We start from the raw sequence: 224,377 nt of genomic DNA, 5'->3' as shown, positions 1-224,377 counted from the left end.
CGCCGATCAAAGGGTTGTTAAAAATAATGCCCATCTCATTCCTCGACTCGCCGTTCAAAAAATTCACCGATCGGGCCCGCAGCGGGTAAAAACGTGCAATATTTTTTCAATCTAGCAATGCGCTGTTTGTTTCTCAAACAGATTTGTTACATTTGCACACTTTTTGTGTTGGCGCTATGTTAGAGGAGTGGCTGTTATTTTGAGCATTGCGCAAACCAATCAACGGTAGAAGGCGGGTGGGATATGACGAACCTCGTGGAAGTAGAAGACTTCACGCGTCACAGTGAAGAGAGACGAACCAGCGCGTTCCAGCTTGAAGTGAAAAACTGGCTGGAACGCCATCCTGAAACGCAGTATGTCGATATTTTATTGAATGATTTAAACGGCGTCTTTCGCGGCAAACGCATCCCGATAGCTGCGCTGGCGAAGCTGGAAAAAGGGTGTTATTTCCCCGCCTCGGTTTTCGCTATGGATATCCTCGGCAATACCGTCGAAGAAGCCGGCCTCGGGCAATCTCTCGGCGAACCTGACAATCTCTGCATGCCGGTTCCCGGCACCTTAGTTCCCTCCGCTTCCGATCCTGCGCACATCGCTCAGCTGCTGTTGACCATGTGCAACCAAGATGGCACTCCCTTTGACGTTGAACCCCGCAATGTCCTGAACCGGCTGTGGCAGCAGCTGCGCAACCGAGGACTTTTTCCGGTGGTAGCGGTAGAGCTGGAGTTCTATCTGGTCGACAAGGCCCGCGACGCCGAGGGCTATATTCAGCCGCCGTGCGCGCCTGGCAGCAGCGAACGCAATATGCAGAGCCAGGTCTACTCCGTAGATAATCTCGATCACTTCGGCGCGGTGCTGCGCGATATCGACGCGCTGGCGCGCCAGCAGAACATTCCCGCCGACGGCGCGCTGGCGGAAGCCTCGCCCGGCCAGTTTGAGATCAACCTGCACCATACCCGCGACGTGCTGAGCGCCTGCGACCACGCGGTACAGCTTAAAAGGCTGATCCGTCAGGTGGCGGAGAACCACGGCATGACCGCCACCTTTATGGCCAAACCCTATGAAGAGTATGCAGGCAGCGGCATGCACGTGCATATCAGCATGCTGGACGCCGCCGATCATAACGCCTTCGCCGCCGATGACGGCAGCGACTCACCGCTGCTGAAGCGCGCGCTGGCGGGTATGCTCGACCTGATGCCCGCTTCGATGGCGCTGCTGGCGCCCAACGTCAACGCCTATCGCCGCTTCGTGCCGGACGCCTACGTGCCGCTACAGGCGTCGTGGGGGCACAACAACCGCACCGTGGCGCTGCGCATTCCCTGCGGCGACGTGGAAAACCACCGCGTCGAGTACCGCGTCGCGGGCGCGGACGCCAACCCCTATCTGGTGATGTCGGCGATTCTGGCAGGCATTCTGCACGGTCTGGATACCGCGCTGCCGCTGCCGCAACCGGTGCAGGGCAACGGTCACGAGGCGGAGGGCATCCCGCTGCCGGTGCGCCAGAGCGAAGCGCTGTTTGAATTTGAAAGCAGCTTTCCGCTGCAAAAACTGCTGGGCGAGCGCTTCGGCGCGGTGTGGCACAGCTGTAAGCGCCACGAGATGATGCAGTTCGAACGGCTGGTCACCGCCACGGAGATCGACTGGATGCTGAAAAACGCCTGAGAAAAAAGTCGCTATACTTATCAGCGGGTCTTGTGTTTTTGCTGCATTTTGGGGCAGAATACGCGGCCTGCAAAATTCCGAATATAACCGATGCTTTTAAGAGCCTCGGTTATTTTTTTTTGCATGTACTTAACCGATTCGCATGAGGCCGGGCGCGCCCGGATAGATACACGTTAAAAAACGCGCAAGCGTACGAACTGAGGATACAAAGATGGGGATGTTATTCATTCAGCCAGCCCGCGCTGGCTCTCGTTTCCGTGATGACTACGGCGCCGTGCAGGCTCATAACGCCGCCTTCCTCGCTCCCGTGATGCAATCCAGTCAGGTTGCAGCTCAGGGAGGTCTGAAACATGTCGCTTGATACCTCAGCACCACAGCGTGCCCACCTGAAAAAATCTCTGACCCTGCTTCCGGTCGTCATGATTGGCCTTGCCTACATGCAGCCGATGACCCTGTTTGATACCTTCGGTATCGTGTCGGGTCTGACCAGCGGTCACGTCGCCACCGCCTACGCCTTTGCGCTGATTGCGATTCTGTTTACCGCCGTAAGCTACGGTAAGCTGGTACGCCGCTTCCCATCTGCGGGCTCCGCTTATACCTACGCTCAGAAGGCGATCAGTCCGCACGTCGGCTTTATGGTCGGCTGGTCATCCCTGCTGGACTACCTGTTCATGCCGATGATCAACATCCTGCTGGCGAAAAACTATTTCGAAGCGCTGGTGCCGGGCATTCCGTCATGGATCTTCGTAGTGCTGCTGGTGGCGTTTATGACGATGTCCAACCTGCGCGGCATTAAAACCGTGGCCAACTTTAACAGCGTGATCGTGGTGCTGCAGGTTGTGGTGATGATCGGTATTACCGGCATGGTGATTTACGGCGTCGCGCACGGCGAAGGCGCGGGCACGCTCACCAGCTCGCAGCCGTTCTGGTCCCCAGACGCCCATGTGGTGCCGATGATTACCGGCGCGACTATCCTCTGTTTCTCGTTCCTGGGCTTTGACGGCATCAGTTCGCTGTCGGAAGAGACCAAAGACGCGGAGCGCACCATTCCGCGCGCGATTTTCCTGACGGCGCTGATCGGCGGCCTGATCTTTATCGTGGCCTCCTACTTCCTGCAGCTCTATTTCCCGGATATCTCGCGCTTCAAGGATCCCGATTCGTCGCAGCCGGAAATCATGCTGTACGTGGCGGGCCATGTGCTGCAGTTCGGCATCCTGATCTTCTCGGTGGTGACCGTGCTGGCGTCAGGTATGGCGGCGCACGCGGGCGTGTCGCGTCTGATGTACGTGATGGGCCGCGACGGCGTCTTCCCGGAGCGCTTCTTCGGCTATATCCATCCGAAATGGCGCACGCCGTCGCTGAACGTGCTGCTGGTCGGCGCCGTGGCGCTGATGGCGATCCGTTTCGACCTGGTGACCGCGACGGCGCTGGTTAACTTCGGCGCGCTGGTGGCCTTTACCTTTGTTAACCTCTCGGTGATCGCCCAGTTCTGGATCCGCGAGAAGCGTAACCGCACGCTGCGCGACCATATCAACTATCTGGTGCTGCCGGTGCTCGGCGCGCTGACGGTTGGCGCGCTGTGGATTAACCTGGAAGAGAGTTCGATGGTGCTGGGCCTGATTTGGGCCGCCGTAGGGATTGTCTACCTCGCGTTCGTCACCCGCAGCTTCCGCAATCCGGTGCCGCAGTACAGCGAAGAAGTGTAATTCGCCTGCGGTGAAAAAGGGGTGAGGCGCAAGCCTCACCTCTTTTTTTATGCGCGTCTTCGCACTTACTCCGCCAGCACCAGCTCCCAGCTGCCTTCGCTCAGCGCGCTGCGCGCGGCGGTGCTGAGCTGCGTATCGGTCACAATGCTGTCGAAACGCGCCAGCGGCAGCGCCAGGAAAGTGGCGATTTTGTTGTACTTCGAGCTGTCGCTCAGCAGCACGCGCTTGCTGCTTACCTCGCTCACCGTCTGCTTCACCATTACCTTGTCTTCGTCGGGGGTAAACAGGCCGCGCGGGCCCCAGCAGGAGGCGGAGATAAAGGCGATATCGATCGCCAGATGGCGCAGGCTACGGGCCGCGCTTTCGCCTACGCAGGAGCGATTATCGCGGCACACCGTGCCGCCGGTGTGAATCACCCGACAGTCGCTCGCCTCCATCAGCAGGTTGGTCACCATAAAGTCATTGGTTACCACCAGCAGATCGTCGCGGTCCAGCAGCTCGCGCGCCAGCGCCAGCGTGGTGGTGCCCGCATCCAGATAGATACAGCTGTTGCGCGGAATATGCTGGGCGGCGTAGCGGCCGATGGCGTTCTTCTCGGCGTTATAGAGCGTCGTTTTCGTCTGATGCGACGGCTCCGCCGCCAGCCGGTCGGCCGACCGCACACCGCCGGAGACTGACAGCACCGCGCCTTGTTCCTCCAGCTTCTGCACGTCCCGCCGGATTGTCATATGCGATACGCCGAGCCGCTCCGTCAGTTCGGCAATGCTGACCACGCCGCGCTCGGCGACCAGCGCCAGAATCTGCTGATGGCGTTCAATCGGTATCATTCCCTGCACTCCTTGCTTATCAATTTTTCACAGTGTAAAGCATTTGCGTCATCAGCTGAATGAAAAAAATGGCCGCTTTTTTGGGTGGCTATTTCACTAATAATCATAAATTTCAGTGTCATGCGCTATTTGTGAATAAATGTTCAGGGCTAGTCTGTTTAGTGAAGATATGTGACATAAAGCACGTTTATCCCTCTGCGATCCTGCCAGAATTAACAACATCAAACAAATAATCACTTAAATTAACAGCGGAGGCCGACAGTGCCACTCTCAAACGTCTGTGTTATCGGGTTAGGTTCCATGGGAATGGGCGCAGCGACGTCCTGTATTCGCGCCGGGCTGAATACCTGGGGCGTCGATCTCAATCCCGCCGCGCTGGAGACGCTGCGTCAGGCGGGCGGGCGCGATGCGCAATCCTCTGCCGACGGCTTTGCTGACCAGCTGGAAGCGGTGCTGCTGCTGGTGGTGAACGCCGCGCAGGTGAAGGGCATCCTGTTCGGCGACAGCGGGCTGGCGGCAAAGCTGAAGCCCGGCACCGTCGTAATGGTCTCGTCGACCATCTCCGCGCAGGACGCGCAGCAGATTGAACAGCAGCTGGCGCAGCATCAGCTGCTGATGCTCGACGCGCCGGTCTCCGGCGGGGCGGCGAAAGCGGCAACCGGCGAGATGACGGTGATGGCGTCCGGCAGCGACGCGGCGTTCGAGCGTTTGCAGCCGGTGCTGGATGCGGTGGCAGCTAAGGTGTACCGCGTCGGCAGCGAAATCGGCCTCGGTTCGACGGTTAAAATCATTCACCAGCTGCTGGCGGGCGTGCATATCGCCGTCGGCGCGGAAGCGATGGCGCTGGCGGCGCGCGCCGGTATCCCGCTCGATACCATGTATGACGTGGTGACCAACGCGGCGGGCAACTCCTGGATGTTCGAGAACCGCATGCGCCACGTCGTGGACGGCGACTACAGCCCGAAATCGGCCGTCGATATTTTCGTTAAGGATCTGACGCTGGTGGCGGATACCGCCAAATCGCTGCGCTTCCCGCTGCCGCTCGCCTCCACGGCGCTCAATATGTTTACCGAAGCCAGCAACGCCGGCCACGGCCGCGAAGACGACAGCGCGGTGATCAAGATTTTCAGCGGTATTGAGCTGCCGCAGGCAAAGGGGTGAGCATGACGCGTGTAGGCATCATCGCCGACGACTTTACCGGCGCTACCGACATCGCCAGCTTTCTGGTGCAGAACGGGCTCTCCACGATCCAGTTCAACGGCGTGCCGCAGCAGCATGACGCGCTGACCGCGCAGGCGATCGTGATCAGTCTGAAGTCGCGCTCCTGTCCGCCAGAGCAGGCGGTAGAGCAGTCGCTCACTGCGCTGTGCTGGCTGCAGGCGCAGGGCTGCGATCGCTTCTACTTCAAATACTGCTCTACGTTTGACAGCACCGAACAGGGCAATATTGGCCCGGTCACCGATGCGCTGCTGGCGGCGCTGGGCGAAACCCAGACGGCGATCTCCCCGGCGCTGCCGGTCAACGGCCGCACCGTTTACCAGGGACATCTGTTCGTCGGCGAGCAGCTGCTGAGCGATTCCGGCATGCGACATCATCCGGTGACGCCGATGACCGACAGCAACCTGCTGCGCCTGATGGCGCGCCAGTCAGCTGGTAAAGCGGGGCTGATCGCCGCGCCGCTGCTGGATCGGGGCGCGCAGGCGGTACGTGAGCAGCTGAACGAACTCAAGGCGCAGGGCGTTAACTACGTGGTGCTTGACGCGCTCAACGAGCAGCATCTGCTGACCCAGGGCGAAGCGCTACGCGATATGCGCCTGGTGACCGGCGGCTCTGGCCTGGCAATCGGGCTGGCGCGCCAGTGGGCCGAGGCCGGCAGTGCGGCCGCTGATGCGGAAAACGCAGGCCGCCCGCAGGGCGAGCGCGCCGTGGTGATCTCCGGCTCCTGCTCGCAGATGACCAACCGGCAGGTCAGCGCCTATCGTCAGCAGGCTCCTTCCCATGAGGTCGAGGTGGCGCGCTGCCTGGAGAACGCCGACGCCTACGCGCAGGCGCTGTGCGACTGGGTGGTAGCGCATAGCGACCAGCCGCTGGCGCCGCTGCTTTACGCCACCGCCGATGCGCAGCAGCTGCAAAAAATCCAGCAGCAGTATGGCGCACAGCGCAGCAGCGAGGCGGTCGAGCAGCTGTTCGCCGCCGTCACGCGCGAGCTTAAGGCGCGCGGCTGGCAGCGCTTTATCGTGGCGGGCGGCGAAACCTCTGGCGTGGTGGCACAGAGCCTTGGCGTCACCGCGTTCCATATCGGCCCGACGATTTCACCTGGCGTGCCCTGGGTGCGGGATATTCATCAACCGCTGTCGCTGGCGCTGAAGTCCGGCAATTTTGGCGACGAAGCGTTTTTCCGCCGCGCACAAACGGAGTTTGCCCATGACTGAACAACAGGCCCGCGAAGAGATGGTGAAGCTGGGCGCCTCATTTTTCGCCCGCGGCTACGCCACCGGCTCGGCCGGCAATCTCTCTCTGCTGCTGGAAGACGGTAATCTGCTGGCCACGCCGACCGGCTCCTGCCTCGGCGAGCTGGATGCCGATCGCCTGTCGAAGGTGACGCTGGCCGGTGAGTGGCTCTCGGGCGACAAGCCGTCGAAAGAGATCGCTTTTCACCGCGCGCTCTACGGGGGCGACCCCGACTGCAAAGCGGTGGTACACCTGCATAGCCACTACCTGACGGCGCTCTCCTGCCTTGAGGGACTGGACGCGCAGAACTGTATCCGTCCGTTCACCCCTTATGTGGTGATGCGCGTCGGCGACGTGCCGGTGGTGCCGTACTACAAGCCCGGCGACGAGCGCCTGGCGGAAGATTTATCGCGGCTGGCGGGCCAGTATCGCGCCTTCCTGCTGGCGAACCACGGCCCGGTGGTGGTCGGCAAATCGCTGCGCGAAGCCGCCGACAATACCGAGGAGCTGGAAGAGACCGCCCGCCTGATGTTTACCCTGGGCGACCGCGCCATTCGCTATCTCAGCGACAGCGAAGTGGCGGAATTAAGGAGCCGATAATGCCGAAGTTTGCCGCAAACCTCTCAACGCAGTTTAACGAAGTGCCCTTTACCGAACGCTTCGCCGCCGCGGCGCAGGCCGGTTTTGACGCGGTCGAGTTTCTGTTCCCTTATGACTACCCGGCGGCGCAGCTTAAGCAGTTGCTCGACGAGCACAACCTGAAACTGGTGCTGTTCAACACCGCGCCGGGCAACGTCGCAGCAGGCGAGTGGGGCGTATCGGCCATTCCTGGCCGTGAGGCGGAAGCGCGCGCCGATATCGACCGCGCGCTGGAGTATGCGCTGGCGCTTGCGGTGCCGCAGGTGCATATCATGGCCGCCACGGTGCCGCCGGGCAGCGATCGCGCGGCCTACGCCGACACCTTTGTGCGCAATATGCACTATGCCTCGGAGCGCTTTGCGCCGCACGGCATCAACCTGCTGCTGGAAGCACTTAATCCGGTAACCAAGCCGTACTATCTCTATGCCAGCCAGTATCAGACGCTGGAGATGGCGGCGCGCATCGATCGCCCCAACGTCTTTACCCAGCTCGACCTGTTCCACGCGCAGCTGGTGGACGGTAATCTCAGCCGCCTGATCCGCGACAATATCGGGCGCTACCGCCATATCCAGATCGCCTCTGCGCCGAACCGCCATGAGCCTGATGAAGGCGAAATCAACTATCCCTGGCTGTTTAACCTGCTGGATGAGGTGGGCTATGAGGGCTGGATCGGCTGCGAGTATATTCCGCGCGGCAATACGCTGGACGGCCTCGGCTGGTTCGCGCCCTGGGCGAAAAAAAGCTGAAGAGAGACTGAATACCCCGGCGTGACGACGCCGGTTTTCATCCTGCACCAGAGCCAGGCATCACTGTACTCATTATTCATATAAAGATAACCCTATCTGAGGTTTACCATGTCCACCGCACTGCTGTTAGCCATTGCGACCGCCAGCATCGTTATCCTGCTGCTGCTGGTTATTAAAGCCAAAGTCCATCCCTTCGTTGCCCTGTTGATCGTCAGCCTGCTGGTCGCCATCGCAACGGGCATTCCGGCTGAAAAGATTATGGAAACCATTATGAGCGGCATGGGCAGCCTGCTCGGCCATATCGCCATTATCATCGTGCTGGGGGCGATGCTCGGCGCGGTGATTGAGGCCTCGGGCGGCGCGGAGTCGCTGGCTCAGCGCTTCAGCAAAAGCCTCGGCATCCGGCGCACCGTCGCAGCGCTAACCATGGCGGCTTTTATTCTCGGCATACCGGTGTTTTTCGAGGTCGGCTTCATTATCGTCATTCCGTTGATTTACGGCTTTACCAAGGTGGCGCGCGTCTCGCCGCTGAAGTTCGGCCTGCCGATGGCGGGCGTGATGCTCACCGTTCACGTGGCGCTGCCGACCCATCCAGGCGCAGCGGCGGCGGCAGGCATTCTGCATACTGACATGGGCTGGCTGATGATGATCGGCCTGGCGATTTCGGTGCCGGTGGGCATTATCGGCTACTACGTCGCGAAAGCGATGAATCGCCGCCACTATCATCTGTCGGTAGAGGTGCTGGAACAGCTGCAAATGGCGAAGCCGGAAGGCGCGGAGAAGAAGAACGAGCCGGCGCCGCCAGGCGCGCTCACCATCGCCGGACTGATTGTGGTGCCGATCCTCTTGATTGTGCTCGGCACGATTTCCCACTCGCTGCTGGCGGCCGACAGCCTGCCGGGTAAAGTGATGACGGTGATCGGCACGCCGCCCATCGCGCTGCTGATTGCGCTGGCGCTGGCCGCCTGGCTGCTGGGCGTGCGTCGCGGCTGGAGCAAGGACAAGCTGGAAGATTTGACCGGCCGCGCCATTCCAGGATCGGCGAGCGTGATTCTGGTGGCGGGCGCAGGCGGCGCCTTCGGCAAAGTACTGGTGGAGTCGGGCGTCGGCAAGGCGCTGGCGCTGACGCTGGAGACGCTGCATCTGCCGCTGGTGCCCGCCGCCTTTATTCTGTCGCTGGCGCTGCGCGCCTCGCAGGGATCGGCCACGGTGGCGATCCTGACCACCAGCGGACTGCTCACCTCCGCGGTGAGCGGCACCAGCGATATGGAGCGCGTGCTGGTGACGCTGGCGGCGTGCTTCGGCGGTCTGGGACTGTCGCACGTTAACGATGCGGGCTTCTGGGTGGTCACGCGCTATCTGGGTCTGTCGGTCGGCGACGGCCTGAAAACCTGGACGGTGCTGACCACGCTGATGGGACTGAGCGGCTTTGCGCTGACCTGGCTGGTGTGGGCGCTGGTGTAACCGGCTTATGACGTTTCTCCCCCGGAGGGTGGGGGAGAAAAGGAGAAAAGTGCGCACTAGCGCATCGTTATTTCTTTATGAAACCAGTTCCTGCGCGTAGAGGTAAAGCGCTTTGAGCTGCGCCATCTTTTCTGAATCCCCTTCGTGCAGGCTCGCCAGCGACTCCAGCTCCAGCAAAAATGCCTGCACGCGCTCCGCGTTTAAGACTTCGCGACGGTGCTGCAGCCAGCGCTGCTGCTCGGCGTCATCCAGCGTGCCGGGAAAGTTGCGCGCGCGGTAGCGGAACAGCAGCTTTGCCACGCGCGCATCCTGGAAGGTGAGATCCATCGCCGGCAGATTGGCAGGCGCGGTCTGACGCAAAATGTTCATTCCCGCGCGATCGGCGTCGCTAAAGAAGCCGTCATAGAGCTGCGCGTCGACATCGTCCGGCGCGCTAAAGGGCTCAGCCTCGGCGAACAGAGTGACCACTTTTTCACGCACTTCGGCATGCTGACGCAGCAGCGCCAGATTCGCCAGGCAGGCTTCACGATCGATACCCAGACGCGCCGCATCTTCCGGGCGTAGCGTGTTGGCCGGCGCCAGCACCGGGCACTTGTTGATATGCACCAGCTTGATCGGCACCGACGCTTCATCGTCGGCCAGATCGCTTTTGCGCGTGTAGAGCCGCTCGCGCAGCGCATCCGCGTCCATCTCCAGCAGCGGCGTCATATCGCCCGCAAGATCGGCGACGATCAGCGCGTTGCGGTTGTCCGGATGCCACGCCAGCGGCACGACCCAGCTGGTATTGCCGCGCGCCGCGCCGAACATGCCGGAGACGTGCACCAGCGGCTTCATCTGCGGAATGTCGATCAGCGTCATCAGCTTGTTTTTATTGCGATGCGTAAACAGGAACTCAAACAGCTTCGGCTGTTTCTCTTTCACCAGCTTCGCCATCGCCAGCGTGGCGTGGACGTCCGACATGGCGTCGTGTGCGTTCTCATGCGCCACGCCGTTGGCTTTGGTGAGGTGCTCCAGCCTGAAGCTGGGAAAGCCGTCCTCATTTTCCGGCCAGACGATGCCGTCGGGACGCAGCGCGTAGCAGGCGCGCATCACATCCAGCAGATCCCAGCGCGAGTTGCCGTTTTGCCAGCTCCAGCCATAGGGATCGAAAAAGTTGCGGTAGAAGATGTTGCGCGTGACCTCGTCATCGAAGCGCACATTGTTGTAGCCCACCACGCAGGTTTGCTCTTCGGTAAAGAGCGCATAGATTCGGGCGGCGAATTCCGCTTCCGATACGCCGCGCGCGCGCGCGACCTGCGGCGTAATGCCGGTGATCATTACCGCTTCTGGCTGCGGCAGATAGTCGTCTGCGGGACGGCAGTAGAAGATCTGCGGCTCGCCGACCGGGTTGAAATCGCTGTCGGTGCGCAGCGCGGCAAACTGCGCCGGACGATCCAGCGAGGGGCTTTTACCGAAAGTCTCGTAATCGTGAAACAGAAAAGTGCGTTCAGAGGCGGGCACGAGCATATCCTGTACTGAGAAAACAACGCACAGCATAGTCGCTTGCGTCGCGGGTCACAACCACGCCAGCGCGGGAGGCGGGCTGGTAACGAAAGGCGCGAGCGCCGGGGCGGTAAAACAGATGGCAGATCAGGCTTTCGCCAGCTCGCGCCGCGCCAGTTCAGCTAAAAAACCGCTTCTGGAACCGAACTCTTTATGTGATTCCACAAAGCGGTCGATACGCGTCAGCAGGTGCTGCGGCAGGGTAATATTAAGCTTGACGGCTTTACCATCATATTTGCTCACGTCTATATCCACAAAGGCCCAGATGCCGCCCTGACAGGCATCGTCCTGAAGATAAAACTCAATGCCTTTGGTCTCCGGTACAGGCATATCGCTATCTGCCATGGCTTCAAAATGAATATGCAACGCTTCAGCCGCATCCTGCAGGGTATCATCTACCGTTTCGCCGGCAAAAAAGCAGCCCTCTATATCAGGGGCAAATCCCGAATAGCTTTCGGAATCGGTTTTATGCAAATAGACGGGAAATCTCATTGCCATCTCCTTATTACTGTTCAGGCAGGTGGCCTGCGTTATTTCATCAGCTTGATGATTTTTTTTAACGTACCGACCGCTAAGTCCTTTTCCGGATGGGGCAGCGTGATGTGATAAGGCTTACCTGGTTTCACAAATACATGATGGCTTCCTCTTACGCGTACCAGCATCCAGCCATGCTCCCGCAGGAGCTTCATCATCTCTTTACTGCTCAAAAGCACCTCCTTGTGCTATTGCGGGTTAATTTTATACCCACTATAACCATATTTTCAACCGATGTAAGAACGCAATCAAGTCATTGAAGTAAGACCATGATATTGAGATGAGAATGTGTCATTCCAGGTAAGCAGGAAAAGCTAAACGAGAACGTTATGCGATGTGCTTCGCAGCTAGTCACACTTTTTTTCAATTTAATCAAACCTGTTTATGCCTTTTGCCGTAAAACGAGCCGCTGTTTTCCCCGTAACCTTGAGGATGAAGTGTTGAAAAGGCGTCTGTTGATCACTGTAACTGGAACTCTTTTTTTGGCTTCGCTGGCCCAGGCCGACGATATGCCATTTCCCCTGACGCCACCGTCGATTGACGCCGCTTCCTGGGTATTGATGGACGCCACCACCGGACAGGTGCTGACCGCCGGCAATCCGGACGAGCGCCGCAACCCCGCCAGCCTGACCAAGCTGATGACCGGCTACGTGGTCGACCGCGCCATCGACGCGAAAAAAATCACCCGCGACGACGTGGTGACGGTCGGTAAAGACGCCTGGGCGGCGGGCAATCCGGTATTTAAAGGCTCTTCGCTGATGTTTATTAAGCCCGGCGACAAGATCACGGTGCGCGACCTCAGCCGCGGCGTCATCATCGACTCCGGCAATGACGCCTGCGTGGCGCTGGCCGACTACGTGGCGGGCAGCCAGCAGAATTTCGTCAATATGATGAATCAGTACGTACAGAAGCTGGGCCTGACCAATACGCACTTCGAAACCGTGCACGGCCTCGACGCGCCGGGCCAGTTCTCCTCCGCGCTGGACATGGCGAAGCTGTCGCGCGCCATTATCAGCGGTGAACCCGATTTCTACGCCATGTACAGCGAGAAAACCCTCACCTGGAACGGCATCACGCAGAACAACCGCAACGGGCTGCTGTGGGACAACAATCTGCACGTCGACGGCCTGAAAACCGGCCATACCGAAACCGCGGGCTTCAATATCATCGCTTCTAACGTGGTCGGCCAGCATCGTCTGATCGCGGTAGTGATGGGCGGCAAAAGCCCGAAAGGGCGTGAAGAGCAGGCACGCAAGCTGCTGGTCTGGGGCCAGAACACCTTCGACACCGTGCAGCTGTTCCACGCGGGCAAGAAAATCGGCACTGAAAACGTCTGGTACGGCGCGCCGCACAGCGTCGCCGTCGGCACGGCTAACGATGTCTACCTGTCGCTGCCGCGCAGCGAGATCCAGAACGTGAAGGCCAAATATGTAATTAACCGTAAGGACCTTGAGGCACCGCTGAAAGCCAACGAAACCATCGGCGAGATTCAGGTGATCGATAAGGACAAACAGCTGGCGAGCTATCCGCTGGTCACGCTCTCAGCGGTAGAGAAAGCAGGCGTCTTCACGCGTCTTCAGGACTACCTGAAGCAGAAATTCTGACAGCATTGGGCGGCCTCCGTGCCGCCTCTGGTTATTACTTCAGATCGTCCTTCACATCCTTAACGTCGCTGGCCGACACCGGCGCGGCGGCGTTGCCCCAGCTGTTGCGCACATAGGTCAGCACGGCAGCGATCTGCTCGTCATCCAGCACTCCGGCAAAGGCGGGCATGGCGGGCGCCGTTGGTCGGGCGTCGGTATCGACGCCGCGGCTGCCTGCGCTGACCACCCGGATCAGCGAGGTGGCGTTCGGCTGGTTGATCAGCGGATTGGACGCCAGCTGCGGGAAAATATTCCGCTCGCCGCGTCCGCCGGGGCTGTGACAGGCGGAACACTTCGCCTCATAAATCTGCGCGCCGAGCTTCATGCGATCGTCGCTGGCGGCCAGCGGCTGCGGCACCTCTTCATCGTGGGTTTTCCCCTCTTTCAGGAAGGTCGCTACCGCGCGCAGATCCTCTTCGCGCCAGTACTGGGTCGAGTGACGCACCGCGTCAGCCATCGGACCGGAAGCGATGGCGTAACGGTTCACGCCGGTGCGCAGATAGCTGACGATATCCTCCGGCGTCCATTTGCCCAGCCCGGTATGGGCGTCCGCGCCGAGATTAGGCGCATACCAGCCCTCTACTTCGCTACCGCTGAGGAAACGATCGCCCTTATCGCCGCCGAGAAAGTTCTTCGAGGTGTGACAGGTGCCGCAGTGGCCGAGCCCCTGTACCAGGTAAGCGCCGCGATTCCACTCCGCCGACTTTTTCGCATCGGGTATAAACGTGCCCTTATCGAAGTTAAGCCAGTTCCAGGCAATCAGGCTGGTGCGAATATTAAAGGGGAAGGGGAGCTGGTTGGTTTCGACTTCATGATGGATCGGCTGCAGCGTCTGTATCCACGCCCAGAGATCCTGCAGGTCCCGCTCGGACATCTTGGTGTAGGCGGTAAACGGCATCGCACCGTAGAGCCGTTTGCCGTTGTGGCCGATGCCTTCCGTCATGGCGCGGCGGAAATCGTCATAGCTCCAGTCGCCGATGCCGGTCTCGCGATCCGGCGTGATATTGGCGCCGGCCAGCACGCCGAACGGGGTATTAATCTTGACGCCGCCCGCATAGGGCTGCTTCGCATCGGTGGTATGACAGGCGGTGCAGTCGCCAAGGGTGGCGAGATAGCTGCCGCGCGCGTACTGGTCATACTCCGGCTGCGCCTGGCTGCCGACGCTCGCAACCAGCAGCAGCGCGGCGGAGAGTGCATTCAGCGTTTTCATGCGGTAATCATCTCCCCCGGACGTTTCAGATACCAGGTGCGGATCGCGTGCGCCGCCTTAAACGCCAGCGCGCCCACGGTGCCGGTCGGATTGTAGCCGGGGTTCTGCGGAAAAGCGGAGGCGCCCACCACGAACAGGTTCGGCACGTCCCAGACCTGCAGATGCTTGTTGACCGAGCTGGTGCTGGGATCGGCGCCCATCACAAAGCCGCCGACGACGTGAGAGGACTGATAAGGCACGCTGCTCCAGTGGCCGGTCATCGGTTTAACGATCATCTCGCGCGGGTTCATCGATTTGGCGATCTCCGCCACTTTGCCGGTGCAGTACTGCGCCATCTTCAGATCGTTGTGCGAAAAGTCGAAGGTAATGCGCAGCAGCGGACGGCCGTGCGGATCTTTATAGTTGGGATCGAGCGAAAGGTAGTTGGTGCGCGTGGTGTAGCTGCTGGCCTCGCAGCCGATCGACATGGTGCTGAGGTAGTTATCTTTCAGCGCGCGCTTCCATTTCGATCCCCACTTCGGCGTGCCGGGCGGTAGCGGACGATAGCCAATAGGCGCGGAGCCGATCGGCGTCACGCGGATGCTGCCGCCGCCGAAGAAGCCGAGGCCGCTGTGGTCGAAGTTATCGTTGTTGAACTCGTCGATGCCCATGCCGACCGCGCCCGCGCCGATAAAGGGATTGAAGTTCTTGTCATCGAAAAACAGCGTCACGTTGTTGGCGGTCTGGTAGGCGTAGTTGCGGCCGGTGGTGCCCTTGTTGGTGACCGGATCGTAGGCCTCGCCGATCTGCGACAGCAGCATCAGGCGCACGTTCTCGAAGGTAAAGGCGGCGACAATCACCAGATCGGCTGGCTGTTCCCAGGTATCGCCGGAGGAGTCGACGTAGGAGACGCCGGTCGCTTTTTTACCACTGGAGTCGGTCAGCACCTCCAGCACTTCGCAGTTGGTATAGGCGGTAAAGTTCTCTTTGCGCATCAGCGCGGGCAGCACGGTGGTAATGGCACTGGCTTTGGAGTAGTTGGCGCAGCCGTAGTTGGTGCAGAAGCCGCAAAAGGTGCAGGGGCCCATGGTGACGCCGTAGGGATTGGTATAGGCCTCGGAGACCAGCGAAGAGGGCACAGGGAAGGGCTGATAGCCCATCTCTTTCGCCGCCTGCGCGAACAGCGTCGGGCCGTAAGGCTGACGCAGCGGCGGCGTCGGATAGTCGCCGCTGCGCGGGCCTTCGAACGGGTTGCCGCCGGCGCGCTTCTCGCCGTTGAGGTTGCCCGCGTAACCGGAGGTGCCCGCTACGCGCTCAAACTGCATATAGTGCGGCTCCATCTCTTCCCAGGTGGTGCCCCAGTCCTGCAGGGTCAGCTCGCCGGGCATCGCGTCGGCGCCGTAGCGCTCGGTGAGATAACTCTTTAGCTGGAATTCGTGCGGCTGAAAGCGAAAGGTGATGCCCGCCCAGTGGTTGCCCGCGCCGCCGGTGCCGTTGCCGGGATGAAAAGATCCCCAGGTGCGCATCGGCAGCGCGGTCTGCGACGGGTTATTGCGCATGGTGCAGGTATTCTGTCGCGTGCGTAGCATGAGCTCTTCGCGCATCACATAGCGCAGTTCGTCGGTCACGGTGCCGATATTGAAATCGCGCGCGGTATCGCGCCACGGACCGCGCTCGATGCCGATCACCTCCAGCCCTTCGTCGGCCAGTTCATTGGCGATAATCGAGCCCGCCCAGCCGAGGCCGATCACCACGACATCCGTTTTAGGTAATTTTTTCATGGCTTATCCCTGCCTTTCCACTGTGCGATGCTGATGGGTTCGAGATGCAGATCTTCGTTGTGCCGCTCGATGTAGGGGCGATAGTCGTAGCGCGCGCCGGGAAAGCCCAGCATCTTCCACGACGCCATATCGCGATTGCCGCCGTAGATGGGATCGGCGAAAAAGCCCTCCATGGTGTTGTTCAGCACCTCGATAAACAGCGACTGCGCATCGAAGCCCTCGAAGTGCACCTTGCCCGCTTCCATCGCGGCCAGCAGCGCGTCCTGCTGCTGCGGCGTCAGTTCTTTAAAACGTTTCTGAGAGGTTTGCTGCACATAGCGGTCGAGCGCGGCCAGGCCCTGACGGTAGCGCTGCTGCGGCACCAGCGGCGACTGATCGCCCTGTTCGACGGTGCCTTTCTGGAATGGGCCTTCCATATAAATGCGCTCGAAAGTGCCGTAAAAACCGTGCAGCTGACGATCGATAAACTGCGCGCAGCCCGCTTCTTTGCCGCCCACGCTCAGCTCGTCGGCGGGGATCAGGCGATCGACGATGGCTTCAATGGTTTCAGCTTCTTCCTGAGTGAAAAAGAGCCAGCCGGGCTGGTCGAAGGTTTCAGGAGGATTATCGGAGAAGGGCGTCCAGCCCGGCGAACCTTTCAAGGAGACGGCGTCGGCCGCGCGGGTAACGCTGGCGGCTACGCCTAGGGTAGACCAGGTCAACACCTGCCGTCGCGTGACGCCCGGCAACGTTTTGGCTCTTTTCTTCATGTCGCTTCCTTAAGTCGTGTTATCAAATAAACGAAAATAAGAGATGTGGTTATGTGGTTGTTTTTATGATTTTGGGTGCTTGTAAAGGCAATGTTGATAATTGTAAGAAGGTGTCAAAACTGTATTGAAATGTAGAAGCGGCATTAAGCCTTAGCAACGTCATGGGATAAAATAACGCACTTTATGATCCTCAGCCGGAAAGCCAACTTGCGCCCAGATAAGCCCATATCGAATATCGAGTTCTGGTTCTATCGCCACTATCGCAGCGTGCATGGCGTACGCATCGCCATCGCCTTTTTACTCACCTTTTTGCTGGTGCGGCTCACCGGTATTCCCGAAGGCACCTGGCCGCTGATCACGCTGGTGGTGGTGATGGGGCCAATCTCTACCTGGGGCAACGTTTTTCCACGCGCCATCCAGCGTATCTGCGGCACCTTTGCTGGATCGATCTCGGGCCTGATCGCCCTCAAGCTGGAGATGATGTCGCTGCCGGTGATGCTGGCATGGTGCGGCATCGTGATGATGGTGTGCGGCTACCTGACGTTAGGCAAGCATCCCTATATGGCGCTGCTGATCGGCATTACGCTCAGCGTGGTGGTCGGCGCGCCGGCGGGCGATTTCACCGTGGCGCTGTGGCGCGGCGGGGACGTAATTCTCGGCTCGCTGCTGGCGCTGCTGTTTAGCGCCATCTGGGCGCAGCGCGCCTATACCCACTGGCGCATACAGCTGTCGGACTCGCTGGCGGAGATCGCCAAAATTTATCATGCCGGTTTTTCCCCCAACCTGATAGAGAAGCCGCGCCTGAAAAAGCCGCTGGGCAAGCTGCTGACCAACGTCGTGAAAATGCGCGCGCTGCTGGTGCCGGCGAGTAAAGAGACGCGAATTCCCAAATCGGTGTTTGAGGCGATTCAGACCATCAACCGCAATATGGTGAACACGGTGGAGATGCAGATCGAAGCCTGGTGGGCCTCGCGCGAAACGCATCTTATCCTGCTCAACGCGCCAACGCTGCGGCGCACCCAGCAGATGACCGAAAAGACGCTGCATGCGCTTTCGGCGCTGGCGCTGCGCGGCGAGACCGACGAGGTGGTAGCCAACAGCCACGAGCTGACGGAAATCACCCGCGAGCTCAAGCAGCTGATCGCCGATGCGGGCAGCGAACGGCTGGAAGAGACGCCTATCTACGGCTATGTCTGGCTGAGTCTGGAGCTGGCGAAGCAGCTGGAGCGCATGACCGATCTGATCCGCCTGGCGCTGCGCAAATAATCACCAGGGACAATGACTTAATGCGAAAGGCGCATTCTTTGCGCTAAGATAAGCGCCAGTCCGATTTTAGCGGCGACAATTGTCGCCCCGGCTGGCGAACCGCTAAGCTGAAGGTTATGACTCTACCCCCTGCGTAAGCAGGCCCAAAAAAAGGTGCCACCATGGAAAATGCCAAGCAATCATTTCAGGACGTACTGGAGTTTGTGCGTATGTTCCGTCGTAAAAACAAACTGCAGCGTGAAATCATTGATAACGAAAAGAAAATCCGTGATAACCAGAAGCGCGTTCTGCTGCTGGACAACCTGAGCGAATATATTAAACCGGGCATGAGCATTGAGGCGATTCAGGAAATCATCGCCTCGATGCGTTCCGACTACGAAGATCGCGTCGATGAATACATCATCAAAAACGCCGATCTGTCGAAAGAGCGTCGCGACCTGTCGAAAAAACTGAAATCGATGGGCGAGCCGAAAGCGCAGTAAGCGCGGGCTGAATGGCAAAACCCACGCGGAAGCGTGGGTTTTTTTTCGTCTGAAACCGGCGTGACTCGCTGAAATTAGCGCTGCAGCAGCTGGCGCGCGATGCGCTGCAGCTGCTGCGCCAGCGCCTCGCCATCCGGTACTTCGCCGCCCGGCGCGGCGGTGGTGGCGCGCAGCACCAGCGTCGGCTCCAGCGGTCGGGAGGGCGGCGGCGCATCCTGCAGACGCGCCAGCAGCGTTTCGACGCACTGTTCTCCCAGCGCCTGCAGATCCTGACGCACCGTAGTCAGCGGCGGCTGATACCAGGCGCTTTCGGCGGTATCGTCATAGCCGACCACCGAGATTTCGCCCGGAATCGCCACCCCGTGCTGATGCAGCGCGCGCATCGCGCCAAGCGCCATCTGATCGTTCGCCACCAGCAGCGCCTGCGGCAGGCGATCGGGCAGCTGTTGCAGCATCGCCTGATAGCCAGACTGCGCGCTCCAGTCGCCCCGCAGCGCGCAGAAGGGCGTCAGGCGGTGCGCCGCCAGCGCCTCGCGCCACGCCGCTTCGCGCAGCTGCGCCGAAATCGCCTGCGCCGGGCCGTTCAGCAGGCCGATCTGGCGATGCCCCAGCGCGACCAGGTGCTCGACGGCGGCCCGCGCGCCGCGCGCGTTGGAGTACTGACACTGCGCTACCTGCGCCTGGGGTTCGACATCCATAAAAATCACCGGCTTGTCGCCGCACAGCGTCTGGATCTGCTCCGCTTCCGCAGCGGCCAGCGGCAGATTAATCATCAGCGCATCGACGCGCTGTGCCAGCAGTTCGTTGACGGTCTCGGCGGCGCTGTTGTGGCTGCGCATGGCGATCACCAGATGGTAACCGTCGCGGCTGGCGCGCTGCTGGATCGCCGAGGCGATCTGCGCCGGCGCCATCAGCGCCAGATCGCTGGTGGCAAGCCCGAGCGTGCGCGTCGCTTTGCCCGCCAGTTGCTGCGCCACGCGGTTTGGCACATAGTTGAGCTGCTGCATGGCCGCTTCCACTTTCGCCCGCGTGCGCGGGGAGACCTGCGGCGAATGGTTAAGCACGCGGGAAACGGTCTGGTAGGAGACGCCGGCAAGGCGGGCGACGTCATCAAGAGTGATAGCGCGGGAAGTCATTGATTTCTCCACTGGACAGAGGCGGCCAGTGTAACAAAATTTTCGTCGCGCAGGCGCGTCTGCGCACAACCCGAACGGAGGAAAGATGCAGCTTAACCCTCAGGCCATACAGGATCTCAATCTTATTGCCGCCTGGCTGGCGCTGGACGATATGCCCGTCGAAGGCGACATTGAAGCGGATATGGCGATACTTGCCGGCCACGCCGTGCTGCCGAATATCGAGGGCGCGGTGGCGCTGGCGAAAAGGTTCGGGCTGCCCTTGCTGCTCAGCGGCGGCATCGGCCACGCCACCGGCGCGCTGGCGCAGGCGATGGCGCTGCATCCGCTCTATCGCGATATCGAGACGCGCGGCAAAAGCGAGGCGCAGATGCTGGCGGCGATTGCCCGCGTTTTCGGCGGCCTCGACGAAGAAGATTTGCTGCTGGAGGAGGCGTCGCGCAACTCCGGCGAAAACGCCGCCTTCAGCCAGCGCCTGCTCGACGCCCGCCAGCTGCGGCCGCAGCGCGTGGTGCTGATTCAGGATCCGCTGCTGCAGCGCCGCGCCGACGCCACCTTTCGCTGGCAGTGGCGCGAGCGCGACGACGCGCCGCGCTTTATCAACTGGCCGGTATTTACCCCGGTCGTGACGCTCGATTCCGGCATGGCGCGCATCACCGGCGCGCCGCCGCAGGGGCTGTGGTCGCTGGAGCGCTTCGTGCAGCTGCTGATGGGCGAAGTGCAGCGCCTGCGCAACGATGAACAGGGCTACGGCCCGCGCGGGGCCGGCTTTTTCGGCGAAGTCGAGATGCCCGACGCGGTAGACGCCGCCTGGCATCGCCTGATGCAGCTGCCCGCCGTGCAGGCGCGGCTGGCTGCCGGGCGCTAGTTAACGGCTCTTTAAATAGACCTGTAAATTGACGTTCACCGCGTTGAGCAGCGGCACGCTGACGCCGTTGCGCGCCGCGCGCTTCACCAGATCGCCGATCACCTGTTCCGCTTCGATATCAAAGCCCTGACATAAATCGCGATACATCGAGGAGGTCATCGGCGTGGCGGGATTGCTCAGCAGCTCGAGGATTTTCGCCGTCACCGCCGGCCGCGGCTGGTAGCCGTCGGCGGTAATGGTCGCCAGCACCTCGCTGAAGATGCCGCGCAGCAGCGCTTCGCCGCCCTCGGCGGTGAGCGCCTGCTGCGTATCGCCGCGCGCCAGACAGCAGACCGCGCCGAGCGTGCTCAGCAGCAGCCACTTCTCCCAGAGCTCGCCGATAATATTATCGGAAAAAATGGTGTCGACGCTGGCCGCGCGCAGCGCCTCGTCCACGCGCTGCAGCCGCGCGTCGTTACGGCCATCCAGCGCGCCGTAATAGATCTGGTGCAGCGCCGTCATCCGTACCACTTCGCCCTGTTCGCCCAGCGTCGCGTTGATTTTTACCAGCCCGCCGATCACCTTATCGCCGAAGCGTTCGCGCAGCGTGTCGAAATGACGCATGCCGTTGAGGATCGGCATAATCAGCGTCTGTTCGCCCACGGCGGGCGCAATGTCTTCTATCGCCTGCGCCAGCGCAAAACTTTTCACCGTCAGGATAATCAGGTCGTAGGGACCGCGCAGCGATCCCGCCTGCGCCAGCTGCGGCTGCAGCTTCTCTACGCCCTGCGGCGTGCGCAGCACCAGGCCGTTTTCGCTGAGCTGCCTGAAGCGACGCTCGCGCACCAGAAAGGTAACGTCGCGTCCCGCCTGCGCCAGACGCGCGCCAAAATATCCGCCGGTCGCCCCGGCGCCTACGATAAGAATGCGCATGATCGATTTTCCCTTAGCCGTTAAGGCTCCTACCTTAAAACCTGACGGCGGCGGTTGCCAGCGTCGCGTTGCTCAGCGCCGCGCTATCGCCGCCAGCAGGGCGGGGAGCAGGCCGGGAAAGCGCTGATCCAGGCAGTCGCGGCGCAGCGAAATCAGATTTTCCCGCCCGACGGGCCGCTGCCAGATCACGCCGCTGTCGCGCAGCACGCGCCAGTGATGCGTCATGGTCGATTTGGCGATCTCGCCGCGCAGCGCGTTGCAGCTCTGCTCGCCGTGCTGCGCCAGTGTCTGGAGAATGGCGAGGCGAATCGGATTGCCGAGCGCAAACAGCACGTTCTCCAGTTTGATCTCGTGCGGCTGCGGATGATTTTCCAGCATGGTATTCCTGTTCTACGATCTATCAATTGCGCAATTATAGCTCAAACTGTTCGCATTTAGTCGTACAGTGAGCGTAAGCTGCTTTTCGACGGCGCGCAATCCTGCGCGCCGCGCCACAAGTCAACCGACTAAGGACGCATCATGCCCCGAACACTTTCCGTTGAGCGTTACCGCAACATCGGCATCTCCGCGCATATCGATGCCGGTAAAACCACCACGACCGAGCGCATCCTGTTTTACACCGGAATGAGCCACAAGCTGGGTGAAGTGCACGATGGCGCCGCAACGACCGACTGGATGGCGCAGGAGCAGGAGCGCGGCATCACCATCACCTCGGCGGCGGTGAGCTGCTTCTGGCCCGGCATGGACGGCAGCTTCGCGCCGCACCGCATCAATATTATCGACACGCCCGGCCACGTCGATTTCACCATCGAAGTCGAGCGGTCGATGCGCGTGCTGGACGGCGCGGTAATGGTGTATGACGCCGTCGGCGGCGTGCAGCCGCAGTCGGAAACGGTGTGGCGACAGGCGAATAAATATCACGTGCCGCGACTGGCGTTCGTCAACAAAATGGATCGCCAGGGCGCGGATTTCTTCCGCGTGGTGCAGATGATGAAAGATCGCCTCAGCGCCAATCCGGTGCCGATCGTCATCCCCATCGGCGCGGAGGAGCACTTCAGCGGCGTGGTCGATCTGCTGAAAATGCAGGCGATTTACTGGGACGAGGCGTCGCAGGGCATGACCTTTAGCTACGCGCCAATCCCCGACGCGCTGCTGGACGAGGCGAATGCCTGGCGTGAAAAAATGGTCTCGGCGGCGGCCGAAGCGAGCGATGAGCTGATGGAAGCCTGGCTGGAGAGCGACGATCTGGCGCATGACCAGATTATCGCCGGCCTGCGGCAGCGCACGCTGCGCAACGAGATCCAGCCAATGCTGTGCGGCAGCGCCTTCAAAAACAAAGGGGTGCAGCGCATGCTGGATGCTGTGGTCGAGCTGATGCCGTCACCGGCCGATATTCCGGCGATCAAAGGCGTGGATGAGAACGGCAACGAGGCGGAGCGGCATCCGGGCGATGACGAGCCTTTCTCGGCGCTGGCGTTCAAGCTGATGAGCGATCCCTTCGTCGGCCAGCTCACCTTTGTGCGCGTCTATTCCGGCGTGCTGCGCAAAGGCGACAGCGTCTGGAACGCGGTCAAGGGCAAAAAAGAGCGTATCGGCCGCATCGTGCAGATGCACGCCAACGCGCGCCATGAAATAGAGGAGATCCGCGCCGGGGATATCGCCGCCTGCGTCGGGCTGAAAGAGGTCACCACCGGCGAAACGCTGTGCGATCCCAACGCCATTATTACGCTGGAGCGCATGGAGTTCCCGGAACCGGTTATCTCGCTGTCGATCGAGCCGAAAACCAAAGGCGATCAGGAGAAGATGAGCCTGGCCTTACAGCGGCTGGCGGCGGAAGATCCCTCGTTCCGGCTGCACACCGACGAGGAGTCCGGCCAGGCGATTATCTCCGGCATGGGCGAGCTGCATCTGGAGATTATCGTCGACCGCCTGAAGCGCGAGTTCGGCGTCGAGGCGAATATCGGCCGTCCGCAGGTGACCTACCGCGAAACGCTGCGCAAGGCGGCGCGCGACGTCGAGGGCAAGTTTGTGCGCCAGTCCGGCGGTAAAGGGCAATATGGCCACGTGGTGCTGACGCTGGAACCGCTGGAGCCGGGCGGCGGCTTTGTGTTCGAAGACGCCACCAAGGGCGGCGTGGTGCCGCGCGAATATATTCCGTCGGTGGAAAAGGGCATCCGCGAGGCGCTGAACAGCGGCGTGATTGCGGGCTACCCGATCGTCGACCTGAAGGCGACGCTGACCTTCGGCTCCTATCACGACGTCGACTCCTCGGAGATGGCGTTCCGCATGGCGGCCATTCTCGGCTTCCGCGCCGCCGCGAAGCTGGCCGATCCGGTGCTGCTGGAGCCGGTGATGAAGGTAGAGGTCGAAACGCCGGAGGAGTATGCGGGCGGCATTATGGGCGATCTCTCGTCACGCCGCGGACAGGTGCAGGGCATGGATGAGCACTTTGGCGGTCGCATTATCCGCGCCGAAGTGCCGCTGGCGGAGATGTTCGGCTACTCCACGGCGCTGCGCTCGCTGACGCAGGGGCGCGCCACCTACAGCATGGAGTTCGCCCACTACGCGCAGGCGCCGCGTCAGGTGGCGGACGCGGTGGTCGCCGCGCGCCACTAAGCGCGGGGCGCGTTACAGGGCCGTCACGCCGAGCGCGGCGGCCTGCGTCTCCCAGCGCATTATCTCCTGATACGCGGCGCGCTCCGGCACGGTAAAACCGGTAATAAAGCTGGCGCGCGCCGCCTTCTCCTCGACAAACTGCGTCAGTACGCGGCGCAGCGTCGTCAGCGTCTCCTCATCCGTCTGCGCGGACGTAATCAGCGGCGGAGCGGGACAGAGCGGCGTTTCGCCGACGATCGCCAGCCCCGCCAGCTCGTGTGCAGCGTGTCGCCGCAGCAGCGCCCATGTCAAACAGTCAATCGCCGCAATATCCGCTTTCCCGGCGCGCAAATGAGCCAGCGACTGGCGGTGGCTGCCGCTGAAACGGGTCGCGCTAAAGAAGCGGCCCTGCTGCGCCAGCGGCGCAATCAGGTAGCGCAGCGCGTTATAGCCGGAGTGGGAATCGACGCTGTTGGCCACCGCGCGGCGGCCGCGAAAATCTACCAGCGCGCTGTTTTCATCTTCTTCGCGCGCCACCAGCCAGCTGCGGTAGCGCGCGCCGCGACAGCCCGGTGCGCTGAGTTCAAATGCGCCGACCAGCTGCACGTCTGGCAGCTGCGTCATCAGCGGATAGCCGCAGGTCTGGCTCAGCAGCAGATCGTCGGCGCACCAGTGCGCCAGCAGATCCTCCGGCCATTCAACATCCGCCCGTAACGGCTGTGCCAGCCTGGCGGTCAGCGCCTGGGTGTGCGGACGATGGATGTCGTACATCGGTAGCGAAAGCCGTTTCATGCGAGAGATCCTGTTGCCAGCCCGGATGGGCGTTAACGTTAACGGGCGTGGTGGTGTAATCCCTGATCCATTCGCCGTAGCCTGCCGCGCGAAAGCCGCGGTTGCGCTGGTGATAATCGTCGCGCCACAGCAGATAGACCCTGCGCAGACCATACCACGGCAGGCCTGGCAGGTCGTGATGCACCGCGTGATAGTTGAGATTAAGAAACAACAGCCGCCACGCCCAGCCCGCTTCGTTGTTGACCGAGCGCGCCAGCGGATCGGCAGCAGCGCGGTGTTCATAGAAAGAGCGCACTTTGGTCAGCATCAGCGCGGGGTAGCTTACCGCCAGCGTAAACCAGAGCGGCGAGAAGCCCTGGCGCGCCATCCAGGCGAACAGCACGGCCAGCAGCGCCAGATGCACGATCCACATGGCGATTGCGCGCCCGTCAACACGGCAGATCGCCAGCAGCAGCGACTGAAGCGCCGCGTAAATATCCAGCAGCGGCCCCAGCAGCAACCGGCCAGGAAAGGTATTGCGCAGGTGGATCGCCCGGCGCTGCCAAGGCCGCAGCCGCGCCCAGCGCGCCGGTGACAGATACCAGGTTTCGGGATCGTCGTCGGGATCGGTCAGGCTGTGGTTGCGGTGGTGCGCCAGATGCGAATCGCGGTAAAGCCCGAAGGGATACCAGACCGCCAGCGGCAGCGTGCCAAACAGCTGGTTCAGGCGTGGAAAGCGCGTCGGGTGGCCGTGGATTAGCTCATGCTGCAGCGACAGATACCAGCTGGTAAACAGGATCAGCACACCCGTGGCGGGCCACAGGCCCAGTGTTTGCCAGTACGCCAGCGTGGCGAACCAGCCGCTGTAGATCGTCGCCATCAGCAGCCAGGTGGGCAGCTCGCTGCGCCACAGCCAGCTTTGTTTCCACTGCCGGATTTGCGCGCGCTGCTGCGCGTGAAGATAGTCGGATGAGCCTCTTGTCATAGCAACCTGCCGCAGGTGACCAAATTCAGCACAACATGCGCGAAGGCGGACAAAAAGAGAAAGATCCTGAGTGACTTACTTATGTCGAAAAACTTGATGATGCGGTTGAAAACTATTGGCTATCAGTGCGGACGCGGCTGACGTAACCTTTGCCCATCGAATCTTATCTCTCACGCAGGGGCGAAACCTGCCCGCGAAAGGAACTGAATTATGAAAAATATTGGCTTCTTATCCTTCGGCCACTGGACGCCCTCTTTACAGTCCGCCACCCGCTCTGCGCAGGACGTGCTGCTGCAGTCCATCGATCTGGCGGTCGCCGCTGAAGAGCTGGGCGCGGACGGCGCTTACTTCCGCGTGCACCACTTCGCGCGTCAGCTCAGCTCGCCGTTCCCGCTGCTGGCGGCGGTCGGCGCGCGCACCAGCAAAATCGAAATCGGCACCGGCGTGATTGATATGCGCTACGAAAACCCGCTCTATATGGCGGAAGACGCCGGCGCGGCGGACCTGATCGCCAACGGCCGTCTGCAGCTCGGCATTAGCCGCGGCTCGCCGGAGCAGGTGGTGGAAGGCTATCGCTACTTCGGCTATGCGCCGCAGGAGGGCGAAACCGACGCCGATATGGGCCGTCGCCATACGGAAGCCTTTTTAGAGGTGCTGCGCGGCGAAGGTTTCGCCAAACCGAATCCGCAGCCGATGTTCCCGAACCCGCCGGGCCTGCTGCGCCTTGAGCCGTTCTCGGAAGGACTGCGCGAGCGCATCTGGTGGGGTTCCGGCTCCAACGCCACCGCCGAGTGGGCGGCGAAAATGGGCATGAACCTGCAAAGCTCTACCCTGAAGGATGACGAAACCGGCGAGCCGTTCCACGTGCAGCAGGCGAAACAGATCCGCGCCTATCGCGAGGCCTGGAAGGCGGCGGGGCACAAGCGCGAGCCGCGCGTATCGGTCAGCCGCAGCATCTTTGCGCTGGTGAACGATATGGACCGCGCCTACTTCGGCCGCAGTGGCCAGGAGCAGGATTCCGTCGGCTTCCTCGACGAGAAAACGCGCGCTATTTTCGGCCGCAGCTACGCGGCAGAGCCGGAAGCGCTGATCAAGCAGCTGGCGCAGGATGAAGCGATTGCCGAAGCGGACACGCTGCTGCTGACGGTGCCGAACCAGCTCGGCGTCGACTACAACGTGCACGTGATTGAAGCGATTCTGAAATATGTCGCGCCGGAGTTAGGCTGGCGCTAAGCGTGAAAACGGCGGCCTCGGCCGCCGTTTTTTTTGCATGGATTAACTCGTCTGGTGCGCTTTTTCCAGCTTGCGGCTGCCCGCCGCCCCGGCGCAGAACAGGGCAATCACCACCAGCGCCAGCACCGGCAGCATCGCCATGCGCAGCCCGGCATGCTCGCCAATAAAGCCGAGTCCCGGCGGTCCCACCAGAAAGGCCAGATAGCCGAGGGTCGCCGCGATGGTGACGCGAATCGCGCTGTTGTTGCCGTCGCCTGCCGCGGAGACCGTGAGCGGAAAACCGAGCGCCGCGCCGATGCCCCAGAACAGCACCGCGGCCGCAGCCAGCCATGAATTATCGGAGAAGATCACCAACATCAGGCCGAACGCGGCGGAGAAGGCGCTGACGCGCAGCATCCAGACGCGGCCGATGCGATCGACCACATAGCCGCCGAGGAAACGGCCCAGCGTCATGCCCGCGGTGAAACCGGCATAGACCAGCGTGCCCTGCGTGTGGCTCAGGTTATGGCCATCGATCATCAGCAGCGGCAGCCAGTCATTGGCGGAGCCTTCCGCCAGCGCCATCGCCAGGATCACCACGCCGAGGATCAGCAGCTGGCGATCGCGCAGCTCATGGCGTACCTGCGCGATAAAGCCGCCGCTGTGCGTCTGTTCGCTGCGTTCGCCGTCGCTGGTCGCTGGCAGGTGGCGCAGCGCCACGGCGGCGATCAGCACATCCGCCAGCAGCACGGCGGCAAAATGAAGGCTGGTGCTGATATCCGCGGCGGTCATCGCCAGCCCGGCCAGCGCGCCCGCCAGCGTGCCCAGGCTGAAAAAGCCGTGAATGATGGTCATGACAGAGCGGCCCAGCGCCCGTTCGAACGCGGCGCCCTCGACGTTGATCACCACATCCATCAGCGCCGTGCCGCCGCCCAGCAGCGTCAGGCTGGCAAAGACGCCCAGCGCGCTCGCCATCGTCAGGCTGAGCGCCATCAGCACCAGCCCGATCAGCAGCACTACCATGCCGTAGCGCATCACCCGCTGCGTGCCGAGCTGGGCGATCAGCTTGCCGGCCAGCAGCACGCCGAGCATCGACCCGCAGGAGAAGCCGAACAGAATCATGCCCATCAGTTCGGTTGAGGCGTCAAGCGTATCGCGCATAAAGGGCGTGCGGCTGACCCAGGAAGCCCAGGTAAAGCCGGGAATAAACATCAGACCGAAAATGGCCCACTTGCCGCGAGCCTGTTGTTGAGGCGTCATCACGACTCCTGTTTGTCGTACGGATGTACGAGAGAATAATACAAAAATGGCGCGGCGCGAGCGAACAGGTGAAATATTATTCTCGAATCGGGTCCGCTATTTTTCGCACCGCGCGCAGAATGGCGTCGCGGCTCATCGGCGCGTCGTTGAGCAGGTTATGGATGGTTAAGCCCTCAATCAGCGCATCCAGCGCGCAGGCGGTCTCCATAGGAAAGCAGAGGTGCAGCGACGCCCGGCTGCGCGACATCCACAGCTGCAGCAGCTGGCGAAACGCCTCTTTGCGCGCCGCCAGCGAGTAAAGCTCGAAACTCAGGATCAGATGACGCTGGCTGGCCCAGACGTCGCCGCAGATCAAATCCACTACCGCTTCGCAGGCGTCCGCGCATTCGGTCGCGCTCTGCATGCGCTGGCGGAACGCCTGGGAGATGGTATCGACCATATAGCTGAAGGCACCCATCAGCAGCAGATCGGTTTGCGGAAAGTGATAGGTGAGGGTGCCGGGCGACAGGCCCGCCTGATCGGCTACCCGGCGATAGGTGGTGCCGCGCACGCCTTCGTTGATTATCACCGTCAGCGTCGCGTCCAGAATGTCGGTTTTAATATCCCGTGTAACGGCCATCAACTGCTCTCATTTCTCTGACGTAAACAGGGTAAGGATAACCGCTCGGCGGCGACAAAGCATGCGGCGCGGGCGGGAGTCGGCTGGGCAGCGCGCGCCACTCCGGTTATGATTTTGCCCTACACGATATCGACGGCAGCCAGCGGCAGGGAGGCACTATCAGCAGCACAAGGATCAAGGTCGGCAGCAGGGAGCGCAGCCGTGAAGAGTAACACCCCGCGTCACGCCTTTCACTACGCGCCGTTCCGCCATCTCTTTTTCGCCCGCACGCTGACGGTGCTGGGCAACAGCGTCGCGCCGGTGGCGCTCGCCTTTGCGGTGCTCGACATGGGCGGTTCCGCCGCCGACCTCGGCGTTGTGGTCGCCGCGCGCTCGCTGTTCAACGTCCTCTTTCTGCTGTTTGGCGGCGTGCTGGCGGATCGCTACTCGCGTAATCGGGTGCTGCTGCTCTCGTCGCTTGTTGCCGCGCTCTCTCAGAGCTGCGTCGCGTGGCTGGTGCTCGAGCAGGCCGCCACCCTGATCACCCTGGCGATGCTGAGCGCCGTTAACGGCGCGGCCGCAGGCATCGCATTGCCCGCCTCATCGGCGCTGGTGCCGCAAACCGTGCCGGCGCCAAAGCTGCGCCAGGCGAACGCCTTTATTCAGTCGGGGGTTTATGGCGGCACCATTATCGGCGCCTCGCTGGGCGGCATACTTACCAGCTCGCTGGGCGCTGGCTGGGGGCTGGCGGTGGATGCGCTGGGCTTCGCGCTGGCCGCGCCGCTCTATTACGCGGTGCGCACCGGCTCGCAGGCGGCGGCATCTGCCGCGTCGCTCTGGCAGGATCTGCGCGACGGCTGGCGAGAATTCACCGCCCGCAGCTGGGTCTGGGCGGTGGTGGCGCAGTTCGCCGTGGTTAACGCCGCTTTTACCGGCATGGTGATGGTGCTGGGACCGGTTATCGCTGACGGCGCCTTTGGCCGCGCCCGCTGGGGCGTGATGATCGCGGCGCAAAGCGTCGGGCTGATTATCGGCTCCGGCATCGCGCTGCGCTGGCGTCCGCGCCGCGCCATGTTTACCGGCGTGATGCTGGTGGCGCTCTGCGCTTTTCCCATGCTGCTACTGGCGGGCGGCGCGTCGGCTGGCTGGCTGATGGGGGCATTCTGCATTGCCGGAATGGGGTTCGGCCAGTTCGGTGTCATCTGGGCGCAGGCGCTGCAAACCCATATTCCGCGCGACCGGCTGGCGCGGGTTTACGCTTACGACGCGATGGGGTCCTTTATCACTATTCCGCTGGGCGAACTGGCCGCCGGGCCGCTGGCGATGCGCTTCGGCAACCAGACGGTGCTGCTGAGCTGCGCCGCGGCGGTGCTGGCGGCGACGCTGGCGGCCTGTCTGGTGCCGGGGATCAGAAAGCTGCGGCAGGCTGAGTAGCGAGGCGGGCTGTCGGGACGACAAATGCAAAAAGCCCGCTCAGGTTTCCCTGAGCGGGCTTCTCTAAATATGGCTCCTCTGACTGGACTCGAACCAGTGACATACGGATTAACAGTCCGCCGTTCTACCGACTGAACTACAGAGGAATCGCTTGAACGGGGCGCATATTATCGACCCGCATCGGCCATGTCAAAGCCCTTTTTCACAAAAACGTTCAACTGCTGAAATAAACGCCACAGGCCGATGCGCCGGTAAAAAAGCTCACGCCTGACAAATGAAAATTATTTTTCCCCAAAATGACTAATGAAAAAAATAGCCTGTTGCGGCATGTACGTCACTCTACCTGAATCTCCCGGGTGCTCCCTTAATATAAAGATTTCAAAGCGGCTCACACTTCTCATCTCTGCTGTTTGTCTGGGGTTATTTCGAAACGTATATTCCGTAAAAAAGCAATTATGAAACAGGAGGGCAGTCGATGAACAGAGTCAGGATCGGCATGATCGGCAGCGGCTATATCGGACGCTGCCACGCTATCGCCTACGCACAGGCGCCGACGGTTTTTCCGCTAAAGGGCGAAATCGTGCGCGAGATGCTGGCGGAGGTCAATCCTGCGCTGGCGGAGAAGCAGGCGGCCGCCTTTGGCTTTGCGCGTTCAACCGGCGACTGGCGCGAGCTGGTGCGCGACCCGGCGATTGACGTGGTGGATATCTGCGCGCCCAACTTCCTGCATAAAGAGATGGCGCTGGAGGCGATTCGCCACGGCAAGCATGTCTATTCGGAAAAGCCGCTGTCGCTCTCGGTGGCCGACGCAGAAGAGATGGTGCAGGCGGCCCAGGCCGCCGGGGTGAAAACCCTGGTGGGCTTTAACTATATGAAGAACCCCACCAGCCAGCTGGCGAAAGAGATTATCGCGCGCGGCGAGATCGGCGAGGTGGTGCATTTCTACGGCACCCACAATGAGGATTATCTGGCGAAGCCGGAGACGCCGCTCGACTGGCACTGCCAGAAAGCGCTGGCGGGCCTCGGCGCGCTGGGCGATCTGGCGGCGCATATCGTCAACATGGCGCACTATCTGGTGGGCGACATCGAAGAGGTGAGCGGCGACATGATGACGGTGATCAAAACGCGTCCCGACGCGAAAGATCCCAGCCGCCAGTTGCCGGTAGAGAATGAAGATCAGGCGAGTGCGCTGCTGCGCTTTCGCAACGGCGCGCACGGCGTGATTGAAACCTCGCGCATCGCCTGCGGCAGCAAAATGGGACTGACCTATGTCGTCACCGGCACCAAAGGCACGCTGCGCTACAGCCAGGAGCGCATGGCGGAGCTGGAGCTCTATCTGCACGACGAACCAGCAGGGCGTCAGGGATTTAAAACCATTCTGACCGGTCCGGCGCATCCCGACTACGCCAACTTCTGCGTCTCGGCCGGGCACGGCATCGGTTTTAACGATCAGAAAACGGTGGAAATTCGCGACCTGATTAACGGCATCGCGGCGGGCGATCCTCTGTGGCCCGATTTTGCCGAAGGGTTGCAGGTGCAGAAGGTGCTGGAGGCGATTGCGGTCTCCGCCGCCGAGCGGCGCTGGCAGGCGGTTTAGCAGAGCAGCGCGCGGTCTGTAGCCGCGCGCCCAATCATTAACCTGCGGCTTTCTCCCACCACAGTTTATCCAGCGCATAGTAGCGGTCGCGTTCGCTCTCTGGCTGTTGCAAATCGCGCTTCCACGGCTTCGCCAGAATAAAGTGCAGGTTCTTCACCTCGCTCTCTTTCCACATCCGGCTGTGCTGAAACGGCAGGGTTTTCAGCGCGTTGTAGATATAGGAGAGCGGCAGCCAGCGTCCGTGAAACGCCTCGTTCAGCAAATCCTGTTCCGAGAAGGGATAAGCTTTCAGGTCCACAATCGCGGCAACGCGGTCCGCCAGCTGTTCGAAGACCTCACTGTCCGGCGTGAGTACCAGAAAACCGCCGTTAAGGTAGTTATCCAGCAGAACAGGCGCAGGCTCGCCGCGATCCTGCCAAGTATAGTGACAGTTTTCCGGCTGCCAGCTGGCGGGATAAGAGGCGATCTGGTTAGGGTTGCAGCGGCAGGCGTGACAGGCCGCCAGCAAGTTGTCGCCGAGATCGAGCGTAAACAGCTCATCCATATTTTGCAGCACCAGCATATCGGCATCGAGGAACACCACCCGTGCGTAGTCGGTCAGCTGCCAGGCACGCAGCTTGGTCCAGACTTCGCCAAACTGCGCCGAGGCGTAGTGCTGTTCCAGCGCGCTGTTGGGATAAATCGGATCGACCGGCTGCACCACGCAGCCCTCTGCCTGTAACGCTGCGCAATCCGCCTGCGGGATCGCATCGGTGGTCATCACCACCAGCGGCCAGCGCGTGCCGCTCTGCTTTAGCGAACGGTGCAGCGCCTTAACGCCCACCAGATAATCGGGCTGCGTCAGCAGCGTAACCCATGCAAACATGGTTCTCTCCCTGTAAAAGTCAGTCAAAAAGCGCGGTCAGATAATCGTTGCTGAAGCGGCGCTGCGGATCCAGTTCGCGGCACAGCGTGCGGAAGTCGTCCCAGTGCGGGTAAACGTCGCGCCAGGCGTAGCGTCCGGCATCGTAATATTTGCCCCAGTGCGGGCGTCCGTTTTCTTCCGCCAGCAGCTTCTCTACCTCGGTAAGAAAGTGCAGGCCATCCTGCGACAGCGAACCGTCGTCGGCGTAATAGACCACAAAGCCGAAGAAGCAGGTCGGCTCGCCGTAGGCCGGGCTGAGCCAGGCTTCCGATGCGCCGGTACAGCGCAGGATGATCGGGTAGTGCATATGCGGCCGGTCTGCGGCATACCAGCGTTTGATTTTGCTGATAACGGCAGGGGTACGCGAAAGGGGAACGCCGATTTCGACGTTAATCTGCGGTACCGCAATGCCGCGGCAGAACAGCTGATAGATGTCGCCGGTAACGTCGGTAAAGTCGCGAAAGCGCGTCACGGTGCGGAACTGTTTCCCGCCTTTGCCGTGGATCTGCGTGTCGCGATGCATCTGCTCCAGCGTTTGGTCGATAGTGCTGTTCAGGCTGTCGTCGCCCTGGTCGGCGTGCTTCACTACCTCGCGGCCGTTAGCCTGCCACTCGGCGGTTTCCTGCGCGCTCGCTTCGTTCGCGTTCCAGACGTGCATCAGATTATCGTCGACAAACCACCAGGCCTTGCTCAGCGCGTACTCGCTGTTCCAGCGCAGCAGATCCTGCTCAAGATTATCCGCCGACACCGCGTTTTTATGGCAGGTGTAAATGCGAAAGGGCTGAGTGCGCAGCGTGACGGCTGTGACAATGCCGAGCGCGCCGAGCGTCACCTGCGCGGCGGGAAAGTCCGGCTCGCCGCGCGTAAACTCGCGGATCGATCCGTCGGCCAGCACCATACGAATGCGCAGCGCTTCGTCCGCCAGCGAGCTTTGTTGCAGGCCCTGGCCGTGGGTGCCGGTCGCCATCGCGCCCGCCAGCTTCTGTACCGCAATCACGCCGGGCGAGGCGGCCAGCATGCGGTCCAGCGCGGTAAGCTGAATATAGAGATCGTTGAGCGTGGTGCCCGCGCCAACGGTGACGCTCTGCTCATCCTGCGCCAGCAGGCCGGAAAGGGCGCTGATATCCACCAGCAGGTCATCCTCTTCGACATTCAGCATGCGGCCCGGCGACAGGCGGCTGCCGACCACGCGCACGCGGCCCTGGGTATTGCGCAGCAGCTGCTGTAACTCCGCCTCGCTGCGCGGTTGGTGTAACTGCTGGCGGCTGCCAACCCGGGCGTTTTGCGCCCAGTTCCATAGCGCGTCGTCTTCAGCGCTGAGGGTGGTGTTGCGTAGAGGATAACGTTCGGCGTCTCTGCTCACGACTGCGTTCCTGTGTTGAGATCGGTAAATTGGCGTCAGTTAAGCGTAGCCCATCACAGCGTTGTCGCTTCCCTTAACCCGTTTTACGGATGTAGCGCAGCGTTGCCGTTACCGCCAGCTGGCGATTGCGGCGGACGCTCTCCTCTTCGCTGTTATCGGGGCTAAAAAGGGCGTTGAAGGTGTAGCGGTTAGAGACGTGATGCACGCAGATGCTGCTGATCAGGCGGTGCACGTCGATGGTTTCGACCTCGCGAATAAACACGCCCTGCTGCTGGCCGCGCGCCAGAATATCGTCCAGCACGTCGAGCGCGCTGCGGTTCAGCGCCTTGATGCGCGGCGACTGCGAGATATAGCGGCCGCGCAGCAGGTTTTCAGTGCAGACCAGCCGCATAAAGTCGGGGTGAGAGACGTGGTAGTCGAAGCTGGCCTCCACCAGCTTGCTCATCGCCAGTTCCGGCTCCATCGCCGCCAGGTTCAGGCCGGTCTCATGCTGGCGGATCGCCTGGTAGACCTGCTCCAGCACCTCGATATAGAGCTTCTCTTTGTTGCCAAAGTGATAAACCACCATGCGTTTGGTGGTTTGCGCGTTTTCGGCGATCTGCTCCAGACGCGCGCCCTGCATGCCGAACTCGGCGAAGGTAGTCAGGGCGCCGGCGAGAATGCGTTTTTTCAGCCCTTCAGGGTCGTTTTTTCGTTTTGGTGTGGTGTCCGACATAGCGCTCAGTAACAAAGAAAATCCAGCCAGCATGGTATCACAGCCCGTCGGATCGGTCTGGCGACGCAAGCGGCTGCCTGTTTATATTCATTTCAGGAATAGCATTCCCGTAAAAATCATAATGTGGATATAAGCAACTGCGTATACTGCGGCTAACTGTCGTTGCGACGGTTAACTTTGACTCCCGCGATTATAACTTTCAGGAAACACCTTATGCACACTTACGCGGTACAGGCTAAAAATAAATTTTTGACTCTCATCACAGCGGCGCTGCTGCTGCTGGCGGGCGCGGCGCTGGCGCCGATTTCAGCGGCCTGGGCCGCCGATAAAACCGCAATCAAGGTCGGCATTATGAGCGGCGAAGATGAAGATGTCTGGCGCGAAGTGGCGAAGCAGGCCGCGGCGAAAGGGCTAACGGTAAAAACCGTGGTATTTAACGACTATAACCAGCCGAACGAGGCGCTGCAGAACGGTGAAGTCGATGCGAACGCCTTCCAGCATCAGCCCTTCCTCAATAATCAGATTAAGGTTAACCACTACGACATCGTGCGCGTCGGCGACACCGCCGTCTGGCCGATCGGCCTTTACTCGAAAAAGGTCAAATCCGCAGCCGATCTGAAAGAGGGCGCCGTCATCGGCGTGCCGAACGATCCCTCCAACGAGGCGCGCGGCCTGGTGCTGCTTGAGCAGCAGGGCGTGATCAAACTGCGCGCAGGCGCAGGTATCGCCGCCACTACGGCCGATATCACCGACAACCCGCGGCACGTTGAGATCAAAGAGCTGGACTCCGGCATTATCGGCCGCTCGGTGCCCGATCTCGACGCGGCGGTGGTGAATACCGACTGGGCGCTGAAAAGCGGCCTGACCACAGCAGACCGCATTGCGCAGGAGCCAGTGAAAGATAACCCCTACAACAACTTTATCGCGGTGAAAAAAGAGAGCGTCGACGCGCCCTGGGTAAAAACCCTGGTCGCCTCCTACCAGAACGACGCAGTGAAGAAGGTGTTTGATCAGGTCTACAAAGGCACCGGCCTGACCGCCTGGTAAGGATAGCGAGCATGACGGTATTTTCAGAGACAGTCGCGCCGCTCAGCGCGTTAGTGCGCGGCGTGGCCGAGGGGGCGGAGGAGATTGCCGCGAGCGGCGATAGCGTGGTGCGCCTGCAAAAGGTGTCGCGCCGCTTCGGCGCGACCCAGGCGCTAAAGGGCGTATCGCTCAGGGTACGCAGGGGCGAGATCCTCGGCATTATCGGCCGCAGCGGCGCGGGTAAATCGACGCTGATCCGCTGCCTTAACGGGCTGGAGCAGCCTGACGAAGGCGAAATTGAGATTGAGGGGCAGCGGATTACCGGCCTGTCGGAGAAGCAGCTGCAAAAAGTCCGCAGCCGCGTCGGCATGGTGTTCCAGCACTTTAATCTGCTGTCGGCGAAAACCGTGGCGCAGAACGTGGCGCTGCCGCTGAAGATTGCCGGCATGGCGAAGGCCCAGCGCGCCCGGCGCGTCGCGGAGCTGCTGGAGCTGGTGGGGCTGTCCGATAAGGCGCAGCACTACCCGGCGGCGCTCTCGGGCGGCCAGAAGCAGCGCGTCGGCATCGCCCGCGCGCTGGCGGCCAGCCCGGCGCTGCTGCTGTGCGACGAGGCGACCTCGGCGCTCGATCCGGAAACCACGCGTTCGATCCTCGCGCTGCTGAAATCGCTGAATCAGCGGCTCGGCATCACTATTTTGCTGATCACCCATGAGATGGAGGTGATTAAGTCAGTGGCGCATCGCGTGGCGGTCATCGACGCCGGTGAGATTATCGAGCAGGGGCCGGTGTGGCAGCTGTTCGCGCATCCGCAGGCGCAGCTAACGCGCACGCTGCTGCGCGGGCTGCTGCCGCAGCTGCCCGACAACATCGCCGCGCGCCTGAGCCAGCAAAAACAGGGCGAGGTGATCTACAACGTGCACTTCGCCGGGCAGGAGGCGCAGGGCGAGCTGCTGACGCGTTTCGCCTGCGCCTTGCCCGGCGCGTTTCGCCTGATTCAGGGCGGCGTCGACCATATTCAGCACTACGCGGTGGTGCGCTTCTTTATTGCCATTCCGGCCAGCAACAGCGCCGATGAGCAACGGGTTCTCGCCTGGCTGCAGCAGCAGCAGGCTCAGGTAGAAAAGGTGGGTTATGTCGCCAGTGATGATTGATTTGCTGCTCAATGCGCTATGGGAAACGCTGATCATGACGGCGATCTCCGGGCTCTTTTCGCTGCTCGCCGGACTGCCGCTCGGCCTGATTCTGGTGATGACCAGCCCGGGCGGCATCGCCGAACATCGCGGCGTCAACCGCGTGCTCGGCCTGATTATCAACGGTTTCCGCTCGCTGCCTTTTATTATTCTGCTGGTGGCGCTGATCCCCTTTACCCGCTTTCTAGTTGGCACCTCGCTCGGCACCTGGGCGGCGATCGTGCCGTTATCCATTACCGCCACGCCCTATTTTGCGCGCGTGGCGGAGGTGTCGCTGCGCGACGTCGATCGCGGTCTGATCGACGCGGTGCGCGCCATGGGCGCCAGCAAGCTGCGCATCGTCTGGGACGTGCTCATTCCCGAAGCGCTGCCGGGCATTCTGGCCGGCTTCGTGGTGACGCTGGTGGCGCTGATTGGCGCGTCGGCGATGGCGGGCGCGATTGGCGCGGGAGGACTGGGCGACCTGGCGATTCGCTATGGCTATCAGCGCTTCGATACTGCGGTAATGGTGGCGGTGATCGCGGTGCTGATCGTGCTGGTGTGCGGCATTCAGTGGCTGGGCGACCGGCTGGTGGCGTGCATCGATAAACGTCATTAGGATGCTTCTGCTTGCTCCAAGTCACCTGCCACACCCGCCGTGCGCCTCAACTGCAGGCTGCGACGGGGTTGCGGCGCTGTTCACCGATGCGCCTCCATCAGGGGTGCTGAAATCCTGGCTTGATGAGCATCAGACAGCGCTGATTGCGGCGCAGGAGGAGGTGTAGCGCTAAAGCGTCTTCACCACCATGCCAAACGCCGCCAGCAGCATAATTACGCCGGCCGAGCGAAACAGGCGTCGCTGCGCCTTAGCGCTGGTGAGCAGGTGGCGAATTTTAAGCGCTGCGAGAATAAAAACCGCGCCAACGCTCAGCAGCACGAAAATGGTAAGGGGCACCAGCATTCCGCCCCAAATCTGTAATGAGACATTATCCAGCGAGATCACAAGAGGCAGTATCGCCAGATAAAAGGCGATGGTTTTGGGATTGCCGAGCGTGATCGTTAGCCCTGAAAGCCAGGCTGATGCCAGCTCCTGCGCTGTCGCTTTCTGGTCAATGCTGATTGCCTTAGGTTGATAGCGCCAGAACTGCCATGCCAGCACGCACAGATAGAGCGAGGCCGCCCAGTTGATCAGCGTGAACACGGATGAGTAGCTATGGGCGACCACCGCCAGACCAAATACCGCGGTAGATAAGTAGATCAAATCACCGAGGATCAGGCCGGCAAGCATCGTAAAGCCGGTTCGGGCACCCCCGCTAACGCTGCGAGCGACCAGGGCGGTCATTCCCGGCCCCGGGATTGCCGCCGCTAAACCGAGTGCAGCGATATAAGAAATTATTTGAGCCATTCCTAACATAAGTATTCCTGTCAAAATGAGATGCGGCAGAGAGGTTATTAAAGAGTGAGGTGGCCGGATAGCGGGGTTTGCGCCACCACCGCCCGGGCAAAGACCAGATCCTGCACTGCAAGGCCCACGGACTTAAACAGGGTTCGCTGCGGCCTGAGCGAGGTCGGCTGTACATCTGAGGTAAGCCGTTCTCCTATTTCTGTCCCCCAGTATTCCTGAGGGATCAATCCTTGCTGTTTTGCCTCCAGCAGGCAGGTAGAGGCGTGCCAGACCGCCTCGCGGGCGTCAACGTAGAGTGCTACCGCCGCATAGATGTCGCTGTCGATTTCCTGAAAACCGGGGGCGGATGCCCCTACGGCATTGATATGGCACTGAGCTGGCAGATCTCTGCAATGGAGAAACGGCACCTTTGCAGCCGTCACCGTACAAATGATATCCGCCTCTGCCACCGCCTGAGCTGGCGTCATCGCCACGGTGGCGGGCAGTCCCAGCTGTTGTTGACACCATTCGGCAAAAACAGACGCGCGTGCTTCACTTCTTCCCCAGACAGAAATATGCTGCAGCGGACGGATTTCCATCATCATTTGTGCATGTTTTCTGGCCTGAACGCCGGTGCCCAGTATAGCCAGACGGGTGGCACCAGGCGGTGCCAATATATCCGTAGCCAGCGCAGAAGCTGCAGCGGTGCGTAATTCCGTCACTGAGGCGGCGTCAACAACAACAAAGTCGCCCTTTTCCGACGCATCATAGAGCAGAATACACCCCTCGTGGGACGTAGGCTGCGCGTCGCGGCTGAAATCGACCTTAACGGTTTTGAGCCCAAACCCCGCATAGGGCCCTTCTTCAATACAGGCGGGCATCGTACCCATCAGGCTGCCTTGTTCAGAGGCAATAACGCTGCGCAACGTCTGTTTCACTTTACCCTGGCTGAGCAGTGCAAAAGCGTCCCGGCTCAGTTGCAGGCACGCTGAGGGCGATAAAACCTGCTCCACCTGCTTTCGACTAATGAATTGCATGGAAAGTGTCCGTTATCAGGGTGTCGCCTCAGCGTGAAACTGAGGCTCGATCTGGGTATGGGCAATGCTGTTGAGCAGCGTTGACATGGTTTTTTGGGAAACCCCCAGGATAACGTCCAGCATATTTTGCCGGCTATATCCTATCGCCAGCATCGCCTCTACCGCGCTTTCGGGGATCTGGCCCTGGGCCAAAACGACCTGACGCGTAAAGCAATAAAGCGCGGCCAGCCTGGCTGGCAGGGCCTCAGGCTGGTGAGCAAGCGTATCCAGAATCGCTGGCGAAACCCCTTTATGCTGTGCGATCCAGCTATGCGCCTGAACCGTATAGGCGCACTGGTTAAGGATGCCCGTGGTAATCCACACAATGGTGCGCTCTTCTTCGTTCAGCGAACAGTGCGAGAAGGCGTCATGGGCAAACTGGTAAGACGCCAGCAGAGCGGGTGACTCTGCCATGTAGGCGCTTTGCCATGGAATCCAGCCAAAACCGTCAATCGAACTTTGCAGCAGAGGGCGACTGGCCGCAGGCGCGCTGTCGAGCGTGTGCATTTTTAATCTTATCATTGTCTTATCCTTTTCAAATATGGGAGGCAAACACAGACCAGAGCATATGTATCGGACGCGTTCGTGAAATAAAGTTGAGCTTATGGATGCCGGCGGCAATTTCAGTGGTTAACGCGACATCGACTTCACCGGATACCACCGCCTGTGCGGCCGCACTGGTGGAGGGCATCTCAATTACCTGAGCAATACGCAGTCCATCAGGAAGCAACTCCTCAATTAATGGAACCGGTGCTGGATGAGAAGCGATATATAATGGTCGATCGGGCAGTTTTTTGTTCGTCACCAGACTATAAAGCGGCGTGTTATAAAGAAAGGTAGCCAGCAGTTTCAGACGCGTATCCATATAAAAATCGTTAATCTTCGGATAAGCATTGGCGACAACAAGCAGTCCTTTTTCATGCCTGATGTTATTTCTTGCTAACTCATAAGAGTCATTAAGATGAATGTCATGATGGCTGTTGGCATAATTATCACTCATCCAGCGATAAAAAAACTGAGAGGCATATTCACTGCTGGTACCCGAAGGACCTAAAGTATAAACCGGACAGTTAACAGCATGACTTAAGCCCATATCCATAAAATGATAGTTCATTGTTTCACCTAACAGGGTTGTTCAACAGACAGGCGTTAGCCAGTGATTAAATGCGTCTAATTCTCCACGCACCGACTGTTCGTAAAGGCCTTTAATAGTCATCGCGATACTCTGTGTATCCATACTATTAAGCTTTCGGTGGTCAATCTGACTCACTGGTGATATTTCGACGCCTGTGCCCGTTAAAAAACATTCATCTGCGGTCAATAGTTCAGACGGTAAGATGTCTCTTTCTTCGACTTGCAGTTTCAGGCAGGTGGCGGCCAGTGTAATCACCGTGTCACGCGTAATCCCTTCCAGAATCTGTGCCGTCACCGGGGGGGTAATTAGCCTGCCGTTTTTAACAATAAAAACGTTAGAGGTGGTTGCTTCGGTAATATAACCCTGCTGATTGAGCATAATGGCATCGTTATAGCCGCCACGCTGAGCTGTTTCCATTGCAAGTGCAGAGTTTACATAACTTCCGGTAATTTTAGCGCGTGCGGGAATGGCGTTATCGGAAACGCGACGCCAGCTGGAAATGGTGCACGCAAGACCATCCTGTTTCACATAGGAACGCATATTAAGCGTGTTGATCGATAATCCGCTACTGATGCCAGAGAGTTTTACGCCGAAGCCACTGCCAGGCAAAAGATGACGTTTATAAGCAATAGGGCGGATATAACAGTCGCTACTGGCATCATTTCGCTTCAGCAGTGACAGGATGACTTCCTTTAGCGCCTGATGATCGGGCAGATCATCGATTAACAGTAGTGATGCCGACTGACGCAGTCGGTTAATATGTTCGTCTAAGCGGAAAACCGCTAGCTTTCCGTCAGAAAAATGCGTGTAACCACGAATGCCTTCGAATACTGCGGTGCCGTAATTAAATGCCTGCGTCGTTACAGGTAACAGCGCCGTATTTGCCTCAACGAACTTGCCATTGAGGTAGCTCCAGGGGTGGTGAACGGGGTTCGCTTCACTGATTTTATCGGGGGTCGTATCGTTCATTATTTAAAACCCCGGTTAACCAAGGCAAGCGCCGCTTTACGATCGCTGTTATCTGCCGCAGGTCGCAGATCGTGGATGCGCGCTGCCTTCCAGCTCACCATCGCTGAGGTTGCGGTTACGCTACTCGTTTCGCCCTTAACGAGGTTGACCTTAATGCCCCCAATGCGCTGTTCAACATGCGCTTTCACCTCCCTTAGCGCCTGGGAGACATCAGATGTCTTATCAAACATCTCAACGGTGATATTAAGCACGTCAACATCATCGCTTCTGTCGATTTGAATCGCGTAGTCCAGGCAACCGTTGAGCCGTTCAAGAAGCGCGGCTTCTAAATCCCAGGCACAGTAAGCGGCGCCATTAAGCGTCAGAACATCCCGCACGCGACCGACAGGCACAATTTTTTGGCTGCCATCAGGCATATAAGTCGACCGCACCATGTCACCGGTACGATAACGGATAAGCGGCTTCTGTCCTTTATAGAGATGGGTAATGACCAGTTCACCAGTCACCTGTCCCAGGGTAACGTCATAGCCTTTACCACTGACGGGATCGATGATCTCGTAGTAGTTGTTCAGCGGGATGGTGTAAAGGTGACTGTCCGCCGCGCAGACGGCAAGGATAGAGGACTCTTGAGAGGCATACATACAGCTATAGACCTGTGCCCCCCAGACCTCACCAATGTTTCTTAACAGCGACGGCGTGGTTAATTCACCTACCGTCAGGATCAGCTTCACGCTGGTAGCGGAGGGTTTTTCTCCAGAATCTTGAATAAAACGTGCCACGGCAATAGCCACTGCTGGCGTGCAGACCAGTGCGGTTATCTGCAATTCATTGATCAATGCCATAACGCGCTTCATGCCCACCACGGGCGAACGCGGCCACATTTTTACCACGCTGTAGCCGAGGCTGCGAAAAACATCTTCAAAGGTATCGCCGGTGGAATGAAGCTCTGTTGGACCCATTACCCCCACAATATGATTTGAACCAAACTGCTCAAACAGAGTGCGGTAATGAATAATAAGAGGGGTGTTATTATGAATGGAATCCGTTTCATTACGAGGGCAGGGCGTGGGTTTGCCGGTTGTACCCGTAGTTTCGTAATAAATCCAGCTCTGGTGAAGAGGGGCAGAGGCGAGCGATTTGCCATTATTTCTCAGGTCATCTTTGGTGGTAAAAGGAAGCGCATCAATCCCGTCGGTGGTCAGTGCCTCTAAATCAGTGCAGGTCAGGCCTTTTAAATGCTCACGGTAGAATGGGGAATTTTCGGTGGCATATTTAACGACCTCGCGCAGTTGGTTGTTCTGGTGAATATAGAGCTGTTCAGTACTGAATTTTCCTGCATTAAAGTCACAGTGTTGATGATAGACCTTTTTGGCCTGTTCAATTATTTTTTCTTTGAAAATAGCATACATGTTTTCATCCTTAGCCAGGTAAAGTCGTTATGCGTGCAGCACAATAATCAGCAGTCTATCGCTGCTGATATGTTCTTATATGTAGTGATTTATTTATAGAGTGGGAGGTTCCCGGTCAGCTTGGTGATTTTCTTTTTTGGACCAATGATACCAATAGCCACCAGCTCAATGTTTTCACTTTTTACCGAGGAAATTTTTTCTCCGTATTCATCATAGGTTTTGCACGACTGTGCCAGGGCGCTGAACGGCATCACGTAAATCTCCTCGTCGCTTTCCGCACTCACCTGTATTTCACGCAAAGAGTGACCTGACGCCAGCAAAACCGGAAGCGGTGCATAAATCACGCCTGGAAAATTAATATCGTCCAGGCTTTGCATATCAGGTCCAACAAGATTTTCAACAGTACGGCCGAAACTAATACCTATAACGCTTGCGGCATTCATAGCAAGGCCCGCGGGGAGATCTTTATCAATAATAATCGTACAGCGATGTTGGCTTGCATCAAATTTCATCATTTATCCTCAATAGACAGGGATTATTTCAACCGGAAACGGGAAGTTCATTTAACACCGAGAGCAAACCACTGTTTAGCGTGAAATCGCTGGGAAGCTCTATATCAACAACTTTCCAGTCCGCAATATATTTCCATTTGGTTACCCCGTTCTGATGATCGGGATGGATAATATAGGCATTCAGATCCGATCGGTTTTCAAACAGGCCAATCACCACGAAATCTGCTGCAATATCGCGCTTAGTGGTATTTCTGCCGCAGCTCCATCCTTTAATTTCATCAATGTGATGAGGGTGAGCACGCGTGGCTCTTTCAGCATCTATGGCTTCCAGAGATGACCAGCTCCATGGGTTCCTTAACGTAAACATGACGATGTGCATTAACATAGGGTCAGTTCTGTCCTTGTGATGGCGCCTTAAATCATTAGAAAGGTGAATGTATTATGCATTAGCAAAAGAGGAAATTGTTGCCTATATCATTTACTCAACGCGGATTGTTAGGTAAAAATTCCCCTTTATTGCTTTTAATGAGAAAGGAATTTCCCTCTATGGCACTCAGCCTGACAGATATGAAGATCCTGAAAATTTTACAGGACGATGCGCGCGTCACGAATCAGGAACTGGCGGAGAAGATAAGCCTTTCAGCGTCTCCCTGCTGGCGTAAAGTGCGCAAGCTTGAGGAAGATGAAGTGATTCAGGGCTACCGCGCCGTTCTTGACCGTAAAAAAATCGGGCTGGGTGTGATGGTTTTCGTTCGGGTTGCCATCGACAGCCATAGTGAAGCGGAGGCGAGAAAGTTTGAAGAAGAGGTCACCGCGTTGGAGGATGTTGTGGCCTGCTATAGCATCGGGGGAGACGCCGATTTTCTGCTGCAGGTTGTGGCATCGGATCTCGACTCCTATGCCGATTTCGCCATGTCAGTGGTGCGCAGACTGCCGGGAATCAAAGAGATGCAGAGTATGTTTGTGCTTAAAGAGATCAAGCCTCTCGTGACTTATCCCATAAAGAAGACAGCGGAGTAAGCTGTAAGCCGCCGGCGTAAGGCAGAGACGTAACGCTTATCAGGCATCCAGACGAACAAAAGCCCGCTCAGGTTTCCCTGAGCGGGCTTTTTGAATTTGGCTCCTCTGACTGGACTCGAACCAGTGACATACGGATTAACAGTCCGCCGTTCTACCGACTGAACTACAGAGGAATTGTTGGAACGGGGCGAATATTAACGATGCCGTTCCTGCTTGTCAAAGCACGATTTCACTTTTCCCAACCGAACGCTCGCAAAAGCAGCGGTTTGCCGCTTTTTCAACAGATTCGGCGAGATTTCAAACTGCCGACAGGATCTCACTTTAAACGCATTTCCCGGCAGATGTTAGATGCGTGTCAAAGTTTTGTTATTTGCCGATGTTAAAACAACTGTTTCAGTGCTTTTATGATAAAAATTTCAAAACCAGTGTTAATGGAACAAACAAACTGCTTATTATCACCAGCGGAATCACTCCGTAAAAGTGGAACAGGATTTTAAAATTATTCCCTGTATAAACAAGTGATTGTAAAAAGGAGGGGTTGGTCACAAAAAAGCGCGATGCCCAGCACTCACCTCTGTAAACAGACCTGAAACCGCCAGCAATGTTGAGTGAATGTAAAAGATATTTTTCATTCGCGGTATCAGCGGCGTCGGCAAGTTAACGACAATAAGGGTTACTCATGAACATCAAAAAAACGCTCGCTGTCACACTGTTAGCCTGCATGTTGCCTGCCGCCGCGATGGCGAAAGATCTCTCCGTCGGCGTATCGATGGCGTTGTTCGACGACAACTTCCTCACCATTCTGCGTACCGCAATGCAAAAAGAGATGCAGAAAGAGGGCGTTAAGGGACAGCTGGAAGACGCCAAAGGGGATGTTTCGCAGCAGCTGCAGCAGGTACAGAACTTTATCGGCCAGGGCGTCGACGCCATCATCGTCAATCCGGTGGATACCAACGCCGTCAAACCCATCATGGATCAGGCTACCAAAGCCGGCATTCCGCTGATCTTCGTTAACCGTCGTCCTCAGGCGGAGCTGACCGACAAAATGGCCTATGTGGGATCGGACTCCGAACTGGCGGGTCGCCTGCAGATGGAGGCGCTGGCCAAGGCGATGAACGGCAAAGGCAACGTCGCTATTCTGATGGGCGATCTCGCTAACGAATCGACGCGCGACCGCACCAAAGGCGTCGAAGCGGTGGTCGCTAAATATCCCGGCATCAAAGTGGTGCAGAAGCAGACCGCCAAATTTATGCGTAACGACGCGGTAGACGTGGTGAGCAACTGGCTGACCGCAGGCGACGATATCCAGGCCATCGCCTCCAACAACGATGAAATGGCGATCGGCGCGCTGCAGGCGCTGGGCAAAAACCCCAACCATATCCTGATCGCCGGCGTGGACGGCACCCCTGACGCGCTGCAAATGCTGAAGAACGGCAAGATGGTCGCGACGGTATTCCAGGACGCACGCGGACAGGGCGAAGGCGCGGTGCAGGCGGCCGTTAAGCTGGCGAAGGGCGAAAAAGTGCAGAAGATTATCGATATCCCTTATCAGCTGATCACCAAAGATAATATGCAGCAGTTCGTGAACCGTAATCAGAAATAACCGATCCCGACTCAGCCGTACGGAGGTGATGTATGACCGCTTTTGCGCTTGAAGCCGAAGGCATCAGCAAGTTCTTTCCCGGTGTGAAGGCACTCGATAACGTTTCGCTGCGCGTGCGTCCGGGATCGGTTCATGCCTTGATGGGCGAAAATGGCGCGGGCAAATCCACTTTAATGAAGTGCCTGATCGGGATGTACCGTCCCGATCGGGGCACCATCCGCATTAAAGGGGAGCCGGTGCAGTTTCAGGACACCATGGACGCCTTGCGTTCCGGCATTTCCATGATCCACCAGGAGCTTAATCTGGTGCCCTACATGACCGTCGCCGAGAACATCTGGCTGGGACGGGAGCCGATGAAGTACGGCTTTGTCGATCACGGCAAGCTCAACCAGCAGACGCAGACGCTGCTCAACCAGCTCAATATTCGCCTCAAGGCTGACCGGCTGGTGGGCGAGTTAAGTATCGCCGCGCAGCAGATGGTGGAGATCGCCAAAGCGGTCTCGTGGAACGCCGACATCGTGATTATGGATGAGCCCACCTCCGCCCTGACCGAAAGCGAAGTGGCGCATCTTTTCACTATCATTCGCGACCTGCGCGCACAGGGCAAAGCCATCATCTATATCAGCCACAAAATGGATGAAATCTTCGCCATTACCGATGAGATCAGCATTTTCCGCGACGGCAGCTGGGTCGGCAGCAACCACACCGCGCAGTTTACTCGTCAGTCGCTGATCACCCAGATGGTAGGGCGCGAACTGACCCAGCTCTTTCCCAAATTCAACAACGCCATCGGCGAAGAGGTGCTGACGGTACGCGGCCTTACCAGTAAAGATCGCTTCCATGACGTCAGCTTCAGCCTGCGGCGCGGCGAAATTCTCGGCGTCGCCGGCCTGGTCGGCGCCGGGCGCAGCGAAGTGATGGAAAGTTTATTCGGCATGGAGAGCATCGACAGCGGCGAGGTGCTGATTGACGGCGTGCCGGTCACTATCGATTCGCCTTCAACGGCGATTGAAAAGGGCATGGCGTTTTTAACCGAGGATCGCAAAAAGTCGGGGCTGTTTCTCGTGCTGTCGGTGATGGAGAACATGAGCATCGTCAACATGCCCGAGTACAGCGGCAAGAGCGGCTTCGTCAGCCACGTCAAGATGGCGCAGGACTGCATGGAGCAGATCCGGCGGCTGAATATCAAAACGCCGACCATGGATCAGATCATCAACAATCTGAGCGGCGGCAACCAGCAGAAGGTGCTGATTGCCCGCTGGCTGCTGGCGCAACCCAAAATTCTTATCCTCGACGAGCCGACGCGCGGTATCGACGTCGGCGCGAAAGCGGAAATCTACCGTTTGATCTCTGAGCTGGCCAACCGCGGCGTGGCCATCATCATGGTGTCGTCGGAACTGCCGGAAATTCTCGGCATGAGCGACCGCGTGATGGTGATGCATCAGGGACGGATTACCGGCATCCTCGATAAAGAAGAGGCCGATCAGGAAACCATTTTGTCGCTGGCATCCGAGTGAGGCGCGAGACACCTATGAGCAATATCAAAGCAACGGCTACTCCAACGGCTGAACATTCGTCGTTCTTCGGCAATCTGCGGCATAAGCTGCCTAAAGATACCGGCATCTTTATCGTGATGGTCGGCATCGCGCTGATCTTCGAAATCGCCGGCTGGTATGTGCGCGACCAGTCGTTTCTGATGAACACCAACCGACTGATTCTGATCCTGTTGCAGGTGGCGATTATCGGCGTGATCGCGGTCGGGGTAACGCAGGTGATCATCACCACCGGCATCGACCTCTCGTCGGGTTCAGTGATCGCGCTGACCGCCGTGGTCGCGGCCAGCCTGGCGCAAACCTCCGACAGCCTTTCGCCGATGTTTCCTGCGCTGGTCGATATGCCTGCCGTGGTGCCTATCGGTGCCGGGATCGGCGTGGGTCTGCTCTGCGGCCTGGTCAACGGCGTACTCATTACCCGCACCGGCATTCCGCCTTTCATCGCCACGCTGGGCATGATGGTGTCGGCGCGCGGTCTGGCGCAGTACTACACGCAGGGCAACCCGATCAGCTTTCTCTCCGACGGTTTTACCTCTATCGGGCAGGGCGCGATGCCGGTAATTATCTTCCTGGTGGTGGCGCTGGTGTTTCATATCGCCCTGAAGCATACCCGCTACGGCAAATACGTTTACGCCATCGGCGGCAACATGACGTCGGCCAAAGTCTCCGGCATCAACGTGAATAAATACCTGGTGATCGTTTATACCATCGCTGGGGCGCTCTCCGGGCTGGCGGGCGTGGTGCTGGCGGCGCGCGTCAGCAGCGGCCAGTCAAGCATGGGGATGTCCTATGAGCTGGACGCCATCGCCGCGGCGGTGATTGGCGGCAGCAGCCTGATGGGCGGCGTCGGGCGCATTACCGGCACCCTGATTGGCGCGGTGATCCTGGGGCTGATCAAAAGCGGCTTTACCTTCGTCGGCGTCGACGCCTACGTTCAGGACATTATCAAAGGCATGATTATCGTGGCCGCGGTGGCGATCGATATGCACCGCAACCGCAAAAAACGCTGATTTTTCCAGCTGCTGGCCTGCTCGCGCCTGAAAAGCCGGGCAGGCCTTTTGTCCTGCTTTGAATAAGTTTTCCTGCTGGATACCGCGCGTTTTTCCGCTTCCCGTCGCGTTATCGCGTCTGTTCCGCTTCGGGTCATCACTTTTATGCACGTCTGGCTCGCACAGGCTGCACCAGCGGAGTGCAGTCGCGCTTGCCTTTTTCGCTACCTCGCCATTCTCGCTGCTTATTAACTCTTATTGGGTAATCAGAAAGGCTTATTTTTCGGGTTGTTAGGATTTTTCTGCAGTAGCCTGGCAGCGCTTTGAGAAAAAGTGGCCTGCTAATTGCAATTTGTTCCTTACCAGGCCAGCAGGCCACAAGAACAGATGTTATTGGCATTCGGGGAATGTGACGGAGGCAAGATGAACTTAAGACGACTGAAATACTTTGTGAAAATCGTCGATATTGGCAGTTTGACGCAGGCGGCTGAAGTGCTGCACATCGCGCAACCTGCGCTCAGTCAACAGGTCGCCACGCTGGAGAACGAGCTGGATCAACAGCTGCTGATTCGCACCAAGCGCGGCGTGACGCCGACCGAAGCCGGTAAAATTCTCTATGCACATGCGCGTACGATTTTGCGGCAGTGCGAACAGGCGCAGACGGCGGTAATCAACGCCGGGCAGGTGCTGAGCGGTCAGGTCTCCATCGGCATGGCGCCGGGCACGGCGGCCTCTTCGCTGACCATGCCGCTGCTGCAAACGGTGCGCGAGCAGCATCCGGAAATTCTGGTTTATCTGCATGAAAACAGCGGCAGTACGCTTAATGAAAAGGTGATGAACGGCCAGCTTGATATGGCGGTGCTTTACGACCGCGCGCCGACGGCGGGCATCACCAGTCTGCCGCTGATGAAAGAGGAGCTTTATCTGGTCGGCGCCACTGACTGCCCCGGCGGATCGGTAGATTTAGCCGAGGTGGCGCAGATGAGCCTGTTTTTGCCGCGCGACTACAGCGCGGTGCGCAAGCGGGTTGATGAAGCCTTTTCGCTGCGTCGTCTTAGCGCACGCATTATCGGCGAGATCGAATCGCTGTCAATGCTGACCGCCGCCGTCGCCAGCGGTATGGGCGTCACGGTGCTGCCGGAGTCCGCCGCGCGTGCGCTGGTCGGCTCAACCCAGGCCTGGATGGCGCGCATCAACAGTCCGGCGCTTAATCTGCCGCTGTCGCTGAACGTGTCCGCGCGTCTGCCGCTCTCGCCGTCCGCGCAGGCGGTAAAGGATATTTTGCTGTCGCTGCTGAATAAGCCGATGGCGGAAGAGCGGGCGCTGCTGCTGGTAAGTTAAGACTGTCAGGCGGTCCTGCGGGACCGCTTTTGCGCCTTCAGGCAGGTTATCGAAGAGTGACTGGCCTGTTTATATGGCAGCCCACCGCCTTAATAGGTTGCTCGCTCATTCCACGAGTCGGTGAACAGAATATTCCCGTCGCAATGCTTCCAGGTAATTTTCTCATAGCGTAACAAAATCGTTTCAAGGTGCGTGCCCGTCTGCGCGCCGGGATAGAGGTCTGGCGTAATAGAGGTCAGCTTTACCCCTTCGAGGATAATATTGAAATATTCTTGCTCTATACCCGCTTCATTAATCTGGTACATTTTAATCGTCGCGGACCTGAGCGTTTTACCGGTGCTTAACGCCCGAAAGAGCAGCGGCGTCACGCGATCAAATTCTTTCTGAAACATAATAGGCATATGGACGCGCGTTCCCGTTTATCTGCCGGTGTTGCCATCCACAGGAATATTGACGTTGTGGGTAAATGATTTTAGCTCGATCGCCCCTTCACGGCCTGACACAAGCGACGGCTCCATTATCGGCGAGCCATTTTCATCTGTTAACCACAGGTAAGCTGGATTAGACATAAAATTCCCTTTTAAAGTGATTACTTATCGTATTTATCAAACCTGGCTGTAAACTTCGGCAACAGAATGATAAGCACAATGACTGAGATTATCGTTAATAGCAGCCAGTATGTCGGAAAAAACTTCAGGTAAAATAAACCAAATCCGATTAGGCTGACCAGAATGAGTCCTTCATTAAAAATGAGCGACAGGAAAGTTTTAAACATGATATTTGCTCTTGATAGCTTTGTAAACTTCATCGAAGTTACGATAGCGTTCCATCTGCACGTTTTTATAACTTCAGATAAGACAGGTTCAATAAAGTAATAGAGCATTTCTAATTCCGCGCTATAAAGTATTAAATAGTATTTTTCATCCATATATTTCAGCCTGCGGGCTGCAAGAGCACATTTCTGATCTGTTCCAAATACCTGGAATAACCAAACAACGTTAGGCACACGTGCAGCTAGCCTTTCAACAACTGAACGCGATACAACTTCAGACATGGAAAGCGCCTCAGATAGCGCGACAGCCAGGCTTAAACGGGTTGCTTTTCCTGCCGGCATTCTGGCAATGCTTCCTGCAAGATTTGAATTAACAGAACGCGCCATATCATCCTCGTTGCCATTATCTATATCCTCAATAACCTTTTTGAAATACAGATAAAGCATATGGCCAATTACGTCCCGATATCGGTAAAGAGAGCGAATAGAGCAGAGCATTCTCTTGTCTTCGGAATACAATTGCTTGCATACATCGTGATATGCCGGAATCAGGCACGACGCATACCAGCTTGCCCGCTCCACGCCAGAGTAAATATCAGAGCCTATTCCCTTCATTGCCTTCCAGGTTGAGGTCACGCCCTGCTGCGCATAAAGCGCCAGCAGCCTGTCGCTTTGCAACTTCATCTTTAAGACATCTGCAGCCTGCATAAAGTATCCCTACTATTTGTGGTGTTATCAGGGTATGCGCTGAAGCGTTTCGTCTTCAAGCCGCTTTAGCAGTCGCGCTCTCGTTTTGTGACCCCGTTAGCGCTAAAGCGTAAGAAAGGCTCTCCCACAGTGCGCATACCGGCTGCCTTATATTCCCCCTGCGCATAAGCACAAAGTTTTTATTATTTGTTGATATCAATAAACCTTCTTACCATCGGAGGTAACAATTTCGTAAAGGGAGGTAAATACCGTGAATTTCCAGCAACTTAAAATCATCCGTGAGGCGGCGCGCTGCGAGTTCAATCTGACGGAAGTGGCAAACACGCTATTTACCTCGCAGTCAGGCGTCAGCCGTCATATCCGCGATCTGGAAGATGAACTGGGCGTGGAGATTTTTATTCGCCGCGGCAAGCGCCTGCTGGGCATGACGGAACCGGGCAAAGCGCTGTTGACCATCGCCGAACGCATCCTCGACGAGGCAGGAAAAGTACGCCGGCTGGCGGACGTTTTTACCAACGAAACCAGCGGCATCCTGACGATCGCCACCACGCACACTCAGGCGCGCTACAGCCTGCCGCGCGTTATCAAGGCGTTTCGCCAGCTCTATCCCAACGTGCGGCTCGAGCTTAACCAGGGCTCGCCGCAGGAGATCGTCGCCATGCTGCTGGCAGGCGAAGCGGACGTCGGCATCGCCAGCGAACTGCTGGTGAACAACCCCAGCCTCGCGGCCTTTCCCTGGTTCAGCTGGCATCATGCGCTGCTGGTGCCGAGCGATCACGAGCTGGTGCAGCAGCAGCCGGTCTCGCTCAGCACCCTGAGCCGCTACCCGCTGATTACCTATCGCCAGGGCATCACCGGACGCTCGCGCGTCGACCGCGCCTTCCAGAGCGCGGGCCTGAAGCCGGATATCGTGCTGAGCGCGCAGGATTCAGACGTGGTGAAAACCTATGTCGAACTGGGATTAGGCGTCGGCATCCTTGCCGATCAGGCGTGCGAAATTCAGCCGGAAGAGGCGCTGGTGCGTATCGACGCGCATCACCTGTTTGACGCCAATACCGTCTGGCTCGGTCTGAAGCGCGGGCAACTGCAGCGCAACTACGTCTGGCAGTTTATGGAGCTGTGCAACGCCAACCTGTCGCTGGAGGAGATCAAACGGCAGGCGCTCTCCTATCAAAGCGAAGAAGAGCCGGCGATCGACTTTCAGATTTAATCCGGCAGCGACTCGACGATGGCCAGCTGCAGGCCATCCCAGCCTTTGCTGCCGACGGTTTGCAGCGCGGTGGCCGTCAGGTGCCGATTCTCGCCGATATCGCGCAGATACTGCCGTAGCCCCTGCACGTTTTCATCCGTGGACTGCGAGTCGACGATCCGCCCGCTGCGCACCACGTTATCGCCGATAATCACGCTGCCGACGCGCGCCAGCTTCAGTGCCCAGCGCAAGTAGTGCGGATTATTGCGCTTATCGGCATCGATAAAGATCATATCGAACGGTCCCTGCAGCGTCGGCAAACTCTCCAGCGCCGGCCCGACCAGCAGCTCGACTTTATCTGTCACGCCCGCTTCGGCGAAATTCTCGCGCGCCACCTGCGCATGCTGCGGCGAAAACTCCAGCGTGACGATTTTGCCGTTCTCCGGCAGCGCACGCGCCAGCCACAGCGTGCTGTAGCCGCCCAGCGTGCCGATCTCCAGAATGCGCGAGGCGTTCATCATGCGCGCCAGCAGATAGAGCAGCTTGCCCTGGTTGGCCGCGACGTCAATCGGCGGCAGGCCGGCGGCCGCGTTGCGCGCCAGCGCCGACGAGAGCGCCGCATCCGGTTTCACCAGCGTCTGAATAAAGTAGTCATCGACCGCTCGCCACATATGATCGCTCATGGTTATCTCCTTGTTTAAAAACTGAGCATAGCAGCCGCGCGGCATAAAATTTTCTTTCCGCGCGCAAAACTCGCCGTTTAAGGTTTCTGCCCGGCGAGAAAAACATCCTGCGCTGAGGCGACGCGATAGAGTGGAAGAAAACCGATTAAACAGGGGAGTAAGATGTCGCGTCTTCAACTAAAGGATTCCGATCTGCTGCGCCAGCAGGCACTATTCGGCGGCCGCTGGCAGGATGCACACAACGGCGAAACCCTGCCGGTGGTCGATCCCGCCACCCGTGAAACCCTGGCGACCATTCCGGCGCTGGGCCGTGCGGAGACCGAAGCCGCCATCGCCTGCGCCGACGCGGCGCGCCTCGCCTGGGGCAAAACCCCCAACGCCAGCCGCGCCACGCTGCTGGAGAAGTGGCATCAGCTGATCCTCGACAACGCCGACGACCTGGCGACCATCATGACCGCCGAGCAGGGCAAGCCGCTGGCGGAAGCGAAGGGCGAAGTGCTGTACGGCGCCAGTTTCGTCAAATGGTTCGCCGAAGAGGCGCGCCGCATCTACGGCGACACCATTCCTGCGCCGAGCGAGGATCGCCGCATCCTGGTGCTGAAGCAGCCGGTCGGCGTGGCGGCGGCCATCACGCCGTGGAACTTTCCCATCGCCATGATCACCCGCAAAGTCGCTCCTGCGCTGGCGGCAGGCTGTCCGATTATCGTGAAGCCGTCGGAGCTGACGCCGCTGTCGGCGCTGGCGCTGGCGGTGCTGGCGGAGCGCGCGGGCTTTCCGGCCGGCGTGCTGCAGGTGGTGACCGGCCTGCCGACGGAGATTGGCGCGGCGCTGACCAGCAGCCGTCTGGTGCGCAAGATCTCCTTTACCGGCTCGACGCGCATCGGCCAGCTGCTGATGCAGCAGAGCGCCGACAGCGTTAAACGTCTGAGCCTCGAGCTGGGCGGCAACGCGCCGTTTATCGTCTTTGACGACGCCGATATCGATATCGCGGTGGCGGGAGTGATGGTCAGTAAATTCCGCAACGCCGGACAGACCTGCGTCTGCGCCAACCGCATTCTGGTGCAGCGCGGCATCTATCCCCGCTTCGCGGCGAAGCTGCTCGAGGCGGTCGCTACGCTCAAGGTGGGCGACGGCTTTGCGCCCGGCAGCACCATCGGCCCGCTGATCAACGACCGCGCGGTAGAGAAAGTTAACGGCCACATCGAGGATGCGCTGGGCCAGGGCGCGGAGCTGCTGACCGGCGGCGCCAGCCACGGCAACGGCACATACGTACAGCCGACGGTGCTCGGCAGGGTCACGACCCAGATGCGTATCGCCCATGAAGAGACGTTCGGGCCGGTGGCACCGCTGTTTATCTTCGACGAGGAAGAGGAGGCGATCGCGATGGCCAACGATACGCCCTATGGCCTGGGCGCCTATTTCTTTACGGAAAATATTCGCCGCGCATGGCGCGTCGCCGAATCGCTGGAATTTGGCATGGTCGGCTTTAATACCGGCGCCATCTCATTAGAGGTCGCACCGTTCGGCGGCGTAAAATTATCGGGAATAGGTCGGGAAGGATCGCGCTATGGCATTGAAGAATATCTGGAGCAGAAAGCGTTCCATATTGGCAGCCTGAATTAATTTGTCCTTCTTATATAATTTGCCTAATGCAAGCGTTTGTCGCACCCGCGGCAAACGCTTTTTTATTTTGTGCGCTATGTCGTGTTTTTATCTTCACTGGCCATTTTAGTGCAAGTTTCATGCGCGATGCACCACGGCAATGCATGAAATTTGTGAGCTAAATCATCTGTTTATTGGTTCGGCAATTACGCAAAATTTCCGCTTTCAATACGGCAGAAAATTTTTTTGCGCAGTTTTAAACGCATTTTTATTTTTTAGCTGGCTGGCATACTTTCTGCATTACCTTTTGTCATGAGCTTATTCGCGCTGAATATAAGCCCTGCCAGCGCGCTAATTCCATAATGGTTGACGGGTGCAACAAATAAGGATTTATCCATGTTAAGTTTCGACCCTGAAAAAGTTTTGCTTCCTGTCGGCCACTATATTGACGGCCATCACATTCAGACCCAGGGTGCGGCGTTCGCGGTAAAACGCCCGTCGGACGGCAAAGTCTACGCCACGCTGCATGAGGCTGACGCTGCCGATGTCGATCGCGCGGTGCAGGCGGCGCATCAGGCGCTGAAAACCAGCGGCTGGTCGGGCTGCGCGCCGCGCGAACGCGGCCGGGTGCTGCGCCGCTGGGCCGATCTTATCGAGCAGGACAGCCTGCTGGCGCAGCTGGAGGCGCTCGGCTCCACGCGTCCCATTGGCGACGTGGCGCAGCATGAAATTCCGTTTACCGCCGAAGCGATCCGCTTCTACGCCGAGTGCGCCGACAAGTACAGCGGCGATCTCTTCCCGACCCGCGACAGCAGCCTCGGCATGCTGATAGCGGAGCCGTACGGCGTGGTCGGCGCCATTACGCCGTGGAATTTCCCGCTGTCGATGGCGTCGTGGAAGTGCGGCCCGGCGCTGGCGGCGGGCAATGCGGTGGTGCTCAAACCCTCTGAACTGACGCCGTTTTCAACGGTGCGCATGGCGGAGCTGGCGGTGCAGGCCGGTTTGCCTGCTGGCGTGCTCAACATCGTGCAGGGCAGCGGCGCGGTAACCGGCCACGCGCTGGTGACCCATCCGCTGGTACGCAAAGTCTCCTTTACCGGCTCGACCCTGACCGGCGCGCGCATCATGAGCGACGTGGCGCAGCACGGCATGAAGCCGGTAACGCTGGAGCTGGGCGGCAAAAGCCCGCAGCTGGTGTTTGACGACGCGGGCGACATCGAGGTGCTGGCGCAGCGCATCCTGCGCGGCTTTACCGCTAACGGCGGCCAGGCGTGCGTCGCCGGCACCCGCCTTATCGTGCAGCGCGCCATCGCCGCGCCGCTGCTCGATCGCCTCGCCGCGCTGTGCCGCAGCGTGCGGCCCGGCGCGACCTGGCACGGCGACAGCCGCTACGCGCCGCTGATCGACGAACGGCAGGGGCAAAAAGTCGCGTCGGTGATCGCCGCCGCGAAAGCGCAGGGCGCGGAAGTGCTGGTCGGCGGCGAGCGTTTCGCCGACACCGAGGAGGGCTGGTTCTGGCAGCCGACGCTGCTGTGCGGCGTGGCGCAGGATAACCCGGCGGTGCAGCAGGAGATCTTCGGCCCGGTGCTGACGGTGCAGACCTTCGACGAGGAAGAAGAGGGGCTGCGGCTGGCGGCGCATGAGATTTACGGGCTGTGCGCGGGCGTGCATACCCTGAGCCTGCCGCGCGCTATGCGGGCGATACGCGCCATCGAGGCGGGCACCGTATGGGTCAACCGCTACGGCCGCTCCGGCGATTTCATCATTCCCACCGGCGGCTTTCTCGGCTCCGGCATCGGCAAAGATTTGGGGCGGCAGGCGTTTCAGGCTTGCCAGCGCCAGAAAAGCGTACTCATCGATTTTTAACCTTTCCTGATCAAGACGAGGTCGCGTCATGGCACTGTTTAAACCGAAATTCATCACCTTTGACTGTTACGGCACGCTGATTAACTTCGACATGGCGGGCGCGGCAGCGCGCTGTTTTAGCGAGCGCGTGGCGGCAGAGGAGATGCAGGCCTTCACTACCGATTTCTCCCGCTACCGCATGGATGAAGTGCTGGGCGCCTGGAAGCCTTACTACGACGTGGTGAGCAACGCGATACAGCGCACCTGTAAAAAGTGGGGCGTCGCGTGGGACAAGGCGGACAGCGACTTTATCTACACCGACTGCGCCACCTGGGGCCCGCATCCCGACGTGCCGGCCGGACTGGCGAAGCTGGCGACCGAATTCCCGCTGGTGCTGCTCAGCAACTCGATGAAGGATCTGCTGCCGCACCATATTCCGCGACTGGGCGCGCCGATCCACCTGGCGATTACCGCCGAAGAGGTGGGCGCCTACAAACCGCAAATGAAAGGCTTCGAATATATGCTGCAGAAGCTCGACTGTCGGCCGGAGGAGATCCTGCACGTCTCCTCCAGCTTCCGCTACGACCTGATGACGGCGCACGATCTCGGCATCACCCATAAAGCCTGGGTTAATCGCGGTCACGAACCGGCCAACCCTTACTACGGCTACACCGAAATCCCTGACATCGGCGGATTGCCTGCCCTGGTCGGACTCTGAGGATCGCGCTATGAAACTCGAATCGTTCTGGCAGGCCACCGCACCGACGTTTCACGGCGCGGCGGAAGGTTCGCTGCCGTCGCGCGCCGACGTGGTGGTGATCGGCGGCGGCTTTACCGGCGTCTCGGCGGCGCTGAGCCTGGCGCGCAGCGGCCTCGACGTGGTGCTGCTGGAGGGCGGCGAGGTGATGAGTCAGGCCTCGGCGCGCAACGGCGGCCACTGCAATACCGGCGTGGCGCAGAACTTCGCCTCGCTGGTGGCGAGCCAGGGCATCGAGAAAGCCACGCGCTTCTACCGCGCCTACGACGACGCGGTGAGCTACGTCGAACAGCTGGTGCGCGACGAACAGATCGACTGCGATTTCCGCCTGTGCGGCAAGCTCAAGCTCGCCAGCAAGGCGTCCCATTTCGCCGGGCTGCGTGAGGCCTGGGAATTAATGCGCCGCACCGTGGACCCCGATATCGAGCTGATCGGCAAAGAGGAGATCCACCGCGAAGTCGGCAGCGACGCCTTTCACGGCGGCCTGCTGCAAAAGCGCGGCGGCCAGATGCATATGGGCAAGTTCGGCGTCGGGCTGGCGGAAGCGGCGGCGCGCAGCGGAGCGAAAATCTTCCCGCACCACGCGGTGACCGGCTTGACCCGCCTTGACGGCTATCGCCATCGGGTGCAGACCGCCAGAGGCGAGATCCTTGCCGATAAAGTGCTGATGGCCACCGGCTGCTCCAACGTCGGACCGTTTCGCTGGTTCCAGCGCCGCATCGTGCCGGTGGGCAGCTTTATCGTGGTGACGGCGCCGCTGGGCGACGCGCTGATCCGCCAGGTGCTACCGCAGGATCGCACCTATGTTACCTCGCTCAATCTCGGCAACTACTTCCGCACCACCGCCGACCGTCGGCTGGTGTTCGGCGGTCGCGCGCGCTTCGCGGTCAGCAACCCCACTTCCGATTCGCGCAGCGGCGAAATTCTGCAGGCGACGCTGGCCAGCCTCTTTCCGCCGCTGGCGCAGGCGGGCATCGACTACTGCTGGGGCGGCATGGTGGATATGTCCGCCGATCGGCTGCCGCACGCGGGCGAACATGACGGCGTCTTCTACTCCATGGGCTACAGCGGACACGGCACCCAGATGTCGGTGTGGATGGGCGCGGTGATGGCGGATCTGATCGCCGAAAAAAGCAACCGCAACCCCTGGCAGCGCGACGCCTGGCCTGCGCTGCCCGGTTATCACGGCAAACCGTGGTTTTTGCCGCTGGCCGGACTCTATTACAAAGCCAAAGATCGTTTCTCTTGATGCTTGCATTCCAGGTGAACTTAAACGCTTATTGAGGGTACGCAGATGAGTCAAAATGATAATAACGCGCTGACGCGCATGCTGACCGAAGGCACGCTGTCGCGCCGCGGGCTGATGAAAATGCTCTCCGCCGGCGCGGTGATGAGCAGCGGCATTATCGCCTTTCCGCAGCTGGGCTTCGCCGCCGAAACGCCGGTGAAAGGCGGCAAAATTCGCGCCGCCATGTCCAACGCCTCCGCCACCGATACCCTTGATCCCGCCAAAGCCAACAACAGCGGCGACTATACCCGCCAGTGTATGTTCTACAACGGCCTGACCGAACTGGATAAAGATCTCAAGGCGCTGCCGGCGCTGGCGGCGTCGCTCGACTCCGCCGACGGCGTCACTTGGCAGATCAAGCTGCGCAGCGGCGTGACCTTCCACGACGGCAAGCCGCTGACCGCGAAAGATGTGGTCTACTCGCTTAGCCGACACAAAGACGCGGCGGTCGCCTCGAACGCCTTTAAAATTGCCGAGCAGTTTAAGGCTATCAGCGTCGTTAACGACAACGAAGTGCAGCTGGTGCTGAGCCAGGCGAACTTCGATCTGCCCTATATCCTCGCCGCGCCGCCCTTTTTGATCGTGCAGGACGGCACCAGAGACTTTACTAAGGGCATCGGCACCGGGCCTTACGTCTGCAAGGAGTTTACCCCGGGCGTGCGCTCGGTCGGCACGAAAAACCCTAACTACTTTAAGCCAGGCCTGCCGCATCTCGACGAGGTAGAGCTGCTGGGCGTCACCGACCAGGCGGCGCGCGTCAACGCGCTGATGTCGGGCGACCTGCATATCGTCTCGACCCTGAGCGCCAACGACTGCAAGCGCATTAAGGCGACCAGCGACTTCGGCGTGCTGGAGAGCAAATCGGGCATGTACACCAACCTGATCGTGCGCACCGATATCAAGCCCGGCAGCAACGAAGATTTCGTGCTGGCGCTGAAATATCTGCAGCCGCGCGAGATGCTGGTGAAAACCGTGCTGCAGGGCTACGGCGACGTCAGTAACGATACGCCGGTGCCGCCGTGGCATCCGCTTTACAACGCCGAGCTGAAGCCGCGTCCGCTTGATGTGGAGAAGGCGAAATTCCACATCGAAAAGGCGGGCATGAAGGGCGCGACGGTGGAGATCGTCACCACGCCGAACATCGAAGGCGCGGTCGAGGGCGGCCAGCTGATCCAGCAGGTGGCGCGCAACGCCGGCATCAACATCAAGGTGCGCCGTGTGCCCTATGACGGCTACTGGTCGACGCACTGGACCAAAGATCCGGTGGGCTACGGCTCTATCAACCCGCGTCCGACGCTCGATATGCTCTTCTCGCAGTTCTATCTCTCCGGCGCGCCCAACAACGAGTCGGGCTGGAAGAACGCGCAGTTCGACCAGCTGGTGGTGGCGGCGCGCGGCGAACGGGATCAGGCGAAGCGCAAACAGATGTACGGCGATATGCAGAAGCTGATCTACGACCACTGCGGCACCATTATCCCGACGTTTATCAGCTCCACCGACGGCTACAGCAAAAAGGTGAAGGGCGTCGAAGCCTGGCCATCCGGCATGATGATGGGCTATCGCTTTCACGAATTCGCCTGGCTGTCCGCTTAACCCTCTCGACACTGGAGAACGCCGATGAACCGATACATGCTGTTCCTGATCGCCCGGCGCACCGGCGCCGGCATCCTGACGTTGCTGATCGTCTCGGCGGTGGTGTTCTTTATCACCAGCCTGCTGCCGGGCGACGCGGCGCAGATGATCCTTGGGCAAAACGCCACGCCGGAGACGGTGGCGGCGCTGCGCGCCCAGCTTGGGCTGGATCAGCCGCTGCTGCTGCGCTATTTCAGCTGGCTGGGCGGCATGCTGCAGGGCGACTTCGGCACCTCGTTCGCCAGCCACCTGCCGGTGATGCAGCTAGTGGCGCAGCGTATTCCCGCCACCTTTGAGCTGGCGGCGATCACCACGCTGATCTGCGTGCCGCTGGCGCTGCTGATCGGCATAACGGCAGCGATGACGCGCGGCTCGCTGCTGGATCGCGTGCTGGTGATCGGCACCATGGCGACGGTGGCGGTGCCGGAGTTTCTGGTGGCGACGGTGGCGGTGCTGATCTTCGCCGTGAAGCTGCACTGGGTGTCGGCCATGTCCTTCGGCTCGCCCAATATGGATCTGGTCAGCTATCTGAAAGCCTACGCGCTGCCGGTGCTGACGCTCTGCTGCGTGCTGGTGGCGCAGATGGCGCGCATGACGCGCGCCGCCATTATCAACCAGCTCGACAGTCCCTATCTGGAGATGGCGCTGCTGAAAGGCGTTTCACCGCTGCGCGCCGTGCTGCGCCACGCCTTGCCTAACGCGGTCGGCCCTATCGCCAACGCCATTTCGCTCAGCCTCTCCTATCTGTTCGGCGGCGTCATCATTATCGAAACCATCTTCAGCTATCCCGGCCTCGCCAGTCAGCTGGTGGATGCGGTCAGCAACCGCGACCTGCCGGTGGTGCAGTTCTGCGTAATGCTGTTCGCCGGCTGCTATCTGCTGCTGTTGCTGCTGGCGGACGTGCTGACCATCGCCTTCAACCCGAAATGGAGAAGCGCATGAATACCTTACTTCCCGTTCGTTTCTTTCAGTCGCTGTCGATCTCCGGGCGGCTCGGCCTGACGGTATCCATTTTCTGGCTGCTGATGGCGCTGTTCGGCAACCAGCTGGCGCCGCACAACGTTGAAGATATCGGCGGCGGCCCGCTGTTCGGCGGCTTTACCGCCGACAACTGGCTCGGCACCGACGCGCTGGGGCGCGATATTCTCAGCCGCATTCTCTACGGCGCGAAGTTCTCTATCGGCCTGGCGCTGGGCGCGGCCATCGGCGCCAGCCTGATCGGCACGCTGCTGGCGCTGCTGGCGGCGGTGACCGGCCGCTGGCTGGAGGAGATCCTCGGCCGCGTCAACGACGCCATGCTGGTGCTGCCGGGCAAGGTGCTGTCGCTGATGATCGTGGCGGTGTTCGGCTCTTCGCTGCCGATGCTGCTGCTCACCGCCATCTTCACCTACTGGCCGGGCGCGTTCCGCATCGCCTTCGCCATGGCGGGCAGCCTGCGCAATATGGACTACGTGCGCGCCTCGCGGCTGCGCGGCGAAAGCCGCTGGTACGTCGCCATTCACGATATTCTGCCCAATATGGTGCATCCGATGCTGGCGGACTTCGGGCTGCGCTTCGTCTATATCGTGCTGCTGCTCAGCGGCCTGAGTTTTCTCGGCCTCGGCGTCCAGCCGCCCTATGCCGACTGGGGCACCCTGGTGCGCGAAAACATTCAGGGGCTGTTTGACGGCTCGCCGGCGGTGCTGATGCCTGCGCTGGCGATTGCCAGCCTGACCATCGGCGCCAACCTGTTTATCGACAGCCTGCAGCAGATGCGTCCGCTGACGCTGGCGAAGGAGGGCGTATGAACGTGATGCCGCATACCGCAATGCCGGTGATCTCGGTGGAAAAGCTGCGCGTCACGGCGCAGAGCGACAGGGGCGACCCGATCGACCTGGTGTCGGATATCCGTTTTACCGTGCAGAAAGGGGAAGTGCTCGCCCTGATCGGCGAATCGGGATCGGGAAAAACCACCATCGCCATGGCGCTGATGGGCTATGCCCGTCCCGGCTGCCGCATCGCCGAGGGCAATATTCATGTGGCGGGCGTCGACGTCAACAGCCTGAGCCCGCAGCAGCTGCGCGCGTTTCGCGGCAACAAAGTCGCCTATATCGCCCAGAGCGCGGCGGCCTCGTTTAATCCCGGCATGAAGATCATCGATCAGGTGATTGAACCGGTGGTGATCCACGGCACCATGACGCGCAAAGCGGCGAAAGCCAAAGCGGTGGCGCTGTTCCGCGAGCTGGCGCTGCCCAATCCCGACACCATCGGCGACCGCTGGCCGCATCAGGTCTCCGGCGGGCAGCTGCAGCGTCTGATGACCGCGATGGCGCTGATCGGCGATCCCGACGTGGTGATCCTCGACGAGCCGACCACCGCGCTTGACGTCACTACGCAGGTGGAAGTGCTGAAGGCCTTTCGTCGCGTGGTGGCGCAGCGCGGCGTCACCGCCATCTACGTCAGTCACGATCTGGCGGTGGTGGCGCAGATGGCGGACCGCATTCTGGTGTTGCTGCGCGGCCAGATCGCCGAATACGGCACCACCGAACGGCTGATCGGCGCGCCGCAGGCGGACTACACGCGGCTGCTGATGGACGCGGCGCGTCAGCAAGAGCGCCCCAGCCCGTGGCGCGCGGAGAGCGGCGAGCGGCAGCCGCTGCTGGAGGTGCGCGACCTCAGCGCCGGCTACGGCCCGCGCGGCAGCGACGGCCAGCCGAAGATCCGCATCCTCGAAGATATCAATCTCCAGCTGTGGAAAGGGCAGGCGATCGGCATTATCGGCGAGTCAGGCTCGGGTAAAACCACCCTGGCGCACGCCATCGCCGGGCTCAACGCCCCCTGTCACGGTCATATGCTGTTTAACGGCCACTATATCGCCGGCGATATGCACAAGCGGCCTGACAACGAGCTGCGCCGCATTCAGTATGTGTTTCAGATGGCGGACACCGCGCTCAATCCGGCGCACAGCGTCGAGCGCATCCTGTCGCGGCCGCTGGCGCTGTTTCACGGCCTGCGCGGCCAGGCGCTGACTCAGCGCCTGCATCAGCTGCTCGATCTGGTGAAGCTGCCGCGCAGCGTGCTCTGGCGGCGGCCCTGGGCGCTCTCCGGCGGTCAGAAGCAGCGCGTTAATCTGGCGCGCGCGCTGGCGGCGGAGCCGGATCTGATCCTGTGCGACGAAGTGACCTCGGCGCTCGACACCGTGGTCGCGGCGGCGGTGCTGGATCTTATCAGCGAGCTGCGGCGCGAGCTGGGCCTGTCGGTGCTGTTTATCAGCCACGATATGCACGCGGTGCGGGCGGTGTGCGACAACATCGTGGTGATGAAGTCGGGACGCATCGTCACCCAACTGGCGCGGGAAGATTACGACAAGCCCACCAGCGAGCTCTATTTCGAGCGCCTGAAGCGCGCGGTGCCGGAGCTGCGGCAGGGGTGGCTGGATGAGCACGAAGAGATTTTAAAAGCGGAATAGGGCTATCTTGCTTGCCATATTGTTCCCGGGCAGTGCGCGCCATTCTCACGTACTTCAGTACGCTCCGGTGGCTGTGCGCTGGCCGTGAACAATCTGGCTGCGCAGATAACGCTCTGACATGGTAGCTTTTCACTGCAAAAAAAGAGGTATCAACGCTATGCCCGCTCCACTCCGCTATGTACAGGACAGCGTCGACTTCCCCGACGCCGTCGACGTGGTGATTATCGGTGCCGGTATCGCCGGTGCCGCCGCGGCCTGGGAACTGACCAAAAAAGGGCTGACGGTGGCGCTGCTGGAAAAAGGCCTGGTCGGGGCCGAACAGTCGAGCCGCAACTGGGGCTGGTGCCGCCAGCAGAACCGAGACGAGCGCGAGCTGCCGCTGATCATCTACGCGCTCCAGCGCTGGGGCGAACTGGGCGAAGAGACCGGCGAAGAGCTGGGCTTCCGCCGCAGCGGCCTGATCTACGCGACGCGCAGCGAGGCGGATATCGCCGCATGGGAGCGCTGGAACCGCATGGCGAAAAATTATGATGTGCAGAGCGAGATCCTGACGGCGGATCGGGCGAAAGCGATGACGCCCGGCAGCACCACGCGCTGGCTCGGCGGCGTCTCATCGCCGACCGACGGCCATGCCGAACCCCGCCTGGCCGCACCGGGCCTGGTGATTGCCGCCCAGCGGCTCGGCGCGCGGGTGTTCCAGCAGTGCGCGGTACGCGGGCTGGACATTGCCGCCGGTCGCGTCAGCGGCGTCTGGACCGAGCGCGGCCTGATCAAAACCAGCCGCGTGATCTGCGCCGCAGGCGCATGGACCTCAATGTTCTGCCGCCGCCACGGCATCGACCTGCCGCTCGGCAACGTTATCGGCACCGCGTTTCGCACCCAGCCCATCGCGCAGGCGATTGCGGTGCCGCTCTATACGCCTGGCTTCGCCTGCCGGCCGCAGCTCGACGGCAGCTATACCGTTTCCGTATCCGGGCGCGGGCGCCTCGAGCCGGGCGCGCAGGGCATCCGCTATGCGCGCCACTTCTATCCTGTTTTTAAGAGCCGCCGTAAAAATCTGCGTCTGAACATGGGACTTAAACCCTTTTTCCACGGCCCGGAAGCGCTCGGCGGCTGGGCCTTCGATCGCGAATCGCCGTTTGAGCGCGCGCGCATTCTCGATCCCGCTGCCGACGCGGCGACCGTGCAGGCGGGGCTGGACGCGATGCGCAACGAATACCCGGCGCTGGCGGGCCTTAAGCTGGCGCAGGCCTGGGGCGGCATGATCGACAGCACGCCCGACGCCATTCCGGTCATCTCCACCGTGGCGCAGCTGCCGGGCCTGGTGCTGTCGGCCGGCTACAGCGCGCACGGCTTCGGCATCGGGCCGGGCGCGGGACGGCTCGCCGCCGATCTCGCCGCCAGCGACGCGCCGATTGTCGACCCTACACCTTATCGCTACAGCCGTCTGGTTGACGGCAGCGCACTTGAAACGCCTGGCATGATGTAAGGAGCAACGCATGACCACTACTTTTCGCGCCATGAAGGCGCACGATATCGAATCCTGCTACGCCATGACGCAGCAGCTGAAGTGGCCGCATCGCCGCGAAGACTGGCAGCAGGCGCTGGCGCTAGGCGAAGGCGTGGTAATTGAAGAGCAGGGCAAGCTGCTCGGCAGCGCCATCCTCTGGCGCTGGGGCGAACGCGCCGCCACCATCGGGCTGGTGATCGTGGATGGCCAGCAGCAGGGGCGCGGGTTGGGCAAGCAGCTGATGCTGACCCTGCTGGAAAAAGTGCCCGACTATAACGTGCGGCTGCACGCCACCGAGATGGGCAAAGGGCTGTATGAAAAGCTCGGCTTTGTGACGACCGGGCAGATTCTCCAGCACCAGACGCGTGCGCTGGAGGCGGTGCCGCCCGTGGCTATCCCGACGGGATTAACGCTGCGCCGCGCGCAGGCGCAGGATGCGTCTTCCCTCACCGCCCTCGACCAGCAGGCGCACGGCATGCTGCGTCCGCAGCTGATCGATCACCTGATTAACCAGCATCAGACGGTGCTGCTGGAAGACGTGCAGGGCGACATCCGCGGTTTCGCCAGCCTGCGCCGCTTCGGTCACGGCTGGGCGATTGGGCCGGTTATCGCGTCGGATTTCCCGACAGCGCAGGCGCTGGTCGCCTCGCTGATGCAGGGCCTGCGCGGCGAATTTGTCCGTATCGACACCGACGCCGCGCTGCCGCTGGCCCCCTGGCTCGCCACGCTCGGCCTGGCGCAGGTAGATAACCCCACCACCATGGTGCGCGGCACGCCCTGGGCGCCGCCAGCGAGCGGCATGCAGGCGTTCGGCCTGATGACCCAGGCGATGGCCTAATGCATATCCTCTATAAATCGGATCCCCAGCGCGGCGCGCTGTGGCAGCAGTGGCTGGCGCAGCACGCGCCCGATATTCAGCTGCATCTCTGGCCCGACATCGGCGACCCGCTGGAGGTGGAGATGCTGATCGCCTGGCAGCCGCCGGAGAGGCTGCTGGAAACCTTTCCTGGCCTGAAAGCGCTGCTGTCGGTAGGCGCGGGCGCGGATCAGTTCGATCTCGCCGCCTTGCCGCCCGACCTGCCGGTGGTGCGCATGATCGAGCCGGGACTGACGCAGGGCATGGTGGAGTACGTGACCTTTGCGGTGCTCGGCATCCATCGCGACATGCCGCGCTACCTGCAACAGCAGCGCGAAGCGCGCTGGCAGGCGCACAGCGTTACGCCCGCCGCCGCGCGACGGGTCGGCGTCATGGGGCTGGGCGAGCTGGGCCAGGCGGCGCTACGCCAGCTGGTCTCGCTCGGTTTCGACTGCGCAGGCTGGAGCCGGACGTCGCGCCAGCTCGACGGCGTGCAGTGCTTTCACGGCGCGGCGCAGCTGGGCGACTTTCTGGCGCGCTGCGACATACTGGTCTGCTTGCTGCCGTTAACGGCGGAGACGCGCGGCCTGCTTAACCGCAATCTGTTTGCGCAGCTGCCGCCCGGCGCGGCGCTGGTGCAGGCGGGACGCGGCGCACAGCTTAATCATGCCGATCTGCTGTCGGCGCTCGACAGCGGCCGACTCGGCGCGGCGGTGATCGACGTCACCGATCCCGAACCGCTGCCGCCGTCGCATCCTTTCTGGCGTCATCCCGCCATCTGGCTGACGCCGCACATCGCCAGCCAGACGCAAAACGAGAGCGCCGTCGCCGCGCTGCTGGAGAACCTGCGTCGCTATCAGCGCGGCGAGCCGATGATCGGCCTTATCGACCGCGCGCGAGGTTACTGATGGACATTGACTCTCTTATCGCGCTGCGACGCGATCTGCACGCCCACCCGGAACTCGGCTATCAGGAGAGGCGCACCAGCGATATCGTGGCGCGCTTTCTGCAGCAGCTCGGACTGGAGGTCTATCGCGATATCGGCCAAACCGGCGTGGTCGGCGTGCTGAAGCGCGGCGACAGTCCGCGCGTTATCGGCCTGCGCGCCGATATGGACGCGCTGCCGATGCAGGATCAGGGCGACGCGCCCTGGAAAAGCAGGACGGAAAACGTCTGTCACGCCTGCGGCCACGACGGCCATACCGTGATGCTGCTCGGCGCGGCGCAGCAGCTGGCCGCAGCCGAGGATCTCGACGGCACCCTCTGCTTTATCTTTCAGCCGGCGGAAGAGGGGCTGGCGGGCGCGAAGGCGATGATCGACGACGGCTTGTTCAGCCGCTTTCCCTGCGAGACGGTCTATGCGCTGCACAACTGGCCGGAGTTGCCGCTCGGCGAGGTGCAGACCCGGCCCGGCGCCATTATGGCGGCGGCGGATCGCTTCGATATTACGGTCAAAGGCGGTGGCGGCCATGCCGCGCAGCCGCATCTGACGCGCGACACGCTGCTGGCGGCCAGCGAGCTGGTGGTGCAGCTCAATACGCTGGTGGCGCGCGCCATCGATCCCTGCGAGGCGGCGCTGCTGAGCGTGACGCGCATACAGGGCGGCTTTTCGCACAATATGATCCCGGCGGAGGCGTCGATCACCGGCACGGTGCGCACCTTTAGCCCGACGGCGCAGGATACGCTTGAAGCGCGGCTGCGCGAGATGACGCGGCACGTCACCGCCGCGCACGGGCTGCAGGCGGAGGTCAGCTATCTGCGTTACTACCCGGCCACGGTAAATAGCGAGGCGGAGGTGAATCTCGCCTTAGCGGCGCTCAGCGAGGCGGGTTTCAGCGCCGGCGTCGCGCGGCAGCCCGCGCTTACCTCGGAGGATTTCGCCTTTATGCTGCAGGCGAAACCCGGCGCCTATCTCTGGATCGGCTCCGCGCCTTCGCGGCCGCTGCACCACTCCGCCTACGACTTCAACGACGCGCTGATCCCTTACGGCGTGCGCGCCTGGACGGCACTCGCCCGACGCGCGCTGCGTTAAGAAATTTCCCTGCTGAAAGGGCACGCATTTTAACAGGATATGCCGCAGCACTACCCATAACGGCAGCATGCGAAACCAGTGGGTTGCGATACTTGAGCCAACCGAACGTTACGTGGATGAGGTATAAAAATGCAGAATGTCATGGCCGAACAACAGACCTATTCAGACAACAGTTTGCTGCTGGACGCGCGCGAGCAGAATGTGCCGCGCGGCGTGGTGACCGCCCATCCGCTGGTGATTGAGCGCGCCAGGGGCAGCGAAGTCTGGGACGTCGAGGGCAACCGCTATCTCGACTTCGTCGGCGGTATCGGCGTGCTCAACGTCGGGCACAACCATCCGGCGGTGGTCAATGCGGTTACGCGTCAGCTGGGCCTTGTCTCGCACGCCTGTTTTCAGGTGGTGGCCTATCCGGGCTATATCGAACTGGCGCAGCGGCTTAATCAGCTGGTCGGCGGCGAAGAAGCCTACAAGAGCGTCTTCTTTACCAGCGGCGCAGAGGCGGTAGAGAACGCGGTTAAAATCGCCCGCGCGCACACCAACCGCTCCGGCGTGATCGCTTTCGACGGCGCCTTTCACGGGCGTACGCTGCTGGGCGTGACCCTGACCGGTATGAGCCAGCCCTATAAGCAGAATTTTGGCCCGTTCCCGGCGGATGTCTATCGACTGCCGTTTCCTAATCCGCTGCACGGCGTGACGGAAGTGGACTGCCTGAAGGCGCTGGATCAGCTTTTCGCCGTGCAGATCGCGCCAGAGCGCGTGGCGGCGATCATTATCGAACCGGTGCAGGGCGACGGCGGCTTCCTGCCCGCCGGTCCGGCGTTTATGCAGGCGCTGCGCCGCATTACCGAGCAGCACGGCATCGTGCTGATCTGCGATGAAGTGCAGACCGGCTTTGGCCGCACCGGAAAAATGTTCGCCTTCCAGCATCTCAATATCAAACCCGATCTGGTAACGGTGGCCAAAAGCCTCGGCGGCGGCCTGCCGATCTCCGGCGTGGTGGGCAAGGCGGCGATCATGGACGCGCCAACGCCGGGCGGCCTGGGCGGCACCTACGGCGGCAACGCGCTGGGCTGCGCGGCGGCGCTGGCGGTGCTTGATTTGCTCGAGCATGACAACCTGCTGGCGCGGGCGAATGTGCTTGGCGAACAGCTGCTGGCGCGGCTACAGCTGCTGGCGGAGAAGTACGCCTGCATCGGCGACGTGCGCGGCCTCGGCTTTATGCTGGCGGTAGAGATCCTCGACTTCGAGACCGGCAAGCCTGACGCCGCGCTGACGCAGAAGATTCTCGACAGCGCCTGTCAGGAAGGGCTGCTGCTGATCAAATGCGGCGTTCAGCGCAATGTGGTGCGTTTCCTGGCGCCGCTTGTCACCACGGATTCACAGCTGGAGGAGGCGCTGCATATCTTCGATATTGCGCTGGCGCGCGCCACCGGCCGTCTGGGCTGATGCTATCTTCCTCATTGATATTGCTGGAATAATTATAATTTTTCCTGATGGATAACGCGCGCGTTACCGCTGGCGCTGGCGGCGCAAAGCGTGTTATACCATCAGCACGTCCTGCACAATTGGTTAACAATGAGGGGTGGTATGAACGGCTTAATGAAACTTGACCGCATCGATATCAACATTCTGGTGCAACTGCAAAAAGATGGCCGTATCAGCAACGTTAATCTCGCCGATGCCGTGGGACTTTCGCCCAGCCCCTGCCTGCAGCGCGTCAAGCGCCTTGAACAGGCGGGCTTTATCACCGGCTATGAAGCCCATATCAATCTCACTAAAATTACCGATTCGGTCACGGTCTTTACCGAAGTGACGCTCTCCGGCCATCGCCGCGAAGATTTTATGAAGTTCGAGAGCGCGCTGCGCGACGTGGACGAGCTGATGGAGTGTCATCTGATTACCGGCGGCTACGACTATCTGTTGCGTTTTATCACCCGCAGCATCGAGCACTATCAGGAAGTGATAGAAAAGATGCTGGATGCGCAAATCGGCATCGACAAATACTTCAGCTATATCGTGATCAAATCGCCGGTAATGAAGAGCAGCGTGCCGCTGCGCTCGCTGATTACCCGGCAGAATGACGTGCTGGGCGCGCTGTAGCTTTCAACGCGTACTGCGTATCACTTATATACCACTTTGATGCTGTAGCTCAGCTGAGCTACACTCTCTCTCTACTTTAAGAGAGATGAACGATTATGCCCGCAAATGCATTCGTACGCGCCCGTATAGACGAGACATTAAAAAATGAAGCCGCCGCCGTGCTGGCTGAAATGGGATTAACCGTCTCTGACCTGGTACGCATCACCCTGACTAAGGTCGCCAGGGAAAAGGCGCTGCCTTTTGATATGCGCATTCCCAACGACATTACAGCCAGCAGTATTGAAGCAAGTGAGCAAGGGAAAGGCGTGAAAAAAGCGAAAGATGAAAAGGATCTGTTTGATCAGTTAGGTATTTAACAGGGCAGCGCGACGGGAAGGAAACCTCATGGCTAAGCAAAAGGAAATTGCCTACTCAAGCCAGTTCTACAAAGACGTGAAAAAGATGCAGAAGCGACGCAAAGAGATGAGCAAACTTAAAACGCTTATGTCGCTGCTCATCAACAATCGATTGCCTCTGCCTGCGGCTTATAGAGATCATCCGCTCCAAGGCAACTATAACGGTTACAGAGATGCGCATATTGAACCCGACTGGCTACTGATCTACAAAATCACAAATGAGCTAGTAAGGTTCGAAAGAACCGGCACGCACGCCGACCTGTTTTAACAAAGCTCATTTCTATATTCAGCCCCGCTATGGGGCTTTTTTAAGCCTGCAGCCAGCCTCTTTCAAGCAGCATAAAATTTCTTTTCCGTGCTTTTTTCACCGCATTTGACCGGTTCGCCGCGCCTCTTCAGCCGCGTCGGCTGAGCCTGCGCGCTTACTATAAACCCAAGCCGCGACAAGGAGTTATTTATGACCGCACCCATCATCGCCGACCATATCTGGCAGCGCGACGCCTTTACCCTTTCTACCAAACGAGCGCGGCTGGATATGGACTGGATTCATTTCCAGCTGGCCGAGCGCGCCTACTGGGCGAAAGGGCAGTCGCGCGCCGCCACCGAGCGGGCCATCGCCGCATCGCTGCCGTTCGGGCTCTATCACGTTGACGCGCAGATCGGTTTTGGTCGGCTGATTACCGACTACACCCGTTTCGGCTGGCTGTGCGACGTCATTATCGATGAAGCGTGGCGTGGACATGGCCTGGGCAGCTGGCTGGCAAGCTGCGTGCGCGAGCATCCGGAACTGGCCACGGTGCGGCGCTGGATGCTTTCGACAAACGATGCCCATCAGCTCTACCAGCGGCTTGGCTGGCGCGTGGTGCAGGAGCCGCACAAGCTGATGGAGTTCCCTCTCTCCTGACTCTGGAGTGATACAGATGCGTTACCGCGTTGGCGTGGACATTGGCGGATCCTTTACCGATTTCGCCGTGCTGGATCGGCAAACCAACCAGATCCATACCCTTAAAGTGCTGTCGCGGCCCGATGCGCCGGGCAGCGAAATTCTCACCGGACTGGCGCAGTTTGCCGAGCGCGACGGCCTCGATCCCGCAGAGATTGGCTACTTTACTCACGGCACCACGGTCGGCATTAACGCGGTGATCCAGCGGCGCGGCGTCCGGCTGGCGCTGTTCGCCACCGCCGGCTTTTGCGACGTGCTGGAGCTGGCGCGGCTGAAAATTCCCCATATCCACGATCTCTTTTCCCGTCGGCCAACGCCGCTGATTAGCCGCGATCGCGTCTTCGCCATCCACGAGCGCACCGACCGCGACGGCAACGTGCTGCAGTCCGTCGACCGTCAGAGCGTGCTGGCCGCGATCGACGGCGCGCGCGCGGCGGGCTGTCAGGGCATTGTGGTGGCGCTGCTGCACAGCTACCGCAACGGGCACAACGAGGCGGCGGTTAAAGCGATCGTCGAAGAAGTTGCGCCCGACCTGCTGACCTCCTGTTCCGCCGACATCTGGCCAATTATCCGCGAATATGAGCGCACCATCACCGCCGCCATCAACGCCTACGTGCAGCCGATGGTGATCAACTATCTGGAGAAGTTTGAAGGCGCGCTGCGCGCCAGAGGCGTGACCACGCCGCCGCGCATCACCAAATCCAACGGCGGCGTGATGGGCGTCGAGCAGGCGAAGCGCGAATGCGTGCAGATGGTGCTCTCCGGCACCGCCTCGGGCGTGATCGGCGCCAGCTATCTCGCCAGCGCCTGCGGCTTCGACCGCATCCTTAGCCTGGATATCGGCGGCACCAGCGCCGACGTGGCGGTGATCGTTAACGGCGAGGTGGCGCAGGGCAACGGCGAAATCATCGGCGACTTCCCGATCTATATACCCTCGGTGGCGGTGACCTCTGTCGGACAGGGCGGCGGCTCGCTGGCGTGGATCGACGGGCAGGGCGTGATGCAAATGGGGCCGGACAGCGCCGGTTCGCTGCCGGGCCCGGTCTGTTTTCAGCGCGGCGGCACCCAGCCGACTGCTACCGACGCCTTCGCCGCCTGCGGCATGATCGGCCATGGCGATCTCGGCTACCACGCCGTGCAGGTGGATGTCGCCGCCGCGCGCGCCGCCTGGCTGCCGCTGGCCGAGCGCCTTGGCGTCTCGGTAGAGCAGACCGCCGAAACCGCTATCGAGCTGGCGATCTCCAGCATGTACGGCGACACCAGCGGCCTGCTGTCGCGCTTCGGCCTTGATCCGCGCGAGTTCTGGTTTCTCGCCTTCGGCGGCGCAGGGCCGATGATGGGCTGCTTTCTGGCGCGCGAACTCAACATGAAAGGCGTTATTGTGCCGCCGACGCCGGGCGTGCTCTCGGCGCTGGGCGGGCTGGTGGCGGATATCCGCAACGACTTTATCCGCACGCTGTACGGGGATCTCAACGCGCAGCTGGCGGATCGGCTCGCCTCCGAAGCGGAGGGCCTGAGCCAGCGGGCGCAGGCCTGGCTGGCGGCCGAGCACGGCAAGGAGATGCCATTCACGCTGCAGTTCAGCGCCGATATGCGCTATCGCGGCCAGTCGTTCGAGATTGACGTGCCGCTGGAGGCGGCGTGGCTGGCGAGCGCCGACGTGGCGGCGCTGCACGCGGCGTTCGACCAGCAGCATCACCAGCTGTTTGGCCACAGCGACGCCGCCGCGCCGGTGCAGCTGATCAACCTGCGGCTGGTTATCGCCTCGCCTACGCCGAAACCGGCGCTGAACCGCCTTCCCGCAGCCCGCGAGCCGGTGCAGGTGGCGAAGCAGGTCAAAGCGTGGATAGACGGCGCTTTTCATCAGGTCGATCTGGTGCTGCGCGCGACGCTGCGTCCCGGCCATCGGCTGCGCGGGCCGGTTATCGTGGCGCAGGACGACTGCACCACCTGCGTGCCGCCGCGCATGCAGGTCGATGTAGACAGCTTCGGCAATCTGTTAATTACCCCGCTGAGCGAGGAGAAGTGATCGTGGCTATCGACGGACGTAATCTGCAAATACTCGCTAACTATTGCGCGGCGGCGGCTGACGCCATGGCCTTTACCCTGATGCGCACCGCGCACTCCACCTTTGTTAAAGAGACGGAAGACTTCTCCTGCCAGATCGTCAGCCGAGAAGGGCTGGCGTTCGCCTCGCCGCGCAGCTTCGGCGCGCCCTGGTACAGCGGCATCGACTATGCGCCGGTGCTGGCGCTGATCGACCATTACGACGAAGGCGATATCTGCATTACCAACGACGCCTATGCGGGCAACGTCGCCACCCATTCCCCCGATATCCATATCTGGAAGCCGGTCTTTTACGGCGGCGAAATCCTCTGCTTCGTGGTCGGCCATATTCACAACACCGATATCGGCGGCGCGGTGCCCGCCTCGCTGTCGCGCTCGCTGACCGATATCGTGCAGGAGGGCATCCGCATTCCGCCGCTGAAGATTGTCAGCAACGGTGAACTGAACGAGGATGTGGCGCGTATCCTGCGGCTGAACGTACGCGTGCCGGAACAGAACTGGGGCGACTTCAAAGCGCAAATCGCCTCGGTCAACATCGGCGAACGCAAGATCCACGAGATTGTCGCCCGTTTCGGCGCGGCGGATTTCCTGCAGGGCATCGAGGGGATCCTCGACTACGCCGAGCAGCAGGCGCGCGCCATTATCCGCACCATCCCCGACGGCGAATACTTCTACGCCGATTACGCTGACGAAGATGGCGAAGGCGGCTATCCCTGCCGCGTGGCGATTACGCTGCGAGTGTGCGGCGATCGGCTGGAGCTGGACTATACCGGCAGCGATCCGCAGCTCGCCTCGTCGCTGAACATGCCGACCGGCGGCCGCGAGCGCCATCCGCTGGCGCTGGTAGGCGTGACTTACGTGCTCTCGACGCTGGACCGGCGGCTGTTGCTTAACGCCGGCACGCTGCGCCCGACACGCGCCATTCTGCCGCCGGGCACGGTGATGAACTGCGAAGCGCCCGCCGCCGTCGGCATGCGCTCGCTCACCTGCGCGCTGTCGCAAATCGCCACCGTCGGCGTCTTTTCGCTGGCGCTGCCGGATCGGCTGCCGGCCAACTCGCCGGGCGGCAACTCGATTATGAATATCCGCACGCTGGACGCGCGCAACCGCAGCGTTGTGGCGTCGCTCGGCCCGGTTGGCGGCGGCGCCGGCGGCACGCCGCGTCACGACGGCCCGGACGGCTCCGGCGGGCTCTCCGCCTTTCTAAAAAACACCCCGATCGAGATCAACGAAGCGGAGGTGCCGATCCGCTTTCTGCGCTACGGCCTGGCGCCCGACAGCGCCGGCGCCGGACGCTTTCGCGGCGGGCTGGCAACCGAAATGGCCTTTGAGATCTTTACGCCGGAGACCACCGTCACCGCGCGCAACCGCAACCGTTCGGTGTTCGCCTCGGCGGGCGCGGCGGGCGGCCGCGCGGGCGGGCTTTCTCATTTTCGCACTCTGCGTGACGGCAAGACGCTGGAGCACGGCAACCGCGACGTAATCCACTGCCAGCCGGGCGATGTGGTCGAGGTGCGCGGGCCAGGGGCGGGCGGCTACGGCCTGCCGTCGCAGCGCGACGTTGAGGCGGTGCTCAGCGACGTGCGCTGCGGCTTTCTCAGCGCGGCGGCGGCGCGCGCGCAGTACGGCGTGGCGCTAGCGGACGGCGAGTTAGATGAGGCGGCGACGGCGCAGCTGCGCGCCGCGATGCCGCAGCAGGTCGAGGCGCATTTTCATCACGGTGCGGCACGCCAGGCATTCGAGGCGATCTGGACGCCGCAACACTACCGTGCGCTCACCGCCTTTCTCGCCGACGCGCCGGTCAGCTGGCGTCATTTTCTGAAAACCCAGGTGTTTCACGCCGTCGAGCAGGCAGGGGAAGCGGCGGATATGGCGCAAATATTCAGCGAGTTACGGCTGCGCTTTCCCGCATTAGCAGGCGAATAAGCCAGATTGTCGACTACCCTTATTCTCTGACACGGATTTTCAAGGAGGCGACAACGATGAGCATGAAAACCAGCGATTTCTTTGTGCAGCGGCTAAAAGCCTGGGGCGTAACCCGTATTTACGGCTATCCCGGCGACGGCATTAACGGTGTGCTCGGTGCCATCCAGCGCGCCAATGAGAAGGGCGACGGCATTGAATTTATTCAGGTGCGGCACGAAGAGATGGCGGCCTTTATGGCGGCTGGTCACGCCAAGTTTACCGGCGAGCTGGGCGTCTGCCTCTCGACCGGCGGGCCGGGGGCGACCCATCTGCTGACCGGCCTCTACGACGCCAAAATGGATCACGCGCCGGTGCTGGCGATCGCCGGCCAGGCGGAGGTCACGGCGCGCGGCGCTAGCTACCAGCAGGAGATGAATCTGGATCGCGTCTTCGCCGACGTCGCCAACTTTGTGCAGGAGGCGGCCGCGCCGGCGCAGGTACGTCATCTGATCGACCGTGGCGTGCGTATCGCCAAAGCGCAAAACGGCGTGGCGGTGGTGATTGTGCCGAAAGATATTCAGGACGAACCCTGGGAAGCGCCGAAGCATCTGCACGGCTTTACCCACTCCGGCCCCGGCTATCAGCGTCCTAAAGTGGTGCCTTACGAGGCCGATCTGCAGCGCGCCGCCGAGGTGCTTAACGCCGGGAAAAAAGTCGCCATTCTCATCGGCGCGGGCGCGCGCGGCGCGGCGGTGGAGGTGGTGCAGACCGCCAACGTGCTGGCGGCGGGCGTCGCCAAGGCGCTGCTCGGCAAAGATGTGCTGCCGGACGACGCCCCCTTCGTCACCGGCTCTATCGGCCTGCTCGGCACCAAACCCTCGTGGGAGCTGATGCAGAACTGCGACACGCTGCTGATGATCGGCAGCGGCTTCCCCTGGACCGAATTCCTGCCGGAAGAGGGCAAGGCGCGCGCGGTGCAGATCGATATCGATCCGGCGATGCTTGGCCTGCGTTACCCCTGCGAAGTGAACCTGCACGGCGACGCGGCGGAAACCCTGCGCGCGCTGCTGCCGCTGCTGGAGCATAAAGAGGACCGCAGCTGGCAGGAGGAGATTGCGGTGCAGGTGCGCGACTGGTGGAAAGTGATGGAAGATCGCGCCCACGCGCCGGCTAATCCGGTTAACCCGCAGCGCGTGGTCTGGGAGATGTCGCCGCAGCTGCCCGACAACGCTATCGTCACCTCCGATTCCGGCTCCTGCGCCAACTGGTTCGCGCGCGACTATCGCGTCAAGCAGGGTCAGCGCGCCACGCTGTCGGGCGGGCTCGCCTGCATGGGCGCGGCGGTGCCTTACGCCATTGCCGCTAAATTCGCCCATCCCGACAAACCGGTGGTAGCGCTGGTTGGCGACGGCGCGATGCAGATGAACAATATGGCGGAGCTGATCACCATTCAGAAATACTGGCAGCAGTGGAGCGATCCGCGCCTTATCGTCTGCGTCTTCAACAATCAGGATCTGAACCAGGTCACCTGGGAGCAGCGCGTCATGGAGGGCAATGCGCGCTTCGAGGCGACGCAGCAGCTGCCGGACGTGCGCTACGCCCAGTTTGCCGAATCGCTTGGCCTGCAGGGCATCTTCGTCGACAACCCGGATGAGCTGGAAGATGCGTGGCGACGCGCGCTGAGCGCCGATCGTCCGGTGGTGCTGGAGGTGAAAACCGATCCGGAAGTGGCGCCGCTGCCGCCGCACATCACCTTTAAACAGGCGAAAGCTTTTATGAGCTCGATGGCGAAGGGCGATCGCGGCGCGGCGCAGATTATCAGCGACACCGCCAGCCAGCTGCTGCACAAAAAGTAAGAGGCACGAAGCGTTAAGCGGCCCGGTCGCGGGCCGCTACGCTTACCCACTCTCTTTCCCCAGGCCGTTCGCGTCGGGGTTCAGGCGATTCGCCACCAATCAGTTTGGGAGTCACTCATGGCTACAGATAACAATCCGGTATGGTTTATTTCAGGATGTTCGACAGGTTTTGGTCGCGAACTGGCGCAGCAGACCATTGCGCGCGGCTTCAACGTGGTGGTGACGGCGCGCGACACCGCGAAAGTCGCCGACCTGGTGGAAGGCCACAGCAACGCGCTGGCGGTGGCGCTCGACGTCACCCAGTCGCAGAGCATCGACGGCGCGGTTAAGGCAGCGCTGGAAAAATTCGGCACTATCGACGTGCTGGTGAACAACGCCGGCTACGGCTACCAGAGCTCGGTGGAAGAGGGTGAAGAACAGGCGATCCGCGACCAGTTCGACGCCAACGTTTTTGGCCTGTTCGCCCTGACGCGCGCGGTACTGCCGACCATGCGCCAGCAGCGTCGCGGTCATATCATCAATATTACCTCGGTGGCGGGCTTCATCGGCTTCGCCAGCTCCGGCTACTACTCCGCCAGCAAGCACGCGGTCGAGGGCTGGTCCGATTCGCTGGCGCTGGAGACCGCGCCGCTCGGCATTCACGTCACCTGCGTCGAGCCGGGCCCGTTCCGCACCGACTGGGCTGGCCGCTCGCTGCATCAGACGCCGAGCAGGCTGCCGGAGTACGCGGAAACCGCGGCCGCACGCATGAAGGCGACCTCAGAGTACAGCGGCACGCAGAAGGGCGATCCGGCGCGCGCGGCGCAGGCGATGATCGCCATTACCGAGCGCGATGACCCGCCGCGCCATCTGGTGATGGGCGCCTGGGGCTATGACGCGGTAACGGCGAAGCTGAAAGAGCGTCTGGCGCAGATTGAAGCCTGGAAGCAGACCTCTGTCGAGACCGACTTTCCCGAATAACGTAGCCTGCGCGCTGCTGCGCAGCAGCGCGCGTTTTCGCTAGCGTTTCCACTCCTCCAGCCGCTCAAACGGCACCGCCTTGCTGAACAGATAGCCCTGCAGCTGATTACAGCCGGCGTCGGCCAGCGCGCTCATCTGGCCCGGCGTTTCGACCCCTTCCGCCGTCACTGTCAGTCCCATCGCATGCCCCAGCTTCACCACCGATTCGATAATCGCCACCGAATTCTCCGCCACGCCCAGCGACTGGGTAAAAGAGCGATCAATCTTGATTTTATCCACCGGGAAGGTGCTGAGATAGTTAAGGCTGGAGTAGCCGGTGCCGAAGTCGTCCAGCGCAATGCGGAAACCGGCGTCGCGCAGCGCGATGATAATGGCGCGCGCCTCATGCTCATCCTCTATCAGCACCCCTTCGGTGATCTCCAGCTCGATCCGCTGGGGATCGCCGCCGCTCTCGCGCACGATCTCCACCATGCGCGCGACGAACCCCGTGGCGCGGAACTGCACCGGCGAGACGTTGACCGCCACCATCAAATCGGGAAAGCGCTGTTGCGTCAGGCAGGCTTCGCGCAGCACCCACTCGCCCAGCGGAATAATCAGCCCGGTCTCTTCAGCGATGGCGATAAAATCCCCTGGCGGGATGGCGCCGCGCGTCGGATGATCCCAGCGCAACAGCGCCTCGACGCCCACCATATTCTTGCCACCAATATCCATCAACGGCTGGTACCAGACCGCCAGCCCCTTAAAGTTTTGCAGCGCGGCGCGCAGATCGGCGGCGATGCTTTGTCGCGTGCGGATCGACTCGTCCATCACCCGTTCAAACTGGCGATATTTGCCGCGCCCGCTGCTTTTCGCTTCGTAGAGCGCGATGTCCGCTTTGCGCACCAGCTCCTGACGATCTACCCCGTCTTTCGGCGCCAGCACCAGCCCGATGCTGGCGCCGCTCCAGACTTCGCCGCCAAACAGCGGAAAAGGCTGACTGAGCGCCTCGAGAATACGCTGCGCCAGCGCCTCGACCTGCCCGATGTTGTCCACTTCCGGCATCACCACCAGAAATTCGTCGCCGCCGATGCGCCCCACGGTATCGCAGGGGCGCATCAGGCCGGCGAGACGATGGGCTACGGCGATAATCAGCTCGTCGCCGGCGTGATGGCCGTAGGTGTCGTTAATATTTTTAAAGCGGTCGAGATCGATCAGCAGCAGCGCCACGCGCTGTTCGTGCCGCGTCGCCAGCGCCAGCGCCTGGGTCAGCCGATCTTCCACCAGCGCGCGGTTCGGCAGGCCGGTCAGCACGTCATGAAACGCCAGGTGCAGCGCCTGCGCTTCGCTGGCGCCGAGCTTCAGCATCGACTGCGACAGGTTAAGGGAAGAGGTCCAGAGCCGACGAACCATATAGAGGCAGAGCAGCGTCACCACCAGCACGGCGACGCCGGTTGAGGGGCCGATGGCGCGCAACATCTCCGCGCCAGGCCGCGCCGGCTCCCAGTTGATATAGCCGACGTCGCCGTCTGTCTGCGACGTCAGCATAAAGCGCGCCGGCGCCACCGGCGGCGCGCCAGGGTTGGAGAAGCGTAGTCCCTTGAGCTGGCTGCGCTCCGCCAGCGCGGCGAGGTAGCCATCGTCGAGATACTTCAGACTGACCAGCATGAAGCGAGACGCGGCCTGCGCATCGCGGCGGATGGCGCCGATCCCCAGCGCGGCCACGCGACCGTCGACGCGGGCGAGATGCGCCGTCTCCCGCTGCGGCGCGCAGCTGCAGGCTAGCCAAAATCGCCTGCACGCCGGCATCGCGCGTCGGGTCGGCCAGCAGCGCGCCGTCGCGCCACGCCTGCACCGGTCGACGCGCCTCGTCCAGCACCATAATCAGCTGGTGGCCGAACATCTCGTAGAGCCAGCGGCCGACATTATCATCCAGCCAGCGCTGGTCGGGCTGCGCCGCGTCGAGATGCGCCTGCAGCGGCGCCCAACTCGACAGGCTGTGCAGCTGGCGCTGATGTTCCGTCAGGCTCTGCGAAAACGAAGCCTCGATCATTCGCTGCTGCTGCGCCTGCGCTTTCTGGTTGCTGATAGCGGTACTGAGAAAAAGGCCGATTCCGGCGCCCGCCAGCGTCAGCAGCAGAATCGCCGCCAGCGGCAGCAACACTTCACGAATAAAACTGCCGCGCAGGCCCGCGGAAAGTTTGGCGCTGTTAATCATTTTGATTTTTCACGTAGCAAAGATATGTCAGTTATTAGCCTGGCAGAAATCCTCCAGCCTGCACGCTGACTGACGCGCAAGGTTGTTATTGATTATGCATCAAAAAACAGGCCCCGCTGCGCAGGTGAAACCGTTCAGCAGCGTTAATTAATTGTGCCGCATCTGCCTGCGCCGCCCGGCGCTTCCGGCTGGAATTCATCGTCGCGTCACTGCACGGTCACCCTTCTGTCATCTGCGCAGGTCAAGGTAGTGGCCAACACGCAGCCGGACTTATCGCTGCGCTCCCCACTCAGTCAAGGTTGAGGATCTGTTCAAGATGGAGATATCCAGACATCCGACCACTGTTTACCAGGCCGTCGCCGCACAGCTGGAGCAGGCGCTGCGGGAAAACTACCGCAGCGGCGACTATCTGCCTTCCGAGCAACAGCTGGCCGAGCGCTATGAGGTGAACCGCCACACGCTGCGACGCGCGGTGGACGAACTGGTCAATAAAGGTCTGCTGCAGCGCCGCCACGGCGTCGGCATCCTGGTGCTGATGCGTCCTTACGACTATCCGCTGCATGCGCAGGCGCGCTTTAGCCAGAACCTGATGGAGCAGGGCAGCCATCCCACCAGCGAACGTCTGCTGGCGGTGGTGCGTCCCGCCAGCGCCGACGTCGCCAGCGCGCTGGGCGTCGTCGAAGGCGACAGCGTGATCCATCTGCGCACCCTGCGCCGGGTTAACGGCGTGCCGGTCTGCGTGATTAATCACTTTCTGCCCGATCTGAGCTGGTGGCCGGCGCTGCAGCGCTTTAGCAGCGGCTCGCTGCACGACTATCTGCAGCAGCATGGCGGCCACCAGATGGTGCGCAGCCAGACCCGCATCAGCACGCGTCGCGCTCAGGCAAAAGAGTGCCGCCTGCTGGAAATCGCGCTGCACGCGCCGCTGCTTTGCGTGCGCACCCTGAATAAGACCCGCGACGGCGCGCTGGCGGAGTACTCCGTCAGCCTGACGCGCGGCGACATGATCGAACTGACTCTGGAGCACTGATGGAAAGCTTAACGCAACGACAGCAGTGGCTGTCGGTCCTGGCGCACAGCAGCGCTCCGGCGCTGGCGCAGCACTGGCAGGCGCTGCGCCTTGCGCCGCGCTTCTCGCTGATCCGCCCGGCGGAAATCGGCCTGACGCGGCTGATGGCGCGCATGGGCGCCAGCGGCAAGCGCTTCGTGATGGGCGACGCCACCGTGACGCGCGCCGTGGTGCAGCTCGAGGACGGCACGCTCGGCTACAGCTACGTGCTGGGCCGCGACAAGGCGCACGCCGAGCGCTGCGCCCTGATTGACGCGCTGTTGCAGCAGCCGCAGACCCACGCGCTGCTGACGGAAAAAGTGATAACGCCGCTGGCGGCTCTGCGCGAGGAGCAGCGCCAGCTGCGCGCGCGGGAAGTCGCCAGCTCGAAAGTAGATTTCTTTACGCTGGTTCGCGGAGATAACTGATGACTTTACTGGCTAGTTTTAACCATCCGGTGGCCGATGCGCAGCGCGCCTTCCGTCGCATTCTGAAAGCGATGAGCGAGCCGGGCGTGATGGTCTCGCTGCCGCTGGCGCAGGGCTGGGGCGCGCTGTCGCCCGCCGCGACCGCGGTGCTGCTGACGCTGGTGGATCAGGAGAGCCCGCTCTGGATCGAGCCGCAGGTCGATAACGAGATCCTGCGTAGCAATCTGCGCTTCCATACCGGCGCGCCGCTGAGCGAGAGCCGCGACGCGCCGTTTGCACTGAGCCATGCCGCCAGCAGCCCGCGCCCGGCGGACTTCGCCGCCGGCGACAACCTCGCGCCGGAAAAGAGCACCACGCTGATTATTGAAGTGCCGTCGCTCAACGGCGGGCTGACGCTGCGTCTTTCCGGGCCAGGCCTGCGCGAGTCGCGCGCTATCGCGCCGCAGCTGCCGGAGAGCGTGCTGGATTACCTGCGCAACCGCCCGCATCCCTTCCCGCAGGGCGTCGATCTAATCTTTACCTGCGGCGAAGCGATGATGGCGCTGCCGCGCACCACCGACGTGGAGGTGTGCTGATGTACGTAGCCGTGAAAGGGGGCGAGAAGGCGATTGCCAACGCCCATCAGCTACAGGCGGATCTGCGGCGCGGCGCGCGCGAGGTGGCGGAGCTGGGCTGCGATCAGGTGGCGCAGCAGCTCGGGCTGGCGGTCGACCGCGTAATGACCGAGGGCGGCATCTACGATCCCGAACTGGCGGCGCTGGCGATCAAACAGGCGAGCGGCGATTTAGTGGAGGCGATCTTCCTGCTGCGCGCCTACCGCACCACGCTGCCGCGCCTGGCCGACAGCGCGCCGCTGGCGACCGGCGAGATGCGCCTCGAGCGCCGCATCTCCGCCGTCTATAAAGATCTGCCTGGCGGCCAGGTGCTGGGGCCGACCTACGACTACAGCCACCGCCTGCTCGACTTTACGCTGCTGGCCAACGGCGAGGCGCCGGCCGCACCGCGCGGCGACGAGGCGCTGGCAACGCGCTGTCCGCATATGTTCGCCATGATGAGCGATGAAGGACTGGCGGCAAGGGAGATCGACGACGGCAGCGAGCCGGTGGATATCACCCGCGAGCCGATGGGCTTCCCGGCGACGCGCGCGGCGCGCCTGCAGCAGCTGGTGCGCGGCGACGAGGGCTTTTTGCTGGCGCTCGGCTACTCCACCCAGCGCGGCTACGGCCGCACCCATCCCTTCGCCGGGGAGATCCGCACCGGCTACCTCAGCGTCAGCATCTGCCCGGAAGAGCTCGATTTCGAGCTGGAGATCGGCGAAGTGCTGCTGACCGAATGCGAAATGGTCAACGGCTTCACCACGCAGGGCGAAGAGGCGCCGCACTTTACCCGCGGCTACGGCCTGGTGTTCGGCCGCGCCGAGCGCAAGGCGATGGCGATGGCGCTGGTGGATCGCGCGCTGCAAACCCGCGAGCACGACGAGCGCATCACCAGTCCGGCGCAGGACGAAGAGTTCGTGCTGGCGCACGCCGACAACGTCGAGGCCGCCGGCTTCGTCTCCCACTTAAAACTGCCGCACTACGTCGATTTTCAGGCGGAGCTGGAGCTGCTGAAGCGCCTGCGTCAGGATCACCAGGAGCGCAATCATGGCTGAGCTGAGCGGCTATAACCCGGGCTATCTCGATGAGCAGACCAAGCGCGCCATTCGCCGCGCCATCCTGAAAGCGGTGGCGATCCCCGGCTATCAGGTGCCGTTCGCCGGACGCGAGATGCCGATGCCCTACGGCTGGGGCACCGGCGGCATTCAGATCACCGCCAGCGTCATCGGCGACGCCGACGTGCTGAAGGTGATCGACCAGGGCGCGGACGACACCACCAACGCGGTGTCGATCCGCCGCTTTTTCCAGCGCGTCAGCGGCGCGGCGACCACCGAACGCACCACCGATGCCACCCTGATCCAGACGCGCCACCGCATTCCGGAGACGCCGCTGGGGGAGGATCAAATCCTGATTTTCCAGGTGCCGATTCCGGAGCCGCTGCGCTTTATCGAGCCGCGCGAAACCGAGACCCGCACCATGCACGCGCTGGAGGAGTACGGCGTGATGCAGGTGAAGCTCTATGAAGATATCGCGCGCTACGGCCATATCGCCACCACCTACGCCTATCCGGTAAAGGTCAACGATCGCTACGTGATGGATCCGTCGCCGATCCCGAAATTCGACAACCCGAAGATGCATATGATGCCGGCGCTGCAGCTGTTCGGCGCAGGCCGTGAAAAGCGCATCTACGCGCTGCCGCCCTTTACCAGAGTCGAGAGCCTCGACTTCGAGGATCACCCCTTTACCGTGCAGCAGTGGGATGAGCCCTGCGCCCTGTGCGGTTCGCGCCACAGCTATCTCGACGAGGTGGTGATGGATGACCAGGGCACGCGCCTCTTCGTCTGCTCCGACACCGATTTTTGCCACCAGCAGCAGGAACAGCACCATGCACAGTGAACAGCCGCTGCTTGCGGTCAATAACCTGACGCACCTCTATGCGCCGGGCAAAGGCTTCGAAGCGGTGAGCTTCGATCTCTATCCCGGCGAAGTGCTGGGCATCGTCGGCGAATCGGGATCCGGCAAAACCACGCTGCTGCGCAGCCTCTCCGCGCGCCTGACGCCGCAGCAGGGCAACATTCTCTATAACCAGCGCGACCTCTACGCGCTGTCGGAGAGCGACCGCCGCCGCCTGCTGCGCACCGAATGGGGCGTGGTGCATCAGCATCCGCTCGACGGGCTGCGCGCGCAGGTCACGGCGGGCGGCAATATCGGCGAGCGGCTGATGGCGGTGGGCAACCGCCACTATGGCGACATCCGCGCCCAGGCGAGCCGCTGGCTGCAGGAGGTGGAGATCGCCGCCAGCCGCATCGACGATCTGCCCACGACCTTTTCCGGCGGCATGCAGCAGCGCCTGCAGATCGCCCGCAACCTCGTCACCCAGCCGAAGCTGGTGTTTATGGACGAGCCAACCGGCGGCCTGGACGTTTCGGTGCAGGCGCGGCTGCTCGATCTGCTGCGCACCCTGGTGCGCGAGCTGAACCTGGCGGTGATTATCGTCACCCACGATCTTGGCGTGGCGCGCCTGCTGGCGCACCGGCTGCTGGTGATGAAGCAGGGCCGCGTGGTGGAGAGCGGCCTGACCGACCGCGTGCTGGACGATCCGCACCATCCCTACACTCAGCTGCTGGTTTCATCGGTGCTCAACTAATGACGGATAAACGCATGAACATACAACTGCGCGTCGAGAATCTGTGTAAAACCTTCGTGCTGCACAATCAGAGCGGGGTCGAGCTGCCGGTTTTGCAGAACGCCTCGCTTGAGGTGGCGCAGGGCGAAGTGGTGGTGCTGCACGGCCGCTCCGGCAGCGGCAAATCGACGCTGCTGCGCGCGCTCTACGGCAACTACCAGGCCAACAGCGGCCATATCTGGCTGCGTCACGACGGCGAGTGGGTCGATATGGCGCATGCCCCGGCGCGTCAGATGCTGGCGATGCGCCGCGACACCCTCGGCTGGGTCAGCCAGTTCCTGCGCGTGATACCGCGCGTGCCGACGCTGGAGATCGTGATGCAGCCGCTGCTGGAGCGCGGCGTGGAGCGCGCCTTTTGCGAGAAGCGCGCAAAAGAGCTGCTGACGCGGCTCAACGTGCCGCCGCGCCTCTGGTCGCTGGCGCCCTCGACTTTCTCCGGCGGCGAGCAGCAGCGCGTCAATATCGCGCGCGGCTTTATCGCCGACTACCCGGTGCTGCTGCTGGATGAACCGACCGCCTCGCTGGATAAAGCCAACAGCGCGGCGGTGGTGGAGCTGATTGAGCAGGCGCGCGCGCGCGGCGCGGCGATCGTCGGCATTTTTCACGATGAAGGGGTGCGCGAACGGGTGGCGGATCGCCTGCACGTCATGCAGCCGATCAACAGCGGAGCGGAAGCATGATTATCAACAATGTTCGACTGATTCTGGAAAACGAGCTGGTGGCGGGATCGCTGGAGATGCGCGACGGTCTGATCGCCAGCTTCAGCGAAACGCCGAGCCGCCAGCCCGACGCGCTGGACGGCGAGGGCGGCTATCTGCTGCCGGGCCTGGTGGAGCTGCATACCGACAACCTCGATAAGTTCTTCGCACCCCGGCCGAAGGTGGACTGGCCCGCCCACTCGGCGATGAGCAGCCACGACGCGCTGATGGTGGCCAGCGGCATTACCACGGTGCTGGACGCCATCGGCGTCGGCGACGTGCGCGACGGCGGCCATCGTCTCGACAACCTGAGCAAAATGATCGACGCCATTCGCGACAGCAATCGCAAAGGGCTAAACCGCGCCGAACACCGGCTGCATTTGCGCTGCGAGCTGCCGCACCACGCCACGCTGCCGCTGTTCGAGGCGCTGATGGGCACGCCGGAGCTGTCGCTGGTGTCGCTGATGGATCACTCGCCGGGTCAGCGTCAGTACGCCTCGCTGGAGAAGTACCGTGAATATTACCAGGGCAAATACGCGCTCAACGACCAGGAGATGGATGCGTTCGAGCATGAGCAGCTGACGCTGGCGGCGCAGTGGTCGCAGCCGAATCGCCAGGCGATCGCCGCGCTCTGCCGCACGCGCCACATCGCGATCGCCAGCCACGATGACGCCACTGAGGCGCACGTCGAAGAGTCGCACGGCGTCGGCAGCGCCATCGCCGAGTTTCCCACTACGCTGGCGGCGGCGCGCGCCTCGCGCGCCAGGGGGATGCAGATCCTGATGGGCGCGCCCAATATCGTGCGCGGCGGCTCTCACTCCGGCAACGTCGCCGCCTGGGCGCTGGCGGCGGAGGGACTGCTCGATATTCTCTCCTCCGACTACTATCCGGCGTCGCTGCTCGACGCGGCGTTCCGTCTCGCCGCCGACGAGCGCAACCCGCTGGCGCTGCCGCAGGCGGTGGCGCTGGTGACGCGCAATCCGGCGTGCGCGCTTGGCCTGACGGATCGCGGCGTCATTGCCGAAGGCCGCCGCGCCGATCTGGTGCTGGCGCACACCGACCACGGCCATCCGCATATTCGTCACGTCTGGGCGCAGGGCAGGCAGGTTTACTGATGGCGCGCCTGATCTGGCTTATCGGGCCGTCAGGCTCGGGCAAGGACAGCCTGCTCAACGCGCTGCGTGAAGCGCCGCCGCCGAATCTGCTGATCGCCCATCGCTATATTACGCGCGCGGCCGACGCGGGCGGCGAGAACCATATCGCCCTGACCGAAACGGAGTTCGCGCGCCGCGCGGCGCAGGGGCTGTTCGCCCTGCGCTGGACGGCGCACGGCCTGCACTACGGACTTGGGCTGGAACTCGATCTCTGGCTTGAACGCGGCCACGACGTGCTGGTCAACGGCTCGCGCCACCATCTGCCGCAGGCGCAGGCGCGCTACGGCGCGCGGCTGCTGCCGCTCTGCCTGACCGTGTCGCCGGAGGTGCTGGCGGCGCGTCTGCGCCAGCGCGGGCGGGAGAGCGAGAGCGAGATCGCGCGACGGCTGGATCGCGCCGCGCAGCCGCTGCCGGCGGGCTGCCGCCTGCTGAACAACAACGGCGCGCTGTCGCATACCCTGCTGCAGCTGCGCCAGTTGCTGGAGCCGTTATCATGAAGCTGACATTTCTCGGCACCGGCGGAGTCACCGCCGCGCCGCTTTTCGGCTGCGACTGCGCCGCCTGCCTGAGGGCGCGCGGCGACAGGAAACGGCAACGCGCGCCGTGCAGCGCGCTGATCGAGGCGGGCGGCGAGCGCATCCTGCTCGACGCCGGGCTGCCGCTGCTGGCGGAGCGCTTCGCCCCCGGCGAGCTGTCGCGCATTCTGCTGACGCACTACCACATGGATCACGTGCAGGGGCTGTTCGCGCTGCGCTGGGGCGTGGGCGAGGCGATCCCCGTCTGGGGGCCGCCGGACGAGCGGGGCTGCGACGATCTCTTTAAGCATCCCGGCCTGCTCGATTTCCGCCCGTCGCTGACGCCCTTCGTACCCCATCTTTTCGGCGCGCTGCAGGTAACGCCGCTGCCGCTGCAGCACTCGAAGCTGACGCACGGCTACCTGTTCGACTGGCACGGCGCGCGGCTCGCCTGGCTGTGCGACACCTGCGGTCTGCCGCCCGACACCGAAGATTTTCTCACCGGCCAGCGCATCGATGAGCTGGTGATCGACTGCAACGATCCGCCGTCTCCGGTCGCGCGCAACCATAACGATCTGACGCGCGCGCTGGCGATTGTCGACCGGCTGGCGCCACGTCGCGCCTGGCTGATCCATCTGTCGCATCAGATGGATAACTGGTTAGCAAACAACCGGTTGCCCGAGTCAGTTTATGCTGCTGCCGACGGAATGACGCTGTCGCTGAGCGCGGACGACCCTGTCACCGTTTGATCACCTCACTGTCATCAGAGAGTCATCACGCCGGGCCGTAATAGGCGTCAACTTACCCCTTGTCAACGCATACGGAGTGAATCATGGCACAGGCACTGTTAAGAACGGTGGTGGACAACAGCAGCGCGCCGCTTAGCCAGACCGGAGAGAAAGTGTTGTCGGTGCAGGGTCTGGGCAAGCGCTGGGGAGAGAACCGCGTGCTGGACAATGTCAGTTTTGATCTGCATGCGGGAGAAATGGTCGCCGTGATCGGCCGCTCGGGCGCAGGCAAATCGACGCTGCTGCATATGCTTAACGGCACTATCGACGCCTCGGAAGGCGCGGTGTACAGCCTGCGCGACGGCGAGGCGCAGCGTAATCTGCTGGCGCTTAACAGCCGCCAGCTGCGTCAGTGGCGCAGCGAATGCGGCATGATTTTTCAGGATTTCTGTCTGGTGCCGCGCCTCGACGTGCTGACCAACGTGCTGCTGGGCCGCCTGAGCCAGACCTCGACGCTGAAATCCTTTTTTAAGCTCTTCTCCGACAGCGACCGCGCCCATGCCATCGAACTGCTGCAGTGGATGAATATGCTGCCGCAGGCGCTGCAGCGCGCCGAGAACCTGTCGGGCGGCCAGATGCAGCGCGTGGCCATCTGCCGCGCCCTGATGCAGAACCCGAAAATCCTGCTGGCCGACGAGCCGGTGGCGTCGCTCGATCCCAAAAATACCAAACGCATCATGGATGTTCTGCGCCAGGTGAGCGAGCAGGGCATCAGCGTGATGGTGAACCTGCATTCGGTTGAGCTGGTGAAAAGCTACTGCACGCGCGTGATCGGCATTCAGCGCGGCAGGGTGCTGTTCGACGGCCATCCGGCGCACCTGACCGACAGCCTGCTGCAGCAGCTGTACGGCGATGAAATTAATCAGCTTCACTAACCTCCACGGCAAGAGAAAAACCTCGAATGAAACTGACTTTATTAGCGTTACTGACCAGCGTAATAACCTTAGGCGTGAACGCAGCGGATGCGCCGAAAGAGCTGAATCTGGGCATTCTTGGCGGGCAGAACGCCACCCAGCAGATTGGCGATAACCAGTGCGTAAAGGACTTTTTTGATAAGGAACTCAATGTTGATACGAAGCTGCGCAACTCCTCTGACTACGCGGGCGTAATTCAGGGGCTGCTCGGCGGCAAGATCGATATGGTGCTGAGCATGTCGCCCGCTTCTTACGCCTCCGTCTATCTGCAGGATGCCAAAGCCGTGGATATCGTGGGCATTCTGGTGGACGACAAAGATGGCTCGAAAGGCTACCACTCGGTGGTGATCGTGAAAAACGACAGCCCCTATAAAAAACTGGAAGATCTGAAGGGCAAATCGTTCGGCATGGCCGATCCTGACTCGACCTCCGGCTTCCTGATGCCGAACCAGGCCTTTAAGAAGCAGTTCGGCGGCAGCGTCGATGACAAGTACAACGGCTTTTTCTCCAGCGTCACCTTTTCCGGCGGCCACGAGCAGGACATCCTCGGCGTGCTGAACAACCAGTTCGACGGCGCAGTGACCTGGAGCTCGCTGGTGGGCGACTACAACAGCGGCTACAGCTCCGGCGCTTTCGGTCGTCTGATCCGCATGGATCACCCCGATCTGATGAAGCAGATCCGCATTATCTGGCAGTCGCCACTGATCCCGAACGGTCCGCTGCTGGTGAGCAATAAACTGCCGGCCGATTTCAAACAGAAAGTGGTCGAGACGATTCAGAAGCTGGATAAAGAGCAACACGCCTGCTTCGTGAAGGCCGTCGGCGGCGCGCAGCATATCGGTCCGGCGTCGGTGGCGGACTATCAGAATATTATTGATATGAAGCGCGATCTGGCGAAAGGGCAGCGCGGCTAAGGTCGATACGGGTATCTCTTTTCTGAAGAGAGATACTCGTGATTTAGCCTCTCTGCGGTTTTTCACCTCTTGCAGGAATCTTCTTTTGACTGACTTTGAACGCTACTACCAACGCATCCGCAGCCAGCAGAAACGCGACACGCTGATCTGGTCGCTGCTGCTGGTGATGCTCTACCTGCTGGCAGGCAAAATGTCAGAGTTCAGCCTGACCACGCTGTGGGCGTCGATGCCGCACTTCTTCGACTACCTGTGGGAAACGCTGCCGGTACTGCATTTTTCCACGCTGTTCGACGGCGTAAAAACGGAAGGATCGCTTGCCTACTGGGGCTACCGCCTTCATTTTCAGCTGCCGCTGATCTGGGAGACGCTGCAGCTGGCGCTCGCCTCCACTATCGTGGCGGTCTGTATCGCCGCGGTGCTGGCCTTTTTCGCCGCCGACAACACCAAAACTCCGGCGAGCCTGCGCTTTGCTATTCGCGCCTTTGTCGCATTTCTTCGCACCATGCCGGAGCTGGCCTGGGCGGTGATGTTCGTGATGGCGTTCGGCATCGGCGCCATTCCCGGCTTTCTCGCGCTGGCGCTGCATACCGTCGGCAGCCTGACCAAGCTCTTTTACGAGGCGATTGAAAGCGCCTCCGACAGGCCGGTGCGCGGCCTGGCCGCCTGCGGCGCCAGCAAACTGCAGCGCATGCGCTTCGCTTTCTGGCCGCAGGTGAAACCGATTTTCCTCTCCTACAGCTTTATGCGTCTGGAGATTAACTTTCGCTCCTCGACCATTCTGGGGCTGGTGGGCGCGGGCGGCATCGGCCAGGAGCTGATGACCAATATCAAACTCGATCGTTACGATCAGGTCAGCATTACGCTGCTGCTGATTATCGTGGTGGTATCGCTGCTGGACACCTGTTCCGGCCGGCTGCGCCGCCGCGTCGTGGAGGGTTCCGCATGATCGCGCTAGCGCCGGACATCGGCAAAATCAGGCAGGAAAACCCGGCGCTGTTCGCGGCGCAGAAGCGCTATCTGCGACGACTCGCGCTGGCGGCGATCGCCATCCTGCTTTACTACCTGTTCTTTTTTGAATTTTACGGCATCGAGTGGAGCCGCGCCGCAATGGGCGCGCAGCAGCTCGGCCGCTATTTTTTGCGCATGTTCGTCTGGCACGATTTCGTTAACTGGCCGTTCAGCTACTACTTCTCGCAAATCGGCATTACGCTGGCGATCGTTTTCGCCGGCACCCTGACCGCATCGATTATCGCGCTACCGCTGTCGTTTTTCGCCGCGCGCAACGTGATGCACGGCCGCGCGACGCGGCCGATCGCCTGGGCGGTGCGTCGCCTGCTCGATCTGCTGCGCGGCATCGATATGGCGATATGGGGGCTGATATTCGTCCGCGCCGTCGGCATGGGGCCGCTGGCGGGCGTGCTGGCGATTGTGATGCAGGATGTCGGCCTGCTGGGCAAACTCTACTCGGAAGGACACGAGGCAGTAGAGCGCTCGCCGAGCCGCGGCCTGAGCGCGGTCGGCGCCAACAGCCTGCAAAAGCACCGCTTCGGCATCTTTACCCAGTCGTTTCCCCATTTCCTGGCGCTTAGCCTCTATCAGATCGAATCCAATACCCGCTCGGCGGCGGTGCTGGGCTTTGTCGGCGCGGGCGGCGTCGGGCTGGTTTACGCCGAGAATATGCGCCTGTGGAACTGGGACGTGGTGATGTTTTTAACCCTGCTCCTCGTGGCGGTGGTGATGATTATGGATGCGCTCTCCAGCCGCCTGCGCAAGCGCTATATCAGCGGGAAGCCGGTGCCGCTCTGGCAGCCAGCCGCGCGCGACTGAGCCGTTCGCTGCGCTGCCAGGCGCGCGCCAGCGCCTGCGCCAGCTGCGCGCTCTGCCAGGGTTTCGCCAGCCGTTCGCACAGCGGCAGCGCCACCGGCTGCAGGCGCAGATCCTGACCGCTGATCAGCAGCGTCGCCAGCTGCGGCCACTGCTGCTGCGCCTGGCGGATCACCTCGGCGCCGTTCAGGCCGCCGGGCAGCATCAGATCGCTGATCAGCAGATCGATATCGGGCGTCTGGCGCAGCAGCGCCAGCGCCTCTTCGCCGCTGGCGCACTCCAGCGTCACATAGCCGAGCTGGTGCAGATGCTCGCAGAGCGTCTGACGCACCGCCGGTTCGTCATCCAGCACCAGTACCAGCTTGTCGCGCGGCGTCGGCGGGGCGATCGGCTGCACTGGCGGCGACGCGACCGCGCTGTCCGGCGCGCGCGGCAGCAGCAGGCGTACGGTAGTGCCCTGACCGGGCGCGGTGTCGATTTCGATCTGGCCGCCTGACTGCCGCACGAAGCCATAGACCATCGACAGTCCCAGCCCGCTGCCGCTGCCGGTCTCTTTGGTAGTGAAGAAAGGCTCGAACACCTGTTCCCGCACTTCCGGCGTCATACCGCAGCCCTGGTCGATCACCTCAATCACCACGCGTTCCCCTTGCTCGCGCCGCTGACTGGCGATACGCAGGCGGATCTCGCCGCTTTTCTGCTGCATAGCGTCGCGCGCGTTCACCACCAGATTCATCAGCGCGTTCTCCAGCTGGCTGGCGTCGATCCAGGCGAGCCAGCCGGGCCGCGGCGCTTCGACCGTCAGGCGCTGGCCGGGCAGCAGCGAGTGCTGTAGCAGATTTTGCAGCTCCTCCACCAGCTGCGCCACCGAGACGGCGCACGGATGCAGAGCCTGCTTGCGCGAGAAGGCGAGCAGACGCTGGGTGAGCAGGGCGGCGCGATCCGCCGCCTGACGCGCGCGTTCGATGCGGCTCGCCAGGCTGCCCGGCGGCAGCTGACCCTGCGTCAGCGCCAGGCTGCCGATGATTACCGCCAGCAGGTTATTGAAGTCGTGCGCGATGCCGCCGGTCAGCTGGCCGACCGCCTTCATCTTCTGGCTGTGCACCAGCGCCTCTTCCAGCGCCTTGCGCGCGGTGCGTTCCAGCACGGTGTTGACGATGCCGCGGCGCGGCACCGGGCTGAAGCGCAGCTCCAGCGTACGCCCGTCCGCCAGCCGTACCTCCTGCGGCTCGCCCGGATGCTGCAGATCCACGCCCACGCGCCCCAGCAGCTGGCGATAGTGCAGGCCGCGATGCAGCGCCTCGCCGGAGAGACCCAGCAGCTGCGGATACTGCGCATTCCACACCACCAGCTGACCGTTATTGTCGAACAGCGCGAAGCCGTCGCGCATCGCCAGAAAGGTGGATTCAAGCTGGCTGCTCTTCTCCTTCAGCAGGCGCGAGGTGTGCGCCAGCGAGGCGGTATTGCGGGCAAAGACGTTAAAGGCGCGCGCCAGATCGCCCAGTTCGTCGCGCCGCTGCAGGCCCGGCACCGAAACATGCTGTTCTCCCTGCGCCAGCCGCGTCATGGCGTCGGCGATGGCGGTCAGGCTGGAGCCGAGGTTGCGGTAGATATAGATCCCGGCATAGCCGGTGATCGCCAGCGCCAGCAGGGCGAACAGCGCGATAAACAGGATCACCGAGTTGAGTTCGCGATGGGTCTCCGCGCTGCGCATTTCGCTCTGCTGCGCCACCTGCTGCACGCAGGCGGTGATGTCGTCATTGAGCGCTGCCACCAGCGCCTTGATGCGGTAGGTTGAATAGGCGATAGCCAGATCGTTCTCCGCCAGGCGATCCGCCAGCGGCCGCAGCGACTGCTGGGTGGCGATCAGCCGCGCGATTTTCTCATCCAGCACCGCATCGCCGGAATCGGGCCGCCACGCCGTCATCACCTGCTGCAGCTGGTCGACGACCGCGACAGGCGACGGCGTGCGGATCGCCGCCGCGAGCAGCCGCTCGGTCTGCTGACGCAGCTCCGCCGCCGGGCCGCGTCGCGCGACGAGCTGGTTGATATGATCCAGCAGCAGCTGCGACTGCCACAGACCACTGAGCAGGGCGTTGCGCTGCAGATGGCGCTGATGGCCGTTGATCAGCAGCTGAGTAATGGTCTGCTCCAGCATCAGGCTGCGCGCGCGGATGCGCGCTACCCGCGCCGTCTGACGCGCCGCGAGCGGCGCCGAGGCGAGCAGCGTCAGCGACTGCTGCAACGCCTGCTGGTTCTGCTGCAGCCGCTGCGATTCGCTCTGATACTCCAGCGCTCCCACCACCTGCGACAGGCGCACCGCTGCCGTGGCGACGCTGGCGGTATCGCGCGCCAGCGCCAGGCTGGCGCTCATATCGCTCAGGGTTTGCGCCTGCGCCAGCTCCTGGATGCGTCCGGCATGGCGAAAGCCGAGTATCGCCACCGCGCTCACCATCAGCGTGACGCACACCACCAGCAGATTAAACAGCAGCAGGCGGCCGCGCGCGCCCGCCTGCCAGGGATGTTGATGTCGCATACCGCGCCTCCGCGCCCGCCGTGCCTGAGGCGAGTATAGGGCGCGGCTCAGGCGCATTTATGACAAATATGAACGGCTGCTGACATTTTCCATTTATCTGGCGCTGCTTTACTCAGCCCTCATCACCGTTATCTGGAGCGGTCCATGACAGCCACACCGATACTGCAAATGCGCGACATCACGCGGCGCTTCGGCCAGTTTTATGCGCTAAAGGGAGTCGATCTCACGGTGTATGCCGGCGAGATCCACGCGCTGATGGGCGAGAACGGCGCGGGCAAGAGCACCCTGATGAAGATCCTCGCCGGCGCCTACAGCGCCACCAGCGGCGAAATCCTGATCGACGGGCGTCCCTATGCGATCCGGGGACCGAAAGAGGCGCTGGCGGCGGGCATTACGCTGATCTATCAGGAGATCAACCTGGCGCCCAACCTGACGGTAGCGGAGAACATCTTTCTCGGCAGCGAAATTACACGCGGCGGGCTGATTCGGCGTCGCCAGATGGCCGAAGAGGCGCAGCAGGTGATCGATCGCCTCGGCGCGCAGTTTAGCGCCACCGACCGCGTCAGCCGCCTCAGCATCGCCGAACAGCAGCAGGTCGAGATCGCGCGCGCGCTGCACCGCAACAGCCGCATTCTGGTAATGGACGAACCCACCGCCGCGCTAAGCAACCGCGAAACCGAGCAGCTCTTCGCGTTAATAAAGCGCCTGCGCGCCGAAGGCATGGCGATTATCTATATCAGCCACCGCATGGCGGAAGTCTATGAACTCTCCGATCGCGTCAGCGTGCTGCGCGACGGGCAGTATGTCGGCAGCCTGACTCATGACACCCTGAACGCCAGCGAGCTGGTGCGCATGATGGTCGGCCGTCCGCTGAGCGATCTCTTTAACAAGGATCGCACTATCCCGTTCGGCGACATTCGTCTGGCGGTCAATCACCTGACTGACGGCGGCAAGGTGCGGCCGAGCAGCCTGGCGGTGCGCGCCGGGGAAATCGTCGGGCTGGCCGGACTGGTGGGCGCAGGGCGCAGCGAGCTGGCGCAGCTGATTTTTGGCGTGCATAAACCCAGCGGCGGCGAGATCTGGATCGACGGTCAGCAGGTCGCTATCCACTCGCCGCGCGACGCCATTGCGCGCGGCATCGGATTTCTTACCGAAAACCGCAAAGAGCAGGGGCTGTTTCTGGAGATGGCGGCGCAGGAGAACATTGTGATGGCGACGCTGGAGCGCGACGCCAGCTACGGGCTGCTTAACCGGCGCAAAGGCAGGCAGATCGCCGGCGATGCCATCGCCACACTCAACATTCGCGTGCCGCATGCGCAGGTGCGGGCGGGCGGCCTCTCCGGCGGCAACCAGCAGAAGCTATTGATTTCGCGCTGGGTATCCATTGGGCCGCGCATCCTGATTCTGGATGAGCCGACGCGCGGCGTCGACGTCGGCGCCAAAAGCGAGATCTACCGCATGATGAATCAGATGGCGCAGCAGGGCGTGGCGATCCTGATGATCTCCAGCGAGCTGCCTGAGGTGGTCGGCATGAGCGATCGGGTGTACGTGATGCGCGAGGGCGCTATCGCCGGGGAGCTGGGTAAAGATCAGATCAGCCAGGAAAACATTATGACGCTGGCCACCGGGGCGCATAGCGCCTCGCCGCAGGAAATATAAGGAGAAGAGATCGATGACAGAGACCACGCAGGCGAAACCGCCCACCGTTAAGCGGGCGCTGATAGGCGACATGCTGCAAACCGTCGGCATTCTGCCGATCCTGGTGCTGATTGTGGTGGTATTCGGCTTTGTCGCGCCGAACTTCTTCACCGAGGGCAATCTGCTTAATATTACCCGCCAGGCCTCGATTAATATCGTGCTGGCGGCCGGTATGACCTTTGTCATCCTGACCGGCGGCATCGACCTCTCGGTGGGCTCGATGCTAGGCACTACGGCGGTGGTGGCGATGGTCGCCTCGCTCGATCCGATACTCGCCGGCATGACCATCCCCATGGCGCTCGGCGCAGGCCTGGTGATGGGGCTGTTCAACGGCATTCTGGTCGCCTGGGCCGGACTGCCGCCCTTTATCGTCACCCTCGGCACCTATACGGCGCTGCGCGGCGCCGCCTATCTGCTGGCCAACGGCACCACGGTGATTAACTCCGATATCAGCTTCGAGTGGATAGGCAACGGCTATCTCGGCCCGGTGCCCTGGCTGATCGTGATCGCCTTCGCCGTGATCGCCGTCTGTTGGTTTATCCTGCGCCGCACCACGCTGGGCGTTCATATCTACGCGGTAGGCGGCAATATGCAGGCGGCGCGGCTGACCGGCATTAAGGTCGGCGCGGTGCTGGTGTTCGTCTACGCCATGAGCGGGCTGCTTTCCGGATTAGGCGGGCTGATGTCGGCGTCGCGCCTCTATAGCGCCAACGGCAATCTCGGCGTCGGCTATGAACTGGACGCCATCGCCGCAGTGATATTAGGCGGCACCAGCTTCGTCGGCGGCATCGGCACCATTACCGGCACGCTGATCGGCGCGCTGATTATCGCCACGCTCAATAACGGCATGACGCTAATGGGAGTCTCCTATTTCTGGCAGCTGGTGATCAAAGGCGCGGTGATCATTATTGCGGTGCTGATCGATAAATATCGCACCCGGCACCACGTCTCCTGAGCGCGGCGCCCCTTTTTTACCCTACGCCATTCAGCCGTTGGCGATTCTAATAACAGCAGGAGAAGCTCTATGCGTTTTAATCCGATCGTAACCGGGCTGCTGGCGGCAACGCTGTTCAGCGGCGCCTTCGCCCAGGCGAAAGATCTCAAATCCATCGGCGTCACCGTCGGCGATCTCGCCAACCCGTTTTTCGTGCAAATTACCAAAGGCGCGGAGATGAAAGCGCGCGAGCTGGCGGGGGACAAAGTCAACGTGACGCTGGTCTCCAGCGGCTACGATCTGGGCCAGCAGGTGGCGCAGATTGATAACTTTATCGCGGCGAAAGTCGACATGATTATCCTGAACGCCGCCGATTCCAAAGGTATTGCGCCAGCGGTGAAACGCGCCCGCGACGCCGGGATCGTGGTGGTGGCGGTCGACGTAGCGGCCGACGGCGCCAACGCCACCATTACCTCGGACAACACCCAGGCGGGCGAGATGGCCTGTAAATACATCTCCGATCGCCTGAAGGAGAAGGGCAATGTGCTGATCATCAACGGCCCGCCGGTTTCCGCCGTGCAGAACCGCGTCGAGGGCTGCATGACCGAGCTGAAACGCCATCCCGAGATCAAGCTGCTCTCCTGGAACCAGAACGCCAAAGGCAGCCGTGAAGGTGGGCTGGAAGTGATGACCGGCCTGCTGTCGGCCAATCCGAAAGTGGACGCGGTGTTCGCCATTAACGATCCGACCGCCATCGGCGCCGATCTGGCGGCGAAACAGGCGCAGCGCAACGAGTTCTTTATTGTCGGCGTCGATGGATCGCCCGACGGCGAAGAGGCGCTGAAGCGCAAGAATTCGCTCTTCGTCGCCACCCCTGCGCAGGATCCGCAGGTGATGGCGGCGAAAGCGGTCGAGATCGGCTATGACATTCTGCAGGGCAAACCGGCGCCGGATAAGCCGGTGTTGATCCCGGTTTCCCTGATTGATCGCAACAACGTCGGCAGCTACAAGGGCTGGACGGTGAAATAGCCGCGTTCCCGGCTGTTCGCCCTCAGGCGCTCAGCCGGACCGCTTCCGGACGTGCCACATCGGCGGAAAAGACATAGCCGAGGCCGCGAATGGTGCGGATCAGGCTGGGCTGATGCGGATTGGTTTCAATTTTGCGCCGCAGCCGCATAATCAGCACGTCGATGGTGCGGTCGAAAACGTCGAGGCTTTCGCCGTGGGTCAGCTCCAGCAGCTGATCGCGCGTCAGCACCTTGCGCGCATGGCGCACCAGCGCGCGCAGCAGCGCATATTCGCCCTGCGTCAGCGGCACCGATTCGTGCTGCGGATTAAGCAGCTGACAGCGCGCTTCATCCAGCTGCCAGCCGTTAAAGCGCCAGCCGCTCTCCGCCGCCGCCGGCTGCATAAGCCGACCGCCGCGCCGCAGCGCCGCGCGCGCTCTCGCCACCACCACGCGCGGATTAAAAGGCTTGGCGATATAGTCATCCGCGCCCATCTCCAGTCCGACCACCATTTCCGCTTCGGAGCCCATGCCGGTCAGCATGATCACCAGCAGGTCCGGGCGCTGACGCTGGAGCTGTTGCAGCACCAGCAGGCCGTTGGTATCGGGCAGCATCATATCCAGCATCACCAGCGCGATGTCGCCGTGCTGCGCCAGCAGCGCCGGCGCGTCGCGGCCGTAGTGGCAGCAGTAAACGCTAAACTGTTGTTCATCCAGCACATCCTGCAGCATTTCGCAGACGGCTTTATCATCATCGACAACCAGAATGGCGGGCTTCATGCAGCGCGACCTCGGGGTTAAAAAAAGGTTAACAAGAGTGTACATGGCGCGTTTTACGCCGCATCGACAAGCGATGGAAACGTGAGCGATATCGCCATCGGCTTTACTGAAGCGTGCGTTGGCGCAGAATTTTCCGGCGTCGCAGGGGAGGCGATGAAAACGATTGCGCGGTAGCGGGGCAATGCACCATAATCGCGCCTTCTTTTGGTTCAGATTTCTCTTAGAAAATGCCAGGCCTGACAAGGTAAACGATTGCGTTTGCGGCTGGCATAGCGATTGCTATGACTTCAGGCCTTATGGAGATTCAGGGCGTGACGACAGCGGCCGTCAGCATGCAGCGGCGCGTCGTGCGGTACCACAATAATCAGCATGTAACCCACACTGGCAAGTGAGAACGCGCATTCGTGCCGTCTCCGCTCTTGAGAGATGATGATGTTAGAAAAATTGTTCAAGCTAAAAGCGCATAACACGACGGTCCGCACCGAAGTGATCGCCGGGATCACCACCTTCCTGGCGATGGCCTATATCCTGTTTGTTAACCCAAGCATTCTGGGCGCTACGGGGATGGACAAAGGCGCGGTTTTCGTCGCCACCTGTCTGGCGGCGGCGATCGGATCGGTCCTGATGGGGCTGATCGCCAACTACCCGATCGCGCTGGCGCCGGGCATGGGGCTGAACGCCTTCTTCACCTATACCGTCGTGCTGCATATGGGTTACACCTGGCAGATCGCGCTGGGCGCGGTGTTTTTGTCGGCGGTCATCTTCTTTGCGCTGTCGATTTTCAAAATCCGCGAGTGGATTATCGCCAGCATTCCGCTGCCGCTGCGCGCCGGCATTGCGGCGGGCATTGGGCTGTTCCTGGCGCTAATCGCGCTGGAAGGCGCAGGCATCGTGGTGGATAACCCGGCGACGCTGGTCGGGCTGGGCGATCTGACCAAACCCGGCCCGCTGCTGGCGCTGCTGGGCTTTGTGGTGATTGTGGTGCTGGAAGCGCGTCGCGTCACCGGCGCGGTGCTGATCGGCATTCTGCTGATTACCTTTATCTCTATGGGCATTGGCCTGTCGCCATTTGCCGGCGTTTTCTCCGCGCCGCCGTCGATCGCGCCCACCTTTATGCAGCTCGATATCGCTGGCGCGTTCAACGTCGGCCTGGTCAGCGTGATTTTCGCCTTCCTGTTTGTCGACGTCTTCGACAACACCGGCACGCTGCTGGGGGTGACCAAACGCGCCGGACTGGCGGACGAACAGGGCAATATCCCGAAAATGGGGCGCGCGCTGGTGGCCGATAGCGCCGCGGCGCTGTTTGGGTCGCTGCTCGGCACCTCGACCACCACCAGCTATGTGGAATCCGCAGCGGGCGTGAGCGCGGGCGGACGCACCGGCTTAACGGCGGTCGTGGTCGCTATTCTGTTCCTGCTGGCGCTGTTCTTCTCGCCGCTGGCGGGCAGCGTGCCGGTCTACGCTACCGCGCCGGCGCTGCTGTTTGTCGCGGTGCTGATGGCCTCCGGCCTGGCGGAGATCGACTGGAAAGATATCACCACCGCGGCGCCGGTCACCGTTACCGCGCTGACCATGCCGCTGACTTACTCTATCGCTAACGGCATCGCCTTCGGCTTTATCACCTGGACGGTGGTGAAGCTGCTGAGCGGCCGCACGAAAGAGGTCAACGCGGCGCTGGTGATCCTCTCTTTACTGTTCGTGATCAAGCTGGGCTGGCTCAGCGCCTGATAGCGATCGCCGCGCTGATGCAGCGCTGTGCGGCTTATTCACCCTCTGCGCGGAAGACGAATGTTCTCTTCCGCGCTTTTTTTTGTCTTTCCAACCGGTTTGCGTACTGGCTTCCAGTGTGCGTCGAAAAACCTGTTACCGCCGCCTGTCTGCAGGTAGGCTGCCACTCTTGAAACCACTCTGCTCTGCTACCCCATGGCTAACTTTCAACGAATTAGCGGAACGTGGAATGTTATGTAAACGGAAATTTGGTTAAATTGCCAGCAGCAAGGGCAGGCGTTAGCGACAGAATGAACAACGTCGTAAGGAGAAGGAACCTCATGGAGCACTCATTAAACCCTGAGCCGCGCTATTTGCCTCCGCTTTTACTCCCTCTTCGTCAGCCAGGAGGAAACAAGATGGAACGACTGACTAAACGTGTTGATCGGCTAGAACAGGATACGCATCAGATTAAAACCGACCTGGCTGTGCTGACCGAACGCTCGCAAAATTTTGCCACTAAGGCGGATGTGGAAGGGTTGCGCACGGACCAGTTCAAACTGCGCTGCGAAATGCTTGAGGGATTTGCGCGGCTTGAAACGCAGACTGCCGCGCAGTTCGCCCGGCATGACAAGAGCTTTGCCCGAATTGAGAAGCAGACCGCCGAACAATTTGCCCGAATTGAGAAGCAGACCGCCGAGCAGTTTGCCCGGATTGAGAAGCAGACCGCCGAACAGTTTGCCCGGATTGAGAAGCAGACCGCCAAACAGTTTGCCCGGTCTGAGAAGCAGACTGCTGAACAGTTTGCTCGTATTGACACGAAGTTTGCCCGTATAGATGAATGGACTAAGCGTGCAGACGAAAACTTTGTCTCTATTGACGAGAAGTTTAAACGCATTGATGAAAGATTTGACCGTCTCAACGATCGCATGACCTGGACGCTGCTGGTGCCAGCGGTGTTAGCCGTGCTTGGCTGGCTGGCGAGAGAGTTCTGGCTGAAAATGTAGCAAAGCGGGCATTGTTGCCCCTTGTCTGTATTTTGCTAAGGGAGAGCACGAGAGGCGTGTCTCGTGCTCTGCTCAGTTAACGGAACGGCGGCTCGTTAAAGGTACGCAGTTTGCGTGAATGCAGCTTATCCCCTTCGGCGCGCAGCAGCTCTACCGCGCAAATACCGATCTGCAAATGTTCTGAAATCGCCCCTTCATAAAAACGGTTCGCCTGGCCCGGCAGCTTGATTTCGCCGTGCAGCGGCTTGTCCGAAACGCAGAGCAGCGTGCCGTAAGGGACGCGGAACCGATAGCCCTGCGCCGCGATAGTGGCGCTCTCCATATCCACCGCCACCGCGCGGCTCAGGTTAAAGCGCAGCGCTGAGGCGGAGTAGCGCAGCTCCCAGTTGCGATCGTCCGTGGTCACCACGGTGCCGGTGCGCAGTCGCTGTTTGACCTCTTCGCCTGGCATATTGCTCACCGCTTTAGTGGCGTCATAGAGCGCGCGCTGCACCTCCGCGATGCTCGGTACCGGAATGTCGGGCGGCAGCACGCTGTCGAGCACGTGGTCGTCGCGCAGATAGGCGTGCGCCAGCACGTAGTCGCCGATGCGCTGGCTTTCGCGCAGGCCGCCGCAGTGGCCGATCATCAGCCACGCGTGCGGCCGCATCACCGCCAGGTGATCGCAGATGGTTTTGGCATTGGACGGACCGACGCCGATATTCACCAGCGTGATGCCGCGTCGGCCAGGCGAGGTAAGATGCCAGGCCGGCATCTGATGCTTTTTCCACGCCAGATCCAGCATCGCCGCGTCGCTCTCCGCCGTATCGGCGGTGATCACCGCGCCGCCCGCGCAGGCCAGGCTGTCATAGTCGCTGGCGGGATCGCGCACCTGCTCAGTCGCCCAGCGGACGAACTCATCCACATAGCGCGTGTAGTTGGTGAACAGCACAAACGGCTGGAAATGCTCGACCGAGGTGCCGGTGTAGTGGCGCAGACGCGCCAGAGAGAAGTCGGTGCGCAGCGCATCGAAGTGTGACAGGGGGAAAATTGCGTCCGGGTTGAACAGACCGTCGGCGGTTTCATCGCCGATCTGCGACAGCTCGGTGGTGGGAAAATAGCGTGCAATGCTGGCGCTCATGGTGCGGTCCAGCGACAGATCGGAACCGTCAATCACGTAAGGGTAGGGGATCTCCTGGCTGGACGGGCCGACCTGAATCTCCACCTCATACTCTTTTTCCAGCATCGCCAGCTGTTCGCTGAGGTAGTGGCGCAGCAGCGCCGGACGCGTGATGGTGGTGCTGTAGCTGCCGGTATGGGTAAAGCGCCCCCAGGCGCGCGTGCGGTTTTGCTGCGGGCCTTCGCCGCGCCAGGTAATGCGCAGTTCAGGGTAGACAAACAGCCCCTGGCGACGCGCCTCATTCGCGGGCAGCGTGCCCTGTTCGGTATAGGTTTTTATCGCCGCGCGCAGCGCGTTCACCGCGTCGTCGTACAGACGCTCCAATTCATCCAGCGCCTGCTGGCGGGTAAGGCCGTTCCGTTGTGTAGGCATAAACTCTCCTGATATGTAGCGAACTTTCCCCACAGCTTAGCGGGTTTGCCGCCGCCGCAAAGCAAGAATCTGTGATCGACCGCATTATGCACCAACAGGGTGCTGGCGTGTTGCCAATCCCCGCCTACGTTTAAATGAATCAGAAGGTGACGTCGTGCGCTGTCGCTGGCGTTGCCACCTTCCTTTAGCGAAATCTCGCGGCCCGTTGCGTTCTGGCGAGATTCTTGCTTGCGATTGATAGCGGCCTCTGTCGCCGCGCATAGCATGTCCGAACCGAATAAAAACATTCACCGCTCCTGCGCCGTGGTCTGGCGAACGCAAACTCACTGTGTCGAGGATAGACAGCATGTCTCAGAAACTGATCAAGTTGTCGTTAAACGTCGTAATTGCAGGCTGTATCGGTGCGGCGCTCAGCGCGCAGGCCGATATTAAAATCGGCGTCGCCGGGCCGTTCTCCGGCCCTAACGCCACCTATGGCGCGCAGTACTGGAAAGGGGCGACGCAGGCAGCGGAGGATATCAACGCGGCAGGCGGCATTAACGGCGAGAAAATCGTACTGGTGCAGGGCGACGACGCCTGCGAACCTAAACAGGCGGTCGCGGTGGCGAACCGGCTGGTCGATCAGGATAAGGTGATGGCGGTCGTCGGCCATTTCTGCTCCTCCAGCACCATGCCCGCCTCGGAGGTTTACGATGACGCCGGCGTGCTGTCGATTACGCCAGGCTCCACTAACCCGCAGATCACCGAGCGCGGCATGAAAACCCTGTTTCGCATGTGCGGACGCGACGACCAGCAGGGCGCCATCGCCGCCAACTTTATGCTCGACAAGCTGAAAGCGAAGAAGGTCGCGGTTATCCACGATAAAGATACCTATGGCCAGGGGCTGGCCGACGCCACCAAAGCGGCGCTAGAGAAGCGCGGCGTCAAAGAGGTGATGTATGAGGGCCTGTCGCGCGGCGAGAAAGATTTTAACGCGCTGGTGACCAAAATCGCCCAGGCGAATCCCGACGTGGTCTATTTCGGCGGTTGTCATCCCGAGGCGGGTCCGCTGGTGCGCCAGATGCGTGAGCAGGGCGTAAAAGCGAACTTTTTCTCCGGCGACTGTATCGTGACGCAGGAGCTGGTTACCGCCGCGGGCGGGCCGCAGTACACCAGCGGCATCTATATGACCTTCGGCAACGATCCGCGTCAGATCGCCGACGGCAAAGCGGTGATCGATAAATTCCGCAAGGGCGGCTTCGAGCCGGAAGGCTATACCCTTTACGCCTACGCCTCTATCCAGGCGCTGGCGGCCGCCTACAAAGGCGCGGGCAAAGATAACGAGAAAGCCAGCGAATGGCTGAAATCTCACGACGTGCCGACCGTGATGGGTAAAAAAGTCTGGGACGGAAAAGGCGATTTGAAAGTCTCCGATTACGTCGTTTATCAGTGGGACGACAAAGGCAAGTATCACCAGCTGTAAGCCTGAGCCCGCCCTGCGCAGCGCAGGGCGTTTCCTGTCCGGACCGCCCGGTTGCGCGGTCCGCTTTGCGCAGAGACTTCGTTATGGACGCCTTCTTACTTCAGCAACTGATCAACGGGCTGACGCTGGGCGCGGTATATGGCCTTATCGCGATCGGCTACACCATGGTGTACGGCATCATCGGTATGATTAACTTCGCGCACGGCGAGGTCTATATGATCTCCGCCTATCTCTGCGCCATCGGTCTGGCGCTGCTTTCGTTCTTCGGCGTGCACTCTTTCCCGCTGCTGATTTTCGGCACGCTGCTCTTCACCGTGGTGGTGACGGCGGTCTACGGCTGGACCATCGAGCGTATCGCCTACCGGCCGCTGCGCCATTCGACGCGGCTGGCGCCGCTGATCTCCGCCATCGGCATGTCGCTGATCCTGCAAAATTATGTTCAGCTGAGTCAGGGCCCCAATCAGCAGGGTGTGCCGACGCTGCTGACCGGCGTGCTGCGCGTCGAGTTCGACGGCGGGCTGGTGCAGATCACCTGGACCAAGCTCTTTATCCTCGCCGCCGCCTTTTGCGGTATGGCGCTGCTTACCTGGATTATCCAGTACACGCGCCTCGGCCGGATTTGTCGCGCGGTGCAGCAGGATCGGCGTATGGCGGCCATTCTCGGCATCAATACCGACCGCGTGATTTCGCTGGTCTTCGTTATCGGCGCGGCGATGGCCGGGCTGGCGGGCGTGCTGGTGACGATGAACTACGGCACCTTCGATTTTTACGCCGGGTTTATCATCGGCATCAAGGCGTTCACCGCGGCGGTGCTGGGCGGCATCGGGTCGCTGCCCGGCGCGATGCTCGGCGGGCTGCTGCTCGGCGTGGCGGAGGCGCAGTTCGCCGGGCTGGTGAATTCGGACTACAAAGATGTCTTCTCTTTCGCGCTGCTGGTAGTGATCCTGATCTTCCGCCCGCAGGGGCTGCTTGGCCGTCCGCTGGTAACGAAAGTATGAGGGCGCGATGATGAGTCGATCTATCAATGTGTCTCAGGCGCTGCGCGAAACCCTGCTGGCCGGGCTGATTGCGGTGGTGGTGTTCGGACCGATCGTCGGCGTGGTGCTGAAAGGGTACGCCTTCCAGCTCGCCCCTGCGCGCGTGGCGCTGCTGGTGGCGGGAGTGATGGCGGGGCGGCTGCTGCTCAGTCTCTTTTTGCAGACCGAGCGCGGACGGGCGCTGCTGCGGCGCTTCGAAGGCGCGGACGACGGCGTTTACGTGCGCGAACCGGGCTACCGCTCGCGGCTGCGCTGGATCCTGCCGCTGCTGCTGGCGGCGGCGCTGCTGTTTCCCTTTCTCTCCAGCAAATATCTGCTGACCGTGGCGATCCTCGGGTTGATCTATGTGCTGCTGGGGCTGGGGCTGAATATCGTGGTGGGGCTGGCGGGCCTGCTCGATCTCGGGTACGTGGCCTTTTACGCCATCGGCGCTTACGGGCTGGCGCTCGGCTATCAGTATCTCGGGCTGGGATTCTGGAGCATGCTCCCGCTGGCCGCGCTGCTGGCCGCTTTCGCCGGGGCGCTGCTCGGCTTTCCGGTGCTGCGCATGCACGGCGACTATCTGGCGATCGTCACCCTGGGATTCGGCGAGATCATCCGCCTGGTGCTGACCAACTGGCTGAGCTTTACCGGCGGCCCGAACGGCGTGTCTGTGCCGTCGCCGACTTTTCTCGGTCTGGAGTTTGGTCGGCGCGCGCGCGAAGGCGGCGTGCCTTTTCATGAGTTTTTCCACCTCGACTACAACCCCAATATGAAGTTTATCTTTCTCTATGTGGTGCTGGTTCTGGTGGTGGCGCTGGTGCTGTTTATCAAACATCGCCTGACGCGCATGCCGGTCGGGCGCGCCTGGGAAGCGCTGCGCGAAGATGAGATCGCCTGTCGCGCGATGGGGCTAAACCATGTGCTGGTGAAACTCTCCGCTTTTATGCTCGGCGCCTCGACGGCGGGCATGGCGGGCGTCTTTTTCGCCAGCTATCAGGGATTCGTCAATCCGACCTCGTTCACCTTCTTCGAGTCGGCGTTGATCCTCGCCATTGTGGTACTGGGGGGAATGGGCTCGACGCTCGGTGTGGTGCTGGCGGCTTTTGTGCTGACGGTGGCGCCGGAGCTGCTGCGCAGCTTCGCCGAATACCGCGTGCTGCTGTTCGGCATGCTGATGGTGGTGATGATGATCTGGCGGCCGCGCGGCCTGGTGCGCACCAGCCGCGTCGGCGTCGCGCCGCGTAAAGGAGTGCGCCATGAGTGACGCTATTTTGCAGGTCGATCATCTGATGATGCGCTTCGGCGGCATCAAGGCGCTTAACGACGTCAGCCTGCGCGTGCAGCGCGGCTCGGTCACCTCGCTGATCGGTCCCAACGGCGCGGGCAAAACCACGGTTTTTAACTGTCTGACCGGCTTCTACCGCGCCAGCGGCGGCCGCATTTTGCTGAACGCTCAGGCGCGCAGCACCGACGTCATTCAGATCCTCGGCCAGAAAATCCAGCCGCAGGACTGGCTGCGTCCGACGCAGCTGGGATCGCGGCTCTGGTACAAGATGTTCGGCGGCGCGCACCTGGTGAACCGCGCCGGACTGGCGCGCACCTTTCAAAATATCCGCCTGTTCCGCGAAATGTCGGTGATTGAGAATCTGCTGGTAGCGCAGCATATGCTGGCGAATCGCAACCTGCTGGCGGGCATTTTCAATACCCGCGGCTATCGCGAGGCGGAGAGCCGCGCGCTTGATCGCGCCTTCTACTGGCTGGAGACGGTGGATCTGACGCTGACGGCCAATCGGCTGGCCGGCACGCTCTCCTATGGCCAGCAGCGGAGGCTGGAGATAGCGCGCGCTATGTGCACCCAGCCGGAGCTAATCTGCCTCGACGAACCGGCGGCAGGGCTCAATCCCGTGGAGACCGAGGCGCTGAGCGCGATTCTGCACCGCCTGCGCGCCGATCACCGTATCAGCGTGCTGCTGATTGAGCATGATATGCCGATGGTGATGGCGATCTCCGACCATATCGTGGTGCTCGACCACGGCGACGTGATCGCTCAGGGCGCGCCGCGCCAGATCCAGCAGGACCCACGCGTTATCGCCGCCTATCTTGGCGCAGAGGAGGAAGATCTTCATGGCTGAACCGATGCTGAAATTTGACGCGGTCGATCTCTACTACGGCCCGGTGCAGGCGTTAAAAAAGGTGTCGCTTAGCGTGCAGCCCGGCGAGACCGTGGCGCTGATCGGCGCCAACGGCGCCGGCAAATCGACGCTGCTGATGTCGATTTTCGGCCAGCCGCGCATCGCGCAGGGAGAAATCTACTTTCAGGGAGAGCCCATCAGCCAGCGCTCGACCCACTTTATCGCCGCCAGCGGCATCGCTCAGGCGCCAGAAGGCCGGCGGATTTTCGCCGATATGACGGTGGAAGAGAATTTGCTGATGGGCACCATCGCCATCGGCAGCGCGCATCAGAAAGCCGATCTGGCGCGCATGTATGAACTCTTTCCGCGCCTGCTGGAGCGGCGCAGGCAGCGGGCGATGACCCTTTCCGGCGGCGAGCAGCAGATGCTGGCCATCGCCCGCGCGCTGATGAGCCGTCCCAGGCTGCTGCTGCTCGACGAGCCAAGCCTCGGGCTGGCGCCGATTGTGGTTAAGCAGATCTTCGCCATTCTGCGCGAGCTGACGCAGCAGGGCATGACGCTGTTTTTGGTCGAGCAGAACGCCCGTCATGCGCTGGCGCTCGCCGATCGCGGCTATGTAATGGCGAACGGCGAGATTCGCCTCAGCGGCAGCGGTCGGGAGCTGCTCGATAACGAAGAGGTGCGCAGCGCCTATCTGGGCGGCGCGGCAGCCGCTGCGGTGAAGAGCGAGAAAAGAGTGTAATAATGATTGAAAAGACAGGGAAACGCTTTGCATAAATAGTTAAGCGGACCCATCATTACAACTCCTGTCCAATCTGTTCTGATTTGGTTATTCCCTTGCAAAATCCTGGCGTAGCAGTGATGCAGGCGATAAAGCGCACGGCGTGGTATCCCAAACGTCGCTTTTATCGCACGCTGTTCTGGCGTGAGATCACGCCACTGGCGGTGCCCATCTTCATCGAAAACCTGTGCGTGATGCTGATGGGCGTATTAAGCACATTCCTGGTGAGCTGGCTGGGCAAAGAGGCGATGGCGGGCGTTGGGCTGGCGGACAGCTTCAACATCATCATCATCTCTTTCTTTGCCGCCATCGATCTCGGCACCACGGTGGTGGTCGCCTTCAGCCTGGCGAAGCGCAACGGCAAGCGCGCCCGCGCCGCCACGCGCCAGTCGCTGGCGCTGATGACGGTGCTGTCGCTGGTGCTGGTGTTCGCCATCGAGCTGTGGGGGCATCTGATCATCGATCTGATCGCCGGCGGCGCGGAGCCCAAAGTCAAAGAGCTGGCGCTGAGCTATTTGCAGACTTCGGCGTGGAGCTATCCGGCGGCGGCGATAGCGCTGATCGGCAGCGGCGCGCTGCGTGGGGCAGGAAATACCAAAATCCCGATGCTGATCAACGGCGGGATGAACATCCTCAATATCGTCATCAGCAGCGTGTTGATCTACGGCGCCTTCTCCTGGGAGGGGCTGGGTTTCGTCGGCGCCGGCCTGGGGCTGACCATCTCGCGCTATATTGGCGCAATCGGCGTGATTTACGTGCTGATGATCGGTTTTAACGCCTCGCTGAAGATCAGCCTGCCGAGCTATTTCCGCCGCTGGGACTTAAAAATCCTGATGGAAGTGCTGGGCATCGGCGTGCCGGCGAGCATCGAATCGGTGCTCTTCAACGGCGGCAAGCTGCTGACCCAGGTGTTTGTGGCGGGCATGGGCACTGACGCCATCGCCGGCAACTTTATCGCCTTCTCTATCGCCTCGCTCATTAACCTGCCGGGCAACGCGCTGGGCTCTGCCTCGACCATCATCACCGGCACCCGTCTGGGGCGCAACCAGGTCTATCAGGCGGAGCGGCAGATCAGGCACGTTTTCTGGCTGGCGAGCCTCTGTCTCTGCGCGCTGGCGTTTATGACCGTGCCGCTCTCCGGCGTACTGGCGCGCTTCTATACCCGCGATCCGGACGTTATCAGCGTGACGCAGCATCTTATCTGGCTCAACGCCGCCTTTATGCCGATCTGGGCCGCTTCCTGGGTATTGCCTGCGGGGCTGAAAGGCGCGCGCGACGCGCGTTACACCATGTACGTCTCAATGTTCAGCATGTGGGGCGCGCGCGTCGTGGTGGGCTACGTGCTGGGCATCATGCTCGGCATGGGCGTGGTCGGCGTCTGGCTCGGCATGTTCCTCGACTGGGCGGTGCGCGGCGCCTGTTTCTGGTGGCGGCTGAAGAGCGGCAAGTGGCTAGATAATTACCGCAAAATGATGGCGAAGATGGCGAAGCAGCAGTAGCCGTCCGGCGTTTAGCTGTTTTTCGGCAATAAAACGCAGAAATTAATGGTTCAGCTGCGGCTGCGCCGAGGGTTTACTGAACCTCTCAACAACGGAGGATCAACCCGATGAAAGCATTGCTGCAGCTGTGGAAAAAACGCGTCGCCGTCTGGCAGGCGCGCAAACGCGATTTGCACGGCGAGAGTGAATTAAGCCTGGAGCAGGAGTTGCTGCTTCCCATTAGCCAGCTTTACGGCTTTGAATATTTTCCCTCCGTGCATCGCTACCATGAAAAATAGCGCGCCCTGTTATCGCTATCGGCACTAAAGCCCGCTCTCACCCGGCGGGCTTTTTTTCGTCTGTGGTAGAGCCGCAGCGGCTATGGTTAAAAGGGCAGCATGCCTTTTATCCTGGAGAAGCGAATGAGCGATAAAGAGAGTGCCGCGCTGATTAGCGCGCGGCTGGCACTGACCGCGCAGCAGCGTGCGCAGACCCGCGCCGCACTGGCGCAGGGCGTTACCGCGGAGCCGGATCGCGCCCGCGCGCAGCGCTACGCCTTTCAACAGCATCTGCGTCAGGGCGTCATTACCGGCAACAGCAACGATCTACTGCCGGTCGCCTTTTTGGCGCAGGGCCTGACCTGCGCGCGCGGCGTGGCGCTGCTGCGCGACGATGGCGTGCCTGCAGGCAGCGCGTTTTTAACCCACGGCGGCCTGCTTATCACCAACCATCATCTGCTGCCAGAGCCGCCTGCGCCGGGCCGTATTACTCTGCAGTTTGGCTGGCGGCGCACCGAGGCGGGCGAGCTGGTGGACGGCGTCACCTGTGGCGTCGATGCCGCGCGTTTTTTTCTCACCAGTCCCACCGATGAGCTCGACTGCACCCTGATTGCGCTAGGGGAGGTCACCGGTGGAGACGGCGATGCGCCGCAGCCGCTGGCGCTTAACGATCGCAACGACAAACATGCGCTGGGCATTAGCCTTAACCTTATCCACCATCCAGGCGGCGCGCCGCAGCAGATTACCTTGCGCAACAACGCGCTGCTGGCGCGTCACGAGCAGCTGCTGCACTACGCGGCCGATACCGACGGCGGCTCGTCCGGCGCGCCGGTATTCAACGACGGCTGGCAGCTGGTGGCGCTGCACCACGGCGGCGTGGAGAGCGACGACGGCTGGGTGAATGAAGGGATTCGCATCAGCGCCGTTATCGACTGGCTGAAGGGCGAGCTGCCACAGCTGCCTGCGCCGCAGCAGGCGCTGTTGATACAGGCGTTGACCGCCAGCGACAGCGCGGCTCCGCTGGCAACCTCTGCCGCGTCGGAGAACGGCTATGGCAACCGCGACGGCTTTCAGGCAGATTTCCTTGAGAACGCGCCGATCGATCTGGCAGCTATTATCGCGCCGCGCGCCGCTGAAGTGGCGCCGCTGCGCGACGGCCGTCAGGGCGCAGCAGCGCAGCTCGACTATGAGCACTTCTCTCTGCTGATGAACGCCGAACGGCGTCTCGCCTTTTTTACCGCCACCAACATCGACGGCGCGCGCTATATCGCCATCGATCGCGGCAACGGTCAGCCGTCGCTGCTGGAGGAGGGAGATCGCTGGGTCGATGAGAGCCGTATCGACAGCCGCTACGTTACCGGCCAGGCCTTTTACAGCGAGTTCAGCCGCTGGTTCGATCGTGGCCATCTCACGCGCCGCAGCGATCCCACCTGGGGCACGGCGGCGGAAGCGGTACGCGCCAACAAAGATACTTTTCACTTTACCAACTGCTCGCCGCAGCATTTTCGCTTCAATCAGAGCCTGCAGTACTGGCAGGGCGTCGAGCGCTATATTCTGGAGTCGGGCGTGCTGGCGTCGAAGCAGAAAATCAGCGTGCTGACCGGCCCGGTTCTGAACGATCAGTGGCGGCAGTATGCAGAATGGCAGGTGCCGCTGATGTTCTGGAAGGTGGTGCTGCGCATCAACGCGGCGGGCAAGCCGCAGGCAACGGCGCTGCTGGTCAGCCAGGCGGAGCTATTGGATGAGCCGCGCCGCGTGCTGCCTCATGCGCAGACGACGCCGCGCCCCAACGTTGACGAGTACCGTGTGACGGTCAGCGCGCTGGAGACGCTGACCGGGTTGAACTTCGCCGCTTTTCGCGACTGGGAGAGCTGGCAGCCGGATGAAACTCTGCTGGCGCAACCGCTGCCGGCGAAGCTGATTATGAACTGGAAAGATCTGCTTTAGCCGCTGCGCCTGCTGCGCCTGAAAGCCCGCTCAGCCCCGTCTGCGCGGGCTTTTTTACGCTCTCTTTTCGCTAAAATCGTTGTTCCTTCAAGCCGTTACGCTTAGCACGCAGACTTGCGATTCTGACATGGCTGCTACACTTAGGGCTCGAGGCTGATAACGATTCAGCTCTACTGACGAGCGTGCAAGAGTCGCTAAAAGGAGAGAACCTATGACAGATCGTCCCCAGAATCCTCAGCAGGCGCAGCAGCAGGAATGGCCCGGCAGCTTCCTCAAAATGGATCCTAAACCCGACCATGGTGAAACCAGCTATCAGGGATCCGGCCGCCTGAAAGGCAAAACCGCCATTATTACCGGCGGCGACTCCGGCATCGGCCGCGCCGTTGCCATCGCCTACGCCCGCGAAGGCGCGGACGTGGTGATCTCCTACCTGGATGAGCATGAAGACGCGAAAGATACGGCGAAACTGGTGGAAGAGGCGGGCCAGCAGGCGCTGCTGATCGCCGGCGACGTGACCGAAGCAGAGCATTGCCGCAGCATCGTGGCGCAGACGGCTGAGCGCTTCGGCAAAATCGACATCGTGGTGAATAACGCCGCCTTCCAGATGACGCGCACCGCGCTGGAGGAGATCAGCGATGACGAATTCGATCGCACCATGAAAACCAATCTTTACGCCATGTTCTATATCTGCAAGGCGGCCGTGCCGCACATGCCGGCCGGCGGTTCCATTATCAATACCGCCTCGGTGAATGCCGACCAGCCGAAGCCGAAACTGCTTCCCTACTCAGCGACCAAAGCCGCTATCGTAAACTTTTCCGGCGGTCTGGCGGCGCTGCTGGCGGAGAAAGGGATCCGCGCCAACGCCGTTGCGCCTGGCCCCATCTGGACGCCGCTGATCCCGGCCACTATGCCGCCGGAGCAGGTGGAAAGCTTCGGCAGCGAAGTGCCGCTGGAGCGTATGGGGCAGCCTGCCGAGCTGGCACCGACCTATGTAATGCTGGCCAGCGACGAAGCCAGCTATATTTCTGGCGCCACTATTGCAGTGACAGGCGGCGTCGCGGTTATCTGATTTCGTCCAGGAGGAGAGATGAACGCTTATCCTTTAAAGCTGACTACGCCCCTCGCCACGCATATCTTCGGCGGGCAGCGTATCAGAGAGCAGTTGGGAAAAGCGGAGCTGCCTGAGACGCGCGTGGCGGAGAGCTGGGAAATCAGCGACGTGGACGGCATGATCGCCTCCGTCACCAACGGCGAGCTGGCGGGCCAGACGCTGCGCCAGCTCACCGAACGCTATCCTGACGAGATGGTCGCCCCTGGCTGGCGCGGCCCCTTTTTTCCGCTGCTCAGTAAGTTTATCGACGGAAGCGGCATGCTGCCGGTTCACCTGCACGCTAACGACGCGCTGGCACAACGGCTTGAGCAACAGCCGAACGGCAAAAGCGAAGCCTGGCATATCCTGTGGGCCGCGCCTGACGCCACCTGTCTGCTGGGCGTGCGCGACGGCGTAGATAACGCTCGCCTTAAGGCCGCGCTGCTGGCGCAGGATTACGATGCGGTGATGCATCGGGTGCCGGTAAAGGCGGGCGACACCTTTTATGTGCCCGGCGGCATGCTGCACAGCTTCGGCCCCGACACCCTGATCTATGAAATTGAGCAAACCTCCAATATCCAGCAGCATGCGATGCCGTGGCGTATGGAGGATGGTTCGCGCCTTTCTCAGAGGGAGTGGGAAAACAATATCGACGCGCTGTTGCAGGAGCTGCGGCCGGAACTGCGCTGCGCGCCGCAGCCGGGACTGGCGCTGGAGGCGAAAGGGCTGACGCGTCTGTTCTGCTGCGCGGGCCCCTATTTTGCGCTGGAGCGCTGGCGCTTTAGCGAGCCGCAGCGGCTCAGCTTCGACAGCGCGCGTATCCTTTCCAACCTCGGCGAGCCGTTAACGGTCGAGGCGAACGGCGTCAGCGTCGCGCTGGGCCGCGCCGAATCGCTGCTACTGCCCGCCGCGCTGGCGGAGGCGACGCTGCGCGACGCCGGTGAGCTGCTAATCGGCTATGTACCCGATTTGGCGCGCGAGGTGGTCGCGCCGCTGCGCCAGGCGGGCTATAGCGAGGCGGCGATTGCGCAGCTGGGCGACATTCACGGCACGATGATATAGGAGGGGCTATGCTGCCTTACAGCTTGCAGGGAGAGGGCGAGACGACATTTGTGCTGATGCACTATCTGGGCGGATCGCATCGCACCTGGTTTCCCACGCTGCCCTGGCTTGACCGCGCCGCCCGCTGCGTGGCGCTGGATATGCCGGGCTTTGGCGCAGCATCGGGCATGGACGATTATGATGTGGCTGCAATGGCGGATCGGGTTGATGAAACCCTTCGCCATCTGCAGCTGGAGAAGGTGATCCTTGTCGGCCACTCTATGACCGGTAAAGTGGCGCTGGCGCTTGCCGCCCGGCGGCCCGATTACCTTCAGCGTCTGGTGCTGGTGGCGCCATCGCCGCCCGGGCCGCAGCCGATGAGCGAGCAGGATCGTCAGGCGCAGGCCGCTTTTGACGGCTCGCGCCAGCAGGCAGAGACCTTTGTCGACGGCGCCTGCTCTGCGCGCCTGCCGGACGGGCTGCGCGAGGTGGCGATTGCCGATGCGCAAAGTGCCGCGCCTGCCGCTTTTCGCGCCTGGGCGCTGCACGGCAGTCGGGAAGATCTGCGCGAGCAGATTGGCCGTCTTGAGTTGCCCGCCATGATGGTGCTCGGCAGCGAGGATGGCAACGTGCCGGGCGTTGAGGCGCAGCTAGAGGTGATGCGCGCCCATTTGCCGCAGGGCGAGCTAGAGATCATCGACGGCGCCGGGCACCTGATGCCGATGCAGACGCCGCAGGCGCTGGCGGAGCGGATGCTGGCGTTTGCACAGCGCCATCTCTGAGCCTGTGGTTAAAGCGTTAAACCACCCACATGGCCCGCTCAGTTTGCTCTGAACGGGCTTTTTAACCTTCTGAAAACCGCTCTGGTTGTTGGCGATCGGCAGAGGTGCGTGACGCTGGTCGCCGCTGAGGCTGATAAGATAAACGGCTGGAGGACAAACTGAACGAAAAGTCGTTCGCTGTTAAAAGAAGCGGGCATAAAGCGCGGCTGAGGCAGTGCGGCTGGAAGTCTGTTAACTCAGGTGTGGCGTTTACTCAGGACTAAGGTAATGCAACTATTCACTCTTATCGGTTATCTCCTGGCTTATCTCTTCGCTTCTCCAGTCAATATGGAAAGAGAGGCCGTTATTAGCGAATGCATATTCCACCTTATAGCCTGCATCTTCAAACCTGTTTTTTATCTCTGTCAGGTATTCTTCGAATGCGCCGCTCGACAGCAGAGGATACTTCTCTTTTAGGCCGGCATAGACGAAAGAGCCGAGTTTGTGCGTTTCAGGCTGTCGCAGTGCGTTGACAATGTCGTTGGTGATTTTAAAAGATTCTCTCTGTGCGAGATGTTGCGACTGGGATAGATTTTTCAAATAGCATTGCCTTAAAAATCTGGCTTTCGGAATGATCATCTGTCACTCAACTGTATCGATATCGGGCAGGATCATAAGCCCCGGCTAATGCGCCGGGGCTCGAATTTTCTGGTGCTTACCTTAGCGCTTGAACCCGCTAATCGCAGAGGCAAGATCGGCCTCTTTAGCAATAGCCCCGGCAGAAGAGATTTTGTCAACTAACTGAGGAAGATATTTAGCCAGCAGGTTAGCGGCATCCTCGCTGTTTACGCCGACATTACTGGCTAACTGTTGAACCGCTTCCGTACTAAACATTCTTTGCACGATATCGCTGCTAATGGCCATATTATTCTCATCGCCGAGCCAGGATTTGACGATATCGCTAAATTCACCCGCCTGCAGATGGTTAACAATGGCGTGAATACCGCCTTGTTGTTCTATCCATTGCAAAACACCTTTTAATTCCTGACCAGCTTTATCATTAACGCCAACCAGCTCCAGAATAGTATCCAGTAAACCCATCTTTATCACCTTAAGTAAATATTATGCTTGCTTTAGCGCTCTGATTTTATGCACCACAAACAAAACGATAATGGCGCCCGCGGTAGAAATTAAAATGCTGTAAAGGTTGAATCCGCTGACCTGACCGAATCCGAGCGCAGTACTGATTACGCCGCCAATCAGCGCGCCTGTGACCCCGAGCAGGATAGTCATGATAATCCCTAAATGTTCCTTACCAGGCATAACGCATCGTGCCAGAATGCCTGCGACTAATCCAAAAAAAATCCATGACAATATACCCATTGCACATTCCTTAGTTATCGGTTGATCTGATTAAAACTCGTCAGGCGTATATGGTATATGGCGCGTTATTTTTATGACAATCTTCATTCTAAACCTCGGGTAAACAATCGAAGAGTTAATAAAGAGGGTGCGCTTCGTCGCGCTAAAAAATGACAATAAGGCTAAGCTGATGTTGTTTATTACAGGGGCGGTGTTAATTCTTTGTTTCCCTTCTGATTTTGCCGATACTTTAAATATTCATAATGGAATGTATGTATATACTTGTAGATGATTGATAATTAAATTAACAAATGAGAATAGATTCTCTGTTTATTCTCTATTGAGTGTTTATGCGTTGAGATTTGCTTACACTCTAAAGGCTAAGATTTATATAGCGATTTCAAAAGCGCATTATTTTAATAAACAGGGTTAGAATATGAGTATTTTAGATAAGGTTAAGGATATCGGCAGCGATCTGCTTAAAACAGTGGAAAACAGCACTGAAGCAAAAAGCCCCATCGCTAATAAAGATGAGCGTACCTATACTGTACAGTCAGGCGATACGTTAAGCTCTATTGCCAAACATTTTTACAGCGATGCTTCTCTCTATATGAAGATTTTCGACGCGAATAAATCTACGCTGGCCAGCCCTGATAAAATCATGCCGGGTCAGGTGCTGCATATTCCTGAGTGATAGCCAGAATATCTCTCTATGCCAGTTGCAGTGAATAAACAGCAGCTGGCGTTTTTATTTTGCCTGCCGGTGAGTCATTTTTTCAGCGCAAGCTCGTCATCGAGGCGGCAGGGAGTAAACTTTTACTTAATACGCTTGTATAGCAAGATAGTCGGGATGATTAAAATAGTGAATGCGCATAAAGAGAGTTATTAGAAAGCTGAGGCTGCGTATTGAGGGAGCTTCGGAGAGAGGGCGGTCAGGCCATCATGGCGATGAAAGTACGCGAAGTCTGACCACCGTTCTTGTCCGATGCGCTGCGGGTAGAGAACACGCATCGGAAAGGCTTTTCACGCTTACCCGTTGAATCTGCATCGTAGCGAGATTCGCGAAGCGGCATGAAAGTACAAATATGGCTCCTCTGACTGGACTCGAACCAGTGACATACGGATTAACAGTCCGCCGTTCTACCGACTGAACTACAGAGGAATCGTGTCGATGGGGCGCATATTAATGGCCGCGCTCCGGCCTGTCAACAGCGAAAAACACATTAGCATTCAACTGGCTAGCTTTGCAGCAAAGCGATCGCGAATTAGGCGGTGGCGATGAAAAAGCCATCAAAACGCGGCAGCGGATGCTGACGATAAAACTGACTCAGGTGACGGTACATCGCCGGAAAGCGCTCGTATAACAAATCAGGCGCAGTAAAAAAATACTCCGACAGCACGGCAAAGCACTCGGCGGGATCGCTGGCGGCGTAGGGATCGATAGTCGCGGCCTGTTCGCCGACCAGTTCAACCTCGTTTTCAATCTCGTCCATCGCGGCGCGCAGATCTTTTTCCCACACCGCCACATCACGCAGCGGCATCACCGGTATGCCGCTGGTATAGCCGCGGCCGCGCGCGTCGAGCTTGTGCGCCACCTCATGGATCACCAGGTTGTAGCCGGAGAGATCGAAAGCGTCCTGAAGGTCGAGCCAGTTGAGCACGATTGGACCCTGCGTCCAGCTCTGTCCGGCATGCACCGCAGCGGCGTGATGCACCAGTCCCTGTTCATCTTCCCAGCTGTCCGCTACCTCAAAAGGTTCCGGGTAGATCAGCACATCGTGAAAGCCGTCGAGCCACTCCAGCCCCAGCTTTAATACCGGCAGACAGAAGAGCAGGGCGAGCCGCGCGCTGTGCAGTTCATCCAGCTCGACATCCTGCAGCGGCACCAGTTTCTTTTGCTGCAGGAAACGCTGCGCCATGGCGATCAGCGCCTGCTGCTCATCCTCGTCCAGCCAGCTGAACACCGGCTGCGCCAGCGCCTGACGCCAGGGAAGATCGGCAAGCACGGTGCGGTTCTCGTTTTTCCATGGCCATTTAAACATCGCAATACTCGCTGACGAATTACCCGCGCTATCCTGTCCGCCAGAAAAAATGCCAGCATCCGAAGCGGTCGCTGGCACCTTAATCAGGCTGCAGGGGTGAAAGCTGTCTATTCAACCGCTTAGCATGCAATTTGTCTGTGATTCAGCCCGCAAAGCGCTATTAATTGCGCGCGACGCGCTCAAATTCAATCACCCAGACCCAGGGATTCACTTCCCAGCTGGTGGCGCCGTACTGCTTCTGCCACGCCTTGCGGTAGGCCTCTTTAGGCGACTCCGCATTCATGTTCATGGTGAAGAAGTTATTGAGGAAGTGCGAATCGGTCTGCACGCCCTCGGCCATGATGTCATCTTCGCTGATATCCTGGATTTTTTCCGCGCGCACGGCGGTGATCTGCAGGTTGATGCGGCTGGCCCAGCGCGGCATGTGAATGGCGGTCTGCCAGCCGAACTGATCGGCTTCCGGGCCGCTCTGCGCATGGTGTCCCAGCTCGTTATTGTCGGCGCGGTACTGGCAAAACGCCGGCAGGCGGAACGGCGCCGGATCGCGCTCATACTCCGCCAGATCGTTTTCCGGCACGATAGGTCCGCGCCAGGTTTCGCGCACCCAGAGAATATCGCCCGGCTTGCCGTAAGGGCAGTGCTGGCTGATATCGGCCATCGACATCAGCTTATAGCCGTGCAGATGGTTGGCGTTAACGTCAAAGGCATGCACGCCTTCATGGTGATCCTGACCGGGTCCGAAAGACTGCGTTTTCATGATGCGCCGGGTCTGGGTTTGCTGGCCAACCAGCAGGGCGCGAACCCGCTGTTCGGAAAAAAGAATCGGCCGTTCTTTCATTGATTACCTCTGAATATACATAGAACCCGGTGGACACACATTAAACCGCTGTCTTGCGCCTGCGTGCAGGGGTGATGAATTTACATCAATCCGCTTAACAATTTGATGCCTTACAGTAACGGCAACACAACGATTTGCCTTTAGGAAAAAGCGAAAATGCAAAAAACGCACCAGTCCGAGTCTACTAAGTGGTCCCTTACCTGGTATAACCCGGATACAGTACGTTATATCGGGCGTTTTTGAAACCTTTTCAGATTCTTTAACCTTCACAAAGCGGCGATATCCTGAATGGGCCTGGGTTTCGCCTCAGGTGAGCTTCCTTGCCGGCTTCAGACGCAGCGCGTCAATTTTGAGCGATATTAATAAGTTTTGCTTAAGCTAATTGATATGGGTTAATGCTGAAAGTTTGTTAAAAACTGGGATAATGCTTGAATTAGCGCTATAACTCGATCCCGGTCTCATTTTTTTCGAACCGGTTTTGTCACTGCGCATTTTACACCACCCTGTGTCAAAAATTTGTCATCAGCTACTCGGTAAGATGACGTCCCACTGCGTACGGTCCGATGTTAAGACCAGTACCAAAACATTAACAGGGAGATAAGCCATGTCGCTCTCACTCTGGCAAACGCGCTTCGAAAGCTGGTTTCAGATTAACTGGGTTCATGATGACAAGGCGCACGATATCGCCCATTTGCGTCGTGTCTGGATGAGCGCGCAGCGTATTATGGCAGGCAGCGACGCCAGTCCGCTGGTCGTGCTCACCGCCTGCTACTTCCACGATGTGGTCAACCTGCCGAAAAATCACCCCGAACGCCATCTTGCCTCGACCTATGCCGCCGAAGAGACCGCACGCATTCTGACGCAGGATTTTCCCGACTTTCCTGATGCGCTGATCCCGGCGGTGGCGCACGCCGTTAAGGCGCACAGCTTCAGCGCGGCTATCGCGCCGGAAACGCTGGAGGCGAAAATCGTCCAGGACGCCGATCGACTCGAATCGCTGGGCGCTATCGGGCTGGCGCGCGTGTTCTATACGGCCGGCGCGCTTAACCGGCCGCTGTTCGATAATGAGGATCCGCTCGGCAAGATGCGCGAGCTCAACGACGTCAACTGGACGCTCGATCACTTTCAGAAGAAGCTGCTGCGGCTCCCCGATACGATGCAGACCGAGGCGGGCAGGGCGCTGGCGCAGCATAACGCCGACTTCCTGGTGCACTATATGGCCAAGCTATGCGCTGAGCTGCAGGGCAACCTCACCAGCTTCGATGAGTCAGTGTTGCGTGATTTCAGCCCCTTACGCGCCTAATATTAAATTTTTATGACAGTATGTTAAACGCCCGTGACTTCCGCTACGTTGATGATAAATAACGAAGGGAGTAACAGAATGACTGAGACGGTAAATTTGACGATTAAGATCGATCCGGCGCTGAAAGAGCAGTTGAAACAGCTGGCGCTGGAGAATCAAATCTCAATGAGTCAGGAGATTGTTCAGCGTTTACAGGAGAGCCTGCTGCCGCCCACCGCCTCTGCGGTAGACAATCAGGATACGGCGGAAAATGCGTCAAACGCGTTTTCCGCGGACGAGGTCAAACAGCTTCGCGCCCTGTTGAAGAAACAGACAAAGAAGAAGAAATAAAAAAGACCCGTCGCGAGACGGGTTTTTTTATGGGCGGCGTTTACGCCTGCTCAATGCGGAACTGCCGCACGCTCTGCGCCAGACGCGCCGCCTGCTGCTGCAGGGCGTCGGCGGCCTGCTGCTGCTGCGCGCTGAGACCGGCGTTGGCCTGTAGCGTCTCGTCCAGCTTGTGGATCTCGGCGGCGATATGGCTGACCCGCGTGCTTTGCGCCGTGGCGTTCTGCTGAAGCGCCTGCAGCTGTACGGCGATATCAGCTACCGCACTGCTGATGGTCTGAAACAGCGTTTCCAGCACTTTGACCTTGTTAAAACCCTGAGCGACATGCTGCTGCGTATGCTGGATTAAACCGTCAATGCGCTGCGTCGACCCGCTGCTCTGGCTGGAGAGCATGCCGATCTCTTTCGCCACCACCGAAAAGCTGCGGCCGTATACGCCGGCATGCGCAGACTCAATCGCCGCGTTAAGCGCCAGCAGGCGCGTCTGGAGCGAAAGGCTATCCAGCATCTCGACGATCCCGGCGATATCCCCAGAGGCGGCGACAATCTGGCGCATCTGCGTCTCCATCTCATCTACCCGCGAGACGCACTGCTGCATCAGCCGATCGGCGTCGTACGCCTGCTGCGTCGCCTGCTGCGACACCTGCGCGCTGCTCTCTACCTCGTCCGCCACGCGGCGCAGCCGCTGCGACAAATGGGTGAAGCTGGCGTTTTGCGACTGATGCTGAGCGCTTACGCGCGCGTTATGCTGCTGCATCTCGCCTGCGCCCGCCGCCACGCCGGCGGCGATGGTATTGATCTCATCAACGATATGACGCAGCCCGTGGCGCATCTCCGCCATGGCGCTGAACAGCTGCTGCGTTTCGCGCGACTGCAGCCGTCCGGCGGCGGGCGGCGGAAGCAGGTCGCCAGTGGCGATGCGCTGCAGCTGGACGCTGGCGTGGCGCAGCGGTGCGATAACGCCGCGCGCCAGCAGCAAGCCGCCCACCAGCAGCAGCGCGAACAGCAGTGCGCTGACCAGCAGCGACAGGTTGCGGCTATGGGTCATACTCGCCAGCGTGCTGCGGTTGACCGCGCCGAGCGCTTTGTTGGCCGCGTCGATCTCCGCAAACCAGGCGTCGTTAAACTGCTGCTGATAGGCCTGCATCGGCACCATAAAAAAGGCGTCGATCTGGTTATCCTTCAATCCTTTTAGCTGCTCTTCCAGCCCCTGCGCCAGCAGCGTAAAGCCCTGCGCCAGCGCACCTTTCTCGTCGGCATGGTAGCGCGCGAACAGCGCTTTCGCCTGCTTAAGCGAAGCGCTGGCACCGTCGGCCAGGCTTTTCCAGCTGTCTACCGAGCCGCTCTGCTGATCCTGCATCAGATAGATGCCCGCGCGGTGGCTGCTGTCGCTGGCGGTAAGCAGTTCGATGCGCGCTTTATCGAGCAGGGCCAGCCTTTCCCGCAGTAGGGCAGTTTGCGCCAGCGCGCTTTGCGTATGGCTGACCTGCGCGGCGAGCAGCGTGACGCCCAGCGCCTGTAGCAGGCAGAAAAGGATGACGAACAGGGTAAAGTTGCCGCGCAGGCTGCTAAGCCAGCCAGGAAATCCCGGCTTGCGCAGATGAAAACGGCGAGGGAACAGAGTGACAGAGGACATAGCGCAACCTGAAAATAAAAGCGAGTATTCGCCGGTTGCGTGACAGCATTGTGACAGCGAGCGCATTCGCCGAAAAACAGCATAATGCGCGTGACTAAGCTAAACTCTGGACCTGTTACGGCTGATTTATCTGCCTGATATAGGGCAACAGCAGCTTCGCTACCGCGGCGAAAACCGGCACCACCACCGAATTGCCGAACTGCTTGTAGGCTTGGGTGTCGGAAACTGGGATGCGGAAGCGGCGTTCGCCTGGCGCCTCGAAGCCCATCAGGCGCGCGCACTCGCGCGGCGAGAGGCGGCGCGGACGACGCGCCATATTGGCGGCGTTACTGAAGTCCGCTTCGCCCAGCGCGCGATCCCAGCCGCGATCGATAAGGATTTCTGAGCCGTCTTTGTAGTAGCGCGCCGAGAGGGTGCGGACGCAGACGTCGACCTGACGCGGATCGTTCAGCCCGAAGCCGAAGCCGTTGCCTTTCGCTTTATGTTTTCTGGCGTAGTCGTAGAGGTAGCGCCACAGCTGGGCGGAAAGAATATATTTCTCTTCCGGTTCAGGCTCCAGCAGGCTTTGCAGGCTCGGCACTGCAGGCGGATAAAGCTGCTGGATTTGACGCAGCGACAGCGTGTTGCTGAAGGGATAGTCGCGGCGGATGCCAACCAGCACGATACGCTCGCGGTGCTGCGGCAGAAAGTGGCGCGCGTCGATGATTTTTGCGTCCGGCGCGGCGGCATCGGCGTCCGCCACGTCGTAGCCCAGCTCGTCCAGCGTCGCCATAATGACGGCGAAGGTACGGCCTTTATCGTGGCTTTTAAGATTTTTGACATTCTCCAGCACGAAGATCGGCGGCTTTTTGGCGGCGATAATGCGCGCCACGTCGAAAAACAGCGTGCCCTGCGCTTCGCACTCGAAGCCGTGCGCGCGGCCCAGCGCATTCTTTTTGCTCACGCCCGCCAGCGAAAAAGGCTGGCAGGGAAAACCGGCCAGCAGCACCTGATGGTCGGGGATCGCCGCGTCGATATGGCGATAGATAGCCGCCTCGTCGCGCAGGCCCTCTGGCTGGGTTATCAGGCGGATATCGGTATTGAAGCGGTGCTCCTGCGGATCGCTGTAGTGATTCGCCTTGTAGGTGCGCACCGCCTCTTTGTTCCACTCACTGGTAAAAACGCACTTTCCGCCGATGGCGTCGAAGCCGCGGCGGATGCCGCCGATGCCCGCGAAGAGATCGATAAAGCGAAACAGCGGGTTGTCGTAGTGGGCCGGACGCGTCGGCAGCAGAGTGCGCAACAGCGTGAGTTCGCCTTCGCTCAGCGGCGGCAGCGCGCTTTTGTTTTGCCGCAGACGGGTCAGCTGCTGCGGCGTCCAGTCGTGGAAGCCCGCCTGGTGAAATGTCGCGGCTAAATCGCGCGCGGCGTAAATCGCCAGCGCCTGGCGCATCAGGTCAGCGGTTTCGCTATCGGCAGAGAGCAGGGGAGAAGCGGGTTCCGTCATTGCGGTGGCGTCATCGACAAGCATGCGTTTTTCCTTAACTGTGAACGGGCTATGCTAACACTCCTCTGGCTGCGAAGAAATTGGCGTGCGATGCCTTAAGGCCGTTGCAGGACGCATCGCCGGGATTTTACCCGCCTCGCTAAGCGCGGCGCAGGCTTTCGCTTTCAGTGAGTCAGGCTAAAGTTGATAGAGAAGGCAAAAAGGAGACGCCATGGCCGATGTACACTCCAGCACGACGCGCAGCAAAAATATGCGTGCGATACGCCAGCAGGACACCGCCATTGAACTGCGGGTGGCGCAGCTGCTAAAGGATCGCGGTTTCGCTTACCGCGTTCAGGATAAGAATCTGCCGGGCCGTCCCGATTTCGTTCTGCTGGAGCAGCAGGCGATTATCTTCGTGCACGGCTGTTTCTGGCATCACCACAACTGCTATCTCTTTAAGGTGCCGGCGACGCGCACCGAGTTTTGGGTCGGCAAGATCAACAGCAACGTCGAGCGCGATAATCGCTACGTGCGCCAGCTGCAGGAGAGCGGCTGGAAGGTGCTGATTATCTGGGAGTGCGCGCTGCGCAACAAACTGCGGCTCAGCGACGGCGATCTGCAGGAGCGGCTGGAGGAGTGGCTGCTGGCGATGGACCAGAGCGCGGAGATCGATCACAACGGCATTCAGCACTATCGCCCGCGCTGAGGTCGCCTTGCCTTGTCGGCTTCGCCGGGTTAGATTTCGCCTTCCCCCGCGATCAGGAGTTGTGGATGAGCAGTATTAAACTGACGGTAAAACGCCTCTATCAGCTGCGCGACGAGCGCATGGTCAACGCCCATGCGACCGCACGCGTCTATATCGGCGACACCCTGGTCGCGACGGAGGAGATCACCGGCATGACGGAAAGCCCGGTCAGCAAATACCTGCATGCAGGCGAGCTGACAGGCGCGGTCCGCGTAGAGTGGGAGTGCGACGGCATCGCTGACATCACCGTCGCGACGCTGGAACGCTGTCCCTGTTGTCAACATAACGAACCGGAATAAGGAAGATATTTTGGCAGGATCCAGCTTACTGACTTTATTAGATGATATTGCAACACTTCTGGATGATATTTCCGTCATGGGCAAAGTGGCGGCGAAAAAAACGGCGGGCGTGCTGGGCGACGATCTGTCGCTGAATGCGCAGCAGGTAACGGGCGTTAAGGCCAATCGCGAACTGCCGGTCGTATGGGGCGTCGCCAAGGGATCCTTTCTTAATAAGCTGATCCTGGTGCCGCTGGCGCTGCTGATCTCCGCCTTTGCGCCCTGGCTTATCACGCCGCTGCTGATGATCGGCGGCGCCTACCTCTGTTATGAAGGGGTAGAAAAAGTGATGCACAGCCTGCAGCACGATAAGCAGGAGAAAAGCCCGGAGGCGCGCCAGCAGCGGCTGGACAAGCTGGCGCAGCAGGATCCGCGCGAATTCGAGAAGAACAAGGTCAAGGGCGCGGTGCGCACCGACTTTATTCTTTCCGCAGAGATTGTCGCCATTACCCTCGGCATCGTTTCCGATGCGCCGCTGCTTAATCAGGTTTTGATCCTCGCTGGTATCGCGATTCTGGTGACGATCGGGGTCTATGGCATCGTCGCCGCCATCGTTAAAATCGACGATCTCGGCTACTGGCTGAATGAGAAATCCTCCTCGATCGCGCAGGGCATCGGTCGCTTTTTGCTGGCGTTCGCGCCCTGGCTGATGAAAATTTTATCGGTGGTCGGCACGCTGGCGATGTTCCTGGTCGGCGGCGGCATTATCGTGCACGGACTGACGCCGCTGCATCATCTGATCGAATCGATTACCGGCGATATGAGCGGGCTAGTGGCCAGTTTGCTCAGCAACGGCGCCAACCTGGTGCTCGGTTTTATCGTTGGGTCGATCGTGCTGTTAGCGGTGAATCTGATTGCTAAACTGCGCGGTAAATCGGTATAAAGCGCACTGCCATATGATGCGAAGTCAGGAGAGGAGACGCTATGAACGACGATATGTTTGAATTTGATATTGATGCCCAGCTTGAGCAGGCCGAAGCCAAAGCGGCGGAAAAGGTCAATGAAGTGCCTGACGACTTAGGCGACGAAGCGGATTGCGAAGGCTGCAAAATCTGATTTCAGCGCCAGTAGATGTTAAAAGCGGATAAGCCTTTTTATCCGCTTTTTTTATTTTCAACATTTATTACCACTTTATTCTGAATTTACGCTTTTTTTCCATGCCTTAACGGGCAGGGTGTCCAGATGGCTGCTATAGATAAAAAGGTTCTTTTAACGGTCAAAAGAGGGATGCGTTATGAGCTTTACGATTAGCGATGAAGTGCAGCATAAAGAGGGCGGGCCTGCCATGGTTGTTACCGGCTACGCCAGCGGAATGGTAGAGTGTCGCTGGTATGATGGCTACGCCGTGCGCCGCGAAGCCTTTCACCAGGATGAGCTGAGCCACGCGATTTCTGAGACGCAGCTCGCCAGCTAAGCGCTATTCAACGGGGATGCGCTATTCATCCCCCGTGATTTCCCTCATTTTTTGATCCCCTGCGCCTGCTATACTCGCCTGATCCCCGTTATTCGGAGCACCGTTGCTGATGGCTGCTTTGCCGCTCTCTATTCGTAAATTGCGTCCCGAACTGCGCGTTCATCTCTTGTTTTTAGCGGTCTTTCTTTTCTCTTTTTTTCTGACCTGGCGTGAACTCCACACGCTGAAAATCAACTATGAAGATCGGCAGCGCGCAGCGCTGGCGGATATGCAGAACAGGCTGGAGAGCCAGTTTCAGGAGAGCATCGACGGGATGATCTATTACCGGCGCATGTTCACCTATGCGCTGGCGCATCCGCTCGACGCTCACCACGCGCGCCGCGCGCTGGCGGAGTTTCAGCAGCTGCGCGCGCAACCGGCATGGCAGCTGCGGCTCAATATGCCGCGCAGCATGCCGATCAACGGCGTCGGCGACAGCGGGCTGGCGCAGGACGCACTGCTGCAGCGCGATCCGGCGCGGCTTGACGGCGAGGTGCTCGCGGCGCTGGAGTTCAGCTTTATTATGCAGTTCAGCGATGCGGAAGCCGATTTCCATTCGCGCTTCTGGTACACCTCGCGCGCCGGATTCTTTATCACCTCGCGTCCGCCGCAAAGCCTCTCCGCGCTCGCCGCCAACTACGCCACCATGGTTTCCCGCCCCTGGTTTCGCGCCATGGCGACGCTGGCGTCGCCTCAGGAGCTGCGCTGGTCTGCCGTCTATCAGGGCGCGGAGGATGAGGGCGCGATGCTGACGGTCAGCACGCCCATCTTTATCAACGGCTACTGGTATGGCGCGCTGTCGATGGATTTCACGCAGCAGCGTATCGCCAGTCAGTTGAGTAACATGCACCACAGCGCGCTGCAGGGCAGCGTGGTGCTGCTCGACAAAGCGCAGCAGCCCGTGGCCTCCCTTAACGCGTCGGATGCTAAGCCGCTGAGCGACGGCGCACAGCGGCAGCTCTATGCGCAGATTGCGCGTCAGCCGCAGGGCACGCTGCGGCTTGAGCATCAGTTCATCAGCTGGAGCAGGTTGAAAAACGTAGACGGCTATCTGGTGAATCAGCAAACTCTGGCACAAGGGCTACGCCAGGATTTAGGACGCGCCATGCTGTTTATGCTGGTGATGTGGCTGCTGTTCGTGCTGCTACTACTACTGGCGCATCAGATCATTGTGCGTCTGGTGCGAAGGTTGAGCCAGCTCTCCGACCGGCTGGCGTGGCGCGCCAGCTACGACGGCCTGACGCGGCTGCTTAACCGCAGCGCCTTTTTTGAACGCTTCGAAGCGGAGGCGGCGCGCTGCCGGGCGCTTAACGCGCCGCTGGCGGCGATCCAGCTCGATATCGACCACTTTAAAGCGGTGAACGACACCTGGGGCCATCAGGCGGGCGACCAGGCGCTGATGCGCGTCGCCGCGATCGTTTCCCAGGCGCTGCGGAAAAACGACCTGGCCGGCCGCGTCGGCGGCGAGGAGTTCTGCGTGGTGCTGCCGGAAACCGGCCTGGCGGATGCGGAAAAGGTAGCGGAGCGGATGCGCGAGCGTCTGGCGGCGAAAACCATTCTGGTCAACGCCAGCCACTGTTTTAGCGTAACGCTCTCCGCAGGCGTCGCCAGCAGCGAAGAGCAGGGCGACTACCAGACGACTAGCCTGCAGGCGGAAGCGGACCGCCGACTCTATCTGGCGAAAAGTCAGGGCCGCAACCGCGTGGTAGCTGGAGGTTAAACGTTGCCGGCGTTGTCCTCTTCCACCGCCTGATAGATACGCTGCAGGATATCGGGGAAGGCGGACTGAACGCGGCTCCAGCTGGGAATAAACGGCTTATCGTTAGGACGCTCGATAAAGGCTTGTCCCGCCTCCAGAATCGACTGGGTGAACATCTCTACCGCCGCTTCTTCGATATGCTGGTCAAACTTCAGGCCGTTCATCGCCGCTTCGTGGTTGTAGATCTCCATCATATCGAGCGCGTTGCGGTAGTAGGTTGCCTTCAGCACGCGGAACGAGTCGCTGGTCAGCGGCACGCCCATCGTCGCCAGCTTACGCAGCAGTGACTGCACGATATCGCTGCTCATGCGCTTCAGGCCGCCGGTGCCGTCATCTTCCGCCAGCGGCTGGTGTTTGTGGTCATAGTTGTCGGCGATCTCGACCTGACAGGTCTGACGCGTGGTGTAGTTGCGGTAAATTTCCGACAGCACGCCAATCTCCAGCCCCCAGTCGCCGGGAATTTTAATGCCGTTGAGCACGTGGGTGCGCATGGCGAATTCGCCCGACAGCGGGTAGCGGAAGCTGGCGAGATAGTCGAGATATTCGGAGTGGCCATACACCTTTTGCAGCGAGCGCAGCAGCGGGCCGACCAGCAAGCGGCCTACGCGGCCGTTCAGCTTGCCGTCGGCGACGCGTGCGTAAAACCCTTTGCAGAACTCATACTGAAACGCCGGGTTCGCCAGCGGATAGAGCAGACGCGCCAGCATGCCGCGTTCGTAAGTCACGATATCGCAGTCGTGCAGCGCCACGCACTGTGTGCGATCCGAGGCGAGAGTGAAGCCGGTGCAGAACCAGACGTTGCGCCCTTTGCCCGGCTGGGAAGGCGAAAGCCCCTCTTTATCCAACTCGGCGTCGATCGCCTTCAGGCGCGGGCCGTCATTCCATAAAATGCGGTGGCGCTGCGGCAGGCGCGAAAAAAATTCGCGCGCGAAGAGAAACTGATCGCGGTCGGCGCGATCGAGCCCGATAACGATCTCGTCGAGGTAGGGCACTTTGGCCAGCTCATCGACGATATTGCCCAGCGCCGGTCCTTCCAGTTCGGAGAAGAGCGACGGGAGAATCAGCCCCATTTTGCGTTTGCGCGCGAAGCGCACCATCTCTTTTTCCAGCGACTCAACGCTGCGGTTGGTCAGATTATGAAAGTTGGTAATCACGCCATTCTGATAAAAATCACTCATCGCGCCATCCTTTTAATCATCAGTGGTTGCGGCTTAATCGGGCTGAGTCAGGAAATAGTCGAGTCCCTCTTTCCAGCCTTCGGGGCCGTAGTGCGCCGTATGGTAGATCCGTTGCCTGTCCTGCCGGGTCAGCGTCACCGGCGTTTTGCTGTAGCCTTTTATCACCACGGCGTAGTCAACCGCATCCAGCATCGGCGCGTCGTTGGGGCCGTCGCCGAGGCCGATGGTGGCGGGCGCGCTGTCATACTGGCCGAGCAGCCAGCGCAGCGCTTCGCCTTTGCCGCTGCCTGCGGGCATGACGTGCCAGAAGCGCCCGCCCTGGGTCAGCTGCAGCTGATGCTGCGCCAGCGCGGCGCGAAACGCCTCCAGCTTCTCTTCGTCGTCGCGCCAGACAATCACTTCCGACGCTTCGCGCTGGCGCGCCAGCCCCGAGTCGCTTTCGGTCAGACCGGTCATCGCGGCGACTTCGGCATCGGTGAAGCGGCTGAAGCCCTGAAAGCGAAAGCTAGGCTGTAGCGTGCTCAACGTGCGGCAGAGCGCCTCATAGGCGAGGCTCTCCGGCGGGATCCGTTCGCGTCGCTGCGCCGACATCTGCACCACCGCGCCGTTTTCCGCGATAAATGGGGTATTCGTCAGGCCGAGACGCTTTTGCAGCGGCGCGATTTCCGCTGCGGTTTTACTGGAGCAGAGCACGACCGGCACCTGTTGACGCTGCAGTTCAGCCAGCCATTCTGCGGCGGCATCCCAGCGGTAGGTATGATGATCGAGCAGGGAACCATCCAGATCGGTAATCACTAACAGCGGCTGTTGCAAACTGGGCATAGCAGGCTCCTTGCGACATTAACTGGCGGATTTTCAGTATTATAGTTGATACCAGATTGCGCCTGCTTTTCGTCTGTCGTACGGCACATCTAGGATAATTCTTAAAACCTGACGATAAAGCGAAGCGGGATGCACAAAAAACGCATGGCGCAAAGCGGCTGAAATCAGGCTGTTTCCGGTAACGCCAGGGGGTTTTATACAAAAAGGGCAGCAGTATTGTGCATAGCCAGGACTTGTCTTAGCGTCGGTCAGGCGTACTCTGCAGAGGTATCAAGCATTTCCTGATGTAACGAATTTACGTGGTTATTTACCCGGCGCTCCCTGCCGGGTTTTTTTTGGCCTGCGATTAGCGGTTCATTTCGTTACAGGTGCAGTCGCGAATATCGAGTTCATACTCGTCCGCCAGTTCAATACTGCTTCCCCAGGCCCGGCCGCCGGTTCTGAGATGGCGGCTGTTGTCCACCTCGGGAAAGGTTTGCGGGAGGGCCGCCGTGCTGCGCGGCAGGCTGTCGAGCAGCGAGCCCACGTCGGGTTTCTCGCCGGGCTGAAGGTCAGGGCCGCCTGGATTGATTTGCGCCATCATCGCTCTCCTTTTGTTTAAAAGGATATTTCGCTTATCTCCGACCAGGGATTGCGACGGATCAGCTAAGTATAGACGGCGGCCAGGACAGGTGAATAACTCTGCGGCAGGAAAAGAAACAGGCAAAAAAAAAGCCCGCGCTGCGCGGGCAAAATCCTTGTTACTTTTAGGTTGACTGCCCCTTTGGGGTGGAGCAGTAAAAGAAGTGTAAAAGGTTGCCGTGTCAGAAGTCTTGTCGCGAAACGTTAAGAAAGCGAAAAAGCGCCCGCTTACGTAAATTTACCTGGTTTTTCCTTTGTTATCAGCGGCATCGTCTATAGTTACAGGCGGAGTTAAACCATAACGTGACAAGGAGAGACCATGGATCTGTTACGCATTATTATCGCTATTATTCTGCCGCCGCTGGGCGTATTTATGCAGGTCGGTTTTGGCGGCGCTTTCTGGCTCAATATTCTACTGACGCTGTGCGGCTATATCCCCGGTATCATTCATGCGGTTTGGGTGATTGCGCGTCGCTGAGGCGGGCCTCATCGTTTACACTGATGCACAGGAAAATCATCAGGAGCAACGCGCATGAAGGTCAATGACCGCGTCACCGTAAAGACCGATGGCGGCCCGCGCCGCCTCGGCACTATTCTCGCTGTAGAGCCGTTTAACGAAGGGATCATGTATCTGGTGGCGCTGGAAGATTATCCGCTCGGCATCTGGTTTTTTAATGAAGGCGATCATCCGGAAGGGATATTTGTCGAGCCTTATGTGGCGGAATAGATGCGCAGGGCGTTGCTTTTATTCTCTCTGAATATCGCGGCAATAATAAGGCGCCAGACGGCGCCTTATTTCATGCTAAATCGACAATAATAAAGGCGCCTCAGAGCGCCTTTATTTTTCTCTGCCTTAGAACGTTTCCCAGTTGTCGTTGCCGGAGGTCGCCAGTGCCGGACGCGGCGTCAGGCGCGGCGATTTCAGCGCGGGCGCAGCAGCAGCCACCGTTGCTGTTGTCAGCGCCGGATGCTCCTGCAGGCGAAACGCGGCGACAGCTTTGGTGAGTTTACCAGCCTGATCTTCCAGCGATGCGGCTGCTGCAGAGGCCTCTTCCACCAGCGAGGCGTTTTGCTGCGTGACGTTATCCATCTCGGTGACCGCCTGGCTGACCTGCTGAATGCCGCGGCTCTGTTCATCCGAGGCGGCAGCGATCTCCGCCATGATATCGGTGACGCGGCGTACCGCTTCGACAATCTCGCCCATAGTTTCGCCCGCTTCGCCGACCTGATGCGAACCGTCTTTGATCAAATTGACCGACTCCGCAATCAGCGACTCAATCTCTTTGGCCGCCTGAGCGCTGCGCTGCGCCAGGCTGCGTACCTCGCTGGCGACTACCGCGAAGCCGCGACCCTGTTCGCCGGCGCGCGCCGCTTCCACCGCCGCGTTCAGCGCCAGAATATTGGTCTGGAAGGCGATGCTGTTGATGACGTTGGTGATTTCGGCGATTTTCTTTGAGCTGCCGGAGATATTAGTCATGGTTTTCACCACGCCGCTCACCAGCTCGCCACCGCTGCGGGCTTTGCCGGAGGCGTCTGCCGCCAGCTGGCTGGCGTGGTGAGCGTTCTCGGCGTTTTGTTTCACCGTGGCGGTTAACTGCTCCATGCTGGCGGCGGTCTGCTCCAGCGCGGCGGCCTGCTGCTCGGTACGGGAAGAGAGATCGGTATTCCCGGCAGAGATTTCGCCGGAACCCTGATAGATCGCCACTGCGCCTTCACGCACCGTGCCGACGGTTTTCACCAGCGAATCCTGCATCAACTGCAGGTTATGCAGCAGCGTGCCAATTTCGCTGCGGCCGTGCGGTTCCGGCGGGGCGGTGAGGTCGCCCTGCGCAATGCGCTCAATACGCGCGACCGACTGGCGCAGCGGACTGATCACTACGCGACGCAAGAATACAAAGGTCATCAGCGTCAGCAGCAAGGCGGCGGCGAAGGCGACCGCCATCGCGATAAAGCCGATGCGCGACTGATGCGCCGCCGTGGCGTTAATGGCGTCGGCGCGCTGGTTGCGCAGTTTAATCGCCTGCAGCAGCACGTCGTTATAGGCGTTGTCGAGTTTGCGCGTGACGTCGGTCTCCTGCGCGATAATGCCCTCGAAGCTGCCCTGTTTGCCGGCGTTGATCATCGGCTTCAGCCCCTTTTCGACATAGTCGTTGAAGCGCGCCGTCAGCGGGGCGTCGAGCGCGATATCTTCAGGGGTTTTGATCTTCCGTTCCTGATAAACCTTAAAGCCTTCCTGCGCCTGCTGAATACGCTTTTCGGTCGCGGCGACGCTGGCTTTAAACTCATCCATCTCGCCGATGCGAGCGGCGGCGCCAGCCTGGATAATATAGAGACGCGCGGTGCGCAGGTGGTTAGAGCTGTTGGAGATCCCCATACGTACCTGGATCTCGTCGGTGGCATCCTTAAGCGACTGGTTGCTCTGGATGAGAAAATAGCTGGCAAGGGCGATACAGAGGGCAAACAGCAGCAGAATACCGCCGAAAATCATACTGAAGAGCGGCACCAGGCGCAGGTTGCGCCACAGGCCAGCCTTGGACGGCGTGGAAGAATCCAGTGGTGTGTTCATATCCTTGATCTCATGTCGGGGTTATGAAACTAACATCGGCAGAGAAGGGGAAAGGGTTAGGGAGTGGAGTGAGATCTGGCTCGCAAAAAAGGCGAAAAAAAACCGGCCTGGCGGCCGGTTCTTTCGCGAGTTGACTATCTCACGTTGACATAGATACCTGACGTCACATTGTCAGTTAAACGCACCACATGATAGATAACCTGTTTATTATGGGTTTTGATCTTGCGTTTAATATTGCCTTTGTGTGACGAAACGGTCTTGGCCTTAATTTGCATCTTGTCTGAGATCTGAATGGTGTCATGACCTGACATCCACATTTTCAGCATATTTGACTCCGTCTGACTTAACGTCAGAGGGTGTACATCCAGACCTGATGAAATACGGGTAGACGCGTTGAGCTTTTTCTGCAAATAAGTGCTGAGTAAGGAGTCAAGTGTCGTCGTTTTTATCGATTTTGATGTAATAATCAAGTTCTTACGAACGTAGAGGTATTCCTCAAAATGGATATTAGAAATGGCCATGAAGATGAAGAACAGCGTTTCCGGGTGCTGCATAATAATATTTCGGATGCGGTCGCTGGAATCTGATTCATGGATAAAACATTCTTCGTTAATAAACACTACGCCAGGTTTTAACTGTTCGCAGCGCTGCTGTAATTGCTCAATATCGGAGACAGAAAAGATGTTTTTCTTTTTGACTCCCTTACAGGACATATAGTCCGATAATCCCAGGCGTGTGTAGTTGCATGAATCCATAATAATCGTTGGCATGTTTAGCGACCCTCACCAATTTGTTATCCGTTTAAATCAACGATGAATTACGCGTTGCGGTACGAGAGAGATTTCTAAGACACTTTTTTATTCTGCTCAGCAGTCTGGCGACAGGCCATACGCCTGCCAAAAGTATTCTTCCCTGACCCGTTTCTGCAAAGTTGTTTTTGTGCTGCCTTGACGTCACTTATCCCTCCAGTGATAGCGGGAATCGCTGGCGGTTTGCAATAAGCGTGCATAACACCCTGTTTTGAGATCCTCGTCACTATCGCGCATAACACAGTCAATTCTGATAGGACGATTCTTAAAAACATTTGATTCACGAAAGTGTGACGTTTTAGCGAGTGTTGACAATGCCGGAAAAAAAGGTCCTGACAAGAAAAATCGTTAAAGGATTTTTTTTGTTCCAAAACAATCTGTTGCCGATTTTGTCAACGATTCCACCAAGTTAGCTGTACCGGGAATCTGTGAAATAAAATACTTGAAGCGCGGTTTAATAAGAATAATTTTCAGAGTTACTTCTCACTTATCAGAATTTCCTTAGTTGATTTCTGAGAAAACTGGTTTGAAAAATGCACAGAATGTTTTAGATGGCTTAAGTATCACTTTAGAAAGATAGTGAGATACTTAATCATCAGGGGTGAGACAGTTCCGATAGGAACTGGGCGAGCAAATCAAAGACTTCGCTGAACAGATGCTCACAGAAGGGCGCAACCAAAGGCATCATCAACCCCATGGTCAAAATTCCCACTGTTAAGGTAATTGGGAAGCCAACCGCGAAAATAGAGAGCTGAGGTGTAACACGGTTTAACAAACCCAGTACCAGGTTAATCAGAAGCAGCAAAACGATTAAGGGTAGCGCTAACATCATGCCATTAAGGAAAATTAAACCGCCTGCTTTGACCAGTGCATTAAAAGCGTTGGCGTTTAACGGCTGCCCGCCAATCGGCAATGTATGAAAACTGTCCGCCAGCAACGAGATCAGCCAGAGGTGTCCGTTGAAGGTCAGGAACAGCAGCATTGCCAGCATATCGAGAAAACGGGCCAGAACCGGCATATTTAAGCGACTGCCTGGATCGAAAAAGGTGGCGAAAGAGAGGCCCATCTGTAAACCGATTACCTCGCCAGAGAGGCGCACCGCAGCAAACGCCAGCTGCATCGTGAACCCCAGCCCGATACCAATCAGCATCTGCTGCAGCAGCAGCCAGAAGCCAGCGGGCGAAAACAGCGTTACCTCGACTGAAGGCAGCGTTGGCACCATTATCCAGGTGATTAACGCCGCCAGGCCGATTTTGACGCGTTTGCTGATAGCGCGCTCGCTCAGCAGCGGCGCGGTGGCGAACAGCGCCAGCATACGCGCCAGCGGCCAGAAAAACTGACTGACCCAGTGAACCAGCTGGTCGCTGTCGAGGGTAACCATTAGCCGATCATATAAGGCAGGTTGCTGAAGAGGGTGCGGATATAGTCCAGCACCAGATTCAGCATCCAGGGGCCGGCAATCACGCCCGTCGCTGCCACGGCCAGCACCTTCGGTATAAAGGAAAGCGTCTGCTCGTTCACCTGGGTCGCCGCCTGCAGCAGACTGATAATCAGCCCGCTGACCAGCGCCGCCAGCAGCAGCGGCGCGGCGAGCATCAGCGCCAGGCGCAGCGCATCCTGGCCCATTGCCATAACGGATTCTGGCGTCATTAGTTTCTCCGGGAAATCGGAATAATCAGGAATAGAAGCTTTGCGCCAGCGAACCGACCAGCAGCTGCCAGCCATCCACCAGTACAAACAGCATCAGTTTGAACGGCAGCGAGATGGTTGCCGGCGGCACCATCATCATCCCCAGCGCCATCAGCACGCTGGCGACCACCAGGTCGATAATCAGAAACGGGATAAAAACGGTAAAGCCAATCTGAAAGGCGGTCTTCAGCTCGCTGGTGACGTAGGCGGGCAGCAGAATGCGCATCGGTACCGCTTCCGGCCCTTCGATGGGCGGGGTATTCGCCAGGCGGGCGAACAGCGCCAGGTCCGCTTCGCGCGTCTGACGCAGCATAAAGTCGCGTAGCGGCTGCGCGCCTTTCTCCAGCGCGACGTCCATGCTGATTTTGTCCTGGCTAAAGGGCAGATAGGCGTCGTCGTAAATCTTGTCGAAGGTCGGCGCCATAATAAAGAAGGTCAGAAAGAGCGCGAGGCCGAGCATCACCTGATTCGGCGGCGCGGAGGGCGTGCCGAGGGCGTTGCGCAGCAGGCCGAACACGATGATGATGCGGGTAAAGCTGGTCATCATCAGCAGCACGGCGGGAATAAAGGTCAGCGAGGTAATAAAAACCAGCGTCTGCACCGGCAGCGACCAGCTTTGTCCGCCATTGGGCAACGCATGGCTCACCAGTCCCGGCAGCTGGGCATGAGCGGCCGGCGCCAGCAGTAATAGCGGCAGAAGAGAGAGCAGTCGACGCATCATTGAGGTTTTCCGGGACGTTTAACCAGATTTTGCAACAGCTGACGGAAATCTTGCGGCGCGGCCGCGGCGGCCGGACGGGCATCCGGCGCCACCGGCGGCAGCGTGTGCAGATGGGTAATCTGCGCTGCCGTAACGCCCAGCACCAGGCGCGCCTCGGCGGTATCCACAATCACCACGCGTTCGCGCTGGCCGACCTGTACGCTGGCGCTCACCTTCAGCGCCTGGCTGCTTACCGTTTTCGGCGCGAAGCCGAGGCGGCGCGCCAGCCAGGCGCAGGCGAGGATCAGCAGGACAATCACGGCCAGCACGCTGCTGACCTGGGTCACGACGGAACCGCCGGAGATGGGCGGCGCTGCGGGCTGCAGCGCGTGGGACTGGGTGTTCATCATATTTAGCGGCTCAGACGACGCATACGTTCAGACGGCGTAATAATGTCGGTGATGCGTACGCCATACTTATCGTTAACCACCACCACTTCGCCCTGGGCGATCAGGTAGCCGTTGATCAGGATATCGAGCGGCTCGCCCGCCAGACCGTCCAGCGCCACCACGGAACCCTGCGTCAGGCGCAGCAGCTCTTTAATGGTCATTTTGGTGCGGCCCAGTTCGACGGTAAGCTTGACCGGGATATCCATAATCAGGTCGATGTCCTGCAGCGAACCGGCGGCAGCGCTGCTTTCGAACGTTTTGAAGACGTCGTCGGCCTGCGGCGCGCTGCTAACGGCCTGCTCATTCATCGCCTCAGCCCACAGATCGTCCGCAGAGATGTCGTCGGACGGTTTATTGCTGTCACTCATTGGGCTGTTCCTCATTCAGCGAATTCAAAATCGGGTTAATCAAATGCTCAACGCGCAGGGCGTACTGGCCGTTCATGGTGCCGTACTGACTGGTCAGCACCGGGACGCCATCGACGTGCGCGATAATGCGCTCTGGTTTCTCGATCGGCAGCACGTCGCCAGGCTTCAGCTGCAAAATGCGCGACAGCCGCAGCGAGGTTTCGGCAAAGTGAGCGATCAGCTCCAGTTCCGAATGCTGCACCTGTTTCACCAGGTTCTCGCGCCAGTGGTTATCCTCGGTGCGGGAGTTCTCCAGTGGCGGGTTAACCAGCAGTTCGCGCAGCGGCTCAATCATCGAGAACGGAATACAGATGTTGAACTCGCCCACCAGGTTGCCAATCTCGACCTGGAACGGCGTGTTGACCACGATATCGTTCGGCGAGGTGGTGATATTGGTGAACTTCACCTGCATTTCAGAGCGGACATATTCCACGTCGAGCGGGTAGATCGCCTTCCACGCGTCGCTGTAGCCTTCCAGCGCCAGCTTCAGCATGCGGCGGATCACGCGCTGCTCGGTGTGGGTAAACTCACGGCCTTCCACCTTGGTGGGGAAGCGGCCGTCACCGCCGAACAGGTTATCCACGGCGATAAACACCAGGCTCGGCGAGAACACCACCAGCGCCGTTCCGCGCAGCGGTTTCAGGTGGATAAGATTCAGGTTGGTCGGCACCGGCAGGTTGCGGGCAAACTCGTGATACGGCTGAATCTTGATCGCACCGACGCTGATATCCGGGCTGCGGCGCAGCAGGTTAAACAGCGCCATACGGAAATGTCGGGCGAAACGCTCGTTAATAATCTCCAGCGCCTGAAGGCGCTCGCGCACCACGCGACGCTGGGTATTAGGGTCGTAAGGACGAATGTCGCCTTCCGGCCCGCTTTGACTCTTTTCATCTACCGCGCTGTCACTGTCGCCATTAAGCAGCGCGTCAATTTCAGCCTGGGAGAGAATGCTATCGCCCATTGGTTTACCTCAAAATGAAGGCGGTAAACAGTACGTCATTTACCACCTGCGCAGGCTGTCCTTTCACCAGCGGAGGTGACAGCACCTGCTTAATCTGTTCAATCAGCGCTTGCTTTCCTTGCTCCGACGCCAGCGCGGCGGCGCTCTGTCGCGAGAGCAGCAGCAGCAGGCGGCTACGCACTTCCGGCAGATAATCATTCATCCGACGACGGGTATCCTCGTCCGGCAGACGCAGGGTAAAGCCTACGTACAGTACGCGGTCCGGATCGTTGTCGGGATTGATCAGGTTGACCGTAAAGGTATCAAGCGCAAAAAAGACGGGAGCGGGTGGCGGTTCTACTTTCGCAGCTTCCGGTGTGCCACTCTCATGTTTATTCATCATTCGCCAGACTGCATAGCCTGCCACGCTACAAGCGGCCAGCGTTACAATGAGCAACACCGGAATTAAGAGTGAACGTTTGCGGCCTTTTGCTTTCGCGTTATCAGACATTTTTGCAGTAACTTCCTGTGAATTATCGGCAAACCTCTCGGTTTGCCTGGACAGATTATCCCGCGTCTTAAGTCAAACAATGGGAAGAAAAGACGCGGGTTTTACGCTTACCTTCAGCGTTTGTCGCTGTCAGGCAAAAGTATCGACAGCGCCGGTGCCGAGGATGCGCGCCTGAAGGGCGGCGGGAACGGCGATCGGCGTTATCTCGCTATCGTCATCCTGGGAGAGAGGGAAGGTGCCGTGCTGTCCGTCGCGGCGCGCCTCCTGCTGCTGTTGCTGCTGCTGGAAGCCCTGGCTCTGCGCGAAGCTGTCACTGCTTACCTGACTCTGTCCCAGGTTAATGCCGCTTTCCGCCAGCGCGTTACGCAGCTGCGGAAGGGCGGCTTCCAGCGCGGCCCTGACGTGGCTGTGGCTGGAGGCCATACTGATTTGCGCCTGGTCGTTATCCAGCTTCAGGCTGATCTGGATGGCGCCCAGATCCGCCGGATGCAGCCGCAGCTCGGCGTTTTGCTGGCCGTTGCGGGTGAACATGACAATCTGCTGGCTCAGAGCCTGCTGCCATTCGTCGCTGCCCAGCTGCGCGTTGAGCATCGGCGTCGACGGCGTACTGGTCGTGGCCGAGGCGGTCTGCGTCATCAGCGGCGACGTGCTGCTGCTGGCCGGCGTACTGGTCAGCGCGCTGCTGTCCGTCTGCGTCAGCGGCGCGCTTTTTTCATCCTGTCGGCTAAAGTTGCTCAGCGCCTGCTGAAAGCTGCCGTCCAGCGTCAGCGGCGCGCTGGCGTTGGCCGTGCTGGCTGCCGCGCCCGCTGATGCGGCGTTCAGCTGCGTCGGGCTCGCCTTCGTCTCAGCGTGCGCTGGCGCGCTGGCCGATGGCGACGCGCTTTGCGCCAGCGAATTGCTCAGCGCCTGGCTCAGCGTCGAGAGCGCATTGCCTGCGAGCGCGCCGCGGCGCGTGTCGGTGCCCGACTCGGCGGCGACGGAAGCGGCGGAAACGCTGCTCTGCGCAACCGGCGACGCTGGCAGCATGGCGAACAGCGCCTGCATGGTCTGCGCCTCGCTGCTGGTTAAGGTTTCCGCGCTCGCCTTATCCTTATCATCGGCGGATTTGGTGGCGGCTTTAATATTTTCCGGCGTCAGCAGCGCATTCAAACCCTCGGTTTTGTCAAAGGCGGTCAGCAGCGCGTCAGGCTGACCCTTTAGTGCAGGCGCGTCCTCCTTTTCCTCTGCGCTTTCAGCAGATTGCGCCGCGTTTCCCTGCTGCTTCGCCAGCGTCAGCAGACGGTTGCCCAGCTCGGTCAGAAAGTCCTGCGGCAGCGATTTGACGCTGTGCAAAACCTCAGCGGAATCTGAACTTTTCAGCTCGCCTTTCGCGCTGGCGGCGGTGACAATATTTGGCAGCGTAATCATTCGCCTTTCCTCAATGCGGCCCGTTGGGCGTATTCATCCATCCGTTTCTGATCGAGACGGTTTTCTACTCGTAATGCGTTGTCCGCCGCGCGGCTGATCAGCGTCTGATAGGCGTTAAGACGCTGCTGCTTCTCGCGCCAGCTGGCCAGCGCCTGCTCCAGACGCTGATTCCACTGTCTCAGCTGAGCGCGATGCTGCTCGATCGCCTGTTCCAGCGTCTGAATAAACTGGTGGTAGTTGGTCCAGCGCGTGGTGGCGATGCCGCCCGACATATCGCTGTTTAGCTTATTGCGGTACTCATCCTGGTAGTCGAGCAGCATGGTGAGCTGCTCGTCCGCCTGGCGCACGCCGCGGCGCATATCGCCGAGGTGCATCACCGCTTTCTCCAGATCCTGCTCCGCTAAATCGCGCAGCGTGTCGATGGCACTGGCGCTCTTCATCGCTTACTCCTTCCGTTACGCCGCCGTTAGCCGAACAGCGCATGCAGATGCAGGCAGGCGTCGTCGTAGTGGCTGCGTTCAAAAATGCCCTGTTGCAGAAAGGCTTCCATCTGCGGGTAGAGGCGGATCGCCTTGTCCAGCATCGGATCGCTGCCTGCGGCGTAGGCGCCGACGCTCACCAGGTCGCGGTTGCGCTGGAAGCTGGAGAGCAGCTGCTTAAACTGACGCACCCGCGCGTAATGATCCTCGTCGATCAGCGCGGTCATGGCGCGGCTGATAGAGGCCTCAATATCGATCGCCGGGTAGTGGCCCGCTTCGGCCAGCCGACGCGACAGCACGATATGGCCGTCGAGAATAGCGCGCGCCGAGTCGGCGATAGGATCCTGCTGATCGTCGCCTTCGGTCAGTACGGTATAGAAGGCGGTAATCGAGCCGCCGCCGTGCGTGCCGTTGCCGGCGCGTTCCACCAGCGCCGGCAGCTTGGCGAACACCGAGGGCGGATAGCCTTTGGTGGCGGGCGGCTCGCCGATGGCCAGCGCGATCTCGCGCTGCGCCATGGCGTAGCGCGTCAGGGAGTCCATAATCAGCAGCACGTGCTGGCCGCGATCGCGAAAATCTTCGGCGATGCGCGTGGCATAGGCGGCGCCCTGCATGCGCAGCAGCGGCGAGACGTCCGCGGGCGCGGCGATCACCACCGAACGCGCACGGCCTTCGGCGCCGAGAATATTTTCAATAAAATCTTTTACTTCGCGGCCGCGCTCGCCGATCAGCCCGACCACGATGACGTCCGCCTGGGTATAGCGCGCCATCATGCCGAGCAGCACGCTCTTGCCGACGCCGGAACCGGCGAACAGGCCCATACGCTGGCCGCGCCCGACGGTAAGCAGAGCGTTGATGGCGCGTACGCCGGTGTCGAGCACGTCGGTAATCGGCGTGCGCTGCAGCGGGTTGAAGGGCGGGGTGATCAGCGGCGCGCGGTAGCCGGTATCGGGCGACGGCAGACCGTCGAGCGGCTTGCCGCTGCCGTCGAGCACCCGGCCCAGCAGTTCCGGGCCGAGCAGTAGCTGTTTGCCGCTGTGGCCGCTGTCGCGCGCATAGACGCGCGCGCCGGGCAGAATGCCGTCGACCTCTTCCAGCGGCATCAGAAAGAGTTTCTGGCCGTTAAAGCCCACCACTTCACTTTCGACTTCGGTCAGGTTCTTGCCGTCGTTGCGTTCGATAACGCAGGTGGCGCCGAGCGGCAGCTGCAGGCCGGTCGCCTCCAGCACCAGACCGGTGGCGCGCGTCAGGCGGCCGTAGCGGCGCACCGGCTGCACCTGCGCGATGCGGGTTTCAAAGGCGTCGAGCGCGCCCAGCCAGCGGGAAAGTCGCGAGGTCATTAAAACTCTCCTGGCGCGGCGAGACGGCACAGCTCCTGCCAGCGCGTCGCCACGCTGGCGTCGAGATCGCCATCTTCGGCGCTCAGCTTGCAGCCGCCAGGATGCAGCGTGCTGTCGGCCAGCAAACGCCAGCCGTGCAGATCGAGCGTCGGACCGAGCGTCTGCTCGATACGCTGCAGATCGTCGGGATGTACGCGCAGCTGCGGTTTGCCGCTAAACATCGGCTCCTGCTGCAGTAGCTGCTGGATTTGACGCAGCAGGGCGCTGCCGTCCACCGTGGTCGCCTGGCCGATGACCTGGCGCGCGGCTTCCAGTGCCAGCTGCATCAGACGCGAGGCGATGACGCTGTCGAGCGCCTCCAGCGAGTGCTGAAACTCGGTGACCAATTGCTGCATGCGCGCCTGAAGCGGCGCCTGCTGCTGCTGCGCATCGGCCAGCCCCTGCTGAAAGCCGGCGTCGTAGCCCGCTTTCTGACCCTCGGCGAAGCCCTGCTGATGGCCTTCGTTATAACCCTGCGCCTGCGACTCTTTGCGCGCCTGCTGCTGCATTCGCTCGAAGAGCTGCTGCTGCTCGTCGGCTTCCGATTCAAACACCTCAGGCTCCGGCAGGATCTCCGGTGCCGGCTCGTCGCGGCGGCCTAAATCATCAGGCTGCCAGAGCTGCCACGGGCGGGCGGAAAAGGCATCAGACATAGGTTTCCTCGCTGCTGCCAATTACCATCTCGCCCGATTCCGCCAGACGGCGCACGATAAGCAGGATAGCTTTCTGTTCGTTCTCTACCGCCGACATACGCACCGGACCGCGGTTGGCGAGGTCGTCGCGCAGGATATCGGCGGCGCGCGCCGACATGTTCTTGAGGAACTTCTCGCGTAGCGGCTGCTCGGCGCCTTTCAGCGCGACCAGCAGCTGCTCGGACTCCACTTCCTGCAGCAGACGCTGGATGCTGCGGTCGTCCACTTCCACCAGGTTCTCAAACAGGAACATCTCGTCGATAATTTTCTGCGCCAGTTCGCCGTCGAAGTCGCGAACCGCTTCGATAACCGCCTCTTCCTGCTGCGTTTTCATCAGGTTGATGATTTCCGCCGCGGTTCTCACGCCGCCCATCTTGGCGCGCTTGAGGTTGGTGCCGTCCAGCAGGCCGTTGAGCACTTCGGTCAGCTCTGCCAGCGCCGCCGGCTGTACGCCGCCGAAGGTGGCAATACGCAGCATGACGTCATGACGCAGGCGTTCGTCGAACAGCGCCAGAATATCTGCCGCCTGGCCACGCTTGAGGTGCACCAGGATAGTCGCGATGATCTGCGGATGCTCGTCGCGGATAAGATCGGCGGCAGCCTGCGGCTCCATAAAGTTGAGCGTTTCCATGCCGCTGGTGGTCTCGCGGGACTCGAGAATATCCTCCAGCAGGCTGGCGGCGCGCTCTTCGCCCAGCGCTTTGGTCAGCACCGAACGCAGGTACTCGTTGGAGTTGAGGCTCAGCGCCGCGAACTGCTCGGCGTCGGTCTCGAACTCACGCAGGATCTCGGTAAGCTGCTTGTGCGACACCTGGCGCATATTCGCCATCGCGGCGCTCAGGTGCTGCACTTCACGCTGGTTAAGGTGCTTGAACACCTCGGCGGCGCGCTCTTCGCCGATGGTCATCATCAGGATGGCGCTTTTTTCAGTTCCGGTCAGACTCATAGTTCTTTACTCATCCATTCGCGGATAACCAGCGCAACGACGCGCGGATCGTTCTCGGACATATCGCGGATGCGCTGGCTCATCACCTCGGCGCTCATGCGGTTGCTAGACTTGCGCTCTGCATCCTGCTCATCTTTGCTGAGCTGTACGCTGTAGGCTTCTTCCTCTTGCACGGCGGCGGCGCGCTGTTCTGCGGCTTCCACGGCGGCTTTTTCCGCTTCGCGTTTACGCATCAGCTGCGGACGCACCATTTTGCGGTAGAGGATGAAGGCGACCAGCGCGATCAGCAGCCATTTGCCGACGTTCATCATCTGATCGAAGAAGGCCTGCTGCTGCCAGAACGGCAGGTCGCCGCTGGTTGGATCGGCTGCGGTGAACTCGGAGTTGACCACGTTGACGCTATCGCCGCGCGGCTGGGAATAGCCCATCGCTTCGCGCGTCAGATCTTCAACCTGCTTCAGCTGCTGTTCGTTAAGGGCGATCGCCTTGCCTTTGTCATCGGCACGATAGTTAACTACTACCGCCACTGAGAGGCGCTGCACGTCGCCGACGTTCATTTTGGTGTGGCGAATGGTACGGTCCAGCTCGTAGTTCACGGTATCGTCGCGGCGCGAGTTGGTCGGCACGCTGCTGCTGGCCGTGCTGGTGGTGGTGCCGTTGTTCGCGTTGTTCTGCTGGCCATTCTGCGCGTTTTGCCCGTTCTGCGCGTTCGGCGCATTGACCGGCGCGGTGTTGCCCGGCGCTGGCTGGTTGGAGAGGGCACCCGGCACGCCGCCCGGATACGGGCTACCGGTCTGATCGCTGGTGCTGGTCTGACGCGAGCGGATAGCGGTGCTGCTCGGATTGCCGTTCGGCTGATACTTCTCGTCGGTCTGCTCGCTCTTGTCGAAGTTGATCTGCGCCGTCACCTGCGCGTGCACGTTGCCCTGGCCGAGAATCGGATTCAGGATCGCTTCGATGCGCTGCTGGTAGCGCGCTTCGACTTCGGCGGTATATTTCAGCTGTGCATCGTTGAGGTCGCGGCCTTCGCTGTCTGAACGCGTCAGCAGGCGTCCGCTCTGATCGACAACGGTAACGTTGCCCGGCGGCAGGCCCGCCACGCTGCTGGAGACCATATGCACGATGGCCTGGATTTGGCCCTCATCGAGCGCGCGGCCAGGCTGCAGGTTCAGGGTGACCGAGGCGGAAGGCGCTTTCTGCTCGCGCACGAACAGCGTCGGCTTCGGCATCGCCAGATGGACGCGCGCGGTTTTCACCGGCCCTAAGGTTTCGATGGTGCGCGCCAGCTCGCCTTCCAGCGCGCGCTGGTAGTTGACCTGCTCGCTGAACTGGCTGATACCGAACTTCTCTTGATCGAGCAGCTCAAAGCCCACCGATCCGCCTTTCGGCAGCCCCTGCTGCGCCAGGCGCAGGCGCAGCTCATGCACCTTTTCCGCCGGCACCATCAGCGCGCCGCCGTTATCGGCGAAGCGATAAGGGATGTTCATCTGGGTGAGCTGGGTAACAATCGCGCCGCCGTCTTCATCAGAGAGATTGTTGTACAGCACGCGGTAATCGGGCGCTTTCGCCCACAGCACCAGCGCCATCACGATGGCGATAGCGGCGGCGGCGGCAACGATAAGGGGAATACGCGGGTTAGCGCGCAGGCGAGCGATAAGGTCACTGAAACCTTTTTTGGCTGAATCCTGTGTAGCGGCTGCGCTCGCGTTCATGACCTATTCCTGCCTGACATAATTGACCGGGTTTGTTGTAGTGACAAAACAGACTCCCTGACACTGCGTAAAAGAAACTCCACTTCAATGCATGGCATTATTTTCTTTATCGCAAAATTCGATGGGCGAATAAGCCGGGTTTTTTGCGGTTATTTAGCGCCTTTGTCTCATTGACAATGTGATAACTTTTTGATCGTAGAAAATTCCATCTCTCTTTCAATGAGGTAACGGCATGTCCATTCAGGCAATCGACGGCGTTTTACAGCAGCTTCAGCTGACTTCGCTGCAGGCCAGTAACAAAAGCAGCGAGGCGACGCAGCCGGTCGACTTCGCCGCCACCATGAAAGCGGCGCTTGATAAGATCAGCGATACGCAGAACACCGCCCGTACGCAGGCGCAGGATTTTGAAATGGGCAAGCCGGGCATCGCGCTGAACGATGTGATGGTGGATATGCAGAAGTCTTCTATCTCGATGCAGATGGGGATTCAGGTGAGGAACAAGCTGGTGGCGGCTTATACGGATATTATGAATATGCAGGTTTAAGCGGGTAACTGGCTGATACTAAAGCAAATAACTATACGGCTACTTTAGCGAAGCACGTATGTAGCACAAGATCGTTCATTTTCGTGTTGATAAGGGAAAGCTGATCCGTATTGTTCTCTGACATCCAGGCGCCATAAACCCGATACACCATCTGCGCATCTGAGTGACCCATTTGCGCGGCGACATAGTTCGGGTTTGCGCCTGCCAAGATGTTTGTACCTCATATACCTGATAATATTCAATTCGGTTTTTAGTTTTTTGACATAATTAAGGTTTCCTGTATGACAAGCTAGCGTACTGCTACCTTTTTAAGATTAGCCATTCCTAGCTTACAAGCGAGAAATGCTTACTACATGAGAATTCTCTGCTTATCGGATGAGTTGGTCCAGTTTTTTTATAAGGCTAGCTATTCGAGGGGTAAGATAAATTGCTCCCGGAAAAGCGGCTATTATATCCCGCGCTTTTAAGTAGAGTAAATGCTGTAATTGTTACCGTATTAATCCACTCTGCTTCTTGAAGAATTTGTACTCAGGTAAGGAAACTATTGAGGATATTTCTAAATATGCATCACATCCGTTATTGCATTTAACAATTATTATCGACTTCTTAACAAAAAGCACATGGAATGATAACAGTTAAGTGCTTATTAGATGCGTATGTTAGGGTTCAATTATGAAGAGTAATTCTTTACAGGTTTCAAGAGGGGTAGCTGCTCTATTGGTGATGGTTCATCACTTACTGACACTCCCCCTTCTTTACTTTAACAAAGATGGTTTTTTTAATCAGACGTCATTAAATCATATTGGGGATTTTGCTGTTTATTATTTCTTCGCGCTAAGCGGATATGTATTAACCATTTCCGTAAATAAAAAAGACATTTCACCTTATAAATTTATAAAAGACAGAGTTATAAGAATATATCCTGAATATATATTTTGGTTTTTCGTTTATTTGATGGCTTGGTATGCGTTTTATGGGACCTATGTTGACTATAAGGTGCCATCAAATGATGCTTTTTCATGGATTTCCAATATCACCTTAATACCTCAATTTTGGGAGGGTAAGTATTTTTCGATGATGATAGGAAGTTCCTGGAGTTTAGTATATGAAATGTATTTTTATATAGTTTTTGCTGTAATGTTGTTTTTCTTTCAGAAAAAAATACATATCCCCATTGCGATGTTGTCCCTTTTCTATGGCCTTTATTATTTGGGTAACGCCAATTTCCAGATTGACAGAGGCGGATGGGTTTATGCTCCCTATATAATAACTGATTTTCATTGTATCGCCTTTGCACTGGGCTCGCTAATTTTTTACGGAAAAGTTGTCGATTTTAAAAAACCATACCTACCGATTTTGCTAATACTAATAATTATAACGTGTGTGGTTTTGTCGAAAAAGATGTATGTCAGTGATATTAACATGGTAATAATAGCCTCAATTATTCTGTACCTAATAAGAAGTACAAATTTAACACACGGAAAGCTTGTCTCCTTTCTTTCTTTTATAGGTGATGCATCATATACCATTTATATTAGTCATATGCTATTCCTGAAAGTAGCGTGGGACTTTGCTCGTTCATCCGAAATCTATAGCCTGATAGTTTTAAATTTTTTTGCTATAGCCTTTGGGTGTGTCAGTTACATTTTGGTTTCTAAAAGACTGCTTGGTTTATGCAAAAAAATATTTGCGTCAGATAAAAAAGATTCTTTTGTGGCTAAATAATTCAAAAATTAGCATAAATCACTTATGCTTTTATCAAGTAAAATAAAGCCCTGGTGACGGGGCAGAAATTGATTGCGCTGATGTTGGGGGATGTTATACACCTTTAATAGAATTGCCACGCTTTAATATACCGCAATTATATAACCTTCGAATAATTAAAAAAATAAAAGGTCAGTAGGTTTAGACTGCAAGGAATGTCTATATGTGTTGCTTTTTAAAAAAATAAAGCCACATCCCTGTGACCTTATTATGCTATTTGCTGCAAGTTGACTTGTTAAAATCAATCAAAATAAAATCACCATCTTTAAATAAATAATAATATTTTCTTTTTGCGATTGGAAATGTTTGGCAAGCTAATTCATGAGCGTCTGGACGTTTTATACTGTCATACCAGGACGGGTTCTGAGTCCATCCGGCCTTTCTCATATACATAACAGCCCACCACCCATTATAAAATTCTCCCGGAATAAGCTTAGATAATATGGGAAGTTTTCTTGCGGAATTTTTATAAACCTCAGATGACGGCGCTATACCTTCGAAAGTAAAGTTAAGTGAGTTGTCGCTGTCGTTCTGCGTATCTGCAATAATATTTTGTGTTATGTTATCGAAAATTTTATATTGCTCTTGATAGGCATTCCCATAAGCAAAACTTGTGAGTAATGATGAAATAAAAGGCGCTAAGAATATAAGTGTGAACAATTTTCTCTTTAGAGATAAATATAGTGCAGTTGAGCTGAACACCATGAATCCTGAGAACCCAATCATGGATCTAGGAGAAAGCAATGGTTTATCAAGAACGAGCAGGATACCTGCAGACGCCATCAGGCACAGAAACGGTATTGTCAGAGCAAAAAGATAAATTATTACCTTTGAAATATTTCCCTTAGCTGTTGCTTTAGAGGCAACTTTTAAAGAAGAAACTATAGATATCAATAAAATAATTAAGATGGCCACTTTTCCTAATGGGTGAAAAGTAGTTATAAATTGAGAATATTCACTAATGTTGTCAATTATTGCATTTAAAATATTGTCACTGGCAACTGCGGGATGATAAGAGTTTGCTTCTATTTTAAATATGTATTTGTTTGCTAAAGAAAAGGTTAATATTGCAAGTAATAACTCAATAACAGATAATGAAATTCTTTTTATTATTTCGTGTGAGTCGCTCCCTGAATTGCATTTTATGAGGAATCTCATTGCAAGCATGCAAAGTATTACATTGAATGAGGTTTGATATAAAAATAAAACAGCAATTGAACATGTAAAACCCCATAAAAATGAGTATTTGATTTTTTTGGGTTCATAACAGTAAGCTAACGCTACTGCTAATGACAGCAAAAAAATCAACGAATCAAATCTATATGATAATGGTTCTAAAATGAAAGGGTTAGATAAGATAGAAAGGAATATAGGTATCGCACACCATGATGCCTGACTGTCTATTGTTTTTATAAAATACTTTGCACTTATAGAAAGTATTATTAATCCTATAATTAATGGAAGTGGGAAAATGTCATACATTTTGGAACTTTGCATTAATATAACCATTACCGCTTCTGCTAAAGGCCTTCCGTCCACACTATTCCAATGCGTATATCCTAATAGTGCTCTGCCATAATCGTCATAATAATAAATATCTGATAATATTATTGGTGTTATAAAAAGTAAGCCTGTTATAATGAATGGTGCGAGAAGATTGCATTCTTTTTTAAATTCTATCATTGCTTTTTTACTCCATTTTTTATGATAAAGCGTGGTCTTTTTTTGGATTCAATATAAATTCTTCCAATGTATTCCCCCAATACGCCAATGCCTATTAGCTGTACTCCACCTAGGAATAAAATTGAAACTAAAATAGATGGGTATCCACGAACAGGATTACCAAAAAATAAAGTGTCGAGTATCATCCACATACCATAAATGAAAGACATCGATGCTACAGCTAGCCCTATGTATGTCCACACGCGTAATGGAAAAGTCGAGAAGCTAGTTATTCCTTCTAGAGCAAGATTCCATAATTTCCAGCCGTTGAATTTAGAGGATCCGGCTGATCGTTCAGCTCTAATATATTCAACAACTTCTGTCTTACCTCCTACCCATGATAACAACCCCTTCATAAATAGATTGCGTTCTGGTAGAAGTTTTATATTTTCAACCACTTCTCTTGACATTAGCCTAAAGTCGCCAACGTTTTCCTCTATCTTAGGTTTACTTATCATATTGTGCAGCTTATAAAACAACTCAGCACTTTTGCGTTTGATATGGCTGTCTGATGAACGGTCAATACGTTTTGCTAAAACCACATCAGCACCTTGCTTCCATTTCTCTATCATCAGCGGAATAACATTTATTGGATCCTGGAGGTCTACATCGATTGGGATGATAACGTCACCCGTTGCTGCTTCAAGCCCAGCAAATAAGGCTGGTTCTTTGCCAAAGTTTCGAGTGAATGAAATGTTTTTTATGAGTTTATCATGGTTGGCAAAAAGCCGAATGACGGCTTCAGTGCTATCAGTACTTCCGTCATTAATAAAGACTATTTCAACTTCATACTCTGAAAAGGCAGGAAATCCACGAACCTCCTGATGAAAAAGTGGTATAGATTCTTCTTCATTAAAAACTGGAACTATAAGTGATATTTTCATTTCCGCTCCTTGAAAACCACAAATTTTGAGTAGATGAAGCCACAGACCAAGCTTATCGCCGAGAAAATAATAAGTGTTGCAATAGGATTGACATGGGTTCGATCTGCATACCAACCTACAGCTGAAGCCATGCCTCCCATGAAAAAGAGATAAAGCAGATAACGGATGGTTGTTGCTTCAGCGCTAAAGGTCCACTTCGCGTTAGCAAAGAAGGAAAACGTAACCGCGAAACAGAATGCGGCAAAGTTTGATAGTGATTGCGTCTGGCCTTCTGTATACAGGACAGTGAAAACCATCCAATGAATGAGCGTATTGATTACGCCCACAGAGGCATATCGTGCGAATATCTTGAGCATTAGGATTATCCCCATGTACAGAAGGTGCAAATCTTGTCACCAGATTGACCGTAAGGCAAGAATGCGTAGAGAAGCAAAATGAGTCCAAGTGAGACTGCTATAAAGCAGTGATACAGGACGTTGAATCAGGTAGTTTACATGGCGGTTAAGTGAAATTTAACCCCTTATGTATGCCTTATCAAAATATTACCTTTTAATGCCATATCCCTTACAGGAATGAGCTGCAGCAGTAAGCCAAAAATCACAAATTTTGCTGTTTTTATATACATAAGTTAACGCATTGTCTTTAAGTGGTTGAAATTTATGCATTTTATATAGATTTTAAATTTACTACGGTATCTCACCGAACAGGCATGGTTATCCTGGAATCACCTCGGTAAATGCACGCTTCACCTTGAGTATTTGCTCAAAAATGAGCTGGTAACTTAGAGGATTTAGATATTGCTCAGTGAGAGAATTAACGAAGGAGATGATAACAACTATAGGCTTGGTGCTGTGGATAAGGATATTTTATATATCACATATCAATGACTGAGTAGAGATTTAACTATCAAGCGCCTTAAGGCATGGTAAGCATCCCACAAGATGCAACGCTGAAGTGTTTAAGCAGGACGATTATCCGGTAGTGAGTTATCTACAGGCTTACGAGCCTATAATGCGTGCTAGCGGAATTATTGATAGGTAAGGAAGGTAAGAAATCATAATAGAGAATAAAATCATCACTACGATGATGTTGAGTGCTGTCTGGCCCCTGAACTCTCGAAGATATATATCCTCTGGCTCCTCTGCACACCCGAACCACAAAAACATACCGCAAAGCATCGTTTATTCATCCGATTGATGAAATTTTTCTTAAGGTATGATTCTGATCAACCTTCAAGCCATTGCATCACCCTGTGCCTCAAATATTGCCAGGTAAAATGAATAATATACAGGCTTACCCTTCAAACAAACAGCACGGCATAACCGACACCACAATGAAAATACTCATAATCGCAGCCGTGCTGCTGCTCACCGCCTGCGCAACCAAGCAGTACCCTCAGGCTTCCGCGGTAACGGATGAGGAAGCGGTATCGCTAAACTGCCATGCACTGGAACAGGAAATCGTCAAAACGCGCCATATCCAGCAGGAGATCACCGAGACCGGCAGCTTTGACTATCGCACCGTACTGGGCTTTATGGGCGATCTCGGCATCGGCAACGGTCTCGCTCGCCACAACGCCAGCGAAAAAGCCAAATCACGCCTGGCCGAGCTACAGGCGCTGCGCGATGTGAAATGCGTGACGGCAACAGATTCAAAATCAGAGGCGAAAAAACTTTTCCACGCGAGCTAGCGAGAGGGTGCACACAAAGCTTGTTTTTAGAAATGTTATATCATAACATTTTACACTCTTTCACTGATGGAGGGTAAATATGTTGGTAAGCAAAGGAAAAGTCATTGCATTGGGTCTGCTGCTTGGCGGGCAGGCTATGGCGCATGGTCACCACGCGCACGGTCCAGCGCTGTCGCAAATGGAGCAAAAAGCGGCCGAAGGGGTGTTCGATAACAAAGATGTTAAAGATCGCCCGCTGTCAGACTGGGATGGCGTATGGGAGTCCGTCTATCCGCTGCTGGAGCAGGGAAAACTGGATGCGGTCTTCGCGCAGAAAGCGCAAAAGGACGGGCATAAAACCCCAGAACAGATCAAAGCCTATTACCGCAAAGGCTACGCCACGGAAATCGAGCGGCTGGACATTGAAGATGGCGTAATCGAATTTCACCGCGGCGACAGCGTCGCCTCCTGCCGCTACAGCTATGCCGGGCATAAAATCCTGACCTATGCCTCCGGGAAAAAAGGTGTTCGTTATCTGTTTGAATGTCACGACAGGAACAGCCATGCGCCAAAATATGTGCAGTTTAGCGATCATATTATCGCACCGCGCAGGTCAAGCCATTTTCACCTTTTTAGCGGAAATATCTCTCAGCAGGCGCTGCTTGAAGAGATGGATAACTGGCCCACTTATTATCCCTGGCAATTAACACAGGAACAGGTGGTTGATGAAATGCTGCATCATTAATATTACTGAAATTGGGTAAATATATTTTAGTCAGGCGTATTTCCTGAAAAACGATATATTATTCAGACGGTATGAGAAATCTTGTCGACGACGGTTTTCAACCAGCAGCCTCGCCGCAGGCCTTGCTGCATCGGCTCTTGCGCTGAAGAATCTCCCAGGCACAAGGGTCGCATCAGAGAAGGTCACCATTATAATATTACCTGAGCGTGACCATTCTCTTACTGAATTAGATATATTCCAGCGACAATCGCGCTGACAGAGATAATATGTAACAGTTCAGTCATGAGTTTTTCCTCCAGTGCAGTCTCTTATTTCATTGAAGAAGCTATAAAGCGATCCGTCAATAAACAGAATTAAATTTATCTGCGCTAACGACGGCGTTTTTGCGTAAAACTACATGGAACACAGCCTGTCCAATAAGCCAAACGGCAACGGCGTAATGTTTGATCTTTTACGCTTCGTTCACGTTTCAGTAAGGGAGGGCGCATATTAAATAGTCACAGCACTAAACTAAATATACCCAATAGGGGTAACTGGAGGTGCGTATGTCAGAACGTCCCGATGATATCGATCCCATTCCCGGCGGCGGCCAGCTCCCAGGCGGCGTAGAAGAGATACCCGGCGGAGAGGGGGATGAGATGCCAGAAGATGATGAGTATGTAGAAGATGACGTTGCGGATGAAGATGAGGATGAAAATCTGAATCCCTGAATGTGAAAGCCGTCTGCGGGCGGCTTTATTCATTAAAGCGCGCAAAAAATTGCCCGCACAGGTCAGCGGGCAAGTCCAGTCAGGCAGAACTCTCGATTGCATTACGTAAAGGGTATGCGCATGGCGCCAGATTATCTTCTCACCGGCGCTACGATAAAGAAACGCAGCAGCACGCATTCGTCACAGGAAATTCTTATGGGCAAAAAAAAGCCCGCTCAAGGCGGGTGAAATCGTTACATGGAATTATCCACATGCTTAACAGGACTCTGCTTCGCGGCGAAAGTTCGAGCGAAGCGGAAGATTTTTGCGGCTTACTGCGCCGTATCGCGATAACGTCGCCACTCTACCAGCGTTCCCAGCACAGACAGCGCCTGTTCCGATGAACGCAACAGCGGGTAATCTTCGTTCAGCGGCGCCAGCTCAAAGCTGTTGTGGCTGCGCGCGCGATATTTGCGTAGCACATACTCGTTCTCTCCAGTAAGCGCCAGCACCAGGTCCCCAGGCTGGGGCGGTAATTCAGGATCGATAAGCAGCAGATCGCCACGCAGGCACTGCGGCGCCAGCGCGTTGTCCCATAGGGTCAATGCAAAGCTGGTGGCAGAGTAGCTGCGATCGGTAGGGATCCGCCTGAGGATCTCTACCTGCGTCGCCTCCGCCAGCCAGTCGCCAATCTGTTCTCTCTCCAGATAAGGCAGGCCGGTTTGCGCCTGCATTTGTACAGTAAACACCGGTCCATCCCCGTCTACCAGCCATGCTGGCGCGCAGCCCAGCACCTCCGCGAGTCGCAGCAGGTTTTCTCCGCGCGGCAATGTTTCCTCTTTTTCCCACTGAGATATCGCCACATGGGAAACCGAGATTTTTTCTGCAACAGCTTTTTGCGTCAAATTCAGTGCCTTACGGCGGAAGCGAATACGATCGCCCGTAGTTTCTTTTTCCATCTTCTTGACATCTCCTGAGAGCCAGACTTAAGTATACTTAAGCTGTGAATTTAAGCAATCTTAAGTTTCGGCGAGGGAGGCGCTTTGCGTTTTACGCCTGACGTCAGCAGCCGTTACCCATCGAGGTACAGAGGTGAGGCATGGAAAGTAGTCTGATAACCAGTGTTGGCGCGTTAGTTCTTGGGGGCGGAGCGGCCGCGCTTTTCTGGAAGCCGCTTATTGCAGGCATTGCTTCTATTGTCACCAGCAATCGTGCCGGTGGAGAAATCATTACCAGCTACAAGGAGCAGGTCTTACTGCTGAAGGAGAGCAATGCGCTGCTCCGTCAGGAGAACGACGATTTACGTATACGTCATGATGCCAATCTACGGCGAATATCTACCCTGGAGACCGATCTGCGCTTAATTAAAAACGCGCTCGGCATTCTGGTGGTCATGACTGACGCCGATCAAAACAGCAAGTTTCGTAATGAAATCGACAGGCTAATTTCCACCCTGGAGGAGCATAGCGATGGCAGAGATACACAGTGAAATAAGACCGACGACCCACAAGCGCAAAGTTTTGCTCGGCGTGCTGATGCTGGGCATGTCGTTGATATGCATTGTGATGACCATCCTGTTTTTATATGTCAGCAGCACGGCCAATCAGCGCGTCGAGGATATTCGGCGCGAAGCACGCGAGTCCGCCGCGCGACGTGAAGCCAAGGTGGATGAGCTGTCGAAGCAGGTGTCCGTGCTTCAGAACAAGCTGGATACGCTGCCCGATCAGACGGTCGACAAGGTGAAGCGGGTCGTCATACAGGATGAAAATGCTACGAAGCCTTAACAGGAGAGTCTAATGCGAATTTTTAACCTGATTGGTGAAGGCTTTCACGCCCTCCGATCGTTCATTATCACTAAGGAGTCTGCCATGACCGATACCAGCATCATTAACTCAACCACGCCAGCAAGCGATGCCGAGCTGCCGCAGTTTGCCATAGCGGATGCCAATGTGCCGACCGATCCGCAACTGCAGCGTTTATCTTCTCCCTCAACGGTGGCGCCAGCCACCTCTGAAGAGACGCCGGGCGAAACCCACGTTGCGCCTGATGCGACGGCGCAGCACACGCCGTCGCCGTCGGCAGAGCAGAGCGCTGCGCCGGACGCTTCAGTCTCACAGGCTGCGGATCAGGCCGCTGTGCCCGACGCTGCCGCCGCACAGCCTGCTGATCAGGCAGCTGTGCCCGACGCTGCCGCCGCACAGCCTGTGGATCAGGCCGCTGCGCCGGACGCTTCAGCCTCACAGCCTGCGGATCAGGCCGTTGCGCCCGACGCTGTCGCCGCTCAGTCTGTGGATCAGGCTGCAACGCCCGATGCTACTGCCGTACAGCCTGTGGATCAGTCCGCGACGCCTGATGCAGCAGCGCCCCAGCCCGCAGAGCAGAGCGCGCCCTCGGACGCGGCCGCTCAACCCGCCGATCAGGGCACTGCGGCAGGCGCTGCCGCCGATGCGCAACCCCAGGCGCAGACACCCGTGGCGGATGCCGCTGCCCAGCAGGCCAGCGCGCAGGCTGTTAACGCTGCTGTTCAGGAAACGGCGCCCGTAGCCGATTCCGGTAGTGCGGCGCCATCGTCCGCTCAGCCCGCCGGGAATGAGGAGCAGAGCGACTTCAGCGCAGGGGTAAAAGATTTCGGCGCCGCTTTTGATTTCGTACAGCAAGGGATTGAGCACCTGGGTACGGCGGCCCGTAAGGAGCTGTTTGAACTGGCGCGTAAATATCTCTAATGACTGAGCGCATAAGGCACTAAAAGGGGACAACGCGTCCCCTGTTTTTTGATGAAGAGGGCGCTTCTGGCGGTGTAGCGTAAACGCTGGGCTAAAGAAGAGAAGGCGTAGAAGCCAGAGAACGAGAGGGTCAGGCGCCACTTCCGAATATTCTTAAGGCGGCTTCGTTATATTCCACTACCTTTAATCATTCACGCGAGATATTTATTGGTTAAAACAGCAAAAGGAAAAACAGCATGAGTGATTCAGTGGAAACGAAAAGCAAAACTGACTACCTGCGCGATGTGACCTCGCAGCTGAAAGAGATGCGCCACTATGCGCAAACCAATACCGAAACGCTCTCCAGCCACTGGCTCGCGTTCGATGCCGGCGAATATAAAGATCCCGAGTTTGCCGGACGTATCGATGCGCTGCTAAACAAACAGGGCACGCTGCTGGATGATTTAGACGCCGCGATTCAGGATATCGAAATCGCTATCAACCACAGCGAGCAGGAGAAGTAATCCTGCTCAGTCGGTGGTCGGCGCTTAGTCGGCCACCAGCCACATTTCCGCCTCGTCAAACATCTCTTCGACAATGCGCGCCACCGTAGCCTTATCGTTCTTGCTCAAATCGGTTTCGATGGCGTTGCGCTCCATCGGCTTTACGCGCACCTCAATCTCCGGGAAGACGCGCTGAACGCGCTTTTCCAGCTCCCGTAAAATCATCTCGCGCGCGCCCGGCAGGCCGGCTACGTTACGCTTATCGTAAATCAATTCCACAAACATACTGGTATTCCATACAGGGAAGAAATTCGCTGGCACATCATACTGTAAATCCAACCAGTGACAAGCCTCTCAGGCGCATTGAGCGCTTTTTTTTCGGCGTAATACGCAAATTCGTCTCAGATAACAAAAGCGGGAAGATCAAAGGGGAGCAAGAAGGCGAAGAGAGCGAGAAAAAAATCAAACCTCTGGAGGTGGAAATCCAGCAACACCTCCAGAGGCGGTGCAAGCGCACCATTCGTTCAAGGACAATCACGACCGAAGTCGTCCAGTAAAGTTATACAAGTTTTATCTTCTTGTACAATTTAATCCTGATTTATTTTACTGGTTGGAGGTGTTGCCGCGATCGGCCGCTTAAAGCTCGTTTTTGATGCAGAACTCTTCCCAGGTCATTCCCAGCGATTCAGCATGCGATTTAAGATAATTTTCAATGGCTTCGGCGGCCACCGCTTTATCCGGCTCGGCAAGCTGGATAGAGAAGATCATGCCGTCGAGATTTTTCTGGCGCAGGAAAGCGGCGTAAATACGTTCCGCATGCCATTCGCGCAGCTGGCGCAGCGACATATTGGCATGGCGCGCGTCGCTCTCCGTCAGTTCATCGAGCGCGGCCTGAAAATCGGCATGAGCGGTAAAAAACATCTCGCGCGCCTGCGCGTAGTAGGCTTCTGGCGTTTTCATAAAGTTTCCTGAAAGATTAATTGCGGTGCAGCGCGCCAGTGTAACTCACCCTCCAGCCCTTGTCAGGACGCCGTTAAACGGGAGGGCAGCGCAAAAAAAGTGGCCGCGCGAGGCGAAGCAGGGCGTAGATAGCTTGCGGAAAGCAGGCGAAAAATTATAACTTAGCCGCCATTGAAGCGATCTCAGGGATTAATGATGAAAAAGTGGATGCTGACGACGGCCGCGCTGGCGCTGGCCGGCTGTGCGCAAATCAACAGCTATCAGGATGCGGTGCAGACGCCGGCGCCCGCCAGCCTGCAGGGCACCTGGCAAACGGTCGGCCCGCAGAGCGGGTTGCGCAGCGATCGCGCGCTGGGCAGTCTGATCGTTAATGCGGACGGCAGTACGCTTGACTGCCGCCAGTGGATGCGCGTCATCGCCAAGCCAGGCAAGCTGACGCTGCTCAGCGGCGATTACGTTAACGTCAATCGCCAGTCGCGCGTCATGCCTTTAGAACTGAATGGCGGCGAGCTGCGCTATGACGGACTGACGCTGCGTAAGGTCGAGCGACCGACGGTAGAGTGCCAGCAGGCGCTGGATGAAGTGGCGAAACAGCCGAACGCGGCCGTTATCCAGAATATCGAACCGGAAATCATGAAGTCCGCCATCACTCAGGCGAACGAAAACAAGCAATAATCTCGCCGCGCCTTATTCCGTCAGCTGCGATGGCATAAGGCGCGTCATGTTACTCCGCCAGCACCCAGACGCTGACGCTGCCGCCGTTGCAGCGCACCACAACCGTGCCCTGTTCATCAGCGGTGAGGATTTCGTCGCGATGACCTAAATAGTCGCGCCACGCTTTACCGGCAAAGCCGTCGCCCATCGCCACGCTTTTCTCGCCTTCTTCGCCGTTCGACATAATGACGATGCAGCCCGGCTGCTCAGCGGTGCCGCTGCGGCTGAACGCTACGCAGTTAGGATGATCGAAATAGTCCGTTTGCGCGCCCCAGCCGTAAGCCTGGCGAGCGCGGATCAGCGCTTCCAGCTCCGGAATGACGGGCATTTCGACGCGGTGGGTTTCGCCGTCGCCGCCTTCATCTTCGTAGCTGGCACCGAACAGGTCGGGATAAAACACCGTCGGCACCCCTTGCTCGCGCAGCAGGATCAGCGCGTAGGCGAGCGGCTTGAACCAGGCTTCGACCGGTGCCTCCAGCGACTGCAGCGGCTGCGTGTCGTGGTTGGCGACGATGGTGACCGCATGCCAGGGATCGGCCTGCACCAACGAATTGGCGAAGATCTGGCTGAGATCGTAGTCGCTGCCCTGAGTGGAAGCCTGATGAAAATTCATATGCAGCGGCGCGTCGAACAGCAGAGTTTTGCCTTCGACCTGCTGGATATACTCCAGCAGCTTATCGGTCTCGAACGACCAGTACTCGGCGACGATAAACATCGGCTCTTCGGCGACCTCCTGAACGTGATCGATCCACTCTTTGTAGAACCAGGCGGGAATATGCTTGACCGCATCAAGGCGGAATCCGGTGCAGGGCAGCTGTTCCCTGACCCAGCGCGCCCAGTATTTCAGCTCTTCGCGCACGGCGTTGTTGCGGAAGTCGATATTGGCGCCCATCAGATAGTCAAAATTGCCCAGCTCGCTGTCGACCTGATCGTTCCAGCCGTCGGCAGTGTAGTCGTTAACGATCTTGAAGACGCCATTTTCATCCGGGTTTTCGATATGGTCGACGCCGCTAAAGCATTTGTAGTCCCAGACGAATCTGGAATATTCGCCCGCGCGCGTTGGAAAGTTAAAGCGCGTCCAGGCTTCGCATTCGATGACCTCGTCGCTGATTTCGTCGCGGTTGTCGGGGTTAACACGGTTAACGCGCACGCGCTCTTTTTTGTCGGCGCCCATCTTATGGTTCACTACCACATCCAGCAGCACGCCGAGGTTGTGGGCGCGCAATGCCTCCACAGCCGCCTGCAGCTGTTGCTTGTCGCCATATTTGGTGGCGACGCTGCCTTTTTGATCGAATTCGCCCAGGTCGAAGAGATCGTAGCTGTCATATCCCACGGAATAGCCGCCTGCTTCGCCTTTATAGGCAGGCGGAAGCCAGGTCATCGTTATGCCGATCTCGCTCAGCCAAGCCGCTTTTTCAGCAACTTCAGGCCAGAGCTGGCCGCCATCCGGGTAATACCAGTGAAAAAATTGCAATAACGTCGGGTTGTGCATCTGCTGCGCTCCAGCGGGAAGGAAAAGCAAGTATGGAGCACGGCGAAAAAAAGACGCACCGGCAGAACAAATCTTTTGTTCTTCGCGGTGCGTTTCAGAATCAGGAGAGGGACTGGTTTTCCATCGGCACCATCACGCTGCCCTGTTTGCCGTAGGCGCTGAGCACCGATTTCTGACGGGTGTTCTGGTTAACCAGGGTGGAAAGCTCGTTCATGCGTTCCTGCAGCAGGCGCTTCACTTCACCTTCGTTATCAAGAATATGGCGCAGTACCGGACGCAGCTGCTCCTGCGCCTGCACGGAAGGCGAGGCGGCTTCGGTCGATCGCGCCAGCCGTTGCACCGCGCTGACGTAATCAACTTCCTTTTTGATCAAATCATCCCATTCGCCCTCGGCCGCAAAACGCAGCATTTGCTGGCTGAGATCGAGTAACTGCTGGTAAATGGTAATCAGTTGCGGTGCTAGTATCATTAAACGGCGTCCTGAATCAGAGGTTGAGGCTGGGCGATTTCTTTCCATGCGTCAGCGATATTGCGCAGAAGCGCTTCGACCTCGACAATGGCCTCCACGTCGTTGCGTAAGTTCGCCTGCAGGAGTCGCCGCACCATGTAGGCGTAAAGCGAAATCAAGTTGGTGGTGAGCTCGTCGCCGCTCTCTTCTGCGAGACCCTGCTTAAGCCCGTTTTCAATAATGTTAATGGCCTTCGAAAGGGAAAGACCTTTTCCCTCAATGTTGCCGTCCTGCATAAACAGGCGGGCGCGCACCAGCGCGCTCAGCGCGCCGTCGAACAGCATATTGACCAGCTGATGCGGATTCGCGCTCATGACGGCGCTTTCGACGCCGATTTTTGCATAGGCCTGAATGCCGTTTGCGGTGTACATGATCACTCCTTATAAAAATCAGCTTTTGGAGCTGGAGTTCGAGGTGTCGAACTGCTGCGTCAGATAGCTGCTGGTCTGGTTAAGCGAACTCATCACCACGTCGAGCTGCGTAAACTGGGCTTTCAGACGCGTAATCGTGTCGTTGATACGATCGTTGACTGAGTTGTACTGGACGGTCAGGGCGTTAAGCGTCTTGCTGACGCCGTCGGTGGCGGACTGCACGATGCCGGTGCTGGAGAGCCAGCTGGTCAGGTTGCTGGAGACGGTGGTGGCGATGCCAGTGGTTTTGCCGTCGCCGATAATCATCTCTTTCACGTCCGACATATTGTTTTTCAGGCTCTTGCTCAGCTTGTCAGAGTCGACTTCCAACTGCCCGGTGGTCGGGTTGGAGGTCACGCCGATCTGCGCCATGGTTTTGAACGTCGAGGAGCTGGCGGCATTGGTCAGCAGGCTCTTCAGCTGGTTCTGGATGGTACGCAAGGTGCTGTCGCCCAACAGCGCGCCGTTGCTGCTGTCCTGCGAATCAGTGCCCACATCCACCGCGGTATATTTGGTCAGGCTGGAAAAGGTGTCCTGCAGGGTGTTGTAGGCGGAGACCCAGCCGGTGATAGCGGCGTTGGCTTTGGTGGTATCGGAGGCGATCGTCAGCGTCTGGTTGCCGCTGGTGACGTCGCTGAGATTCAGCGTAATGCCTTCCAGCGCGTCGCTGATGGTGTTGCTGCTGCTCTCGATGGCGACGTTATTGACCGTCAGCTTCGCATTCTGCGCCTTGACGCTTTCGGTCATCCCGTTACTGGTGGCGCTGGCGTCGTAGCCGACGATGCCCGCAAGCGTATCGTCGCCGGTCACCTTAATCGAGCTGACGGCTTTGCCTGAACCGCTCTCATTCGCGCTGACGGAAAGGCGGTAGCTGCCATCTCCAACCTTGATAATGCTGGCGGTAACGCCCGCGCTGGCGCCGTTGATGGCGTCGCGCATGCCGGTCAGCGAGGTCTGCGCGCTGGTCAGCGTAATGTCTTTGCTGGAGCCGTCCGCCAGCGCGATGCTCAGCGTGCGGCTGCTGGCCGAGCTGTCGCCCAGCGCGGCGGTGTTGCTGCTCTGTGCCGCTGAGGTCAGGGTTTGCGCCTGGGCCAGCTGCGTCACGCTAATGGTGTACTTGCCTGCCGCGACGGAACTGCCGGAGGTGGTAGCGCTAAAGGCGCTTGAGCTGCTGGTCGCGGTCGTGGCGCTAAACAGGCTGGCGTTATTCAGTGTGGTGTTCGCCGTCTGAAAGGTGGTCAGCGCGCTTTTCAGCGTCGCGTAGGCGCTCAGTTTAGCGGTATAGGAGGACTGCTGTTTAGAAATCGGAGTCAGCGCGGCTTTTTCCGCCGTCTGCATACTGTCTAAGATATCGCTTAAGTTAAGGCCTGAACCGACACCCAGGTTAGTGATACTTGCCATGTTTGTTTCCTTATCATGTCGACACGGAGAGTGAATACCGGGGTTATCGGCTGCGAATAAGGAAAGTTTAAAGTTATTCATCACTGCGCGATAAAGCGAATAGCGTATATAGAGAAGGGTATTTCAACGGCTAGATAGGAAGTGATTTTCTTCTAAAGAAGTGGCGGGCGAGGGCGATAAAGATAAGCGTGACAGGTTGAAGGAAAAAATTTTCACCTGGTACTAAAAAAATTCTAAAGGTTGTTTAAGGGCAGACGATAACAACTTTGACGGCGCTGAAGCCGGCGGGTTGAAGCCCACACCTTAACCGAAAGACTTGATTAACAGGAATATTTATCATGGCCCAAGTCATTAATACCAACAGCCTCTCGCTGATCACTCAGAACAACATCAACAAGAACCAGTCCGCTCTGTCTACTTCTATCGAGCGTCTGTCTTCTGGTCTTCGTATCAACAGCGCGAAAGATGACGCTGCTGGTCAGGCGATTGCCAACCGTTTCCAGTCCAACATCAAAGGCCTGACTCAGGCTGCACGTAACGCCAACGACGGTATCTCTGCTGCGCAGACTACTGAAGGCGCGCTGTCAGAAATCAACAACAACCTGCAGCGTATCCGTGAACTGACTGTTCAGGCGCAGAACGGCACCAACTCTGACTCTGACAAAGCGTCAATCCAGGACGAAATCAAATCTCGCCTGAGCGAAATCGACCGCGTATCTGGTCAGACTCAGTTCAACGGCGTGAACGTACTGGCTAAAGACGGCAAAATGTCTATCCAGGTTGGCGCGAACGATGGCGAAACCATCGACATCGACCTGAAAAAAATCGACTCTTCTACGCTGAAACTGGACACCCTGAACGTGACCGGTCCGCAGGGCACGCCGACTGCTGCCGCTGCTGCTGACTTCCAGAAAGTCTACGGCACCACCAGTAACGTCTCTAAAGCAACCGTAGCGGAATCAGGCGCAGCTGACGACCTGTCAACCCGTCTGGGCCTGGCTGCTGGCGGCGCGAAAGTTGACGGCACCAGCGTCTATAAAGACGACAACGGCAACATGTTCGCTAAAGTAACCATCAAGTCTACTTCTGCGGCAGAAACCAACAACCTGAAAGCGAACGGTTTCGACATCGCTAACGGTGCAAGCCAGGACTTCTATGTTGCTGTAGATCCGCAGACGGCGACCACCACTGCAGGCGGCGATACCGCAGCGTTCACTATCGACACCAAAAACATCAACCTGTCTGATTTCTCAACCGGCGCAACCTCTGACCCGCTGGCAAAAATCGACAGCGCGATCGCCAGCGTAGACAAATTCCGTTCTTCACTGGGTGCGATTCAGAACCGTCTGGATTCAGCGGTAACTAACCTGAACAACACCACCACTAACCTGTCTGAAGCACAGTCTCGTATTCAGGATGCTGACTACGCGACCGAAGTTTCAAACATGTCTAAAGCGCAGATCATCCAGCAGGCGGGTAACTCCGTGTTGGCGAAAGCTAACCAGGTTCCGCAGCAGGTTCTGTCTCTGCTGCAGGGCTAATCGCCCTCTGGTGAAATACCTGAAAACCCCGCTTCGGCGGGGTTTTTTTATGCCTGAGAAAAAGCCAGGAAAGCCTCTGTGTTATCGGCATTGCGGTGGCTTACCTGTTGATAGGCTGGTCGCTGTCATTGTGTTTTTGCCGTTTTAACGCCATCAGCAGGTAAGATCATGAAAGAGATTTCGGTAGTTGAACCGCTGTTTTTCAGCGAATTTAAGTGTGCCGGCAGCGCGTGCCTGGACCACTGCTGTAAAGGCTGGGATATCTATTTAGATAAGCCCACGGTCAGCCGCTATTTGAAGAGCGGTGACATTGCGGTGCGCCAGCTTGCGGAAGAAAATATTATCAAAACCAAAAAAAGTTTTGATAACTGGGGCACTATCAAGCTAAACAGTAGCGGCAATTGCGTTTTCCTTGATGAGAACAGTCTCTGCAACATCCATAAAAAAATGGGTGAAAAGGCGCTGAGCCCCACCTGTTCCAGCTATCCACGCTCGCAGAAAAAAACCAGGTATGAGATCAGGAACAGCCTGACGCTCTCCTGCCCGGAAGCGGTAAAAGGGCTGCTGGCCAGCCCTGAGGCCATGCTGCTTAATGAAAAGAAAGCGTTGCGTATTTCAGCGCTGAACGCGCCGGAAGTCGATCAGGCGTCGCGATTCATCAACCTGATGTGCAGCAATCTGCTGCTGGCCAGCGGCGCCAACATCGAGCAGGGGCTTTACGGCATTGCGATGCTGTTTCTTTTTGCCGAAAAAACAGGCGACAGTGCGGATAACTATACCCGGCTTGAAGAGTACTTTTTCTCGGTTCTGAATCTGATCGAACAGGGAGAAATGGCAGCGAATATCGACAGCATCAAGCCTGACTACCAGCTGCAGTGGGCATTGCTGTTGCGTCTACAGGCTTACCTGGGCAGCCACAAGGCAATTCGCGGGTCGGCGACGCTTATCCACTATGTCAATAAGCTGATTTACATCCAGAGCGATCTTGCTGAGGACAATGACGTCACGGTATCGATGAAGCGTCTGGCGGCCGTCTGGCAGGATAAGCTGAAACCCTGGCTGGCAGAGCGCCCGCATATTATGGGCAATTATCTGCAGTACCGGATGTATCACGACGGCTTCCCTTCCCACAGCGGGCTGAGCGCACTCGCAAATCTCTATCTGTTAACGGCGGAGTGGTTCCTGCTGAGATCGCTACTCTCAGCCAGCCTGGAGCTGGTGGGGACGATCAGTGAAAACGACGTTATTAATATTATTTACAGCTATCACTCCGTGACGAAACACGATCGGATTTCCGATAAAGCTTTTATGCATGAAATTGAAAAAAGCAAAGTTAACGACGATCTCTCGCTGCTTCATCTGCTGCGCTAAGTGAGGCGGGCGTACTGGTTCGCCTGGAACAGTACGCCTGACCTTCGCCGCTCCTCTCTCCTGACGCCTGAACGTTGCCTGTTGCGTTACAGATCCCCGCGCGCCTGCCGATAACTCCCTACAGAACAACACACGCATCTGGTTTGAATATTTTCTGGAGTGTCTATGCGCTTCAATTACGACTTGTTACCTGGCGAGCAGCTCACCTTCGACGAGATCGCGCTGCGTTATGCGCGCCAGCATCCCGACGAAAAGGCGCTGACCGTACGCGGGTTGTTAAGCCCGTCCACCAGCTATCGCGCCTTGCGTATTCGCGCGGTGTTCGCTGGCGAAGAGAGCAACAGCCCGCTGGAGGATCTGCTGTTTATCTCCGACGACAACGAGCGCAAAAACTATCTGCGCCGGTTCGAGCACTATCTGAAGTCGCAGCAGCCCTTTGCCTATTTTCGCCGCAGCGGCGAGACGCCTCGCGACAACCTCTGGCAGGTGATGGGCGAAAGCCGCGTCTACGCCATGATCGATCCCCATTCCGCCGCCGCGCAGAACCTGCTCGCCAGCCGCGGCTATCAGCTGGCGCTGATGCGCGAGGATGAGAACGAGGCTTACTGGCAGCTTTTCGATCCCCAGGCGCGCCCCTGTTTTCCGCTCTCGCGTCCTGTCCAGTTCATCGTGGTGCTGAGCACGCCGCAGCATAAGGCGCCCACGGCGGTGATGCCGGGCATGGAGGTGGGACGGCGGGTTAAGGAGAGCCTGTTGCAGCGCGCCAGCCAGGCGGCGTTTTTGACGGCCGTAAAAGCGCGCTACGGCGGCTGCGTCATCACCGGCACGCGCCTGACCGATCGTCCTGTCTGGCCCTGGGTTGAGGCCTGTCATATCGATACGCGGGAAAACAGCGAAGGCGGCCTGGCGGATAACAGCGTTGATAACGGACTGTTTTTGCGCAGCGATCTGCAGCGTCTGTTTCTTAACAAACTGATAAGCATCGATGGTGAATCGGGCCAGATACGCTTTCATCCCGACGCAGAAGTCGGGCAAAGCATAAGCCCCTGTTACCAGGCCCTTGAAGGCCAGGTGTGCGCTTTATGGGACGCGGTACCGCCCGCCACGCGGCAGCGGCTGCGCGCGTCAGATTAAGCGGCGTGATGAGAGCGGAGCGATCCGCTCTCTGACATAACAAAAATGAAATAACCTCGCTTTTGCCCGCCTATTCAGCCAATCGATCCCCCTACAGAATTGGATAATCCTGCCGATAACTTCATTAACGCAGGGTAGTCAACGTGAACGATTTCTATACCGCCGAAGGCGTGATGGATAAACATTCGCTCTGGCAGCGCTACGTGCCGCTGGTGCGCCATGAAGCGTTGCGTCTGCAGGTTCGTCTGCCAGCCAGCGTTGAGCTTGACGATCTGCTGCAGGCCGGTGGTATTGGCTTGCTGAACGCTGTAGAGCGTTACGACGCGCTGCAGGGAACGGCATTCACCACCTACGCCGTGCAGCGCATCCGAGGCGCAATGCTGGATGAGCTTCGCAGCCGGGACTGGGCGCCGCGCAGCGTGCGACGCAATGCGCGCGAAGTGGCGGGCGCGATGCACCAGGTTGAGCAGACGATGGGGCGGGCCGCCACCGAGCAGGAGGTAGCCGACCGGCTGAATGTTTCGATGGAAGAGTACCGGCAGATCCTGCTGGATACCAACAACAGCCAGCTCTTCTCCTACGACGAGTATCGGGAAGAACACGGCGACAGCGCGGAGCTGGTCACGGAGGGGCATGAAGAGGCCAACCCGCTGCATCAGCTGCTTGAAGGGAATCTGCGTGAACGCGTCATTGAAGCGATCGAAGCCTTACCCGATCGCGAAAAAATGGTGCTGACACTGTACTACCAGGAAGAACTGAACCTGAAAGAGATTGGAGCGGTACTCGACGTGGGAGAATCACGCGTCAGCCAACTGCACAGTCAGGCGATCAAACGCCTGCGTGCCCGACTTACGGGAGCGCGCTGACGGCCTCAGTTCCTGGCGATCTAAAAATAATAAAACCGGGGACTCAGCAATGGGAGCCAAATCCAAGGCCAGACCTTTAAGCCGTTATCTTAAAGACTACAAACATAGCCAGAGCCACTGTTCACACTGTGGCAAAGTACTGGACCGCATGGCGTTGGTCTTTCGCGGTCAGATCATCAATAAAGAGGCCATTGCGCGCATGGACCAAATGATTGATGAGCAGCTGTGGCTGAAATTACAGCCAGAACTGACCGCGCTGTGCCGTTTCTGTAGTGATATTTTTTGCAATACGCATCCTAATTACTTCGACATTATGGCATTCAAGCAGTATCTGTTTGAGCAGACGGAAATGAGCCACAGCACTATCCGCGAATATGTGGTACGGCTGCGTCGTCTGGACGATATGCTTAAGGCCAAAAATTTCCCGGCTGACCGTTTAAGCGGCAACAGCTGGCATGCGTGCCTGGAGAACGATCTGCCCGATGCGGGAAATAATAACTACCGCATCGCGCTGCGCAAATATGACCAGTTTTTGGGGTGGCAGCGCAGCTAGCTGCCGAAGCGCTGGCATTCTGAATCTCTTCGCTCAGGCGGAAGCGAGTCAGATAACGCCAGCAGCGCGTTAAGCCATCCGCCGCCGCGCGCTCAGCAGGCGGCGGATGGCTATGCAGGGCGCTAAGACGCGCTCGGCCTGCGTCTGAGAACGAGCGATTTTACATCAGGCTATTCAACCGCCGCTTTTACGCGCGATGCCGGATGATCCTTCGCGCAACTTCTGCAACACTGTAAAGATTACCGTGACTGCCCTGGAGGCCGCATTGTCTTTACAACTTGTTCATCACTATCCGCGTCTGGAGCTGCTCGGCGCGCCCACGCCGCTGGAGCACCTGCCACGCCTCTCTGACTACGTCGGCCGCGATATCTTTATTAAACGTGACGATGTCACGCCCATTGCCCTGGGCGGCAACAAACTGCGCAAGCTGGAGTTTCTGGCGGCGGATGCGCTACGCGAAGGCGCAGACGTCTTGCTGACGGCGGGCGCCATTCAGTCTAACCACGTGCGTCAGACCGCCGCCGTCGCCGCGAAGCTCGGCCTGAAGTGCGTCGCGCTGCTGGAAAACCCGATTGCCACCCAGGCGGAAAACTACCTCAGCAACGGCAACCGGCTGCTGCTGGATCTGTTCGACTGCGAAATCGTGCTGGTGGACGCGCTGGACAATCCGGCGGCGCAGCTGGCGGCGCAGGCGGAACGCCTTGAGGCGCAGGGCTTTCGGCCCTATGTCGTGCCGGTTGGCGGCTCGAACTGGCTCGGTGCGCTGGGCTATATCGACTGCGCGCAGGAGATTGCGCACCAGAGCGAAGGCGTAGTCGACTTCGCCGCGGTAGTGGTCGCATCCGGTAGCGCCGGCACCCACGCCGGACTGGCGGTCGGCCTTGAGCAGCTGCTGCCGGAAACAGAGGTGATCGGCGTCACCGTCTCGCGCCATGCGGAGCAGCAACTGCCGCTGGTGGATAGCCTGCGGCAGCAGCTGATCGCCAGACTGGAGTTGACCAGCACGGCTCCTGTGACCCTGTGGGACGATTATTTCGGCCCGCGCTACGGCGAGCCGAACCAGGAGGGAATGGAGGCGGTGAAGCTGCTGGCGCGGCTGGAAGGGATCCTGCTCGATCCGGTTTACACTGGCAAAGCGATGGCGGGACTGCTCGACGGCATCAGCCAGAACCGTTTCCGCCGCGAAGGGCCGCTGCTGTTCGTCCACACTGGCGGTGCGCCAGCGTTATTTGCTTATCATCCTTCGGTCTGAGCAGTTGGAAAAAAAACGTTTATACTTCGCGGGTTATTACGGCAGTACCGGGCGGCGCGCAGGCGCGGCCTGACAACACACACATCACATACTAATAAATGGGGTAGATATGATTTTTTCTCGTGTTGGTCGCCATCTGGCGATGGGCGTGATGGCGGCGGCGCTGATTGCCGGCGTTAACCTGAAGACGCACGCTGCGGAAAACCTGCTGGCGCAGGTCAAAGACAAGGGCGAACTGCGCGTCGGCCTGGAAGGCACCTATCCGCCGTTCAGCTTTCAGGATGAGAGCGGCAAGCTGACCGGATTCGAAGTGGAGTTCGCGCAGCAGCTGGCGCAGCATCTGGGCGTGAAGGCCAAACTGCAGCCGACCAAATGGGACGGCATGCTGGCGTCGCTGGACTCAAAACGCATCGACGTGGTGATCAATCAGGTGACCATCTCCGACGAGCGCAAGAAGAAGTATGATTTCTCTACGCCGTACACCATCTCTGGCGTGCAGGCGCTGACGATGAAGGCGAAAGCGGGCACCATCAGCAAGCCGGAAGATCTGGCAGGTAAGAAAGTCGGCGTCGGCCTGGGCTCAAACTATGAGCAGTGGCTGCGCGACAACGTTAAAGGCGTCGATATCCGTACCTATGATGACGACCCGACTAAATATCAGGATCTGCGCTCTGGCCGTCTTGATGCGATCCTGGTGGATCGTCTCGCCGCGCTGGATCTGGTGAAGAAAACCGGCAACACCATGGCAGTAGCCGGCGCGCCGTTCTCACGTCTCGAGTCAGGCGTCGCGCTGCGCAAAGGCAACGACGATCTGCTTAACGCCGTCAATCAGGCGATCGCCGGCATGCAGAAAGATGGTTCGCTGACCAAACTCTCTGAAAAATGGTTCGGCGCGGATGTGACTAAGTAATGCAGGAAAGTCTTCAACTGGTGCTGGATTCAGCACCTTTTTTATTAAAAGGCGCGCTCTTTACGCTGCAGCTCAGTATCGGCGGCATGTTTTTCGGGCTGGTGCTGGGCTTTGTGCTGGCGCTGATGCGGCTGTCGCGTTTCTGGCCCGTTAGCCTGCTCTCGCGCTTTTACGTGTCGGTGTTTCGCGGCACGCCGCTGATTGCGCAGCTGTTTATGATTTACTACGGCCTGCCGCAGTTCGGTATCGAGCTCGATCCCATTCCCTCCGCCATGATTGGCCTGTCGCTGAATACCGCTGCTTACGCGTCGGAGTCGCTGCGCGGCGCGATTGCGGCCATTGAGCGCGGCCAGTGGGAAGCGGCGGCGAGTATCGGCATGACCCGCTGGCAGACGCTGCGCCGCGTCATTTTGCCTCAGGCGGCGCGCACGGCGCTGCCGCCGCTCGGCAACAGCTTTATCAGCCTGGTGAAAGATACCTCGCTGGCGGCAACCATTCAGGTGCCGGAGCTGTTCCGTCAGGCGCAGCTGATTACCTCGCGCACGCTGGAGGTTTTCACCATGTACCTGGCGGCGTCGCTGATCTACTGGGTCATGGCGACCCTGCTCTCGGCGCTGCAAAACCGGCTGGAAAAACGGGTTAATCGTCAGGATGAGGAGGCGAAATGAGCGCCATCGAAATCAGCAAGCTGGTGAAAACCTTCAACGGCCAGACGGTACTGCACGGCATTGACCTTGAGGTGGCTTCCGGCGAAGTGGTGGCGATTATCGGCCCCAGCGGCTCGGGTAAAACCACGCTGCTGCGCTGCATCAACCTGCTGGAAACGCCGGACAGCGGCACCATCAAGGTAGGGGAGATCGCTATCGACGCCCGGCTGGCGCAGACAAAGCAGAAAGAGCAGGTGCGTCAGCTACGCCAGCAGGTCGGCTTCGTGTTCCAGAACTTCAATCTGTTTCCCCACCGCTCGGTGCTGGAAAACATTATTGAAGGACCGGTGATCGTCAAAGGCGAACCGAAAGGGGAAGCTGAAGCGCGTGCGCGTGCGCTGCTGGAGAAAGTGGGGCTGCAGGGCAGAGAGAGCAGTTTCCCGCGTCGGCTCTCCGGCGGTCAGCAGCAGCGGGTCGCGATTGCCCGCGCGCTGGCGATGCGTCCGCAGGTGATCCTGTTCGACGAGCCGACGTCGGCGCTCGATCCCGAGCTGGTGGGCGAGGTGCTCAACACCATTCGCGCGCTGGCTCAGGAGAAGCGCACCATGGTCATCGTTACCCATGAGATGAGCTTTGCCCGCGACGTCGCAGACCGGGCGATTTTTATGGATCAGGGCCGCATTGTGGAGCAGGGCGCGGCGAAAGCGCTGTTCAGCAATCCGCAGCAGGCGCGCACCCGGCAGTTCCTCGACAAATTCCTCAATCAGTAATAAATACGCCTCTCCGGAGGCGTATTCCATTTTTCTGCTGCGTGCGCGCCACGCCCGCAAATTATTCTCTTATTCGCCCTATCACAATTAATTATTTATGCTTAAACAATTTGGGGCAAAATATTTAAATATTTTCGCGCGCATCGATCATCTTCTGGTTTTAACGCTTCAGGTTTACTCCTATTTACCTGCGTAAATAACCATTGCCGGTTTGACGCCTTTTTCCTGCTTAGTCGTTAACAGCTAACTAAAAAAGCCCTGCGCAAAAGAAATGTAAAGAAAAGGCGAAACGAGTAAAGCATTGTTAATTCAGGGCCAGCTTAATACTTTTAAGACTTTCGCTAGAGTCAGCGGCAGGGGAATGGCGAATAATCGCCAGATAATCCTAAAAGTATCATGTCGTTTTTTCTCTTTTCCTCTTCAATTTCTGACCTACACAGCAGGAGTCAAATCATGAACAACGCTAAGTCAGATGAAATAACGTGGGTCAATACCCTTAAGGGGGCCTGCATATTGCTGGTGGTGCTGTATCACACCGTGCTGCCGGGCTTTGAAGGCACGCTGAAGTATCTCTCCGCAGGCTGGATCCCGGCGGAAATGTGGGTGCAATTTAATACCGTGCTGTCGCCGCTGCGTATGCCCGCTTTTTTCTTCGTCTCCGGCCTGCTGGCCACCAACGGCATTCTTAATCGTCCCTGGAAACAGGTTTTCACCAGCCGTATTACCAATCTCTTTTATCTCTACATTCTGTGGGGCTTTATTCAGTGGTGGTCGATTGTCGGCATCTCGACTGAAATAACCGGCCAGCGTATCTCTCAAAACCTTAACGCCGCCTATGCCGGATCGCTGTTTGAATTTTTAAAGCTGACCTTTCTGGCAATGAGCACCTCCTGGTATCTCTACGGGCTTGGCTTATATTTCCTCTGCGCCAAAATATTTCGTCAGCATAAAGTGGCCCTGCTGGCGGTCGCCGTGCTGCTTAATTACCTTGCGGTAGAGAAAATTATTCCCTTCTGGGGCCCGCAGAGCGTGGCGCAATATTTCCTGTTCTTCCTGCTGGGCGTCTTCTGGAGCCCGATGATGCTGCGCCTGAGCGAATGGCGTCGTGAAAATATGGTGCCCTGGGCGATACTGGCGGCGCTGGCGGGCATCCACGTTATTTTCGGCCTGGATAAGAGCCTGTTTATGTGCATTATCGCAGTGCTGGGGAGCGTGGCGGCCTGCCGCTGGCTCAATCAGCATTTCAGCATGAGCTACATGAACTGGATAGGGCGCAACACGCTGCAGATTTACGTGATCCACCGCATCTTCATCGAGTTCTTCGGTATGTCGGCGATCCTGTTCGCTCAGCGGCACCACCTGTTCGAGCACGCCTGGTTCTCGTTTCTGTGGGCCTGCCTCTATCCGGTGGCGATAGTCGGTCTCTGTTCGCTCTGCTCAGTGGCGGTGTGGTCGGTGACCAATCGCGGTCTGGGGCAGTCGCTGTTTATCTTCCCGACGCTGATCGGCCTGAAGCGCGCCCGTTCCGCCGCCTGAAAAAAAGCCCCGCGCAGGCGGGGCTGATTTAATGCGCGGCAGCGGGCGGTAAGCCCGCTGCTGGCTTAGCTTTTCACGCGGTTGGCGAAGCTTTTACGCAGCTTCTGCAGCTTCGGCGGAATGACCGCCATGCAGTAGCCGTTGCGCTGGCCCGCGCCTTCCCAGTAATCCTGATGATAGGCCTCGGCGGGATACCACTCTTTCAGCGGTTCAATGGTGGTGACCACCGGATCCTGATGATCCTGCTGCGCGCGCGCAATAGCGGCGACCGCCTCTGCTTCCTGCTCCGGGGTGGCCGGGAAGATGGCAGAGCGGTACTGCGTGCCGATGTCGTTGCCCTGGCGGTTAAGCTGCGTCGGATCGTGAGTGGCGAAGCTGATATCCAGCAGATCGCCGTAGCTCACTTTTTCCGGATCGAATCCGATGCGAATCGCTTCTGCATGACCGGTCGCGCCGCTGCAGACCTGCTCATAGGTCGGATTAGGACGCGCGCCGCCGGTATAGCCGCTTTCAACCGACTCCACGCCGATCACATCTTTAAAAACCGCTTCGGTACACCAGAAACAGCCGCCTGCGATCACTGCGTATTCGATTGCCATAATGCTTAACTCCTGTCGAGGTCGAGTATGAGAGAGTAGGGACGGCCGCGCGCCTTTTCAACCCGCGCCGGGCAAGATTGGCTAACGACAGGCTAAATCAGCATCTCAGGTTTAAACTGACCGCTGCGATCCAGCACCCGGTCGCCCATGATGGTAAAGCGGCCTTCGCCGGTGTAGTGCAGCGTCGGCGGGAATTCCGGCTCGTCGGCGACGTGGGCTTTAACGATCTCGAAAATAAACAGGTTGTAGTTATCCACCATCGAATCGTCATAGAGCTGGCACTCAAAGCTGGCGAAACACTCATTAATCAGCGGAGCGTTCACCACACTGGCCGGCTCGGCGGTGAGGCCGAACGCGTCGAACTTGTCCAGCTTGTCGCCGTGGCTGTTGCCAATAGCGACCACCTTATCGATTAAATCCGCCGAGGGAACGTTGAGCACGCACTGCCCGCTGTCGCGGATCAACGCGTGACTGTGGTTCATGCTGGAAATCATGCAGCCGACCAGCGATGGCGAAAACTCCAGCACCGTATGCCAGCCGAGCGTCATAATGTCGCTGTGGGTGTCGAACTGCGAGCTGAGCAGCAGCACCGGACCGGGCTCGAGATATTTACGCGCCTTGCTGACCGGAAAGGCGGTTTTGTGCAGACGTTGACTCATGGCATCTCCTTATTTCGGGGCGATGCCTTTAAGTGTAGAAGCTACAGGTCGATCACCAGCGCTTTACTGCGGCTGCGCGAGCAGCAGAGCGCGATTTGTTGAAGCGGCGCAGACTTTTCCGTTTCGGTCTGCACGGTATCGCGATGATCCGCTTCCCCTGACACCACCGGCGTGAGACAGGCGCCGCACAACCCCATTTCGCAGGAGAGCGGCACCTCGACGCCGTTCTCCAGCAGCACGCGAGCGATGGTTTTATCCGCAGGCACCGGCCAGCTGGCGCCTGAAGAGGCCAGCGTGACGATAAAGCTCTCGTCGCCTGCGTGGCTCGGCGTCGGCGCGGCGGCGCTGAAGGCTTCGGTATGCAGCTGCTCCGCACGCCAGCCGAGCGCCTGCGCCTGCTGCTGCATATGCATCATAAAGCCCTGCGGCCCGCAGAGATAGAGATGCGTCCCGGCTTCGGGCGCGCGCAGCGCCTCGGGCAGATGCTGACGCGGGCTCTGGCCCTCGGCGCTGCACAGGATCTCGCCGTAGCCGTGGCGGAAGGGCTGCAGCAGCTGGCGCGTCAGGGCCGCATCCTGACGCTGCTTCACATAATAGTGCAGCGAGAAGGGCACGGCGTCCGCCTCAAGCTGCGCCGCCATCGCCAGCAGCGGCGTCAGGCCGATGCCGGCGGCGATAAGCACCACGCGCTGCGCCGCCACCAGCGGAAACAGGTTGCGCGGCGCAGAAATAGTCAGCCGCTGGCCCAGCCGCAGCTGCTGATGGATATAGCGCGAGCCGCCGCGCGAATCGGCGGCCAGCCCGACGCAGATCAGATAGCGATCCTGGCGCAGCGGCGAGCCGGTCAGCGAATATTGCCGCATCATGCCGTTGCCCAGCTGCAGATCGATATGCGCGCCCGCCTCCCAGCGCGGCAGGGGCTGGCCGTCGTCGCGCACCAGGCTCAGCGCGACGGCGTGGCGTCCCTGACGCGACAAACCATCGATAGTTACCGTAAAAGTCATCATCTCATCTCCTCGCTACACTAGGAAAAAGTCGCCGTAGCCCTGTTTTTTCAGGCCGCGACGGTAGGCGATAGAGCTGCGGTCGGCGGGAATATGCGCCTCCAGCGTCAGATCGAGCGGCAGGCGCTCCGGCATCTGCGTCTCCACCATCAGCCGATCTTCCTCGAACACCCGATGGTTAAAGGCGTGCACCTCCTCGACCGGGATATGGAGGTCGAAGTTGCGCGCGATGGGCGCGAACATCCGCGTTTTGCGCGCCGAGACCGGCGAGGCGGCGTTCATAATCACTAAGCGCGCGGCTTCGGGAAAATGCACCGTCAGCGTGGCGGTAAAGGGAAGATGCATCTCAAAATGGCGCAGCCACTGAAAGCCCTCCGGCGCCTGCTGATCGGAGCCCGCCGCGAAGTTGGAAACCGAGCTCCAGTAATCCACCGCAAAACCATATTCCGTCTCGACCGGGTTGTAGGGCGGCACCTCCTGATTGCCGGGATCGGCGAAGGTTTCGCTATGCACCCACGCGAAATGGGCGACGTCGAGAAATCCCTCGACCTGGCGTCCGGCAAAGCCGGCGACGTCGAAAGGAGGACAGGTGATCTGCTGAAAACCGGCGTCGTCCCAGTGCGGCATCTGCGGCAGCGCGGCAGGGTTATCCGCATCCGGCGCGAGGCAGACCCATACCAGCCCAAAACGCACTTCCACGGGAAAGTTAATAAGATTGAGCTTGGCGGGCACCGGCTGGTTGGGGCTGGAGGGAATACGGTTACAGCGGCCATCCTCGCCGAAGCGCAGTCCGTGGTAGGGGCAGATAATGCCGTGCTCGTCGTGAAAGCCGAGCGTCAGCGGCACGCCGCGGTGCGGGCAGACATCCTTCGCAGCAACAATCTGCTCATTGATGCGGTAGATCACCAGCTGCTCGTCAAGCAGCACTGCTTTCATCGGCGCCGGACCAACGTCGCACAGACGCGCTACGGGATGCCAGCAGCGCGCCAGCCGCAGCCAGTCGTCAGGTTCAAAGGTGCAATGGGCGGGAGGCGATGGTTGTTTCATGGCGATTACCTGTCTGAAGCGCAAGAAGATACGAACATTGTGGACAGAGGCGAGTGCAACGATCCATCATCGTTTTTTCACTAAGGTGTTGTGTTAAACAGTACAGGTCGCCCATGCTCCCTTTTTCTCGCTTCTCTCACTACTTTCTCGAGCTGGCGCGCAGCGGCAGCCTGCGCAAGGCGGCGGAACGGCTGCACGTCTCCGCCTCGGCGATTAACCGGCAGATCTTGCAGGCGGAAGAGGAGCTGGGCATGCGGCTGTTCGAACGGCTGCCGGACGGCATGCGCCTGACCAGCGCCGGCGAGCTGCTGCTGGACGACCTGCGTCGCTGGCAGCGCGAGTATCAGCGCACCCGCCAGCGTTTCGATGAAATTCAGGGGCTGCGGCGCGGCCACGTCAGCCTCGGGCTGATTCAGGCGCTGAACGAAGGGGCGATTGCCGATGCGCTGTCGCAGATTGCGCAGACGCACCCCTGGCTGCGGCTCGACCTCAGCGTGCACGACAGCGCGCAGATCGGCGAGCAGGTGCGGCTGGCGGAGCTGGATGTCGGTCTTGTGCTCGATCCGCAGGCGCAGGCGGGGCTGAGCGTAATGGCCTTCGCCGAGCTGCCGATTGGCGTAGTGCTGCCCGCCGGTCACGCGCTCAGCCTATGCGAGACGCTCTCCACCGGCCAGCTCAGCGCGGAGCGGCACATCATTCCCGGCGCGCCGCTGGTGGTGCATGAGCGGGTCGAGATGCTCTACCAGCGGCACAGCCTGCAGCCGGAGAACGTCATTACCTGTAACGACATCCGCCTGATTAAATCGCTGATTAAGCAGGGCAGCGGCATCAGCATGTTGAGCCTGCTGGACGTGATGGATGAGGTGGAGCGGGGGACGCTAAGCTTTGTGCCGCTGCGCGACCCTAACGTGCGGCCGCTAACGCTGGCATTATGCTGCGCGCCGGCACGGCAACTGTCGCGCGCCGCTCAGCAGGTGATTCAACATTTGACCGGCGTGATCGAGTCGCTCAACGCGTCGCGCTAAGGTGAATATTTGCCTTAAAATCAGTGAATAGCGCGCCCTGGTAGCACTTTTTGTAAATTAACGTAAAGCGAAAGCCAGCCGGGTTTAGCGGAAAGCGTAATTAGGCTATAAGTCCTCTACCACGCCAACTTGCTTAGGGTTTCACCTTACACGATGATGACTCTGCGACCTCTGCTGACGCTTGTGTTAGCTTCCGCTTTTCTGCTTGGCGGCTGCTCGCGCCATTCTACTGAACCATCCGCACAGAACGAGACGCAGGTCAGCGATGGGGGCCAGGGCGATCAGGGCGATCTCATTCCGGTCGTTGCCGCGCTGCACGATCAAATGCATACCTGGCACGGCACGCAATATCAGTGGGGCGGCACCGAACTTTCCGGCGTCGACTGCTCCGGCTTTGTCTGGCGCACGCTGAAGGATCGCTTTAATCTGCCGATGGATCGCGTCACCACTGCCGAACTGCTGAAGATGGGCAAGCGCATCGCGCCGCGCGATCTGCAGCCGGGCGACCTGGTCTTTTTCCGCATTAAAGGCGGCATGCACGTCGGCTTCTATGATACCGACCAGCACTTTTTCCACGCCTCGGTCAGCCAGGGCGTGGTGCGCTCCGAGCTGAATAATCCCTACTGGCAAAAAGTCTTCTATCAGGCGCGACGCCTGCCGAAAGAGTACAACGCGCAGATCACCCTTAATAAAGGCAGCGGCATGACGCTGGCGCGAAAGTAAGCCTCCTCACCGATCAAAACGCCGTCTTGTTTACCTGTTGGAAACATCATCACGTTAGGCTATGATGTTTCCAACAAGGAAAACGAGAAAGCAGGATGCACATCATCTCAAGAAAAATATTCCTCGAAGCGGCTATAAAGTTCCCGGCCTGTGCCGCCGCGCTGGATGCAACTTACAGGATGCTCAATGGCAGAGAGTTTGCCGATCCAGAGGATCTGAAATCTTTTTTTCCCTCGCTTGACCGGATGAAGTATCGGGCTAAATGGTGGGTAATTGATGTTGGCGGCAATCATTTAAGAGTAATGTTTTTCGCTGATTTCGTCGCTAAAAGGATTTTTATCAAGCATATCGTGACACATGCTGAGTATGACAGGCTGGTGAAGCATTATCGGGAGAACAAAGAATGATCGCAGAAGCCATCCAGGCAACGAACGATTTAATCAAAATCGTCCCTTTCTTGGGCGCAAGTCCCTCAAAAGATGATTACAAGCAGGCACTGGAGCTGGTGGAGTATCTGGTTGAACATGAGCCGAACAGTCCCTTAATCGACATGCTGGCTGATAAAGTAGCGAAATATGAAAGTAACGCGCCTGAGTTCACCGCTTTCAATACTCGCATTGCTAATCTACAGGGAGGCGTTGCGTTGCTACGCGTGCTGATGGATCAGCACGGGCTCAATCAGTCATCCTTTGCTGAGGAGATCGGCCAGCGTTCATATGTGAGTCGTATCCTGAAAGGCGATCGCCAGTTGACCGATAAGCACAAAGCCGCACTGGCAAAACGCTTCAATCTCCCGTTCGAGGCTTTTCGCGACAGTTAATGTCGATCTCGCTCAGCAAGCCCGCCTCACGGCGGGCTTTTCGATCAGTGCCGAACGGCGCAGCCGCACTGGCCCATTTCGCCCAGCGCCGCTTTGCCCTGATGGGAGTGGCGCACCCGCAGTTCGCCGCGACGCCAGGCGCCATCCTCTTCCGCGCGATTGAGCAGCAGACGGTTTAGCGCTTCCGTTACCCGCAGCGCGCGCGGCTGCGCCCAGCTCGTCAGATGCTAGGTCGAGGCGCCTGCCTCAATACAATCACCGAATCCTGCCACGGCGACATGCGCCCCCTGACCAAAGTCCCGCACCGCCTGTAGCGCGCCGAATGCCAGGCGATCGCTGTCGCAGAATAGCGCCTGGATGCGCTCCGAGGCACGGGCGCGCTTCAGGTAGGCAAGCATCGCCTGATAGCCGCTGTCGCGCTCATCGCCCACGTCGGCGGCGATGAGCGACTGGTCCAGGCGTTTATCCGCCGCCGCTAAAACGCTGCAGAAACCGTCGATGCGGGCGGGATCGGCGCAGCACGGCTGTTGCAGATAGCCGAAACGCCGGTGGCCCTGCGCCAGCAGCAGCCGACCCATCTCTGCGCCGGCGGCAAAGCCGTCCAGATTCAGCTCATCCAGCGCGAACAGCGGAATTGGCCCGGCAGCGGCGCGAAACGCATCGCTAAACTGACCGGAAAGATGCAGAGCGCCGCTCAGCAGCGGCGCCAGCTGACGAGCGCGTTCATCGGCGGCGTCGACCAGCAACGCCGCGCAGCCGCGCGCGTTAAGCTGCCGGTTCACTTCCTGCAGCAGCGCCGCCGTCTGCGGATGGCTGAAATCATGGCTCAGCACGCCAATGGTTTTACAGGTGTTGTTATACATTCAGAAGACCCTGTTGAGGTGAGTAGAGGTCTCTGTACCATAAAGGATGAGGCCCGCGTTTCACAATGGCTCTGCGGCCGCCAGCTGCAGCTCGCGCCTGCCTAGCGTGCGGGTCGCCAGCACCGACTGCTGGGCGTACAGGCTCGCCTGCTCAACGGCCTGGCTCAGCGGCGCCCCGCGCAGCAGCCGGGCGGTCAGCTCGGCGGTGAAGAGATCGCCGGTGCCTTTGGGCGGATTATCGTAGCGCGGGTGCTCGGTGACGAAGGTCTCTTTCGCGGTCACGCAAAACACCTGCATGCTGTGACACGTCTCGTCGTGGGTGGCGCTGGTCACCACCACCCATTGGGTTTGCGCGCCGAGCAGCGAGCGCGCGGCGTCGATAATCTCGGCGTCGCTCTCCAGCGGCGCGTCGCACAGACAGCCCAGCTCAAAGCGGTTCGGCGTCAGACCGGTCGCCAGCGGCGCAAGCTGTTGCCGATAGTGGAGCGCCAGCTGGGGATCGACATAGAAACCGCTGTCGTCATCGCCCAGTACCGGATCGATAATCACCGGCATCTGCGGATTTTTCTCACGCATCAGCCGCAGCCAGCGCGCCAGCGACGCCGCCTTATCGGTGGATTTCAGATAGCCCAGCACCACGGCGCGCGCGGCGCCGTCCAGGTTCCGCTCGGCCAGCGCGGTCAAATAGCCTTCAAACCAGGGCTGAGGGATCTCGCCGCCGTAGCAGCTGGCATAGTGGGGCGTATTGCTCAACAGCACCGTCGGCACCGCCACGACCTGCAATCCATGGCGTCGCAGCGCGGGGACGGCGATGCTGTTGCCTACGCTGCCGTAGACTACCTGAGACTGAACAGAGATGACGTCGATGATTTCGCCATCTGAGGCGTCAGAAACCTGAAACATATTGCGCTCCTTGTTAGCACTCTTCCGCCAGTATACCGCGTGTGAGGCCGCCAGCGGCAGGCGGCTCCTCATCGCGCCGCTTCCCTTAACCCCTCCAGCCCTTGCCGGACAAAGCGCGGCGCAGAGCTAAGCGAAGCGTTAACAGCAGGATATTCTGCTAAGAACAGGCAAATAATGTCGCGTCGACTGGCAAATATGGCAAGGCCGTCTACACTTAATCGCGACGATGTTTTCAGTCAGGTTGATATGTCTGTGAAGGTTCTAAAACGTAGTGGCGTCTTATCTGAAGTGACTTGCTGGTATCCGCAGTTTTTGCCCTGCACTTTACCCCACGCTCAGCCGTTCCGGCTGTCGCTCCCGCAGACATTCATCCTCACTAAAACATCCTGCAATGGCGCGTTGACGAGCCAGGCCTCTGACCTGACAAGCCGCGAATCGTACGCGCCCGAATCAACTACAGGAGAAGACACGTGACCCAAGCGGCGAATGAACATGCCTCGCTTCCTGCGCTAAGCGGCGGTCTTTATGCCTTCTTTTTTGACGTAGACGGCACTCTTGCCGCTATTCAGCCGCAGCCTGACGCCGTTTTCATCCCGGAAAAAGTACGTCAGCAGCTGCAACAGCTCGCCTCCCTGTGTCACGGCGCGCTGGCGCTGGTGTCGGGACGACCTATCGCCCAGCTCGACGCGCTGGCCGCGCCGCTCATCGCGCCCGCTGCGGGCGTACACGGCGCAGAGCGTCGCGATGCGCAAGGCGAACAGCATCTTATCCGCCTGGATCCAGAGGTCGCCGACGCTTTGCAGCAGCAGCTGCAAGAGGCGATGGCGCGCTGGCCAGGCACGCTACTCGAGGCCAAAGGCATGGCCTTTGCGCTGCACTACCGTCAGGCGATGCAGCATGAGCAGGATGTGCTCAATCTGGCCGAACAGGCCGTGAAACGCTTTCCGGCGCTGGCGCTTCAGCCGGGGAAATGCGTTGTGGAGATCAAACCGCAGGGAGTCGATAAAGGCGAAGCCGTACGCGCCTTTATGCGCGAAGCGCCCTTTGCCGGTCGTATCCCGGTATTTGTTGGAGACGATCTGACGGATGAGAAAGGATTTATCGCCGTAAACGCCATGCAGGGCATTTCCGTGAAGGTTGGACAAGGTTCCAGTCAGGCGCGCTATCGACTGCCAGACGTTGAGGCGGTTTACGCGTGGCTGGAGCGATTACTATTACAAATAAAACAAGACAATGTCGGTAAGGAGTAAAGGTTATGAGTCGTTTAGTGGTCGTATCTAACCGAATCGCCATTCCTGATGGGAAAAAAGCCAGCGCAGGCGGCCTCGCCGTCGGCATTCTCGACGCGCTGAAAAGCACCGGCGGCCTGTGGTTTGGCTGGAACGGGGAGATCAGCGAATTTTCCGGAGAAGAGGAAGACGAACTGGTACAGGTAGAACATGACGGCATCTCCTACGCCGCGCTGCCGCTGAGCCAGAACGATTACGATCTGTATTACTGCCAGTTCTCCAATACCGTTATCTGGCCCGCGTTCCACTACCGCCTCGATCTGGTTCAGTTCCAGCGCGAAGCCTGGGACGGCTACTGCCGCGTCAACGAGATGCTGGCGCAGCGCCTGAAGCCGCTGATTAAGCCGGACGACACCCTGTGGATCCACGATTATCATCTGCTGCCGTTTGCCGCCGAGCTGCGCAAGCAGGGCGTTAATAACCGCATCGGCTTCTTCCTGCACATCCCGTTCCCGACCCCGGAAATTTTCAACGCGCTGCCGCCGCATCAAGAGCTGCTGGAGATGCTGTGCGAATACGATCTGCTGGGCTTCCAGACCGAATCGGATCGCGTTGCTTTCCTCGACTGCCTCAGCCAACTGACGCAGCTGCAGAATATGGGCGACAAAAAGCATCGCGCGTTCGGCAACACCTTTATGACCGAGGTCTATCCAATCGGCATCGAGCCGGACAGCATCAAAGAGATGGCCGAAGGTCCGCTGCCGCCGAAAATGGCGGCGATGAAGCGCGAACTGGGCGATGCGAAGAACATTATCGCCTGCGAGCGCCTCGACTATTCCAAAGGGCTGCCGGAGCGATTCCTGGCCTATGAGGCGCTGCTGGAAAACTTCCCCGAGCATCGCGGCAAAATCCGCTACTCGCAGATCGCGCCGACCTCGCGCGGGGACGTGCAGGCGTATCAGGACATCCGTCATCAGCTGGAAACCGAAGCTGGCCGCATCAACGGCAAGTACGGCACGTTGGGCTGGACGCCGCTCTACTATCTCAACCAGCATTTCGACCGCCGTCTGCTGATGAAAATCTTCCGTCTGACCGACGTCGGACTGGTGACGCCGCTGCGCGACGGCATGAACCTGGTGGCGAAAGAGTATATCGCCGCGCAGGACCCGGACGATCCGGGCGTGCTGGTGCTGTCACGCTTTGCCGGAGCCGCTAACGAGCTAACCTCGGCGCTGATTGTTAACCCTTACGATCGCGACGAAGTGGCGGCGGCGTTGAACAAAGCGCTGACCATGCCGCGCACCGAGCGTATTTCGCGCTACAACGACATGATGGCAGTGCTGCGCAAGCATGATATCACTCACTGGCGCGAGAGCTTCCTGAAGGATTTATGGGCCATCCCGCCGCGCAGTGAAGATCACGGCACGGTGAATAAAGTGGCGACCTTCCCGAAACTCGCCTGATTTTCATGGCGGCCCGCCTTTACGGGCCGCCGTTTATCTTGTCCTTCTTTAATCTGCCTTAATCCAGTCCCGCTAAAGCATTGAGTTGTCGCCTGACAACGCCTGCCGTCTCGATTTGCCGTTTTAATCCACAGTCACGAAAAAAAACGCTTTTTTTCTGCACGCAGGCCTAAAGTCTGGCGGTGAAATGCCGATAGTTGTAAGTCATAAAAGTGTCAAATGCACTATTCATTCATTTCTCTAAAGTAACACATTGTTACATCTGCTGTTCTCTGCTTTACGTCCACCAATAAAGGTTAACGATTCGTTGTTAAAACGCGACGAATGTACGCCATCTCTCTTTACGCTTCGCTTACGCACTCCAGGAAATATTTGCCCTAAGTAATTAATTTTCCAGCGATTAACAATGCGCTTTTTTAGCATATTATGCTGCCTTATTTGTTTTGTTCAGCGCCTTGTAGGGTGTTAAAAGCAATGTTAAAAATAATCGATCGCTAGCGAGCTATATGGGAAGAGATATCGGGTCCATAAGGGGAATAAGCCCTTTGTTAGGACGAAATATAAATGAAACAAAGCTGATTTGTGCAAAAAACAGACAAAATAAAAGCGTCACTGAAGGGTTCAGAAAAAAATTTGCCTTAAAAGTGTGACTCAGATCACACTTTATCTAAAATTTCACGGTCCTGTCGTTGTATGTGTAAATCAGACGGGATAGATTTGCGTTGTTTTAGGAATAGTCTTAAAAAAATGTAAAAAGACGTCACGGAAGAGCGCAATAATTTAAAAAAGAATGGCCCTGGGGTTTTGACTAACACTGTAAATATGTCGTTTACGACATGAGGCAGACTTCAGAGTACGTTTGGTTTTTGGCTGTAAATTTTTGCCATCTTTAGATCTAACAACCAGCAACCCGTAACGCAGAGGGTTTTTCTGCGATGCTCTCACGTCGCGTCTGTCAGGATGGAAAAAATGGGTACATCTGATTTACTAAAACATATTTATGATATCAATCTGTCGTATTTACTGCTTGCACAGCGATTAATTAACCAGGAAAAAGCTTCTGCAATGTTTCGCCTCGGAATTGATGAAGAGATGGCTAACGCATTGTCGCAATTAACTCTGCCGGAAATGGTAAAGTTAGCGGAAACCAATCAGTTGGTTTGCCAGTTTCGCTTTAACGATCACGCTATTATTAATCGCCTGACGCAAGAATCTCGCGTGGATGATTTACAACAAATCCACACCGGAATTTTATTATCTAGCCGTTTACTGCGTAATGTTTCTAAAGATGAGACGCCGGCGAAGAAGAGGGCGATGTAAATGTCGGAAAAGAGCATTGTTCAGGAAGCGCGCGATATTCAACTCGCGATGGAATTAATTACGCTCGGCGCACGTTTGCAAATGCTGGAAAGCGAAACCCAGTTAAGTCGCGGCCGCTTAATTAAACTTTATAAAGAGCTGCGCGGCAGTCCGCCGCCGAAGGGCATGCTGCCTTTTTCGACCGACTGGTTTATGACGTGGGAGCAGAATATTCACGCTTCTATGTTCTGCAACGCCTGGCAGTTTATGCTGAAAACCGGCATGGCGACCGGCGTTGACGCGGTAATCAAAGCTTACCGCCTCTATCTCGAACAGTGTCCGCAATCGGACGAGGGCCCGCTGTTGGCGCTGACGCGCGCCTGGACCCTGGTGCGATTCGTTGAAAGTAATATGCTCGAACTGGCCGACTGCAAAAGCTGCAACGGCAGTTTTATCAACCATGCGCATCAGCCGGTCGGCAGCTTTGTCTGCAGCCTGTGCCAGCCGCCGTCGCGCGCGGTAAAAAGACGTAAACTTTCTGCAGATTCTGCCGATACCTTTCCACAACTGCTGGATGAACAGGTTAAACACGCCGTTTAAGTTTGTTCGCATCGTGGAAAGTCATCCAGCAGCGGGTATCCCCCGCTGCTTTTTTTTTGCCCACGATTTGAATAGCGCCTGCGGCTCTCTGGCTTAACTTCCACCAACACGTTACGGACGTAAGGATGTTCTAGTGCTGATCTTATTGGGTTATATCATTGTTGTCGCATCCGTGTTGGGCGGATATGCGCTGGTGGGTGGTCACCTGGGCGCGCTTTACCAGCCGTCAGAGCTGTTAATTATCGGCGGCGCCGCCCTTGGCGCTTTTTTCGTCGGCAACAACGGCAAGTCGATTAAAAAAACCCTAAAAGCGCTGCCGAAGCTGATGCGCGGCTCGAAATATAATAAAGCCCTTTATATGGATTTAATGGCGCTGCTCTATCGCCTGATGGCCAAGTCGCGCCAGCAGGGCATGCTGTCGCTGGAACGCGATATTGAAGATCCGGCGCAGAGCGAAATTTTTGCTAATTATCCGCGTATTCTCGCCGATAAACAGCTGGTGGATTTTATTACCGATTATCTGCGTCTGATGGTCAGCGGCAACATGAACGCCTTTGAGATCGAGGCGCTGATGGATGAAGAGATCGAAACCTACGAACATGAATGCGAAGTGCCAGCGCAAAGTTTATCCGCCGTCGGCGACGGCCTGCCGGCCTTCGGCATCGTGGCGGCGGTAATGGGCGTGGTGCACGCGCTGGCTTCAGCGGACCGTCCGGCCGCCGAGCTGGGCGCGCTGGTGGCGCACGCCATGGTGGGGACCTTCCTCGGCATCCTGCTGGCGTACGGCTTTATCTCGCCGCTGGCGTCGGTGCTGCGCCAGAAGTGTGCTGAAAACACCAAGATGATGCAGTGCATCAAGGTCACGCTGCTCTCCAGCCTGAACGGTTATGCGCCGCAAATCGCGGTGGAGTTTGGCCGTAAGACGCTTTACTCCACCGAGCGTCCGTCATTCAGCGAACTGGAGGAGCACGTACGTAACGCGAAGAATCCGGCGAAACAGACCTCGGACGAAACTGCATGAAGAACAGTAACCGGCCCATCATCGTCGTCAAAAAGCGCAAGCATAAAGGACACGAGGGCGGCCATGGCTCCTGGAAGATCGCCTATGCCGACTTTATGACGGCGATGATGGCCTTCTTCATGGTGATGTGGCTGATCTCTATCTCCAGCCCGCAGGAGCTGGTGCAAATCGCCGAATATTTTAAAACGCCGCTGAAGGTCGCGATGACCGGCGGCAAGCGCAGCAGCGACAGCGAAAGCCCGATCCCCGGCGGTGGCGACGATGCGACGCGCATCAAGGGAGAGGTGAAGAAAGTCGTCGATATGGATGCGCAGAAGCGCAAGCTCGACGAGATTCGCCTGAATCGCCTGCGCGAAAAGCTGGACCAGCTGATCGAAGCGGACCCGCGCCTGAAAACGCTGCGTCCGCATCTGATCATCAACATGGTGGAAGAGGGGTTGCGCATCCAGATTATCGACAGCCAGAACCGGCCGATGTTTAAAACCGGCAGCGCCGAAGTCGAGCCCTATATGCGCGATATCCTGCGCGGCATTGCGCCGCTGCTTAACGATATTCCCAACCGCATCAGCCTGGCGGGCCATACCGACGACTTTCAGTACGCGAACGGCGATCGCGGCTACAGCAACTGGGAGCTTTCCGCCGATCGCGCCAACGCCTCGCGTCGCGAGCTGGTAATGGGCGGGCTCGACGGCGGCAAAATACTGCGCGTGGTCGGCATGGCCGACACCATGAAACTGAAAAATCGCGTCGGTAACGATGCCGTAAACCGCCGCATTAGCCTGCTGGTGTTGAACCATGACACCGAAGCGGCGATTGAAAAAGAGAACGCCGAGAGCGACGCCGTACAGGTGAGCGATCCGGCGGCCATAGAAAAGATTACCGCGCCGCCTGTGCCGCAAGCCAGCAGCCCGGTAACCACAACAGCCCCCTCACAGCCGAGGTGATCCCGTGAGCATGGACATCAGCGATTTTTACCAGACGTTTTTCGATGAGGCCGATGAGCTGTTAGCTGATATGGAGCAGCATCTGCTGGGACTCGATCCCCAGGAGCCGGATTCCGAGCAGCTAAATGCCATTTTCCGCGCCGCCCATTCGATAAAAGGCGGAGCCGGAACCTTTGGTTTTACGGTTCTGCAGGAAACTACCCATATTCTGGAAAATATTCTGGATGGTGCTCGTCGCGGCGAGATGCAGCTCAGCACCGACATCATCAACCTGTTTTTGGAAACCAAAGATATTATGCAGGAACAGCTCGATGCCTATAAAACCGCGCAGGAGCCAAACGCGGAAAGCTTTAACTACATCTGCGAAGCGCTGCGCCAGCTGGCGTTAGAGGCGAAAGGCCTGCCGATCGCCGCGCCGGCCGCTGTCGCCGCCGCGCCAGCCGTGCAGAGCGCGCCAGCCAGTAGCGGCCTGCGCGTGAAGCTGGTCGACCTGAAAGAGAAAGAGGTCGATCTGATGCTGGAGGAGCTGGGTAACCTCGGCAGCCTGAGCAACGTGGTTAAAGGCAGCGATTTCCTTGAGGCGAGCATCGACGGCGTCAGCAAAGACGACATCGTGGCGGTGCTCTGCTTCGTGATCGAAGAGGCGCAGATCCGCTTCCCGGACGCTGACGCGCAAGACGCGCCGGTTGCCGACGTCGCGCCGGTCGCCGCGCCTGCGCCGGTCGCAGAGGTCGCGCCGGTGCAGAGCGCAAGCGTCAGCGAACTGCCGGTGGCGAAGCGCGAAGCCAAACGCGCCGCCGCGCCGGCTAAAACCAGCGAATCAAGCAGCATCCGCGTCGCGGTAGAGAAGGTCGATCAGCTTATCAACCTGGTCGGCGAACTGGTGATCACCCAGTCGATGCTGGCGCAGCGCTCGGGCGAACTCGACCCGGTGGCGCACGGCGACCTGCTGAACAGCATGGGCCAGCTGGAGCGCAACGCGCGCGATCTGCAGGAATCGGTGATGTCGATCCGTATGATGCCGATGGAGTACGTCTTCAGCCGCTTCCCGCGCCTGGTGCGCGACCTGGCGAGCAAGCTGGGCAAAGAGGTAGAGCTAACGCTGCTCGGCAGTTCCACCGAACTCGACAAGAGCCTGATCGAACGCATTATCGATCCGTTAACGCATCTGGTGCGCAACAGCCTGGATCACGGCATTGAAGCGCCGGAAAAACGCCTGGCGGCAGGCAAGGTCGCCACCGGCAACCTGACGCTGTCGGCGGAACACCAGGGCGGCAACATCTGTATCGAAGTCTCTGACGACGGCGCCGGCCTGAACCGCGAGCGCATTCTCGCCAAAGCGCTCTCGTCCGGCCTGCCGGTCAGCGAAAACATGAGCGACGAAGAGGTCGGCATGCTGATCTTCGCACCCGGCTTCTCTACTGCTGAACAGGTTACCGACGTGTCGGGCCGCGGCGTCGGCATGGATGTGGTCAAGCGAAACATCCAGGAGATGGGCGGTCATGTAGAGATCGCCTCGAAGCAGGGCAAAGGCACCACCATCCGTATTCTGCTGCCGCTGACGCTGGCGATCCTCGACGGCATGTCGGTGCGCGTAGCGGACGAAGTCTTTATCCTGCCGCTCAACGCGGTGATGGAATCCCTGCAGCCGCGCGGCGAAGAGCTGAAGCCGCTGGCGGGCGGCGAATGCGTGCTGGAAGTGCGCGGCGAATACCTGCCGCTGGTGGAGCTGTGGAACGTGTTTGACGTGCAGGGCGCGAAAACCGAGCCGACGCAGGGCATCGTGGTGATCCTGCAGAGCGCCGGCAAACGCTACGCGCTGCTGGTCGATCAGCTTATTGGCCAGCATCAGGTGGTGGTGAAAAACCTCGAGAGCAACTATCGCAAGGTGCCAGGCATCTCCGCCGCCACCATTCTTGGCGACGGCAGCGTCGCGCTGATCGTTGACGTGTCGGCGCTGCAATCGCTCAACCGTGAAAAACGTGTGGCCGGCGCGGCCGCCTGACTGATAACAAAAGGGTAGAAACATGACTGGAATGGCAACCGTGACCAAAATCGCCGGCGAAACCGTCGGCCAGGAGTTCCTGGTATTTACGCTGGGAGACGAAGAGTACGGTATCGATATTCTTAAGGTGCAGGAGATCCGCGGCTACGATCAGGTCACGCGCATCGCCAACACGCCGGAGTTTATCAAGGGCGTCACCAATCTGCGCGGCGTCATCGTGCCGATTATCGATCTGCGCGTGAAGTTTTCCCAGCCGGACGTCGAGTACAACGACAACACCGTGGTGATCGTGCTGAATCTGGAGCATCGCGTGGTCGGCATCGTGGTGGACGGCGTCTCTGACGTGCTGTCGCTGACGCAGGATCAGATCCGTCCTTCGCCGGAATTCGCCGTGACCATGTCGACCGAGTATCTGACCGGTCTTGGCGCGCTCGGCGAGCGTATGCTGATTCTGGTAGACATCGAGAAGCTGCTGAGCAGCGAAGAGATGGCGCTGATGGATACGCTGCGCAGCGCGTAAGCTGCTTTTTCACGAGCCGGGATTAAACCGGCTCGTTATTATTTCTTTTAAAAACAATAACAAACGCATTTTATTTATCCCGCCTTGCGCTAAATGTATCCCGCATCCTGCCGATACCTCTACTGCTTGATCTCCTACTTCTCCAGGGCTTCCTTATGCTAACTAAAATTCGTGTCGTCACCAGCTTGCTGCTGGTGTTGTTGATGTTCGGCCTGTTCCAGGCGTTTTCAGGGGCAGTGTTCTTCTCCGCATTGAGCGATGATAAAACCAGCTTCAACGTATCGCAGCTCGCCAGTAAAAATCTGCAGGCGCTTAACGACGCCTATATGAGCCTTAATCAGAGCCGCGTCGTGCTGACGCGTATTCAGCTGCGTATCGCCAACAGTAAGGTGGATGGCAGCACGCCGGATATCGCCTCGCTGTTTACCGACAGCCAGCATTTCCAGCAGATTGCGGCGACTAATTTCGATCTGTTTAAAACCACGCCGGACACCCCGGGGCAGGACGCGGCGCTCAACAACCGTCTGATGGACGCCTACGGCGCCTATGCGACCGCGCTGACCCAGCTGCAAGCCGCGCTGCAGGCTAACAATCTCGCCGAGGCGGGCAAGGCGCCGGTGGCACCGAGCCAGAGCGCCTTCCTGCAGATCTATACCGACTGGCGCGCCAACCAGGCGCACCTTTCCGAGCTGGGTGTGGAGAAAAACGCCAGCGCCTATACGCGCATGCTCTGGATCCTCGGCACCATCATGGCGCTGGTGGTGGTGGTTATCGCGCTGTGCTGGGTCGGCCTGCGCCGCGTGCTGATCAACCCGCTGAACGCCAATATCGCCCACATCCAGCAGATTGCGCAGGGCGACCTGACGCAGCGCATCCACGCGGAAGGGCGCAATGAGATGAGCCTGCTGGCCGCTAGCCTGCACGAGATGCAGCAGGCGCTGGTCAGCACCGTCAGCAACGTGCGCGACGGCTCCGACGCCATCTTTACCGGCGCCAGCGAAATCTCCGCGGGCAACAACGATCTCTCCGCCCGTACCGAAGAGCAGGCGGCGTCGCTGGAGCAGACCGCCGCCAGCATGGAGCAGCTTACCGCGACCGTGAAGCAGAACGCTGAGAACGCCCGTCAGGCTTCGCAGCTGGCGCTGAGCGCCTCGGAAACCGCGCAGAAGGGCGGCAACGTGGTAGACGGCGTGGTGAAAACCATGAGCGACATCGCCGGCAGCTCGAAGAAGATCGCCGATATCACCAGCGTCATCGACGGCATCGCCTTCCAGACCAACATTCTGGCGCTCAATGCGGCGGTGGAAGCGGCGCGCGCGGGCGAACAGGGTCGCGGATTTGCCGTGGTGGCGGGCGAGGTGCGCAGCCTGGCGCAGCGCAGCGCGCAGGCGGCGAAAGAGATCAAATCGCTGATCGAAGACTCGGTGAATCGCGTCAATACCGGCTCGCAGCTGGTGGGCACGGCGGGCGAGACCATGAGCGATATCGTTAACGCAGTGACGCGCGTCACCGACATCATGGGCGAGATCGCCTCGGCGTCGGACGAGCAGAGCCGCGGCATCGATCAGGTCGGTCAGGCGGTGACGGAGATGGATCGCGTCACCCAGCAGAACGCCTCGCTGGTAGAGGAGTCCGCGGCGGCGGCCGCCTCGCTGGAGTCGCAGGCGAGCCGTCTGAGCCAGTCGGTGGCGGTCTTCAAGATCCCGCGCGCGGCGGCAGCGGCTGTCGGCACCCGACACGCTCAGATCGCGGCGCCTGCGCTCAGCCAGGCCTCCGCCGCGCCGCGCAAAGCGCTGGCCGCGTCCGGCAGTGACGCCAACTGGGAAACCTTCTGATCGGATACACCGCTTAACATGCCGGGCAGCCGCCCGGCTTTTTACACTCCTTCTACGTCAAACCGCGCTTTAAAAACCTACATAACTGTAAAAACCGTTAAAGAGGCTCAAATCTGATGGCTGCCCGCCGATAGAGAGCCTGCACGTTTTTTTTATGACTCTCGGGAAAATATATGTTGAAACGAATCAAAGTGGTGACCAGCCTGATCGCCGTGCTGGCTATCTTTAGCCTGCTGCAGCTGACGTCGGGCGGACTCTTCTGGTCCGCGCTGCAGAAAGATAAAGACGCCTTCGCGCTGGCGCAGGTCTCCACCAGCAACGTCACGGCCATGACCGACGCCTGGATCGCGCTGAATCAGACGCGCATCACCCTCAACCGCGCCATGCTGCGGCTGCAGAGCAGCACGGCGGCGCAGATGAACGGCGGCCCGTTAGACGAGCTGGTGAAGCAGACAGAGCAGCAGCTGGCGCAGGCCGATCGCCACTTCAAAGTCTATTACGATCTCCCTTCGACGCCGGGCCTTGAGGTGGCGCTGCGCGACCGTCTCGAGGCGCAGTACGCCAGCTATCACGCCGGCCTGGCCGGGATGCTGGAGCGTCTGAGGGCGCGCGATCTGCAGGGCATGTTCCGCTTCAATATCGAGCAGACTCAGAACAGCATGCAAGACGTTTACGGCGAATGGCGCGCGAAGCAGACCATGCTTGCCGCGCAGGGCGCAGAGCAGAACCGGCGCGCCTTTACCCAGATGATGTGGCTGCTGGCGGCGGTAGCGCTGCTGGTGATCGGCGTGGTCGTCGCCTGCTGGTTCGGGCTGCGTCAGGTGCTGATCCAGCCGCTGCGCGAGCTGCTGACCCATATCCGTACCATTGCGGCGGGCGATCTTACCCAGCCGATCGTGGTAGAAGGGCGTAACGAGATGAGCCAGCTGGCGAACGGCCTGCATGAGATGCAGCAGGCGCTGGTCAGCACCGTCAGCAACGTGCGCGACGGCTCCGACGCCATTCTGAGCGGCGCCAGCGAAATCGCGGCGGGCAATAACGATCTCTCCGCCCGCACCGAACAGCAGGCGGCGTCGCTGGAGCAGACCGCCGCCAGCATGGAGCAGCTTACCGCGACCGTGAAGCAGAACGCCGAGAACGCGCGCCAGGCGTCGCAGCTGGCGCTGAGCGCCTCCGAAACCGCCCGCAAAGGCGGCAACGTGGTGGACGGCGTGGTGAAAACCATGAGCGACATCGCCGGCAGCTCGAAGAAGATCGCCGACATTACCGGCGTTATCGACGGCATCGCCTTCCAGACCAACATTCTGGCGCTCAACGCGGCGGTTGAAGCCGCGCGCGCCGGCGAGCAGGGCCGCGGCTTCGCCGTGGTGGCGGGCGAAGTGCGCAGCCTGGCGCAGCGCAGCGCCCAGGCGGCGAAAGAGATTAAATCGCTGATCGAAGACTCGGTGAATCGCGTCAATGCCGGCTCGCAGCTGGTGGGCACCGCGGGCGACACCATGAGCGAAATCGTGGGCGCTGTGACGCGCGTTACCGACATCATGGGTGAAATTGCCTCGGCGTCGGACGAGCAGAGCCGCGGTATCGATCAGGTCGGTCAGGCGGTGACGGAGATGGATCGCGTCACGCAGCAGAACGCCTCGCTGGTGGAGGAGTCCGCTTCGGCGGCCGCCTCGCTGGAAGATCAGGCGAGCCGTCTCAGCCAGTCGGTGGCGGTGTTTAACATCCCACGCGCCCCGCAGGCGGTTCGCGCGGCGTCGCGCGCGGTGCCGGCTGCGCCGGTACGCAAGACGTTGGCCGCGCCGGCGGGCGGCGATAACTGGGAAACCTTTTAATCCGCAACGTACTGCCCGCAGGGAAGCGGGCCTTTTCAATTCAGCCTGTTGCCGCGCCGATGAAGCGCGCATTCTCTTTTTTAAGCCCAGCTGGTCCAACCCCGCGTTCCCTGCATAAAGATCCCCTCGCTAACGCCGATAACTGGTGAGATCCGCCAACCAATGAGGTGTTTATGTTTAATCGAGTACGCGTTATCTCCGGGCTGCTGGGTGTGCTGGCGCTGTTTGTTTTGCTCCAGCTGGTTTCCGGAAGCGCTTTTTTCAATACGGTGAAAGCCGACAAAGAGAATTTTGCCTATAACCAGCGTCTGGCGACGCTACAGCAGGCGATGGGCACCTCATGGGTTTCCCTGGTACAGGCGCGCAACACCCTGAACCGGGCCGGCATCCGCTATCTGCTGGACAGTCAGCAGGCCGGTTCCGGCGCGACGGTGCAGGATCTGGTGGCGCTGGCCAACCAGGAGCTGAAGGTCGCCGATCAGGGTTTCGCCGACTTTAACGCCAACCTGTCGGAAAAGGGGAAAACCGCCGAGAACGTGCTGACGCTGCAGGCGAACTATAAAGCCTACCGTGACGCGCTGACCGAGCTGACCGGCTTCCTTGCCGCCGGTAACTTCAAGGGCTTTGTCGATCAGCCGACTCAGGGTTTTCAGGATAAGTTTGAAAACGATTACAACGCTTGGCAGAGCCATAACCAGTTGCTGGCGAAACAGGGCATCGACGCTAATAACGCCGCTTACAACCACGCCATTCTCATGGCGATCGGCCTGGTGATCGCCTCGCTGCTGATCAGCCTGCTGGTCTGGACGGTCATGCGCAGCGCGCTGATCGGTCCGCTGAAGCTGAGCATCGAGCATATCCGCCATATCGCGCGCGGCGATCTGACGCAGCCGATTACCTATAGCGTTCGCAACGAGCTGGGCGACCTGCTTGAGGCCCTGCAGGAGATGCAGCAGGAGCTGGCGCGCACCGTTTCCACCGTGCGCGACGGCGCGGACGCCATCTACACCGGCGCCAGCGAAATCGCCATCGGCAATAACGATCTCTCGTCCCGCACCGAAGAGCAGGCGGCGTCGCTGGAGCAGACCGCCGCCAGCATGGAGCAGCTTACCGCCACGGTGAAACAGAACGCCGAGAACGCCCGTCAGGCGTCCCAGCTGGCGCTGAGCGCCTCCGAAACCGCGCAGAAGGGCGGCAAAGTGGTGGACGGCGTGGTGAAAACCATGAGCGATATCGCGGGCAGCTCGAAGAAGATCGCCGATATCACCAGCGTTATCGACGGCATCGCCTTCCAGACCAACATTCTGGCGCTGAACGCGGCGGTGGAAGCGGCGCGCGCCGGCGAACAGGGCCGCGGCTTTGCCGTGGTGGCGGGTGAAGTGCGCAGCCTGGCGCAGCGCAGCGCCCAGGCGGCGAAAGAGATTAAAGCGCTGATCGAGGACTCCGTGGCGCGCGTCGATACCGGCTCGGTGCTGGTAGAGAGCGCAGGCGAGACCATGCATGACATCGTCAGCGCGGTCACGCGCGTCACCGACATCATGGGCGAGATCGCCTCGGCGTCGGACGAGCAGAGCCGCGGCATCGATCAGGTCGGCCTCGCGGTGACGGAGATGGATCGCGTCACCCAGCAGAACGCCGCGCTGGTGGAAGAGTCCGCTTCGGCGGCCGCCTCGCTGGAAGATCAGGCCAGCCGACTGAAACAGGCAGTTTCTGTGTTCAATATTGGTAAAGAATTTGTCGCCCAGGCCGTTAACAGAACTACGGCGTCGAAAAGTTTACGACTGGACGCGCCGGCTGCGGCCTCCCGCGCGCCAGCTGTTCGCAGCGACGACAACTGGGAAACCTTTTAATCGCCTGGATGGTCGGGCTGGCGACAACGCCGCCCGACATAGCAGCAGAATTTAATGAATTAAGTACAGTGCCAGGTGACCTGAAATGAAGAAATCGACGTTACTGGATCAAACCGAAGCGACAACGCTGCTCTCGCAGATGGTGCAGCGCCTGCCGCTTTCGGATACACACTTTCGTCGTATCAGCCAGCTGATCTATCAGCGCGCTGGCATTGTGCTGGCCGACCATAAGCGCGAGATGGTCTACAACCGTCTGGTGCGCCGTCTGCGCACGCTGAACATCGACGACTTTGGCCGCTATCTGGCGCTGCTGGAGAACGACGTCAACAGCGCAGAGTGGCAGGCCTTTATCAACGCTTTGACCACCAACCTGACGGCGTTTTTCCGCGAGGCGCACCACTTCCCCATCCTGGCGGAACACGCGCGCAAGCGCGCGGGCAGCTTTAACGTCTGGTGCGCCGCCGCCTCGACCGGCGAGGAGCCTTACTCGATCGCCATGACGCTGGCGGAAACGCTTGGCGCCGGTCCGGGCAAGTTCCAGGTGCACGCCAGCGATATCGATACCCAGGTGCTGGAGAAGGCGATTTCCGGCGTCTATCGCCAGGAAGAGCTGCGCACGCTGTCACAGCAGCAAATGCAGCGCTTTTTCCTGCGCGGCACCGGCCCGCATGACGGCATGGTGCGGGTGCGTCCGGAACTGGCGAACAGCGTCAACTTCGCCCAGCTTAACCTGCTGGCGAACGAGTGGGCGCTGCCGGGGCCCTTCGATGCGATCTTTTGCCGCAACGTAATGATCTATTTCGATAAAGAGACGCAGGAAAAGATTCTGCGCCGTTTTGTTCCCCTGCTGAAGCCGGGCGGACTGCTGTTTGCCGGTCATTCAGAGAACTTTAGTCAGATCAGCAAAGAGTTCTGGCTGCGTGGACAAACCGTCTATGGACTGACGAAGGAAAGATGATGAGCAAAATCACCGTAATGTGCGTGGACGACTCCGCGCTGATGCGCCAGTTGATGACCGAAATCATCAACAGTCATCCCGATATGGAGATGGTGGCGACAGCGCCCGATCCGCTGGTCGCCCGCGATTTAATCAAGCAGTACAACCCGCAGGTGCTGACGCTGGACGTGGAGATGCCGCGCATGGACGGCCTCGACTTTCTCGAGAAGCTGATGCGTTTGCGCCCGATGCCGGTGGTGATGGTGTCGTCGCTGACCGGCAAAGGCTCGGAGATCACCCTGCGCGCGCTGGAGCTCGGGGCGGTGGATTTCGTTACCAAGCCGCAGCTCGGCATCCGCGAAGGGATGCTGGCCTACAGCCAGATGATCGCCGACAAGATCCGCGCGGCGGCGCGCGCGCAGCTGCACGCCCGTCCGATGATGCCGGCGCCGGTGACCCTAAAGGCTGGGCCGCTGCTGAGCAGCGAAAAGCTGATCGCCATCGGCTCTTCCACCGGCGGCACCGAAGCGATTCGCCACGTGCTGCAGCCGCTGCCGCCGACCAGTCCGGCGCTGATGATCACCCAGCATATGCCGCCGGGCTTTACCAAATCCTTCGCCGATCGCCTGAACAAGCTCTGTCAGATCACGGTGAAAGAGGCGGAGGACGGCGAGCGCATCCTGCCTGGGCACGCCTACATCGCCCCTGGCGCGATGCATATGGAGCTGGCGCGCAGCGGCGCCAACTATGTAGTGAAACTGAATGAAGGGCCGCCGGTTAATCGCCACAAACCCTCTGTGGACGTGCTGTTCAAATCGGTGGCCATCAACGCCGGACGTAACGCGGTGGGCGTCATCCTCACCGGCATGGGCAACGACGGCGCGGCGGGCATGCTGGAAATGCATCGCGCCGGCGCCTGGACCATCGCGCAGAGCGAAGCCTCCTGCGTGGTCTTTGGAATGCCGCGAGAAGCCATCGCCAGCGGCGGTGTAAGCGAAGTCGTGGATTTAGGCAACATCAGCCAGCATATGCTGGCAAAAATTAGCGCCGGACAGGCACTGCGTATTTAACAGGCCCGTCCTGCCGGGCGTGATAACACAGGAGTAATTATGGCTGATAAAAACATGCGCTTTTTGGTGGTGGACGACTTCAACACGATGCGTCGTATTGTGCGTAACCTGCTGAAAGAGCTGGGCTTCAATAACGTCGAAGAAGCGGAAGATGGTGTAGACGCTCTCGGCAAGCTGAAAGCGGGCGGTTTCGACTTCGTGATCTCCGACTGGAACATGCCGAACATGGATGGCCTGCAGCTGCTGCAGACCATTCGCGCCGACGCCGCGCTGGGCAAGCTGCCGGTGCTGATGGTGACCGCGGAAGCGAAGAAAGAGAACATTATCGCCGCCGCACAGGCTGGCGCCAGCGGCTACGTGGTGAAGCCTTTCACCGCCGCTACGCTGGAAGAGAAATTAGGCAAGATCTTCGAAAAACTGGGCATGTAAGGAGATGTGATGAGCGACCTTCCGAAACCAACTGAGGATGCCTCGGCACACGACATCATTGCTCGCATCGGCTCTCTGACGCGCATGCTGCGCGACAGTCTGCGCGAGCTGGGGCTGGATAAAGCCATCGCCGATGCGGCTGAAGCCATTCCCGATGCCCGCGATCGTCTGGATTATGTGGTGCAGATGACGGCGCAGGCTGCCGACCGTGCGCTGAACTGCGTCGAAGCGGCGCAACCGCATCAGGATAAAATGGAAGCCGGGGCAACCCAGCTGAAAGGGCGTTGGGACCAATGGTTTGAAAACCCGATCGAACTGGCCGATGCGCGGGAGTTGGTGACGGATACGCGCGCATTCCTCAGCGAAGTGCCAGATCATACCGCCTTTACCAACAAGCAGCTGCTTGAAATCATGATGGCGCAGGATTTCCAGGACCTGACCGGTCAGGTTATCAAGCGCATGATGGATGTGATCCAGGAGATTGAGCGCCAGCTGTTGATGGTGCTGCTGGAGAACATGCCGGAAGTCAGCGCCGAGAAGCGTCAGGAGGGCACCAGCCTGCTGAACGGTCCGCAGATCCACGCCGATGCACCGGGCGTGGTGGCGAACCAGGATCAGGTTGACGACCTGCTGGATAGCTTAGGGTTTTAACCCTGCGTCGTCAGCCTTCAGGCTGGCGACGGCTTGCCATAAGCGGGGCCGCCTTTCTGGCGGTCCCGTTCCTCATTCCCAAACTCATCCGCCAAAGAACGCCTCTTTTCGCCGTTTTATCTTCGCTTTAACCAAAGCCAAATTTGGCATTCTATGCTCAGAATTCCTACCCACTGAGGTTTGTCGTGGCTGAAGAGAGCGACGAGGACAAAACAGAATCGCCCACACCCCACCGACTTGAAAAAGCGCGTGAAGAGGGGCAGATTCCGCGTTCGCGCGAGCTGACGTCGGTGCTGATGCTGCTGGCGGGACTGATGATCCTCTGGCTGGGCGGCACGCTGATGGCGCGCCAGCTGGCGGCGATGGTCGCCTCCGGGCTGCGCTTCGACCACAGCATGGTGAACGACAGCAAACTGATTATCGGCCATATCAGCAGCCTGATCGGCCAGGCGGTGATGGCGCTGCTGCCGCTAATGGGCGGGCTGGTGCTGGTGGCGATCGCCGCGCCGATGCTGCTGGGCGGCATCGTGATCAGCGGCAAATCGATCAAGATGGACTTTAAAAAGCTCAATCCGCTGCCTGGCTTCGCCCGTATGTTCGCCGCGCAGGCCTGGACCGAACTCTTTAAGGGCATCCTGAAGGCGATTCTGGTGGGCAGCGTCGGCGGCTGGTACATCTGGTCGCACTGGCCGGAGATGCTGCGGCTGATCAGCCAGTCGCCTACCAATGCACTGATGCACGGGCTGGGGATGATCGCCGCCTGCTGCGCGCTGGTGATCCTCGGGCTTATCCCGATGGTGGGCTACGACGTTTTCTGGCAGCTCTACAGCTACTACAAAAAGCTGCGCATGTCGCGCCAGGAGATCCGCGACGAATTCAAACAGCAGGAGGGCGACCCGCACGTCAAAGGACGCATTCGCCAGGCGATGCGCGCCGCCGCGCGCCGCCGCATGATGGCCGATGTGCCTAAGGCGGACGTGATCGTGACCAACCCGACGCACTACTCGGTGGCGCTGCAGTACAACGAGAACAAGATGAGCGCGCCGAAAGTGGTGGCGAAAGGCGCGGGCGAGGTGGCGTTAAAGATCCGCGAAATCGCCGCAGAGCATCGCATTCCGCTGCTGGAGGCGCCGCCGCTGGCGCGCGCCCTCTACCGGCACACTGAAATCGGCCAGCAGATCCCCGGCGCGCTTTACGCGGCGGTGGCGGAAGTGCTCGCCTGGGTCTGGCAGCTGCGTCGCTGGAAGCGCGAAGGCGGCCTGATACCGAACAAACCGAAAAACCTGCCGGTCCCGGCAGAGATGGACTTTGCAGGAGAGAAGCGAAACGATGGCTAACCTGGCCGCAAAACTGCGTTTACCGAACAACCTGAAAGATACACAGTGGCAGGTGCTTGCCGGTCCCGTGTTGATCATGATGATCCTGTCGATGATGGTGCTGCCGTTGCCCGCCTTCATCCTCGATCTGCTGTTCACCTTTAACATCGCGCTCTCGATTATGGTGCTACTGGTGGCGATGTTCACCCAGCGCACGCTGGAGTTCGCCGCCTTCCCGACCATTCTGCTCTTCTCGACGCTGCTGCGCCTGGCGCTGAACGTCGCCTCGACGCGTATCATTCTGATGGAAGGTCACACCGGCGCGGGCGCGGCGGGACGGGTGGTCGAGGCGTTCGGCCACTTCCTCGTCGGCGGCAACTTCGCCATTGGCATCGTGGTGTTCGTTATCCTGGTGGTGATCAACTTCATGGTTATCACCAAAGGCGCGGGGCGTATCGCGGAAGTGGGCGCGCGCTTCGTGCTTGACGGCATGCCGGGCAAACAGATGGCGATCGACGCCGACCTGAACGCTGGGCTGATCGGCGAGCAGGAGGCGAAAACGCGCCGTAGCGAAGTGACGCAGGAAGCGGACTTCTACGGCTCGATGGACGGCGCCAGTAAGTTCGTGCGCGGCGACGCCATCGCCGGCATTCTCATTATGGTGATTAACGTGATCGGCGGGCTGCTGGTCGGCGTGGTGCAGCACGGCATGGACATTGGCCACGCCGCCGAGACCTATACGCTGCTGACCATCGGCGACGGCCTGGTGGCGCAGATCCCGGCGCTGGTGATCTCAACCGCGGCGGGCGTAATCGTCACCCGCGTCGGCACCGATCAGGATGTCGGCGAGCAGATGGTGGGGCAGCTGTTCAATAACCCGCGCGTCATGCTGCTCAGCGCCGGGGTGCTCGGCCTGCTTGGCATGGTGCCCGGCATGCCGAACTTCGTGTTTCTGCTGTTTACCGGCGCGCTGCTCGGCCTGGCCTGGTGGATGCGCGGCCGCGAGATGGAGGCGAAGAAGAATCCGGAAGCCGCCAGCAGCGCGGTGATGAAAGCGTCCGACACGCCAGCCAATACCGAAGCCTCCTGGACCGACGTACAGCTGGAGGACACGCTGGGCATGGAGGTCGGCTATCGCCTGATCCCGATGGTGGACAGCACCCAGAACGGCGAGCTGCTGGGCCGTATCCGCAGCATCCGTAAAAAGGTGGCGCAGGATGTCGGCTTTCTGCCGCCGGTGGTGCATATCCGCGACAACATGGAGCTGCCGCCTGCGCGCTACCGCATTCTGATGAAAGGGGTCGAGATCGGCAGCGGCGATGCCTATCCTGGCCGCTGGATGGCGATCAACCCAGGCACGGCGGCGGGCTCGCTGCCGGGCGAGGCGACGGTCGATCCGGCGTTCGGCCTGGCGGCCATCTGGATCGACAGTGCGCTGAAAGAGCAGGCGCAGATTCAGGGCTTTACCGTGGTTGAGGCGAGCACTGTGGTGGCAACGCATCTTAACCATCTGATTGGGCAGTACGCCAGCGAGCTGTTTGGTCGTCAGGAGGCGCAGCAGCTGCTCGATCGCGTCAGCCAGGAGATGCCGAAGCTGACGGAAGATCTGGTGCCAGGCGTTATCACCCTGACGACGCTGCACAAGGTGCTGCAAAACCTGCTGATTGAGCGCGTCTCGATTCGCGATATGCGCACCATTATCGAAACGCTGGCGGAACACGCCCCGGTGCAGAACGATCCGCAGGAGCTGACCAGCGTGGTTCGCGTAGCGCTGGGCCGCGCCATTACCCAGCAGTGGTTCCCGGGCAATGACGAAGTGCAGGTGATCGGCCTCGATACCACGCTGGAGCGTCTGCTGCTGCAGGCGCTGCAGGGCGGCGGCGGGCTGGAGCCGGGTCTGGCCGACCGACTGCTGGAGCAGGCGCAGGCCGCGCTCCAGCGTCAGGAGATGCTGGGCGCGCCGCCGGTGCTGCTGGTCAATCATCCGCTGCGCGCGCTGCTGGCGCGCTTCCTGCGCCGCAATCTGCCGCAGCTGGTGGTGCTCTCCAATATGGAGCTGACCGACAATCGGCATATCCGTATGACCGCCACTATCGGAGGCAAATAATGCGTTATGGGCTGTGGGGTCTGGCGCTGCTGTCGCTGATGGCGCTGCCGCTTTACGCCGCGTCGGGCGCGTGGCACGCCAGCGTCAGCGGCCCGCCGCTGAGCAACCGCGGCGCCTGGGTGAAGTCAAAGCCGCTGCATGCACCGCCGGGCGTTTCCGGCACGGTGAATCTGATTAACTGGCGCTATCAGCTCACCGGCGCGGCACCGTCGGGATTGCAGGTGAAGCTCTGCGGCGCGCAGCGCTGCGCCTCGCTGGAGGGTGGCAGCGGCGCGACGCGCGAGCTGGCCTCGCTGGACGCTAACGAAACGCTTTATATGGTGTTCGGCGTGGCGGGCAGGGGCGCATTGCCGCCGGGTTTGCAGGTGCTGAGCAGCGAAGTGATGGTGAATTACCAGAATTAAAAGCGGGGAAGGGAAAACCTAAAGCGCGCGCAAAAGTTAGCTGTACGGATAGTCTGGACCGAAGAGCAAAGCGTCCCGCGGCAGGGATGCCGCGGGCCGAGCGCGCATGGATGCCTTGAGCGACTTTGCGATCGGACCAGACTATCCGTACCCGCACAAGCCTTAACAAAAAACCCCGCTCTGGCGGGGTTTTTTGTTTGTTACATACGCTCGACGGTTTTGATGCCGAGGGTGTCCAGACCCTGTTTCAGCGTCTTCGCCGTCAGCGCGGCCAGCTGCAGGCGGCTCTGGCGCGTCGCCTCGTCTTCTGCGCTGAGGATCGGGCAGTGCTCGTAGAAGCCAGAGAACAGACCCGCCAGATCGTAAAGATAGGCGCACATCACGTGCGGCGTGCCGTCGCGCGCCACCTGGGTAATGGTCTCTTCGAACTGCAGCAGGCGCGTCGCCAGCTGCGCTTCGCGATCCTCAGTAATCGCCAGCGGCGCGTCGATGCTGTCGACGTCGACGCCCGCTTTACGGAACACAGAGAGCACGCGGGTGTAAGCGTACTGCATATAGGGCGCCGTATTGCCCTCGAACGCCAGCATATTGTCCCAGTCGAAAATGTAATCGGTGGTGCGGCTCTTCGACAGATCGGCATACTTCACCGCGCCGATGCCGACCACTTCCGCCAGCTGCTGCAGCTCCGCTTCGCTCATCTCCGGGTTCTTCTCGCGCACCAGCGCCAGCGCGCGATCGTGCGCCTCTTCCAGCAGATCGGCGAGCTTGATGGTGCCGCCGCTGCGGGTTTTAAACGGACGGCCGTCTTTGCCCAGCATCATGCCGAAGGCGTGATGCTCCAGCGGAACGGATTCCGGCACGTAGCCCGCTTTGCGCACGATAGTCCACGCCTGCTGCAGATGCTGATGCTGGCGCGAATCGATGTAGTAGAGCACGCGATCGGCCTTCAGCGTCTCATAACGATATTTGGCGCAGGCGATATCGGTGGTCGTATAGAGGTAGCCGCCATCTTTCTTCTGAATGATGACCCCCATCGGTTCGCCTTCTTTATTTTTGAACTCGTCGAGGAATACCACGGTCGCGCCTTCGCTGGTCACCGCCAGCCCTTTGGCGCGCAGATCGTCGACGATGCCCGGCAGCATGTCGTTATAGAGGCTTTCGCCCATCACATCTTTGCGCGTCAGGGTCACGTTAAGGCGGTCGTAAATCAGCTGGTTCTGGCCCATAGTGATATCGACCAGCTTCTTCCACATGGTGCGGCAATATTCGTCGCCGCCCTGCAGCTTGACCACATAGGCGCGCGCGCGCTCGGCGAAGGCTTCGTCTTCGTCGTAGGTGCGTTTCGCTTCGCGATAGAAGGCTTCGAGGTCGGCGAGCGCGATCTCTTCATGATGCTCGTTCTGCTGCTTTTCAAGATAGGCGATCAGCATGCCGAACTGCGTGCCCCAGTCGCCCACATGGTTGGCGCGGATCACGTTATGACCCAGAAACGACAGGGTGCGCACGGCGGCATCGCCGATAATGGTGGAGCGGACGTGGCCGACATGCATCTCTTTCGCCACGTTCGGCGCGGAGTAGTCGACAACGATGGTTTGCGGCTCAACGGCGGCGACGCCCAGACGCGGCTGCGTCAGCGCCTGCTTCACCTGCGCGGCCAGCCAGTCGCGATCGAGAAAAATATTGATGAAGCCTGGCCCGGCGATCTCTACCTTGCTGGCGATACCTTGCAGGTCAAGATGCGTCATCACGCTTTCAGCCAGCTGACGCGGCGCCTGACCCAGCTTTTTCGCGACGGCCATAATGCCGTTCGCCTGATAATCCCCAAACTGAACCTTGGCGGACTGGCGAACCTGGGGTTCACAGTCGGCCGGCGCACCGGCTAAAATCATCGCCTGACTGACTTTTTCGGAAAGAAGAGCCTGAATATTCACCGCATTACCTTCATGTGCTAAAAGGCTCGTCTGCCGCGCAGAGAGCCGTTGTCCTCACTCTGCCGACGCGCCCTGAGGCCACGCAGAATGGAAAAAAGAAGAGGGGAAGTATACGTGAAATGTCACGTTGCGTCAGCAGCCGCCGCGCAAGAGAACGTGCGGGGAAACGGCGTCAGGCCGGTTTCCCGAAACAGAGAGATTAGCGACGGCGAAGAGGGCGACGAGGATTTTTGACGCTTTTGTCTTCACGCACCTTCCAGTGGCGGGAAATTGCAAATCCCATCAGTGCGATCAGGACTGCGACAACAATGAGCATGAACATAGAGCCATTCCTTGTAGTTGTGTTAGGTCAAATTTATAAGAAAGGCGGTTTGGCTGCAATTGTTTGGCTGGCAAATAAGAGTTATCTTATTGTATAAATGAATATCATATTTTTCATGATCTTAACTAACTTTCATCCAGCAACTGCTGGACCTGAAGAGGGGATAAATCCGAATTAAAAGGGTAATTTACGTGGTTTTACGGCAAAATTACGGCCAAATCGGATGATTCCTAACATTTTATCGCGCCTGAAGCAGTGCTGGCGGGACTTTCCATTTATTAAAAAGCTTAAACTAACTGAGACGTTTTATGACCTCCTCCCCGATATTTCCCTCTGAATTACAGGACTTAGAGCGCGATCTGACGCGCTTCAGCGCGTCGCTGCAACAATTCGCCGATCGCCTCGGATTAAACTTAGCGGCGCTTGAGGCCGACCATATTGCGGTGCGCTGTCATCAGAACAGCACGGCGGAGCGCTGGAAGCAGGGACTATTGAAGATCGGGACGCAATTTTCCGAAGCGATCATCAACGGGCGTCCCATCTGCCTGTTTAAGCTGCATCAGCCTCTGCAACTGAACGGCTGGGCGCTGGACGTTATCGAACTTCCCTGGCCAGGAGAGAAGCGCTATCGCCATGAGGGCTTTGAGCATGTAGAAATCGTGCTGCGCGGCGATCATCAGACGCTGGGCATGCGCGCCATGGCGCTGCTCAGCGACGACGCGCTGGCGCAGCCGGGCATTTCGTTCAAAACCAGCTCGCCGCAGGGCGAAAACGAGCGGCTGCCCAATCCGACGCTGGCAGTGACCGACGGGCAGACCACGATAAAATTTCATCCGTGGCGACTGGAGGAGATCGTCGCCAGCGAGGCGAGCTAAGCGCGCGCGGCGACGGCAGCGCGCAGCCGGTCGAGCGCCTCTTCCAGCGTGGCGTGGGTGCAGCCGAAATTAAAGCGCACAAAGCGATCGTCGCCGAAATCGCGTCCGGGCGAAAAGCCTAATCCCTGATTTTCAAAATAGAGCGCCGGGCTGGCGACATCCAGCCCGCTGCAGTCTATCCAGCCGAGGTAGGTCGCTTCCGGACTGGCCATCGACAGGCCCGGCAGCGCGTTAACGGCGGCATGCAGACGATCGCGGCTGACGCGCAGATAGGCGAGCAGCGCCTCCAGCCACGCGTCGCCGCCGCGCCAGGCCGCTTCGGCGGCGACCAGCGCCAGAATATCGACCTCGGGCACGATACCGTAGCGCGCTTGCTTAAAGCGCGCCCGCAGTTCCGCGTTGGGAATAATCGCCAGCGACGCGCCGAGTCCGGCGATGTTGAAGGTTTTGGACGGCGAAATCAGGGTGACGCTGCGCTGGGCGGCATCTTCGCTCAGGCTGGCAAAGGGAATATGCCGGACGCCAGGCTCAAGCAGCAGATCGCAGTGGATCTCGTCGGAACAGACGATCAAATTGTGCTGGCGGGCAAAGGCCAGCTGCGCTTCCAGCTCGTCGCGGCGATAGACGGTGCCGCCGGGATTTTGCGGGTTGCAGAGCATCAACAGCTTCTCTTTGCCGTTAAGCAGGGCGGCGGCCTCGCTGAAGTCGACGACCCAGCGTCCCGACTGGCACCTCAACGGCAGGGTGATCTGCTCGCGCGCCGCCAGCTTCGCCGCGCCGCGAAAAGGGGGATAGATGGGTGAAGGAGAGATTGAGCGCTCGTCGGGCGCGGTAAGCGCGCGCACCGTCAGATTGAGTCCGCTCACCACGCCAGGCAGCACCACAATCCACTCCGGCTCTACTTTCCACTGGTAGCGCTGTTCGAAGCGCGCGATGGCGGCGTCGATCAATCCTGTCGGGCGGTCGCCGTAACCAAAAACGCCATGTTCGGCGCGGGTTTTTATCGCGTCGATAACGCAATCAGGCGAGCGAAAATCGGTGTCCGCGACCCACAGAGGAAGGACGTCGCGGTCACTATATTTGTTCCATTTGAGGCTATCGGTGTGACGACGGTCTATCCGTTGGTCAAAATTGAATGCCATGCGCTGGTTTCCACGTAAACTCATTGGGTAGTCAGACTAACTTATCGCCCTGTGTCGAGCCAGACGTCATGTAAAGGAGAAACAGATGACCACACTGGAAATTTGCTGCTACGGCGTGGATTGCGCCATGACCGCGCAGCAGGCCGGCGCCGACCGCGTTGAGCTGTGCGCCGGACCGCGTGAAGGCGGCCTGACCCCGTCGTCCGGCTCGCTGGAAGCAGCACGCCGTGAAATATCGATTCCGGTTCATCCTATCGTCCGACCACGCGGCGGCGACTTCTGCTACACCGCGCGCGAATTCGAGATTATGAAGTCCGACGTGGCGAAAATTCGCGAAATGGGTTTTCCCGGCCTGGTGATCGGCATGCTGGATGAAGAGGCGCATATCGACCGTTCGCGTATGCGGCAGATTATGGCGCTGTGCGACGGCATGCAGGTGACCTTTCATCGCGCCTTCGATCTTTGCCACAGCCCCAATCGCGCGCTGGATGAGTTAACCGCGCTGGGCGTGGCGCGCATCCTGACGTCCGGCCAGCAACAGAGCGCGGAAAACGGAATTGCATTATTAAGGGAACTTAATGAACAGAGCGAAGGTCCAATCATTATGGCTGGTGCTGGCGTACGCCTGAGCAACCTGCAAAAGTTCCTGGACAGCGGACTTAGCGAGGTTCACAGCTCCGCCAGCCGCCTCGTGACTTCACCGATGCGTTATCGTAAAGCCGGTGTCTCCATGTGTTCCGAAGCCGAAATGGACGAGTTCAGCCGTTACTGCGTGGATAGCGATGTGGTGGAAGCCATGAAAAGCGTGATGCAGCTTAATACCGTCAGGGTAGCCTGAATCACCACAGATTTTGCCGCGCAGCACGCCTTATGACGTGATGTTTGCAAGTACCAAACCCCAGTTATCTTGCTGGGGTTCTTTTTATCTAAAACATACACTTATGCTGAAAAGGGGGCCTCAAGGGTACCCGGAGCATGAGAAAATAACCCTTTAATGTGCGGCAATCAACAACAATATGAGATAAGCAGAGGTGGCACTTCATGGCTGACATCGAGTTGATTTCGGAAAAGGAAGTGATGGAAAAGCTGAGAGTGTCATCAAGAATGACAATCCGGAATTACACGGTTAGGTGGGGGTTTCCAAAGCCTGTCAGAAGCAGACCTAAGCTCTACTTACTGGCTGATGTTGATAGATGGATTTTAAATGGAGGCGTAAATCAGAGGTAATCTTCATCTGTTCACGCCTTGATTTCGTCTGGCTAACCGAGTCTTACATCATGCCGTAGAGACTGATGTATGGCTTTGCTTTCTTCTCGTTGCCTATCGATGAACTCAGCAAGGTCAGAAATATGCACCATCCGAGGGGCTTTCTGACTTTCAGCTGTACGGAAGGTGGGGATAGGCAATTTATTTTCTGAGGCCTTTCTTTCAGCCGTAGCAGCTTTCATCCCAAAAAACTTTTCGCATACCTGGCTTAATGGAACTGTTGCGGTTTCATATTCGGCCATCAATAAAAACATTGTGTTCATTATTTTCTCCACTCCTGCCGCAACAGGTTAAGCAGCCGTGACACGTCACGGCGTGATGTTTAATTTTGTCTCAAGCCAGCCTCTGGTGGCCCAGCACTGCGAATCACCCTGGCACGGGCACGCGCTTACCGGCAGACGGTCGCCACACTTCGCGCACTGTCGCTTCGCCAGCGCTTCCAGCTGCTGCGCCAGCTCAGCCGCGTCCTTGCGGATAAGCATCGTGATGTACTCGTTCAGCTCATACGGCTCGCGGCCGGGGCGCCGGGCGGCGCAGTTCTGCGCCAGCATCTCGACTTCCTGACTATCCAGCGTCAGTTCCAGCTTTTTGCCGCCGGCAGCGGCCTGGCGGGCGCGCTGTGCGGATTTGCGTTCGGCGGGAGATTTAGGCATCAGTCGTCGTCCTCATCCCAATCTTCATCTTCCTCTTCGTCATTACCAACGAAGGATAACAGCGGATTGGTAGCAGCAAGCATCTGGCTGGCAGCGCCACGGCGCTGAAGTCGGCGCAACGCTTCAGACAGCTCAAACGCCTCTATGCGTTCCGGCCCCAAATCAAGCGAAGCAGCATAGCTGTACGCCTGACCTACAAGCTTGTTCAAGCTTTCACTGATTTCCTCTTTGGTCGCCATCATTCCCCCTCCACGCGCTTAAACTCGATCACCCAGACCCACGGGTTAGCCTGCCAGCTTTCCTCTCCGTAGATAGAGCGCCACAGCTTGCTATAAGCGCTGATGGGGTAACGCTCCCACTCATGCCATGGCCAGCCAAAATCATCAGTACCGGGGTAGCCATCAAGGTCAGGAATGCCGTACTTATAGACTCGCCCGTCTTTGCTTATTTCTGCCAAACCTTCAGCGATAGCGTCATGCTCATTGATACTCTGCAACCGCTCCACACGCACGCCGATAATCTCCAGCGTTATGCGGGACGCCCAGCGTGGCATGTGGATGGATGGGCTCCATTTAAGCGCTTCAGGGTCTTTTGGTTCGCAATCCCAGCCTGCAGGATGGCTCTGTTCATAGCGTGGCGTCGCGCGATAATCAATCCACTTTTCGCCATCATCGTTAACCGGGCAAAACGTCTCACGCACCCACAGGCGATCGCCAACAACACCGAACGGGCATTTAGCCAGAAACTGTTCGTTGGTGAAGTCCTGCCATACACCGCTGCGATCACGCATGGAATAGACGTAGTCCCTATACCATTTATCGCCTGGCGCGCGGTGAGAGATAACCTCATGGCCGCGAGCCTGCATATTTTTGGCCGCTGATTGGATAATCCTGCGCGTCTGCGTCTTGCTGCCGTTCAGTACGGCGCGCACCATGTCCGCATTGAAAATCATTCCGCGCTCACGCATGACGCACCGCCTTTTCTTCCATCGACCAGGCATTGGCGAGCGCCTGAGTTACTTGGTAGAAATCGTGCTTGACGATAAATTCAGAGGTTTCACCACTGTCGTTCAGTGTTTCTACCTTAGTGAAATTGCCGCCGTGCTCTGCGTCAGGGCTGAATTGGGTGACAGTATTGGTGTCGATAATCACCGAGCCATCGAGAGTGAACATTTTCAGCTTCATCACTCACCATCCTCATCTTCCCAGGCCACATAACCAAGCCAAAGGATGTCGCTGATAGCGTCCCAAAATTCTTTGGTCACACCTAAACCGGATGCGCCCCCCTCAATAAACCCAAGCTTGCGCCAGTCACTTAATATTTCGCGTTCAGCTGAGTTAATACGGTTAGGGTCGATGACTTGACCGTTCATTAAGCAATGCTGCACATAAGGCATAAGGCGAATTTCAGCTTGGGTAATTTCTTTCCCGAGCAACTCTGACGCCACGGCTTTGATCTTTTCTGTTAACTGACCACGCTTAGCCATCACTCACCATCCTTGCCGGCGCTGGTGCGCAGCATATCCATCTCAAGCTGCGAGATGAGGTTAATAACGTGTGATACGCCTGGCTGCTGGTGGTTGGTCATGGTCTGCACGTATTTCCGCGTCTGCACGACGGCTTCAGCCTGGAGAGCCTTAATCCACTCGTTAGCAGCTGGCATCACCATGGCGGCGTTCAGGTTGGCAACGAGGCTCATATGATCGCCGGTGGCATTCAGCGCGGCGATGGCGTCCGGCATGATGCTGTTAATGCGCAGCACTTCACCTGCCATCACACTGGCGCGCGCGTTCGCGACGTCGAGACGTGTAGCGAGCTCGCTTACCATCTTGGCCATATCCATCAGGCCGGTATCGGCTGAGAGGTTCTTGGCGAAAGAATGGCCAGCGGCAACAATTTCTTTATTCGATTTTGCGTTGAGCATGTTGGGCGCCTCAGTGAATGGTGATGTTGCGGTTCATTTCCTCAGCCATGCGCTGTGCTTTAATCGGGTTCTTTACCAGCTCGCCATCCGGGGCGATCCAGCCGCGTAAAATGCTGGAGTAGGGGAAGATGATGATTCCGACTCTGATGTCGTCATTTGGCTTTTGCATGATTCGCTCCACTCAGCTCAAACGCTGAGGCATGAGAACAATCTTCGCTTTTTCGCCGTAGGTGCTGATCTCAATAAGAGAGCCAGACGTATTGCCATTGGGCTTAATGCAGATTGATTCGAATTTCGGGTTATAAAGCTTGGCGACTTTCTCAACGTCGGCGAGGTATCTGGCGTTAAAGCCGATTTCAGTAACGGCAACGTTTTCTTTTGGAATGACGCGGTCAACATCCGGATATTTCCCGTCGACAACCTCACACAGCCCCAGATTTACGCGCTGTTCCAGACTGTCGAAATAGGTAACTACACCGTTATCAGTGTCGATTTCAGCTCTGGCAAAACGGGTGAACTTTGGACCTTTGAGACGGACGATAATGTTTTGCTCAACTGATTCGGTTTGATGCTCGCCAACAAACAGGCGATGTCCGTCAGTGGCATAAAGTTTTTTGTTTGGGGCAAAGCACATTCCGATCAGGTAGTAGCGAGGATCGGTTTTGGCCTGAAAAAGCAGCGCTGAAAGCATCGCCGGTCTGCTGAGTGTTAAAACCATTTTTTAAATTCTCCACACGATTTTTGATTGCATGAATCCCTTGCCAGTGACGGCAATAAAAAACTGAGGGATTCGCTTAAAGGGCTGGTGGGTTACTGCAATAACCCACAGCCTGATTTCTCCACACCGAAACATCGAAGGGTATTGTGGTGCCGGGTGCCTCCCGGTGCTCTGGCCAAGCTGGCGAACTCCAGAGCGGTGACCTTTAAACTCTGAGCATCGCACGATAATCACGATGCCAGCTCTCCGCGTGCGCTAGCCGCATTCACCACAATGAGGAGGGCATTCACTCCACGTCTCTAAGCGTTCGAAAACACCCGCTTTGCAAATGCCCTTTTCATTGTGAAAAAAAGAGCGGTTAAATCAGATTGCGAACTAAAGAAACCGCCAAACAACACACCGTCATCCATCAAAAAACCGGCTTTGCTGCCGGGATATCGACACAGCACTCCAACAACACGATCCCCACATCCCCATCGCAAACCAGCTCGGCATCCGGGAACAGGTAAAGAAAAGTGATCAGGTCCCAAAACTTGGTGTTGCTCATGTTCTTGACCATTCTCATCTCAAAATCCGTAAGTAACCGCTGATGAGGAAAACAATAATGCGTATATGCATATAACGCAAGTATTAAATTGCGTTATATGCAAGGGGTAAATGTTAAAGACGCAAAAAAGCCCGGCAGAACCGGGCTTATCAGGTTTGTTAAGAAGGGTTAGCCGTGTCGTTTGAAGGATTGCGACTGGCTGATCATGACCTTGCCGAAAATATAAAAGCGGTGCTCATTCGATTCATCAATGAACCAGTCACGATATCGGGTATTGTCAGAAATGACGACGATTTTATCGGGAACCATCTGTAAGCGCTTTATGTGAATCTTTCCATCAAAACCAAACACATAAATCCCATCACCATCAAACTGGTTCACTGAAACATCCACGAAAACCAGATCTCCTGGCTCGATAGTGCCCGACATACTGTCACCGCGGACATTAACCATCTTGACCGCAGTCGCAGGTTTACCGCCGAAGAAGTTCTTGGCGTGCTCTGTGTTGTACTCAATAGAGCGAATGACATCAATTATGTCACTACCAACAAAGGCTCCTGGGCCAGCACTTACATTTACATCAAGCAAATCCACACGATACACATCCCCCCCTTGTATAACCTTAACCTTAACCTTATCCTTACTGTTATTATATACAGTATTTTTTGGATCGGAGGGAATAAATAATTCACCGAGGCTCACATTTAGCGCATTAGCTATTTTATTAAGCGATTGCTCGGTAAAGGATTTTTGCTTTCCTGTCTCAAGGCGTGAAATGTTCGCCTGGTCAACGCCTACGGCATCAGCCAGATCGTTCATTGTAAGCCCGCGCGCAAGCCGCAGTTCTCTGATTCGATTTCCTATGTTCATGTGCCTATTTAATGGCTGGTTTGCATGAAACGCAAATTAACTTGCGCAATCCGCTAGCATGAAATAATATGCGGATTACGCAACTAAGGGGGTTAAAAATGTCTTCACCGTTACGAAACTTGCGTAAATCGCAAGGCAGAACACTAAGTGAAGTAGCCGGCGCCATCCATCTGGATGTAGGCAACCTGAGCCGTATTGAGCGCGGTCTGCAGGTGGCATCACTGGATGTAGCAGAGCGCCTGGCTTTGTTCTTTAAAGGCGAGATCAGCGAGCTGGAAATTCTTTATCCCCAGCGCTACCTGACCAGCACCGAGACTTTAACAGCTACGCCATCCGTAGCGAAACCACAGTAGAGAGGGCTTAGCCGTGGGTAAACCTGAGTGGCAAATAGAAAAGCAACCAGCCTGGCTTGTTGCTGCGATCCGTAAAACCATCACCAGTATGCCTGGCGGTTATGCGGAAGCAGCTGAATGGCTGGGCATCACAGAGAACGCGCTCTTTAACCGCCTGCGTCTTGAGGGCGACCAGATATTCCCTATGGGCTGGGCGATGGTTCTTCAACAGGCCAGCGGCACGAAATACATCGCTGACGCGGTTTCGCGGCAGTCGAACAGCGTAAATGTCCCGATGGTCGAGATCGAGGATGTTGATAACGCCGACATCAACGAACGCCTGATGGAGTCGGTTGAGTGGATTGGCAAGCATTCAGCCTATCTGCGTAAAGCCACTGAGGACGGCGTGATTGATGCGGCTGAAAGGGAGCAGATTGAGGAGAACAGCTATCAGGTAATGGCTAAGTGGCAGGAGCATCTTACGTTGCTGTATCGCGTTTTTTGCCCGCCAGATAAGGCGAACGCCCCAGGTTGCAGCCCGGAGCGTTCAGTTGCGACCAAATCACTTGGTGTGGAGAAATAATCGCATGGTCAATTTAAACAGATTCCATCCTGTTCCGCAATTTAGGTGCCTGCCGTCGGCTGGTGGCCGTTTCAATCAGGAGCCGCTGCGGTATGTGCTTAATGTACCCGGATGCAGCGAAGAGGTGAACCACAGCTTTGTAGAGTGGGCTGTGGGTGAGTCACACCGTCAACTGGGGTTAACCAAATGCGCGAGCTCAACCGAAGGTTTAAAGACAAGCGCGGCGTTATCGTCCGTGTCGTTCGCTGGGAACCTGAAACAAACCGCGTTATCTACCTGCGCGACAACTATGAACATGGTGAGTGCTTCAGCCCACTTGACCAGTTTCAGCGCAATTTCAGGGAAGTAGGGGCAGAGCATGAGTCTACTTCTGAAAGTAAAACCGCTAGTCATCAGCCCAGTGCTGGCATGCCGTATCGGGCTGAATGAAGCCATCGTGCTTCAGCAAATCTGTTACTGGCTGGAAGATACCACCTCTGGCATCGAATATGACGGCAAACGCTGGGTTTATAACAGCATTAATGCCTGGAATGAGCAGTTTCCATGGTGGACCGCGAAGACGATACAAAGAACGGTTTCATCATTGAAAAAGATGGGGCTGATTTATGTTGAGCAGCTTAAAAAAAGGCAGCACGACCAGACTAATTATTACGCAATTAACTACTCAAGCCCTTTGCTGGCCGATAGGGACAATTTGTCCCTATCGAGAGAGACAAATTGTCCTGATCGAAAAGGTCAATTTGTCCCTATGGATAAGGACAAGTTGTCCCAATCCATCGGGTCAATTTGTCCCACTCTTACAGAGAATACAACAGAGATTACTACAGAGAGTACAACAGAGAATTCTTGTCAGGTTGCTGCGCAACCCGACCGCGATGTTGAACTGACTGATCACGCTAAGAAGGTTCTTGTTCACCTTAACCAAACTACCGGAGCCAAATTTCAGGTTTGCAAATCATCCCTGGAGAATATCCGTGCGCGGCTGGCAGAAGGTTATGAGCTCGGTGAGCTGTTACTGGTGGTCGATTATAAAAACGCACACTGGCAGAACACTGAGCAGGCCCAGTATCTGCGCCCAGCAACTCTGTTCATTCCCAAAAACTTCCCTGGCTATCTCCAGTCCGCGACGAAATGGGATAAATCAGGGCGCCCACCATGCGTGAACGGCAAATGGCAGCGCGATGTGATGCAAATGCCCAGCGCTAATTACGAAATCCCCGATGGCTTCCGTGGCGCTTAACAGGAGACGCGACGATGAATACTGAACAAATGATTCTGGCGTACCTGAAAGAGCATCCGGGCCTGACAGCTTCCGAACTGGCGAATGGGATGAAGGCGAACGTGCGAACTGTACGCGAAGCAGGGAAAACTCTGCTAGCAATGGGCGAAGTCTACATGGACATAAAGTTCCGCTACTACCTGGTTGAAGAAGCAACAGCTGTAGACGCTGAATACGCGCGCCTGAGCAAACTGGCTATGTCCCTTCAGGCTCGCAACTGCTGGAGCCGAGCGGCAACGGTATGGCTGAACGCGATGGACGCCACGGCTAAGCCTCGCTTTCGTGATCAGGCTGTAGCGCGCCGGCGGATGTGCATGCAGAAAGCAAAGGCATTAAGGCCGAAGCCGAGCGCCGACGCATAGGGTGGCATCTGATGAAAGCCCGTGTGCTGCGCCATTACGAGCGCAACGTGATTTTTTACCAAAGCATTCGCACTGCGGCCCTGATGATCGCCGCGCTGATCGTTACCCTGTCCTGGGAGCTGGCAAACAAATGACTAACTTAGCAAGAATTTACGACAACAAAGCAAAGACCGAAACCAACATCACTACCCGCAAAACTTACCTGCTGGGCGTTGATGAGCTGTATGTCGAAAGTGGTTACAACATCCGTGAAATTGACCAGACGCACGTCGAAGAATTCCGCGATGCCTTCATCGCTGGCGAGCATGTGCCTCCGCTCGCTGTGCAGGTCACTGAGCAGGGCATTAAGATCATCGACGGTCATCATCGTTACCACGGCGCTCTGCTGGCGAAAGAAGCTGGCTATGACATCCGCCTGGAGTGCAAAGATTTCGTAGGGTCCGAGGCCGATCGCATCGCCTTCATGGTCACGAGCAGCCAGGGGCGCGCGCTGGAACCGCTGGAGCGCGCAGCAGCCTATCAGCGCATGAGCAATCAGGGTATGGAACCGGCAGAGATAGCGAAGAAGGTGAAGCGCTCTATTGCTGACGTGGAGCATCACCTGCAGCTGCTTACCTCCGGTGATGAGCTGATCGCCATGGTGAAAAACAGAGAGGTCGCGGCGACTACTGCAGTGGCGCTGGTGCGTGAGCATGGGGTGAAGGCTGGGAGTGTAGCCAGAACGCAGCTGGATAAGGCGAAGGCGACCGGTAAGAAGAAGCTGACCAAAGCAGATGCAATGCCGCAGTTCAGCGCTGCCCGCGCCCGTCGCCTAGTGGAACTGCTATGTGACGCTCAAAAAGGCGAAGCGGAAGAGGGTAAAGGCGCGCTGCTTATCGACCTGAGCCACATTGAAGAAGTTATGGCCATCATCACCGAATATCGCTCAGGCATTCCCGCTGGTTCGTCGCCGTCTGCCGTAAACGCTGATAGTCAGTATGACGAAAACATGCCGCTAACCCGCGCTGGCATCCTTGAGCAAAGCGGCATTGAAGTCTGGGCCTGCGCAGCTGCGATGTTTGGCGACAAAGACATTTACCCGTTTCAGGAGTCGCGTTACGCCCACACCTGGGCGGCGGACTCGTTCGAAAATCCATCGGTAGTGGTGGTGCCGGCGGAGATTCTTGCCAAAGCACAGCGCCTGAAGCAGAAAAAGCTGGAAAACGCGGAGCTGAAAGTTTGGGTGGCCGCTAAGTATCCCGATCTGGACGATGCAGGGTTAATGGAGAAGTTCAATCGCTTCAGTTCAGTAGCTATAGAGACCCGTCTAAAGACGGAAATGACCATGGCAGAGTTTATCGCCCTGGTGGAACGTGCCGATAAATCAACCTGGGAAAACATCCGCATGCTCCGCGCCGCTGTCGCTGAACTGGCGGGACAGATGACGATCCCAGATATGGGAGAAACGGGGTAAAGTTAATTCTGCCGTTTCTGATAATGTACAATTAGTGATATTTTTTTTCAGTCTGCATTTAAGAAATTAGCGCCTTCGGGCGCTTTCAGGTTAAAATAAAGAAAATCAAAATTTGGGTTTCTTAGTAGGGGGGGAATGATGTACTGGTTTTAATGTTTTCTTGCCTTTGTTTAATGAAATCGTAGAGTCGAAATATACATATGGAAAACGTGTTTCATCATTTATGTAATGTTTCGATTCATCTTGGCAGAAGGTACAGTGCTCTAGAGATGAAAATTTCCTAGCCGCTAATGAAAATGCCTGATTCGGCGTGTAAAAACTACCAATAAAGGTGCGGAAATCTGAAGTGGGCAAATGTTTGCAATCTTCGCAATGTAAAAGGAGGTTATTTGACCTGTCCTTGCCAACGTAGTATTTCAAGGGTTTTAACATATAATCACCTGATTGCTGTGTGAGTCTTTGAGAATTTCAAAGATAAATTAAGTGCATTAAAGTTATTGTGATTGCAGAAGCAGATATTTTAAAATCGTTTTAGATTTATAATTTTATGTATTTAATGATATTCAAGTCAGAGCATCTTACTTCAGCCTCATATTCACTTTGACCTTGAGAGCGAATCAGAGTGAAAGGGACGATGACCCTTGTGCCTTGTTTGCCAATCGTTTCATTATGGAAGAGGATGGAATCAAGAGTAATAAATTCCTCTCCAAACAAGCTTGTGTCATGCCTGCCCAATAAGTCTCTTTCGACATTAGATACTGCATTGCTTGTATTTATAGTTGCACATGAACTAATTTCATTAATTGCGCTTTGCTTTTTCGAGTAAGCGTTAATACCCCCTAAAAGAAAAAAAACACCCAGCACTACTAAAGCTCCAACCTTTAAGTCCTGACTCATATTAAAGTTCCCTCTGTTAATATGTGGCTATTTTCAAGCATAACTCAAGATTAGACAAATATTTTTTTTACAGAACATATGCTCTAAGCTAAAGTGATAAAATTAAAAAAATAGCGATAAGCTGGATTTGACGATTTTTACATTTCCATTTTTAGATACATGTGAAATAAACTAACAGCCAATAAATCAAAAAAATTGAACTTGGCGTGCAATGTTCTTCAGTGTGATTGCTCAATCCTTTAAATTTCCGTTAGTTAAAGCCTTAATTAGTTAATGTTTCATTTTTTTAGTTTACCAAGAATGGTACTAGTTGAGTTAAAATACACACGTTGCATAATATTATGTATTCAAAAATTCAGCACTTTTTGGTAAGTGGCTCGGTCAGGTAACCCTTGTTTTGAAGAATGAGCGTCTTGATTGAAGAATGAGCGTCTTGATTAAGGTATAGCCTTGTTGCCTTAGGACGTTGGCTTCGCATATAAAAATCGGTGAATACACTTAAGTCGTGAAATTTATTTTTGAACCATTATGATGGTTATGCAGATAAGCGTTTGCAGACGCTGCCGGCAAAGGTTGGTCCCGTTCATTTGCAGATGAGGGGGCGGGACCGGATAAAACAAATGGTGTGGAGAGTAAAATATGCCTAATCAGGTACTGGGCGCAGCTGCGTCTGGCGTAAACCCCGTAGTTATCTCTTCGAACGCTTCAGTTAGCGTTCCCGTTCTCATGTATCGCGATCAGCGTGTGATCACCACTGAGCTATTAGCCAGAGGCTATGGCACTGACGAAGCCAACATCCGTAAAAACCTTTCACGCAACGTTGGTCGTTTTGTTGAAGGGATTCATATCTTCACTGTGGATGGCGACGAGCTCCGCGATTTGCGAGTGACTAATAGTCACGCACAAATTTCATCCAAAACCAGAAGCCTGACGCTATGGACAGAGAAGGGCGCCGCGCGCATGTCCAAAATCGTCGATACGGATGAAGCATGGGCATTCTTTGAAGGGCTAGAGGACAGTTATTTTCGTCTCAGAGAAGTCGGCGGGCTTTTGCTGCCGGACATGAACGATCCGATTAAGCTGGCGCGCGCGTGGGCTGATGCAATGGAGGCGAAACAACAGGCCGAAGTGCTCACGCATCGACAGGCCCAGTATATCGACCACCTTGAGAACCTTTTCAGTGATGGGCTTTCGCCGGTTCAGTTCTGCAAACGACTGAACGGTGTGAACGTCAGCAGGGTAAGCGCATACCTGCAGGAGTCCAACTGGCTCTATGACGACAACCCTAACGGGAACTATGCTCACTGGCGCGTACGCTCTCAGGCGCGCGATAAATACCTCACAGAGAAGAGCAGCCAGATTAATCCGTCATCGGCGGCCAGCTTCACCAGCTACCAGCCCGTTCTGCTGCGTGAGGGCGCAGTGTGGCTTTATCGCCGCTATCTGAAAGGGCAGCTGCCAATGAAGCAGTCCTGGAATGGTGAATTTACTCATGACAAAGAACTGGCGGGCAACGCATGAGGGCGCTTCTCACACCGGAAGTGGCGCCGCGAACCGGGATAGTCCTGTTCAAGCCTGGCTCAGAACTGATGAGCTTGTTTCGTGGCCGCGTACTCATCAGCACGCCGACTAGTGATATGGCTGACCTGCCTTCAGGGAAAATCAACGATGGCAATCAACCCTTACTGGATGATCCGCTGCTGAATTCCTTCTTCCGCCATGAGCGTGTTATTGCCGCAGCTGGTGGCTTTCCCGATCTTACTGTCTGGGTGGCCATGATTAACGCATGCCAGTGCGATGACGGCGACGGCTTCCACTTCCACGAAATGACTACGCTTGAAACAGAAGATGGCGTGCTGTCGCTCTGCTACCACCATGACAACAAGCTGCGCAATAACGGCGTATCTGGTGAGATGGAAGAGGTTGCCGCGGCGAACGTCGCAGCGTGGATCATTCACAGTGCGTGTCTCGATATGGGCCTGCATGCTAACCATACGCTGACCTTGCCCGAACTGTGCTGGTGGGCATCCATCAAAGACGTAATCGACCTTGTCCCCGAAGCGCCGGCGCGCCGCGTTCTGAAGATGAAGGCAGAGCAGGTGGCTACCGGCACGCTGAAGGAATCACTGATTACGCCAGAGCGTCCGGGCCGGGAAGTTTTGCAGGAGGCCGGGGAAGTCGTGAAGAAGGTTATCAGCCTGGCGGCAGACCCGGAGTCGCCTGAATCATTTATGCTTCGTCCAAAGCGTAGGCGCTGGGAAAGCGAGAAGTATACGCGCTGGGTAAAAGCGCAAAAGTGCGCCTGCTGCGGTAAGCAGGCAGACGATCCGCACCACATCATTGGGCACGGTCAGGGAGGAATTGGGACGAAGGCGCATGGCCTATTTGTGATACCGCTTTGCAGAGCGCATCACGATGAGCTGCACCGGAACATGAGGGAGTTTGAAAGCAAATATGGCAGCCAGATTGAGCTGCTGTTCAGGTTTCTCGATCACGCAATTGCAGTGGGCGTCATCGGGGCAGATAAAAAATAAAAGGTGTGGAGAGAGATTTAATATGCGTGACATTCAACTGGTATTAGAGCGTTGGGGTGGCTGGGCCGCAAATGAAGGCACTCAGGTTAGCTGGAATCCAACCAGCCCAATGTTTATTACGCTGCTGCCTAAAAGCACCAGCAGCCGTCTTTCATGCTGCGATAACGACGGCATGATCATTGATACCGCAGTCGGCATGCTCAAGAAGGTAGGGCGGCTGGATGAACTGGATTTAATCATGGCGCATTATCGCTATGACGTGTCTAAGTCCACTATTGCTCGCTGGCTTAAATGTTCCGAAGGTAAAGTCAGGCAAAAGCTGATGATCGCAGAAACGTTTATTGACGCTTGCATACTGATGACCGATTGCCGTCTTGAAATCGATGAAGCCACGAAGAAAACTATTTTCAAAGAAATCGCTTAATCTGCTTTTCGTTACGAATTTCTCTATGTAATCTGTTAAGAGTGGTAACAACGCATAGCTTCTTAAATTAGAAACCTCGCCAAACGGCGGGGTTTTTTCATTTCCACACAATACCAAAGGCACTGAGCGCAGACGCTTAATCGCATCTGTCCAGGACTGCAAACCTGTAGCGCCTTTCATATTGTGGAGAGCGAAAACTCAAAACTTATCGGTTTTGAGATTGCTTGAGAGAAAGAGTTTTCCCTGTTGCCGACGGGCAAGGCTGTTACCGCGATTTGCGTCAGGGAGCCAAAAAAAATCCCGCGTACTGAAGGGGAAGCACAGCACGCGGGGGAAATATTCAAGTTTCACTCAGTCAACTTTCAAGGATTGACACGGGAAATGTAGTAGCTATGGCTTTTGACTTTGTGCAAAAGGTGCTAACTCATTAAATTGACAAACAAATGTACAAAGGCTCGCTTCGGCGGGCCTTTTTCATTTCCGCGCCACGCTCGGCGCATTACACCACAGAGCCTTTCAGGGGTGAGCCAGAGTGATGGTCAGTGTGACTATCTCTGTGGGCTGACTACTCCTGAGCGCTGGCTCACCCGCTAAAAGGAAAGTCACTATGTTCGGTTTCGGTAAAAAAGCCCGTAAAGCAGTCAGCGATATCAAAAAGTTTGAAAAGCGTGATTTAGCTCAGGCCGTTGTTAACGCTGCGTACCTGGTGGCGTATGCAGATGGCGAATGTGAAGCCTCAGAAAAAGCGAAGATTGAGCAAGTGTTGCGTAACCAGCCTGCACTGGCGGCCTTCACCTCTGAAATTAATTCCATCAGCGCCACGATCGTCGGCCAACTGGACACCAATTTTAAAATTGGTCGTCGTGCTGCGCTTCGTGAAATCGAAGATGTTAAGCACGACACCCGTGAAGCTGAAGATGTGCTTGATGTTGCCGTAGCCATTGCTGAAGCAGACGGCGAAGTGGAGCCTGAAGAACGCAAGGTGCTGGAAGAGATCGCCAACGTTCTGGGCCTGCGTCTGGAAAACCATCTGTAATGGCCCGGCTGCGCTGGCTGGCGATAGCTGTACTGCTGTTTCTGGTTGTCGCCATCGACTTTACCAGCCGGATGATGTCTGTCCTGGCTGATGGCTCAATCATCTGTGTTGTGATTGCTCTCCTGTGGCCGCTGGTTAAAGCCCAAAAGTAGCTTTGTGCAAAAGGCATCTAAGGGTGCCTTTGACAGAAAGCACCAAATTTACCGGATGAACCGGACCTCTTTTGGCGTCCTCCCAAAACTTTCGAGATTTCCCCGTTTGCTGTGTGGGGAGGTTCGCCATTTTTTCTTCTGACTACAGACAGCACCGACCGTAATCACGGAGGTGACCATGAGTATCAACCAAATGAGCAAACTAGCATCAGGAGCGGCATACGGTGCGGCCGGGTCAGCTGTGGCCAATAGCGTGCTAACTCGCCTCAGCCCGGATGAATGGAGTGCGGTAGGCGTTATTGCCGGTATTGTTCTGGCTCTGATGACGTTTGCTATCAACGCATATTTTAAGCGCAAAGTTTCTCTCGCTCAGATAAGGGCGCTGGAGCAGCGCGGCTATATCCCGTCCGATAAGCTGGGAGAGGAATAATTATGGCTATGTCAGCCAGCCTGCGTAACAAACTGATTGCCGCAGCGGGCGGCGGCTCAATGCTTATCGCCTCGCTCTTCATCGGTGGTAAAGACGGCGTAGAGGGACGCGTATACGAGCCTTACAAAGATGTGGCTGGTGTCTGGACGGTCTGTGATGGACATACAGGCAACGACATTATTAAAGGTAAGAAGTATACCGACCGCGAATGTGATCGCTTGCTGTGGAATGACTTGAAGCCGGTAAAGCAAACGGTTGATGGTCTGGTTAAGGTTCCGCTGAATGAATATCAACGCGCTTCGCTCTACAGCTTCACCTACAACGTAGGCTCCGGCGCTTTCTCTAAATCGACACTTCTTAAAAAGCTGAATGCGGGCGATCAGGAAGGAGCATGCGAAGAGCTGCGTCGCTGGGTCTATGCCGGAGGCATGAAATTCAGGGGGCTGATGAACCGGCGCGACATGGAACGCTCAATGTGCCTGGCGGATGGTCCCTATGACCTTTAGCTGGCGAACATTAATTATCGGCCTGCTGCTGGTGGCGCTCATTGTGGTCTGCCGGGTAGCAATTCTTTACCACGGGAAATACGTTACTGCTGACAGCCTGGCTACCGAGCGCCAGCAGACGATTGACGATATGCAGGTCCGCCAGCGCGATGTTGCCGCGCTCGACGCCAAATACATAAAGGAATTAGCCAATGCTCAGGCAACTATCGACCAGCTTGAGCGTGACGTTGCTTCTGGCAAGCGCCGGTTGCAGCTCAACGCTACCTGCACGAAGCAATCCGCCTCCGGCGCCGCCGGCATGGATGATGCAACCAGCCCCGGACTTACTGACACCGCTGAACGGGATTATTTCATCCTCAGAAGTCGAATCGAACTCGCCGGAAAGCAAATAGCCGGTCTTCAGCAGTACATCAGAGAGCAATGTTTGAGGTAAGCATGGCATTACTGTTCGGCAGAGTTAAAAAGAGCGAGTGGGAGCACACTGGCCTGTTCGCCAATATCGTACCGGTTTACATCAGGGATATCGAATCAGGGGAGCCTGAAGTATGCGCGGCTAATGGCGTGCCTGAATGGTTCTTTGATCTCGTTAACTGGATGGTGTGCAACCTTCCGATGCCCTATGACGGCTTCATGTTCTCGCACGTGAAGCCTATTGAATCCTCCGACAAGGGATAACGGTTAGCCACGCTGTGAAGCGTCGCGAACCCGACACTATAGAGAGAAAAAGCTATGAGCTATTTATCTGATACAGGATTACGTCGCCGCGCGGAAAGTCGCCGCCGCCGTGATGAAGAGCACCGTCGCCGCATGACTGGCAGCACTGGCGCAGGCAGCGACCTGATGAACCCGCTTAACCCCATCAGCCCGATTTACGTTGGCAATGACTACAGCAGCTCAAACAGCTCTGATTCATGCAGTGGCGGCTACGAATCTGGCAGCTCGTCAGATAGCGGTGGTAATTGCGGTAGCGATTAATACAGGCCGCCTACGGGCGGTTTTATTTTGTTCTGAAAACTGAGCTTGCTGAGTTCAATTTTCAGCATAAAGACACTGAATCATCGGCTGGTGGTCTCACCATTGCCGAGGGATAAACACACCCAGCCAGCAGGAAACTCTGATGTCAGAGCCACGTATCTATAACAGCCGCTGGGACAAAGCCAGGCTCTCATTTCTGAAATCACATCCTCTCTGCGTTATGTGCCATCGGCAGGGCAGAGCGGTAGCCGCAACTGTCGTTGACCACATCAAACCACACAGGCTGAAAGAAGCCATCAATGGCGGCAAACAGGATGAGATAGCAAAGGCTCAAAAGCTCTTTTGGGATAAAGCAAACTGGCAACCCCTCTGTAAGCAGCACCACGACTCCACTAAGCAGCGCGAAGAAAAGCGCGGTCACGTGATTGGGTGCGATGAGAACGG

The 224,377-nt window shown here is 58.5% G+C and carries 235 protein-coding genes, 3 tRNA genes and 5 pseudogenes (1 of these 243 cut by a window edge); 150 read left to right on the top strand and 93 right to left on the bottom strand.

What is annotated here, in order from left to right:
* Positions 1-34 carry the beginning of a gamma-glutamyl-gamma-aminobutyrate hydrolase gene (gene puuD, locus JS46_RS09720; protein ID WP_033750105.1) on the bottom strand. Its footprint begins 731 nt before the window's first position, so 34 of the gene's 765 nt are visible here — the first part of the coding sequence; its start codon is at positions 32-34; its stop codon lies off the left edge, out of view.
* A 209-nt stretch (positions 35-243) separates the two neighbouring features.
* On the opposite strand from puuD, the gene JS46_RS09715 reads away from it, so the two are divergent.
* Positions 244-1,659 (top strand): glutamine synthetase family protein, encoded by a 1,416-nt coding sequence (locus JS46_RS09715; protein ID WP_033750102.1) that lies wholly within the window; start codon positions 244-246, stop codon positions 1,657-1,659.
* Positions 1,660-2,009: 350 nt separating this feature from the next.
* Positions 2,010-3,365, top strand: a complete 1,356-nt coding sequence (locus JS46_RS09710; protein WP_033750099.1) for an APC family permease — start codon at positions 2,010-2,012, stop codon at positions 3,363-3,365.
* Positions 3,366-3,430: 65 nt separating this feature from the next.
* Here the strand turns inward: JS46_RS09710 and ygbI are convergent, their stop codons facing one another.
* Entirely contained in the window at positions 3,431-4,192 is a 762-nt protein-coding gene (gene ygbI / locus JS46_RS09705) for a DNA-binding transcriptional repressor YgbI (protein WP_033750096.1), read from the bottom strand.
* A 261-nt stretch (positions 4,193-4,453) separates the two neighbouring features.
* Here ygbI and ltnD point away from each other — a divergent pair, with 261 nt between their 5' ends.
* The 5 genes from ltnD to JS46_RS09680 all read left to right on the top strand — a co-directional run bounded on the left by ltnD (position 4,454) and on the right by JS46_RS09680 (position 9,492).
* Entirely contained in the window at positions 4,454-5,353 is a 900-nt protein-coding gene (ltnD, locus tag JS46_RS09700) for an L-threonate dehydrogenase (protein WP_033750092.1), read from the top strand.
* 2 nt (positions 5,354-5,355) lie between these two features.
* Positions 5,356-6,624 (top strand): 3-oxo-tetronate kinase, encoded by a 1,269-nt coding sequence (otnK, locus tag JS46_RS09695; protein WP_033750088.1) that lies wholly within the window; start codon positions 5,356-5,358, stop codon positions 6,622-6,624.
* A complete protein-coding gene (locus JS46_RS09690; RefSeq protein ID WP_033750085.1) occupies positions 6,617-7,243 on the top strand; it encodes an aldolase in 627 nt (208 codons plus the stop codon). Before otnK ends, JS46_RS09690 begins: the two co-directional genes overlap by 8 nt.
* Positions 7,243-8,028: a 2-oxo-tetronate isomerase gene (gene otnI, locus JS46_RS09685; protein ID WP_033750082.1), complete on the top strand. Its 786-nt coding sequence runs from the start codon at positions 7,243-7,245 to the stop codon at positions 8,026-8,028. Before JS46_RS09690 ends, otnI begins: the two co-directional genes overlap by 1 nt.
* Positions 8,029-8,136: 108 nt before the next feature.
* Complete coding sequence (locus tag JS46_RS09680; RefSeq protein WP_033750079.1) at positions 8,137-9,492, top strand: GntP family transporter; 1,356 nt, start codon at positions 8,137-8,139, stop codon at positions 9,490-9,492.
* Between the two features lie 75 nt (positions 9,493-9,567).
* Here JS46_RS09680 and sbcB read toward each other — a convergent pair whose 3' ends face one another.
* The 3 genes from sbcB to JS46_RS23345 all read right to left on the bottom strand — a co-directional run bounded on the left by sbcB (position 9,568) and on the right by JS46_RS23345 (position 11,741).
* Entirely contained in the window at positions 9,568-10,998 is a 1,431-nt protein-coding gene (gene sbcB, locus JS46_RS09675; protein WP_033750076.1) for an exodeoxyribonuclease I, read from the bottom strand.
* 123 nt (positions 10,999-11,121) lie between these two features.
* Positions 11,122-11,526 (bottom strand): type II toxin-antitoxin system HicB family antitoxin, encoded by a 405-nt coding sequence (locus tag JS46_RS09670; RefSeq protein WP_033750073.1) that lies wholly within the window; start codon positions 11,524-11,526, stop codon positions 11,122-11,124.
* Between the two features lie 38 nt (positions 11,527-11,564).
* Complete coding sequence (locus JS46_RS23345; protein WP_072010419.1) at positions 11,565-11,741, bottom strand: type II toxin-antitoxin system HicA family toxin; 177 nt, start codon at positions 11,739-11,741, stop codon at positions 11,565-11,567.
* 267 nt (positions 11,742-12,008) lie between these two features.
* On the opposite strand from JS46_RS23345, the gene dacD reads away from it, so the two are divergent.
* The gene (dacD, locus tag JS46_RS09665; protein WP_200879030.1) at positions 12,009-13,172 is read left to right on the top strand and encodes a serine-type D-Ala-D-Ala carboxypeptidase DacD; all 1,164 of its coding nucleotides are present in this window, start codon (positions 12,009-12,011) and stop codon (positions 13,170-13,172) included.
* 34 nt (positions 13,173-13,206) lie between these two features.
* On the opposite strand, the gene JS46_RS09660 is transcribed toward dacD, so the two are convergent.
* The 3 genes from JS46_RS09660 to JS46_RS09650 are packed head-to-tail and all read right to left on the bottom strand — an operon-like array spanning position 13,207 to position 16,930.
* On the bottom strand, positions 13,207-14,421 hold the full coding sequence (locus tag JS46_RS09660) for a cytochrome c (RefSeq protein WP_033750068.1): 1,215 nt from the start codon (positions 14,419-14,421) through the stop codon (positions 13,207-13,209).
* Complete coding sequence (locus tag JS46_RS09655) at positions 14,418-16,181, bottom strand: GMC family oxidoreductase (RefSeq protein WP_033750066.1); 1,764 nt, start codon at positions 16,179-16,181, stop codon at positions 14,418-14,420. Before JS46_RS09655 ends, JS46_RS09660 begins: the two co-directional genes overlap by 4 nt.
* Entirely contained in the window at positions 16,178-16,930 is a 753-nt protein-coding gene (locus tag JS46_RS09650) for a gluconate 2-dehydrogenase subunit 3 family protein (RefSeq protein WP_033750064.1), read from the bottom strand. Before JS46_RS09650 ends, JS46_RS09655 begins: the two co-directional genes overlap by 4 nt.
* Positions 16,931-17,137: 207 nt before the next feature.
* Here JS46_RS09650 and JS46_RS09645 point away from each other — a divergent pair, with 207 nt between their 5' ends.
* Complete coding sequence (locus tag JS46_RS09645) at positions 17,138-18,196, top strand: FUSC family protein (protein ID WP_187143649.1); 1,059 nt, start codon at positions 17,138-17,140, stop codon at positions 18,194-18,196.
* Positions 18,197-18,357: 161 nt separating this feature from the next.
* Positions 18,358-18,678: a PTS system regulator TmaR gene (gene tmaR / locus JS46_RS09640; protein WP_033750057.1), complete on the top strand. Its 321-nt coding sequence runs from the start codon at positions 18,358-18,360 to the stop codon at positions 18,676-18,678.
* 74 nt (positions 18,679-18,752) lie between these two features.
* Here the strand turns inward: tmaR and JS46_RS09635 are convergent, their stop codons facing one another.
* Positions 18,753-19,814, bottom strand: coding sequence for a LacI family DNA-binding transcriptional regulator (locus JS46_RS09635; RefSeq protein ID WP_033750054.1), 1,062 nt, complete (start codon positions 19,812-19,814; stop codon positions 18,753-18,755).
* A gap of 85 nt (positions 19,815-19,899) precedes the next feature.
* Between JS46_RS09635 and JS46_RS09630 the strand changes: the two genes are divergently transcribed.
* Entirely contained in the window at positions 19,900-20,679 is a 780-nt protein-coding gene (locus tag JS46_RS09630; protein ID WP_033750051.1) for an ElyC/SanA/YdcF family protein, read from the top strand.
* On the opposite strand, the gene JS46_RS09625 is transcribed toward JS46_RS09630, so the two are convergent.
* Both JS46_RS09625 and JS46_RS09620 read right to left on the bottom strand, forming a co-directional pair.
* Positions 20,680-21,591, bottom strand: a complete 912-nt coding sequence (locus JS46_RS09625; RefSeq protein WP_033750048.1) for a ketopantoate reductase family protein — start codon at positions 21,589-21,591, stop codon at positions 20,680-20,682.
* 72 nt (positions 21,592-21,663) lie between these two features.
* Positions 21,664-21,969 (bottom strand): helix-turn-helix transcriptional regulator, encoded by a 306-nt coding sequence (locus JS46_RS09620; RefSeq protein WP_033750046.1) that lies wholly within the window; start codon positions 21,967-21,969, stop codon positions 21,664-21,666.
* Between the two features lie 141 nt (positions 21,970-22,110).
* Between JS46_RS09620 and fusA the strand changes: the two genes are divergently transcribed.
* Complete coding sequence (gene fusA / locus JS46_RS09615) at positions 22,111-24,207, top strand: elongation factor G (RefSeq protein ID WP_033750043.1); 2,097 nt, start codon at positions 22,111-22,113, stop codon at positions 24,205-24,207.
* Between the two features lie 12 nt (positions 24,208-24,219).
* On the opposite strand, the gene JS46_RS09610 is transcribed toward fusA, so the two are convergent.
* Together JS46_RS09610 and JS46_RS09605 are read right to left on the bottom strand one after the other, a co-directional pair.
* The gene (locus JS46_RS09610) at positions 24,220-24,978 is read right to left on the bottom strand and encodes a phosphate/phosphite/phosphonate ABC transporter substrate-binding protein (RefSeq protein ID WP_033750041.1); all 759 of its coding nucleotides are present in this window, start codon (positions 24,976-24,978) and stop codon (positions 24,220-24,222) included.
* Positions 24,884-25,942 carry a fatty acid desaturase gene (locus JS46_RS09605; protein ID WP_033750038.1) on the bottom strand — a complete coding sequence of 353 codons (1,059 nt, stop codon included), beginning with the start codon at positions 25,940-25,942 and terminating at the stop codon, positions 24,884-24,886. Before JS46_RS09605 ends, JS46_RS09610 begins: the two co-directional genes overlap by 95 nt.
* A 210-nt stretch (positions 25,943-26,152) precedes the next feature.
* On the opposite strand from JS46_RS09605, the gene JS46_RS09600 reads away from it, so the two are divergent.
* Positions 26,153-27,175: an LLM class flavin-dependent oxidoreductase gene (locus JS46_RS09600; RefSeq protein WP_033750035.1), complete on the top strand. Its 1,023-nt coding sequence runs from the start codon at positions 26,153-26,155 to the stop codon at positions 27,173-27,175.
* 42 nt (positions 27,176-27,217) lie between these two features.
* Here the strand turns inward: JS46_RS09600 and JS46_RS09595 are convergent, their stop codons facing one another.
* Together JS46_RS09595 and JS46_RS09590 are read right to left on the bottom strand one after the other, a co-directional pair.
* The gene (locus tag JS46_RS09595; RefSeq protein ID WP_033750031.1) at positions 27,218-28,414 is read right to left on the bottom strand and encodes an MFS transporter; all 1,197 of its coding nucleotides are present in this window, start codon (positions 28,412-28,414) and stop codon (positions 27,218-27,220) included.
* A 76-nt stretch (positions 28,415-28,490) separates the two neighbouring features.
* Positions 28,491-29,033, bottom strand: coding sequence for a TetR/AcrR family transcriptional regulator (locus JS46_RS09590; RefSeq protein WP_033750028.1), 543 nt, complete (start codon positions 29,031-29,033; stop codon positions 28,491-28,493).
* 201 nt (positions 29,034-29,234) lie between these two features.
* Between JS46_RS09590 and JS46_RS09585 the strand changes: the two genes are divergently transcribed.
* Positions 29,235-30,446 (top strand): MFS transporter, encoded by a 1,212-nt coding sequence (locus tag JS46_RS09585; RefSeq protein WP_033750025.1) that lies wholly within the window; start codon positions 29,235-29,237, stop codon positions 30,444-30,446.
* 70 nt (positions 30,447-30,516) lie between these two features.
* Here JS46_RS09585 and JS46_RS09580 read toward each other — a convergent pair.
* A tRNA-Asn gene (locus tag JS46_RS09580) sits at positions 30,517-30,592 on the bottom strand.
* A 329-nt stretch (positions 30,593-30,921) separates the two neighbouring features.
* Between JS46_RS09580 and JS46_RS09575 the strand changes: the two genes are divergently transcribed.
* Positions 30,922-32,043, top strand: a complete 1,122-nt coding sequence (locus tag JS46_RS09575; protein WP_033750023.1) for a Gfo/Idh/MocA family protein — start codon at positions 30,922-30,924, stop codon at positions 32,041-32,043.
* A 37-nt stretch (positions 32,044-32,080) separates the two neighbouring features.
* Here JS46_RS09575 and JS46_RS09570 read toward each other — a convergent pair whose 3' ends face one another.
* The 3 genes from JS46_RS09570 to JS46_RS09560 form a co-directional block, all read right to left on the bottom strand.
* Positions 32,081-32,908, bottom strand: coding sequence for a glycosyltransferase family 8 protein (locus JS46_RS09570; RefSeq protein WP_033750020.1), 828 nt, complete (start codon positions 32,906-32,908; stop codon positions 32,081-32,083).
* 19 nt (positions 32,909-32,927) lie between these two features.
* Positions 32,928-34,310, bottom strand: coding sequence for a D-arabinono-1,4-lactone oxidase (locus tag JS46_RS09565; RefSeq protein ID WP_033750018.1), 1,383 nt, complete (start codon positions 34,308-34,310; stop codon positions 32,928-32,930).
* Between the two features lie 73 nt (positions 34,311-34,383).
* Entirely contained in the window at positions 34,384-35,025 is a 642-nt protein-coding gene (locus tag JS46_RS09560) for a TetR family transcriptional regulator (RefSeq protein WP_033750734.1), read from the bottom strand.
* A gap of 213 nt (positions 35,026-35,238) precedes the next feature.
* Here JS46_RS09560 and JS46_RS09555 point away from each other — a divergent pair, with 213 nt between their 5' ends.
* Genes JS46_RS09555 through JS46_RS09545 form a run of 3 tightly spaced genes read left to right on the top strand, consistent with a single transcriptional unit; the run spans position 35,239 to position 37,839 of the window.
* Positions 35,239-36,072: a MetQ/NlpA family ABC transporter substrate-binding protein gene (locus tag JS46_RS09555; RefSeq protein ID WP_033750015.1), complete on the top strand. Its 834-nt coding sequence runs from the start codon at positions 35,239-35,241 to the stop codon at positions 36,070-36,072.
* Between the two features lie 11 nt (positions 36,073-36,083).
* Entirely contained in the window at positions 36,084-37,202 is a 1,119-nt protein-coding gene (locus JS46_RS09550; RefSeq protein ID WP_033750012.1) for a methionine ABC transporter ATP-binding protein, read from the top strand.
* Positions 37,183-37,839 (top strand): methionine ABC transporter permease, encoded by a 657-nt coding sequence (locus tag JS46_RS09545; protein ID WP_033750011.1) that lies wholly within the window; start codon positions 37,183-37,185, stop codon positions 37,837-37,839. Before JS46_RS09550 ends, JS46_RS09545 begins: the two co-directional genes overlap by 20 nt.
* A gap of 168 nt (positions 37,840-38,007) precedes the next feature.
* On the opposite strand, the gene JS46_RS09540 is transcribed toward JS46_RS09545, so the two are convergent.
* The 8 genes from JS46_RS09540 to JS46_RS09505 form a co-directional block, all read right to left on the bottom strand.
* The gene (locus JS46_RS09540) at positions 38,008-38,634 is read right to left on the bottom strand and encodes a LysE family translocator (protein ID WP_033750008.1); all 627 of its coding nucleotides are present in this window, start codon (positions 38,632-38,634) and stop codon (positions 38,008-38,010) included.
* A gap of 38 nt (positions 38,635-38,672) precedes the next feature.
* Entirely contained in the window at positions 38,673-39,641 is a 969-nt protein-coding gene (locus JS46_RS09535) for an ornithine cyclodeaminase family protein (protein ID WP_033750007.1), read from the bottom strand.
* Positions 39,642-39,656: 15 nt separating this feature from the next.
* Entirely contained in the window at positions 39,657-40,202 is a 546-nt protein-coding gene (locus JS46_RS09530; RefSeq protein WP_033750004.1) for a carboxymuconolactone decarboxylase family protein, read from the bottom strand.
* A gap of 13 nt (positions 40,203-40,215) precedes the next feature.
* Positions 40,216-40,794, bottom strand: a complete 579-nt coding sequence (locus JS46_RS09525) for a bacilysin biosynthesis protein BacA (RefSeq protein WP_033750001.1) — start codon at positions 40,792-40,794, stop codon at positions 40,216-40,218.
* Between the two features lie 21 nt (positions 40,795-40,815).
* Positions 40,816-41,784 (bottom strand): branched-chain amino acid transaminase, encoded by a 969-nt coding sequence (locus tag JS46_RS09520; RefSeq protein WP_033749996.1) that lies wholly within the window; start codon positions 41,782-41,784, stop codon positions 40,816-40,818.
* Positions 41,784-43,193 (bottom strand): phenylacetate--CoA ligase family protein, encoded by a 1,410-nt coding sequence (locus JS46_RS09515; RefSeq protein WP_033749993.1) that lies wholly within the window; start codon positions 43,191-43,193, stop codon positions 41,784-41,786. Before JS46_RS09515 ends, JS46_RS09520 begins: the two co-directional genes overlap by 1 nt.
* 89 nt (positions 43,194-43,282) lie before the next feature.
* Positions 43,283-43,705, bottom strand: coding sequence for a DUF2000 domain-containing protein (locus JS46_RS09510; RefSeq protein WP_033749990.1), 423 nt, complete (start codon positions 43,703-43,705; stop codon positions 43,283-43,285).
* Between the two features lie 28 nt (positions 43,706-43,733).
* Entirely contained in the window at positions 43,734-44,090 is a 357-nt protein-coding gene (locus tag JS46_RS09505; RefSeq protein WP_033749987.1) for a Dabb family protein, read from the bottom strand.
* A gap of 161 nt (positions 44,091-44,251) precedes the next feature.
* Between JS46_RS09505 and JS46_RS09500 the strand changes: the two genes are divergently transcribed.
* Entirely contained in the window at positions 44,252-44,725 is a 474-nt protein-coding gene (locus JS46_RS09500; protein WP_033749984.1) for an Lrp/AsnC family transcriptional regulator, read from the top strand.
* Between the two features lie 97 nt (positions 44,726-44,822).
* Here JS46_RS09500 and JS46_RS09495 read toward each other — a convergent pair.
* Positions 44,823-44,898, bottom strand: a tRNA-Asn gene (locus JS46_RS09495).
* 506 nt (positions 44,899-45,404) lie between these two features.
* On the opposite strand from JS46_RS09495, the gene JS46_RS09490 reads away from it, so the two are divergent.
* The 4 genes from JS46_RS09490 (at position 45,405) to nac (ending at position 50,211) form a co-directional block, all read left to right on the top strand.
* Positions 45,405-46,328, top strand: coding sequence for a sugar ABC transporter substrate-binding protein (locus JS46_RS09490; RefSeq protein ID WP_033749982.1), 924 nt, complete (start codon positions 45,405-45,407; stop codon positions 46,326-46,328).
* A 32-nt stretch (positions 46,329-46,360) separates the two neighbouring features.
* Positions 46,361-47,845: a sugar ABC transporter ATP-binding protein gene (locus JS46_RS09485; RefSeq protein WP_033749979.1), complete on the top strand. Its 1,485-nt coding sequence runs from the start codon at positions 46,361-46,363 to the stop codon at positions 47,843-47,845.
* 23 nt (positions 47,846-47,868) lie between these two features.
* Positions 47,869-48,891, top strand: a complete 1,023-nt coding sequence (locus JS46_RS09480; protein ID WP_187143682.1) for an ABC transporter permease — start codon at positions 47,869-47,871, stop codon at positions 48,889-48,891.
* A gap of 402 nt (positions 48,892-49,293) precedes the next feature.
* Entirely contained in the window at positions 49,294-50,211 is a 918-nt protein-coding gene (nac, locus tag JS46_RS09475) for a nitrogen assimilation transcriptional regulator NAC (RefSeq protein WP_033749973.1), read from the top strand.
* 89 nt (positions 50,212-50,300) lie between these two features.
* On the opposite strand, the pseudogene JS46_RS22900 reads toward nac, so the two are convergent.
* Together JS46_RS22900 and JS46_RS22895 are read right to left on the bottom strand one after the other, a co-directional pair.
* Positions 50,301-50,780, bottom strand: a pseudogene (locus JS46_RS22900) (Hcp family type VI secretion system effector).
* Positions 50,781-50,800: 20 nt separating this feature from the next.
* A complete protein-coding gene (locus JS46_RS22895; RefSeq protein ID WP_235212986.1) occupies positions 50,801-51,691 on the bottom strand; it encodes a hypothetical protein in 891 nt (296 codons plus the stop codon).
* A 250-nt stretch (positions 51,692-51,941) separates the two neighbouring features.
* Here JS46_RS22895 and cbl point away from each other — a divergent pair, with 250 nt between their 5' ends.
* Entirely contained in the window at positions 51,942-52,901 is a 960-nt protein-coding gene (gene cbl / locus JS46_RS09455) for an HTH-type transcriptional regulator Cbl (protein ID WP_033749969.1), read from the top strand.
* Here the strand turns inward: cbl and JS46_RS09450 are convergent.
* A complete protein-coding gene (locus tag JS46_RS09450) occupies positions 52,898-53,563 on the bottom strand; it encodes an O-methyltransferase (protein WP_033750732.1) in 666 nt (221 codons plus the stop codon). The genes cbl and JS46_RS09450 overlap by 4 nt on opposite strands.
* Before the next feature lie 162 nt (positions 53,564-53,725).
* Here JS46_RS09450 and JS46_RS09445 point away from each other — a divergent pair, with 162 nt between their 5' ends.
* The 21 genes and pseudogenes from JS46_RS09445 (at position 53,726) to JS46_RS09345 (ending at position 78,759) form a co-directional block, all read left to right on the top strand.
* Positions 53,726-55,186 carry an NAD-dependent succinate-semialdehyde dehydrogenase gene (locus JS46_RS09445; protein ID WP_033749965.1) on the top strand — a complete coding sequence of 487 codons (1,461 nt, stop codon included), beginning with the start codon at positions 53,726-53,728 and terminating at the stop codon, positions 55,184-55,186.
* Between the two features lie 375 nt (positions 55,187-55,561).
* A complete protein-coding gene (locus JS46_RS09440) occupies positions 55,562-57,031 on the top strand; it encodes an aldehyde dehydrogenase (RefSeq protein ID WP_033749961.1) in 1,470 nt (489 codons plus the stop codon).
* A gap of 28 nt (positions 57,032-57,059) precedes the next feature.
* Positions 57,060-57,728 (top strand): haloacid dehalogenase type II, encoded by a 669-nt coding sequence (locus tag JS46_RS09435; RefSeq protein ID WP_033749958.1) that lies wholly within the window; start codon positions 57,060-57,062, stop codon positions 57,726-57,728.
* A 10-nt stretch (positions 57,729-57,738) separates the two neighbouring features.
* Positions 57,739-59,016, top strand: a complete 1,278-nt coding sequence (locus JS46_RS09430; protein ID WP_033749955.1) for an FAD-binding oxidoreductase — start codon at positions 57,739-57,741, stop codon at positions 59,014-59,016.
* A gap of 45 nt (positions 59,017-59,061) precedes the next feature.
* Positions 59,062-60,648: an ABC transporter substrate-binding protein gene (locus tag JS46_RS09425; protein ID WP_033749952.1), complete on the top strand. Its 1,587-nt coding sequence runs from the start codon at positions 59,062-59,064 to the stop codon at positions 60,646-60,648.
* 24 nt (positions 60,649-60,672) lie between these two features.
* Positions 60,673-61,629: an ABC transporter permease gene (locus JS46_RS09420; RefSeq protein WP_033749949.1), complete on the top strand. Its 957-nt coding sequence runs from the start codon at positions 60,673-60,675 to the stop codon at positions 61,627-61,629.
* Positions 61,626-62,474, top strand: coding sequence for an ABC transporter permease (locus tag JS46_RS09415; protein ID WP_033749946.1), 849 nt, complete (start codon positions 61,626-61,628; stop codon positions 62,472-62,474). Before JS46_RS09420 ends, JS46_RS09415 begins: the two co-directional genes overlap by 4 nt.
* Positions 62,471-64,135 (top strand): ABC transporter ATP-binding protein, encoded by a 1,665-nt coding sequence (locus JS46_RS09410; RefSeq protein WP_033749943.1) that lies wholly within the window; start codon positions 62,471-62,473, stop codon positions 64,133-64,135. Before JS46_RS09415 ends, JS46_RS09410 begins: the two co-directional genes overlap by 4 nt.
* A gap of 157 nt (positions 64,136-64,292) precedes the next feature.
* Positions 64,293-65,624 (top strand): FAD-binding oxidoreductase, encoded by a 1,332-nt coding sequence (locus JS46_RS09405; protein ID WP_033749941.1) that lies wholly within the window; start codon positions 64,293-64,295, stop codon positions 65,622-65,624.
* Positions 65,625-65,634: 10 nt separating this feature from the next.
* On the top strand, positions 65,635-66,483 hold the full coding sequence (locus tag JS46_RS09400; protein ID WP_033749939.1) for a GNAT family N-acetyltransferase: 849 nt from the start codon (positions 65,635-65,637) through the stop codon (positions 66,481-66,483).
* Entirely contained in the window at positions 66,483-67,409 is a 927-nt protein-coding gene (locus JS46_RS09395) for a glyoxylate/hydroxypyruvate reductase A (RefSeq protein ID WP_033749937.1), read from the top strand. The genes JS46_RS09400 and JS46_RS09395 overlap by 1 nt, the downstream gene beginning before the upstream one ends.
* 5 nt (positions 67,410-67,414) lie before the next feature.
* Positions 67,415-68,549, top strand: a pseudogene (locus JS46_RS09390) (M20 aminoacylase family protein).
* 113 nt (positions 68,550-68,662) lie between these two features.
* Positions 68,663-69,979 carry a 4-aminobutyrate--2-oxoglutarate transaminase gene (gene gabT / locus JS46_RS09385; protein WP_033749934.1) on the top strand — a complete coding sequence of 439 codons (1,317 nt, stop codon included), beginning with the start codon at positions 68,663-68,665 and terminating at the stop codon, positions 69,977-69,979.
* Between the two features lie 141 nt (positions 69,980-70,120).
* Positions 70,121-70,633: an Lrp/AsnC family transcriptional regulator gene (locus tag JS46_RS09380; protein ID WP_033749932.1), complete on the top strand. Its 513-nt coding sequence runs from the start codon at positions 70,121-70,123 to the stop codon at positions 70,631-70,633.
* 95 nt (positions 70,634-70,728) lie between these two features.
* On the top strand, positions 70,729-70,989 hold the full coding sequence (locus JS46_RS09375) for a type II toxin-antitoxin system RelB/DinJ family antitoxin (protein WP_033749930.1): 261 nt from the start codon (positions 70,729-70,731) through the stop codon (positions 70,987-70,989).
* Positions 70,990-71,017: 28 nt separating this feature from the next.
* Entirely contained in the window at positions 71,018-71,296 is a 279-nt protein-coding gene (locus JS46_RS09370; protein WP_033749928.1) for a type II toxin-antitoxin system mRNA interferase toxin, RelE/StbE family, read from the top strand.
* 189 nt (positions 71,297-71,485) lie between these two features.
* A complete protein-coding gene (locus JS46_RS09365) occupies positions 71,486-71,932 on the top strand; it encodes a GNAT family N-acetyltransferase (RefSeq protein ID WP_033749927.1) in 447 nt (148 codons plus the stop codon).
* 16 nt (positions 71,933-71,948) lie between these two features.
* Positions 71,949-74,000, top strand: coding sequence for a hydantoinase/oxoprolinase family protein (locus JS46_RS09360; RefSeq protein ID WP_033749926.1), 2,052 nt, complete (start codon positions 71,949-71,951; stop codon positions 73,998-74,000).
* 2 nt (positions 74,001-74,002) lie between these two features.
* On the top strand, positions 74,003-75,964 hold the full coding sequence (locus JS46_RS09355; RefSeq protein WP_033750729.1) for a hydantoinase B/oxoprolinase family protein: 1,962 nt from the start codon (positions 74,003-74,005) through the stop codon (positions 75,962-75,964).
* Positions 75,965-76,020: 56 nt separating this feature from the next.
* Positions 76,021-77,799 carry a thiamine pyrophosphate-requiring protein gene (locus JS46_RS09350; protein ID WP_033749925.1) on the top strand — a complete coding sequence of 593 codons (1,779 nt, stop codon included), beginning with the start codon at positions 76,021-76,023 and terminating at the stop codon, positions 77,797-77,799.
* Between the two features lie 117 nt (positions 77,800-77,916).
* The gene (locus JS46_RS09345; RefSeq protein WP_033749924.1) at positions 77,917-78,759 is read left to right on the top strand and encodes an oxidoreductase; all 843 of its coding nucleotides are present in this window, start codon (positions 77,917-77,919) and stop codon (positions 78,757-78,759) included.
* Positions 78,760-78,798: 39 nt separating this feature from the next.
* On the opposite strand, the pseudogene JS46_RS24820 reads toward JS46_RS09345, so the two are convergent.
* A pseudogene (locus tag JS46_RS24820) lies at positions 78,799-80,953 on the bottom strand (putative bifunctional diguanylate cyclase/phosphodiesterase).
* A gap of 316 nt (positions 80,954-81,269) precedes the next feature.
* Between JS46_RS24820 and phnF the strand changes: the two are divergent.
* The 14 genes from phnF to phnE (JS46_RS09270) all read left to right on the top strand — a co-directional run bounded on the left by phnF (position 81,270) and on the right by phnE (JS46_RS09270) (position 92,521).
* Complete coding sequence (phnF, locus tag JS46_RS09335; protein ID WP_033749922.1) at positions 81,270-81,983, top strand: phosphonate metabolism transcriptional regulator PhnF; 714 nt, start codon at positions 81,270-81,272, stop codon at positions 81,981-81,983.
* Entirely contained in the window at positions 81,983-82,429 is a 447-nt protein-coding gene (gene phnG, locus JS46_RS09330) for a phosphonate C-P lyase system protein PhnG (protein ID WP_033749920.1), read from the top strand. Before phnF ends, phnG begins: the two co-directional genes overlap by 1 nt.
* Positions 82,429-83,004 (top strand): phosphonate C-P lyase system protein PhnH, encoded by a 576-nt coding sequence (gene phnH / locus JS46_RS09325; RefSeq protein ID WP_033749918.1) that lies wholly within the window; start codon positions 82,429-82,431, stop codon positions 83,002-83,004. Before phnG ends, phnH begins: the two co-directional genes overlap by 1 nt.
* Positions 83,004-84,080, top strand: a complete 1,077-nt coding sequence (locus JS46_RS09320) for a carbon-phosphorus lyase complex subunit PhnI (protein ID WP_033749916.1) — start codon at positions 83,004-83,006, stop codon at positions 84,078-84,080. Before phnH ends, JS46_RS09320 begins: the two co-directional genes overlap by 1 nt.
* Positions 84,073-84,921 (top strand): alpha-D-ribose 1-methylphosphonate 5-phosphate C-P-lyase PhnJ, encoded by an 849-nt coding sequence (locus JS46_RS09315; RefSeq protein WP_033749914.1) that lies wholly within the window; start codon positions 84,073-84,075, stop codon positions 84,919-84,921. The genes JS46_RS09320 and JS46_RS09315 overlap by 8 nt, the downstream gene beginning before the upstream one ends.
* Positions 84,911-85,672, top strand: coding sequence for a phosphonate C-P lyase system protein PhnK (gene phnK / locus JS46_RS09310; protein ID WP_033749912.1), 762 nt, complete (start codon positions 84,911-84,913; stop codon positions 85,670-85,672). Before JS46_RS09315 ends, phnK begins: the two co-directional genes overlap by 11 nt.
* 14 nt (positions 85,673-85,686) lie before the next feature.
* Positions 85,687-86,391, top strand: a complete 705-nt coding sequence (phnL, locus tag JS46_RS09305; protein WP_096073408.1) for a phosphonate C-P lyase system protein PhnL — start codon at positions 85,687-85,689, stop codon at positions 86,389-86,391.
* A complete protein-coding gene (phnM, locus tag JS46_RS09300) occupies positions 86,388-87,524 on the top strand; it encodes an alpha-D-ribose 1-methylphosphonate 5-triphosphate diphosphatase (RefSeq protein ID WP_033749908.1) in 1,137 nt (378 codons plus the stop codon). The genes phnL and phnM overlap by 4 nt, the downstream gene beginning before the upstream one ends.
* Positions 87,524-88,060, top strand: coding sequence for a ribose 1,5-bisphosphokinase (phnN, locus tag JS46_RS09295; RefSeq protein WP_033749906.1), 537 nt, complete (start codon positions 87,524-87,526; stop codon positions 88,058-88,060). Before phnM ends, phnN begins: the two co-directional genes overlap by 1 nt.
* Positions 88,057-88,827 carry a phosphonate metabolism protein PhnP gene (phnP, locus tag JS46_RS09290; protein WP_033749904.1) on the top strand — a complete coding sequence of 257 codons (771 nt, stop codon included), beginning with the start codon at positions 88,057-88,059 and terminating at the stop codon, positions 88,825-88,827. The genes phnN and phnP overlap by 4 nt, the downstream gene beginning before the upstream one ends.
* An 83-nt stretch (positions 88,828-88,910) precedes the next feature.
* A complete protein-coding gene (gene phnC / locus JS46_RS09285; protein ID WP_033749902.1) occupies positions 88,911-89,741 on the top strand; it encodes a phosphonate ABC transporter ATP-binding protein in 831 nt (276 codons plus the stop codon).
* 26 nt (positions 89,742-89,767) lie between these two features.
* Complete coding sequence (gene phnD / locus JS46_RS09280) at positions 89,768-90,694, top strand: phosphonate ABC transporter substrate-binding protein (protein WP_033749900.1); 927 nt, start codon at positions 89,768-89,770, stop codon at positions 90,692-90,694.
* Between the two features lie 85 nt (positions 90,695-90,779).
* Positions 90,780-91,640: a phosphonate ABC transporter, permease protein PhnE gene (gene phnE / locus JS46_RS09275; RefSeq protein ID WP_033749897.1), complete on the top strand. Its 861-nt coding sequence runs from the start codon at positions 90,780-90,782 to the stop codon at positions 91,638-91,640.
* Entirely contained in the window at positions 91,637-92,521 is an 885-nt protein-coding gene (phnE, locus tag JS46_RS09270) for a phosphonate ABC transporter, permease protein PhnE (RefSeq protein WP_033749896.1), read from the top strand. Before phnE (JS46_RS09275) ends, phnE (JS46_RS09270) begins: the two co-directional genes overlap by 4 nt.
* Here the strand turns inward: phnE (JS46_RS09270) and JS46_RS09265 are convergent.
* Positions 92,475-95,051 (bottom strand): ATP-binding protein, encoded by a 2,577-nt coding sequence (locus JS46_RS09265; protein WP_033749894.1) that lies wholly within the window; start codon positions 95,049-95,051, stop codon positions 92,475-92,477. The two genes, phnE (JS46_RS09270) and JS46_RS09265, sit on opposite strands and share 47 nt — an antisense overlap.
* 144 nt (positions 95,052-95,195) lie before the next feature.
* Between JS46_RS09265 and JS46_RS09260 the strand changes: the two genes are divergently transcribed.
* The 3 genes from JS46_RS09260 to JS46_RS09250 all read left to right on the top strand — a co-directional run bounded on the left by JS46_RS09260 (position 95,196) and on the right by JS46_RS09250 (position 98,712).
* Entirely contained in the window at positions 95,196-96,710 is a 1,515-nt protein-coding gene (locus tag JS46_RS09260) for a sugar ABC transporter ATP-binding protein (RefSeq protein ID WP_033749893.1), read from the top strand.
* 13 nt (positions 96,711-96,723) lie between these two features.
* On the top strand, positions 96,724-97,704 hold the full coding sequence (locus JS46_RS09255; RefSeq protein WP_033749892.1) for a ribose ABC transporter permease: 981 nt from the start codon (positions 96,724-96,726) through the stop codon (positions 97,702-97,704).
* Positions 97,705-97,773: 69 nt separating this feature from the next.
* Positions 97,774-98,712 carry an ABC transporter substrate-binding protein gene (locus tag JS46_RS09250; RefSeq protein ID WP_033749891.1) on the top strand — a complete coding sequence of 313 codons (939 nt, stop codon included), beginning with the start codon at positions 97,774-97,776 and terminating at the stop codon, positions 98,710-98,712.
* Positions 98,713-98,734: 22 nt separating this feature from the next.
* Here the strand turns inward: JS46_RS09250 and JS46_RS09245 are convergent, their stop codons facing one another.
* A complete protein-coding gene (locus tag JS46_RS09245) occupies positions 98,735-99,469 on the bottom strand; it encodes a response regulator (RefSeq protein ID WP_033749889.1) in 735 nt (244 codons plus the stop codon).
* A 429-nt stretch (positions 99,470-99,898) separates the two neighbouring features.
* On the opposite strand from JS46_RS09245, the gene JS46_RS09240 reads away from it, so the two are divergent.
* Both JS46_RS09240 and JS46_RS23070 read left to right on the top strand, forming a co-directional pair.
* Entirely contained in the window at positions 99,899-101,197 is a 1,299-nt protein-coding gene (locus tag JS46_RS09240) for an NCS2 family permease (protein ID WP_216491711.1), read from the top strand.
* A 398-nt stretch (positions 101,198-101,595) separates the two neighbouring features.
* Positions 101,596-102,183 carry a hypothetical protein gene (locus JS46_RS23070; protein WP_051905603.1) on the top strand — a complete coding sequence of 196 codons (588 nt, stop codon included), beginning with the start codon at positions 101,596-101,598 and terminating at the stop codon, positions 102,181-102,183.
* 76 nt (positions 102,184-102,259) lie between these two features.
* On the opposite strand, the gene JS46_RS09225 is transcribed toward JS46_RS23070, so the two are convergent.
* A complete protein-coding gene (locus JS46_RS09225) occupies positions 102,260-103,714 on the bottom strand; it encodes an AMP nucleosidase (RefSeq protein WP_033749887.1) in 1,455 nt (484 codons plus the stop codon).
* A gap of 346 nt (positions 103,715-104,060) precedes the next feature.
* Between JS46_RS09225 and JS46_RS09220 the strand changes: the two genes are divergently transcribed.
* The 11 genes from JS46_RS09220 (at position 104,061) to JS46_RS09175 (ending at position 115,724) form a co-directional block, all read left to right on the top strand.
* Positions 104,061-105,176, top strand: coding sequence for a branched-chain amino acid ABC transporter substrate-binding protein (locus JS46_RS09220; protein WP_033749885.1), 1,116 nt, complete (start codon positions 104,061-104,063; stop codon positions 105,174-105,176).
* Positions 105,177-105,259: 83 nt separating this feature from the next.
* A complete protein-coding gene (locus tag JS46_RS09215) occupies positions 105,260-106,174 on the top strand; it encodes a branched-chain amino acid ABC transporter permease (RefSeq protein ID WP_033749883.1) in 915 nt (304 codons plus the stop codon).
* 7 nt (positions 106,175-106,181) lie between these two features.
* Complete coding sequence (gene livM / locus JS46_RS09210) at positions 106,182-107,459, top strand: high-affinity branched-chain amino acid ABC transporter permease LivM (RefSeq protein ID WP_033749881.1); 1,278 nt, start codon at positions 106,182-106,184, stop codon at positions 107,457-107,459.
* Positions 107,452-108,327 (top strand): ABC transporter ATP-binding protein, encoded by an 876-nt coding sequence (locus tag JS46_RS09205; protein WP_033749879.1) that lies wholly within the window; start codon positions 107,452-107,454, stop codon positions 108,325-108,327. Before livM ends, JS46_RS09205 begins: the two co-directional genes overlap by 8 nt.
* Positions 108,320-109,069, top strand: coding sequence for an ABC transporter ATP-binding protein (locus JS46_RS09200; protein WP_033749877.1), 750 nt, complete (start codon positions 108,320-108,322; stop codon positions 109,067-109,069). The genes JS46_RS09205 and JS46_RS09200 overlap by 8 nt, the downstream gene beginning before the upstream one ends.
* Positions 109,070-109,188: 119 nt before the next feature.
* Positions 109,189-110,607, top strand: coding sequence for an EmmdR/YeeO family multidrug/toxin efflux MATE transporter (locus tag JS46_RS09195; RefSeq protein WP_033749875.1), 1,419 nt, complete (start codon positions 109,189-109,191; stop codon positions 110,605-110,607).
* A 107-nt stretch (positions 110,608-110,714) separates the two neighbouring features.
* Positions 110,715-110,885 (top strand): hypothetical protein, encoded by a 171-nt coding sequence (locus JS46_RS24445; RefSeq protein WP_187143647.1) that lies wholly within the window; start codon positions 110,715-110,717, stop codon positions 110,883-110,885.
* A gap of 123 nt (positions 110,886-111,008) precedes the next feature.
* A complete protein-coding gene (locus JS46_RS09190) occupies positions 111,009-112,811 on the top strand; it encodes a DNA/RNA non-specific endonuclease (RefSeq protein WP_033749873.1) in 1,803 nt (600 codons plus the stop codon).
* Positions 112,812-113,022: 211 nt separating this feature from the next.
* On the top strand, positions 113,023-113,880 hold the full coding sequence (locus JS46_RS09185) for a glucose 1-dehydrogenase (RefSeq protein WP_033749871.1): 858 nt from the start codon (positions 113,023-113,025) through the stop codon (positions 113,878-113,880).
* 18 nt (positions 113,881-113,898) lie between these two features.
* Positions 113,899-114,963, top strand: a complete 1,065-nt coding sequence (locus tag JS46_RS09180; RefSeq protein ID WP_033749869.1) for a class I mannose-6-phosphate isomerase — start codon at positions 113,899-113,901, stop codon at positions 114,961-114,963.
* An 8-nt stretch (positions 114,964-114,971) separates the two neighbouring features.
* Positions 114,972-115,724: an alpha/beta fold hydrolase gene (locus JS46_RS09175; protein ID WP_033749867.1), complete on the top strand. Its 753-nt coding sequence runs from the start codon at positions 114,972-114,974 to the stop codon at positions 115,722-115,724.
* Between the two features lie 273 nt (positions 115,725-115,997).
* Here the strand turns inward: JS46_RS09175 and JS46_RS09170 are convergent, their stop codons facing one another.
* From JS46_RS09170 to JS46_RS09160, 3 genes are all read right to left on the bottom strand, one after another.
* Positions 115,998-116,342 carry a hypothetical protein gene (locus JS46_RS09170; protein WP_033749866.1) on the bottom strand — a complete coding sequence of 115 codons (345 nt, stop codon included), beginning with the start codon at positions 116,340-116,342 and terminating at the stop codon, positions 115,998-116,000.
* Positions 116,343-116,423: 81 nt separating this feature from the next.
* Positions 116,424-116,804 (bottom strand): YidB family protein, encoded by a 381-nt coding sequence (locus JS46_RS09165; protein ID WP_033749865.1) that lies wholly within the window; start codon positions 116,802-116,804, stop codon positions 116,424-116,426.
* Between the two features lie 21 nt (positions 116,805-116,825).
* The gene (locus tag JS46_RS09160) at positions 116,826-117,086 is read right to left on the bottom strand and encodes a GlsB/YeaQ/YmgE family stress response membrane protein (RefSeq protein WP_033749863.1); all 261 of its coding nucleotides are present in this window, start codon (positions 117,084-117,086) and stop codon (positions 116,826-116,828) included.
* A gap of 415 nt (positions 117,087-117,501) precedes the next feature.
* Between JS46_RS09160 and JS46_RS24775 the strand changes: the two genes are divergently transcribed.
* Positions 117,502-117,759: a LysM peptidoglycan-binding domain-containing protein gene (locus JS46_RS24775; protein ID WP_033749861.1), complete on the top strand. Its 258-nt coding sequence runs from the start codon at positions 117,502-117,504 to the stop codon at positions 117,757-117,759.
* Between the two features lie 392 nt (positions 117,760-118,151).
* On the opposite strand, the gene JS46_RS09150 is transcribed toward JS46_RS24775, so the two are convergent.
* From JS46_RS09150 to JS46_RS09140, 3 genes are all read right to left on the bottom strand, one after another.
* A tRNA-Asn gene (locus JS46_RS09150) sits at positions 118,152-118,227 on the bottom strand.
* A gap of 103 nt (positions 118,228-118,330) precedes the next feature.
* Positions 118,331-119,107 (bottom strand): DgsA anti-repressor MtfA, encoded by a 777-nt coding sequence (mtfA, locus tag JS46_RS09145; protein WP_033749858.1) that lies wholly within the window; start codon positions 119,105-119,107, stop codon positions 118,331-118,333.
* A 160-nt stretch (positions 119,108-119,267) separates the two neighbouring features.
* On the bottom strand, positions 119,268-119,945 hold the full coding sequence (locus tag JS46_RS09140) for a hypothetical protein (RefSeq protein WP_033749856.1): 678 nt from the start codon (positions 119,943-119,945) through the stop codon (positions 119,268-119,270).
* A 604-nt stretch (positions 119,946-120,549) separates the two neighbouring features.
* Between JS46_RS09140 and JS46_RS09135 the strand changes: the two genes are divergently transcribed.
* Complete coding sequence (locus JS46_RS09135) at positions 120,550-121,248, top strand: phosphohydrolase (RefSeq protein WP_033749854.1); 699 nt, start codon at positions 120,550-120,552, stop codon at positions 121,246-121,248.
* A 78-nt stretch (positions 121,249-121,326) separates the two neighbouring features.
* Positions 121,327-121,578 (top strand): Arc family DNA-binding protein, encoded by a 252-nt coding sequence (locus tag JS46_RS09130; RefSeq protein WP_033749853.1) that lies wholly within the window; start codon positions 121,327-121,329, stop codon positions 121,576-121,578.
* Between the two features lie 40 nt (positions 121,579-121,618).
* Here JS46_RS09130 and JS46_RS09125 read toward each other — a convergent pair whose 3' ends face one another.
* Both JS46_RS09125 and dcm read right to left on the bottom strand, forming a co-directional pair.
* Complete coding sequence (locus JS46_RS09125) at positions 121,619-123,211, bottom strand: methyl-accepting chemotaxis protein (protein WP_033749851.1); 1,593 nt, start codon at positions 123,209-123,211, stop codon at positions 121,619-121,621.
* Positions 123,212-123,326: 115 nt separating this feature from the next.
* On the bottom strand, positions 123,327-124,721 hold the full coding sequence (dcm, locus tag JS46_RS09120; RefSeq protein ID WP_033749849.1) for a DNA (cytosine-5-)-methyltransferase: 1,395 nt from the start codon (positions 124,719-124,721) through the stop codon (positions 123,327-123,329).
* A gap of 187 nt (positions 124,722-124,908) precedes the next feature.
* Between dcm and JS46_RS09115 the strand changes: the two genes are divergently transcribed.
* From JS46_RS09115 to dgcQ, 6 genes are all read left to right on the top strand, one after another.
* A complete protein-coding gene (locus tag JS46_RS09115) occupies positions 124,909-125,385 on the top strand; it encodes a very short patch repair endonuclease (protein ID WP_033749847.1) in 477 nt (158 codons plus the stop codon).
* A gap of 65 nt (positions 125,386-125,450) precedes the next feature.
* Positions 125,451-125,723 (top strand): hypothetical protein, encoded by a 273-nt coding sequence (locus JS46_RS09110; RefSeq protein WP_033749845.1) that lies wholly within the window; start codon positions 125,451-125,453, stop codon positions 125,721-125,723.
* A gap of 10 nt (positions 125,724-125,733) precedes the next feature.
* Positions 125,734-126,645, top strand: a complete 912-nt coding sequence (locus tag JS46_RS09105) for a DUF808 domain-containing protein (RefSeq protein ID WP_033749843.1) — start codon at positions 125,734-125,736, stop codon at positions 126,643-126,645.
* A gap of 41 nt (positions 126,646-126,686) precedes the next feature.
* Positions 126,687-126,818, top strand: coding sequence for a hypothetical protein (locus JS46_RS24750; RefSeq protein WP_255351574.1), 132 nt, complete (start codon positions 126,687-126,689; stop codon positions 126,816-126,818).
* A gap of 178 nt (positions 126,819-126,996) precedes the next feature.
* Positions 126,997-127,176 carry a YodC family protein gene (locus tag JS46_RS09100; protein WP_033749842.1) on the top strand — a complete coding sequence of 60 codons (180 nt, stop codon included), beginning with the start codon at positions 126,997-126,999 and terminating at the stop codon, positions 127,174-127,176.
* Positions 127,177-127,285: 109 nt separating this feature from the next.
* On the top strand, positions 127,286-128,935 hold the full coding sequence (gene dgcQ, locus JS46_RS09095; RefSeq protein WP_033749840.1) for a cellulose biosynthesis regulator diguanylate cyclase DgcQ: 1,650 nt from the start codon (positions 127,286-127,288) through the stop codon (positions 128,933-128,935).
* Here dgcQ and JS46_RS09090 read toward each other — a convergent pair.
* The 3 genes from JS46_RS09090 to JS46_RS09080 all read right to left on the bottom strand — a co-directional run bounded on the left by JS46_RS09090 (position 128,932) and on the right by JS46_RS09080 (position 131,557).
* Complete coding sequence (locus JS46_RS09090) at positions 128,932-130,152, bottom strand: glycosyl transferase (protein WP_033749838.1); 1,221 nt, start codon at positions 130,150-130,152, stop codon at positions 128,932-128,934. The genes dgcQ and JS46_RS09090 overlap by 4 nt on opposite strands.
* 33 nt (positions 130,153-130,185) lie before the next feature.
* Entirely contained in the window at positions 130,186-130,974 is a 789-nt protein-coding gene (locus JS46_RS09085; protein ID WP_033749836.1) for a mannosyl-3-phosphoglycerate phosphatase-related protein, read from the bottom strand.
* Positions 130,975-131,320: 346 nt separating this feature from the next.
* Entirely contained in the window at positions 131,321-131,557 is a 237-nt protein-coding gene (locus tag JS46_RS09080; RefSeq protein WP_033749834.1) for a DUF2525 domain-containing protein, read from the bottom strand.
* Positions 131,558-131,914: 357 nt separating this feature from the next.
* Here JS46_RS09080 and JS46_RS23340 point away from each other — a divergent pair, with 357 nt between their 5' ends.
* Both JS46_RS23340 and dsrB read left to right on the top strand, forming a co-directional pair.
* Positions 131,915-132,073: a YqaE/Pmp3 family membrane protein gene (locus JS46_RS23340; protein ID WP_033749833.1), complete on the top strand. Its 159-nt coding sequence runs from the start codon at positions 131,915-131,917 to the stop codon at positions 132,071-132,073.
* A 54-nt stretch (positions 132,074-132,127) separates the two neighbouring features.
* Positions 132,128-132,322: a protein DsrB gene (gene dsrB, locus JS46_RS09070; RefSeq protein WP_033749831.1), complete on the top strand. Its 195-nt coding sequence runs from the start codon at positions 132,128-132,130 to the stop codon at positions 132,320-132,322.
* A gap of 126 nt (positions 132,323-132,448) precedes the next feature.
* Here the strand turns inward: dsrB and JS46_RS09065 are convergent, their stop codons facing one another.
* From JS46_RS09065 to fliF, 15 genes are all read right to left on the bottom strand, one after another.
* The gene (locus tag JS46_RS09065) at positions 132,449-134,161 is read right to left on the bottom strand and encodes a methyl-accepting chemotaxis protein (protein ID WP_051905601.1); all 1,713 of its coding nucleotides are present in this window, start codon (positions 134,159-134,161) and stop codon (positions 132,449-132,451) included.
* A 134-nt stretch (positions 134,162-134,295) separates the two neighbouring features.
* Complete coding sequence (gene rcsA / locus JS46_RS09060) at positions 134,296-134,931, bottom strand: transcriptional regulator RcsA (protein WP_033749830.1); 636 nt, start codon at positions 134,929-134,931, stop codon at positions 134,296-134,298.
* A 634-nt stretch (positions 134,932-135,565) separates the two neighbouring features.
* Positions 135,566-136,351 (bottom strand): flagellar biosynthetic protein FliR, encoded by a 786-nt coding sequence (fliR, locus tag JS46_RS09055; RefSeq protein WP_033749829.1) that lies wholly within the window; start codon positions 136,349-136,351, stop codon positions 135,566-135,568.
* On the bottom strand, positions 136,351-136,620 hold the full coding sequence (gene fliQ, locus JS46_RS09050) for a flagellar biosynthesis protein FliQ (RefSeq protein ID WP_033749828.1): 270 nt from the start codon (positions 136,618-136,620) through the stop codon (positions 136,351-136,353). Before fliQ ends, fliR begins: the two co-directional genes overlap by 1 nt.
* A 25-nt stretch (positions 136,621-136,645) precedes the next feature.
* Positions 136,646-137,377, bottom strand: a complete 732-nt coding sequence (fliP, locus tag JS46_RS09045; protein ID WP_033750714.1) for a flagellar type III secretion system pore protein FliP — start codon at positions 137,375-137,377, stop codon at positions 136,646-136,648.
* Positions 137,377-137,766 (bottom strand): flagellar biosynthetic protein FliO, encoded by a 390-nt coding sequence (gene fliO / locus JS46_RS09040; protein WP_033750711.1) that lies wholly within the window; start codon positions 137,764-137,766, stop codon positions 137,377-137,379. Before fliO ends, fliP begins: the two co-directional genes overlap by 1 nt.
* 5 nt (positions 137,767-137,771) lie before the next feature.
* On the bottom strand, positions 137,772-138,176 hold the full coding sequence (gene fliN, locus JS46_RS09035; RefSeq protein ID WP_033749826.1) for a flagellar motor switch protein FliN: 405 nt from the start codon (positions 138,174-138,176) through the stop codon (positions 137,772-137,774).
* Complete coding sequence (gene fliM / locus JS46_RS09030) at positions 138,169-139,176, bottom strand: flagellar motor switch protein FliM (RefSeq protein ID WP_033749825.1); 1,008 nt, start codon at positions 139,174-139,176, stop codon at positions 138,169-138,171. Before fliM ends, fliN begins: the two co-directional genes overlap by 8 nt.
* Before the next feature lie 4 nt (positions 139,177-139,180).
* Positions 139,181-139,666, bottom strand: a complete 486-nt coding sequence (gene fliL / locus JS46_RS09025) for a flagellar basal body-associated protein FliL (RefSeq protein ID WP_033749823.1) — start codon at positions 139,664-139,666, stop codon at positions 139,181-139,183.
* Positions 139,667-139,795: 129 nt separating this feature from the next.
* Complete coding sequence (locus JS46_RS09020; RefSeq protein WP_033749822.1) at positions 139,796-141,073, bottom strand: flagellar hook-length control protein FliK; 1,278 nt, start codon at positions 141,071-141,073, stop codon at positions 139,796-139,798.
* Complete coding sequence (gene fliJ / locus JS46_RS09015) at positions 141,070-141,513, bottom strand: flagellar export protein FliJ (protein WP_033749821.1); 444 nt, start codon at positions 141,511-141,513, stop codon at positions 141,070-141,072. Before fliJ ends, JS46_RS09020 begins: the two co-directional genes overlap by 4 nt.
* Positions 141,514-141,539: 26 nt before the next feature.
* Positions 141,540-142,892, bottom strand: a complete 1,353-nt coding sequence (gene fliI / locus JS46_RS09010; protein ID WP_033749819.1) for a flagellar protein export ATPase FliI — start codon at positions 142,890-142,892, stop codon at positions 141,540-141,542.
* Positions 142,892-143,584: a flagellar assembly protein FliH gene (gene fliH / locus JS46_RS09005; RefSeq protein ID WP_033749818.1), complete on the bottom strand. Its 693-nt coding sequence runs from the start codon at positions 143,582-143,584 to the stop codon at positions 142,892-142,894. Before fliH ends, fliI begins: the two co-directional genes overlap by 1 nt.
* On the bottom strand, positions 143,577-144,569 hold the full coding sequence (gene fliG / locus JS46_RS09000; RefSeq protein WP_033749817.1) for a flagellar motor switch protein FliG: 993 nt from the start codon (positions 144,567-144,569) through the stop codon (positions 143,577-143,579). Before fliG ends, fliH begins: the two co-directional genes overlap by 8 nt.
* Complete coding sequence (fliF, locus tag JS46_RS08995) at positions 144,566-146,281, bottom strand: flagellar basal-body MS-ring/collar protein FliF (protein WP_033749816.1); 1,716 nt, start codon at positions 146,279-146,281, stop codon at positions 144,566-144,568. Before fliF ends, fliG begins: the two co-directional genes overlap by 4 nt.
* Positions 146,282-146,513: 232 nt before the next feature.
* Here fliF and fliE point away from each other — a divergent pair, with 232 nt between their 5' ends.
* Positions 146,514-146,825, top strand: a complete 312-nt coding sequence (gene fliE / locus JS46_RS08990) for a flagellar hook-basal body complex protein FliE (protein WP_033749815.1) — start codon at positions 146,514-146,516, stop codon at positions 146,823-146,825.
* A 31-nt stretch (positions 146,826-146,856) separates the two neighbouring features.
* Here fliE and JS46_RS24575 read toward each other — a convergent pair.
* Positions 146,857-147,039: pseudogene (locus JS46_RS24575) on the bottom strand (integrase); the annotation flags it as partial.
* A gap of 458 nt (positions 147,040-147,497) precedes the next feature.
* Between JS46_RS24575 and JS46_RS08980 the strand changes: the two are divergent.
* A complete protein-coding gene (locus JS46_RS08980) occupies positions 147,498-148,550 on the top strand; it encodes an acyltransferase (RefSeq protein WP_072010418.1) in 1,053 nt (350 codons plus the stop codon).
* A gap of 252 nt (positions 148,551-148,802) precedes the next feature.
* Here the strand turns inward: JS46_RS08980 and JS46_RS23335 are convergent, their stop codons facing one another.
* The 3 genes from JS46_RS23335 to JS46_RS08970 are packed head-to-tail and all read right to left on the bottom strand — an operon-like array spanning position 148,803 to position 151,551.
* Entirely contained in the window at positions 148,803-150,272 is a 1,470-nt protein-coding gene (locus JS46_RS23335; protein ID WP_072010417.1) for a glucosyltransferase domain-containing protein, read from the bottom strand.
* Entirely contained in the window at positions 150,269-151,195 is a 927-nt protein-coding gene (locus JS46_RS08975; RefSeq protein WP_033749810.1) for a glycosyltransferase family 2 protein, read from the bottom strand. Before JS46_RS08975 ends, JS46_RS23335 begins: the two co-directional genes overlap by 4 nt.
* A complete protein-coding gene (locus JS46_RS08970; protein WP_200879029.1) occupies positions 151,192-151,551 on the bottom strand; it encodes a GtrA family protein in 360 nt (119 codons plus the stop codon). Before JS46_RS08970 ends, JS46_RS08975 begins: the two co-directional genes overlap by 4 nt.
* A gap of 977 nt (positions 151,552-152,528) precedes the next feature.
* Here JS46_RS08970 and JS46_RS08960 point away from each other — a divergent pair.
* The 3 genes from JS46_RS08960 (at position 152,529) to JS46_RS24440 (ending at position 154,319) form a co-directional block, all read left to right on the top strand.
* The gene (locus JS46_RS08960) at positions 152,529-152,885 is read left to right on the top strand and encodes a hypothetical protein (RefSeq protein WP_033749806.1); all 357 of its coding nucleotides are present in this window, start codon (positions 152,529-152,531) and stop codon (positions 152,883-152,885) included.
* A 79-nt stretch (positions 152,886-152,964) separates the two neighbouring features.
* A complete protein-coding gene (zinT, locus tag JS46_RS08955) occupies positions 152,965-153,609 on the top strand; it encodes a metal-binding protein ZinT (protein WP_033749805.1) in 645 nt (214 codons plus the stop codon).
* A 545-nt stretch (positions 153,610-154,154) separates the two neighbouring features.
* Positions 154,155-154,319 carry a hypothetical protein gene (locus tag JS46_RS24440; protein WP_200879028.1) on the top strand — a complete coding sequence of 55 codons (165 nt, stop codon included), beginning with the start codon at positions 154,155-154,157 and terminating at the stop codon, positions 154,317-154,319.
* 311 nt (positions 154,320-154,630) lie between these two features.
* Here the strand turns inward: JS46_RS24440 and JS46_RS08945 are convergent, their stop codons facing one another.
* Positions 154,631-155,257, bottom strand: coding sequence for a helix-turn-helix domain-containing protein (locus JS46_RS08945; protein WP_033749802.1), 627 nt, complete (start codon positions 155,255-155,257; stop codon positions 154,631-154,633).
* Between the two features lie 140 nt (positions 155,258-155,397).
* On the opposite strand from JS46_RS08945, the gene JS46_RS08940 reads away from it, so the two are divergent.
* The 4 genes from JS46_RS08940 to JS46_RS08925 all read left to right on the top strand — a co-directional run bounded on the left by JS46_RS08940 (position 155,398) and on the right by JS46_RS08925 (position 157,524).
* A complete protein-coding gene (locus JS46_RS08940) occupies positions 155,398-155,787 on the top strand; it encodes a hypothetical protein (RefSeq protein WP_033749800.1) in 390 nt (129 codons plus the stop codon).
* Positions 155,768-156,082 (top strand): hypothetical protein, encoded by a 315-nt coding sequence (locus JS46_RS08935; RefSeq protein ID WP_033749799.1) that lies wholly within the window; start codon positions 155,768-155,770, stop codon positions 156,080-156,082. Before JS46_RS08940 ends, JS46_RS08935 begins: the two co-directional genes overlap by 20 nt.
* A gap of 84 nt (positions 156,083-156,166) precedes the next feature.
* Positions 156,167-157,021, top strand: coding sequence for a hypothetical protein (locus tag JS46_RS08930; RefSeq protein ID WP_152560686.1), 855 nt, complete (start codon positions 156,167-156,169; stop codon positions 157,019-157,021).
* Positions 157,022-157,257: 236 nt separating this feature from the next.
* A complete protein-coding gene (locus JS46_RS08925) occupies positions 157,258-157,524 on the top strand; it encodes a hypothetical protein (RefSeq protein ID WP_033749795.1) in 267 nt (88 codons plus the stop codon).
* Between the two features lie 24 nt (positions 157,525-157,548).
* On the opposite strand, the gene JS46_RS08920 is transcribed toward JS46_RS08925, so the two are convergent.
* Together JS46_RS08920 and JS46_RS08915 are read right to left on the bottom strand one after the other, a co-directional pair.
* Entirely contained in the window at positions 157,549-157,788 is a 240-nt protein-coding gene (locus JS46_RS08920) for a DinI-like family protein (RefSeq protein ID WP_033749793.1), read from the bottom strand.
* A gap of 351 nt (positions 157,789-158,139) precedes the next feature.
* A complete protein-coding gene (locus JS46_RS08915) occupies positions 158,140-158,463 on the bottom strand; it encodes a DUF6388 family protein (protein ID WP_033749791.1) in 324 nt (107 codons plus the stop codon).
* 195 nt (positions 158,464-158,658) lie between these two features.
* Here JS46_RS08915 and yedD point away from each other — a divergent pair, with 195 nt between their 5' ends.
* Positions 158,659-159,138, top strand: coding sequence for a lipoprotein YedD (gene yedD, locus JS46_RS08910; protein WP_033749790.1), 480 nt, complete (start codon positions 158,659-158,661; stop codon positions 159,136-159,138).
* Positions 159,139-159,187: 49 nt separating this feature from the next.
* Here the strand turns inward: yedD and amyA are convergent, their stop codons facing one another.
* From amyA to fliD, 4 genes are all read right to left on the bottom strand, one after another.
* Positions 159,188-160,669 (bottom strand): alpha-amylase, encoded by a 1,482-nt coding sequence (amyA, locus tag JS46_RS08905; protein WP_033749788.1) that lies wholly within the window; start codon positions 160,667-160,669, stop codon positions 159,188-159,190.
* Positions 160,670-160,769: 100 nt separating this feature from the next.
* Entirely contained in the window at positions 160,770-161,138 is a 369-nt protein-coding gene (gene fliT, locus JS46_RS08900; protein WP_033749786.1) for a flagella biosynthesis regulatory protein FliT, read from the bottom strand.
* Positions 161,138-161,548, bottom strand: a complete 411-nt coding sequence (gene fliS / locus JS46_RS08895; RefSeq protein WP_033749785.1) for a flagellar export chaperone FliS — start codon at positions 161,546-161,548, stop codon at positions 161,138-161,140. The genes fliT and fliS overlap by 1 nt, the downstream gene beginning before the upstream one ends.
* An 18-nt stretch (positions 161,549-161,566) precedes the next feature.
* Positions 161,567-162,988, bottom strand: a complete 1,422-nt coding sequence (gene fliD, locus JS46_RS08890; protein WP_033749782.1) for a flagellar filament capping protein FliD — start codon at positions 162,986-162,988, stop codon at positions 161,567-161,569.
* Positions 162,989-163,326: 338 nt separating this feature from the next.
* On the opposite strand from fliD, the gene JS46_RS08885 reads away from it, so the two are divergent.
* The 10 genes from JS46_RS08885 to JS46_RS08840 all read left to right on the top strand — a co-directional run bounded on the left by JS46_RS08885 (position 163,327) and on the right by JS46_RS08840 (position 173,568).
* Positions 163,327-164,529, top strand: coding sequence for a FliC/FljB family flagellin (locus JS46_RS08885; RefSeq protein WP_033749781.1), 1,203 nt, complete (start codon positions 163,327-163,329; stop codon positions 164,527-164,529).
* Between the two features lie 168 nt (positions 164,530-164,697).
* Positions 164,698-165,900 carry a flagellin lysine-N-methylase gene (fliB, locus tag JS46_RS08880; RefSeq protein WP_033749778.1) on the top strand — a complete coding sequence of 401 codons (1,203 nt, stop codon included), beginning with the start codon at positions 164,698-164,700 and terminating at the stop codon, positions 165,898-165,900.
* Between the two features lie 165 nt (positions 165,901-166,065).
* The gene (locus tag JS46_RS08875) at positions 166,066-167,034 is read left to right on the top strand and encodes an HNH endonuclease signature motif containing protein (RefSeq protein ID WP_033749777.1); all 969 of its coding nucleotides are present in this window, start codon (positions 166,066-166,068) and stop codon (positions 167,032-167,034) included.
* Between the two features lie 143 nt (positions 167,035-167,177).
* Positions 167,178-167,900, top strand: coding sequence for an RNA polymerase sigma factor FliA (locus tag JS46_RS08870; RefSeq protein WP_033749775.1), 723 nt, complete (start codon positions 167,178-167,180; stop codon positions 167,898-167,900).
* A 49-nt stretch (positions 167,901-167,949) separates the two neighbouring features.
* Positions 167,950-168,453, top strand: a complete 504-nt coding sequence (fliZ, locus tag JS46_RS08865; RefSeq protein WP_033749773.1) for a flagella biosynthesis regulatory protein FliZ — start codon at positions 167,950-167,952, stop codon at positions 168,451-168,453.
* A gap of 265 nt (positions 168,454-168,718) precedes the next feature.
* Positions 168,719-169,705 carry a D-cysteine desulfhydrase gene (locus tag JS46_RS08860; RefSeq protein WP_033750706.1) on the top strand — a complete coding sequence of 329 codons (987 nt, stop codon included), beginning with the start codon at positions 168,719-168,721 and terminating at the stop codon, positions 169,703-169,705.
* Between the two features lie 109 nt (positions 169,706-169,814).
* Positions 169,815-170,615: a cystine ABC transporter substrate-binding protein gene (gene tcyJ, locus JS46_RS08855; RefSeq protein ID WP_033749771.1), complete on the top strand. Its 801-nt coding sequence runs from the start codon at positions 169,815-169,817 to the stop codon at positions 170,613-170,615.
* The gene (gene tcyL, locus JS46_RS08850; protein ID WP_033749769.1) at positions 170,615-171,283 is read left to right on the top strand and encodes a cystine ABC transporter permease; all 669 of its coding nucleotides are present in this window, start codon (positions 170,615-170,617) and stop codon (positions 171,281-171,283) included. The genes tcyJ and tcyL overlap by 1 nt, the downstream gene beginning before the upstream one ends.
* A complete protein-coding gene (tcyN, locus tag JS46_RS08845; protein ID WP_033749768.1) occupies positions 171,280-172,032 on the top strand; it encodes an L-cystine ABC transporter ATP-binding protein TcyN in 753 nt (250 codons plus the stop codon). The genes tcyL and tcyN overlap by 4 nt, the downstream gene beginning before the upstream one ends.
* 453 nt (positions 172,033-172,485) lie before the next feature.
* Entirely contained in the window at positions 172,486-173,568 is a 1,083-nt protein-coding gene (locus JS46_RS08840; protein ID WP_033749767.1) for an acyltransferase family protein, read from the top strand.
* A gap of 65 nt (positions 173,569-173,633) precedes the next feature.
* Here the strand turns inward: JS46_RS08840 and msrA are convergent, their stop codons facing one another.
* From msrA to hpxD, 4 genes are all read right to left on the bottom strand, one after another.
* Positions 173,634-174,167 (bottom strand): peptide-methionine (S)-S-oxide reductase MsrA, encoded by a 534-nt coding sequence (gene msrA, locus JS46_RS08835; protein WP_033749765.1) that lies wholly within the window; start codon positions 174,165-174,167, stop codon positions 173,634-173,636.
* 92 nt (positions 174,168-174,259) lie between these two features.
* Entirely contained in the window at positions 174,260-174,826 is a 567-nt protein-coding gene (locus JS46_RS08830) for a flavin reductase family protein (RefSeq protein WP_033749763.1), read from the bottom strand.
* A 41-nt stretch (positions 174,827-174,867) separates the two neighbouring features.
* Entirely contained in the window at positions 174,868-175,833 is a 966-nt protein-coding gene (locus JS46_RS08825) for a PDR/VanB family oxidoreductase (RefSeq protein ID WP_033749762.1), read from the bottom strand.
* A gap of 12 nt (positions 175,834-175,845) precedes the next feature.
* Positions 175,846-176,877 carry a molybdenum cofactor-independent xanthine hydroxylase subunit HpxD gene (gene hpxD, locus JS46_RS08820; RefSeq protein ID WP_033749760.1) on the bottom strand — a complete coding sequence of 344 codons (1,032 nt, stop codon included), beginning with the start codon at positions 176,875-176,877 and terminating at the stop codon, positions 175,846-175,848.
* 113 nt (positions 176,878-176,990) lie between these two features.
* Here hpxD and JS46_RS08815 point away from each other — a divergent pair, with 113 nt between their 5' ends.
* The 5 genes from JS46_RS08815 to JS46_RS24745 all read left to right on the top strand — a co-directional run bounded on the left by JS46_RS08815 (position 176,991) and on the right by JS46_RS24745 (position 179,624).
* A complete protein-coding gene (locus tag JS46_RS08815; protein WP_033749758.1) occupies positions 176,991-177,902 on the top strand; it encodes a LysR family transcriptional regulator in 912 nt (303 codons plus the stop codon).
* Between the two features lie 162 nt (positions 177,903-178,064).
* Complete coding sequence (locus JS46_RS08810) at positions 178,065-178,625, top strand: NlpC/P60 family protein (protein WP_033750705.1); 561 nt, start codon at positions 178,065-178,067, stop codon at positions 178,623-178,625.
* Positions 178,626-178,720: 95 nt separating this feature from the next.
* Positions 178,721-179,032, top strand: a complete 312-nt coding sequence (locus JS46_RS08805) for a type II toxin-antitoxin system HigB family toxin (RefSeq protein ID WP_033749757.1) — start codon at positions 178,721-178,723, stop codon at positions 179,030-179,032.
* Entirely contained in the window at positions 179,029-179,445 is a 417-nt protein-coding gene (locus JS46_RS08800) for a type II toxin-antitoxin system HigA family antitoxin (protein WP_033749755.1), read from the top strand. The genes JS46_RS08805 and JS46_RS08800 overlap by 4 nt, the downstream gene beginning before the upstream one ends.
* A 47-nt stretch (positions 179,446-179,492) precedes the next feature.
* Positions 179,493-179,624, top strand: a complete 132-nt coding sequence (locus tag JS46_RS24745; protein WP_255351573.1) for a hypothetical protein — start codon at positions 179,493-179,495, stop codon at positions 179,622-179,624.
* A 48-nt stretch (positions 179,625-179,672) separates the two neighbouring features.
* Here JS46_RS24745 and JS46_RS22880 read toward each other — a convergent pair whose 3' ends face one another.
* Positions 179,673-180,308, bottom strand: a complete 636-nt coding sequence (locus JS46_RS22880; RefSeq protein ID WP_235212985.1) for a substrate-binding domain-containing protein — start codon at positions 180,306-180,308, stop codon at positions 179,673-179,675.
* A 60-nt stretch (positions 180,309-180,368) separates the two neighbouring features.
* Positions 180,369-181,211, bottom strand: coding sequence for a pyridoxine/pyridoxal/pyridoxamine kinase (gene pdxK / locus JS46_RS08790; RefSeq protein WP_033749753.1), 843 nt, complete (start codon positions 181,209-181,211; stop codon positions 180,369-180,371).
* Positions 181,212-181,681: 470 nt separating this feature from the next.
* On the opposite strand from pdxK, the gene otsB reads away from it, so the two are divergent.
* The 18 genes from otsB to JS46_RS08700 all read left to right on the top strand — a co-directional run bounded on the left by otsB (position 181,682) and on the right by JS46_RS08700 (position 202,723).
* A complete protein-coding gene (gene otsB, locus JS46_RS08785) occupies positions 181,682-182,461 on the top strand; it encodes a trehalose-phosphatase (protein ID WP_033749751.1) in 780 nt (259 codons plus the stop codon).
* A gap of 5 nt (positions 182,462-182,466) precedes the next feature.
* The gene (gene otsA, locus JS46_RS08780) at positions 182,467-183,903 is read left to right on the top strand and encodes an alpha,alpha-trehalose-phosphate synthase (RefSeq protein WP_033749750.1); all 1,437 of its coding nucleotides are present in this window, start codon (positions 182,467-182,469) and stop codon (positions 183,901-183,903) included.
* 969 nt (positions 183,904-184,872) lie between these two features.
* Positions 184,873-185,223, top strand: a complete 351-nt coding sequence (gene flhD, locus JS46_RS08775; RefSeq protein ID WP_033749748.1) for a flagellar transcriptional regulator FlhD — start codon at positions 184,873-184,875, stop codon at positions 185,221-185,223.
* The gene (gene flhC / locus JS46_RS08770; RefSeq protein ID WP_033749746.1) at positions 185,224-185,802 is read left to right on the top strand and encodes a flagellar transcriptional regulator FlhC; all 579 of its coding nucleotides are present in this window, start codon (positions 185,224-185,226) and stop codon (positions 185,800-185,802) included.
* A gap of 133 nt (positions 185,803-185,935) precedes the next feature.
* On the top strand, positions 185,936-186,823 hold the full coding sequence (gene motA, locus JS46_RS08765; protein ID WP_033749745.1) for a flagellar motor stator protein MotA: 888 nt from the start codon (positions 185,936-185,938) through the stop codon (positions 186,821-186,823).
* Positions 186,820-187,767 carry a flagellar motor protein MotB gene (gene motB / locus JS46_RS08760; protein ID WP_033749743.1) on the top strand — a complete coding sequence of 316 codons (948 nt, stop codon included), beginning with the start codon at positions 186,820-186,822 and terminating at the stop codon, positions 187,765-187,767. The genes motA and motB overlap by 4 nt, the downstream gene beginning before the upstream one ends.
* Before the next feature lie 10 nt (positions 187,768-187,777).
* The gene (gene cheA, locus JS46_RS08755) at positions 187,778-189,772 is read left to right on the top strand and encodes a chemotaxis protein CheA (protein WP_187143643.1); all 1,995 of its coding nucleotides are present in this window, start codon (positions 187,778-187,780) and stop codon (positions 189,770-189,772) included.
* Positions 189,773-189,794: 22 nt separating this feature from the next.
* Positions 189,795-190,292 (top strand): chemotaxis protein CheW, encoded by a 498-nt coding sequence (gene cheW, locus JS46_RS08750; protein ID WP_033749739.1) that lies wholly within the window; start codon positions 189,795-189,797, stop codon positions 190,290-190,292.
* 155 nt (positions 190,293-190,447) lie between these two features.
* A complete protein-coding gene (locus tag JS46_RS08745; RefSeq protein ID WP_033749737.1) occupies positions 190,448-192,127 on the top strand; it encodes a methyl-accepting chemotaxis protein in 1,680 nt (559 codons plus the stop codon).
* Positions 192,128-192,300: 173 nt separating this feature from the next.
* Positions 192,301-193,959: a methyl-accepting chemotaxis protein gene (locus JS46_RS08740; protein ID WP_033749735.1), complete on the top strand. Its 1,659-nt coding sequence runs from the start codon at positions 192,301-192,303 to the stop codon at positions 193,957-193,959.
* Between the two features lie 173 nt (positions 193,960-194,132).
* Positions 194,133-195,809, top strand: a complete 1,677-nt coding sequence (locus tag JS46_RS08735; RefSeq protein WP_033749733.1) for a methyl-accepting chemotaxis protein — start codon at positions 194,133-194,135, stop codon at positions 195,807-195,809.
* An 85-nt stretch (positions 195,810-195,894) separates the two neighbouring features.
* Positions 195,895-196,767 (top strand): protein-glutamate O-methyltransferase CheR, encoded by an 873-nt coding sequence (gene cheR / locus JS46_RS08730; RefSeq protein ID WP_033749731.1) that lies wholly within the window; start codon positions 195,895-195,897, stop codon positions 196,765-196,767.
* On the top strand, positions 196,767-197,816 hold the full coding sequence (locus JS46_RS08725) for a chemotaxis response regulator protein-glutamate methylesterase (RefSeq protein ID WP_033749729.1): 1,050 nt from the start codon (positions 196,767-196,769) through the stop codon (positions 197,814-197,816). The genes cheR and JS46_RS08725 overlap by 1 nt, the downstream gene beginning before the upstream one ends.
* A 39-nt stretch (positions 197,817-197,855) precedes the next feature.
* Positions 197,856-198,245, top strand: coding sequence for a chemotaxis response regulator CheY (gene cheY, locus JS46_RS08720; RefSeq protein WP_033749727.1), 390 nt, complete (start codon positions 197,856-197,858; stop codon positions 198,243-198,245).
* Between the two features lie 9 nt (positions 198,246-198,254).
* A complete protein-coding gene (gene cheZ / locus JS46_RS08715; protein ID WP_033749725.1) occupies positions 198,255-198,896 on the top strand; it encodes a protein phosphatase CheZ in 642 nt (213 codons plus the stop codon).
* A 185-nt stretch (positions 198,897-199,081) separates the two neighbouring features.
* Positions 199,082-200,233: a flagellar biosynthesis protein FlhB gene (gene flhB, locus JS46_RS08710; RefSeq protein ID WP_033749723.1), complete on the top strand. Its 1,152-nt coding sequence runs from the start codon at positions 199,082-199,084 to the stop codon at positions 200,231-200,233.
* Positions 200,226-202,319: a flagellar biosynthesis protein FlhA gene (gene flhA, locus JS46_RS08705; RefSeq protein WP_033749720.1), complete on the top strand. Its 2,094-nt coding sequence runs from the start codon at positions 200,226-200,228 to the stop codon at positions 202,317-202,319. Before flhB ends, flhA begins: the two co-directional genes overlap by 8 nt.
* Complete coding sequence (locus tag JS46_RS08700; protein ID WP_033749718.1) at positions 202,319-202,723, top strand: flagellar protein FlhE; 405 nt, start codon at positions 202,319-202,321, stop codon at positions 202,721-202,723. The genes flhA and JS46_RS08700 overlap by 1 nt, the downstream gene beginning before the upstream one ends.
* Positions 202,724-202,923: 200 nt before the next feature.
* On the opposite strand, the gene argS is transcribed toward JS46_RS08700, so the two are convergent.
* Entirely contained in the window at positions 202,924-204,654 is a 1,731-nt protein-coding gene (gene argS, locus JS46_RS08695; protein WP_033749716.1) for an arginine--tRNA ligase, read from the bottom strand.
* Positions 204,655-204,853: 199 nt separating this feature from the next.
* Entirely contained in the window at positions 204,854-204,976 is a 123-nt protein-coding gene (locus tag JS46_RS24740) for a hypothetical protein (RefSeq protein ID WP_255351572.1), read from the bottom strand.
* Positions 204,977-205,284: 308 nt separating this feature from the next.
* Between JS46_RS24740 and JS46_RS08690 the strand changes: the two genes are divergently transcribed.
* Entirely contained in the window at positions 205,285-205,851 is a 567-nt protein-coding gene (locus JS46_RS08690) for a VOC family protein (protein WP_033749714.1), read from the top strand.
* Here JS46_RS08690 and JS46_RS08685 read toward each other — a convergent pair.
* Positions 205,848-206,993, bottom strand: coding sequence for a MalY/PatB family protein (locus JS46_RS08685; RefSeq protein ID WP_033749712.1), 1,146 nt, complete (start codon positions 206,991-206,993; stop codon positions 205,848-205,850). The two genes, JS46_RS08690 and JS46_RS08685, sit on opposite strands and share 4 nt — an antisense overlap.
* 85 nt (positions 206,994-207,078) lie before the next feature.
* On the opposite strand from JS46_RS08685, the gene cutC reads away from it, so the two are divergent.
* Both cutC and JS46_RS24570 read left to right on the top strand, forming a co-directional pair.
* Entirely contained in the window at positions 207,079-207,831 is a 753-nt protein-coding gene (gene cutC, locus JS46_RS08680) for a copper homeostasis protein CutC (protein WP_033749711.1), read from the top strand.
* Positions 207,832-208,034: 203 nt separating this feature from the next.
* A complete protein-coding gene (locus tag JS46_RS24570; RefSeq protein WP_072010416.1) occupies positions 208,035-208,220 on the top strand; it encodes an AlpA family transcriptional regulator in 186 nt (61 codons plus the stop codon).
* A 32-nt stretch (positions 208,221-208,252) separates the two neighbouring features.
* On the opposite strand, the gene JS46_RS08675 is transcribed toward JS46_RS24570, so the two are convergent.
* The 11 genes from JS46_RS08675 to JS46_RS08630 form a co-directional block, all read right to left on the bottom strand.
* Positions 208,253-208,522 (bottom strand): pyocin activator PrtN family protein, encoded by a 270-nt coding sequence (locus tag JS46_RS08675; RefSeq protein WP_033749709.1) that lies wholly within the window; start codon positions 208,520-208,522, stop codon positions 208,253-208,255.
* Between the two features lie 45 nt (positions 208,523-208,567).
* The gene (locus JS46_RS08670) at positions 208,568-208,912 is read right to left on the bottom strand and encodes a hypothetical protein (RefSeq protein WP_033749707.1); all 345 of its coding nucleotides are present in this window, start codon (positions 208,910-208,912) and stop codon (positions 208,568-208,570) included.
* Positions 208,912-209,154 (bottom strand): hypothetical protein, encoded by a 243-nt coding sequence (locus tag JS46_RS08665; protein ID WP_369799153.1) that lies wholly within the window; start codon positions 209,152-209,154, stop codon positions 208,912-208,914. The genes JS46_RS08670 and JS46_RS08665 overlap by 1 nt, the downstream gene beginning before the upstream one ends.
* The gene (locus JS46_RS08660) at positions 209,151-209,879 is read right to left on the bottom strand and encodes a hypothetical protein (protein ID WP_033749705.1); all 729 of its coding nucleotides are present in this window, start codon (positions 209,877-209,879) and stop codon (positions 209,151-209,153) included. Before JS46_RS08660 ends, JS46_RS08665 begins: the two co-directional genes overlap by 4 nt.
* Positions 209,872-210,096 carry a hypothetical protein gene (locus JS46_RS08655; protein ID WP_033749703.1) on the bottom strand — a complete coding sequence of 75 codons (225 nt, stop codon included), beginning with the start codon at positions 210,094-210,096 and terminating at the stop codon, positions 209,872-209,874. Before JS46_RS08655 ends, JS46_RS08660 begins: the two co-directional genes overlap by 8 nt.
* Positions 210,096-210,398 carry a hypothetical protein gene (locus JS46_RS08650; protein ID WP_033749702.1) on the bottom strand — a complete coding sequence of 101 codons (303 nt, stop codon included), beginning with the start codon at positions 210,396-210,398 and terminating at the stop codon, positions 210,096-210,098. The genes JS46_RS08655 and JS46_RS08650 overlap by 1 nt, the downstream gene beginning before the upstream one ends.
* Entirely contained in the window at positions 210,398-210,835 is a 438-nt protein-coding gene (locus tag JS46_RS08645) for a hypothetical protein (RefSeq protein WP_033749701.1), read from the bottom strand. The genes JS46_RS08650 and JS46_RS08645 overlap by 1 nt, the downstream gene beginning before the upstream one ends.
* A gap of 10 nt (positions 210,836-210,845) precedes the next feature.
* The gene (locus tag JS46_RS08640; RefSeq protein WP_033749700.1) at positions 210,846-211,004 is read right to left on the bottom strand and encodes a DUF1317 family protein; all 159 of its coding nucleotides are present in this window, start codon (positions 211,002-211,004) and stop codon (positions 210,846-210,848) included.
* Between the two features lie 12 nt (positions 211,005-211,016).
* Positions 211,017-211,553: a hypothetical protein gene (locus JS46_RS08635; protein ID WP_033749699.1), complete on the bottom strand. Its 537-nt coding sequence runs from the start codon at positions 211,551-211,553 to the stop codon at positions 211,017-211,019.
* Positions 211,554-211,962: 409 nt separating this feature from the next.
* A complete protein-coding gene (locus tag JS46_RS24435) occupies positions 211,963-212,100 on the bottom strand; it encodes a hypothetical protein (RefSeq protein ID WP_200879036.1) in 138 nt (45 codons plus the stop codon).
* A 168-nt stretch (positions 212,101-212,268) separates the two neighbouring features.
* Positions 212,269-212,970 (bottom strand): helix-turn-helix transcriptional regulator, encoded by a 702-nt coding sequence (locus tag JS46_RS08630; protein WP_033749697.1) that lies wholly within the window; start codon positions 212,968-212,970, stop codon positions 212,269-212,271.
* Between the two features lie 98 nt (positions 212,971-213,068).
* On the opposite strand from JS46_RS08630, the gene JS46_RS08625 reads away from it, so the two are divergent.
* The 7 genes and pseudogenes from JS46_RS08625 to JS46_RS08600 all read left to right on the top strand — a co-directional run bounded on the left by JS46_RS08625 (position 213,069) and on the right by JS46_RS08600 (position 216,979).
* Complete coding sequence (locus tag JS46_RS08625) at positions 213,069-213,323, top strand: helix-turn-helix domain-containing protein (protein ID WP_033750701.1); 255 nt, start codon at positions 213,069-213,071, stop codon at positions 213,321-213,323.
* Between the two features lie 13 nt (positions 213,324-213,336).
* On the top strand, positions 213,337-213,885 hold the full coding sequence (locus JS46_RS08620; protein ID WP_033749696.1) for a YmfL family putative regulatory protein: 549 nt from the start codon (positions 213,337-213,339) through the stop codon (positions 213,883-213,885).
* Positions 213,886-214,071: 186 nt separating this feature from the next.
* Positions 214,072-214,248: pseudogene (locus tag JS46_RS23325) on the top strand (DUF4222 domain-containing protein); the annotation flags it as partial.
* Entirely contained in the window at positions 214,244-215,125 is an 882-nt protein-coding gene (locus JS46_RS08610) for a conserved phage C-terminal domain-containing protein (RefSeq protein WP_033749695.1), read from the top strand. The pseudogene JS46_RS23325 and the gene JS46_RS08610, both read left to right, overlap by 5 nt.
* 14 nt (positions 215,126-215,139) lie before the next feature.
* Complete coding sequence (locus JS46_RS08605) at positions 215,140-215,526, top strand: PerC family transcriptional regulator (RefSeq protein ID WP_033749693.1); 387 nt, start codon at positions 215,140-215,142, stop codon at positions 215,524-215,526.
* A gap of 11 nt (positions 215,527-215,537) precedes the next feature.
* Positions 215,538-215,660, top strand: a complete 123-nt coding sequence (locus JS46_RS24735; RefSeq protein WP_255351571.1) for a hypothetical protein — start codon at positions 215,538-215,540, stop codon at positions 215,658-215,660.
* Entirely contained in the window at positions 215,657-216,979 is a 1,323-nt protein-coding gene (locus JS46_RS08600; RefSeq protein ID WP_033749692.1) for a chromosome partitioning protein ParB, read from the top strand. The genes JS46_RS24735 and JS46_RS08600 overlap by 4 nt, the downstream gene beginning before the upstream one ends.
* 537 nt (positions 216,980-217,516) lie before the next feature.
* On the opposite strand, the gene JS46_RS08595 is transcribed toward JS46_RS08600, so the two are convergent.
* Positions 217,517-217,876: a hypothetical protein gene (locus JS46_RS08595; protein WP_033749690.1), complete on the bottom strand. Its 360-nt coding sequence runs from the start codon at positions 217,874-217,876 to the stop codon at positions 217,517-217,519.
* A 639-nt stretch (positions 217,877-218,515) separates the two neighbouring features.
* Between JS46_RS08595 and JS46_RS08590 the strand changes: the two genes are divergently transcribed.
* The 11 genes from JS46_RS08590 to JS46_RS23315 all read left to right on the top strand — a co-directional run.
* Positions 218,516-219,397 carry an ORF6N domain-containing protein gene (locus JS46_RS08590; RefSeq protein ID WP_200879027.1) on the top strand — a complete coding sequence of 294 codons (882 nt, stop codon included), beginning with the start codon at positions 218,516-218,518 and terminating at the stop codon, positions 219,395-219,397.
* Positions 219,394-220,410, top strand: a complete 1,017-nt coding sequence (locus JS46_RS08585) for a DUF968 domain-containing protein (protein ID WP_033749687.1) — start codon at positions 219,394-219,396, stop codon at positions 220,408-220,410. Before JS46_RS08590 ends, JS46_RS08585 begins: the two co-directional genes overlap by 4 nt.
* A gap of 22 nt (positions 220,411-220,432) precedes the next feature.
* A complete protein-coding gene (locus tag JS46_RS08580; RefSeq protein WP_033749685.1) occupies positions 220,433-220,834 on the top strand; it encodes an antiterminator Q family protein in 402 nt (133 codons plus the stop codon).
* A gap of 607 nt (positions 220,835-221,441) precedes the next feature.
* Entirely contained in the window at positions 221,442-221,870 is a 429-nt protein-coding gene (locus JS46_RS08575) for a tellurite resistance TerB family protein (RefSeq protein ID WP_033749683.1), read from the top strand.
* The gene (locus tag JS46_RS24135) at positions 221,870-222,022 is read left to right on the top strand and encodes a DUF3927 family protein (RefSeq protein WP_033749680.1); all 153 of its coding nucleotides are present in this window, start codon (positions 221,870-221,872) and stop codon (positions 222,020-222,022) included. Before JS46_RS08575 ends, JS46_RS24135 begins: the two co-directional genes overlap by 1 nt.
* A 178-nt stretch (positions 222,023-222,200) precedes the next feature.
* Positions 222,201-222,452: a phage holin gene (locus JS46_RS08565; RefSeq protein WP_051905599.1), complete on the top strand. Its 252-nt coding sequence runs from the start codon at positions 222,201-222,203 to the stop codon at positions 222,450-222,452.
* A gap of 2 nt (positions 222,453-222,454) precedes the next feature.
* Positions 222,455-222,958, top strand: coding sequence for a lysozyme (locus JS46_RS08560; RefSeq protein WP_051905598.1), 504 nt, complete (start codon positions 222,455-222,457; stop codon positions 222,956-222,958).
* On the top strand, positions 222,948-223,391 hold the full coding sequence (locus JS46_RS24730) for a lysis protein (protein ID WP_033749678.1): 444 nt from the start codon (positions 222,948-222,950) through the stop codon (positions 223,389-223,391). The genes JS46_RS08560 and JS46_RS24730 overlap by 11 nt, the downstream gene beginning before the upstream one ends.
* Positions 223,392-223,393: 2 nt before the next feature.
* A complete protein-coding gene (locus tag JS46_RS08550) occupies positions 223,394-223,633 on the top strand; it encodes a hypothetical protein (RefSeq protein ID WP_033749676.1) in 240 nt (79 codons plus the stop codon).
* 54 nt (positions 223,634-223,687) lie between these two features.
* Positions 223,688-223,933, top strand: a complete 246-nt coding sequence (locus JS46_RS24130) for a hypothetical protein (RefSeq protein ID WP_152560684.1) — start codon at positions 223,688-223,690, stop codon at positions 223,931-223,933.
* A gap of 142 nt (positions 223,934-224,075) precedes the next feature.
* The coding region (locus JS46_RS23315; protein ID WP_033750694.1) for an HNH endonuclease at positions 224,076-224,377 on the top strand (302 nt) is incomplete at its 3' end.

Origin of the sequence: Pantoea sp. NGS-ED-1003 (assembly GCF_000738765.1) — a bacterium.
In the GTDB taxonomy this organism is placed as follows: Bacteria; Pseudomonadota; Gammaproteobacteria; order Enterobacterales; family Enterobacteriaceae; genus Pantoea; species Pantoea septica.
This window is presented reverse-complemented; position numbering and strand designations above follow the sequence as displayed.

Coding starts and splice junctions, on each gene's coding strand:
- JS46_RS09715 (WP_033750102.1), top strand. CDS start 244: ATGACGAACCTCGTGGAAGTAGAAGACTTCACGCGTCACAGTGAAGAG.
- JS46_RS09710 (WP_033750099.1), top strand. CDS start 2,010: ATGTCGCTTGATACCTCAGCACCACAGCGTGCCCACCTGAAAAAATCT.
- ygbI (WP_033750096.1), bottom strand. CDS start 4,192: ATGATACCGATTGAACGCCATCAGCAGATTCTGGCGCTGGTCGCCGAG.
- otnK (WP_033750088.1), top strand. CDS start 5,356: ATGACGCGTGTAGGCATCATCGCCGACGACTTTACCGGCGCTACCGAC.
- JS46_RS09690 (WP_033750085.1), top strand. CDS start 6,617: ATGACTGAACAACAGGCCCGCGAAGAGATGGTGAAGCTGGGCGCCTCA.
- otnI (WP_033750082.1), top strand. CDS start 7,243: ATGCCGAAGTTTGCCGCAAACCTCTCAACGCAGTTTAACGAAGTGCCC.
- JS46_RS09680 (WP_033750079.1), top strand. CDS start 8,137: ATGTCCACCGCACTGCTGTTAGCCATTGCGACCGCCAGCATCGTTATC.
- sbcB (WP_033750076.1), bottom strand. CDS start 10,998: ATGCTCGTGCCCGCCTCTGAACGCACTTTTCTGTTTCACGATTACGAG.
- JS46_RS09670 (WP_033750073.1), bottom strand. CDS start 11,526: ATGAGATTTCCCGTCTATTTGCATAAAACCGATTCCGAAAGCTATTCG.
- JS46_RS09660 (WP_033750068.1), bottom strand. CDS start 14,421: ATGAAAACGCTGAATGCACTCTCCGCCGCGCTGCTGCTGGTTGCGAGC.
- JS46_RS09655 (WP_033750066.1), bottom strand. CDS start 16,181: ATGAAAAAATTACCTAAAACGGATGTCGTGGTGATCGGCCTCGGCTGG.
- JS46_RS09650 (WP_033750064.1), bottom strand. CDS start 16,930: ATGAAGAAAAGAGCCAAAACGTTGCCGGGCGTCACGCGACGGCAGGTG.
- tmaR (WP_033750057.1), top strand. CDS start 18,358: ATGGAAAATGCCAAGCAATCATTTCAGGACGTACTGGAGTTTGTGCGT.
- JS46_RS09635 (WP_033750054.1), bottom strand. CDS start 19,814: ATGACTTCCCGCGCTATCACTCTTGATGACGTCGCCCGCCTTGCCGGC.
- JS46_RS09630 (WP_033750051.1), top strand. CDS start 19,900: ATGCAGCTTAACCCTCAGGCCATACAGGATCTCAATCTTATTGCCGCC.
- JS46_RS09625 (WP_033750048.1), bottom strand. CDS start 21,591: ATGCGCATTCTTATCGTAGGCGCCGGGGCGACCGGCGGATATTTTGGC.
- JS46_RS09620 (WP_033750046.1), bottom strand. CDS start 21,969: ATGCTGGAAAATCATCCGCAGCCGCACGAGATCAAACTGGAGAACGTG.
- fusA (WP_033750043.1), top strand. CDS start 22,111: ATGCCCCGAACACTTTCCGTTGAGCGTTACCGCAACATCGGCATCTCC.
- JS46_RS09610 (WP_033750041.1), bottom strand. CDS start 24,978: ATGAAACGGCTTTCGCTACCGATGTACGACATCCATCGTCCGCACACC.
- JS46_RS09605 (WP_033750038.1), bottom strand. CDS start 25,942: ATGACAAGAGGCTCATCCGACTATCTTCACGCGCAGCAGCGCGCGCAA.
- JS46_RS09600 (WP_033750035.1), top strand. CDS start 26,153: ATGAAAAATATTGGCTTCTTATCCTTCGGCCACTGGACGCCCTCTTTA.
- JS46_RS09595 (WP_033750031.1), bottom strand. CDS start 28,414: ATGACGCCTCAACAACAGGCTCGCGGCAAGTGGGCCATTTTCGGTCTG.
- JS46_RS09590 (WP_033750028.1), bottom strand. CDS start 29,033: ATGGCCGTTACACGGGATATTAAAACCGACATTCTGGACGCGACGCTG.
- JS46_RS09575 (WP_033750023.1), top strand. CDS start 30,922: ATGAACAGAGTCAGGATCGGCATGATCGGCAGCGGCTATATCGGACGC.
- JS46_RS09570 (WP_033750020.1), bottom strand. CDS start 32,908: ATGTTTGCATGGGTTACGCTGCTGACGCAGCCCGATTATCTGGTGGGC.
- JS46_RS09560 (WP_033750734.1), bottom strand. CDS start 35,025: ATGTCGGACACCACACCAAAACGAAAAAACGACCCTGAAGGGCTGAAA.
- JS46_RS09555 (WP_033750015.1), top strand. CDS start 35,239: ATGCACACTTACGCGGTACAGGCTAAAAATAAATTTTTGACTCTCATC.
- JS46_RS09550 (WP_033750012.1), top strand. CDS start 36,084: ATGACGGTATTTTCAGAGACAGTCGCGCCGCTCAGCGCGTTAGTGCGC.
- JS46_RS09545 (WP_033750011.1), top strand. CDS start 37,183: ATGTCGCCAGTGATGATTGATTTGCTGCTCAATGCGCTATGGGAAACG.
- JS46_RS09540 (WP_033750008.1), bottom strand. CDS start 38,634: ATGTTAGGAATGGCTCAAATAATTTCTTATATCGCTGCACTCGGTTTA.
- JS46_RS09535 (WP_033750007.1), bottom strand. CDS start 39,641: ATGCAATTCATTAGTCGAAAGCAGGTGGAGCAGGTTTTATCGCCCTCA.
- JS46_RS09530 (WP_033750004.1), bottom strand. CDS start 40,202: ATGATAAGATTAAAAATGCACACGCTCGACAGCGCGCCTGCGGCCAGT.
- JS46_RS09525 (WP_033750001.1), bottom strand. CDS start 40,794: ATGAACTATCATTTTATGGATATGGGCTTAAGTCATGCTGTTAACTGT.
- JS46_RS09520 (WP_033749996.1), bottom strand. CDS start 41,784: ATGAACGATACGACCCCCGATAAAATCAGTGAAGCGAACCCCGTTCAC.
- JS46_RS09515 (WP_033749993.1), bottom strand. CDS start 43,193: ATGTATGCTATTTTCAAAGAAAAAATAATTGAACAGGCCAAAAAGGTC.
- JS46_RS09510 (WP_033749990.1), bottom strand. CDS start 43,705: ATGAAATTTGATGCAAGCCAACATCGCTGTACGATTATTATTGATAAA.
- JS46_RS09505 (WP_033749987.1), bottom strand. CDS start 44,090: ATGTTAATGCACATCGTCATGTTTACGTTAAGGAACCCATGGAGCTGG.
- JS46_RS09500 (WP_033749984.1), top strand. CDS start 44,252: ATGGCACTCAGCCTGACAGATATGAAGATCCTGAAAATTTTACAGGAC.
- JS46_RS09490 (WP_033749982.1), top strand. CDS start 45,405: ATGAACATCAAAAAAACGCTCGCTGTCACACTGTTAGCCTGCATGTTG.
- JS46_RS09485 (WP_033749979.1), top strand. CDS start 46,361: ATGACCGCTTTTGCGCTTGAAGCCGAAGGCATCAGCAAGTTCTTTCCC.
- nac (WP_033749973.1), top strand. CDS start 49,294: ATGAACTTAAGACGACTGAAATACTTTGTGAAAATCGTCGATATTGGC.
- JS46_RS22895 (WP_235212986.1), bottom strand. CDS start 51,691: ATGCAGGCTGCAGATGTCTTAAAGATGAAGTTGCAAAGCGACAGGCTG.
- JS46_RS09450 (WP_033750732.1), bottom strand. CDS start 53,563: ATGAGCGATCATATGTGGCGAGCGGTCGATGACTACTTTATTCAGACG.
- JS46_RS09445 (WP_033749965.1), top strand. CDS start 53,726: ATGTCGCGTCTTCAACTAAAGGATTCCGATCTGCTGCGCCAGCAGGCA.
- JS46_RS09440 (WP_033749961.1), top strand. CDS start 55,562: ATGTTAAGTTTCGACCCTGAAAAAGTTTTGCTTCCTGTCGGCCACTAT.
- JS46_RS09435 (WP_033749958.1), top strand. CDS start 57,060: ATGGCACTGTTTAAACCGAAATTCATCACCTTTGACTGTTACGGCACG.
- JS46_RS09430 (WP_033749955.1), top strand. CDS start 57,739: ATGAAACTCGAATCGTTCTGGCAGGCCACCGCACCGACGTTTCACGGC.
- JS46_RS09425 (WP_033749952.1), top strand. CDS start 59,062: ATGAGTCAAAATGATAATAACGCGCTGACGCGCATGCTGACCGAAGGC.
- JS46_RS09420 (WP_033749949.1), top strand. CDS start 60,673: ATGAACCGATACATGCTGTTCCTGATCGCCCGGCGCACCGGCGCCGGC.
- JS46_RS09415 (WP_033749946.1), top strand. CDS start 61,626: ATGAATACCTTACTTCCCGTTCGTTTCTTTCAGTCGCTGTCGATCTCC.
- JS46_RS09410 (WP_033749943.1), top strand. CDS start 62,471: ATGAACGTGATGCCGCATACCGCAATGCCGGTGATCTCGGTGGAAAAG.
- JS46_RS09405 (WP_033749941.1), top strand. CDS start 64,293: ATGCCCGCTCCACTCCGCTATGTACAGGACAGCGTCGACTTCCCCGAC.
- JS46_RS09400 (WP_033749939.1), top strand. CDS start 65,635: ATGACCACTACTTTTCGCGCCATGAAGGCGCACGATATCGAATCCTGC.
- JS46_RS09395 (WP_033749937.1), top strand. CDS start 66,483: ATGCATATCCTCTATAAATCGGATCCCCAGCGCGGCGCGCTGTGGCAG.
- gabT (WP_033749934.1), top strand. CDS start 68,663: ATGCAGAATGTCATGGCCGAACAACAGACCTATTCAGACAACAGTTTG.
- JS46_RS09380 (WP_033749932.1), top strand. CDS start 70,121: ATGAACGGCTTAATGAAACTTGACCGCATCGATATCAACATTCTGGTG.
- JS46_RS09375 (WP_033749930.1), top strand. CDS start 70,729: ATGCCCGCAAATGCATTCGTACGCGCCCGTATAGACGAGACATTAAAA.
- JS46_RS09370 (WP_033749928.1), top strand. CDS start 71,018: ATGGCTAAGCAAAAGGAAATTGCCTACTCAAGCCAGTTCTACAAAGAC.
- JS46_RS09365 (WP_033749927.1), top strand. CDS start 71,486: ATGACCGCACCCATCATCGCCGACCATATCTGGCAGCGCGACGCCTTT.
- JS46_RS09360 (WP_033749926.1), top strand. CDS start 71,949: ATGCGTTACCGCGTTGGCGTGGACATTGGCGGATCCTTTACCGATTTC.
- JS46_RS09350 (WP_033749925.1), top strand. CDS start 76,021: ATGAGCATGAAAACCAGCGATTTCTTTGTGCAGCGGCTAAAAGCCTGG.
- JS46_RS09345 (WP_033749924.1), top strand. CDS start 77,917: ATGGCTACAGATAACAATCCGGTATGGTTTATTTCAGGATGTTCGACA.
- phnF (WP_033749922.1), top strand. CDS start 81,270: ATGGAGATATCCAGACATCCGACCACTGTTTACCAGGCCGTCGCCGCA.
- phnG (WP_033749920.1), top strand. CDS start 81,983: ATGGAAAGCTTAACGCAACGACAGCAGTGGCTGTCGGTCCTGGCGCAC.
- phnH (WP_033749918.1), top strand. CDS start 82,429: ATGACTTTACTGGCTAGTTTTAACCATCCGGTGGCCGATGCGCAGCGC.
- JS46_RS09320 (WP_033749916.1), top strand. CDS start 83,004: ATGTACGTAGCCGTGAAAGGGGGCGAGAAGGCGATTGCCAACGCCCAT.
- JS46_RS09315 (WP_033749914.1), top strand. CDS start 84,073: ATGGCTGAGCTGAGCGGCTATAACCCGGGCTATCTCGATGAGCAGACC.
- phnK (WP_033749912.1), top strand. CDS start 84,911: ATGCACAGTGAACAGCCGCTGCTTGCGGTCAATAACCTGACGCACCTC.
- phnL (WP_096073408.1), top strand. CDS start 85,687: ATGAACATACAACTGCGCGTCGAGAATCTGTGTAAAACCTTCGTGCTG.
- phnM (WP_033749908.1), top strand. CDS start 86,388: ATGATTATCAACAATGTTCGACTGATTCTGGAAAACGAGCTGGTGGCG.
- phnN (WP_033749906.1), top strand. CDS start 87,524: ATGGCGCGCCTGATCTGGCTTATCGGGCCGTCAGGCTCGGGCAAGGAC.
- phnP (WP_033749904.1), top strand. CDS start 88,057: ATGAAGCTGACATTTCTCGGCACCGGCGGAGTCACCGCCGCGCCGCTT.
- phnC (WP_033749902.1), top strand. CDS start 88,911: ATGGCACAGGCACTGTTAAGAACGGTGGTGGACAACAGCAGCGCGCCG.
- phnD (WP_033749900.1), top strand. CDS start 89,768: ATGAAACTGACTTTATTAGCGTTACTGACCAGCGTAATAACCTTAGGC.
- phnE (WP_033749896.1), top strand. CDS start 91,637: ATGATCGCGCTAGCGCCGGACATCGGCAAAATCAGGCAGGAAAACCCG.
- JS46_RS09265 (WP_033749894.1), bottom strand. CDS start 95,051: ATGCGACATCAACATCCCTGGCAGGCGGGCGCGCGCGGCCGCCTGCTG.
- JS46_RS09260 (WP_033749893.1), top strand. CDS start 95,196: ATGACAGCCACACCGATACTGCAAATGCGCGACATCACGCGGCGCTTC.
- JS46_RS09255 (WP_033749892.1), top strand. CDS start 96,724: ATGACAGAGACCACGCAGGCGAAACCGCCCACCGTTAAGCGGGCGCTG.
- JS46_RS09250 (WP_033749891.1), top strand. CDS start 97,774: ATGCGTTTTAATCCGATCGTAACCGGGCTGCTGGCGGCAACGCTGTTC.
- JS46_RS09245 (WP_033749889.1), bottom strand. CDS start 99,469: ATGAAGCCCGCCATTCTGGTTGTCGATGATGATAAAGCCGTCTGCGAA.
- JS46_RS09240 (WP_216491711.1), top strand. CDS start 99,899: ATGATGTTAGAAAAATTGTTCAAGCTAAAAGCGCATAACACGACGGTC.
- JS46_RS23070 (WP_051905603.1), top strand. CDS start 101,596: ATGGAACGACTGACTAAACGTGTTGATCGGCTAGAACAGGATACGCAT.
- JS46_RS09225 (WP_033749887.1), bottom strand. CDS start 103,714: ATGCCTACACAACGGAACGGCCTTACCCGCCAGCAGGCGCTGGATGAA.
- JS46_RS09220 (WP_033749885.1), top strand. CDS start 104,061: ATGTCTCAGAAACTGATCAAGTTGTCGTTAAACGTCGTAATTGCAGGC.
- JS46_RS09215 (WP_033749883.1), top strand. CDS start 105,260: ATGGACGCCTTCTTACTTCAGCAACTGATCAACGGGCTGACGCTGGGC.
- livM (WP_033749881.1), top strand. CDS start 106,182: ATGATGAGTCGATCTATCAATGTGTCTCAGGCGCTGCGCGAAACCCTG.
- JS46_RS09205 (WP_033749879.1), top strand. CDS start 107,452: ATGAGTGACGCTATTTTGCAGGTCGATCATCTGATGATGCGCTTCGGC.
- JS46_RS09200 (WP_033749877.1), top strand. CDS start 108,320: ATGGCTGAACCGATGCTGAAATTTGACGCGGTCGATCTCTACTACGGC.
- JS46_RS09195 (WP_033749875.1), top strand. CDS start 109,189: ATGCAGGCGATAAAGCGCACGGCGTGGTATCCCAAACGTCGCTTTTAT.
- JS46_RS24445 (WP_187143647.1), top strand. CDS start 110,715: ATGAAAGCATTGCTGCAGCTGTGGAAAAAACGCGTCGCCGTCTGGCAG.
- JS46_RS09190 (WP_033749873.1), top strand. CDS start 111,009: ATGAGCGATAAAGAGAGTGCCGCGCTGATTAGCGCGCGGCTGGCACTG.
- JS46_RS09185 (WP_033749871.1), top strand. CDS start 113,023: ATGACAGATCGTCCCCAGAATCCTCAGCAGGCGCAGCAGCAGGAATGG.
- JS46_RS09180 (WP_033749869.1), top strand. CDS start 113,899: ATGAACGCTTATCCTTTAAAGCTGACTACGCCCCTCGCCACGCATATC.
- JS46_RS09175 (WP_033749867.1), top strand. CDS start 114,972: ATGCTGCCTTACAGCTTGCAGGGAGAGGGCGAGACGACATTTGTGCTG.
- JS46_RS09170 (WP_033749866.1), bottom strand. CDS start 116,342: ATGATCATTCCGAAAGCCAGATTTTTAAGGCAATGCTATTTGAAAAAT.
- JS46_RS09165 (WP_033749865.1), bottom strand. CDS start 116,804: ATGGGTTTACTGGATACTATTCTGGAGCTGGTTGGCGTTAATGATAAA.
- JS46_RS09160 (WP_033749863.1), bottom strand. CDS start 117,086: ATGGGTATATTGTCATGGATTTTTTTTGGATTAGTCGCAGGCATTCTG.
- JS46_RS24775 (WP_033749861.1), top strand. CDS start 117,502: ATGAGTATTTTAGATAAGGTTAAGGATATCGGCAGCGATCTGCTTAAA.
- mtfA (WP_033749858.1), bottom strand. CDS start 119,107: ATGTTTAAATGGCCATGGAAAAACGAGAACCGCACCGTGCTTGCCGAT.
- JS46_RS09140 (WP_033749856.1), bottom strand. CDS start 119,945: ATGAAAGAACGGCCGATTCTTTTTTCCGAACAGCGGGTTCGCGCCCTG.
- JS46_RS09135 (WP_033749854.1), top strand. CDS start 120,550: ATGTCGCTCTCACTCTGGCAAACGCGCTTCGAAAGCTGGTTTCAGATT.
- JS46_RS09130 (WP_033749853.1), top strand. CDS start 121,327: ATGACTGAGACGGTAAATTTGACGATTAAGATCGATCCGGCGCTGAAA.
- JS46_RS09125 (WP_033749851.1), bottom strand. CDS start 123,211: ATGTCCTCTGTCACTCTGTTCCCTCGCCGTTTTCATCTGCGCAAGCCG.
- dcm (WP_033749849.1), bottom strand. CDS start 124,721: ATGCTTGTCGATGACGCCACCGCAATGACGGAACCCGCTTCTCCCCTG.
- JS46_RS09115 (WP_033749847.1), top strand. CDS start 124,909: ATGGCCGATGTACACTCCAGCACGACGCGCAGCAAAAATATGCGTGCG.
- JS46_RS09110 (WP_033749845.1), top strand. CDS start 125,451: ATGAGCAGTATTAAACTGACGGTAAAACGCCTCTATCAGCTGCGCGAC.
- JS46_RS24750 (WP_255351574.1), top strand. CDS start 126,687: ATGAACGACGATATGTTTGAATTTGATATTGATGCCCAGCTTGAGCAG.
- JS46_RS09100 (WP_033749842.1), top strand. CDS start 126,997: ATGAGCTTTACGATTAGCGATGAAGTGCAGCATAAAGAGGGCGGGCCT.
- dgcQ (WP_033749840.1), top strand. CDS start 127,286: ATGGCTGCTTTGCCGCTCTCTATTCGTAAATTGCGTCCCGAACTGCGC.
- JS46_RS09090 (WP_033749838.1), bottom strand. CDS start 130,152: ATGAGTGATTTTTATCAGAATGGCGTGATTACCAACTTTCATAATCTG.
- JS46_RS09085 (WP_033749836.1), bottom strand. CDS start 130,974: ATGCCCAGTTTGCAACAGCCGCTGTTAGTGATTACCGATCTGGATGGT.
- JS46_RS09080 (WP_033749834.1), bottom strand. CDS start 131,557: ATGATGGCGCAAATCAATCCAGGCGGCCCTGACCTTCAGCCCGGCGAG.
- JS46_RS23340 (WP_033749833.1), top strand. CDS start 131,915: ATGGATCTGTTACGCATTATTATCGCTATTATTCTGCCGCCGCTGGGC.
- dsrB (WP_033749831.1), top strand. CDS start 132,128: ATGAAGGTCAATGACCGCGTCACCGTAAAGACCGATGGCGGCCCGCGC.
- JS46_RS09065 (WP_051905601.1), bottom strand. CDS start 134,161: ATGAACACACCACTGGATTCTTCCACGCCGTCCAAGGCTGGCCTGTGG.
- rcsA (WP_033749830.1), bottom strand. CDS start 134,931: ATGCCAACGATTATTATGGATTCATGCAACTACACACGCCTGGGATTA.
- fliR (WP_033749829.1), bottom strand. CDS start 136,351: ATGGTTACCCTCGACAGCGACCAGCTGGTTCACTGGGTCAGTCAGTTT.
- fliQ (WP_033749828.1), bottom strand. CDS start 136,620: ATGACGCCAGAATCCGTTATGGCAATGGGCCAGGATGCGCTGCGCCTG.
- fliP (WP_033750714.1), bottom strand. CDS start 137,377: ATGCGTCGACTGCTCTCTCTTCTGCCGCTATTACTGCTGGCGCCGGCC.
- fliO (WP_033750711.1), bottom strand. CDS start 137,766: ATGAACACCCAGTCCCACGCGCTGCAGCCCGCAGCGCCGCCCATCTCC.
- fliN (WP_033749826.1), bottom strand. CDS start 138,176: ATGAGTGACAGCAATAAACCGTCCGACGACATCTCTGCGGACGATCTG.
- fliM (WP_033749825.1), bottom strand. CDS start 139,176: ATGGGCGATAGCATTCTCTCCCAGGCTGAAATTGACGCGCTGCTTAAT.
- fliL (WP_033749823.1), bottom strand. CDS start 139,666: ATGTCTGATAACGCGAAAGCAAAAGGCCGCAAACGTTCACTCTTAATT.
- JS46_RS09020 (WP_033749822.1), bottom strand. CDS start 141,073: ATGATTACGCTGCCAAATATTGTCACCGCCGCCAGCGCGAAAGGCGAG.
- fliJ (WP_033749821.1), bottom strand. CDS start 141,513: ATGAAGAGCGCCAGTGCCATCGACACGCTGCGCGATTTAGCGGAGCAG.
- fliI (WP_033749819.1), bottom strand. CDS start 142,892: ATGACCTCGCGACTTTCCCGCTGGCTGGGCGCGCTCGACGCCTTTGAA.
- fliH (WP_033749818.1), bottom strand. CDS start 143,584: ATGTCTGATGCCTTTTCCGCCCGCCCGTGGCAGCTCTGGCAGCCTGAT.
- fliG (WP_033749817.1), bottom strand. CDS start 144,569: ATGAGTCTGACCGGAACTGAAAAAAGCGCCATCCTGATGATGACCATC.
- fliF (WP_033749816.1), bottom strand. CDS start 146,281: ATGAACGCGAGCGCAGCCGCTACACAGGATTCAGCCAAAAAAGGTTTC.
- fliE (WP_033749815.1), top strand. CDS start 146,514: ATGTCCATTCAGGCAATCGACGGCGTTTTACAGCAGCTTCAGCTGACT.
- JS46_RS08980 (WP_072010418.1), top strand. CDS start 147,498: ATGAAGAGTAATTCTTTACAGGTTTCAAGAGGGGTAGCTGCTCTATTG.
- JS46_RS23335 (WP_072010417.1), bottom strand. CDS start 150,272: ATGATAGAATTTAAAAAAGAATGCAATCTTCTCGCACCATTCATTATA.
- JS46_RS08975 (WP_033749810.1), bottom strand. CDS start 151,195: ATGAAAATATCACTTATAGTTCCAGTTTTTAATGAAGAAGAATCTATA.
- JS46_RS08970 (WP_200879029.1), bottom strand. CDS start 151,551: ATGCTCAAGATATTCGCACGATATGCCTCTGTGGGCGTAATCAATACG.
- JS46_RS08960 (WP_033749806.1), top strand. CDS start 152,529: ATGAAAATACTCATAATCGCAGCCGTGCTGCTGCTCACCGCCTGCGCA.
- zinT (WP_033749805.1), top strand. CDS start 152,965: ATGTTGGTAAGCAAAGGAAAAGTCATTGCATTGGGTCTGCTGCTTGGC.
- JS46_RS24440 (WP_200879028.1), top strand. CDS start 154,155: ATGTCAGAACGTCCCGATGATATCGATCCCATTCCCGGCGGCGGCCAG.
- JS46_RS08945 (WP_033749802.1), bottom strand. CDS start 155,257: ATGGAAAAAGAAACTACGGGCGATCGTATTCGCTTCCGCCGTAAGGCA.
- JS46_RS08940 (WP_033749800.1), top strand. CDS start 155,398: ATGGAAAGTAGTCTGATAACCAGTGTTGGCGCGTTAGTTCTTGGGGGC.
- JS46_RS08935 (WP_033749799.1), top strand. CDS start 155,768: ATGGCAGAGATACACAGTGAAATAAGACCGACGACCCACAAGCGCAAA.
- JS46_RS08930 (WP_152560686.1), top strand. CDS start 156,167: ATGACCGATACCAGCATCATTAACTCAACCACGCCAGCAAGCGATGCC.
- JS46_RS08925 (WP_033749795.1), top strand. CDS start 157,258: ATGAGTGATTCAGTGGAAACGAAAAGCAAAACTGACTACCTGCGCGAT.
- JS46_RS08920 (WP_033749793.1), bottom strand. CDS start 157,788: ATGTTTGTGGAATTGATTTACGATAAGCGTAACGTAGCCGGCCTGCCG.
- JS46_RS08915 (WP_033749791.1), bottom strand. CDS start 158,463: ATGAAAACGCCAGAAGCCTACTACGCGCAGGCGCGCGAGATGTTTTTT.
- yedD (WP_033749790.1), top strand. CDS start 158,659: ATGAAAAAGTGGATGCTGACGACGGCCGCGCTGGCGCTGGCCGGCTGT.
- amyA (WP_033749788.1), bottom strand. CDS start 160,669: ATGCACAACCCGACGTTATTGCAATTTTTTCACTGGTATTACCCGGAT.
- fliT (WP_033749786.1), bottom strand. CDS start 161,138: ATGATACTAGCACCGCAACTGATTACCATTTACCAGCAGTTACTCGAT.
- fliS (WP_033749785.1), bottom strand. CDS start 161,548: ATGTACACCGCAAACGGCATTCAGGCCTATGCAAAAATCGGCGTCGAA.
- fliD (WP_033749782.1), bottom strand. CDS start 162,988: ATGGCAAGTATCACTAACCTGGGTGTCGGTTCAGGCCTTAACTTAAGC.
- JS46_RS08885 (WP_033749781.1), top strand. CDS start 163,327: ATGGCCCAAGTCATTAATACCAACAGCCTCTCGCTGATCACTCAGAAC.
- fliB (WP_033749778.1), top strand. CDS start 164,698: ATGAAAGAGATTTCGGTAGTTGAACCGCTGTTTTTCAGCGAATTTAAG.
- JS46_RS08875 (WP_033749777.1), top strand. CDS start 166,066: ATGCGCTTCAATTACGACTTGTTACCTGGCGAGCAGCTCACCTTCGAC.
- fliZ (WP_033749773.1), top strand. CDS start 167,950: ATGGGAGCCAAATCCAAGGCCAGACCTTTAAGCCGTTATCTTAAAGAC.
- tcyJ (WP_033749771.1), top strand. CDS start 169,815: ATGATTTTTTCTCGTGTTGGTCGCCATCTGGCGATGGGCGTGATGGCG.
- tcyL (WP_033749769.1), top strand. CDS start 170,615: ATGCAGGAAAGTCTTCAACTGGTGCTGGATTCAGCACCTTTTTTATTA.
- tcyN (WP_033749768.1), top strand. CDS start 171,280: ATGAGCGCCATCGAAATCAGCAAGCTGGTGAAAACCTTCAACGGCCAG.
- JS46_RS08840 (WP_033749767.1), top strand. CDS start 172,486: ATGAACAACGCTAAGTCAGATGAAATAACGTGGGTCAATACCCTTAAG.
- msrA (WP_033749765.1), bottom strand. CDS start 174,167: ATGGCAATCGAATACGCAGTGATCGCAGGCGGCTGTTTCTGGTGTACC.
- JS46_RS08830 (WP_033749763.1), bottom strand. CDS start 174,826: ATGAGTCAACGTCTGCACAAAACCGCCTTTCCGGTCAGCAAGGCGCGT.
- JS46_RS08825 (WP_033749762.1), bottom strand. CDS start 175,833: ATGATGACTTTTACGGTAACTATCGATGGTTTGTCGCGTCAGGGACGC.
- hpxD (WP_033749760.1), bottom strand. CDS start 176,877: ATGAAACAACCATCGCCTCCCGCCCATTGCACCTTTGAACCTGACGAC.
- JS46_RS08815 (WP_033749758.1), top strand. CDS start 176,991: ATGCTCCCTTTTTCTCGCTTCTCTCACTACTTTCTCGAGCTGGCGCGC.
- JS46_RS08805 (WP_033749757.1), top strand. CDS start 178,721: ATGCACATCATCTCAAGAAAAATATTCCTCGAAGCGGCTATAAAGTTC.
- JS46_RS08800 (WP_033749755.1), top strand. CDS start 179,029: ATGATCGCAGAAGCCATCCAGGCAACGAACGATTTAATCAAAATCGTC.
- JS46_RS22880 (WP_235212985.1), bottom strand. CDS start 180,308: ATGTATAACAACACCTGTAAAACCATTGGCGTGCTGAGCCATGATTTC.
- pdxK (WP_033749753.1), bottom strand. CDS start 181,211: ATGTTTCAGGTTTCTGACGCCTCAGATGGCGAAATCATCGACGTCATC.
- otsA (WP_033749750.1), top strand. CDS start 182,467: ATGAGTCGTTTAGTGGTCGTATCTAACCGAATCGCCATTCCTGATGGG.
- flhD (WP_033749748.1), top strand. CDS start 184,873: ATGGGTACATCTGATTTACTAAAACATATTTATGATATCAATCTGTCG.
- flhC (WP_033749746.1), top strand. CDS start 185,224: ATGTCGGAAAAGAGCATTGTTCAGGAAGCGCGCGATATTCAACTCGCG.
- motB (WP_033749743.1), top strand. CDS start 186,820: ATGAAGAACAGTAACCGGCCCATCATCGTCGTCAAAAAGCGCAAGCAT.
- cheA (WP_187143643.1), top strand. CDS start 187,778: ATGGACATCAGCGATTTTTACCAGACGTTTTTCGATGAGGCCGATGAG.
- cheW (WP_033749739.1), top strand. CDS start 189,795: ATGACTGGAATGGCAACCGTGACCAAAATCGCCGGCGAAACCGTCGGC.
- JS46_RS08745 (WP_033749737.1), top strand. CDS start 190,448: ATGCTAACTAAAATTCGTGTCGTCACCAGCTTGCTGCTGGTGTTGTTG.
- JS46_RS08740 (WP_033749735.1), top strand. CDS start 192,301: ATGTTGAAACGAATCAAAGTGGTGACCAGCCTGATCGCCGTGCTGGCT.
- JS46_RS08735 (WP_033749733.1), top strand. CDS start 194,133: ATGTTTAATCGAGTACGCGTTATCTCCGGGCTGCTGGGTGTGCTGGCG.
- cheR (WP_033749731.1), top strand. CDS start 195,895: ATGAAGAAATCGACGTTACTGGATCAAACCGAAGCGACAACGCTGCTC.
- JS46_RS08725 (WP_033749729.1), top strand. CDS start 196,767: ATGAGCAAAATCACCGTAATGTGCGTGGACGACTCCGCGCTGATGCGC.
- cheY (WP_033749727.1), top strand. CDS start 197,856: ATGGCTGATAAAAACATGCGCTTTTTGGTGGTGGACGACTTCAACACG.
- cheZ (WP_033749725.1), top strand. CDS start 198,255: ATGAGCGACCTTCCGAAACCAACTGAGGATGCCTCGGCACACGACATC.
- flhA (WP_033749720.1), top strand. CDS start 200,226: ATGGCTAACCTGGCCGCAAAACTGCGTTTACCGAACAACCTGAAAGAT.
- JS46_RS08700 (WP_033749718.1), top strand. CDS start 202,319: ATGCGTTATGGGCTGTGGGGTCTGGCGCTGCTGTCGCTGATGGCGCTG.
- JS46_RS24740 (WP_255351572.1), bottom strand. CDS start 204,976: ATGTTCATGCTCATTGTTGTCGCAGTCCTGATCGCACTGATGGGATTT.
- JS46_RS08690 (WP_033749714.1), top strand. CDS start 205,285: ATGACCTCCTCCCCGATATTTCCCTCTGAATTACAGGACTTAGAGCGC.
- JS46_RS08685 (WP_033749712.1), bottom strand. CDS start 206,993: ATGGCATTCAATTTTGACCAACGGATAGACCGTCGTCACACCGATAGC.
- cutC (WP_033749711.1), top strand. CDS start 207,079: ATGACCACACTGGAAATTTGCTGCTACGGCGTGGATTGCGCCATGACC.
- JS46_RS24570 (WP_072010416.1), top strand. CDS start 208,035: ATGGCTGACATCGAGTTGATTTCGGAAAAGGAAGTGATGGAAAAGCTG.
- JS46_RS08675 (WP_033749709.1), bottom strand. CDS start 208,522: ATGAACACAATGTTTTTATTGATGGCCGAATATGAAACCGCAACAGTT.
- JS46_RS08670 (WP_033749707.1), bottom strand. CDS start 208,912: ATGCCTAAATCTCCCGCCGAACGCAAATCCGCACAGCGCGCCCGCCAG.
- JS46_RS08665 (WP_369799153.1), bottom strand. CDS start 209,154: ATGATGGCGACCAAAGAGGAAATCAGTGAAAGCTTGAACAAGCTTGTA.
- JS46_RS08660 (WP_033749705.1), bottom strand. CDS start 209,879: ATGCGTGAGCGCGGAATGATTTTCAATGCGGACATGGTGCGCGCCGTA.
- JS46_RS08655 (WP_033749703.1), bottom strand. CDS start 210,096: ATGAAGCTGAAAATGTTCACTCTCGATGGCTCGGTGATTATCGACACC.
- JS46_RS08650 (WP_033749702.1), bottom strand. CDS start 210,398: ATGGCTAAGCGTGGTCAGTTAACAGAAAAGATCAAAGCCGTGGCGTCA.
- JS46_RS08645 (WP_033749701.1), bottom strand. CDS start 210,835: ATGCTCAACGCAAAATCGAATAAAGAAATTGTTGCCGCTGGCCATTCT.
- JS46_RS08640 (WP_033749700.1), bottom strand. CDS start 211,004: ATGCAAAAGCCAAATGACGACATCAGAGTCGGAATCATCATCTTCCCC.
- JS46_RS08635 (WP_033749699.1), bottom strand. CDS start 211,553: ATGGTTTTAACACTCAGCAGACCGGCGATGCTTTCAGCGCTGCTTTTT.
- JS46_RS24435 (WP_200879036.1), bottom strand. CDS start 212,100: ATGAGCAACACCAAGTTTTGGGACCTGATCACTTTTCTTTACCTGTTC.
- JS46_RS08630 (WP_033749697.1), bottom strand. CDS start 212,970: ATGAACATAGGAAATCGAATCAGAGAACTGCGGCTTGCGCGCGGGCTT.
- JS46_RS08625 (WP_033750701.1), top strand. CDS start 213,069: ATGTCTTCACCGTTACGAAACTTGCGTAAATCGCAAGGCAGAACACTA.
- JS46_RS08610 (WP_033749695.1), top strand. CDS start 214,244: ATGAGTCTACTTCTGAAAGTAAAACCGCTAGTCATCAGCCCAGTGCTG.
- JS46_RS08605 (WP_033749693.1), top strand. CDS start 215,140: ATGAATACTGAACAAATGATTCTGGCGTACCTGAAAGAGCATCCGGGC.
- JS46_RS24735 (WP_255351571.1), top strand. CDS start 215,538: ATGAAAGCCCGTGTGCTGCGCCATTACGAGCGCAACGTGATTTTTTAC.
- JS46_RS08600 (WP_033749692.1), top strand. CDS start 215,657: ATGACTAACTTAGCAAGAATTTACGACAACAAAGCAAAGACCGAAACC.
- JS46_RS08595 (WP_033749690.1), bottom strand. CDS start 217,876: ATGAGTCAGGACTTAAAGGTTGGAGCTTTAGTAGTGCTGGGTGTTTTT.
- JS46_RS08590 (WP_200879027.1), top strand. CDS start 218,516: ATGCCTAATCAGGTACTGGGCGCAGCTGCGTCTGGCGTAAACCCCGTA.
- JS46_RS08585 (WP_033749687.1), top strand. CDS start 219,394: ATGAGGGCGCTTCTCACACCGGAAGTGGCGCCGCGAACCGGGATAGTC.
- JS46_RS08580 (WP_033749685.1), top strand. CDS start 220,433: ATGCGTGACATTCAACTGGTATTAGAGCGTTGGGGTGGCTGGGCCGCA.
- JS46_RS08575 (WP_033749683.1), top strand. CDS start 221,442: ATGTTCGGTTTCGGTAAAAAAGCCCGTAAAGCAGTCAGCGATATCAAA.
- JS46_RS24135 (WP_033749680.1), top strand. CDS start 221,870: ATGGCCCGGCTGCGCTGGCTGGCGATAGCTGTACTGCTGTTTCTGGTT.
- JS46_RS08565 (WP_051905599.1), top strand. CDS start 222,201: ATGAGTATCAACCAAATGAGCAAACTAGCATCAGGAGCGGCATACGGT.
- JS46_RS08560 (WP_051905598.1), top strand. CDS start 222,455: ATGGCTATGTCAGCCAGCCTGCGTAACAAACTGATTGCCGCAGCGGGC.
- JS46_RS24730 (WP_033749678.1), top strand. CDS start 222,948: ATGACCTTTAGCTGGCGAACATTAATTATCGGCCTGCTGCTGGTGGCG.
- JS46_RS08550 (WP_033749676.1), top strand. CDS start 223,394: ATGGCATTACTGTTCGGCAGAGTTAAAAAGAGCGAGTGGGAGCACACT.
- JS46_RS24130 (WP_152560684.1), top strand. CDS start 223,688: ATGAGCTATTTATCTGATACAGGATTACGTCGCCGCGCGGAAAGTCGC.